The following is a 230,686-nucleotide window of genomic DNA, read 5'->3' on the forward strand; positions in this document are numbered from 1 at the left end:
TACCGCTAAAAAATCAAAACAAACCGAAGTCATTCATTACGGTTCCCCTCGTCTCCATCAGCTATTTTCTTTTGCTATGAGTAAAGGGAAATATGGACATTTTTATGAAAAAGTTGAACATGCAGCATCGGCACAATCATTAAAACCTTGGCTTGCTTTGAACGGAAAGCTTGTCTATCAGTGCCATAAAAAAAAGGAAGAATTTTTTTCTATAGGACTAAACCTCATTAATGGGGAAATGATAAATGATTTTCACTTCCTTTTAAAACATTGGGAAATGAATGAAACTATTTCTAGCTTATGCTTCCCTTTATCTCCTTTGATTCGCCCAGCATCTGGGTTGCAACGAATCAAAGATCAATTAATAAAAAAAGTTCACACAGAAAATCATCAGTGGGCTGTCGACGCCAAACAAAAAATGGAAGAAGATTTATTATTGTTAGAAAGGTTCTATGAGGAAATTGATGAAAAACCAGATTGTTATAAAAATGAAAAAAATGCAATTATTACTCAATACGAACCTAGTATACATTTAAATATCATCAACGGAGGATTGTTCTACTTAAGTACTCACCCTCTAGATAACTAAACTTCACGTCAATATTAAACTAAAAATAAAACGCCATGATCATTCATGGCGTTTGTTCTTCCAATAAATATGCAGCGAGCTAGGGATCATCCCGAAAAGTCGATAAGACATAGGAGGTTTATCGTTTTTTTTCTGCTCTTTCCGTTCTTGTCTTCTTTCTTTCGGTTGGTCTACATACGAGACAAATTGCTCTGTCATGTATTTTACATAGTCATTTGTTTTCACTTCCATCATCCTTACTAAACATATTATCTTTAGCATGGACGAAAGCTGGAAAATCTATTCTTTCTTTTTTAAAAGAAGATGTATTTCTTGAACAATTTGTTGAACCGTTTTCTCATTTGTATCAACCGCAAATGGAGCTTGATCGTATAGAGGTTTCCTTTTTTCATATCGGCCAAGAAGTTCCTTTTCACCAATGGATGATAAAGGACGATTCTTATCTTCTTTTATTCTCTCATAAAGGATATCGAAAGGGGCATCTAGAAAAATGGCTATGCCATTATTTCTCATCCAGCCCAATGTCCCTTCCGTTTCAATCACTCCTCCTCCAGTTGCAACAACATTTGATTTCACCGTGAGTTCTTTCAACGCCTTTTTTTCCAATTTCCTAAATCCTTTTTCTCCATATTTTGTAAAAATTTCAGGAATCGTTTTTTCAACTGATTCCACAATAAACGCATCTAAATCTTTAAACTCATAGCCCAGTTCTTTCGCGAGCTCTTGCCCAACTGTGGTTTTACCTGATCCCATGAAACCTATTAAAAAAATGGTTTCTCTATTTAATCCCATACAAAAACTTCCCTCCACTCATCTATTATTTTGGTGTCTCTATTATAAGTGAAGGAGGCTCTCTTTGTATATTGATGATCTGTTTCTCCTCTTAATGACACAATGAAATTCATTCCTTCCGATTGAATATGATAGGAAACCTTTCCTTCTGGATATTGAATGTCACCTTCGGGTTCACCTTGATTTAACTCAATTATATTGATTACTTCCACTTTTCCATTTAATATTATGTGTTCTAGCTTATGTTGCTCCTTCTCCAATCCAAGAAAGAGTTTTTCATGACTATAAGTTGTTACTAAATGAATTGTCATCAGTGAGAGAAACATCATCATAAACAACACAAGTAACAAAGCGAAACCTTTATCATTCACTTCATTACCTCCCTACTGAGATAAATAATTCTCTTTATATTTTTTCGGATGAATGATACTTCTAGTCAGTTTTCCTTGGTCCATCTTCACTTCCACGTCTAACCCATAGGACCGCTCATACACTTTAAAACCTTTGATTTGTTGCATAAACACTTCATGACCAACACCATTTACTTGTCTTCTAATTTTATCTTGATACTGTTCAAAATGGACTATATTATTTAAATCGTCCTCTTTCACTAAGTAAAGTTTGTTATGTCGATCATTTACAAAATAATTGTCGCTTCTTTTATACTCCATCTGTAATTGATTAATAAAAAGAATATATTCTTCATAAGCAAATTCATTCACGTCTGGAGAAGCATTTGTCAAACTAATAAAAACAGACGGGAAAAAGAAAACAACTGTTAATAAAATAAATAATCCAATGAGAGTTTCCAATAATGACAATCCTCGTTCATCTTTAATGATAATGCGATAAACACCACGACTGCTCACGTCCATTCCTTCCTTCCCACTGCAAACAATAGTGAATATGGTTTTCTTCTATTTTTGCTAGTAAGTCGTAAGTTTGAATTTCACCTTGAAGTGTTGCTGGTAAGGGGAAAAATGAGCCTTGATTTTGATGGAGTAAAAATTGTTGCATTAAATAAATCGCTTCTCGTTCCTCTCTTATTGTTACTCGCTCTTGTTGAAGCTGCAACATAACAGGAAACATTGTCATCGTTATGATCATCAACATGAAAATTGCTAACATTCCTTCATAAAAAATAAAGCCTTTTTCACACCTCAACAAAATAAAATCGCCCCCTTATTATGTGAAAAACTAAGTTATATCTTTTATTTCCATAAGTAATTTCAATTTTTCCCGCTTTTTGTATTTGTCCATTAGGTAAAAATCTCAGTTCATTTAATTTAAGCGATCGAGGAATATACTTTAGCCCTGTTGGACCATGTTTCTCATCAATCGTAGTGATGCCTTCTAAAACACGATACGAAGAACCATTTGTAGAAAAAATAAACCTTACCGTCCTTCCATTTGTTATCGCCTTCATTTGATAGTAATAAAGGTCTTGTTCTAATTCCTTTAAAAAATAATCCATTTCCATACTTTTTGTTTGATGTTGAAAAGATGGTATAACGAGTAAGAGTAATACGGATAAAATGGATAAAACAATGAGCATTTCAAATAATGAGAAACCATTCTTAGAAATTAAGTGTTGTTTTATCGTTTTCATTACTCCACTTTCTCTACTTTATCTCCTACTAATTTCAACTTTGTACCATCCGGACATTCCGCTTTTTTCACGTAAGATCCTTCTAACTCAGTAATGGATGTCGGTAACTTGTTCATTTCTACTTGATAAGCAATAATTTGTGTACTTATCAATTCCATTGTTGCTTCACAACCCTTATCACTAGCTAATTGTTGATTTTTCGTTAAATTAGGCACAACAATTAGTAATAAAATTGAAATAATAACCAACACAATCATCATTTCAATTAAAGTAAAACCTTTTTTAGAACGAATGAACGTGATTAGCTTATTCATTGACAGTCACTCCTTTATAATTAAATACGTTTATTTAGGAAATCATCTGTTATTTTTGATCAACGTCCGTTATAATTCAACATAGAATTACATTTTTAGGCAGACTAGGTGTGAGGAGGCTTTCTATTGTCATCGCTCGTTTCATATTTATCAGAATCTCGAAAAAAGAAAGTTTGTCTGGAATTGGGAAGGTTATTAGACGAAAAAGAAATAGATCTCATCATATGGTTAAGCAAGCAAGAGTCGTATGAATTATCGAAGAAATAATCGGTGTGACCATTTTTTTATCAATGATCAAAAATGGAGAGAATATATTTTTTTCTTACCAACCATCAAGAATTGTAAAAATTGGCATCATCATCGATAAAAACAACACGAGAATGAAAACTCCAATTAAACATAAAAACAACGGTTGAAAAAATTGAATATATCGGTAGGTCTTTTCATACATTTGCAAAAATAAATAGTTTGAAAAGCGTTCTAATTCTGTTCCTAAATTTCCTTTTCTTTCTCCTAGTGCGATGATAGAAGATAGTTGTGGTAGATAAAAAGGACGTAATTTAATTAATTCAACTAACGGTTCTCCCGACTGCAATCCAAATGACAAATCTTGTGCATCATTTTGAAAAAAAGTAAGCAGGGAGTCTTTTTCTATTACTTTCAGTGTGTCGTATAAAGAAAAACCATTTTTTAGAAGCGGGGCTAGTTGGGACGTGAAATAGTACGTTAGTAAATGTTTCATATATGTGTTGATGAGCGGAACTTTCAGGAGAAAATGTATTTGTTCAAATACTGGCTTTCGCTTGAACCAAATTCCTCCAACGAGAGTGAAAAGAAACAAGCCGAAAATTATTGGCCATTGAAACCATGTTGCAGCAGTTAACATCCCCCTGGAAATCCACGGTAAATCTTGCCCCATCGAAGTAAAAAAATGCTCAAATTGTGGTAAAACCCCTTCAATCAAAACAGAACTCATGATTAATAATCCAAGGAGTAAAAATGACGGATAGTGAAGAACTTTTCTTACTTTCTTTCTTAGTTCATCCCTCTTGTTCAATATAATGGACGCTTGCAAAAGGCCATGCTGAAAATCACCATATTTTTCAACAAACAATAAATAACTAATCAATTCCTTTGGAAACCCTCCGGATAACAACTGTTCTGCAAAAGGTTCCCCTTCCAATAATTCTTCATATATAGATAAAACCCATATCTTCTTTTTTCCTTCTGAAAATTCTATATACAGTTGGATAGCTTCTGAAAAAGAGTAACCTTCGTTTAGCAAAGAGGATAATTGAAATAAAAACTCGCTCCGTGAACTATCATTTTTAAACAAACCGTTCATTTTTTCAATATCCTCCTTTGTTATAACGGTTCCATTCGTTTTTTGATATATATCCTAAAGCAATCGCTTTATTCGTCCAATCATCTAATGTTTTTTTAGGAAATGTCAGATTGCTTAAGTTATCGATATGATCAAGGCACTCTTGAAGATCATCTTTTACAAGTAATTCATAAATCGCTGCTCTTCTTCTAGTTCTTCGTTTGCGACAATGCAGTTGGCAATCAGCACCACAAAATGGGCAAAGAACTTCTACTAACTTTTGTGCAACAACCCCTTGAACCACATCTTTCAAATCAGAATTAGAAACACCTAAATCATTTAGTCTTTTCAATGCCCCCTTAGCTGAACTACTGTGTAATGTTGTCAAAACTAAATGACCCGTCAATGCTGTTCGGATAGCCATGTGGGCTGTTTCTGTGTCACGAACTTCCCCTAGCATGATAAGGTCTGGATCGTGGCGTAGTAAGCTTCTCAGACCGGCAGCATAAGTTACACCAGCTTTCTCATTTATTTCCATTTGAAGAAAGTGTGGTTGACGTTGCTCTACTGGGTCTTCTAATGTGATAATATTTTCATTTATATTTTCTGTTCTTTTTTGTAATAACGAATAAAGTGTCGTTGTTTTGCCAGCCCCTGTCGGACCACAAACAATGATTAATCCATGTGGTTTTTCAATCAATCGATGAAGTTCCGTAATTTGAGATGGAAATAAGGATAATTGTTTTAAGCTTTTGGATTGTTTCTGTGGAAATAGTCTTAATACGAGGGTCTCAAATGTAGATGAAGGAAAAGTGGAGATTCTCATAAAAACGAGTTGTTGATGAAGTGTCATCTCCAACCCCTGATTTTGAGGTCTTCTTCTTTCACCAATATCCATTCCTGAAATAAATTTCAGGTGGGCAATTAGTTTTTTAATTGTTGCGTAAGGAATTTTTTCAACGTCTAATAGTCGACCATCCACTCTAAACCGAATGATAGAACCTCTTTCTCGAGGAATAAAATGTACGTCCGATGCTCCATACTCCATCGCCTCCAATAATACTAACTTTGCTTTCTTTTCAATTTCCATGTCCATAGACCACCACCTAAATTAATATTTACTACAAGAATATATATTCGACATCCATCGTTAAATTCCTGCTTAATTTTTAGAAAAATTTTAGCATTAAACAAAGGCTATCTAAAAAACACTAGAATAGTTAGAGTTCCAATGATATTTCCCTTCTAGTGACGAAATAACATGCGAGGTTAGGCAACGATCGATGATTCATTCTCAAAAAGAGGTATTAGACTCTTCAGAGGAAGCGAGCGGTAATTATCAAAATCAACAATTGACAGAACCAGAACTCCATCAAAAAAAAAAATTAGCTATTAGTTAGCTAATTTTTTTTGATCATTTATTTTTCAACTTCATCTTTATTTTTTAACTCATCTACATCTTCTTTCAAACGTTCTTTTGTTTCTTCAATTTCCTTCACAACTTGTTTTGCTAATTTTTTACCTTCGGCTTTTTCAGAATCCATTACTTCCTTTACATCAGAAGCTAAGTCTTCCCCCATTTCAGAAGCCTTTTCTTTAACTGAAGTCGTCTTATCAGCTACACGTTCCCACTGATCTTTCGCCAATTGTGTTAGTTCATCAGACTTTTCTTTCGCTAACTGGCTGTATTCGTTAGATTTTTCTTTTGCTAGTTCTGTGTACTCATTTGTTTTTTCTTTTGCTGCAGTAGAAAATTCTACTGATTTATCTTTTACTTCTGCTGCTCTTTCGTTAATATCTGATCGAAGTTCTCTACCTGACTTTGGAGCTAATAACATTGCTGTAGAAGCACCTACAATACTGCCAACTACTGCACCTATAATAAAATCTTTTGTATCCATCTTACTCATAATGATACGTCCTCCTTTAAATTGTTTATATGTATTGTTTCTAGACTATTTCCTCTATTCCTTCTTTTTAGTTTGATTAAACATGAAATTTTTCCTAGAAGGCATTTATTATATATGAATTCCAACTAAAAACCTATTTCTGATGTTTATTTGTTCATTTTATCAGTTATTCCTTATATTTTACTAGTTTAGTCACATTATTATCATGAATATGCGTTTATTTATAAATCTTACTGTACTATAATGAATATAGACTGAAATTGGGAGTGAATCGCAATGGAACAACATACATTAAAAATTACTGGCGTTTTATCAGATCCTACCCGTTTTTCTATTTATCAGTTTGTAGCCCGTCAACATCGTGATGTAACGGTGCAAGAGATTGCGGATACATTTAAGATTCATGCAAATGTCGCTCGTCTACATTTAACAAAATTAGAGGATGTGAACATGCTTGTTTCAGACACGAAAAAAACTGGAAAAGGTGGAAGACCAAGCCGCTTCTACAGATTATCAGACGAAGTCGTTAGCTTGCAATTTCCATATCGAGATTATCAGCGCCTTTCAGAGATAGCTATTGAAACATTAAGTGGTTTAGGAGAAGCAGGTGAAGAAGCTCTTGTAAAAACAGGAGATCGTTTTGGCTATGAATCTGCTCGTGAATTTGTCCACTCATTAAATGAAAATCCGGACGATATGGTCACAGCTGAAAAAGTGAAATTTATTGAAAGAATTGCTCTAAATCAAGGACTTAATCCTGAAATTCATTATGATCAAGAAAAAAACGAAATTGTTTTCCGCATTTTTAATTGCACTTTTAAAGAAGTAGCCCCAACTAGCAAAGGGATTTGTAATATGCACCATGCGTTAATCAATGGTATTTTCCGTTATTTCTTCGAGGAAGTTGTATTAAAAGAAGAATCAAATATGTTCCAAAAAAATGAAATGGCTTGTACCTATACTACGGTAGTTTTAAACCAATAAACACCTCATTATGAGAATCATCACCAAATGCCAAAACACGGATTGTTTACAAAGTACCTCGGTTCGATTTATAATAAAGTGAACTTACATTCATGGAAGTAGAATAAAAGCTATGGTTATTTTCCATGCTACATATGAAGGAGGGGTAAGTCGTGGATCGCATGTTTCGAGTATTGGGTTTCTGGACTGGAATATTTGCTGTATTGTTTATGGTTGGGGATATGCATGCAGCAGCAATATTATTCTTTGGCCAAACAGGGATGTTTATTGCACTGAGTTACTTAAAACTTTCAGAGCGCGTGTACGTTTATATTTTCGGCGCCTATCTAACGATATTTTTTGTTGGATTTACGTACTATACTACATTTATTATGGTTCCAGAAATCGGTGGACACTAAAAACCTTGACTTCACGTCAAGGTTTTTTTATTTGATATGGATCTTCATGAAACAATTGATAGTTATCCTTATTACGCAACTCTTTACCGTGAACATTTACTTGAAATGATGTACTTATACCACTTGGATGCACAAAAGACTGAATGGCCCGATTCAGTTTAAACTCTTCCGAAAAAGGATTCATATCTTTTGGAGTTACTAAGAAGCTAAAGAGTCCAGCTTTTAATAAAAATTGATCTTGTCGATCAAACAGCACTTGTGTTAACCCTACATTTTTTGCAATTTGATCATATGCATCCCATTGGACATGTGATGTTAAGTCCATATCACCTGGGTATTGTAAAGGATCTTTGATCATCTCATGATTCCGATAACCTCGAATGGATCCCTCTTTTCTCTCTGGTCTTTGATAATCATCGTTAGAATACCCATAATCCACTGACACAACCATGCCTTTTGTTAACCATGACGCTACTTCTTTTAACCAGTCTTTCATCTGCAAGTTTATTTCTATCCGGTGTCCATCTGGAAGAGGTGGTCCAAACTGATTCATCCAATCTATTATCTCATGATTATCGCATAATACTAATTTCTCAACGAGCGTTTGATCCACTTCTTCTATCATCACTTCTTTGAAGGCGTCTTTCGTTTTCTCAATAATATGTACAGGGAAAGCATCTAATAATTCATTAGAAAAAATAATTCCTTCGAAATGAGATAAATCGTTTTTCATTTCTTCCAAACTAGCAAATACTTTTATTTTTTCCTTATACCTCCCTAATTTATCAGTCAATAAAGCTTGGTGATGTGGACTCGATTCTATTATATAGTATGTTATAGTTTGAAATAAATCTGGACTCTCGGACTCAATATAACAGAGAACGTGATAGGCAAAAGACCCGTCACCTGCTCCCCATTCACAAATAGTTGGCTTCATATTTTCTGTCTTTATGACGTCTAAAAAGAAACGGCTAAATGTCTTTGCGAAGACAGGATGAACATGATTGCTTGTATAGAAATCACCTTCTTTTCCTAGTTTCTTTCGTTTATTTGTGTAGTAGCCTATATCAGAATCATATAGTGCAACTTCCATGTATTCAGAAAAACTCCATGGTGGTTTTGATTCTTTTTTTAGCTTTTCAATGATCCTAGACATATGACTCTCTCCCATGAAATATTTTAACACTATTGACACAGTGTTAATGTCGAATTATAATTAAACTATCAGTAGAACAATGATCTTCGGGAGTTCCCCCTCCCCCCTCAAAGTTCATTGATACTTGATTAACTCCCCAAACGGCCTTCTATGTTCCCCATGGAAGGTCGTCTTTTTTTATACACTCAAATGCGCTTATCTTATCTCTATTGAAAATTTTATCTTAACAAAGAAATTCCTTCCAAAGCATAGCGTGACTTATATCTTCTATCTACCAACCAAATCCATTAATGAATGGATTCGTTTCTTTTTCATCACCAATGGTCGTTTCAGGTCCATGTCCATTTGCTACTACAGTGTCATCGGGAAGACTGAGCATCTTCTCATGAATCGTATCCATTAACGTGTCTTGATTACCACCTGGTAGATCTGTTCTTCCAACACCACCTCGGAATAATACATCACCAGAGAAAATTACTTTCTCTTTTGGGAAGTAAAAGGAAACACTCCCTGGAGAATGACCTGGGGTTTCATACAAGAAGCATTCAAAACCTTTGACTTGAAACGTTCCTTCATTAGAAAAATGGTGATCTGCTTTTTTTCCTTTAATAGGTTCAATACCTAAAAACAATCCTGATCCATTTAATTGAGGATCCATTAACCATTCATCTTCTAATTCATGGACATATACTGGACATTCGTATGTAGCTCTTACAGATTCCACCGCTCCTATATGATCAAAATGAGCATGTGTTAGTAAAATAGCAACTACTTTCAATTCATGATTCGTTAACCACTGTTTTAACCTCTCTGCATCTCCACCTGGATCAATCATTAACGCCTGATTAGAATCGTTATATACGATAAAACCATTTGTTTGAAGTGGACCTAACGACAACTTTTTCCATTCCATTTTTGTCACTCCTCTTTTCTAACATTTATTCATATTGTACTATGGAAAGCAATCGCTTTTCAAAAAAGGTTATCTTTCAATAAGTATTTGATGCATTTACTCGACAAAAATGAAAAAAAAAAGTAAAATAAGTGATGAACTTATGATTAAAGAAACGGTAGTTATATATGGTTGAATAAACTGTTTCATATCTACATAGGCTAATTCATGTTTATTATGTAAAGGAGGAAAAAAGATGGTTTTGGGGATTATCACTCTTTTAGTAGCGATTTTATCTTTGTTTGGGGGCCTCGTTGAGCTAAAACGAAAAAATTTCTTCGGTGTCGGTTTTGCTGCTCTTTCTGTAGCTTTATTCGGATGGTTTTCTATTCGAACACTTATTTCAATTATTTTTATGGGTGGCGGCGGAACTGTCGGTTAACTCTTATTCGATAAACCAAACATGGCATACGCCACGTTCAAATAACACACACAAAAAAGCTCCGATTAATAAAAACGGAGCTTTTTTGTATACTTTTTTTCTAGTTTTCTTCCATTTTCATTTGAACAGAAGATAATTTTCCTTTTATCGAGGACGGTTTGTCTCTTCGATCATCAATACGTATATTTGTAGCAACACGTTTATGTCCTAGCTTGAACGGGACTTCTTGAATCACTTTAAGTATTGCATATATGTCATCAATCTCTCCTTCTATGAGCGTACTCATAGACGTTAGTTCATAATGTATTGGCAACTTTGTCCGTTTCAATGTTTTATGGACCTCTGCGACCACATCTGAAACGCTCGTTGAATCTGAACCTAATGGCATAATAGTAACATCAGCAATAGCCATGAACGCTACCTCCTTTTTCTTTTTCTTCATAATAATTTTCTGAGGAAATTCTTTAAAAGCTAATTTACGATACGTTTGAATCGCAGTTTTTAGATGGATCTCCTCAGGTTCAAGGGTTGTGACTCGACGTTGAAGCCAATAAGATAAGCTTAAAACTATCTCATGAACAATTGTCATTTTTGTTCGATGTAGCCAGTAAACTGTAATAGGCCAAACCAATAATGACCCATATGTTGCTATTTCTAAAATAGTTAAAAAGGAATGACTAGATAATAATAGCCCAAACCCTGCCATGATGATTAAGATTAGAAAATACAGCATGATTCCATTCGTAGAGCAATAGCGGTTCGTGATTTCTGCCTTTTGGATCTTTTCCCGATTTCTTGCCGAGACAATCCCCCGAAAGCTAAACACTTTATGTTCTGCCCCATGGAATTTTTTTAATTCAGTAGGAAACCAAAAATGGGTTCCAAATAAAAAATATATCAATGTAAACATTGGCAGTCCTACTGCACCTGCTAGTCCAAAACCTTGGAGAATATACGGATAAATAATTAGTAGAATCCATGTATATAAAAATATATGAAACCATAAGGGCATCGAAGTGAAAACTAATTTTCCGACATCAAACATAGTTAGAGGAGTAATCGGTTTAATCCAAGTAATCGGTTTACCTTTATCCACATATGAAAAAGCAACATGCTTACGTCCAATAAACATGATTCCCTTTTGGTAAGACAAACCTTTAACCATACGGAAACCTCCTCTATTACGATGTGCTTACTTTCCAATAACTTTGAATATGATCACCGATGAGGGTTTCTTCTATATCCATACCTTCTTTCAACTGAATATTATGATCATACCACGTATGATAATAATCAGTATTTCCTTGCCTCTGATCAAGAACGGTTTCAGAAAAACGAACGACCACCTCTCCACTAGGTCCGAGTATTTGTTCATCCTGAACTTCATTAGGGAAGGATATGATTATGCTACCATCTGACTTAACAAAGTGATTACTTTCATATACAATATCGTCTCCTTGCGTAAGAATTAGTTCCGTTTCGATCGACATTTCTTCCGTCCCGTCGGGTAGAGCGATTTCAAGAAAATCTTCGCCACGGATACCATCTTCAGGAAAATCTCCCCATTGCCAGTTTATTTTTAACGTTTGATGATCTACTATTTCTTCGTTAATAGACAATGATTCTTTTAAGTCTTCATTCGAGACCTCTTCTGTTTGTGATAAAGTAATATAGCCAAAAATAAATAAACCGATCATCACCGTTGCCGGCAATAATAACACGATTGCATTTCCTTTCATTGTCAAACACCTCTATTTTTCCGTGATAGGAATTAACTGTTGATTGTTGTTAAAGAAGAAACGATAACAAATAACTGTTACGAGCATAGCACTTAATGAAACAGATGCAAATATGCTTAATGAAATAACTATTTGATACCTTATTGCTTCAATAGGCGCCACACCACCGAGAATAAGCCCTGTCATCATCCCAGGTAATTGAACTAGTCCAATTGTTTTTAAACCATCGACATTTGGGATCATCGCAGATTTAACGATTTTTTTGATTAGAATTTTCGACGCTTGTTCTGGTTTTGCCCCTAAAGACAAAGCGGCAATAATTTTTCCTTTGCTCTCTTTGAACTCACTTTTCATTCGCTCTAATGCGAGACCGATAGCTACCATGCTATTCCCTATGACCATTCCACTCATAGGAATGACTTGATCTGGTTGAAAAGCTATCATATCAAATCCTAACCACATCGCTAATACAAAAAGTTCAATAATGACAATGACGAGAAAGGTGATTATTTTTACTTTTGGAATCCCTTCCCCTTTTTTACTTGCATGAAGAGAAGCAACAACAATCATAACCGTTAACATGATTGATATCCCTGTAAATGCCTCTAATGAAAACAAATAAGTAAGCAAATACCCGATTAAAAAAAGTTGAGTAACACCTCTTAAAGAAGACCAAAAGATCGATTTGCCGAGTCCTAGTGCATAAAAATAAGACAAAGAGACCGGAATAAGAACGAAGAATATTAAAAAGAACATAGATGTATTCGATATTTCAGGTGCCATCAATCGTTCCCTCCTCTAAAAATGCTCGCAAGCTTTCAGTTGTTGGATTCCTCAACATTTGGCTTGTATCTCCCTGTTCAGCAATTTCTTTTTCATCCATAAAAAACGTTCGATTTCCTAATCGCTCTGCTTGTTTAATATCATGTGTCACCATCATAATCGCTCTCACTTGATTTGGAATAATATCCTTTAGAAATTTCTCCATTAACTCGACATTTTTCAGATCTAATGCACTAGTTACTTCGTCTAAAAGCAATACATCTGGTCTGTTAGCTAACGTTCTTGCAAAGGCAATTCGCTGTTTTTCTCCTCCAGATAATTCCTCTACATCTTTTGATAAATAATCAACTGGAAGTTGGACAATTTCAAGTAGCTCTTTCCCTCTATTATGATCCCATTCTCCAAATAAACTGGGACCGTATTTCAGGTTATCTTCGACGGTTCCATCGAATAAAGAAGATGATTGAAATACCATTCCTACTTCTTTTCTAAGTTTCACCATTTCGTACTCATTAATATTTTTATTCCGGTATGTAATTTCACCTTTTTTTGGGTCTTCGAGACGGTTAAGCAACATTAACAAACTACTTTTACCTGCTCCAGAGGGACCTATTAGTGTCACAATTTCTCCTTCGAATAATTTAAAATTAATGTTTTTTAACCGATCTGATTCAATATTTTTCGCTTCCATAATAATATTTTGATTACCCATCTAAATCCTCCTCAAACCAAAAGACATTGCAAATCCTCGATCTAATGACTACCTTGAAAATTAAAAAAGATTCGCTTAGGGTGTCTAGCAAAATCGAGATTGGCGCACCATTTTTATTGGAAAAACTAAGAAAGTGGAGGACTGAAGTATCGCTTCAACCCTCCACGTCATTATATTATACAGATGTTCTTTTCTGTTTTGCTAACCATGCGGCTCCAATAACACCCGCATCATTTTCTAATTTAGCAATCTTAATCGTCGTTTCTTTCGCTATCTTTGGGATAGCAAATTGATTAAAGGCACTTCTTATGTAATCCACTAAAAACGCGCCAGCTTTAGATACCCCTCCACCAATAACAATCGTCTCAGGATTCAATGCATTCGCTAAATTCGCTAACGCAAAACCTAAATGTTCTGTGGACTCTTTGATAACTCCTAAAGCAGTTTCATCTTCTTTTTTCGCTCCATCAAAGACATCTTTTGCTGTTAAGGTCCCTGTTTCATCTAAGATTGACTTCAAATAACCTTCTGGCTTTAGTTGAATGGCTTCTAAACCGAGTCGGGCAATACCAGTAGCCGAGGCAACAGTTTCCAAGCAACCAGATTTTCCACAATTACATTTTGCTCCACCACTCTTCACAGACGTTATATGGCCTATTTCTCCAGCTAAACCACTTTCACCATGGATAATTTCTCCCCCAGCAATAATTCCTCCGCCTACACCTGTTCCTAGTGTCACAGCTAAAAGATTTTCTGCCCCTTCACCTGCACCTTTCCACTTTTCGCCTCCGGCAGCAAGGTTTGCATCATTATCGACAACAATCGGAACTTGTAATAGGTGTTCGAGTTCTTCTTGGATCGGGTAGTTCTTCCAGCCTAAATTAACCGCTTCTACAATAATGCCATTTTCCACATCTATGTATCCTGGAGCTCCTACCCCTGCTGCAAGAATTTGCTCTTTGCTAATATTTTGTTCTGCTATTTTAGCCAAAACAGCATCAGCAACATCCTTCATAATATTTTTTCCTTTATCATCACGATTCGTTGCAATTTCCCATTTTTCTACAATTATGCCTTCTTCATCAATAAACGCAAGTTTAACCGTTGTTCCTCCTACATCAATTCCAAGTAATAATTGACTATTCATCCATATCATCCTTCACCATCAATTTTCTATATCGTAAATAATTGTACCATGTCAAACTCTCTATATCATCTCGGAACTTGAATGTTTTGTTAAGTTCTGAACATTTAACTTTTCCTTCTTTCTCTTCTAATTGTTAGTTTAGCATCACGAAAAAAAATGGGATCGATCATACCTAATGAATAAAGCTCTTGGATTTCTTCTTCTATCAAGTCCAGGTCTGCTTCTCGATTACCCGTATAAATAAATGTTTGATACGTTTTCAAAAATTGAATTAACTCGAAATATGTCATAATAATTTACTCCTAACCTTGCACTTAAAAGTTTTCCACTCTTATCTTATTATATGAGTTTCAAAATGGCTACGAAAAAGAAGATGGCAAGCGGAAAAAAATGAATGATAGCTAAAAAACGGTAAAGGTATATTGCCTTTCTCATGAATATAAATCCTAAAATAACACTTGCAGCACTAAGTGGTATCACGAAAAATACAAACCAGGCTGAAAAACCATACGTTGCAAATTCAATCCCCAATAAGAAAAAGAAACCTGCTAGTATAAACCACTTACCTTTTTGATGATAAGGTACATAACCATAAGACGGATGATACATACGAAAGAAATAAGCGACAATAAACATAGCAAATAAAAAAACAAAGATTTTGAAAATAAAAGAAGAAATCCAATAGAAAAAAGACGCTCCTATAACGATTCCTATCGTAAGTGGAATAATCGCAATTAGTATGAAAAAAACCATACTAGTTGGAAAAGGGTACCTCCTCTTGTGTGCCGGCATCGATCCTAAAGCCATGCTCGCCAAAACAATAATGAACAATTCCCATATAAAAATAAACATAAGCTGTCCCCCTTCTTTTCATGCTATGCTTAAAAAGTCACTTTAAGGACAAACAATTCGTTTGTTAGAAAAGGCTTTCACTTGATATACTATTTATAATATACATAGCTATTTTTATTTATAGTTTAGAAAGAGGGAAAATGATGGGAAATAATAAATTAGAAGAAATTTTGAAACAAGGCATGTATGGGTCACCTGAAATTCGCCCTGAAGAGCGAAAGCTATTTTTAAGTACGTTGGCAGAAAGAGTTTACCTTTGTTTAACTAATTCTCAGGTAAGACATCGAGGCATGTATCCTGAAATGGAAAAAATAATGAAAGAGAAAAATCATGCTCATTTATATATTAATGGCGCTCTAAACTATAAGGCATATAGTAATTACATTCAAGCTGCAAATAAACTTTCTCTTGCATTTACGATTGTCAATGATGGCCAAGATACCCCAATTGGGCTCGTATTAGCTGATGAACGTGCCGTCAATTTAGAATCCCAGATGTTCATTAAAGATGATTTATACGAAGACGATATGGATAATTAATTCAAATGGCTATTTTCGGAAACTTTTTTTGTAGTAAAAAGCTCTAACAAGAACAAGATGTGATAGGTGCGCAAGCTAACCTGTCACATTTTTTTTGGTCAAAAAGCATATTTCTCACTTTTAGATCATAAGAAACAACTAGGTTGGCTTGTCTAAAAAAGGGGAGATTTTTTATGCTTAAGATGATCAACAGTCATTTTTTTAAAATCGCAAGTATTTCTTTACTCATTGCAATCATTTTGTCGATAACTTCCATATTTCCTTGGAACAAAATGGATGAAGCATTCATTTTTTTCCCTGAAGATGAGCAAGTCTACTTTAGAGAAGCGAATACCTCGTTAGAGTTATTAAGTAAAAAAGATAGTGATGAATACGTTCTAGAATGGGCTTTTTCTTCTGAAACAAACGAACCTGCTTTTTTAAGAAGTGATATGTCGCTATTGTTTGAGAATGGTACATTTATTGGGGCTCGTAAACAGTCATTAAAAGATCAATTATTTATCGAAGAAGTAGGAACAATTGAGGGAGAAGATAGTGGAAGATATGATGTGATTACCTTCCACCATGCTGAGGTCCACTATTCAAAAGATAAGTTAAGAAGTAAACATACGTGGAGCCAAGATCAACTATTTGTTGTGGATTCACCATTAACTCCATTACACTCGTTTAAAGAACCTGCTACAGATGAGGAAGTTAAAAGCAAAAAGCTATTAAATTCGATTATGGATCAACAACTCACTTATCAGCTGGACGGACTGTTAGAAGAGTTTCAAATTAATATTGATGAATATCATTATTACACACTACTAGACTTACCTGACTTTGTTAATTACCCCTTACCAGGGTTAACACAAAAAGAGACTTTTTCTATTATTGGTCAACTGTGGGAAGGTTATTATCGTTATTACTTGCTTGGTATTAATACATTTACTGATGAAACTTATTCTCCAAAAGGAAATAGCCTTCCTAACATTTTGCTCCATAAAGATGGCACACATCTTTTACTTCTGTATGAAACAAAAGATGGTACAAGACAACAGCTGTTTCAATTAATTAAGTAACACAAGTTAAATTAATTACTCAACTAATTCTAATAGCTCATCACGAAGACTTTGATAGTCGTCATTATCTGCCTGAATGTCAAGCGCACTTTCGACTTTTTCTAATGCCTCTTCATATTGCTGTTTTTCATAATAAACTAAAGCTAAGTTGTAATATGCTTGATGAAAAGACGGGTCTTTATCAATGGTTGTTAATAAATTTTCTTCGGCTAGCTCGTATTCATTATTATTAATTTGAATATAGGAAAGAAGGAAATGAGCATTAGCAGACAAATCATTACTAATAAGATCTGTCACTTCTACTACATTCAGTAAATAATCTTCCGCTAATTCTGGATTATCTTCTTCCATCGATTCGCGAGCTAGTTGATAATAAATGACGCTGATTTGTTCTTTATCCAAATCTTGCTGATAACCTACCAGAAGCAAAGTGATTGTTAATATAATGGAAAGACCCATAGCAATGACTTTCTTTAATACACCCTTCTGATGTGGTAAGCCAACGATTGCTGAGGCTGCAAACCCACCAACTAATCCACCTATATGTGCACCATTATCAACCATTGGTACGATAAAACCAAACGCCAAATTAATCGCGAGAATGACGATTACATTCATCCCCATCGTACGAAAAAACAAGCGCTTATGAATTAATCCAAAGTACAATAATGCCCCAAAGCAACCAAAAATCGCACCACTTGCTCCAGCTGAAACATTATCATTGAATACAAAACTGGACACGGAACCAATAAAACCAGCGATGAAATAAATAAGAATAAAACGACTCGTGCCAAAAATTCTCTCTACTGCCCCTCCTAAATAAAACAAAGCCAGTGAATTCATAAATAAGTGCAAAAAACCAATATGCAAAAACATTGCACTAAAAAATCTCCACCATTCACCGTCTAAAATATATGGATCAAATTTCGCACCAAATTCCACTAACGTAAGGGTACTTGTTGTTGAACCAACTGCCTCAATAGATGCAAAAATAGTTAATATGATTCCTAATAGAACGAATGTGAACAAAGGCTTTCCGTAAAGAAAAATTCCTCTCTCTTTTTCTTCTCGTTTCTTCATCGACGTTTTCACCGTGTGCTTCAAGGTTTGTAGAAGGATTTCTTCTTGTTCATTTTCCTCAATATAAGATTCTGCCGAATAAGTTGGCATATTCGCTAACTTCCACTCTGTAGCTAGTGGAAAAAATCGATTTTTCAAATCATCCATTGGGATAAGAATCGTTCGATATTGATTTTTCCCTCCAGCCGTTAATGGTAAAGCTTGAGACGTAAATCGTTCATAATCATCCACAGGTAAATAGGCTGCTAAGATAACATTGATTACGTTTGCTTGTCTTAATCCAAGACTTTTTCGAACTTGTTTCGCTTTTTCTAGTGTTCGATCCATGTCTTTTTTCAGTTGGATACTCCAATCATAGTTTTTATGTGCGAGACGAATAATTTGATATGGCTCTCGACGATCATCTTCAATCCATGCCACTTCGTCTTGTTCATTTAAATGGATAAGCCGCATTCCTTCTCGGTGTATTAAATGATGTAATGTTTCCCAGAAGCGAATAGACTCGGTAAAAGCATTCATGACGACCTCCCCTCTCTCAGCATATCAGTAAGACTATTTTTCATTTCCATAAAATTATCATATTCTTTTAACGGTTTATGTTCAGAAGTTCTCTTCTCTTGGCGAGTGTTTAGAAAAATGGCTTCCCATCCGGCATTTAATGCTCCTACTACATCATGTTTCCAAGAGTCTCCAATAAAAAGAATATCCTTACTTGATAACTTTTGTTCTTTCTCCACTAAACGAAAAATTTCTTTGTTTGGTTTCGCAAACCCCACTTCTTCTGATACATAGATTTGATCAGGTTGGATCCACTTGTTCACACCAATTTTTTCAATTTTTTTATATTGAGTGTCCTTTGTTCCATTTGTAACAACCGCTGTTTTTAATTGAAAATCGTTGATAGTTTGCAAAAATTCATGGACGCCTTCGAAAGGAACACTATACTCATCGACAATTTGATAATATTGTTTATGAAACATATCTGCAATCTCATTACTGAAAGGTAATTCCAACTCTTTCATCGTCTCATTAAATCGATCCCTTCGATATTCGTCTCCAGTTGACTCACCTGATTCAAACTTCCCCCAATAATAATCACTATAATGTTTAAATATAGGAAAGAACTGCCGTTCGTTTTTTTGATTTTCTTTAGGCACGTAATGTTGTTGATATATATGAAAACATTCACTAATTGCTTTTTTAAAAGCATTTTCGTGACTAAATAATGTATTATCTAAATCAAACATAATTGCTTTCCATGTAGACATACCATCACCTCAAACTATATTATATCAATGTTTAACCTATATAAAATACTATTTTCCCTTATCAAATTTAGACCAAACAAAAGACCCCAGTAACCTGGGATCTAACGAAACGTTTGATACATCATTTTTTCTCTAACTGATGGGATGTTCATGACAAAAGAAATGGCTAACGTTCTTAACCATCTCTTTCTTAAAAGAGCGTTTAATACTCGGTAACGATTTTTCATTATTAACGATATGACCATGAAAACTAACACTGACAAGATCCATTTCACGACTTGATCACTCCTCAATAGCTTAAATTTGCAAGTTCTGCTTAACTTTACAAATTGCTGCGATAATGACATCGACTTTATATCTCTTAGAATGAAACAAGTAAGACTTTTTTATCCTTATTTAAAAACAAAAAAGCTGCACTCTATAAGTGCAGCTCGTGGAACATGTTTGTTTTATTAATTCAAATCAAAAATTGGCTTCATAGCATCTTTTAATATATTTGCTGAGTGATGAAGTTTTTCCATCTCCACATCAGATAAATCAATTTCAACGGTTCTTTCAATACCATGTTGACTTACAATAGCCGGTACACCAATATAAAGGTCATCCAAACCGTACTCACCTTTCATTAATGTCGATACGGTTAAAATCGATTGTTCATTTCGAAGAATCGCTTTCGTTAATCGAGCTAAGCCCATCGCAATCGCATAATGAGTTGCCCCTTTGCGTTCAATAATATTGTAAGCAGCATCACGTACATTAATAAAAATTTCATCTAAATCTTCTTGCTTCCCATCAGGCTTATACTTGGACATGTAACGTTTAATCGGCTCAGACCCTATTCGAGTCTGACTCCAAACTGGCAGTTCGGTGTCACCATGTTCGCCCATAATATACCCATGGATATTACGAACATCAATTTCAAAATACTCACCTAAAAGGAAGCGGAAACGAGCTGTGTCTAATATAGTACCAGATCCAATTACTCGCTCCATTGGTAAACCTGAGAACTTCCACGTTGCATATGCCAATACATCTACTGGATTCGTTGCGACAATGAAAATCCCATTAAATCCACTTTCCATAACAGAACCTACAATACCTTTGAAAATATTTACGTTTTTTTCGATTAAATCTAATCTTGTCTCTCCTGGTTTTTGATTAGCTCCAGCAGTGATAACAACGATATCTGCATCTTTACAGTCAGAATATTCGCCTGCCCATATTTTAGTAGGAGCGCCAAAAGGGATACCATGATTTAAATCCATTGCATCTCCTTCTGTTTTTGATTTATTAAGATCAATTAACACCATCTCATCCGTGATGTTTTGATTAATAAGTGAAAATGCATAACTCGATCCAACGAACCCCGTTCCGATTACTACTACTCGTGATGTTTTACTTCCATACATACTTTTTCCACCTTTCTGTATCTTGTTCTATATTTGGTTTTTCCAGTATTAACTTGCAATATAACTACATTTTACATGATTCTAAAAAAAAGCAAAGGCTTGAAAACGATTACGAAGTGACTATTTTGTTACATTATCATAGTATTTACATACCAATGTATTTTGAAAACAATGATTTAGCTCTTGAAACATCTTCCGTTCCTTGAATTAATGTTCGTCCATCTGGAAAAAGCACAAAGGTTTCTCCTTCATAAAGATGAACTCGAAGTAAAAAAGGTGTACGTTTCGTTTTTTTCGCTAATGAATCAAACTTTTCTTCCCACTCTTTTAAATCAAAAGGGGAAGCATTCACCACTTGGACCGTATCTCTACCACATAACGTTGTCACTTGATCTTGATCAGATTGGGTCAAATTAGGAAATTCCTTTAATTGGCAAGTAGGACATTGGTCATTTGCTGAACCTAGTTTCATTGAGAAATGGTGATTCTTCCATACGTCAAACGTCATTAATTCATTTGCCACTTCTTCTTCGTTCCCTGTTAACAGTTTAAGGCATGTAAGTGCTTCTAGACTTGCAACTATATCTACAACAGGTGATAGAACACCAATCGTATCACAAGTCTGTCCTGATGAATCGTGGGTTGGAAAGAGACAGCGCAGGCACGAAGTCTTACCAGGAATAAATGTCGCCCCCATTCCTCTTGAACTTACTGCACCTCCGTAAATAAATGGTACCCCATATTTATAAGCTACATCATTAATTAAGTATCTTGTTTGGAAGTTGTCCGTTCCATCAACAATCACATCCACACCTTCCATAAATTCTTCGATATTATGAGATGCAATGTCTGTCACATGACCTTCAATTTTGATATCACTATTTAATTTCCGAAGTTTTTTTTCAGCAGCAACTGCTTTAGGAAGAAACTGTTCTACATCGTCCTCATCAAACAACGTTTGCCTTTGTAAATTACTCATTTCAACATAGTCTCGATCACAAAAAACAAGGTTACCTACGCCTGCTCTTGCAAGGTGATTAGCAACAACGGTACCTAATGCACCCATACCAACAATTAACACCTTGGAAAGAAGTAATTTTTTTTGACCTTCTTCACCAATTGGTTGAAAAAGCATCTGTCTCGAATAACGCCCCAATGATTCCTTCATTTTTCATCTTCCTTTCTAGAAGTAAAGAAAAATTCCCACTATTGCTCCCATTAAAAAAGCTGAAAAGGAGCATAAATGGTTTACCACATCATTATCAATCCATTGTTTTCCTTTGATCGTTTTCGTTCGTTGGTGACAATGGTTCTTCTTTTCTGTGTATGCATCACATACACCGCAATAGTTTAAAGCTTGAAACAATGCGCCTGCCAAAGCATCGATCCATTGAGATACAAATCCTATAGCAACAATGATTAACCAAGTCCACCATGGGATCCCGTCAACTGGCGATAAGAATTGAAAAGACATCGCTGTCAAGACAATAAACATACTTCCTGCTATTGCACCTAGATTGCCTAATAGTGTTGTTCCCCCAGACTGTCCAATGGAAACTACTTCGCCAGTAATTATCATCTTAGGTGGTGTTTTACTTCGTTTCCCTATAGACGAAGCCCACGTATCACTATTAACTGCGGCGAGTGAAGCAACAAAAGCTATGTACCATAACGGATGATTTACGAAGAGAAAAAATAGCGATGCGAACGCCGCCCAACCGCCATTTGCCAAAACTTGTTTAGCATCTCTCTTTTCTCCTTTCTCTTCAAACGATTCTTCGTTTTCGTCTTTCCTTTGCAAAAGTCTTCCAAGAACTGTTGATGATAGAAAAAAAGCGGCTAATAACAGGAGTCCGTGCAAAGAAAAAGCAAATGTGATTAACGCTCCGACAACAAAACTGGCGATAGCCCCAGATCCTGTTAAAGCTTTTTTTCTATACGATAAAAATGCTAATATCGTTACTCCTAATAACCAAATGAATTGTTGGTTAAGATCCATAATTCAACATCCTATTCCCCTTTATTCTTTCCTATTTTGTAAATAAAACATCATCTGGAGTAATTAGAAAGTCTACTGGTAAGTCAAACTTGTCATTCGGAATACTTTCAACTAGTTGCTCTGGCATACATATCGAAACCGTTGAGAGAACATGTTTTGCTAAAAAACGGTCATAGTATCCACCACCATGGCCAATTCGATAACCTCGCCGATCAAATATTAGTCCTGGTACAATTAACCATTGAATAAAGGAAGGAGAAATTGCTTCAGTTACGTCAGTGTTAGGTTCCTTTAAGCCATAAAAACTATTTTCTAATTGATTGAAATCTTCTAATGTATAAAATGTCATCGTTTTGTCTCGTGATTGACATTTAGGAACAACAACCGTTTTCGCTTCTTTCCATGCTTGCTCAATAATTGGTGTTGTATCAATCTCAAATCCAACCGAGATAGTTACACCAATGATATCACTTGTTTTCCAATTATCATGAGAAAATAAATTTCTATAAATTCGGTTTTCATCTTGCTGTTTTTTTACGTGATCGATTCCTTTAAGCGTCTTCTTCATTTTCAATCGGAGTTCCCGTTTATCCACCAGATCACCTCCTCTTTTATGCCAATGTCTATTTTACCATTATTATAGTATAAAACAGAATAAGTAATTGAAGCAGAAATCTCATTGCTACCCTGACAGTAGAGAGTTCCTGCTTCTTACCCTTCATTTTATCCCATGGCACAAGTCAGACATCTGCTCATGCTTCCCTTCAATTGTATTCACTGTCTCTTTTTTGCCCCTGAGGAATCCTCAAGCCTCCTCAGGCTGATGCTTTGCGGGATCTTGCCAAATCCCTTCTTCCGCAGGACTTTGAGTAACATCTTCGAAATCACACCGAACGAAGGAAATAGGATTCCATTTCCGAGGAGTTTAGGGGGCAAAGCTTCCACTCTCTTCCTCGTAAATAAGTAACACTATTTTTATCCATCATGCTGCGAGAAAAGTCTCAAGATGGCTACTATAGAAAGCTTTGTTATCATTCTGTGATGTAAAGAATAATCATCGTCACTATTCTTAGCGTCTCCCCACTCATTTAACCATGAATAAGAGTTTCTAGGTGGATTGTAGCTGTAATAGACTTTGACCTCTTTCTCTCTTAGGTCCTGACGAACGAATGTATCTTTTACCGTGTCAATGTCCCTCACGTCTGCTAATTCTGCTAATTACTCAAACCAATAAATCCATTACATAACCCTTGGCTATCTTAGCAGAATTAAGCTTAAATGGATCGTCAATACCATAGAAATGAAACGCTGTCTTAGTTCTATTATAAACTATTTTTAATGGATAACTCATAAACCAAAATTCCTCATCAACACCTAGCATGTAAATGGTCCACTTGATCTTCTCATATATAAACGTTGAAAAGTATGTCCCTACTTTACGCAAACAAACAGCGTTTCCCTAGTCATCCTATTAAAAGTCCGTTACAAGCTTCAACGATCCCTTTATGCTTAATTTTTATAAAAAAAATATTTTTTTAATAAAAGAGAAATCACCCCCAAAGGATGCTCATAAACTATGATTTGAATTCTTTCTCTGGGTATACATCCCTTAAATGTCTAACTATGAGAGCATAAATAGTCCAAAAGACAGCTTGTAACAATGACCTGATTATCTTTGCAACGTTTTAGAGATTTAGAATATTTTACTTTTTGACCGAGTTCCACAGCCTCCTATCCAAGTTTTTGCTTCTCTTATAGAGCTAAACGTTTCCAAGATTCAGTACTATAAAAATCTCTTTAAAAGCTCATTTAAGAGCCTAAGGGAGAAGAACGAAAACTAGCAATGGCTTACGAGAAATTGGAAGAGGAACTATATCCTAACTGAAGAATTTACACTCCAAAAGATTTTGCTCTTGTAAGCAAGATCAACAGCAAATTCAAATATGCACTATTCAAATTGTTCGCTTGTTTCTTCTCCTTTAATTGTTGTATGATTATGTTAATTAGACTAAGGTATGTTTATTCCAATGACTTTATTATTAGATTGATAAAAACGAGAAAAAAAGAGTATCGTCACAAAAATATGTAGTTGAAAAAGTAGATATCACCTTTTCTGTTTTGTCCAACAATGAAATAGACTATAGAGAGATCTTGCCACTGTTAATTAACTAACTTAGCTGACTTATAAGTTTCATTAGATTATATATTTGAGGCCATGACTAAAAGCAAAAAACAAAAGAAATACTTGATGCTCCAGATACTCAAATAGCGGCTAAAGATTGAAAACTTAGATGCAGAAAGAACATTATAATTAATAGAGGAACTACTTAAAAAACAAGATAAGGAGAAGTAACTTCTCATTTTTTGGCTTTTCCCTGTCGAATTTTGGATAGAAAAGAAGTATATACAATTTAATTGGTGATAATTAACAAATGTTAATTGTTATATAAAATGAAGAGAAAAAGGGGAAATCAATTATGAAAAAAATTATTACAGCACTCTCTTTATCAACTTTACTCGTATTGGCAGCATGCGGTGATGAGAATGCAAACACAGAGACAGAGAACAATGATGACACTAATCAGAATAACACAGAAGAAGTAGTTGAAAATGAGCAAAACAATGAAGAGGCTAACGAAGAAAACGAAGTAAACAATGTAATGAATGAAGACAATGAAAACGACGTGGAAGAAACTGCTGATGAAATGTCTGAAGGGGCATGGGAAACAGAAGTTGGAGACACTGTCGAGACAGAAGGTGGTACTTTTACACTTCACGCGCGTCAAGACGACATTGATACTATTGAATCAGGACCGATTGTTATAAATATAGAACAAATTAACACTGCATCTGGTGAAACTGCTGGCATGTTAAAAGAAATGACTGAGCAAGACGAACTTGATTATATTCAGATTGATCTAAACGTCGAAAATACTGCTGATGAAGATATCACTTTTTATGCAGGTCAAGCGAGAATTTCTACAAGTACAGGAGAACAATTAGAAAGTGATATGTGGTTATCCGATCATATTGATGGAGACCTTATGTCTGGAACTTCTCACAATGGTAGTTTCTTTTTCATGTTAGAAAACTCAAATGCTGAAGATGTTGAAAGTATCCGTATTACATGGGGGGCTCCAACTGATCTCGATTGGGAAGAAGTTGGCGAACCGATTGATATAGAAATTGAATTGTAATACTAACCCCCTCCCAGGGGGTTTCTTTTTACTTAATTTATTTTCTTCCAATCGATCTTACAGCCAGCAAATACTATTTAGGAGGATTAAAATATAAATTTGGTATGAGGAAACCAAGTATCAAACATCTGTAAAGTCTCGAACAACTGGAAAACTTAAGAGGTCTGCAAAAAAAGCTGTTTCGCCAGGTTACGGAAAGAAAGGGATTGGGTTAGTTAAAAACACAATAAAGTCTGCTTATAATAAAGTCTATAAGAAAACTTCATTTAGAACATTTGATTTGTTTAAAAAGTAGAAAGACCAACCATCCCTGTAAAAAATAAAGCTTCAAATGAATAAGCATAAAAAGAACAAATTCAAAAAGAAATTGCTATCGGTGAAAAGTTAATTCCGGTACTTGGTATCATACTTCTAATTGGTTTTATTTTAATTTGGAAAATCTAAATTTTTTTCCGGAGACACTATCCCCACAATCATTACAAGGTCCTTAGATACGTTAAATAAAAGGAGAATTAAACATGAGCATGTATAAACTCATACATTTTTTTATTGTTTTATTGGGCATAGCCGTGATTATATCCGGCCAGTATTTTCAAAGTGCAGCTATTTTTATTATTGGAGCGCTTGTAGTTATACCAGCGATTTTGATTAATCACAAAGTAAATAATCCACCTAAAAAAAGGATTAACGACGCTTAGAAAAACGACCCTGCGATGAGATAGGCCACTGAAGAACTACCTGTTTTAAAAATTAAACTTGGTTCTCAATAAAAAAACAGCTGTTTTGTCAATCAAAGTGGGCGTACTCTGCACAGCATGAATTTAGATAGTTTTTTTAAGAGGAAAAAACGAGATAAAAATCTTAATGTAGGCAAATTGTGGTCATTTGATGATATCAAAAATAAAAGAGCGACCTAAACCCCTGTTATACCAAGGTTTATAAGTCGCTCTTACTCTTATTACTTTGTCTCACGGTGTAACGTGTGACGGCCTAGACGTGGGCTGAATTTCTTAAGCTCCATACGATCTGGGTTCGTACGTTTATTTTTTGTCGTAATGTAATTACGATCGCCTGTCTCAGTGCAAGCTAATGTAACTTGAACACGCATGTTTTTCCCCTCCAAACTCAATACTTACTCATACTTTAAAAATAATAGCAGAGTTTGAGAAGACATTCAAGTACAAGAATATGATAATTGTCATTTCTTTTCAAAAGTATCCATATCAGTTATATGATTTTTCCGTAAAAAGATCTTTAAAATAATCATGTGTCGTTTCTAGCTCGTATAAATTAGCATGATTAATCTCCCAATCATATAAAAATACGCTCTTGTTCGCTTCAACTTTTACATTGTAACTTAATCCACATCCTTTGCTCTCTTGTGATATAGGTGGAAAGACCGAACGATCAGAATGAACACCAGTGCTTAATAACATATCCTTTTCATTTGTTTGGTACTGAAAAGGTCCACTTTTAGGTGTCGTCCCTCCAATGAGACAATATTCCGTTTTACGACATAACATCATTGCCTCACTACTTGGGGAGTAATAAACAAAAGGAATCGGATGATTTGCTAGAATATTGTAATGAATGTGAACTTTTAATTCAATCGTTTTTGATCCCTTATTTTCTATAAATAACTTTTGTAGAGACGCAAGCTCGTTTTCGGAAGGTAATCTTAACCACTTAATATCCAAATCCTCAATATTTACTTCCTTATAGTATTTCCCTTTATCTGGACTCAAAATTGGATACAATACATTATTCATTTCAATAGAATACTCTTTCATAAATTCTTCTGCACTATGTTTTATTGGCATCATGATTGGTTTCTCCCCCTTGTTTCTTGCTTGTAAACCTATCGTACCGATGTTTGTCCAATTCAACAAGGTGGTATTTTTGTATTTTTTTGTCATATATTGAACAGACATTGTTATCTCTTGTTATCATTAAAATAAGGAAGTATTCCCTCTTCTTTTTTAATAATTTATTTTCAATTCCCTCTATCTAAGCTTCATTTCGTAAAATTAGACAAAATCTTTATCTTTTTTAGGTTCTCTTTTCCAATCTTCCTATTAATTCTGATATTATTAGATAGACGTAAAACATAGTTAGGAGGTACAAAAATGGAATGGGTGATTATTAGTTTATTTAGTTTTTCGGCTATTTTGCTATTATTATCATTTTTTCAAAAAAACGAAACGAAAGAAATGGAAAAACAGCTTGAAACAACATCAATACAATTAATGAAAGAAATATATTATTTAAAAAAGAAAGTCAAGGTTCTTGAAGAAGAATACATGATTACTGATACTAACCTCTATTCTGATTCTAATGAGAATTCTAAGCGTTCTTTATGTCGAGATGATGTTCTTTCCATGCATGAAGAAGGACATTCTGTCGAAGATATAGCAATGATGACTGAGAATTCCGTAGACAAAATCGAAGAATTATTAGCTCAATAATTATTAAAAGGGAGGAGAAGTATTTTATGGGTACTAAAGAAAAGTTTCAAGGGGCATCTGCTAGCCTATTTTTAGCTGGGTCCTTGTTGGCAGGGTTATACTACTTCCAGCCTGAAATCATTGAAACAAACTCACAAGAGACAGCAAACAATGTGGATGTATCCTCGCTTGAAAATAAAGGTTATACGGTGCTTTCAGAAGAAGAAAATAATAACCAAACAGAACTATATGAACAACTAAGAGATGAAAATAAAGAGTTATCCAATAAATTAAACCAGTTGAAAAACGAGCAAGAAACATCAAATCAGGAAAGCTCTAATTCTTCAGAAGAAGCTCTAAATAATGAAACCATTTACCAAAGTATCTTGTCCATTGAACAAGGGATGACTTCTAAAGATATTTCAAGTAAATTATTGGAATTAAAAGTTATTGACAATACAGATTTATTCGAACAGAAGCTTTCTGAAAGAGGATTAGAAGATCGGATTCAAATTGGACAATACACGTTACATAGTGAAATGTCTTTAGAAGATATTATTACGTTGATTACTTCTTGAAAACTTAGGTTAAATACCCGATGATTCTCGCTCATTAATCAATCGAATAACATAGTAGCAAAGAGGAGAGACATACACTAACATTTAAAAGGAGGGTTTTTCCTTTGAAAGTGTTTGGCGTGTCTCTTTGCTTTTTAATAATTCCAATTCTTTTTCGTGCCGCTACCGAGTTGTTGAGGAAAGAAACTTATGGCTAAAGTTCGTTAAAAAACACCATAAATCCAAAATTAAAAAGAGTGCATGAAAGGTTTCCCCTCTCAAACACTCCCTCGTTTAATATTCATTGTATCAATAACAACCTACCTTATTCCGTAATATCTTCATCTACTTCATCAATATCTGATCCGCCTTCTGGTCTTTCAGGCCCATTTCGACCTTCTTTTAAATCAAAATAAGCATCTAAAGAACCCTCAGCTATTCTGTTCGCCACACCTGCACTATCAATATTAGCTGTACCCGGTACAACTACGGAAATAGCTACTTCTGGATTTTCATACGGAGCATACCCTGCAAACGTTTGATTATTTGCCTCTTCTCCATTTACAGTAACCTGTGCCGTTCCAGTTTTACCAGCAGGATCGTAGTCTCTTCCTTGGAAGTAACTACTTGCCGTTCCTCTTTCACCGTGAATAACTCTATGGAACCCTTGCTGGATTCTATTAAGATAATTTTCATCTACATCAAGGTAATTCAAAATCTTCGGTTCTATCTGTTGCGATAGAGGACCTAGTTCATCTTTATCTGATTGAGGCTCACGAATTTCTTTCACTACTCTAGGTGCGAATCGATATCCATCATTAGCAATCGTAGATACGTATTGTGCTAACTGCATGGGTGTGTAAGTGTCAAACTGGCCAAAGGATAAGAACAAAAATGAACCTTGGGACCCTGGTCCTGTAGGATTTGCATCAACAATACCTTTAAACTCACCAGGTAGGTCGATCCCTGTATTTACTCCTAAGCCCATTTGATTATAATAAGATCGAAGTGTATCAAAACCAGGGTTAAGACTAGGCCAATTTCGACCGGAAACTTCTGGAGAATAACCAATGAGTCTCATCGCTACGTTAACCATGTAAATATTAGACGATCGTTCTAATGCTGAAATATCATCTACATACCCAAGTGGAGAAACAGATCGAATTGGTTGGGATCCTGGTAAGTCAAGTGGTCGATCGTAAATACCTGTTCCAGGAGGCATTACACCTGTGTCGAAACCAGCCAACACGGTCGCCCCTTTCATGGATGACCCCACTTCATAAGAAAGTTGAAAAGTATCTAAATCACTGCTATTTTCATTTCCAGTATAACCTGACATGGCAAGAACTTCTCCATTATTTGGATCCATCATTACAACGTAAGCATTCTCTTCTTCGATAAATCTAGCTGAACTGCTATTAACTTCTTCATTAATGACTTCTTGAACCTTCTGTTGTAGTTCCATATCTAACGTTAAAACAAGGTCATTCCCTCTACTCCCCATTTTCTCTTCTGGGTTACGAAGGAAACTTCCTCCAGGATCCATAAAGTTCTCAATCTCTCCTTTTCGTCCTCTCAGTACAGATTCATACTGAGACTCCAAATAGCTTCGTCCAACTTCTTCATTTCTCTCATATCCTTGCGATAAGAAACTATCTAGACTATGTCTAGGAATAGAACCGACCCTGCCAAAAACTGAGCGAAGAGTATCATCATACATATACTTTCTTGTAGAATCTCTAATAATATCTACACCTGGTAAATTATCCATATTTTCCATAATCAAAGCCGCTTCTTCATACTCAATACCACGACTTACTTTATGTGGTAAATTATTGTAACCTGAAGTAAATTCCCTCCAGATTAAAAATACTTCTAGTTCTTCATCCGTCAATTGTTCTAATTCTTCATCTGTAATTTTATTTAAACGTTCAATATGTGCTTCACTGTCCGACAAGCCTAGTTCAAGAGCTTCTTCTAATGTAAGCTTTTCCTCAAACTCGTCTGGATATAGTAATGTCCAAAACTCTTTACGTTCTCGCTCAAAACGATTCCCAATATCTTCAATATCAAATGAAATGAACTGATTGAGTTTATTTGCTGTTTCTAACATTTCAGCTGATGGTGTATTACGATTCGTATAAGTTACGGTAAATAATAGTTCGTTATCAACGAGTGTATTTCCAAATCGGTCATAAATCAGTCCTCTCGGCGCTTCCACCGGCTGACTTATATTAACGGTTCTCTCAAGCTCCTCTTGAAAACTTTCACCTTGAACAATTTGAACGACACCTAAACGAAGGATCAATGCCGAAAATAATAAAAATACGAGAAAAAAGAGTATATTCAATCTTACTGAAAGATGAGGTTTTTGTTTTTTTTCACTCATGGCAAGGATCCTTTCTATTGTAGCTTTCAACTTAGAATTATCTATTACATAGATTTAGACACCTTCGTCAATAAGGTGTCTAAAGACTAGCGCCCGCATGTGCGGTTATCTTCCAGATTTCACGAACCCGCCTTAGGCAGGTGGGTGCCAGCAAAAACACTTTCAACTTCCTAATAAAATAGGCATGTTGTTGGTGTTTTAATGTAAGGCTCCCGTGTGAATTGGTGTTCGGTTCGAATTAAACTCGAAGTTCACCAACACCGCAGGCAATCAATTTATTTAGCTTTATTATACCATATATTAAACGATTATCAAAAGGAGTCTAATGTCTCAAAATTACCTTTTTTTCAAAGCTGTAAATGTTTCTTTATCAAGTGTAGAAGGAAGATGGATCTTCTTAATCCAACCATAAATACACAGGTGTCCGATTCCAAGCACAGTTAATGCAATTGGAACGCCCTTCTCTTCTCCGAATTGAAAAAGACATAAAAGCAGAAAAAGTATGGAAGAGATTCTTCCTGCATTTAGATAGAGTTCTCTTATAACAATGTACTCTATTCTCATTTCCCTCGCTTTCCACCCACTTCCAATGACATCATAGGTAAGCGATAAGTATGGGACGAGTAATAATGGATATGCTATCGCTGTTACCACGCCATATGTCATCAACTTAACAAAGCTAAGATCAAACACTACAATGAATACAGCCGCATAAAGGATAAATCCCCCTAAGAGAATTGCTTTTTTTCGATGTTTTTTAGGTAAAAACCTTCCAACGATAAAATACACAACAAAAGAAGTAGCAGAGACAACCAAACCGTACGTCCCGATTGCTAATTCACTTCCTGTAGTAATAAAAATCCATACTACGATGACGAAGATGAAACTCCCTTCCCTCAAACCTTGGAAATAATTCGCCCTTAATATTTGTTTCCAAGGAGGATACTCCTTCCTCACCTTAAATACTTCTTTTAGATGATATGCCCCTTCAGCAGATCGTCGTTTCATAAAAAAAGTTAAAATCACTGCAACAATAAATAACCCTAAAGATACTGCAAAAATGACGCTATATCCCTTTAGGTTATTCATGTATGTAATGACCGTCCCCGCAAAAATAGGACCTATCATTCCAGCAAACGATGTTAATAAACCTAGAAAACCATTGAAAAAATCTCTTGTTTCTGGTTCTGTGATTTCAAACGTTAAAACGTTAAAAGATAACCAATAAAATCCATAACCAATTCCTAATAAAAATCCTAGTAGTACAACATAATTCTCAGCAGATTCCCCAAGCCAAAGAACAGATAAATAAAAACATGAAAGAAAAATAACTCCTAGTCTTAGAACTATAATACGGTCTATTTTTTTTGCCCATCTCCCCGCAAGAATAAACGTTAATGGATGCATAGTCACAATAGATAAATTAAATATTGCCAGCTTTATAAACTCCTCCGATTGCTTCCATAAATAGATATTCACAAATGTATTTGATAAGGCGATGCTTAACGCATATAATCCTCCGATGGTAAGTAATAATTCAATATCTTTGTTTAATTCTAAATCACCAACAATATACCTTGTCCATTTTTTCATTTGTCCACGCTCCTTTTACACTCACACAAATTAGTTTGTCACGAGAGTAAAAGGATATTCCTTGATTATATTCATTGGTAGAAAAATCACGGAGATAACCAAAAAATGATGGGCTTTGTCATTCTAAACTCCTAGGAGGGACTGACAGAGAAATCACCTTCCACACTAAAACAAAAAATGCCACAAAGCCAAAGGCCTTGTGACATTATATAAAGATTATTTTGCTGCTTCGTAACGTTTAGCAACTTCATCCCAGTTAATTACATTAAAAAATGCATCTACGTAATCAGGACGCTTATTTTGGTATTTTAAGTAATAAGCATGTTCCCATACGTCTACACCTAAAATTCCTGTTTTACCTTCCATAATTGGTGTATCTTGATTTGGAGTACTTGTTACTTCAAGCTTTCCATTATTTACGGCAAGCCAAGCCCAACCGGACCCAAAACGAGTTAATGCTGCATTTTTAAATTCTTCTTTAAATTTATCAAAGCTACCAAAAGTTTTATCAATAGCGTCAGCTAGTTCTCCTGTAGGAGCTCCTCCGCCATTTGGAGACATGATTTCCCAAAATAATGTGTGGTTAAAGTGACCTCCACCATTATTGCGAACAGGACCTCGAACGCTCTCAGGTAAACCATCTAGGTTCGTTAATAATTCTTCTAAACTCTTCCCCTCAAGATCACTATGACCTTCAAGAGCACCGTTCAGCTTCGTTATATACGTGTTATGGTGCTTACCATGATGAATTTTCATTGTCTCTTCATCAATGTGTGGTGCTAATGCGTCGTGTGCGTATGGTAGTTCGGGTAAAGAAAATGACATTCATATCTCCTCCTTGATTAATTGTATGTAGGAATTGATGTTTCTCAAATAAAGAGAAAAAATCATCCCACAAGGACACTACCTTTTCCAACATAAGGAAAGGGTTATCCTTTATACTTTTCACATTATCAAATATTCCCTTTGCTTTCAATCGATAAACCTTGATTTTAAAAGAAATCTTAACATTAATTACTAATAACCCTATGAAAGACTAGAGCTAATCAGCTTTATCAATAGCATAAGTTTATTTTTTAATGGCGTTAAAGGACATCCTAGGATTCAACATTTGATTAGGACTTTTTAATTGAAGCATATTAGCAGAATCAGAATAATCAACCTTTAAATCATTGTCATACACCCATTCTACTCTCTTTTGTATCGCGACACGATATGGGGCTGGTTTCGTTGTTAATACAATTTCTTCATCCGTTAAGTTTTCTTCATAGATTTCCACCAGCTTGCTTACACCATTTACAACACATCCACAATCGTCTGTCTCATATTGTAAAAGTAAAACATTTTCATTTGGATTTATTGCGGATTCCTTAATTTTTTGAAGCGCACTGTTAGTAATTTCAATTTCCATTTATTTTCACTCCTATCCTTTAACATTTGCGAGATTTAATAATAAAACCGGTAATTTTTTTGCCATTTACGACAACAGATCAATAATATAAGTATCCTACATTAAATAAAGATAAACAATCAAACTGCTTATAAATAGATCACAAACAAAAAGGAGTAACCTGGGACATACATTACGTAAATAAATCTTCCGGTTAGACCGATTCATTTCCCCTGCCTTGATGAATCGCTCCAATATGGACATTTAGACCGATTCAGTCCTCCTCCCTTGGATCAATCCCTCCAACTCGATTGTTATATAAAGTTTCATAAATTTCATCTCGACACTTCAGGGAAACGACAATCATGCAATTTCCAAAAATCCACTAGTATGATCTAATAGAATTTTTATCACACCATCATTGTTACTCATTTGAGCCACTTCCTTTATGATCACGATACTCAAAACTTAAACATATCCACAACTCAAACATCTATAATATCCAAACAATAAAAAAACTCACTAACAATAAAGCTAGTGAGTTGTTCGTATTTTAATGGAGGAGGAAGAGGGATTCGAACCCCCGCGGGCTTTGACACCCCTGTTGGTTTTCAAGACCAATCCCTTCAGCCAGACTTGGGTATTCCTCCTAGTTAACCTATATAATGGTGGACCCTGTAGGACTCGAACCTACGACCGGACGGTTATGAGCCGTCTGCTCTAACCAACTGAGCTAAGGGTCCTTACTTTAGAAGTAAATCATGGTAGCGGCGGAGGGGATCGAACCCCCGACCTCACGGGTATGAACCGTACGCTCTAGCCAGCTGAGCTACACCGCCATTAATCAGCTCTGTTAATCAAAGACAAGTAACATCTTACCATGATAAATTAATTGAAGTCAATACATTTTTTACTTTTTTAAAAAAGTTATGATGCACTAGAGTAGAAAACTTTCACTAGTGCATCAATTTAATTACTCGTCTTCGAGAACTGCCTCTGCAATATTTACAGAATGGTCACCTATACGTTCTAAGTTACTAATCATATCAACAAATACTATTCCAGCAGAAGCTTCACAACTACCTTCATTTAGTCTCATGATATGTTTTTTACGAAGCTTTCTTTCCATTTTATCTATCTGCTCTTCTTTAAGAATAACGGACCTTGCGGCTAAAATATCGTCTTCTTCTAGTGCTTTTTCCGCTTGAGTTAATGTATCAATTGTTAATTCAAACATTTCTCTTAAATCTTGCATAGCCAATTCGGACATCTTCACTTTATTCGTTACTTGATATTCCGTTAACTCAATAATATTTTCCATATGGTCTCCAACTCTCTCAATATCTCTTACAGTATCCATCAGCATTGAATGTAGCCTAGAATCTCCAGCTGTTAGTGAGTTCGTTGAAATTTTCACGAGGTAGTCTGTAATCTTTCTATCAAGGTTATTCACAGCATCTTCAAATTGGTAAGCTAATTCTGCATGACGCTTATGTTTTGTCTCAACAAATTGTGATGCTTCAACAAGCCCTTGCTTGGACAATTCAGCCATTCTTAACGTTTCTTTTTTTGCTTGACCTAAAGCAATCGAAGAGGATTGAGAAATCAAAACCGGATCTAAATGTTGTGCTTTATATTCAATAACTGTTTCATTACCTGGGATGAGCTTCGTTACAATCATAGCTAATACTGCCACAAATGGTAATTGAATAAGCACATTAGAAAAGTTAAAAATACCGTGTGCAACAGCAATTGTCATTTCAGGATTTAATCCAAGAGACTCTTGTAAATAAGCAATTAAAGAGATGTATGGTCTTATAACGATAAGTACTAAAATTGTTCCAACAAGATTAAAAATAACATGAGTTAATGCTGCTCTTTTCGCTGCAATCGATGCACCTAAAGCTGCTAACACTGCAGTAATTGTCGTTCCGATATTATCACCAAACAACACTGGCAAGGCTGCATCTAAATCCATCGCACCTTGTGAGAACAATTGTTGTAAAAGTCCTATGGCGGCAGATGAACTTTGCACACTGACAGTAAAGATCGTTCCAATAAGAACACCTAATAGTGGGTTTGAACTCATACTGACGGTTAACTCGGCAAATGACTCCAGTTCTCGTAATGGATGAAGACCATCTCCCATGAGGTTAAGTCCATAAAACAGAGCACCAAAACCAAAAAATACTTGACCTATATTATTCGCTTTTTTATTTTTAAGGAAAAAGATCAGAAATGTTCCAATTGCAATAATGGGTAACGCATAATCAGAGATTTTCAATCCTATAATAAATGCAGTAATTGTCGTTCCAATATTCGCTCCCATGATGACACCGATGGACTGGCGTAATGTCATAAAACCGGCATTTACAAGTCCGATAGCTAACACAGTAGTCCCTGTACTTGTTTGCAATAAAACTGTTACAACAACACCTGCTATAACACCCATAATTGGATTACTAGTAAATTTATCTAATATATCTCTTAATTTATCCCCTGCTACTTTTTGTAGACCGTCGCCCATGTATTTAATACCAAATAAAAAGATGGCTAGTCCACCAAAAAACATGAACAACAGGTCTCTTAGTTCTAGTTCCAAAACCTCATCCCCCAGCATTCGTCAATTTTCTCGTTTTTTCTTCCAACGCTCACCATCCTACGCTCTTTTTGTTAATTGTTTGTTAATGAATTGTAAAGATTATATTAAGTTTTTCAGTACTCTTTCACATTTACGATATTAATAGATTTAAAATGCATACTTGTTCCACTTTTACTGGTCATTTACAATTAAAAATGTAATAGTATCATAAGAGACATTATCATTTTAGAATAGCTAGGAGTGAAAAAATGAATATCATCCAACAATTTATTAAAAGTTTACATTCACCTGAGACAATTGCAAAATTCCGTTTTCAAAAAATAGGGAGAACAATTTTGTATGTATTTTTTCTCATGCTAATTGTTTCCATTCCAATGGCAGTTATTTTAGGAAGCAATATTAACAATCTTTTTAAAGATGTAGAAAGCCATATGATTGAATCCTTCCCTGACTTCACCATTGAAAATGGTGTCTTGCAGTCAGATGTGGATGAACCTATGGTATTTGAAGATGGTGACACAACCGTTATATTTGATCCCACTGGGGAGTTTCGATTAGAAGATGCTGAACAGTATGATACAGCTTTTGCACTTCTCGAACGGGAAGCAGCGATTATTACAGACGGTTTTCCACAAACTTTTGGTTATCAAGAATTTGGGATTAATATTTCTAAAGACCAGTTAACTGATTTTGTTCAATCGATTGGCGACTTATTACCTCTCCTTATATCAATCATCATTTTATTGATGTATTTATTTACAACTGCAATGAAATTTCTTGGAATCTTTATGCTATCTGTTATCACATTGTTGTTGAAACGAAATGCAGTCGATCATCTCTCATACCGACAAGGCTGGGTGTTATCAGCTTATACAGTAACCCTACCTACCGTCTTGTTTGCTGTGATTGATATGTTCAGGATAGATATTCCTTTTTCGCTTGCAATTTACTGGGTGATTGCAATCGTAATGATGAATTTAGTTTTAAGAAATATTCCTCGTCCAAAAAATGAAACACCATCAGAAACTCCTTAAATTCAATGATCTTTAACATTAGAACGACACCTTTATATTAAAGGTGTCGTTTTTTTGGTATAAATTTAGAAAAAAATACAGAAACGAAAGTTCTACCCACAAAAATGTGATATATTAAACGTAGAATATTTTATAACGAACAATGATTAATGATTAATTTCGAATTATAATCATATATTAATAGCTTTTTCGAGGAGGGGCTTTATCCATGGTTGGAGAGCGTGTTAAAAAATATCGGAAAGATGCTGGTATGTCATTGACAGAACTAGCAGAAAAGGCAGGAGTTGCAAAGTCTTACTTAAGTGCATTAGAAAGAAATATTCAAACAAACCCTTCTATTCAATTTTTAGAAAAAATTGCAGAAGTGTTACAAGTAAACATGAATCAATTATTAAAAGATCAACCGGAAAACAGTTATGAATCAAATCTTGATAACGAATGGCAATCACTCGTAAAAGAAGCAATGGACTCTGGTGTATCAAAAGAAGAATTCAAAGAATTTTTAGAATTCAACAAATGGAAAATTAAAAATAAGTAAGAAAAAAGCCTTCATCTTTTGGAGGCTTTTATTCATGATACTTTCTTAGCATGAACGATCAACCTGTGTGTCGGATTAACCATTGGTTCACACGTAATTAAAGTGATGACCGATTCACCTTCTATCGGTTCTAAAACGGAGATATTATCTGGAGTTACAACGGACGTTTGAAACACTACATATTTTAATTCCTCTTTATGCGTTTCAATTGTCACTATGTCCCCGTTCTTAAGTTCATCCAACCGATTAAATTGTCTTCCACTAGTATGACTTCGGTGTGCAGCAATACCTGTATTTCCAACGTCACCAATGGAAGATGAATTGGATAAAAGTCCCGCTCCAACATCTAAATTCTTATCTGATGCACCATCCAACATTGGCATTGTTAGATTAATTTTATCAATATGAATCAAACCTACAACATCACTCTCGTTCTTGACCATTGTTTTACTTAACGGTTCCTCTTCTGAATTTTCAATTTCATTATCCCTCGAGCTATTCTCTTCAATATTAATGTTAAATACAGTTTTTAGTTCATCCTCTTCGTTTAACTTCTCTTTTTCATCTGTAAAAATCTCATCTAGCTCTAGAAATTCTTCTACTAAATCTTGTTCTAAAGAGGCGTATTGATGATTTTGTATATGTGGAAACAGAAGAGTAATGACACCTACTAACATAAAAATAACAGCTATCCGTTTTCTCATATTCCCCTCCCCTTCACATACACATTTGAAAGATTATCGTTCCAAGATAAACTTAATCCATTAATATAGTTAATGTTGTCTGTAAAGAACAAAATTTCCGTTTACAACATCATTTGTTCGTTATTAAGAATATATCTGAATTATAGCCTTTATACTCAATTAATGAAAAGTTGAAATAAAGTGATTTATGCTATATAAAGAACGTTTTACGTTCTTTATATCGTTTTATCTCTCATTTTCTCCGATTTTCATTTTTCCCAAAATCATTATCGTGCGTTATAATGAACGTAAGTTGTGTTTTTAATAGTTAGAAGGAGGCGACTGTATGATTGGAGATATGATTCGTCATAGAAGAAAAGAAAAAGGATTAACATTATCAGAGTTATCCAGAAAAACTGGGGTTTCGAAGTCTTATTTAAGTTATTTAGAAAGAAATATGAAAAGAAACCCTTCAATTGAAATTGTAAAAAAGATATTTCTCGTTTTAGACCTTCCATTATCCTCACTCATGTATCAAGAGAAAATAATCTCTGATATTCCTTTAAAGGAAAAACATAATTCTTTTTAAATTTCTAAATCTCTTTTTGTTCAATATTGAGGAAATTGAAAAATAAATGGTGATGGACATATGTCCATCACCATTTATTTAGAAAAAAAGACGCAAATCATAACGAGTTGCGTATCCTATAGCACAAACTTAAATGACACTAAAATTTTCAATATAATCTCTTTGTTTATTTACGTGTCTTATTTTTCTATATTTTTTTAATTAAATACAATTATTGCTCTTCGTTCAAGTTTAAACTAGCCATTTCTATTTTATTTAGTATTTCATGGAGCCAATTCATTTGAAGACGTATTTTTTTGAAAAATAGTACTTTCTTTTTGCTCTAGTAAAAAAGATCGAACATATTCAATTGTCAAACCTAATTTTTTCGCTTCCTCTAATAGTTTTTCCCACTCTCTCTCTTCTCTAGATTCGTTATCCCCCATTCTCCTAGTATGCCTCCTCTCCTAATATCATCAAAGTTGACTAGGCGGTTCAGCCATCATAGGGGGTAGAATTGTCAATAATTTATGTATTTCCCCGTTAGATCTGGAACTTTGCGTCCCTATTTTTCAATAGGTTTGCCTTTGACTAGAAGAAAAACAACAATACATTATTTAATAGGACAATTTGATTATAAACAATCTTGTTCAGAATATTGTGGTGAAAATTGTCACATCTTTTAAATTAATGCTTAAGACCTATATTTTTTTCCTATTTCGACAATTATTTTTACGATTATTTTAAAAAACAGTATAAAAAAACAGCCGGTATGGTTACGGCTGTTTATATTCCTATGTTTCTGGTACGATGACAATTCTTGTACCATCAACTGAAATAACTTTCACTTTTTGCTCTTCTTTTAACCACTGATTATCTGTTGTTGCACTATATAATTTCCCTTCAATTTCTATAGTACCAATTGGGCGAAATGGTGTTTTCGTCCTTCCTGTTTTTCCTATTAAATCTCGATAGTCATCATTCATGGAATTATATCCATGTTCACTTGATAATTTATCATTTAACATCATTTTATTCCACATATTCCGTTTCGGGAATACTTTTGTAAATAAATATGAAGCTGGTGCTGCTATGACAAAAGCCATTCCTACAAGCACTCCGTAGGTTAAGCTAGGTGCAGGTAGCGCAAGTCCAAGTACCATAAATAATATTCCAATTCCGGCTATTGTTCCATCCGTGGTAACTTTCCCATCAAATATAATGAGTGACAAACCAATTAAATACAAAATGACAACCCACAAACTATCTCCTGCAGTTAAATGATAAGAGAAATAGATAGCCATGATGACGATTCCTATAATACCGAATAATCCCTTCGTCCTTACCATGACTTCACCAAAAATAAATAATGTTGCTAGAAATACAACAAAAAAACCAAAAACTGCTTGATCTAAAAACTCCATGAGACTTCCTCCTCTCAAGACCTATTCCACAAATTAATTGTACCAGATTAAGCTATTATGTTCATATACGAACTCTGTTCATTTAAGTTTCAAAAAACGAACGAAAACTTTAACCATCTATCCACTCATATTATCGAAGAAAAAACGACTTAGAAACATCTAAGTCGTTCGCTCTCCTGTTGGAGTGATTGCTTCTGATGAGCTAAACCATCCTCTTAAAGTATCAATGAACTCACTAAAGAAATCTAAGATAGATTGAATAAAACTTTGTCCTTCATCACTACTTAAAAAGTCTCCAATGTTATCTCTAATGGAATTGATTTGATTTTGGACTTGGTCCCAATCAATATTTAAGTTTTTCATTCTTTCGAAAAGAGACACAAGACCATTTAGTTCTTCATCTGTAAGGTTCATACCTAACTCATCTGCAATTCGTTGGATTAGATTACGCATATCCTCTTCTGTTTCAATATCTTCTTCTGACAATGCTTCTTTTATTCTAGCCATCAATTCTGTTGCGTCTTCCACACCGTATTCATCACCAAGTTCAGCAGTTTTTACTAACTCTTCATTGGCAACTTCTTTTTGATCTTCTGGAATTACTTCATCCATGGATGTTTCATAAGCTTTAATCAAACCAGTCAACGCTCCGGTTCCTGATACATCGAAAGGAGCTGTTACATAGATGTCTGCATCCTTCACTCCTGCCGTAATCAAAGCATTAGCATACATACCTTCCGAAACCCAATTGATTCGATTTGTTTCTACATCCATTCCTTCGCCTTCTTCAAGCAATGTGATTTTTGAAGACGAGAGAGCATTACTACCAATAACGGAAGCACTAATATGATCTCCTAAGTATTGATGTTCTTCCTCATTTGAAACAGTGACAATAAGAACATCATCTTCTGAAACACCCATTTCATTTAACAACTCTTCTTTTTGCTGAGGTGATAAATCTTCCCCTAAAGTGACAATTTCATCACCAGGTGCCGCATCGGCAAAACTAACTGATACGAATAACATCCAAACAGCTAGCGTTGATATCATAATCTTATATCGCTTCTTCATGATTCATTCCCCTTTTCATCTCTAATTGCTATTTCAATTCGTGCTCCTCCATCGTGCAAGAAATTTTTATGAAATCCTTGTCTACCTTGATAATAATCATTCATTTCTTCTTATCTTCTTGAATTTTTAGATTAGAACACTAATGAACTTCAACCCATGTGTCCTTATCCTATTATTAAGACGTTTCCGGAGTTTAATAAGTTACAGCTTCTTTTACTATATCTAAAATTTTTTGTTAGCGAAAGGTATATATTGGAAATGTGCTAGAACATTTTAAATTGATCTCGAAACATTATTATACTCTTTTTATTACAATTAGTCATATCTCTAATAGAGAATCATATACTTTAATAGACGTTAAGAGAATTGGAGGAAATAAAAGTGAGACCACTTGTTATCCTAATCATTATTGTGATCGTATCGGTTAGTATTCGAATAGATTTAACTTCAGGAACTATTCCAGATAACTTTATTTCATCCTCTCCTGATCAAGAAATAATGAAAGAACCCGAAGAAGAAGATAGTGAACATCCCGCTATGAATCCACTCGCATTTCAAGAAGTAATGGTTGAATCTGGACAGACCGTATATGGTATTACACAAAAGCTTCATGATAGTGATTCGTTTAATATCTCTGTTCAAGAAGTGTTAGATGATTTTGAAAAGCTAAATCCAGATACTCCCGCACATGAATTATTTGCGGATGAAATTTATAAATTTCCTATTTATGAGATTAACGACGAACAGTAATCAATATTCCTTGCCACAATTGTCTTCTCATTGTTACAATGAACTACGATAGACAAAAACTTACACATTTTTTAAATGCAAAAATAAAGGGGCGATGAAGAATGACCCAAAGAACTCATCGAAGAGATACACGGCCTGTAAAGGTAGGTCCGCTTACAATCGGTGGAAGTGACGAAGTCATCATGCAAAGTATGACAATGTCAAAAACACACGATGTTGATGCCACTGTAGCTGAAATTAACCGACTTGAAGAAGCTGGTTGTCAAATTGTTCGAGTAGCTTGTCCTGAAATGAAAGATGCCGAAGCAATTTCAGAAATTAAAAAACGGATTAACATACCACTTGTTGTAGATATTCATTTTGACTACAAGCTCGCTTTAAAAGCCATTGAAGGTGGCGCAGATAAAATTAGAATTAATCCTGGTAATATCGGTCGAAAAGAAAAAGTAGAAGCAGTAGTCAATGCTGCTAAAGCAAAAGGTATACCCATTCGTATTGGTGTTAACGCAGGATCTTTGGAGAATCGTATATTAGAAAAATATGGGTATCCCACAGCTGACGGAATGGTAGAAAGTGCTTTACATCATATAAAAATTTTAGAAGATCTCGATTTCTACGATATTATCGTATCTATGAAAGCTTCTGACGTCGGTCTAGCTGTTGAAGCATACGAAAAGGCTGCTGAAGCATTTGATTATCCATTACATTTAGGTATCACAGAGTCAGGAACGCTTTTTGCAGGTACGATCAAAAGCTCCGCAGGCTTAGGAATTCTTTTAGATAAAGGAATTGGAAATACGATGCGGATTTCTCTAAGTGCTGATCCAGTTGAAGAAATTAAAGTAGCTAAAGAGTTGCTGAAAACATTTGGACTAGCAACAAATGCTGCTACACTCATTTCGTGCCCAACTTGCGGTCGAATTGAAATTGATCTTATTAGTATTGCAAATGAAGTGGAAGAATACCTTCAAACCATTAAAGCTCCCATCAAAGTATCCGTTCTCGGTTGCGCTGTCAACGGACCAGGAGAAGCAAAAGAAGCTGACATTGGTATTGCCGGTGCACGTGGAGAAGGTCTATTATTCCGAAAAGGGAAAACAATTAGGAAAGTTCCTGAAGAAATTATGGTTGAAGAACTTAAAAAGGAAATTGATATTTTAGCTGAAGCTCACTACGAAAAAGAAAGACAAAAACAACAAGAAGTATAACAAACAAAAAAGCGAAGGGTATGAATAGCACCCCTTCGCTTTTTTATTTGTTTTATAAAACAAATGGTGCAAAAAAGAAACTCATGATCAGAGAGAATGCACTAATAGCCACAGCGGTATAACCTAACGCTTGTCGCCCTTTCCTTGCTGACAAGACACCAAATACAATACCAGCTAACGCAAATAAAATCGGTAAAATAAACAGCGAAAGAATCGAAAATGCAATTCCTAAAGCCCCCATTCCCTTTCCAGCTGATTGTGCTTCTTCATCCTGTTCCCTCGTTCTGTCGCTACTAAGCTCCACCTGACTTCTTCCTCCAGCTAATCCTGGGTTTGGCATATACTCAGCAGCTGTTTCTTCTCGATATTGATTATCAAAATTTGGTTCCTCTGGTGATTCAGGCTCTTTTTCAATATCTTCAAAAGTTTGTTCATCTTGCGATCCCTTTTCTTCAGTCATGACTCATCTCTCCTCCTTAAACAAGGCTGTACAATTAGTATGAGTATGAGACAATGAAAGCATAAGAGGAAACATTACACATTGTTGAGAAGAAGGTGAAGGAAATGACTAAATACCGCTTAGGAATCGATATTGATGGAACCGTCACTGATCCAGCAACATTTATTCCCCATTTGAATAAACACTTCAAGAAAAATTTAACACTTCATGACATCGTTGAATATGATCTTACTACAGTATTAGGAGTAACTCAAAAAGAATTTGGCGAATGGATGACTATTCATGAACCATCTATTTATGAACAAGCAGAAATTGCAATCAACGCAAAAGAAATTTTAATGGAATGGAAAAATAAACATGAGTTATACTATATTAGCGCAAGACCAAAACACGTCCATGACGTAACAATTGATTGGTTTCACCGTTTTACTGTGCCTTATGACCATATTGAATTAATCGGTCAACATGACAAGTTAAGCGCTGTAAAAAAACATAAGCTAGATGCATTTTTTGAAGATAAACACGATAATGCTTGTAATATTGCAGAAGAATGCGATATACCGGTAATTCTAATCGACACACCTTACAACCAATTAGCGGTTCCAAGTAATGTATATCGAGTTGCCCATTGGAATGAAGCAAAAAATATTGTCGATAAATTATTTTAATCTAAGCTAAAAGCTTGTAGCTAAAGATTTTGAAATTGTTCGCATTCACTGAAGTCCACACATTTTGGCCGAAGTGACGGGCAAAACTTCCCCTCTTCTTCGTCAATAAAGTGCGACATTTTTATAAATCAGTACTTAAATAACCTAGCGTATTTATAAAAAACGATTCCTGAATTAGTTTTCAGGAATCGTTTTTTTAGCTTTCTCGATATCTTCTTTTAGTTTTCCGCACTCTTCACAATATCCATACACTTCAAATTTATGCCCAATAACTTTAAAGCCTTCCGAATATATAGGTGAATGATCCATTGGGCACTCATGAATATGTTTTGTTTTTCCACAATCAAGACAAATTAAATGATGATGATGATGATCTGTTGAACAAGAAAATCGAAACTTTTTTTCTCCATCTAATTCCGTTGCTTCTAGGATACCTAGCTCAGTAAATAAAGATAAATTACGATAAATTGTATCGAAACTTAACCCATTGTATTTATCATGCAACGCTTCAAGCACATCTTTAGCTGCTAAATAGCGACTCTCATCAGAAAATAATTGAAGCATATCCAAACGCTTATCCGTGTGCTTATATCCTTCTTCTTTCAATTTATTCATAGCTTGATCTACATTCATTTGACAATCTCCTTTCTTGAAGAAATGAGTCGATAACTGTTCATTATTTTTTTAATTTTATTAATCAGTAAAGCAATAATTAATAACAATAAACCTGTTACAACAATCATGCCACCTGTAGCAATATTAAAAAAGTAGGAAAAGAATATTCCTCCTATCATTGCAGCTTCTCCAAATAAAATTCCAAGAAAAACTACTTGACGAAAACTTTTGGCAAATTGCATACTTGCTGCAACAGGAAGGGTAACCATTGCTCCTACAAGGAGAATACCTACTACTTTCATTGACATCGAAATGACAAGAGCGATCAAAACAGAAAATAAAAAATTCATTTTTTTAACTGAAATACCTGATGTAAAAGCAAATTCTTGATCAAAAGAAATAGATAGCAACTCTTTATAAAAAGCTGCTAATAGAAGCATCGCAATAATACCTGTCATAAAAATAAACAACAAATCATTTAAATTGACGGTTACAATACTTCCGAACATATAATTATACCATTCTGAATAGCTGCTTGTAGACATACTGATGAGCAGAGCACTTAAACCAATACCAGAAGAAAGAATAATTGGAATTGCTAGCTCTTGAAAGTGTTTGTAAATTTGTCTCAACTTTTCAACAAGAAGCGAACCGACTAAAGAAAAAATCAAACCTGTATATAAGGGATTAATAAATGCTAATAAAGCTGTTGTTTGGCTCATCAAAACCCCTGCTGCAATACCTGAAAGGGTAATATGTGATAGCCCCTCTGAAATAATAGTCATTCTTCGTACAAGAAGAAATGCTCCTACCACAGGACAAATGAAACCAATAATTAAACCTGCAAGAACACCTCGTTCAAGAAATGTAAGTTGTTGTAGTAATTCCATTTTATTCACCTATTCTTCGATTATAAAGACCGTTTTCGTGTTAATGCAATCGATCCAATTAAAAGAGCAATATTCGTCATGACTATCGTACCACCTGGAGCTAAATCTAAATGAAATGCACTAATTAAACCTGTTATAACGGATACTTCCCCAAAGAGAACCGCATATAGAAACATTTGTTTGAAACCTCTTGCCCACCTCATGGCGGATGCAACTGGTAACGTCATTAAGGCTGATACGAGTAATATACCGACAATTTGCATCGAAATTCCAATAACGAGGGCCACTAATATCATAAATATAAAGTGAAGCGATCGCTTAGGTAAACCTGAAATAACCGCTTGTTCTTCGTCGAAACTTAGAAAGAACAATTCTTTATAAAACAATAAGAGTACCAATGAAACCAAAAAGGTTAATACTATAACGACGTGAAAATCCGTTTCACTTATTGCTACAACGCTACCAAATAAATAGTTAAACAAATCATTGTTAAATCCATCTGCTAAAGAGATAAATAGGACACCAACCCCAATTGCACCAGACAAAATAATTGGGATAGCTAACTCTTTATAATATTGATACATATGTCTTAATTTCTCTATCAACAGTGCACCACTTATAGAAAATACCATTCCCATATAGACTGGATTTAACCCTGCAAAAAAAGGATAATAACGGCCCAGTAATAAGCTGAAAGCAATCCCTGTTAATGTAATATGAGAGAGTGCATCTGCCATCATGGACAATCGTCTCACGACAATAAACACTCCTACAACTGGAGCTAAAAACCCAATCATTAACCCCGTGTATAATGAATATCTTAAAAAATCATACTGAAAGAAAACCTCGATCATGTTTCGTCTCTCCTCACATCATCGTGATCATGGTGATGGTGATGATGGTCATGGTCGTGGTTATGTTCAAGAAGATTAACTTCATGGCCGTACATAGCCGTCATCATTTCTTCCTTATTCTCTTCAAACGAATGTTTATTTCCATGGAAATGTAAACATTTATTTAAGCATGCTACATCTGTCACATATTCAGACATAGCACCGATATCATGAGTAACAAGGATGAGGGTAATACCTTTTTCATCATTTAATTTCTTTAACATTGTATAAAAGTTGGTCACCGATTTTGCATCAACTCCAACTGTAGGTTCATCAAGAATAAGTAGGCTAGGGTCACTGACTAATGCTCTTGCAATAAAAACTCTTTGCTGTTGACCACCTGAAAGTTGTCCAATATTTTCATTAATGAAATCTTCCATACCTACTTGAGCAATTGCTTCTCGCACCTTTTGTTTATGTTTTCGATTTAAAAAGCGAAAAAGCCCTACTTTACCGTAAAGGCCCATGGAAACAACTTCGAAAACTGTTGCAGGAAAACCGCTGTTAAAACTGTTAGCTTTTTGTGACACAAAACCTATATCGTTCCAACGATCGAATTTCTTCACATTAACTCCAAATAGTTTTACCGTTCCTTGGTTAGGTGTAAGCAAGCCCAACAAACATTTGATAAGCGTTGACTTTCCTGATCCATTCGGTCCTACTAGTCCAAGAAATGATCCTTGGGGAACTTTCATGTTAATATCTTCTAAAACATTTTGATTTTGATAAGCAAATGAAAGTTGATCTATATCAATAGCTAACGGTCTTGATTGTTCGTTCATTTGAATCCCTCTTCACTTGTATAAGAATCATTCCGATTTACTTTCTCATCGTAGTATACATTAGCTATACTAGTTTGTAAATAAACAAGACCGTTGCACCCTCGCATCTTATTGATAATCTCTATATAATAGAAATAACTGAAAAAGGAGGCTATTAAATTGGAAGCACAACAAATTGGCATCGTTGATATGGGTTCCAACTCCATTCGTTTTGTTATATATAAAGTTGATCATTTGGCTAGTTATCAAGAAATTTTAAATTTAAAGGTAACAGCAAGATTAAGTACATATATTACTAAAGAAGGCAAGATGACTAAAGAAGGTATCAATGTGATTATTGATACCTTAAAGAAATTCGAAACCGTTGTCACTGACTTTGATTTAACTGAAATTCGCGGTGTAGCTACTGCAGCCGTGAGAAACGCTACAAATCAATTAGATATCATACATGCAATCAATGAACGTACACCTTTTACAATCTCTATTCTAAGTGAAGAAGAAGAAGCATATTATGGTTACTTAGCTATTACAAACTCAACAAATATTCACGAAGGCGTCACTGTTGATATAGGTGGAGGAAGTACGGAAATTACTTATTATAAAAATCGAGTCCTAAAACACTCTCATAGCTTTCCCTTTGGAGCCATCACATTAAAAAAACGTTTCGTGGAAAATAACTCTCCAACAAAAGAAGAATGGCAAAATATTCGGCAGTTTTTACAAGATCAGTACGACAAACTCCCATGGTTAAAAGGAAAAAAGGTTCCCGTTATTGGAATCGGAGGCTCTGCTCGAAATATAGCTCTTGTTCATCAAAACTATATTTCTTACCCACTTTCTGGATTGCATCAATATGAAATGTCAAAAGAGGATGTCTCATCCATACAAGAAAAGCTGTCTTCTTTACCGTTCAAAAAGAGAGAAAAGGTCGATGGTTTATCTAAAGATCGAGCAGATATTATCTTACCAGCGATCGCTGCAATAGAAGAACTAATTCATTATGTTCAATCAAACGAGTTTATCGTCAGTAATAAAGGGCTAAGGGACGGCCTTTTTTATGAAATTCTTCTAAAACCCATGGAAGTAACACATTTCCCAGATGTTACAAACGAAAGTTTTTATCAGCTAGCGATTAACTTTCGATTAAATGATGATCATCAGAGAAGAATCTCTGTACTTTCGTCCTATCTTGCACATGAACTATTACAGCTAAATGAAATAGAATTATCGGAAATGGATTTCAAACATTTAAAATGGGGAGCGAATGTTTTCTATCTTGGACACGCGATTAACCCTGAGTCTCAAAGCCAACATAGTTTTTACCTACTTACTAATCAGTCGATTGATGGTCTTTCTCATATTGAACGTTTAACCATTGCCTTTTTGTCTTCTTTTAAATCACGCTCTCAACTATATCAATATGCTGTCCCTTATCGTCATTGGATATCAAAAGAAGAACTAAGTAAATTTGAATTGATGGGCTCCATTCTTAAACTATCTTATGCCTTTGACGTATCGAAAAGAGATGTAGTCCAGCGTCTCGAAGTCACAAATCAATCAAAACTAACACTAACAGTAAACGTATTTTACCGTGGCGAATTTTATTTTGAGTCGTTTCATGCTAATAAATACAAAAAACACTTAGAGCGTTGCCTTAACAAATCTATCCACTTAGAATTTATCGAAGAGAGCTAACTCTTCGCATGAATCTATGGTGTTTTGCTATGATTAAAGGGGAAGTTTCGCCACTTAAAATCAAAAGATGGAGGGGTCACTTTTGAAACAAGAAAACAATAGCAAACAAATTAACTTAAATGATCCTCATTTTTATAATAATCGCGAATTAAGTTGGTTGAGCTTCAACGAACGTGTTTTACAAGAAGGGTTAGATAACGAAAATCCATTGCTTGAAAGACTTAAATTCATGGCGATATTTAGTTCCAACTTAGACGAGTTTTTTATGGTTCGAGTAGCCGGTTTGAAAGATCAGGTCAAAGCGGGATTCAATAAACCTGAAAATAAGTCGGGCCTCACCCCTAAACAACAGTTAAAACAAATCTCTGAACAAACTCACCGATTAATTCAGATCCAAGACGAATTATATCATTTAGAACTCCGAGCATCTCTAAAACAAGAAGGTATCACATTTTTACCAATTAATAGCATTGATGGAGATGCTTATGATACATTATCTGAGCACTTTAAAAACTATATATTACCCGTTTTAACACCGATGGCAATTGATGCCTATCGTCCGTTTCCGATGTTATTGAATAAAAGCTTAAACTTGGCTGTTGTTCTCTATGGTGACGAGGTGGAACAAACAGATAAATTAGCAATCGTACAAGTTCCTTCTGTTTTAAAACGGTATATTCCAATTGAACAAAAGGAGGAAACAACGAGTTTTGTATTATTAGAAGATGTCATAAGCCATTTTATAAATCATCTTTTTAGCGGAAATAAAGTAAAATCAGTATCGCCATTTCGTATTACGAGAAATGCCGATTTAACAATTCATGAAGAGGGTGCTAGAGACCTGTTGCTTGAAATTGAAAAAGAATTAAAAAAACGTAAATGGGGTGCTGCTGTTAGATTAGAGATGCAGCGAGAGAAGATGGATGATAAAGTGCTATCTTTTTTATTGAATGTTTTAGAACTTCACGATGACGATATCTATGAAGTATCAGGTCCGATTGATTTGTCATTTTTATTTTCTTTTTACAATGATGTAGCTCACGAATACGAATCACTTGTTCATGAAGCTTTTATCCCTCAACTACCCAAAGATTTATATGACGAAGAGGATATTTTTCTTGCAGCGTTAAAAAAAGATATATTTTTTCATCATCCCTATGAATCGTTCCAACCAATCGTTGATTTCATCTCAAAAGCTGCTGAGGACAAAAACGTCTTAGCGATTAAGCAAACTCTCTATCGAGTCAGTGGTGATTCACCTATCATTAAAGCGCTATCCACAGCTGCAGAATCTGGAAAACAAGTTACTGTCCTTGTGGAATTAAAAGCTCGGTTTGATGAGGAAAAAAATATTCATTGGGCTAGGAAACTAGAAAAGTCTGGTGTACATGTCATTTATGGGATTACAGGTCTAAAAACACATAGCAAAATAACACTAGTTATCCGTCATCACCAGCAAAAGATCCAACGCTTTGTTCATTTAGGTACAGGAAATTACAATGATTCTACCGCTAAGCTTTATACAGATATGGGAATTTTAACGACTCAAGAATCTTTTGGGATAGACGCTACTAATTTTTTTAATCATCTTAGTGGTTTTAGTCATAAACCAAAATGGAAAGAATTATCTACATCACCATTTGAAATGCGAGATAAGTTTCTTTCTTTAATCGATAAGGAAATAAACTTTCAAAAAAAACATGGTGATGGACACATTATTGCAAAAATGAATTCTCTTACCGATAAACCAATTATTTTAAAGCTTTATGAAGCTAGTCGAGCAGGAGTGAAAATTGATCTGATCGTTCGAGGAATTTGTTGTCTTCGGCCTGGTATTCCAAACGTTAGTGAAACGATTACTGTAAGAAGCATTATTGGTCGATTTTTGGAACACAGTAGAATATTTTATTTCAATCAACACGGTTTACAGAAAATTTACTTATCATCTGCCGATTGGATGACTCGTAATATGGAAAAACGTATCGAATTATTGTTTCCTGTCTACTCAGATTCGATAAAAGAGAGGATACGAAATGTCTTAACTGTTACTTTAAAAGATAATGTAAAAGCTAGAGAGCAAAAATCAGATGGAAGTTATCAATATGTAAATCAAGAAGAATCACAGCTGCTCATTGAAAGTCAAAAAGAATTCTATAAACAAGCAGCAATGTTCTTTGAGGACAATTAAGTTTTATAAAAAAGGCTATGTAATAGCGAAAAAAAATGAGGTAAGAGCCATATCCATATAGGCTCCCCCTCATTTTGAACTACTGATCATAGGTAACTAAACTACTCTTTTCTGCATTTTCTTGAATCTCGACAGCATACCAGCTTTTAGCATCTCCATTTTCCTCTATATACTGCTCTAAACCATACATACCTCTATGGTAAGCAGTTAATGCATGGTCCCAATCTCCATACTCCTCATAGAGAAAATCTAAATAGACAATAGATAGCTGAATGGAATAATAAGGATCAAATAACATCTCATCGTCATATGGTAGATCAGCCATATCAGCAATCCAAGGACCTGTATTTTTCATAAACTGAGCTATTCCATAAGCGTGACCATATTTTGTTTCTGGACCAACTAGTTCTGGATCAAACTCTCCTCCTGTTTCTACTTTTAATAATTCATAAACAATAAGAGGATCAATATCTTTTTGCTTAGCTTCGAGAGTCAAAAAAGTTCCCCAATCTTTTTTAAAAGTACCATCACTGTTTTCATGTAAATGTGTCGCCATTCGTTTCGCAATTTCCCAGCTTTCATAACCCGCAACCTTGTAGTCGTCCGGTAAGTGATCAATGATACCTTTCATCCGTTCCACTTCTAAATCTAATCCTTGCTGTTTTCTTTGGTCTTCTTTAACAATTTGTAATTCTTGTATTTTTCCCTTTGTCTGAACAAATTCATTCCCTAATAAAAGTGAGTACCCTGACAGGACAGTAATTACCAAAATCATCACAAGCGTTTGAAAACGCATGAGTTGTCCCTCCTTTTAATACTGTACACTTCATGTGTACAAGTAAGCATAATAACTTATCTATGCAATAAAAGCAACTAACTCGGCCTACAATTACCATTATTTTCTATTTTATGGTGAATAATTACTAATAAGGTCAAATAAAACAAATAAATACCTGTATATAAAAATATACAGGTATTTCCATATAGCTGCTGGAGTCAAATAAAATCTGATTTCCTAGCATTATGAAGATAAGGATTCTTTTTTAGGCGTACGTAACCATTTAAAAACAAGTCCTTGTTTTGGGGCAAAAAAGAATGTGAAAATAAATATAACCGAAGCAACTAAAACAATCGATGCCCCTGAAGAGACGTCATAAATAACAGAGAAAAATAGTCCTAGCACGGCAGATATCACTCCAAATATTGCTGAGAGCAATAACATAACGGAAAACCTCTCTGTTAACAAATAGGCTGTAGACCCTGGAGTAATTAACATAGCAACAACTAAAATTATTCCTACCGTTTGTAAGGAAGCAACAGTAACAAATGAGAGCAGGAGCATAAGCATATAATGGATCCATTTAACAGGTAAACCTGTTGCTTTAGCCATCGTTTCATCAAATGTGCTTAACAAAAGCGGACGATAAAATACTAAAATGACAATTAATACAAATGCCCCAATTCCCATTGTAATATATAAGTCTGTTTGTGAAACAGCAAGAACATTTCCAAAAAGAATATGCCACAAGTCAACACTCGTTCCCTGCAATGCTGTGATCATAACAACCCCTAAAGCAAACATCGCTGAGAACATAATTCCTATCGCCGAGTCTTCTTTGATTCGGCTATTTTGAGAAATAAACCCTATTGCTAAAGCAGTTAATACCCCAGTAATAACAGCCCCAACAAAGAAACTTGCACCAACCATATAAGCTAGGACAACGCCTGGAAGTACGGCATGCGAAATCGCATCACCCATGAGTGCCATCCCTCGCAAAATAATAAAACAGCCAATAACTCCACAAATAATCCCTACTAAAACAGCAGCCAACAAAGCATTTTGTAAATAAGGATAATTCATTAATTGATAAAAAAACATTTCAATGTTTCCGATCAAGGTCCCACCACCACCATCTCGTTACCTTCTTTTATAATAGCCGCATTTTCTTGATATGCTTCTTTTAAAAACTTTGGTTTATAGACATCACGAACTGCACCAGCTTGAATCAATACTTGATTTAAAAGAACAAGTTGATCAAAATATTTCTCTACTTTACTCAAATCGTGATGAATAATAAACATTGTTTTTCCGTCATTACGAAGTTCATGAAGAATATTGACAATGATTTCTTCTGACTGTACATCAATTCCAACAAATGGTTCATCCAAGAAAAATAAATCTGCATCTTGTGCCAATGCTCTAGCTAAAAATACCCTTTGCTGCTGACCACCAGATAATTCTCCTATTTGCCTGTTTGCATAGGTTCCCATTCCAACTTTATCTAAAGCTTCTCTAGCGCAATCTCGGTCATATCGACTCGCCCTTTTATACCAAGGAATGTGTACAAACCTCCCCATCAACACAACATCTTCTACGCGTACTGGAAAATCCCAGTCAATTGTATTTCGTTGAGGGACATAAGCAATTTTTTTACGCATTGACTGAATATTTTTTCCGAAATAAGAAACGTCTCCTCCGCTTTTTTCCAACCCCAGCATTGCTTTCATTAGCGTTGATTTTCCTGCTCCATTGGGACCTATCACACCAACAATTGTTCCTTCTTGAACAGAAAAAGAGATGTCCCGAATTGCAGAGTGATTATAATAATTTACAGATAAGTGTTTTACTTCAATTTGTTGATTTGTCATACTCATCGACCTCCTTTAAAGAAAACAAAAGTACTATTCAAAACTTCTATTATTTATCGCCATCATCTTACTTAAATAATCTCTTCGAACTTTTAGAGATCATATAGTTTATTTTTTATTATATGGATAAACGTTGATTCATAATATGCATTTGCGCAATCATTGTGTTCATAACTGAAATTGTTGTATTCATTTTAAAAAGTTTACCTAGGGAAACTTTTTAATTCACTTCTTATTATAATCCATCTTTTCTAATCTTTCAATCTTTAAGTTATGACAATTTCATGAGGGTAAAATAATCCAAGCACAAAAAAAGCCCTCTGATTGAGGGCTTAAATCATTTCATTCTCATGCTTGTAAAGAGGTAAGTGTATTGTAATTAGTGTTCCTTTATCCACTTCACTTTCCACTATTATGGACCCACTATGATCTTCAATGATCTTTGTCACTAATGGAATTCCAATTCCGGTACCTTGTTCCTTCGTTGTAAAAAACGGTTCTTTCACCTTTTCCAACACTTCCCTTGCCATTCCTGGCCCTTCATCTTTAAGCTTGATAATGTAAGTATCGTTTTCTAAAAATGTTGTTAGGGTAAACGTTCGTCGGTCTTTTTGTCCTTCATAAGCCTCAATTGAATTTCGTAAGACATTTAGCAACACTTGTTTTATCATTTGTTCATTTACATTTAATTTATTTGTCGTTTCAACCAAACGATAATTAAATTCAATGTCATGAAGGGTACATTCTGAACGAAAAATCATTAGCATGGAACCCATTAGTTCACTTGGTCCCAAAAGATTTTTCTCTAACTTCCTTCTAGTAATGGATAAAAAGTCTCCAATTATTTTATTCATACGATCAATCTCAGAACTAATCGTTTCGTAATACTTTCCGATATTATTCGAATGATTGGAAAGTTGAATGAAACCTTTTATTACAGAAAGGGGATTTCTCAATTCGTGTGCTACACCTGCTGACAGTTGCGAAACTGCCTGCATTTGTTGCTGATAAGACAACAATTGCTCAAATTTTCTTTGATATGTTTGATCTTTCACTAAAATAACGAACTGTTCGCCATCAACTAATCCTTGTAATAAAAGACTAACTTCTTCTGTTTTATATTCTAAATGCACATCTTTTTTCGTTTTAACTAATTCATTTAAAACCCTTGAATATTTATGAAAAAGAGGGTGTTTTATTTCATCATTTTTAAGTGAGAAATAAAAAACTTCATGAATTCCTAATCTGTCGTGAAGTTTATGCAAATGACTGTTGCACTGAACGAGGTTTTCATCTTGATCAATTTGAATTGCCGGAATAGAAATTTTCTCTAAAATATCGTTTGCACTTTGAACCATAGATGGTTGCTTAATTCCTACAATAAATATTTTATTACTTACTTGTTTCCCTTTACACTGAAAAACACACTTATCGCCATTATTTGATAACGTAAAAAGTTGTTTGAAAGTGGAAGGTTTGTGCTCCATGATTGAGTCAATAAACTGATTAAAATCCTCCATTGGCAAAATAGTTTCTCTTAAATTAGTTAAAGAACGGTGAATGTCTTCATCATCCGTCATCACTTCTTCTACAAGTAAGCTATCCGATAAAACAACACAAAAATCTGCCGAAAGATTAAAAAGTTCACGAACCATCTCCAGATCTAAAACCTTCTCTTTTCCTTTCATCACATAAATGCTCTCCTTCTCATAAAATACTTTTGTAGAAGTTTCAAGCAAAAACATCGATCAATTCATATGTCATTGTCACAAAATTCTCACATGTTTCATAATTATCATTTTATACGTTTATTACACATTGGTAAAGGAGGAAATTTTTTGAATCCTGTCATTAGAGACTTAATAAATGAAAAAGTTCGACAATTAACTTTAAAAGAGCTTATAAAATTAAGTAAGAAAGAAAATATCCCCTTAACGGTTAAAGAAGCTCGCCGTGTAATTACCATCATTCAGCAAGATACGTTTGACATCTCTAACCATAATCAAGTTAATAAAATTAGGGAAAAACTCAAAAAAGAATTTCCTAATCAGTATCAACAATTACTTCCGAAAATACAATCTTACGAACATTATTTGGAATAGAAAAAAAGAAGTTATCTCAAAAGCATTTTAAATTCAGAAAAACGAGTCAGGATTATGATCCTAACTCGTTTTTCATATCCATTTATATTTTTAGCAATTCATCTTTTAATGTTTCATGGAAAACGCGCTTTTTTAGCATCTCAATTTCTTTCCCGTACGGAGGTTTCTTGTCCTTTTTATCTATCCCTACGTAAGGAGTTTCTAAAATCTTAGGAATATTTGAAAATACTTCATGATATATAATACGTTCAATAGCATCAAACCCAATATGACCAAAACCTATGTTTTCGTGACGGTCTTTTTTAGCACCACAAACGTTCTTGCTATCATTAACATGAAGTACTTTGATTCTATCTAAACCAACAACTTTATCAAACTCTTGTAAAACAGAATCTAAATTGTTTACAATATCGTAACCTGCGTCATGAACGTGACAAGTGTCAAAGCAAACAGATAACTTTTCATGATGATTTACCCCATCGATAATAGTTGCCAACTCTTCAAATGAGCGACCACATTCTGAACCTTTTCCTGCCATTGTTTCTAAAGCAATTTGTACATCTTGATTTTGATCGATCACTTCATTTAAACCTTCAATAATTTTTGCAATACCTGCCTCAGGTCCAGCACCTACATGAGCACCTGGATGAAGCACGATCTGTTTCGATCCTAGAGCTTCCGTTCGGTCAATTTCGCTTTTCAAAAAGTCTACCCCAAGTTGAAACGTTTCTGGTTTTGTTGTATTGGCAATATTAATGATATACGGAGCATGAACGACAATATTCGAAATACCATTCGATGTCATATGTTCTTGCCCCGCTTCAATATTTAAGTCTTCAATCGCTTTGCGTCGAGTGTTTTGAGGTGCACCTGTATAAACCATAAATGTCGTTGCTCCATACGATGATGCTTCTTCACTTGCACCTAATAACATCTTCTTTCCACTCATTGAGACGTGTGATCCTAACAGCATGAATGGTCTCCCCTTTTCTTCTCTCTTCAATTAAAATTACCCTTTTCTCCGGGTTAATCTCCTCTGACGCTGCTCTCGTTGTTCCATTTCTTTCTTTGCTTTTTTCTTGTATCCTGGTTTTATTTTTTGCTTACTTTTTGGTTTCATAGGATGTGCTCCTTGTGTATTGAGTGGCTTTTGTGTAGGAGCGACTCTTTTTTCAATCGTTACCCATTCCCCATTTTTCAGTTCTTTATGAGTAAAGTGAATGCCTTGTTTTTCGAGCTTTTCAATACTTCTTTGATCAGAACGACCATATAACGTCATCGCAATACCATCCCACCCAGCTCTCGCCGTTCGACCAACCCGGTGAATATAATATTCCAATTCTGTTGGAATTTCGTAATTAATAATATGACTAATTCCTTTAATGTCCATTCCACGAGCAACTAGATCAGTTGCAACTAAGTACTGAATTTCCGCATCTTGCAACCTTTTCAATACTTTTTTACGATGACGAGGCGTCATCCCACCATGAATACAATCAACATTTAACCCTTTTGATTGAAGAGTTTGATAAACATCGTCTGCAGATTCTTTTGTATTTGTGAAAATAATCGCTAAAAATGGATTCAACACTTTCGTTATTTTCACTAATATATCCTTACGATTACGGTCTCTGTCGGGAATAAGCCAGTGATGGATGTTCTTTGGTGATGCACCTTTCGCATCCACTTCCACTTGCTTTGGATTTTTCATATATTTTTGTAAAAATGGCTTTAGTTTTTCGGGAATTGTAGCAGAAAAAACAAGAAGTTGTAACTTTTCATGCATTCTTGCTGCAATGAGATCAACATCTTCCAAAAAACCCATATCCAACATTTGGTCTGCTTCATCCACAACTAACCCTTCAACAAATGCTGGTTTGAGGGCTTGTTGATTTAACATGTCTAATATTCGACCTGGTGTACCAATAACAATATGAGGCTGTTGTTTCACTTTTTCAATCATTCTTAAACGGTCCGTACCACCAACAATAAGCTGAGCTGTAATCGGCTCTTCACTAAAACTAGCATAGGATTTACATACTTCAAAAAGCTGAGTTGCTAACTCACGCGTAGGTGCGGTAATAATGAATTGAGTTGTCGGTTCCCCAGCCTTCACTCGATTTAACATCGGCAAAAGAAAAGCTAATGTTTTTCCTGTACCTGTTTGTGATCGACCAATGACATCTTGTCCATTTTTTATCGCGGGAATTAACCTTTCTTGAATATCGGTAGGTAATGTAATTCCTTCACTTTCTAATCCATCAATTAAAAAAGATTTTAATTGGAATCTGTCAAAATTATGCTTCATTTTTTTTCCTTCTTTCTTCTAAACGAATCATTAAACTCTAATATATCATTTTATCATGAAAATATAGGCAAATGCCAGTTGATCTTATTATTACAAAAAATAATTTTCACTCCATACTTCTATTTCACTTTTTTACCTTAAATGAGCATGTGCCTATAACATTTCAATCATAAATGCATATAACTAAATGAGAAGGTCATGTTTGAAAGGATGATCAAAATGTTCGGCCCTCCACCAATCCCATACAATCATATCCCATATCCTTCTCAATCATTTTTCCCAACTAGTGGCCCTCCCATGCCTCCAGTTTCAATACCGCATGGAGCTGCTCAGAACACTGGTTTTTTATCAAAGTTATTTGGAGGAAGTTCTGCTGTTAGTAATGCAACCTCTACATTAACTTCAGGACAAGGAATGAACCTTGGGCAAATGATTGGGATGGTTCAACATGCTCAAAAAGCGATTCAAACTGTTCAAACTGTTGGCCCTATTATTCAACAATATGGTCCAATGGTTAAAGCTCTTCCACAATTAATGCAACTGTTGTCTGCTCAATCAAAAAACAGCGATTCTTCCAATACTTCAACAAAAACAAAAAGTTCTTCAACTGAAAAGAAGTCTGTTTCCAAAAAAATGCCTTCTAAAAAAAGCGATGACATTTCTAAAAAGAAAAAGAATAAATCACGTCACCCTTCTAAAAAAACGACAAAGCCCATGAATAAAAATAAACAGAAATCAAATAATATACCTGAACCAAAGTTGTATATATAATTTGTCAAAACCTCTGATATTAAGGAGTTTTTTCTGTTTTTTCTATTGACTAATTCATCGGAACATAGTAAAATTTTTGTTTTGTTTCATTTTATGTTATAATAGGAATACTATTGCATTGGAGGAATGTCTATGTTTAATGTGGGAGACAGTGTTGTATACCCTTATCATGGGGCTGGCACAATCAAAGATATGGAAGAAAAGGATATTTTAGGAGAAAAACACATCTATTTTGTTGTGTACTTTCCACTAAACCACGTAACTTTAATGCTTCCTGAAAACAGGATCAAAGAATCTGGTCTTCGCAAAATTATCGAGAGCAATCAACTTGATGAAGTTGCTACTGCCCTAAAAACAAGTGAAGTTCCTGAAAAGAAAGAAGCAGCACGACCTTACTCCAAAGAAAATGAAACATTGCTTAAATCAGGGTGCATATTAGATGCAGCTAGCGTCATTGCTAACCTTACATCAAAACAAGGTGAGCGAAACAACGGTCTTCATATGGAAGACAGAAAAAATTTAGACCGAGCGAAACAGTTTATCATTAGTGAACTAATGCTCGTAAATGAAATGAGTGAAGATGAAGCATTAAGCTTTATTGATGAAAATGCTCACGGTGCATAGATTTCATATAATAACGGATTCCTAATTTATAGGTATCCGTTTTTTATTTGCTTATCACACCGTTTGTTTGTTTTTCAATACGTCAGCATTTATAATTAACTTATAACTATTTTATTATTCGATTTTCTCTTCCATATATTGAAGTGTAAAAGCTTATGAATACAGTATTGGAAGGTTTCATTTATAAGGAGGATAACGATGGAAGTGATTAAAATTTCCCCAAGAGGTTACTGCTATGGCGTTGTTGATGCAATGGTTTTAGCTAAACAAACAGCACAGAACTTAGATTTACCTAGACCTATTTATATATTAGGGATGATTGTTCACAATAAACATGTTACCGATGCATTTGAAGAAGATGGGATCATCACGTTAGACGGTCCTAATCGCTTAGACATATTAAAACAAGTAGATAAAGGAACCGTTATCTACACGGCTCATGGCGTATCTCCTGAAGTAAGAGCTGTAGCGAAGGAAAAAGGATTAACAACCGTCGATGCCACATGCCCAGATGTAACAGTTACTCATGACCTTATTCGTAACAAAAAAGACGAAGGATACGAGTTTATTTATATCGGAAAAAAAGGCCATCCTGAACCAGAAGGAGCACTTGGCGTTGCTCCAGACATAGTTCACCTCGTAGAAAATGAACAAGATGTGGAGAACCTGTCATTAAAAAGCGATAAAATATTAATCACAAACCAAACGACAATGAGCCAGTGGGACGTTTCAAATATTATTAAAAAATCATTAATTAAATATCCACAAGCGAAAGTTCATAATGAAATTTGTAATGCTACACAAGTACGTCAAGAAGCAGTGGCTGAGCAGGCAGGAAAAGCAGATCTTCTTATTGTTGTTGGAGATCCTAAAAGTAATAACTCAAATCGATTAACTCAAGTCTCAGAAGAAATAGCAGGAACACCTTCTTACCGTATATCGAACGTAAACGAATTAGATTTAGAGTCGTTGAAAGGAATACAAACTGTTGCCGTTACTTCAGGCGCCAGTACTCCCACACCAATAACAAAAGAAGTGATTACTTTTTTGGAAAACTTCGATGAGGAAGATCCTCACACGTGGGATACGACAAGTACTGTAAAACTGACAAAAATTCTACCTAAAATTAGAAAGAAAAAGACACAAGGTGCTTAATTCTTTTAACATTAAACGATAAGAGACGATGCATACGAGCACCGTCTCTCTTTTGTCATTTATCAACCAACACTATAAAAATCGAAAAGGATCCGTATGAACGTCGGAAACAACCACTTCTGTTGCATATTTTTTTTCATTTAAAAAAGTATGAATTTTTTTCCGAACGCCTTCTTTCATGATTTTCTCTACGTTATGACCAGGATCTACCATCATTAATCCCTCCATCATCGCATCGTGAGCCACATGATAGTATAAGTCACCTGTGACGTAAACGTCAGCCCCTTTATGCAATGCTGTAAACGTATATTTATTTCCATCTCCGCCAAGAACAGCAACTTTTTTAACTTTTCGTTGTCCTTCTCCTACAACTCTTAACCCAGAAACATCAAAAGCTTTTTTTACTTTCATAGCAAATTCATCAAGTGTCATTTCCTCTGTTAAATAACCGATTCTACCAAGACCATAAGCTTCTCCTGAAGATGACATGTCATAAAGGTCATAAGCTACTTCTTCATAAGGATGTGCTTTTTTCATTGCTTGAATCACGTTCTTCTCAATCGAACCATGAAAAACACTTTCGATTTTAAGCTCATCAACAAATTCCATTTCTCCTTGCTTTCCAATAAAAGGATCCGTTCCTTCACCTGGTTTAAAGGCACCTTGGCCTTCTGAAGAAAAACTACAGTGACTATAATTTCCTATATGTCCGGCTCCAGCTGATCCTATCGCTTCCCTCACAACATTCGCTTGTTCTTTAGGAACAAATACTACCAATTTTTTCAATGGGTCAATCTCTGTCTCTACAAGAACCTTTACGTCTTCTAACTCCAACGCTTCAGCCATTAAATCGTTTACTCCACCTGGGGCTACATCTAAATTTGTATGTGCAGCATATACAGTAATGTCATGTTTGATCAGCTTTTCAATCGTACGCCCGTATGTCTGATCTGTTCGCAATGCTTTGATTGGTTTAAAAATGATAGGATGATGAGCAATAATTAAATCAACCCCTGTTTCAATTGCTTCATCCACAACCGGTTCTAGTACATCTAAGGCTACCATCACTTTTTTAATTGGTTTATTTAGCGTTCCAATTTGTAGTCCAATCTTATCTCCTTCTAGAGCGAAAGACTTCGGGGAAAATTGTTCAAACGCTTGAATGATCGTTTGTCCATTAGCTTGTTTCACGATAATTCCTCCTTCAGCCAAGTTAGCTTTTTGATAATTTCTTCCTTTTTTCCTACGAGTTTTTCTTGGTCACTAGCTTGCTCTAATTGGTTATTTATTTTTTCTAATTGATTCATTTCCCTATTCCATTTAACTCTAAAAGCATGATTTTTTTTATTCAATAAACACGGCCCCATCCATATTTCTTTCTCCATTTCCATTCCATAATGCTTCTTTGAATCACCACGTTCAGCAACTAATATTTCATATACATGATTATCTTCTTCAATAATTTCTTCATCAACTAAACACCATTCATTATCGAGCATCCAACGCCTAATGTGGTCAGCTGCGACATTTGGCTGAAGTACTAATTGTTCTACATCATTTAAAAGAGCTTTCCCATTTTCTAAAATCGACGCAATCAAAGGCCCTCCCATTCCAGCAATAACGACGGAATCTACTTTCTCATTTTCTAATACCGACAGACCATCTCCTAGTTTAGCTTTAATGAGATGACTTAAATTGTATTTATTAATTTGATCTATCGCTGAGTTCAATGGTCCTTCGTTTACTTCACCTGCTATGGCTTTCGTACACTTTCCTTGTTTTACTAAATGTACCGGAAGATAGGCATGGTCAGATCCAATGTCAGCAAGGACTGCGCCATCCATGACAAAATGTCCTACTTTTTCCAATCGTTTTGATAAGTAATATTCGTTCACATTGTTCACCTTAATTTCTATATTTTTTAGTTAAGCGCTATTATTAAAGCAGTAAAAAGTATTAGAAAAAAGAAGGATACAAAGACCCTTCTCTTCATGGTAGTTATTCATTTTCAGCTAAAATATATTCTGTAACAGCGTCTGCTTCTTCCCCACTTACTAAATCTGCAGGCATTGTTCCAGGCCCTTCAGAGATGGCATTTAAGATGTCTTCGCTTGAATGCTCCCCAGTATCTAAAGCTGGTCCTGCACCGCCTTCTAATTCCCCACCGTGACAAGATGCACATTGCCCTTCATAAATACTTTCACCGAGTTCAATTGGATCATCAAATGTTTGCTCCTCATTATTTTCTTCCCCATTTTCTGTAGCAGTATCAGGTCCAAGATTTATACCGACGAATGATAAAACGATAATCAAACCAATCCCCAAGATGGCTGTCACAGCAAAAGGAAAAAGTGGTTTTCCTCTCATGTTATGTACCTCCCTTAACGTTTCTCTAAGATAATATCCCCAACGTTTTCACATTGTATAACTCTATTATATTGTATATGAAAATGGCTCAATAGAAAAGTATTTATACACTTTTAACTCGATTGAAAAAACTCAGTCATCAGACGAGGGTCATTTGTGATAATCGCTTCTACATCAAGACGTTCACATTTCTTTGCTTCGCGAATAGTATGGACGCGATACACTCGGATAGGAACCCCTTTTTTACTCCATTTTCGATAGTATCGGGATGCTTGAAAACTGTGACGGATATGGATAGCATCTGCCTGAACTTTCTGAGCATACTTTGTCCCACGAAAAATCGGCGTTTTTGTAAGCAAAGCTGTTTTTATATGTAAGTTTTGACGCTTAATCTCTGAAATATACGGATGATAAAAACTAGAGATAACAACACGGTCCATTAATTCAAACTTTTCAATTTCTTCTAAACATTTTTTAACAAAAAAAGCAGGTTGGTCTGGCTGTTGCTTTAATTCCACATGTAAGTCAAATGCCGAATCTCTCGCCCAACGTAATACTTCAGAAAATGATGGTATTGTTTCTCCCCGAAAAGATTCATGAAAAGAACGACCTGCATCAAACTGCTTTAATTCTTGTAACGTAAAAGAACGAACAGCCCCTCGCCCATTTGTTGTCCGATCAATAGTTGGGTCATGAATAACAACGGGAACATGGTCTTTTGTTAACTGAAGATCAAACTCAATGCCATCAATCGGATAAGATGCTGCGGATACAAAAGCAGCCATCGTATTCTCGGGAGTATAGCGCTTGTTTCCTCTATGAGCAATAATCTTCATTAAAGTAACTCTCCTTTTTTCATTATATTCTTTCCACTAATATTAATCCGATAAACAAAAGAATACCAGTCGCTCCGGCTATGTATAAATAATGATACCGATAGCGCCAACCTGCTAAAATCCAAGCTAAACATAATATTACAATGCCAACACCTATGTATACTCTATTATTTGAGAATAGTAAATCAATGCTAATGACCGTCGTTATGAAAGAAATAAAAGAAGCTAAAATGACATAAACATGGGCAAACACCGACTTGTTATAATGATAAAAGCGAGCAATAACAATACATACTCCTAGAAATACAACGAGAGTAACAACTTGAAAGATTTCCGAGAGTTGTGTGAAATATACCACAAAAGCAATAACTAAAAGAAGCAAAATCATGATCGAAAAACTAATTAAAGCTTTTTTAGCATGGGGAAGATAGGAAGATTTCTGAATTGGATCAACTTGTTTTTTTTCGCTTCCTTCCATATAAAGACTAAGTAAAAATTGACAATACGTTTCTGGGAGTAACTTATTTTCTTGCCATTTTTTTATTTCTTTGATGATGATTTGCTTTTTTTCATCCATAAAATCACCTTTCTTAATGAATCATTAGTTATTATATCGTACGAGCATATAGGTTTATATAGCTTTAACTGGAGAAAAATTTACTTTAAAGAATTTAACATAATAGGAACCACTTCATTATTATATACGATAAAGAATAACCTTGTTTTTTAAATTTAAAAAAAGGTTAGCTATATTAGCCAACCTCGCCTTTCTAATTTAACTCATATGATTGTCTAAGGACTTGAATGGGGTGTCTTACTTCTTTATCGGTAAGCTGATCAAATTGATTTTTACACATGCCGCATTCTGTCACGACATAATCACTTTCAGCCATACTTTTCGAGTCTACCATTGTATCTCCTAATGCCATGGAGTAAGAATACTTTTCTTTTTTAAAACCAAATGTTCCACATTGACCACAGCAACCAGCTGCCATATCTTCAATTTGATAACCAGGAATGAGCTCTAACATATCCATAGCCGGATTACCAATCCCTTGACCTTTCATATGACATGGTGCATAATAAGCTGCTTTATCATTAAGTGCTGAAAGCGAGTCGTTTAACTCTCCTTTTTCATACAATATGCGTAAATATTCATCTGCATCATAGACATTTTCAGCTAAGCGTTGCGCTTCTTCTGTTTGCATATAACCTGGATACTCTTTTTTCATAGCAAGAGTACAACTAGAGCAAGTCATAACGACATCATACCCTTGATCTACATAACTTAGAAAACTATCTATATTGGATTGAGCATTTTTCTTCCCTGCTTTCATTTGACCGTTTGCAAACATAGGTACTCCGCAACAATTTTGTTTAGGAACAGCGACTTCAATCCCATTATACTCCATGACTTTCACAAATGAATCCGCCACATCTGGTGCATTGTACGTTGCATAGCATCCAGCAAAATAAGCTACTTTTCGTTCTGTTGTAGATTCTTTAATTTTGTATTTTCGTTTAAAATTATTAAAACGGTATTCTGGGAAGTTTCTCTCTGCAGGTATTTCCATTATCCATTCCATCACTTTTCTAGCAGGTTTTAATTTCATTGTAGCGTTCGTCACTGGAGCAAACGTCGATGCTAGTTTGCCAACCCATTCCGCTTTACTTAATACGATATCTCTGAATTTTGTACCAACCTCTTCCGCATGTGTTTCTTTTAAATAGGCGGTTAAAGAGGAAACATGAATATTCTCGGGACAAGTTCTATCACATGTTCCACAAAGAGTGCAAAGTTCGATAGAAGCATCGTCAAGAATCCCTTGATTTTGCGTCATTCTTTGCAATTCAGGTCCTAATTGTTTAGGTCCCCCAAACTCGGTTGACACGGAAGATATTGGACAATTTACCGTACATGCATGACATTTCAAGCATTGATCGTAGGATGCTTCTAAGCTTGGTTGATATAACATTTTTCGTCCCTCCTCTTATTTTTCTCATCCATTGAAGTAAAAGGGACGGAGTAACTAGAACTTATTGTATAAATCCCACCAGAAATCCAAGTTTCCGACCAAGGCATCTTACTACTTGAACCTATATAAAAGATATTATTAATTGGATCAACTAATGTCCCTTCGCTCGTTATCGGTAGAGATAGTGTTCGATCACTTAACCCTGTCGAGACCTGCTCTAGCCCACCACCTAAAATTCCACCAGAAGCTACAACAAGCTGTTTTAATTTAATAGCCTGCGGTTTTGTTTGATTTCCCGTTAGCACTTCTGTAACAACTCCATCATATACTTTCGCATGAAATACTGTTTCATCTTCATAAAATCTAACACCTTTTTTCACTGCGTAATGATGAAGTGCGTCATGCAACCGAATTGCTGCTGCATTGGGAGGTAATCCAGGCGCTTCCGTTACCGGTCCAATGGAATCATTTAAATCTTCTATAACATCTTTATGATTTACCATACCTAGACAACTCGGAAAAATCATCAAGTCTGGCGTAGCGATTTCTTTTGTCCTCATCTCATTTTTCAGTGAGGTGATAAAACGAGCTCTGACCTGTTTGTCATCCATTGCTCTTGCCGCATCCACTTGAGATAAGACTCGACCTGAACCTTTAAAGAAATCGACTGTAACAGTTGAAACATTTAAATCAGGACGTTCTTTCATTAAATTTTCTTTTACATAGGTAGGTTGGAAATCAATGATTCCATTTAAACCTACAATCAAAATATCCCCCTTATTAGGGATTGGTCGAACTGTAGTTGGATACAATGCTGTATTTTTTACATAACCTGCGCCAGTTACGACCGGGGAAAGGAAATGAACGGAACCTTCGTAAGGAAGGTTTATTTCATTCATCAAAGCCTTGAACCATTCCACCGACTGATCAATGAGTTCTTCAGAAATGTTTTTTTGTAAGAATAAGTGTTTGGACTCATCTAAATTTTGAGATGATGATGGAATTAGATCCATGAAACCGGTGGATTGCATGATTTTACCTGTTCCTTCAGCAATCACTGCCACACGTTTATTTTCTTGTTTTGCTCTTATGGCCGTTAATAAACCAGCAAGCCCTTGACCAATAATGACAACATCAAACATAAGTCTCTCCCCCCTTTTTCATACCTAACGAAACGTAATTTATCCCATCCATTAATTCCAACTGTTTATTTGCAGAACCTGTAGCAATCACCCTCATACCTTTCGACCGTTTCTCTACGCCATTTTGTAAAGCGATTTCCGCTTCATCACTAGTAGCAACACCTTTTTCAACTGCCATTGCCGCTGCTCGGCGATAGCAAAACGTTCCTTGACAAGGTCCCATACCTAACCTGGTTCTTCTACGAATATCACCTAAGTTAAATTGTCCTTTTTCTGGTAAAGCAGACTCTATTTCAGCCCATGTAACTGATTCACATTCACATACTATGCTGTTATCTTTTAATAAATTAGCTTTAATGGAAGAGGCATTAACACCTGCCCACGAGAATAATTTCTTTTTAGCTACCGGAGTAAGGTTTATATTTTCCAATGCTTGTTTAGCTTCTCTATGAGGAACTGCTACCTCAGCTGTCTGGCAATTAGATGTAATCCCCAGTTTTTCACAAACTAAATCTACCGTTTTCTCTGCCATGTATCGAAATGTCGTCAGTTTTCCACTTGTGATCGTAATGAAACCTTTTAAGCCATCTCGTTGCTCGTGATCTAATAACGCCATCCCTCGTGTGACATTTCTTCCACTTGCATCGCTAGATTCTGTTTCTTGAAACAAAGGACGACTTCCGCTAAAGGCTCTGATCATTCTTATTTGTGGTAATGTTGGAATCAGATCTTTCCCTTTCATAATCATATGCTCAAATTCTTCTCTTTGAAGCGATGTATCATCTGGATGTTCGACGTTTATGCCTGTTGTACCAAAGATTGTCACATTATGTGCAGGGACAAAAATATCTGCATCACCTGGCATCCTCAATCTGTTGATGACTTGTTTATTAATCCTATTGTTTAAAACGGTTAGCATGCCCTTGTTGTTAATGATTTTCATCGGCACGTTAGCAAGTTTTGCAATGTTCGCACTCCATGGGCCTGCAGCATTGACGACTAATTTGGTGTGAATTTGTTTTTCTTCTCCTGTGTATCGATCTTTAACAGTAATATATGATACCTGTGCATTAGTCGTTTCTATATGCGTCACTTCATGATACGTTAAAACTCTAGCACCTTTCTCCACTGCATCTGCTGTCACATCAACAAGCATTGTAAATGGATCAACAGCGCCATCAGGTATTCTATAAACTACTTCTGCTTTTCTATTTAAATATGGTTCTTCAGCAAAAGCAATCTGTAATGGAACTTCTTCAATTGGAATACCAATGGTGTTGCACGCATTTACCCACTTCTCAACATAATCATCGGGATCATCAGGTACTTTCACAAACAAACCACCTGTTTCTTCAATCGAACCTGGCACTGTTTTCTTAAGAATTAAATTCTCTTGATAACTTTCAACCGCTGCTTCCTTATCTTTCACAGCGTATCTACCACCTGAATGCAACAAACCGTGATTTCTAGTAGATGTCCCATGTCCCAGATCGAATTGCTCGATCAATACAGCATTTACCCCTCTAAGTGCCAAGTCACGTAGAACCCCTACTCCTGTCATACCTCCCCCAATGACAGCCACTTCTGTTTCAAAAATTTCCATCTTGATCCCTCCTAGTATTTTTTCTAACCTTCACGTCTTATTTGTGAAAAACTGAGCAATTTCCGCATAAATAAAAGCCATAAAAACTCATGAGAATTCATCTCGCTGAGCTTTTATGGCTATCTCCTCTTCTCCAAGCCTTTATATTATCTTATGCTTTTAGCATATCATAAAGGGTCATTGTAAAAAGGTCTGTTTATTGAAGATATTGTGGCAGTTCTTATTCAAGAAAGTCTTTTAAACGTTTACTTCGACTAGGGTGGCGTAATTTCCGCAACGCTTTTGCTTCGATTTGACGAATACGTTCTCTTGTTACACCAAATACTTTACCAACTTCTTCTAACGTTCTCGTACGGCCATCATCAAGTCCAAAACGCAGGCGAAGAACATTTTCTTCTCGATCCGTAAGAGTATCTAAGACATCTTCTAGCTGTTCTTTTAGAAGTTCATATGCTGCTGCATCAGACGGTGCTAAAGCTTCTTGGTCTTCTATAAAGTCACCTAAATGGGAATCATCTTCTTCCCCGATTGGTGTTTCAAGTGACACAGGTTCTTGTGCAATTTTCAAAATTTCTCTAACTTTATCTGGAGTTAGCTCCATTTCTTTTGATACTTCTTCTGGAGTTGGCTCTCGACCTAAGTCTTGCAATAGTTGTCTTTGTACTCGGATCAATTTATTAATTGTTTCAACCATATGGACTGGAATTCGGATCGTTCTAGCTTGGTCAGCGATCGCTCGAGTAATCGCTTGACGAATCCACCATGTTGCATAAGTACTGAATTTGTATCCTTTATTATAATCAAACTTCTCAACTGCTTTGATAAGACCCATATTTCCTTCTTGGATCAAATCTAAAAACAACATTCCACGTCCAACATAACGTTTAGCAATACTTACAACTAATCGTAAATTTGCTTCTGCTAATCTTTTTTTGGCTTCTTCATCACCATCTTCAATCTTCTTAGCCAAATCAATTTCTTCCTTTGCAGAAAGTAATGGAACACGACCAATCTCTTTAAGGTACATCCGAACAGGGTCGTTAATTTTAATTCCTGGCGGCACACTTAAATCATTTAAATCAAAAGCAGCTTCCTTCTCCACTTGCTGGATACTTGGAACAGCTTCATTATCATTTAATATTTCTACACCTTGTTCACCAAGATATTCAAAGAATTCGTCCATTTGGTCAGAGTCTTGATCAAATGCACCTAACCTCTCCGTAATTTCTGCGTAAGTTAGTGTGCCTCTTTTTTTCCCTGATTCAACGAGCTGTTCTTTTACTTGATCGATGGTTAAATCACCTTCCGCCATTGGGCGAATTGGTTTCTCAGCCATACGACCCCTCCTTCCAATAGTTCACAACAATATCAGAATCGTTGGTTTTACTGTTTTTTCAAATCTAAACTTAATTGCAATACCGCATTAGCTATTCGAGCAGCTTCTTCAAAATCAGAAGCTTCTTCTGCTTGCTTCTGCTCTATTTTCAACTGTTCAATTTCCTTTTTCTTTGGAAACTGACGAATTTGTTTTAGATAATCGTGCAATACTTGCTCAGAAAAGTCCAAGTTCACTTTCTTCATTGCAAGTTCTGTCGCTTTTCTTCTTAACTCTTTATCATCAACCCATTCAATGAAATGAGAAGGATCAGGCTCGTACCCTTCCCCATAATAACTATAGATAAGTGCTGCTATAGCTTGATAGTTGTCATAATGAAAACCCCCGCCAATTTCTATCTGAACTTGTTCAGCTATTTGGCGTGACTGAAGCATAAGAGCAATAAGCTCTCGTTCTGCATTTTCATGTGCGGATAACATTTTTTTTGTTTGTTTCAACGTCTTCGCTTGAACAGCTTGATGCACTTGACGTTTTTCTTTTTTTTGCTGTGCTTTAAGTAATGTCGTTTGCTCTTGCTTTAAAGCTTCTAATGAAAGAGAAAATTCCTCTGCTAACTGCCTTAAATAATAATCTCTTTCTAACGCTCGTGGTAATTGGCTAATTTCAGAAAGAATTTGATCAATATATGTTAATCGATCACTTTCATTTTGAAGGTTTTTTCCACGACGGAAGAAGTCAAACTTAAAAGCCATCAGTGTGATATTTTGCGAAATAACTTCCTGAACAAATTGTTCCGACCCGTGTTTTTGAATATAATCATGAGGGTCATCTCCTTCTGGAAGTTTTCCGATACGAACTTGTGCACCAATACTTTCTAATATTTGTGCATTTTTATACGTTGCCTTCATACCTGCTGAGTCAGAATCGTAACAAAGAATAATTTTATCAGCATTTCTTCTAATCATTTTCGCCTGTGATTCTGTCAAGGCCGTCCCTAATCCAGCCACTCCATTGTCTATACCCGCTCTCCATGCCGATATAACATCAACATAACCTTCAAACAAAACTGCCTCATTTTTCTTTTTAATAACAGGACGTGCTTTATGAAAGAAATACAATACATCACTCTTATTAAAAACTTGCGATTCCGGACTATTTAGATACTTAGGATTCCCTTTATTAATGACTCGCCCCCCAAATGCAATCATATTCCCACGTCGATCCCATATCGGAAACATGATCCTGTCTCGGAATCGATCATATGGCTTTTGATCAAATTCTCTTAATCCTAACAGACCACATTCGGCCATCTCTGCCATCACAAAGGATCTTTTCTTCAAGAAACTCGAAAGAAAATCCCAAGAATTCGGAGCATAACCAATTTGAAATCGATCAATCATTTCTTTCGTAAACCCTCTTTTACGAAGATACTCCCGAGCTTCCCTTCCTTCATCTGAAACCGTAAGCACATGATGATATAGCTTAGCAGCTAATTCATGCCCTTCATACCAACGCTTCATCTGATCGCTAATCTCAGGCTTATTGTTTACCTTTTCATCTAGCTCAGGTAATGAGACATTTGTCCGTCCGGCTAATTTCTCAACCGCTTCGACAAAACTCATTCCTTCTGTTTCCATCACAAAAGAGAAGGCATTCCCTCCTGCCCCACAGCCAAAACAATGATAAAGCTGTTTATCAGGTGAAACAGAGAATGAAGGAGTTTTTTCACCATGAAATGGACATAATCCTACGAAGTTTCTTCCTTGCTTTTTCAATTGAACATATTCACTAATCACATCTACAATGTCTAATGATTGGCGAACCTCTTCAATTTTTTCTTCGGGAATTCGTTGAGTCAATTCTTTCACCAACCTTTTTCCCTTTATCTAAAAGGCAGGCTAAACATGAATTCGCCTTTCCTTTCAAATTTCCTGCTGATTTGACAAGGTTTTTCAATTATTGTTCAAAAATCATTCTGTTCTTTAGAATGATAAGAAATAACTTCATTTTAAAACGACTTGGCACCATGAACATTTGATTTGAAACGGACACGGTAACCCAATCGACAAAAACCTTGTTATTTTTCATTGGTATATGTTGTTTATTCTACATCCCTTTAAAAATTCCTTCTTTTTATTTCTATTTCCGAAGGTACATAGGAATAAATATCAACTACCAACTAAAAAGAAGTAGAGTAGTCCTTCCTGCTCTTACTATCTTTACCAAAAATCCAAGAAAAAGTCTTGACATTTGTAATTTATTTGTTCTCGCTGTTATTATGCATACATTTTATAACTTTTATCAAGTCACAATATTTCATTATATAGGATAATTCTAAATTACGCCATACTTATACTCAAAAATAAAGTATAAAATATAATTATGTACGCAACCTTAGATTTATTTAAACTCTAAACGAAAAATCGATCCAAAGAGACATCGTCTTCTTTTGAATCGATTTTACATTTTACAACTTTTTACTAAAAGGCTACTTTAGATTTCCTCGAACCATTTGATAAATCAAATTAGCTGTTTCTTCTACTGCTTTTGTCGAAACATCAATGACTTCACATCCGAGCTTTTCCATCACTTCTTCCGAATAAATAAGTTCCTCTTGAATGCGATCAAGTGTTGCATAACTCGCTTCTTCTTTTAAACCTAATGCTTTCAGTCGTTCAGCGCGAATCCCATTAAGTTTTTCAGGATTGATTTTTAATCCAACAATCTTCTCTACAGGTATAGAAAATAATTCTTCTGGAGGATCTACCTCTGGCACTAAAGGAACATTGGCTACTTTCAAACTTTTATGTGCCAAATATTGTGAAAGAGGCGTTTTAGATGTTCTCGATACACCAACAAGAACAACATCCGCTCTTTCTACTCCTCGAGGATCTCTACCATCATCGTACTTAACAGCAAATTCAATTGCTTCGACTTTCTTGAAATAATCCTCATCAAGAGTGTGCATGAGTCCTGACTCATTTTTTGGTGGAACATTCAAACGTTTTCCCACCATAGAAATAAGAGGTGTCAAAATATCATAAACAGGAATGTTATACTTACTTGCTTCTGCCAATAAATGTTCTCTCACTAATGGCAACACAACTGTGAATGCTATTACACCGTTATTTTCAAGTGCTTGACTAATCACCTCATCGACGATTGCCGTATCTTCTACATATGGGATCCGTCGTATGACTGATTTTTCTTCATCAAACTGACTCAACGCTGCCCTAACCACTAGTTCAGCAGTTTCTCCGACCGAGTCTGACAGCACATAAACAATGGAATAATCTTTTTGAGACATCATCTACCCTCCAGTAGTTAGTTGAGTGTTTATTTTATTATGCATGAATATCATTATTTGCAAGATAAACAAATGCTTTCGTAATATTTGTTTTTGTCACTCGACCAATAAGTTCATGTACCGTTGTATCATTTTCCTTCACTTCTCTAACGACTGGCAACCCATCAATTTGTTTACTAATCAGTTTATTAGCTACTTCTAACATCGAATCAGATGGTTTACACGTTGTGACATTTGGCATTCTCGTCATAATGATGCTAATCGGAACCGCCTCTAGATCTTGCTTCCCCATACTAGCTCGTAATAAATCCTTTCTTGAAAGAATTCCAACTAAATGGGCTTTTTTATTAACAACAAATAATGTGCCAACATCTTCCAAAAACATTGTGCAAATTGCATCATAAACGGAAGCTGATTCATTAACAACTACAGGGATTGACTGAAACTCTTTTACAGTTAACTTCTTCATCCGTTCGTTAAATAGTTGACCTCCCGTTTTGCCGGTGTAATAATAGCCAACTCTTGGACGAGCATCTAGAAATCCAGACATCGTTAAAATCGCTAAATCCGGTCTCAATGTTGCTCTCGTTAATGAGAGTTTTTCGGCAATTTTCTCTCCTGTAATCGGTCCATTTTCTTTTACTATACTGACAATCCATTCCTGTCTCTCGTTCAGTTCCATTTACTCACGCCCTCCGAACTTTGCCATGATCATTAATGATAAGACCACCCAAATGACAGGACTTATGAAAGGAAGGGTTTCCTATTACGGTGAAAACCTGCCTTTCAAAGACCTTTATAAATCTCATTATTCTTGTCACTTGTTTTCTTGTTATATTATACCTTACCCATCTAATGACTGAAAGAATTCTATTCTTCCGAATGAAAGACGATCGCTTGAAAATCTGCAAATAAGGTAATGATTGCTGCTACTTTATTCATTTGCGCCAAACGATTTTGTTTTGTAGCTGAATCTTCAGCCATTACCATAATATGATCAAAATAATCATGAATAGCTGGCTCCAAACTTTTTAACTGCAGATAAGCTTCTTCCATTTGGTTTTCTTCTAAAAATGCGATAATTTTGCTTTGTTTTTCTTCAGCGATCATATGCAATTGTTCTTCTTGCTTTTCGATAAACAAAGATGGATCAACTGAAACGTTAGGATCCGTTGCCTTTTTGGATATATTGGTCACTCTACTAAATGCTTCAACATCTTTTTTGAATGATGGAGAAGATAGTTGTTTCATCAAGAACGTTCCTTTATTAACAATCGTGCTCACTCGTCCAAGTTCGCGAGTTAAGATCGCATCTATCACATCGTAACGTATCCCTGAATCCTGTAATATAGCTTTATAACGTAATTTCACAAAATCTGTTAAGCCTGTCATTATCTCGTCTTTACTGCGTTTCAATAAGCCGTTCCTGTCAGCTAAATCAATCGCTTCTTTCATGAAATCAAATAAATCAATGTCCCATGCTTCAGCTACAACAATTTGCATAACACCTGCTGTCTGACGTCTTAGACCGTGTGGATCTTGTGAACCGGTAGGAATATTTCCGATTGCAAAGCTTGTAACTAATGTATCTACTTTGTCAGCAACGCTAATAAACGATCCTATAGAAGACTTTGGTAAAGGGTCTCCAGATTGCTTTGGTAAATAGTGCTCTCTAATGGCTTGAGAAACTTCTTTTGACTCTCCAGACTTCATCGCATATTCTTCACCCATTCGACCTTCTAACTCTGGGAATTCATTGACCATGTGCGTCACTAAATCAACTTTGGATAAGTGGGCCGCTCGTTTTGTATCTTCTTTCTCTTTAGAAGAAGCACCAACTTTGTTCGCAAGATTAACAGCTAATTCTTCTACTCTTCTCACTTTGTCAGCAACAGATCCTAAATCTTCGTGATAAACTATCGATTCTAGCTTTGAAAAACGAGTATCAAATACCTTTTTTAAATCTTCATGATAGAAAAATTCTGAATCCGCTAGTCTTGCCCTGAGTACTTTTTCATTTCCTTTCTGAACATTTTCTAAATGGCGATGATCCCCGTTTCGAACGGTTACGAAATACGGCAGAAGTTCACCCTCGCTATTTTTTACTGGGAAATAACGCTGATGTTCACGCATAGAAGTCACAAGGACATCATCAGGAACACTTAAAAATCGTTCGTCAAAACTTCCATAGAGAGCCGTTGGATACTCAACTAAATTATTAACTTCTTCAAGTAAATCCTCATCAATTGGAATCACCCAATTCTCTTCTTCAGCCATACGTTCAATTTGCAAACGAATCGCTTGTTTTCTTTCTGATGGATCAACAATGACGTGCTCACTTAACAGTGCATTAACATATTGTTCCGCTTGATCAATTTCAATTTTCTTACCAAGAAAACGGTGACCATATGAATAACGGTCTGTTTGAACACCTGTCATTTCAAAAGGAATTCGTTCATCTCCAAATAAGGCAATTAACCATTTGATTGGTCTAACGAATCGAAGGTCATTAGCACCCCACTTCATATTTTTAGGAAAAGGAATGCTAAGAATGACTTCTCTTAATTCAGGAAGGAGTGCATTGACTGAGTTACCTTCAAAATGCTTCGTTACAAATACATATTCTTCTCCTTTTATTTCTTTAAAGTATAAATCATCAACGGACACCCCTTGTCCTCTAGCAAACCCCTGTGCTGCTTTCGACCATTCCCCTTGATTATCAATCGCTATTTTTTTCGATGGACCTTTCGCTTCTTCTTCTATATCTGACTGCTTCTCTACCAGTTCGGAAACAATAACTGCTAGACGTCGTGGTGTCGAATAAGCTTCTATTTTGTCGTAAGTTAATCGGCGCTCATTCATCCATTTTTCTGTTCTAATTTTGAGTTGATTCATAGCATCTGAAACAAATCTCGCTGGCATTTCTTCTAAACCAATCTCTAGTAAAAATGTACGATTACTCATCTTGATCATCCTCCTTCACTTTCAACATTGGGAATCCGAGTTCTTCTCTCACTTGATAATATTGTTTCGCACAATTACGTGCTAAATTTCTAACTCTACCAATATAGCCCGTTCTTTCTGTCACAGAAATGGCACCTTGGGCATCCAATAAATTAAAAACGTGCGAGCATTTTAATACATAATCATAGGAAGGAATCACGAGGTTTTCCTCTAGAGCTCGTCTTGCTTCATTTTCATACATTGCAAATAATTCAAATAACATTTTTGCATCTGCGACTTCAAAAGCATATTTCGACTGTTCAAACTCATTTTGCAAAAAAACATCTCCATACGTAAAACCATTGACCCACTCTAAGTCATAAACGTTTTCCTTATCTTGAATATAGGAAGCAAGCCTTTCGATTCCATAGGTGATTTCTACCGAGACTGGACTTGCATCTAGACCGCCTACTTGCTGAAAATACGTAAACTGAGTGATTTCCATGCCATCTAACCATACTTCCCAACCTAATCCCCATGCTGCAAGGGTTGGCGCTTCCCAATTGTCTTCAACAAAACGAATATCGTGCTCTTCTGGCTTAATACCCAATTCCGTTAAACTTTGCAAATAGAGTTCTTGAATATTATCAGGAGATGGTTTCATAATCACCTGAAATTGATGATGCTGGTATAATCGATTAGGATTTTCTCCATAACGTCCGTCGGATGGTCGTCTAGACGGCTCCACATAAGCAACGTTCCATGGTTCAGGTCCAATACTCCTTAAAAAGGTCATAGGATTCATCGTTCCTGCTCCCTTTTCCACATCATACGGTTGTAAAATCAAACAGTCTTGTTCTCCCCAAAATTTTTGTAACGTCAAGATCATCTCTTGTACATTCATACTTATCCCTCCATATATTCATTATTAACAGTTGCAGGGTGATAAAGATTTTTCAACTGCTACAGTTTTGTCTTCAAATTTCAATGCTAAGTATAATCATAAAAAAACTCTCGTCCCTATGTCCATTTAAACGGACATAGGGACGAGAGTAACCCGCGGTTCCACCCTACTTGCACGATACTCGTGCCACTTTAAAAAGTGTGCTCCAGAACGCCTTCCTTACTGTCAATACGCTTAGCTTCCACCATTCTAAGCTCGCTTTTAAGTATCGAGAGAGTAAGTACTACTTTCTATCCACGCACGCTATTTGCTTATTTTCAAAGCTTACTGAAAAATATGTCACCTGTCAATGTTTTCATTAGATAATCGCTCCATCTGATCTAAAAATCGCTTTGATTTGAGATTAACCCCTACATACTCTTGGTAATACATTTCAAGTACTTCTTTTAACTGTTTTTTTGTTTCATCTTTAACTGTAATATGACCAATTCTTGTTGGATTTAATTGCTGAAAAAGACGTAATAACTTCATTACGGTAGGTAACACTTTTAAGTGATAAGAGTCTTCCATAAGACATTTCCTGCAAAGCGCTCCTCCAAACTTCAGTGAAAACATAAAAGGAAGTTCAGGACTCCCACAATGAGAACATTGATGAAGAGTTGGTGTAGAACCAGTAAATGTTAACATTTTTGTTTCTAATATTCGTAATAAGATTTCACCATCTTCTCCCTCATCTAAATGATGAAGAAGTTGAAAAAGAAGTTCAAATAAATAAGGGTTACTTTCTTGATCTTCTGTCAATTTATCTAGAAGCTCTACCATATAAGCAGCGTATGCTGTTAACATTAAATCACTACGAATATTTCGAAATGAATCAAGAATATCTGCTTGATTTAATGTTCCTATCCCTTTTGACTTCTGATAAACGAAAGACCCATAAATAAATAGCTGTGAACTTGAAGCAAAACGACTTTTTGGCTTTTTAGCACCTCTTGCCATTAATGCAATTTTACCGTTTTCTCTAGAATAGATTGTTAAGATTTTATTCGTTTCCGAATAATTAGTTGTTCGAATAATAATACCTTCTATCTTATCCAACACGTTATCACCTGCATTCATTAAGGTGATCGAAAGGCCATCATTATTCTAGAGAATCATTCTCCTCCATCGAATCATCCTCTTCATCAGGGGATGATTCAGCTTGATCCTGATCTAGCTGTTTGTATAACAGATATGATTCAACATTGCCTGTCATGGAGAATACTCGCCAAGATAACTGCCTCATCTCGCCACTCCACCTTTCTTGAAACAGACGTAATAAATACGTTTCATATCTGTTATGATGGCCTTGATCTGCTATTTTCATGTCAAGGAAAAATTGACATTTCTACCTCTAATCTTCTAATAATAATTCTTCACTCGTCACTCGTCAGCTCCTACGCCAATGATCAAAGAGCTTTCGCTTTTCTTTTAATATTCGTCTTTATCGTAACCGAAGTCTCTTAAATATTTCGGTTTGTTTCTCCAGTCTTTTTCAACTTTCACATATAATTCAAGGAAAATCTTCGACCCCAGTATTTTTTGGATATCTTCTCGAGCTAATTTCCCGACTTCCTTTAACATTTTTCCTTGTTTGCCAATTATAATTCCCTTTTGTGAACTCCGCTCCACAACAATAACAGCACTTACATACACGGTGTCTGTATTATCCCTTCGTTTTACTTGCTCCATTTCAACTGCTATGGAATGAGGAACTTCTTCATGAGTTAAGTGAAGTACTTTTTCGCGAATCATTTCAGACATAAGAAAACGTTCTGGATGATCTGTCACTTGGTCTTCTGGATAAAATTGAGGGCCTTCATCTAAATAAGAGTAAACTTGTTCAAGGAGTTTAGGTACATTATTTCCATTGAGTGCTGAAACTGGAATTACTTCTGTGAACGTTAATAAGTTACTGTATTGTTGGATAATCGGCAAGATATCATCTGGGTGAATTTCATCAATTTTGTTAATAATTAAGAAAACTGGCGTATCAACATTTTTCAATCTTTCGATGATGAACTCATCTCCACGACCTTTCCCTTCTTTTGCATCAACAACAAATAATACAACATCGACTTCTCTTAGCGTAGTTTGAGCAATACTAGTCATAAAATCGCCTAGACGATGTTTTGGTTTATGAATACCAGGTGTATCAATAAAAACAATTTGTCCTCTTTCTTCCGTATATACTCCGTGGATACGATTTCTTGTCGTCTGCGGTTTATCACTCATTATCGCAATTTTTTGACCTAATATTTGATTTAGTAATGTCGATTTTCCTACATTCGGTCTACCGATTAATGCAGCGAACCCTGACTTTTTTTCTTGATTAACCATTTAAATCCTCCGGTGAAAAGGCTCCGGGAAGTAAATCCGCAACCGTCCATTCTGATGTATTATTTTTTAAATTCGTTAAAAACACTTTCGTTTCTGGCTGTAAGAGCTCTGACATCACTTGTCTGCATGCACCACAAGGCGAAACAGGTCCTTCTGTATCAGCAACAACCGCAATAGCCTCAAACTTCCTTACTCCTTCTGATACCGCTTTAAAAATAGCCGTTCGTTCAGCACAATTACACATACTATAGGCCGCGTTTTCAATGTTACATCCTTGATATACTTTACCGTCTTCCGATAAAAGTGCTGCCCCCACTTGAAATTTAGAATAAGGTACATATGCTTTTTCTCTAGCATTTTTAGCTTCGTTTAATAATTTTTCCATTTCCATTTCCATCATCCTTATCAAAAATTATATATACTACTACTTAAAACAATAATTCAAAAACTCTTGGGAGAAGAATCATCCCGCCAACAATCAACGCTGTCAATGCAAAAGCCAATACAGCTCCAGCAGCAACATCTTTGATTACCTTTGCTCGTTCATCATACGTTTGAACGACCAAATCGACTATATGTTCCAACGCAGTATTAATTAATTCCAATCCGATTACAGCTCCGATCACAATAGCAAGAATTGCTTGCTCTAATAAAGGAACTCTCAGGATTTGAGCTGCAATAAAGACAGTGACTGCTAATACAATATGAATTCGGAAATTCTGTTCATATCTCCACGTATAACGAATTCCTTTTGAGGCATAATCAAAACTCTTTTTTAGACGGCTCCACGAAACAAATGGTCGCTTATTTTTTGATTCCATGGGCATCAAGAATATCCTCTTGTTTAATAAACATTTTTTCTTCATTTTCTTTAGAATCATGATCATAGCCTATTAAGTGCAGGAATCCATGAACAGCCAAAAAACAGAGTTCTCTTTGAAAATCATGGCCATATTCTATTGCTTGAGCTTTTGCTCGAGGAATTGAAATGATAATATCTCCTAAAAGATTAGGCATACTCATTTGATCGCTATTTACTTCGTCGTCCCCTTCATTTAACGCAAAAGACAATACATCAGTCGGTCGATCTATGTCTCTGTATTCTTTGTTAAGCTCATGAATTCTTTCATCCGAAACAAACGTAACTGACAGCTCAGATTCTTTCGGTATCGCTTCTTTTATAAGGGCCGTTTCCAATACGTTGCCAACCAGCTTCTGCTCATCAGTGGATAAGGCATCCGTTTCATCTATGATATCGATAATATAAGTGGTCATTCTTTTTCCTCCTTGTCTTTTGAAATCTCATCGTCAGGGTACTCAATTCTCGAATGAAAGGTACCTTGTAATGTTTCACAAATGGATGTTGCTATCGTGTGAAGTTCTTTCATCGTTAAATCACACTCATCAAACTGTTCATCTTTTAATCGATCAGAAATTATTTTTCTTACAAGGCTTTCAATCTTCTCTTTTGTTGGTTTTTGCATAGATCTAACTGCAGCTTCTACACAGTCTGCAATTCCAACAATTGCCGCCTCTTTTGATTGTGCTCTAGGGCCTGGATAACGATAATCAACTTCTCGGACTTCCTCTCCTGATTCTTCGTTCTTTGCCTTATGATAGAAATACTTCAATAGTGTTGTACCATGATGTTGTTCAGCAATATCAATAAGTTCTTTAGGCATCTTATATTTTCTTAACATTTCGGCCCCATCGTATGGGTGTGCAATAATAATTGTTCTACTTAATTGCGGTGAAATCGTATCATGTGGGTTATCAATTTTCATTTGGTTTTCGATAAAAAAGTGTGGACGCCTTGTTTTTCCTATATCATGATAATAGGCTCCCACTCTTGCTAACAATCCATTCGCTCCAACAGATTCACAAGCTCCTTCTGCTAAGTTAGCTACGATTACGCTATGATGATATGTGCCAGGAGCTTCTAACAAGATCTTCCTTAACAAAGGATGATTTGGATTTGACAACTCGATTAATTTTGTCGTAGATAAAATACCAAATCCTGCTTCAAAAAATGGAAGGAGACCGATTGCTAACACAACAGAAATAAAACCTGCTATACCGGCGAAACCTAAATTTGAACCTATTTCGACCCATCCATACTGAGCATTTTTCAAAAGTAAAATAGCTAATACAACAAGAACATTAATAACAGACACAAAGATGCCTGTTTGAAGAATTCTCATCATGCGGTGCGACTTACTTAGGAAAAAGACCCCGGCTACTCCACTGAAAAATACAAGAATAGCGTGGGAGTAGTCTACAATACCGGATGCCTGATTATTAAACATAATACTAGCTACAATCGCAAAAACCATGCTAGTAAATAAAGCAACTCTTGAATGTAGTAATATCGTTATTAACATCGTTCCCATAGCAACAGGTGCAATATAAGTAATACCGTCAAGCTCAATAACGTGCATCATACTCACTAACTTTAATAGCATTAATGTTAGTGAATAGATAATCGTATACATTAACAAGTGTGTATTATTTGAACGCAATGATGTTTTTGCATCATTTAAGTAATATGCAAGCATCGTTATTAATAAACTAACAATAATAGCGAGACCTAAATACGGATAGCCCATCGTGATATCCTCAGTTAATCCAACAAGTGACAGTTGTTGATAAATTTCTGACGTGATGACTTGTCCTTCTTCAACGATTAACTGACCTTCTCTAATCATGACTGGCTCGACAAATTCTGCAGCTAGTTCTCTAGCTTCAGCAGTTGCTTCATCGTCTAACATGTAGTTTGCAGTTACACCATAGCGAGATATTTCTATCATAGCTCTAGTTAATTGAGGACTGACAGCTGACAGTTCCACTTTTCTTTCTACTTCATCTTTAGCAGAGTCTACTTGATTCATTTGTACTTCAACATTCATCACATCATACACAGCACTCGTCGTTGTTTCTTGTGCCATTTGCAAGTCATCCATAGACGCATTTAATAATGTTACCAACGTATCGTCAGATAGATTTTTTTCGGATTGTTCTGCTAAAAGATTACGAGTTCGGTCTAATTTTTCCTCATCTGTGAAATCTTCAATCTCAGTGTTCTGTTGGTCTTCCTCTTCAAAATCTTCGAGCTCTTCCTCCAACATTTCGATCTCATTTTCTCGATCTTCCACTTCTTCTTTTACTTGTTTAATGGTATGAAAGATATCTTGAATTCGCTCTATTTGATTTTGAGAGTACCTAGCCCTCAAAGAATAAACAGGCTCAACCGAATCATAAGCTTCTTGTTTTAATCGTTCTGTTTCTGTTTTATTTTCGATTGTTAAAGGCGAACGAATATCTGCTTCTGAAACGGTCCCTGTTTCTACTTCCAACGTATTAGGAATAATATTGGATACTAATAAACTGTATGTAACGATTCCTAAGATCACAAATAAAAATATTCGAATAAACCGATGATTTTTTAATTTTTTCCACCATATTTGTTGGTCAATTGACTTACGTTTGGCCACCATTCCCCACCCCATTTTAAAAAGCATCCATTGCATTCACACTGTCCACTTTTATGACTACCACCAGACATAGTCATTCATCTATCCCTCTTCGATAGATAGAGAGATAGATGACAATGAACAGTACATTTCATAAGAAAAGAAAAACTTCAAACATTATTTTGTTGAAGAGTCCTCTACCTCATATGCATCAATAATTCGTTGCACAAGTGTGTGTCGAACGACATCTGTGGATTCTAGGTGGATAAAGGCTAGTCCATCTACTCTTTTCAAGACATTCAACGCGACTTTTAATCCTGAATTCTTCCCTCTTGGTAAATCAATTTGTGTAAGGTCTCCTGTTACGACCATTTTTGAACCGAAACCAAGACGTGTTAAAAACATTTTAATTTGTTCTGCTGTCGTATTTTGTGCTTCATCTAAAATGACAAAAGAATCGTCTAACGTTCTTCCACGCATGTATGCTAATGGAGCAATTTCAATCGTTCCTCTTTCTAATAATCTTTCGGTGTGCTCTACACCCAACACATCATGGAGCGCATCATATAGTGGTCGCAAGTATGGATCGACTTTTTCCTTTAAATCCCCCGGTAAAAAACCTAAACTTTCACCCGCTTCTACTGCCGGTCTAGTTAGAACAATTTTCTTAACTTGTCCTTCTTTTAACGCATGAACAGCTAATACGACAGCTAAATATGTTTTACCTGTTCCAGCTGGACCTATCCCAAAGACAATATCATTTTTTCTAATAGCTGATACATAATGCCTTTGTCCTAGCGTTTTTGCCAAAATTGGTTTTCCCTTTGCCGTTACAGTAATTTTATCCTCATATAAATCAGTCATTTCATTTAATAACCCTCTATTTGCTAATTGAGAAGCATAGAGTACATCTCTTTCTTTCACGGATATTCCACTTCTAATTAATTTCAAAAGCATTCTTAAAATTTCTTCAACATTTTTTATTTTTTCTTCTTCGCCAACGATTGTTACCTCTTCTCCTCTTGCCATAATTTTTGTTGAAAAGGATTCTTCCAATCGTTGTAAATGTTTATCATTTGGTCCAAATAAAACTTGAACCTCGTTAGCACTTTGAATTGGTAATGCAATCGTTCGTTTATTTTCTATCAAATCGTCTCAGTCTCCTTGAATAATCGGTTGTTTTACCGCTATTTCATCCATGATTCGAAAGTGTAGGGATATCTTTACTTTACCACCGTCTACCATCTGGTGCAAAACTTTTTCATCTACTACTTCTGCTTTATCAGAAAACTTACCAAGTAACTCTTTTTTGCTCTCCTCACTCGCTATAGCAAGAGCTTCATCTTTTATTCTCTCTTTGTCTAAGGATTTTAACTCATATTCATCCGTGAACTTATAATTAAAGGGCATCGTTACACCGAACGGCTTCCATTTTATTGAAAAGGTTTCCTTTACTGTTTCTTCAGCGTCTAAACCTCTCCATCCCCAAATAGGTATCGTCACCTCTCCAATGCCAATTCCATGTTTTCTGTTAATATTCCCTGTAAGACTTTCTGCCATCAAATGGAGAGGTACCTTCACTTTAACTCCGTACCAAAACTCTCCAGTTACACTTCCTTTTGCTGCTATTATCCTTTGATCATCTTCTTTTCCAATTAATCCAGAAACGAGTATATCACCTTTTTCAACGACTTGATTTGTTTTAACCATCGCTTTTCCTTTTTCTACAAACATATCATGAATCACAGCTTTTCTTGAAGCAACTAGATGTCCCGAAATCGTTGGAGGAGCTTCTTCCACTATTTCCTTTTCAACTACTTGGAATTGATAGGACGCACCTTGCTTTGTGACGCCCACCCATGTAACCTCATCCATTTCGTTCATAATTTCTTGCTGGATTTCTTCAGGGGACGGCAAAAAATACTGAAATTTCCCTTTTTGGATACCTAATTCACTAATGGTTTCGTGCATTTTATGTTCCAGAGCAGGAGAAGCACCATCAATTTCAATTCCCCAAACCATATTAGATAGCGTGACAAGGAAAAGCAAAAATCCTATCACTCCAGCTACCATTCCTTTTCTTTGGTTTAGTTTACTTACTAAAAAGGGAATTCCTTTTTTTTCAATAAAAAATATTTTACAAGGAAGGTGCTTGGCCATTTTTTTCAGTTTCGAAAGGTCAGCTAATAAAACATTTGCTATGAATTTCTCCTCCTCTTCATATTTAATTTCCCATATGACAATATTTCTCTTCGCACATTGATTCAAAAATAATTCTGTAGAAACACCGGTCACTCGAATAGTCATATATCCTGAAGAACGCTGCACCCATTGATTTTTCATAGCTAAATCCCCTCTTTATTAAATGGTTTGGTCGTTTTTCCCATAGTAAGAAATTTGATGAATATATCCTTCAAGTAATATTTCTTCGGGTAAAATCGTCTTAATTACGAATCGTTCACCGGAAATTATCATTTCGCCTTCACTTAAGGCTAATCTAAGTTCATTGTTAGTGAATTTTATTAACCCTTTATGGTTTTCAATATAAATATGAACTTGCCCAATCATCGTGATCCTTGGCAAATCCATGACCACATCTTCAGGCAGGTCCATATGATCTACCATCCATCTTTTTATCCACATTTGGAATCGTCTCATACCGAACCCCCTCTTCCATCATATGTATGACTAGTTTTGAAATGCTATCACCTTAAAAAAGATTCAAAAGGGTAGAAAATACACTTTCCACATATCGATAAATGATCACACAAAAAAAGACGTGCACTATATAAGTGCACGCCTGACTGTTTTCACCTTATTTGTTTTCTCCGAGATTTTGGTTTCCCTAAAATCTCAGACCATATGACACCTTTAACTGCTTCATCTCTAGATATTTTACTGAAATCTAGTTTGATTTTATCTTTCTTTTGAAGAGTTAAATCATTATTTGTAATTGGGGAATTATCGGTTAAACTCCCTTTTTCTATTGCTTTTTGCTTTTGCTTTTGTATCCGCTCATACCTTTCGTTAAGCTCACTTTTCGATCGTTTGAGCTCTTCTTCAGCACCTCTAGGAAGCGATGACACAGTAGGCTCAGACTGACCTCTCGTTTCATATTGACGATTTGATCTGGATGCAGACGGTTGTGGTTCGGTTGGACGAGTTTCTTGACGAAAAATATCTTTCCAATCCACTTCTTGATCCTTTGACCCTCGTTGCTGAGTTTGCTGTTTTTGCTGTGAAGGGCGCTCTTGTCTAGTTTGTGGTTGCCCAGACTGCTTTTTCTGTTCTTCTTCTCCTCCACGACTACGAAGAAAGCTAATGATTGCAGCGATGACGAAAAAGAGAAGGAGCGGAGACTCAGCTATTAAATTGAATAAACCTTCCATTTCAGGTCGCTCCTTTCCTTAAAAGGAACAATGAGAAGTCCCTCTCTCATTCTTATTAGTAAGATCCTCTAGGGTTATTTTCATCATCCCCATCATCTGTTGCTTTACCGATGGAATCACGCATATCCGTATCCGCTTTAACGTTATTATAATTCATATAATCCATCACACCTAAGTTACCTTTACGTAATGCTTCAGACATAGCCATTGGTACTTCAGCTTCTGCCTCAACCACTTTCGCACGCATTTCTTCTACTCGAGCCTTCATTTCTTGCTCTTCGGCTACAGCCATTGCACGGCGTTCTTCCGCCTTTGCTTGAGCAATTTTCTTGTCGGCTTCTGCTTGATCTGTTTGAAGACCTGCTCCAATGTTTTTACCGATATCAATATCAGCAATATCAATAGAAAGGATTTCGAATGCTGTTCCTGCATCTAAACCTTTCTTTAGAACGGTTTGTGAAATCATATCTGGATTTTCAAGTACTTCTGCATGATTTTTAGCAGAACCAATTGTTGAAACAATCCCTTCACCAACACGTGCGATAATTGTTTCTTCACCTGCACCACCAACTAGGCGGTCAATGTTTGCTCTTACAGTAATTCTAGCTTTTGCTTTTACTTCAATACCATCCATTGCTACACCAGCAATAAACGGCGTTTCAATTACTTTTGGATTTACACTCATTTGAACGGCTTCAAGTACGTCACGTCCAGCTAAGTCAATAGCTGCACAACGCTCGAAAGTCAATTCAATGTTGGCACGTTGAGCCGCAATCAATGCGTTTACTACTCTATCAACGTTACCACCTGCTAAGTAATGACCCTCTAGTTTATTTGTATTTAGTTCTAGTCCTGCTTTAACAGCTTTAATCAGTGGGTTTACGACACGATGCGGAATAACCCGACGAAGCCTCATCCCAACAAGCTGGAAAATTCCAACTTTAACACCGGCAGCCCATGCTGAAATCCATAAAGCTACTGGAACAAATGTAAATAATACTGCTACTGCTACAATGATAAGTCCTATGACTATCAATAAACCAATTTCTTCTGTAATCATCTGTTTTATTCCTCCCTTTCCAAATTCAACTAATCTTTACCTTCCGTTATTTCTCGTACAACGATTCTTGATCCTGCTACTGAAATAACCTTTATTTTCTTTCCTTGTTCAATATATCCTCCTTCAGAGACAACGTCAAGTCGTTCATTATTTAAGACGGCTGTTCCTGAAGGTCTAAGGATCGTAAGTGATTCTCCAATCTCACCCATAAGTTCGTCTCTGTTAACATTAGAAACGTAACCTAATTCTGTCTTTGTTTGATCTGTAAAGATGACTCTTTTCATCGGTCCCGAGTACCCAACGTATTTAAAGAATAACACGGAAGCGACGGCAGTCACAATCACAGCGATCGTAACAGACAGTAAAATATTCATCGTTGAAAAGGAGCTCATGACCAAACTGCCAATCATCGCGCCAATTCCGATAATACCGAACACTCCAAAACTTGGGGAAAAGACTTCTACCAGGAGTAAAATCGCCCCAACCCCAAATAGAATTAATGTTTCCCATCCAGCGAATCCAGCCACCAAATGTCCATAAAAGTAAAGTAGTAATGCTGAAGCTCCCATAATTCCTGGGATACCAAAGCCAGGTGAGTAAAGTTCAAGAACTAAGCCTAAACTTCCAATGGATAATAAAATCGGTATGACAATTGGGTTTGTAACAAATCGAGCAATTTGCTCTGCAAAACTTACTTCCATCGTTTTTTCTTCTGCATTTTCGATATTCAAAAATTCAAGTAGTTCTGTTCGATTTTCAACAACAGCTTCTGCATAACCAACTTCCAAAGCTTGCCTACCTGTTAAAGTTAATAATTCTCCTTCTCCAGCTCCATACTCCGGAAGGTCTATTCTTGCATCTGCCATCGCTAGAGCATATTGTTCATCTCGACCATTTAGTTCGGCTGCATCTCGCATACTAGCCAACCAAGCAGACTGAGCTTTATCCTCAGCAGCATTTCCCGTCCCATCAATGACAGCTGCTGAACCCATCCTACTTCCAGGAGTCATGACAATTTGGTCAGCATTCAACGAAATATATGCCCCTGCTGACAACGCATCTGCAACAATAAAAGCTGTCGTCGGTACTTCCGTATCACGAACGAGCTTAGCAATGTTTCCAGCTGCATCTACAAATCCTCCTGGTGTATTCACTTCGAAGACTATGTGATCTGCTCCCTCTTCTTCCGCAGTAGTAATAGAACGGTTAAGAAATGCTTCCAAACCACGTTCGACTGCTTGCTCTACAGGAATATAATAAACGAGTTCGTCTGAGCCAGTGCTCTTCGCCTCTGGCGGCGTGAAGATTAACATCATAAAAGCTATTATCAACATGAAAGAGTAACCCATCACTCGAAAATTTTTCTTCAACCTCGTGACCCCCTTTTTATAATGCTACAGATTTTACAATTTCGATATTTAGAATACGTTTAAAAGAGAGCAAAGTTTCACTTTTTTTATATTAATATCGTTGTCTTTATTTTACCTTTTCTAGGTAAATAATAAAAGCGGAAGCGCTTTTTATTAACTAAATAAAATAAACTGTAATCATTTATCACGAAACTGTACTAATTTTTAGTTTTCATAAGATGATCCGATTTTATTATGGTTTTCTAAAAAAAGAAAAGGCTCCTCCTCTAAAGGAATGCCTTAAAAATGTTACTTCTCAGTCAGAGTTTCTGAATCATAAGAAAACTGTTTGCCTATACAACAGCTCCCACTTTCGGCGAAAGTGGGAGCTAGAAAATTCTCCACAAAGGCGAACCTTTACTTATCTTCAGCAGTTGCTTTTCCTGCTGAAAAGAGCTGAGTTTCGTCGAAATTACATCGATTTGACTCGACGAGTAATAACTAAAAGAGTGACTTCTTCTGGCTATTCAACTAAACTACAAAGTTTGCGAAAACAACCTATCCTAAAATCGATAATTGTTTTGAACTCACACCTCTTAATTATTTTCTCTCATTTCATCCATCTTCTTTTTCGTTTCCTCTGTTCCTAATTGATAAATCATTTCAAACAGTTCACTAACGTCAGTCTTTAAAGTTTCTTTATCTCTGTCATCCGCTAACTCATCAAAAGGTCGAACAAATATATGTTCTTGCATTACATCTTTACTATTCATTTTCGTGATCAATTTTTCCAGTTTATATTGATCATGTTCATTCACTTTCACTTCATAGTGAATCGTTCTCGAATCTGGTTTTACAGGTTGCAATTCAAGATAACTGCCTGTGTGTAACGTTACATAGATAAGTTTATTATTCATTATTACCCTCCATATTTTCCATTGTTACAAGTTCTTTACCCTTTGAACCATCTTTCTATTCGATGAATTTTAATATTTCATAAGTGTTTAATCAAAGAACAATAAAAACGCCTTGTACATGACAAGGCGTTTAATTCATTAAGATAATGATTGTTGGACAAAGTTTTTCACTTTTGATCCATCTGTGCGACCTTTTACTTTTGGCATAATCGCACCCATCACTTTCCCCATATCTGATTTAGATTTTGCTCCAACTTCTTCTACCGTTTCAGTAACGATAAGTTGAAGTTCTTCATCAGAGAGTTGTGATGGCATATATTCAGACAAAAGCTGAATTTCTGCATTTGTTTTGTCAACGAGTTCCTTGCGATCGGCTTTTTCAAATTCATAGAGGGATTCTTTACGTTGATTCATCTCTCGATTAAGAACGGTCAAGATTTCATCATCAGAAAGCTCTTCGCCTTTATTAATCTGATCATTCTGTAGTGAAGATTTCACTGACCGAATAACAGAAAGGCGTTGCTTATCTCTGTTGCGCATTGCATCCTTCATATCTTGATTTAATTGATCAAGAATGTTCAAGGAAAATACACCCTCTCATTAGAACTTACGCTTTCGAGCCGCTTCGGACTTCTTCTTGCGCTTAATACTAGGTTTCTCATAATGTTTACGCTTTTTAACTTCTGCCATCGTACCTTCTTTTGAAATAGACTTCTTGAAGCGTCGAAGAGCAACATCGATGGATTCATTTTTACGAACACGTGTTTCTGCCATTCTGTATCCCTCCCTCCGAACAACCAATCAAAACATGCTAAACGAGACATTGGATGATCGTCAGTTGTTATTCATGACGTAATCTTCTGTCATAGCGTACTTTGATCTTTCTCAAAAGAGATAAAATCTACAAGTACAAAAAGCATGTCTATGTTGATTATATATGATTGGGAACTTATGGTCAACTTTTCTTTATAAATTTATTGTTTTGTCATGTTTGTCCTCCTTCATTGATATAGTGTTTTGAGGAGGAAAAAATATGAACGAATGGATGACATTATTTGCAATATACCTTGCGCTTTTTCTATTCGGAATGACAGTCATGAGACACGGGTTACTCATACGGTTCAAAGGAGTTGTTCCGTCACTCTTAATGAAATTCGTAAATAAACCTTGGAAAGGACTATTACTTGGAACCATAGCAGCAACATTTCTCCAAAGTAGCTCTGCTGTCATGGTGATAACTGTAGGTTTCGTTTCCGTTGGACTGCTTCCTTTTTATTATTCCATAGGTATCATGCTTGGTGCTAATATAGGAACTGTGACAACATTAGAGATTCTAGCTTTTGATTTATCATCATTTATTCTTCCATTATTAGCATTAGGAATTATTCTTCTATTTTCAAAGAAAGAAACTGGTTTCTCTTTCGGTTGCTTTTTTTTCGGACTATCGATGATGATCACTGCCATGACTGGATTTGAGAGTTTAGCTTATCACCTTTCTTCTATTCCTAGTGTCTATGATTGGTTTATCTACACAAGCGAAAGAACAGGGACTGGAATTATTATTGGTACGATCCTCAGTGCCATCGTTCAATCAAGCTCAGCTGTTACAGCAATGGCCATGAGTTTTATGGGAGAAAACTTACTCACGATAAAAACATCGATTGCTATCATGTTAGGAGCAAATATTGGAACGTGCGTTACTGCATGGATAGCAAGTATCGGTGGTTCACCAGAAGCCAAATATACGGCATATGCACATATTTGGCTAAATATATTAGGCGTCTTTTTCATTTTACCGTTTATAGGTATTTTCACAGCCCTTATTGTATTAACGAGCGATATACCATCTCAGCAGTTAGCTCATGCGGCTTTTCTTTTTAACACAATTTGTTCTTTAGTATTACTCCCTTTTAGTAGACCTTTTGCAAATTTAATTATCAAAATTCACGGAGGTGAACCTTCCTTCAAACCTTGATATTACTCATGATTAACGTTTATACGAATACAAATAAACCCTATAAGTTGACGTCAAAAATAAAAAAGAGCACCTGTTTTAGGTGCTCTCAATAATCATTAATTAGACGAATTCCGGTTCTTTTACGACTTTTATAAACGAACCAGTATTATAAGGGTATCCAGCTTGATCAATTTTCACTTGAACAATTTCTCCAATAAATCCTTTATGCAAAGGCACTTTCACTTTCATGTAATTATCTGTGTAACCAATTAAATAGTCTGGATTTGCTTGATCTTGTTCTTCAGGAATCATTTCTAAAACTTCCCCTTCAAAAATAGAAGCATATTCTTTTGCTTGCTGATTTGAAAGTTCAATTAGTTTATGAACTCGCTCATTTTTCACTTCGTCTTCCACTTGGTCATCCATTCTTGCTGCAGGTGTACCCGTTCGCTTTGAATATGGGAAAACGTGCAGTTCCGAAAAACCTATTTCACGAATAAAATCAAAGGTTTCTTGAAACTCTTCGTCTGTCTCACCCGGAAAACCTACAATGACATCTGACGTTACCGCAAGCCCTGGCAAGGCTTTTTTCAAACGATCTACTCTCTCTTTATAGAAATCTGTTGTATATTTTCGTCTCATCCGTTTTAAAACCGTATTTGATCCGGATTGAAGAGGGACGTGCAAATGTCGAACAACCTTCTCAGACAGGTCAATCACGTCAATAACAGCATCTGTAATTTGACTAGCTTCAATGGAAGATATACGAATCCTTTTTAGGCCATTGATTTTTTCTAAGTCAGCTAATAAATTGGCAAGGCTATAGTCTTTCATATCTTCACCATATCCACCTGTGTGAATACCGGTTAAGACAATCTCTTTATACCCCGCTTCCACAAGCTGCGTTGCTTGCTGCAAAACATCTTCAGGTTTTCTTGAACGCATCAACCCTCTTGCCCATGGGATAATACAAAACGTACAGAAGTTATTGCACCCTTCTTGAATTTTCAATGAAGCTCTTGTTCGATCTGTAAATGATGGCACATCTAGCTCTTCATAAACTCGAGCTTTCATGATGTTACCAACTGCGTTAATTGGTTCTCTTTTTTCTTGGAATTCTTCAATATAAGGTAAAAGTTTGTGGCGATCTTGCGTGCCTACAACAATATCTACTCCTGGAATTGCCATTACTTCCGCGGGTGATGTTTGCGCATAACAACCCGTCACACAAACAACAGCATCAGGATTTTTTCGAATCGCTCTGCGAATCACTTGTCGACTTTTCTTATCACCTGTATTTGTAACTGTACACGTATTGATGACGTATACATCAGAAATTTGATCGTATTCAGTTTTTTCATAACCTGCCTGCTGAAACAGTTGCCAAATAGACTCTGTTTCATAGTGGTTAACTTTACATCCTAATGTATGAAAAGCGACCGATGGCATTTTCATCACCCCAACAATTCAAAATGATATGATATGGCAGCTAAGCCATATAATGGAGCTGTTTCACTCCGTAATATTCTTGGCCCAAGGGCACAACTAATGGCTCCATTCTCAACCATCAATTCCACTTCCCGATCAGAAAAACCTCCTTCAGGTCCTACCACAAATAAAAGAGAGTCTCCTTGTTTCATTTGTGACAGTGTATGATGGAAACGACTTTTCTCATCATTCTTTGCCTCCTCTTCATATGCAAGGATGACATAAGAATATGAATGGAATAGGTGAACTAGCTGTTTCAAAGTTTGGATTGCTTCAACTGGTGGGACAAACTGACGATGAGATTGTTCACTTGCTTCTTTAGAAATCTTATTCCATCGTTCGATTTTTTTCCTACCTTTTTTTTCATCCAACTTGACAATGGATCTTTCTGCTTGAAAAGGTATAAATGAAGCAGCGCCTAATTCTGTACCCTTTTGGATAACTAATTCAAGTTTATCCCCTTTAGGCAGTCCATGCGCGATTGAAACGTTTATTGGCAATTCTACTTGTTTAGTCATAGGTTCCACTATAACCGCTTTAACAAAGTTAGGCATCACTTCAGTAATTTTGCATAAATAACATTTCCGTTCATTATCACAGCAAATAACCAAATCGTCGATAGCCATTCTCATGACACGGCTAATATGTTTTGCGTCTTCGCCATTAATCATAACATAACCATCATCGAAATGTTCTTTACTCAAAAAATATCGTTGCATGATTTCACCTACTCTGGTTTTTTAGCGACTAGCGCTAACCAATCTTCCATCTCCACTACCTCATCAATCTCAAAACCAGCAGATTGAAGAGCTCCTTTAACTAAGTCCCGTTTTGTTTGAATGATGCCTGATGTAATAATTTTACCGCCATTTTTCAATGTGGCAAAAGCATCATCAGCCATTTTAACAATAACTTCAGCCAAAATATTTGCAACAATTAAATCAGGCGAAGAACCGACGCCTTCCAGCAAATTATTTTGCCGAACGGTCACGATGTCGTCCACGTGATTTAATTTAACATTCATAGTAGCTGATTCAACGGCTACTTCATCTAAATCTAGCGCGTCAACGTTTGCTGCTCCTAGTTTTGCAGCAGCAATGCTTAATACACCAGAACCTGTTCCAACATCAATCACTGATTGCCCTTTTTTCAAATGGCGTTCTAACGACTGTACACATAAAACTGTTGTTGGGTGAGTCCCTGTGCCAAAAGCCATACCTGGATCAAGTTCAATGACTAACTCTTCATCGTGAACACGTTTATAGTCTTCCCATGAGGGCGTAATTGTAATATGAGAAGAAATCTTCACTGGCTTATAGTATTTTTTCCATGCTGTTGCCCAGTCTTCTTCATTCACTTCACTTACTGTGACTTTGTTTTTACCAATATCAATATGATGGACAAGGAGTTGGTTAATGGCCTCTTTGATTTCTTCTATCGATTCTCCTACGAAACTATTAACGGGAAGATATGCCTTTAATAAAACACCTTCGGTAGGGTAATCTTCCGCAGAGAGCTCGTAAATTTCACCAAACTTCGTTTCCCAATCTCGATTTAAATCTTCCGGATCTTCAATAACTACACCGCTTGCGCCAGATTCGTGTAAAATATTACTTACTGGTTCCACTGCCTCTTGGGTAGTATGAATACAAACTTCTGACCATTTCATGTTACCAACTCCTTAGCCTTCATTGATTAACCGAAACTTTTAAATGCTCTTTTTACTTTTGCAAAGAAATTATCGCTTTGTTCATCTGGTGCTTCATTTCCGCTAACTTCAGAGAACTCACGCAACAACTCTTTTTGTCGTTCTGATAATTGTTTCGGTGTAATGACTTTCATTTGAATGTGCTGATCACCCTGTCCCATCCCTCGAACATTTGGTATTCCTTTTCCACGAAGACGGAAATGAGTTCCTGTTTGTGTTCCAGCAGGCACTTTAAGTTTTACTTTTCCTTCAAGAGTTGGCACTTCTATCTCATCACCTAATGCAGATTGGACGAATGTGATTGGCATTTCACAGAATATGTCGTCTCCATCTCGTTTGAAAAACTCATCTGATTGCACGTTAAATACAACAAAAAGATCACCTGGAGGGCCTCCATTAGCACCTGGTTCACCTTGTCCTGCTACACGAATTTGTTGGCCTGTATCAACGCCTGCAGGTATTTTAATATGAATTTTCTTACGTTTCTTCACTTTTCCTTGACCGCCACACGTTCGGCACTTGTGTTTAATGAATTGACCTGTACCCTCACAATGATGGCAGACACGACGATTCACGACACGACCAAATGGCGTGTTTTGTTCCACATTTAACTGTCCAGAACCACCACAATGAGTACATGTTTCTGGATCTGTTCCTTTTTTAGCTCCTGATCCATCACATGTTTCACACGTTTCTTCTCTCGGAATTTCAATATCTGTTTCTTTTCCAAAAACAGCTTCTTTGAATTCTAGAGTCATTGTATACTGCATATCTGCACCCTGGCGTGGTGCGTTCGGATCTCTTCTTCCGCCGCCACCAAAGAACATATCGAAAATATCACTAAAGCCACCAAAGTCACCGCCACCAGCTCCTCCAAACCCTTGATTTGGATCAGCATGACCGAATTGATCATAATGTGCTCGTTTTTGATTATCACTCAACGTGTCATACGCTTCTTTTACTTCTTTGAATTTTTCTTCTGCGTCCGCTTCTTTATTCACGTCCGGATGGTATTTACGAGCTAATTGTCGATAAGCTTTTTTAATTTCTGGTTCCGATGCTCCTTTTTCAACCCCAAGGACATCATAAAAGTCTCTCTTGCTCATTCTGCTCACTCCCGAGTTTAATCCATAACGAATATCTTATCATTCACAAGTCTAACAGGCAAGGTACGAAAACGCATTACCTAACCTGCTTTTCGTGAAAAAAGTCAAAGTCAAGAAAATCCTGACTTTGACTTTTCAGTTAAGAGTTACGTTTAATTATTTTTTATCTTCGTCTTTTACTTCTTCGTACTCTGCATCAACAACATCATCTTCAGCATCTGCTTCTTGACTTCCGTCTCCTTGCTCTGCTTGAGCTTGTTGAGCTGCTTGCTCATACAATTTCGTTGTGAGTTGAGTCACAATCTCTTGAAGCTCATCTTTTGCAGTTCGAATTGCTTCTATGTCTTCTCCTTCAAGAGCTGTTTTCACTTTTTCTTTCGCTGTTTCTGCTTTTTCTTTATCCTCAGCATCAACGTTGTCTTCGCCAAGATCTTTTAATGTTTTTTCTGTTGAGAATACAAGTTGATCTGCTTCGTTACGAAGATCTACTTCTTCACGACGCTTCTTGTCCTCTTCTGCATTTTCTTCTGCATCTTTTACCATTTGATCAACTTCTTCATCAGAAAGACCTGAAGAAGATGTAATCGTAATCGACTGCTCTTTGTTTGTTCCTAGATCTTTCGCACGAACATTAACAATACCATTAGCATCGATATCAAACGATACTTCAATTTGTGGCACACCACGAGGTGCTGGTGGGATATCATTTAACTGGAAACGTCCCAATGTTTTATTATTGGCAGCCATCTCACGCTCACCTTGAAGAACATGAATATCAACAGAAGGCTGGTTGTCTGAAGCTGTTGAGAAAGTTTGTGACTTACTTGTCGGAATTGTTGTATTTCTTTCAATAAGTTTTGTGAATACGCCACCCATTGTTTCGATACCTAAAGATAATGGAGTTACGTCAAGTAAGACAACGTCTTTCACATCTCCAGTAAGAACTCCAGCTTGAATAGCAGCACCTAACGCAACTACTTCATCAGGATTTACACCTTTGTGAGGGTCTTTTCCTGCAACTTTCTTAATTGCTTCTTGCACAGCTGGAATACGAGTAGAACCACCAACTAATACAACTTTATCCACTTCTCCTGCTGATAAGCCAGCATCCTTTAATGCTTGACGAGCAGGTCCCATTGTTCTCTCAACAAGATGTGAAGAAAGGTCTTCAAACTTCGCTCTCGATAGCGTTAACTCCAAGTGTTTAGGTCCAGACTGGTCTGCTGTGATAAACGGTAGACTAATTTGTGTTTGTGATACACCAGACAAGTCTTTTTTCGCTTTTTCAGCTGCATCTTTCAAACGCTGAAGTGCCATTTTATCTTGAGAAAGGTCAATACCGTTGTCTTTTTTAAACTCTGCTACTAGGTGATCGATAATAACTTGGTCAAAGTCATCCCCACCTAATTTGTTATCTCCAGAAGTTGATTTCACTTCAAAGAAACCATCGCCAAGTTCTAGAATAGATACGTCAAACGTCCCGCCACCTAAATCATATACAAGAATCGTTTGATCTTCTTCTTTCTCCATTCCATAAGCTAATGCAGCTGCAGTAGGCTCATTGACAATACGCTCTACTTCTAATCCCGCAATTTTACCAGCGTCTTTTGTTGCTTGACGTTGAGAGTCATTGAAATAAGCAGGAACAGTAATGACTGCTTTCGTTACCGTTTCCCCTAAGTATGCTTCTGCATCTGACTTTAATTTTTGCAAAATAATCGCAGAAATTTCTTGTGGTGTATAATCTTTACCTTCAGCTTCTACTTTGTGATCTGTACCCATATGACGTTTAATCGATGTAATCGTATTTGGGTTTGTAATCATTTGACGTTTTGCTACTTCCCCTACTTGGCGTTCACCGTCTTTGAATGACACGACAGAAGGGGTTGTTCTTGCACCTTCTGCGTTTGCAATAACCGTGGATTCTCCACCTTCCATTACTGCTACACAAGAGTTTGTTGTACCTAAATCAATTCCAATTACTTTACTCATGAAAAAATCCTCCTATTCATTGCATATGTAATTATGCATTTACTTTTACCATTGCTGGTCGTATGACACGATCTTTTAACATATATCCTTTTTGCATTTCTTCTACCACAACATTAGGTTCGTACTCATCAGATTCTACTTGCATGACAGCCTGATGAACGTGTGGATCGAAAGGTTGGCCAACTGAATCAATGGCTTCAATACCTTCATTTTTTAGTGCTTCTTTCATTTGGCGATAAACCATTTCCATTCCTTGTAATAAACTTTTCGTTTCATCACTTTGGGCATCGATTTTCATCCCTCTCTCGAAATTATCAAGAGCTGGCAATAAACTTTCAGCCAAACTTTGTGATCTATATTTAGCCGCTGACTCTTTTTCTTGCTGTGTGCGACGTCGGAAATTATCATAATCAGCTTGAAGTCGTAACATTCTATTTGTCGTTTCTTCAAGTTTCTGCTCTAGCTCTTGCTGAACGGTTGAAGACGACTCATCTTCAGGCTCGATTACTTCTGCCTCTGCCTCAACAACATCTTCATCAGCGGACTGTTCTACTTCTTCAACCTCTTCAGTAGTCTCTTCTGATACTACCTCTTGGTCTGTCTCACGTTTTGTTTCGTTTTGCACGTATTTCACCTCCTTAAAAAAATCAGATTTTCAATTTTAGTCATTATTTTTACTATTTCTTCTGATGCCACGCCGTTAATATCTTGGTCATATCTTTAGATAAATAATCCATGATACTGATTACACGTGGGTATTCCATTCTTGTCGGCCCTAATATACCGACCGTCCCCATATGTTTTCCATCAAGAGAATAGGTCGCAGTAATAATTGTACACTCATCAAACGGCTCGAATCGGTTTTCTTCCCCGATTTTAATCGTTAACCCTCGATCTTCTGATCGAAACAGTTTTGATACGAGATTATCTTCCTCAAAAATATTCAAGATGTTTCTTACCCGTTCCACGTTATTAAATTCGGGCTGTGCAAGAATATTTGTTTTCCCGCCGTAAAACACCTTTCCACTTTGATGGGTATGAAAAACATCTCCAAGCATTTGAATCATCGATTCATACTGGTTAACATATCGTTTTAACAAAGATGAAATTTCTGCAGATAACTTCTCTTGTAATTGAACAAGGGGAACTCCTCGAAGTTTTTCATTCAAGATGTTAACTACCTTTTCCAATTCTTCCCCCTTTAAATCACCTGGAAACTGGACGGTTTGGTTTTCGACATGCCCTGTATCTGTGACAATAATAGCAACTGCTTGATTATTTGAAATTGGAATCAATTGAATTTGCTTTAATGTCGATTCAAATACTTCTGGACCTAAAACAATCGAAGTATAACTTGTTAAGCTAGAAAGAACTTTGGCCGATTGTTTTATTAGTTGCTCAAACTCATTAAACCGACTATCTAAGACGGTTTGAATGTCAGACATTTCTCCTTTCGTTAATTCACTTGGTGAAAGAAGATGATCAACATAATATCGGTATCCTTTTTGAGAAGGTATTCTTCCAGCAGAACTGTGAGGTTTTTCTAAAAAACCTAACTCTTCTAAATCAGACATTTCATTTCGAATAGTAGCAGGGCTATAGCTCACTTCATCACGTTTCGACACACTTCTTGATCCTACAGGTTCCGCATTTGTAATATAATCATCAACAATTGCTTTTAGGATCAGTAACTGACGCTCTGTCAACATAAATATCCCCCCTGTTAGCACTCTTCATCAGCGAGTGCTAAATCTATAATATAAGTTACCAAAGAAGGATTCCAGTTGTCAACGGAGAGAATTCATAAAATGAAAAAAATTTATCTTTTATTCGCCTAATAAGAACTTCTCAAACACTTCATTTCCTAATAAAAGCCCTTTATTAGTAAGTTTCACCCTGCCTTTATCTTCTTCTAATAAAAGATTTTTTTTTAATTTTTCAATGACTTGAGGGAAAACTTCATAAACATCTTTTCCGAATTTTTTTTGAAATTCTTGGATAGAGACGCCATTTCTTTTCCTTAGTCCCATAAACATCTGCTCTTCCATTTTTTCCATTGTTGGTACAACATGTTCTTCGAAGTAAGGTAATTCATTATTTTTCAGTGCGTTCATATATTTTGGTAATGGACCATGATTGGCTCTACGAACTCCATCCATATAACTATGAGCCCCAGCACCAATGCCATAGTATTCTTCATTATTCCAATATGTTAAATTATGAAGACTTTGCCGACCTTCTTTAGCGAAATTACTAATTTCATAATGATGAAATCCGTTTTCATTCAGTTTTTCCAGCATATATTCATACATTTCTGCTTCCGTTTCTTGTCCTGGCATGGGAAGTTTACCCTTTCTAAGCAATTGATAAAACACCGTTTTCTCTTCTACTTTTAACGAATAAGCACTGATATGTTGAATTGGCATCTGACATACGATCTCTAACGAACTTTTCCATTGCGACATCGTTTGTCTTGGTAAGCCAAACATCATGTCGATTGAAAGATTATTGATCCCCACTCGCCTTGCTAGTTCAACTGTTTTTTCCACATCTTTCGCTTCATGATCTCGATTTATCGCCTTCAATAAATTTTCATCAAATGTTTGAGCACCTATACTTAACCGGTTCACACCCATCTCGTAAAGCATAGCCATTTTCTCTTCATCTGCGCTACCAGGATTCACTTCTACTGTAAATTCCACATTTTCTGCAAGAAAAAAATGCTGTTTCACTTTTGCTAACAAATATTGTAGTTGATGTGTAGATATAGATGTAGGAGTTCCTCCACCGATGTAAATCGTCGAAATACCTTCGTCTGTAGGAAAAGAATGGACTGTTTTTTCCATTTCGCTAGCACATAGCTCTAAATACTCATCTATCGGTTGATTTTTTAAGAAAAATTTATTGAAATCACAGTAATGACAAATTTGCTCACAAAAAGGAACATGAACATAAAGGGACTTCGGCATATGACTCGACCTCTCTTTCATAAAACGGGGAAAGACCGCAGGCTGCCTGCGGTCTAATAGTCCGTTTACTTATTTTCATCCATACTAAGAACTGACATAAACGCTTCTTGTGGTACTTCGACATTACCAACAGTTTTCATTCGTTTTTTACCTTCTTTTTGTTTTTCGAGCAATTTACGTTTACGAGAGATATCGCCTCCGTAACATTTTGCTAATACATTTTTTCGCATCGCTTTAATGGTTGATCGTGCGATAACCTTTTGACCAATAGTTGCTTGAATTGGGACTTCGAATTGTTGACGCGGAATTAATTCCTTTAACTTCTCTACAACATTTTTCCCTCTCTCATAAGCACTGTCTCGATGGACGACGATAGAAAGAGCGTCAATTTTATCCCCATTCATTAAAATATCCATTTTAACTAAATTGCTTTCTTTGTAATCGATCAATTCATAGTCAAACGATGCATATCCTTTCGTACTCGATTTCATCGTATCAAAAAAGTCGTAAACAATTTCAGATAAAGGTAGTTCATATATGAGATTAACCCGATTGGCATCAAAATATTTCATGTCAATATAGTTGCCACGTTTTCTTTGACAAAGCTCCATAACAGGACCAACGTATTCATTTGGGACCATTACTTCTGCTTTCACGTAAGGTTCTAGTACATATTCTATTTTTTGGGCTTCTGGCATTTCAGATGGGTTATCAATCCTTAACGTTTCACCGTCTGTTTGGAACACTTCATACACAACACTTGGTGCTGTAGTTATAAGATCGATATTAAATTCTCGTTCGATTCGCTCTTGAATAATCTCCATATGAAGCAATCCTAAAAATCCACAACGAAATCCAAACCCTAGCGCTTGGGAGGTCTCCGCCTCAAATTGCAATGCTGCATCATTTAACTCAAGTTTTTCTAACGCTTCTCTTAATGCGATATAATCATTTGTGTCAACAGGGTATAATCCGCAAAATACCATAGGATTAAGCTTTCGATATCCAGGCATCGCTTCTGCCGTTTGTCGATGAGCGTGAGTCACCGTATCACCAACACGACTGTCGCTGACGTTTTTAATCCCAGCGATCATATATCCAACATCACCTACGGTTAATTCATCCTTGTTAACAGGCTTTGGAGTAAAAACGCCAATTTCTTGCACTTCAAATTCTTTTTCTGTTTGCATCATCTTAATTTTTTCTCCAGGCTTTACGGTTCCTTCCATGATACGGATATAAACAATGACACCCCGGTAAGGATCATAAAGAGAATCGAAAATCATTGCTTTTAAAGGTGCCTCAGGATCACCAGAAGGTGCTGGCACATTTTTCACAACAGATTCCAAAATTTCTTCAATGCCGACCCCATTTTTAGCAGATGCTAACAAAGCCTCATCCATGGGAAGACCAATAACGTCTTCTACTTCTTGTTTCACTCGTTCCGGTTCCGCACTCGGTAAGTCAATTTTATTTATAACCGGTAGGATTTCCAAATCGTTATCCAACGCTAAATAAACATTAGCTAACGTTTGTGCTTCAATACCTTGAGCAGCGTCGACAATAAGCAGTGCCCCTTCACATGCAGCCAAACTTCTGGACACTTCATAAGCGAAATCTACATGCCCTGGTGTATCAATAAGGTGGAAAATATACTCTTCTCCATCATTAGCTTTGTACGTTAATTGAACAGCATTTAGTTTTATCGTAATGCCTCGTTCACGCTCAAGATCCATCGCATCCAACATTTGGTCTTTCATTTCACGCTGGGTTAATGCACTCGTTTTTTCTAATATACGATCAGCCAACGTAGACTTGCCATGGTCGATGTGAGCAATTATCGAGAAATTACGAATCTTATCTCGTCTTTTAATGCGGTCTTCAGGTTTCATTTCACTATCACTCCTACGAACTCCGTTTTACACTATCCATCATTATAGCAAGAATAATAGCGAACGTTCAAACATTACTTTTTTGAACCTACTTTATTTAGTAGCTCATAAGCCATGTTCAAGAATTGATCAAGGGATAGAATATAGAAAAAATGAATCCTTTTAAGAAACTAATTACCATCAATTACAGAGAACATTTTTTGAAATACTGTTTCAAAAGCCCCCGCCGTGCGTAACCCTATTTCGGAAAACAAAGGACTTGATTCTTGATTTGATTCCGTTGATTTATCTATAAACGTCGGTAATTGTTCTTCAAGAAATTCATGAATTTCTTCATTTCCTTCTTGATAGACGACCAATCCCTCATCTTCTTCCATCTCAATGATATGAGGTTGATTATCTTTCACCTTAAAACGTTGTTCCGTGCTTGGCTCCTCTTTTTTTAAATGAAATCGTTCACTAGTAAAATCAACATCCTGATCGGAGTAAAGAATTCCTAAGATAAAACCAAACATCAATATGGAACAAAAAATGATAGCTCTCGTCAGCAACTGCCCCATCTTAATACCCCTTCCTTACTCTTCATTTTTTTGCTTCCAGTAATAATCACTGAATACTTCTGCAAACACTTCCACTGATCGGTAAACTTCTTCTAGCGAATTTTCGACTCCACCAAACTCAACTAAAATAGAATTTTCTGAAAGATCTTGATTATACACACCATTTCGTCCACTTCCACTTACAGGAGGAGCAAAAATCCCACGACTTAATCCGTAATAATCTTCTTGCAATTTATCATGTAAATCATTTGCTAATTGTTTATTAAGTTCAAAATCAGGGTTATTCTCCCCGATAACAAATAACGTTTTTGCATACGTTTCCCCATCAATATCTACCGTCGTTATGTCTCTAGGTTTAGAGTCACGATGCAAATCAAAGAAAAATTCAATCGTTTCATTTTCTGCTTTCGCACCCTCCACTATTTCCCGGGACATATCATATGATTGACTATATTGCCAACTTCGCTCATCTAATTTGGCCCCGATATCGCTTGTGTCTACATCTGCATGAATACCGTGTTTTGCTAATTCAATTCCTAAACGTTCTCCAGCTAAAGTGATATTGACACTATCATGAAAAGGTTCACTTGTATTTTGTAATTCTGGTAAAAAAGATTCTCGATTATGGCTGTGAATAATATGGACTGTAACAGGTAAATCCTCTATATCTTCCGTTTCAGAGACGGATCTCTTCAGGTCTGCTAATTCATCTAACCTTTCTGTTGAAGCATCTCTTTCTGCTAACAGTACTTCCATTGGTGGGGCTGATTCGACAGGCATATTTGTATAATCTGCTCCTGCTCCCGCAGTAACAATTCGTCCATCAAACAGAGAAAAGCCAGGTAATTCCCTTCCTAATAAACTTCTCGGATCATCAGGGTTTAAGTTCGTCATCAATTCAAATACAACTGGTGCAAATGAGGGAGGAACGTGGTCTTCTGGCAATGACTGTTGAAAATACCGGTTTTCATTAGCTAATAAATACACGAGTGATTCCACAGGGATTTGATTACTTAGTTGATTTAGGGAATCAGACGATAAACTGTAATCTGAATCGAAGGCTGTCAATGTTGCGGTAAAGAAAAATAGGGACATGACTCCAATCACTAATGTGATTATTTTTTGTTGAAGACTTGGCTTTTTTTTCCAATGTAACTTGCTCGAACTTTTTCCATATGTATATCGAGACATGAAAATGTCACCCTCTCTAAATGCTTGTCCATAGTAAATATCTATGCAAAAAGAGAGGATGTAGAACTTTCTATCTTGAAACTCGATACTCTAGAACCCCCCACTTTCAGATTTCGGAAGAAATTAAGTGGGGGGGTTATTCATTTTAATGAGTATAGGCACCAACGTTATCTTGGTTCACTTGAGAATGAAGTGCAGTGTTTAATCCTTGCGCTAATAAGTTCGCCATGTCTTCTATAAATTCGTCTACTTCCTTTGGTGTAACCATTAAATTATGACCAAGAGGCGATAAGACTTCTTGAATAAGCTGACGTTTTTCGTTTTCTTGTAATGTACCTACGATACCTAAATATAACTCCCTCTGCTTCTCTTCTGGTAAATCTTCTTCTGTTAACTTACGCTTCTCTCCAAAGGTCATCCCCGCTGGAGCTAAAGCGCGTTTCGGTTGATTACTCTCTTTGGATTCTTTTCCAAAATGTTTTAATAAATAGTCAATCGTATCGCTTGTGATAGAGACCGCATCAACAACGGTCGGAACCCCGATAGCGATCACAGGTATACCTAAAACCTCTTCTGATAACTCTTTTCGTTTGTTACCAACCCCTGAACCTGGATGAATTCCAGAATTTGAGATTTGAATCGTTGTATTCACACGTTCAACAGAACGAGCGGCCAAAGCATCTATCGCAATGATAAAGTCTGGTTTGACTTTTTCTACAACTCCAAAAATAATGTCACTCGTTTCAATCCCAGTTAACCCCATAACGCCTGGGGAAATCGCACTAACTGGCCGGAATCCTTCTTGAACATTTTCAGGTTGTAATTCAAAGAGGTGTTTCGTTATCAAAAGATTATCAGTGACAAGCGGTCCTAAAGAATCCGGGGTAACATTCCAATTACCTAAACCTACTACTAAACACGTTGCCTCTTCTTTAATCCCAAGAGATGTTAAAAATTGATTAAATTCCTTCGCAAATATTTTTTCTGCTTTCGCTTGTAATTCTGTGTCTTTTTGTCTGATCCCATCTATTTGTAGCGTCAAATACTTCCCTGGTTTTTTTCCTATTTGTTCCGCTGCTTTTTCTTCAATAGTGACATACGTAATATCCACACCGTCTTGTTCTCGTTTATCTAACTTGACTCCATCTATTGTTTCGTTTGACTTTTCCTTTTGTTTATCTCCTTTTTCTCGAGCTAACGTGTGTGCTTCAACAGCTAAATCTGTTCGAACTTGATATTCATCCAGCTCCAAGTCTTTCATTGCAAAAATCCCTCCGCTTCATTTTTATGTGTTACTTGAACTAGCCACCTCAGTAAAATGTTATTGCATTTTAAATATCATTTTGGTACAATCCTTATTGTTGCACGCAAAACCAAACGTTATTACGGTTGCATCGAGGAGGTGAACAAAGATGGCAAACATTAAATCTGCTATCAAACGTGGTCGAACTATTGAAAAGCAACGCGCTCAGAATGCTTCATTTAAATCCGACCTTCGTAGATCAATCAAAGTCTTTAACACGAAAGCTGAAGAAAAAGATGTTGAAGGAGCAAAACAAGCATTCCTTTCAGCTACTAAGAAATTAGATAAAGCAGCTAACAAAGGCATTTTCCATAAAAATGCAGCAAATCGTCAAAAGTCTAACTTGCAAAAGCGCTTAAACGAGATCTCTGCATAATCTCTTTTCTATTGAAAGATATTAGAGGAAAATAATCACATTTAAAATCAAAAAGGCAATCACTATAATCGGTGATATGCCTTTTTAATTTGCCCGAAAATGGAATGTACATACTAAACAATGAAGGAAAATTGGCAAAGAAATCGGGACAGCATTGTAAATGCTCTCCCGTTTAATCTCTTATTTCACAGGTTGACGTTGGAGTAAAAATAACTCCACTCCTAACTCATCTTTCATTTGTCCTGTTTTTATTTTAAAGTCAAGATCAGCTAACTGATCGATGAGTTGTAATAATTCTTCATTACGAAATTTTTGGACTTGTCGCGCTGCTAACTTGACAACATAGGGGTGTAATTTAAGTTGAGCAGCGATGACTTTTTCTCCATATCCTTGTTGTGTAAGTTGTTTTACTTGGTATAAAATTCTAAATTGACGAACCATTAACGAAAGGATCTTAAGGGGAGCTTCTTTTTGTTTTAATAAATCTTTGTAAATTTTTAATGCTTGGTAAACTTGGCATTTGACAACCCCGTCTACTAATGCAAAGATATCATGCTCTAGCGATCGTGCCACAAGATCATCCACGTTAGCCTCAGTAACGATTTCTCCTTCTCCTACATGAATGGCTAGTTTTTTTATTTCTGATGCCATAACCATCAAGTCTGCACCTGTAAGAGTAAGCAGTCTTTCTTGAGATCGAGAATCAAATTGAACGTGATACTCCGCTGCTTTCTCCACCATCCATTGCCTCAATTCTTTTTCTTCTAACGGTCTGCCTTCCATAACGGATGCCTGTTTTTTCATGCTTTTTACTAATTTTTTTCTTTCATCTAATTTTTCATAAGGAGCTTGAACGATAAAAATGGTCTCTTCTGCAGGATGGTCTATGTACGATACAAGTTTACTTAAATCATGCTCTACTTTAGACGTGTTTTTTTGTGTTGAAAAAAAGTAAGCATCTTTAAGAAAAACGACCCGCCTTCCTCCCATAAATGGAAATGTATAAGCTTCCTCCACAGCTAATTCCACTGGATGCTCATTCATGTCGAATTTTGAAAGGTTAAATTCTTGCTCTTCTTTTGAGAGGGCTTGTGACATAATACGCTGAATAATATCCTCAATTAAATATGTTTCGGAACCATATAATAAATATAAAGGTGTTAATTTCCCTTGATTTAATTCTTTTAAAATTTTTACATAGGACAAGCTTGACCTCTCCTCTCTTCACACTTCTCTTGTATTTTAACATAGGCTTGAGAGGAAAGAAAAAAGGGAAATAGCAAAATTGCCATTCCCCATTTATGATAAACGCCACCAGCAAATACCTAGGACATTTACCGGCGACGATAATCATTTGATTGTAATGATATCTTATCCTATGCACGCTTATTATATAGGTGACAACTATTAGGAAATCAAAAATAATGGTTATCCACTTCCAAAAAAGCCTATACTTATTCCATTTATTATGTTTACAATAGGGTTTAACATATTTTGTGAAAATGGGTTAAGTTGATTTGTGGATTTTTTCAAAAGAATGTCTTATACTAAATAAGTGACAGGGGGGATAACGAATGAACGAATTTGAAAAAGATGTTCAAACAAAACGGAATGACTTTATAGATAGTGCAATTGGCTTTGTCGTTGTATTTGGTTTTTTTGCAACAATTTTTATTATTGCCCAAGTCATAGACCTGTTAACGTAGGTTTTCTAGGTCTACATACATCCACATCCGACACGTCCTTTTTTTAAAGGCGTGTTTTTAATTTGTCCGTCTAATAAATGGACTAATTTTGTACTCACCATTTTTCAATGCCAATGTAATGGCCCCATGTTTATCCGTTCTGTAAATATCTACACCTTGTTGTTCTAGCCTTTCAGTTACTTCAAGGTGAGGATGACCAAAACGGTTGTTCTCACCGGCAGAAATTAATCCAATGTTGGGAGCAAACTGCTCAACGAATGCATCTGTAGTTGAAGATTGACTACCGTGATGAGCAACTTTTAAAATATCAAAAGAAAGATCAGGGTAATTTTTTAGAAGTTGTTGTTCACTTGTCTCTTCAATATCACCAGTAAATAATAACGACACATCGTTCAATACGGCAAATAAAACTATCGAACGGTCATTTTCTGATAGTTCAACGTTAAGGTCATCAGGACCTAAAATGAAAAAAGATTGATTATCTATATTCCATCGTTGTCCTTTTTTCACGAATGAAATCGGAACATCATTTTCCTTCAAACATGTAAGCACCGTCTTAGCTTCATTATCTAAGTTGTTTCCTTTAGGATAAAGAACTTGTTTAACCTTAACAGCACTTGAAATATAGCATGCTTCCCCAATATGATCCACATGACCATGCGTTAAAAAAAGATAATCAACCTTTGCAATACCTTTGCCTTTTAAAAAGGGTTCGACCGCATATTTCCCTGGACCTGAAGATCTTTTGACATCTCTATCTTCTTTATCCCACTGCACTATTCCACCAGTATCAATTAAGTAAACTGCCCTTCTGTAAGGCAACTCAATAAGAATAGCATCGCCTTGTCCCACATCGATCATCGTTACATATGCTTTCCCATCGACATACGGTAAGACCCAATGGATAAAGAACATGCTACTGAGAATCATCATTCCCAAACAATATCTTTTTTTCTCAAATAGAAGAAAACTCCCGATAATTGCAATGAACATGAGTAACATCATTTTCTCAGATGGTCTTCCAAAAACCACCACACTCCACGGTACATTTGTAGCTAAAGTTAATAGCTGATCCATTAATTGTAAACTCCTTGAAGCAAGCCAATAACTCCCCTCCGAGACGATCGGGAATATACTTTGACATATAACGGTAATAAAAGACAAAGGTAGAACCCATAAAGATATAAACGGAATAAACAAGACATTCATCGGTAACGTAAAAAGAGAAAGTTCAAAGGAGTGATAAAAGGTAAATGGAAGTGTTACAAGCTGTGCTAATGCTGAAACTTTTACAATTGTATAGATAGGTGATTTTGACTTTAAAAAAGAAGTGGAAAGTAATAGGGAAAAACTTGTTAAGAAAGATAGTTGAAAACCGAGATGGTACATGTAAAAAGGGTTTATCATTAATAATAATAATCCGACGATTCCCACGACATCTACTGCTTTTATTTTCCAATTAAATGTGACCACTAGTAAAAACACCATGCACATCATCGATGCTCTTAAGACAGAAGGTGCTCCACCAGCTATGAAGATATATACGGGCAAAAAACAAAATAAAAGGAAACTTGACCACTCTCTCGTGATACCTATTCGATATAACATAAAATAGAACGAGAACGTTACTAAACCGACATGCAATCCTGATACAGCCAGTAAATGAAGGATGCCTAATTCGCGATATTGGTTTATTTTTTCCTCGTTCATATACGATCGATCTCCAAATACAAGAGCTGTTATTAATGCAGAAGTTTCTGAATCATCCTTTCTTAATAGTTTTTCTATTCCACGAGTTCGCAAGTTGTACATGGCGTTCCGCCACACATTGTTACTTTTTTCACAATTTATTTCATTATTATTTATTCGTATGATCCAATGAATCCTTTGTTCAAATAAATATTTTTTATAATCAAATGAATACGGATTTTTAACTGAGGAAGGTTGTTCTAATTTACCTTTTAGAACACATTTATCATTGATCGACGCAGGTGCGTTTTCCCCTTTTACATGAGGATAAAATAGCTGAATTTTTTCACCGTGTTCAAGTACCAAATGAAAAGACCAGTCTCGTTCAGAAGAAGTTAATTGAGGGGGTGTGTAAACGGATCCTTGAAATTCTGTTTCTGAACCTAACAATCTCGTTTCATGTTGATTAATGACATATGTTCCATACATAAAAAATAGGAAGCCAACGGATAATTGCGCAACAAAAAGAACTCGTGATTTCTTTTCAGATAATTCGTTAAGATAAGGAAATAAACCAATCAAGAGGAACGTGACTGCCCAGATCTGGTTACTATTAAATGCAAACAACAAACCACTCATAGCAAAAAACATGGCACAATATAACCGCCAAGACATGATGACCTCCTATCTAATAGAAAGGTGTTTTTGAATGTTGGAATGAAACGTAACAGGTAAATTTTATGAGGTATGGTGGAGAGGAAGAAAAATCTTCCTCTTATCAAGTAGAGGTGTATAAACGATTTGCTTGTTCTCTCAAGGTTTCCATTTCATTTTGCTCTAGCCCTTTTTTCTCAAGTTTAGCTAACAGTTCTGCTGTAAAAGATAGTTTTTCTTTATTTTTAGTATCCAAAATCATTTCTTCTAATTCCACTTGTTCAACCGTCACATTTGCTTGGTTGAATAATTCCAAAGCAAATTCATGGTTCTTGTAATCTTGACCGTAGTAAACTTTTTTGATTCCAGCTTGAATAAGTGATTTACAGCAGTTTAAACATGGAAAGTGAGTGACGTATATTTCTGCTCCTTCTGTTGGAACACCGAACTTGGCACACTGAAGAATCGCATTAATCTCTGCGTGGATCGTCCTTACACAGTGGTCTTCAATTAAATAACACCCTTCATCCGAACAGTGTTTCCCACCTGAAATGGAGCCATTATAGCCACCCGCTATAATCCGTTTATCTCTAACTATTGTCGCTCCAACCATTAGTCTCGTACACGTGCTTCGTAAAGCTAGTAAATGACTTTGCGCCATAAAATATTGATGCCAAGAAATTCGTTCCATATATGTATATCCTCCTTCTTTACATTTTTCATTTTCTTCTTTCATTAGTTTAGACAAGTTTTTGTCTCCCCGTCAACGTAGAATTTACACTTATCCTACTTTATTATGATTTGATCGCGTATCGCCTCTAATGTTTTTTCCCCTATTCCAGGAACTTGAGTGATATCTTCTTCCGTTTTAAACGGTCCATTTTCGTCTCTATATGAAACAATAGCTTCTGCTTTTGCAGGACCGATTCCAGGTAACACGGTCAGAGCTTGAGCATCAACTTGGTTGATTAACACACCTCCTTCCTTGCCAGCAGAGTTAGAGGTAGTAGTTGTCGCCGAAAATATAGGTTCTTCATCTTCGTTCACTGAAGGTACGTAAATAACCATCTCATCATAACAACGTTCCGCTAAATTAATCATTGATTCATTTGCCTCACTCGTAAATCCACCTGCTTTCATGACAGCATCGTGTACTCGATCTTCTTCAAACATCTGATAAATCCCTGGAGATATCACCTCTCCTTTAATATCAATCATCACATTTACTTCTACTACATCTTCTTCCGTTTGTTCAGTACTTTCTTCTTCCCAAGGTAAAAAAACTTCTTCCTGCATATCGTCTTCATTAAAATTCAAATAAAAGAATCCAGCTAACAAGATAAAGACTCCACCTACAAAAACAATATAAGGTCCTTTACCTGATAAAAAATCTTTGAGGTTTTGCATGATTCTCCTCCTTTAAAACATGAATTGATTTTTATTTCATACATATAGAAAGTGGAACAAAGTATTAAACGGAAATGGTTATTCCAACTCTATTCGATGGAAAATCGAACAGGATGATGATCGAAAGGGGCGAAAGTATTTATGAAAGAGTTAGGTTTTATCGGCACTGGAAATATGGGGAGCTTAATCATTGAAGCAATGATTAGAGGAAAAAAAATACCATCAAAAAATATTCATATGACAAATCGCACGTTGGAAAAAGCTAAAAATATTCAGAAACGTTATCCAAAAACATCTGTTTATAAAAATTCATTAGACATTGTAAAACACTCTGACTGGGTTTTCATTTGTTCAAAACCTTTAGAAATGGTTGCTATTATTGATGAAATTTCTAACCATTTAGAGCCTCGTCACGTGATTATTACCATAACAAGCCCAATGGAAGTAGAGGATACAGAACAATTGGTACCCACTACACCTGTTGTTCGATTTGTACCAAGCATCGTTAACCTTGCCTTAGAAGGTCCATCATTAATTACATTTAGTAATCGATGCTCCACGACATTGAGAGATGAATTGTGGGAATTATTTTCGAGTATATCTTCTCCGATTATTATCAACAACTCGATTACACGTGTTGCTTCAGACTTAGCTAGTTGCGGACCTGCATTTTTAAGTTTCCTAGTTGAGAGCATGATCAAAGGAGCTGTAGATGAAACAGAAATCGACGAAAAAACTGCAACAAACATTACTGAGTCGATGATTATAGGATATGGGGAATTGCTACGACAAAAACATTTCAGCTTAGCAACGCTAAGGGAACGAGTCACTGTTGCAGGAGGTGTAACAGGCATAGGTTTAAATGTACTTCAAAAAGAGGTTGGGTTCATGTTTCATGAGTTATATCAAGAAACAGCGAAGAAATACAAAGAAGATCGTCGAGGAATATCAAATCAATTACAAAAGAAAAAGAGCTAGGAACTTCTAGCCCTTTTATTATACAATAATTACAAATTATTGCCCACTATTTTTTCACCGCTTTGAAAAAGATACGATCGTCGTCATCTTCTACATCTTTATTACCAAAATCAGCAGTCATTTCAATTTGATAAAAACCAGCTTCTCGCAACCATTGTTCATAGTTTATCGGGGCAAAGGTCCGCTGATATTGTTCTTCATCCATTCGCTCATAGTAACCATTTTGTTTTTTAACAAAAAACGTTAACGTATGGTTCACACTCAATACTTGATCTCCAGGTTCACAAAACCACATGTAGGAAAGGGAGTCGCTATTTTCACCGTAAAGTTGGTCATCGAAAATATGGTCCATTTTAAAAGGTGAGTGAACATCAAACAATAACACGCCACCTTTTTTCAAAGCGGAAGCGAGGTGGAGAAACGTTTGCTTCACCTCATCTGCTTCTCTCAAATAGTTTAATCCATCACAAAATAATGTAATACCATCAAGGTCTTTAAATCCTGTTAGAGTTCTCATATCTTGTAATATAAAATCTACTGTAACATCTACTTTGCGCGCTTTCTCTTCAGCAATAGTAAGCATATCTTGCGACAAATCCACACCTACGATGTCATATCCTTTTTTAGCAAGCATGAGAGAAAAAGTTCCAGTTCCACAAGCTAAATCCAACACTCGACCTCGCTTATCTAAATATTTCTCAGCATAACCAAGCCATGAATCATACGGAGCGTCTTCCATGAGAAGATCATACAACGAAGCAAAGTGATCATGGTTCATGATACCACTCTCTTTCTCTATAGATTATGCCTGCAATATTTCTTGCAAATCAACAGTAGGTGCATCTCCCCATAGCTTTTCTAAATTGTAATATTCTCGTTCATCTTTATGAAAAACATGGACAATGACATCATCTAGATCAATCAATACCCACCGTGCTTCATTAATCCCTTCAAGTCTCTTAACATCGAGCCCCGCTAGTGCTGCTCTACTTTTCACTTCTCGAGCAATTGCTTCTACTTGTGTTTCAGAATTACCATGACATATCACAAAATAATCCGCTACTAAGGAAACATCCCCCATGTTTAATGTAACAATTTGATGAGCCTGTTTATCATCTGCAGCCCTTACAGCTAAATCTAATTTTTCCTTTGGTTCCATAAATTACTAACCTCCACGTTTTTTTAATTTTATCACAAAATCATTATAAGCTTGGAATGTATCTGGATAAATTCCAATCGACTTATTACTTAAGTAACCGATTGTATTTTTTAATGATTCCAAACAAGCGACATCAAGATCTTGTTTTGATAATTCCCTCGTTGTTATTGCTTCAGGAAATGTCCGGCCTGGCTCAATATAATCGGCTAAAAATACAACTTTTTCTTCCAACGTCATACTAGCTCGTCCGGTTGTGTGATAACGAATAGCCGATAAAACTATCTCGTCATCTATGTTTAATTCTTGTTTAACGAAAACAGAGCCTACAAACGAGTGTAATAATTCATCGCCATAATCTAACAGGGCTATCGGTAAGGTGCTATCCTTTAAAACCTTGTCTCTCATTTCTACAGATGAGCGATACTTCGCATAATCGTGTAAAATGGCGGCTAATCTTATTTTCTCTATATCCCCGCCATAACGCTCCGCTAATAATGTAGCCTCTTCCACTACTCTTTTCGTATGTTCATATCGGCGAGGTTTCAAAGCATGACGAATAACTTCAAATGCTTGTTTCTCATTCATATAACCGATTCTCCTTTATATACGAAAAAACTTCATTCGTTAATAAAAATTTATTCATAGAATGATTTTTGATTTTATCTCGAATATAACTAGATGATAATTCTAAGCTAACTTCATCTAAAAGAAGGATTTCTTTGAACTCCTCGATATTAGTTGGAACAGCAAAACCTGGGCGAACAAGAACAATGAACGATATCATCTTTTGTAATTTATCCGCTTTATACCACTTATGAAAGTTTATTAAGCTGTCTCCACCCATTATAAACGAAAAATGACAATTTTGCTCTTTATTAAGCAGTTCTCCGACAGTATCCACTGTGTAAGATGGTCCTGTGCGATCCATCTCCATTTTCGAAAGTTTATAAGCAGGATGGAGTTGGACCATTTTAGACACTAACTCCATACGTTGCTCTTCAGAAGTGTCTGAAGATAGTTTTTTATGAGGTGGGATTCGATTTGGTAGCCACCATATTTCGTCTAGTTTCCCTTTTAGCCTCGCTTCTTCTGCCATTATCAAATGACCGACATGCGGAGGGTTAAACGTACCGCCTAACAAGCCTATTCTTCTCATTACCATCGCCTCGCCTTGTATATCACTTTGACGGAAGGTCTATTTTCTTATTCTCTGATGATTCTTTGTAAAAAATTATTGTACTTCCAATGATTTGAACGACTTCTGATTTTGCTCCAATAGCAATAGACTTTGCTACCTCATGTTTCTCTTCCTCACAGTTTTGTAAAATACTCACTTTGATTAGTTCTCTTGCTTCAAGAGCTTCAGCCACTTGTTTTATCAAGTTTTCATTTACACCTGCTTTTCCAACTTGAAAAATCGGTTTAATATGATGCGCTTCTCCGCGTAAGAAACGTTTTTGTTTCCCAGTTAACATGATAATCCTCCTAGTTTTTCCTTTACTTTACTGCTCATGACATCTCTTGGAGCAGATTGTCCCGTCCATTTTTCAAAAGCTAAAGCCCCTTGATTAACAAACATTTCTAATCCATTTTGAATGATAGCTCCTCTTGCTTCTGCATCTTTTAGCCACCTTGTTTTTGAAGGCGTATAAATTAAGTCACTAACGACAACGCCTTTAGCAATCATTTCTAAGGATAGCGGCATCTGGTCTACATTAGGAGTCATGCCAATTGAAGTCGTATTTATAATAAGATCAAATTCAGTTAATCGAGCTTGCGCTAACGAGATGGGTAATCCGGAGGAATTTGTTAAACCGGAACATTCTTCTGCCAGATCATTAGCTTTCTTTTCTGTTCGATTAGAAATCACTAATTCCTTGACACCGTTCATCGCCATCGTCACAGCCACTCCTTTGGCCGCTCCACCTGCCCCGAGAATCAGGACACGCATATCCTTTAGAGCCTTAGGAAGCACCGGTAAGAGCGCCTGAAGATACCCTTGTCCATCAGTATTGTATCCGATCAATTTGTTATCTTTATGAACGATCGTGTTAACTGCTCCTATTTGCCTTGCTACAGGATCAATCTCATCTAAATATTCCATGACGGCAACTTTATGTGGGATTGTCACATTCAATCCTTTAATACCTAGCGCTCTGACACCATCTATCGCTTGCTTCACTTGCTCTTCTTTCACTTCGAAAGCCAAGTATGTTCCATCAATACCACACTCTTTAAAGGCCGCTTCATGCATTGCTGGAGAAAGACTATGAGCAATCGGATGCCCTATGACACCATAAACTTGTTTCATCCATTCTCCCTCCTTCTGTCAAAAATATGATTAAAAAATAGACGACCTCATACTTACATGCACTCCTTTAGGAGCGTAAGTTCTAACGACGGCCCCAGTTCCGCTTACCGTTACCCAGCCTAAACCTGAAAAAACGATATCTGTTTTACCGGTTGGTAGCTTCCACTCTTTTTCTGTCAATTTAGGAAAAGTAGATCCTGTATTTGGTGGCGACAACATCTCTCCTATATGCTGTTCATATAAAGTATCCGCTTTTTCCGATTTTGTACGGTGAATCGTTAGGTCATTAGACAAATAAACAACAAAAGATTGAGGATCTCCGCTCACAAAATCGATCCTAGATAATCCACCAAAAAACAATGTTTGTTCTGGCTTTAGTTGGAATATTTTAGGTTTCACTTCTTTTCTAGGCGTAATCACTTTCAGTTCTTCTTTGTTTAACAAGTGCGCCATTTGATGGTGATTAATAATTCCTGGAGTATCATACAACTTAGCCCCGTCGTCTAATGGAACATCAATCATATCCAGCGTCGTTCCTGGGATATTAGACGTAGTAATAAGCATGTCATCTTCGGCTCCAAATTCCTTCAACAGCCGATTGATAAATGTTGATTTACCTACATTTGTACAACCGACAACATAAACATCTTTTCTCTCACGTAATTCCTCAATCAGATTTGCCACTTCCATTATTGCTTCACCTGTTTGAGCACTCATTAAATGAACATCAGCGGCTTTCAAACCATATTCTTTTGCAGCTTTTTTCATCCATTGAATAACTTTAGGTCGTTTCACTGATTTTGGTAGTAGATCCACTTTATTTCCAACGAGGAGAACAGGATTTTTACCAACAAAGCGGTGAAGTCCTGGTAACCAACTACCGTCAAAATCAAATATATCAACTATTTTTACTATCAAAGCTTCTTTATTTCCAATTTCATTTAATATTTTCAAGAAATCATCATCTGTCAGGGATACATCTTGTACTTCGTTATAGTGTTTCAATCGAAAACACCTCTGACAAATAATAACCTCTCTCTTTAAAGCCGATGGTGGTGCGTAACCTAACTGATTTTTATGTTCTGTTTGTATCTTCACTCCACATCCAGAACAAATTACTTGTTGTCGTTCGATTTCTCCCATTCAATTAACCCCTTTCGTTTCATTGCGCTAAATACTTTTTGTTCAATTCGACGGTTGAACTTTGTTAATAGACCATCTGTTTGTGCGACCGGAACAACTAAAATTGTTTGAAATCCACCTCGGTTGCCACCAAGGATATCTGTTAATAATTGATCACCAATCACTACCGTTTCTTCTCTTTTAAGATTCATTAATTTACATGCTGTTTTAAATGCCTTGCTTAAAGGCTTACGGGCGCTATGAATAAATGTAATTTTATGTGGATCGGCAAAATGTTTCACTCGCTTCTCATTATTATTTGAAACGATAACGATTTGAAAACCACTATCTCTTAATTTTTCAAACCACGCAATAAGATCCTCTGTCGCATCTTCTCGATCCCACTCAACCAATGTATTATCAAGGTCAGTAATGATTCCTTTTATCCCTTGTTCCTTTAGTTCTTCCATTGAAAGTTCAAAAACTGATTGAACATATTTATCCGGAATGAATTTATTTAACACGTATTTCCCCCATTTCTTATTTCCAACACATAACCATTAGAGTTCCTCATCTATAATACCTATATTTTATCAATGATTTCAAACGTTTAAATGATATTCTTAAATAATTACCCTTTTTTTGAAAAGAATTTCGACATTTTTTTACACACCAAAAAAATGTGGATAACTTTTTGCACAGTATTCCTTCTTTATTACCATCAAAAACGAAAAGATATAAACAAGCTATCCACAGATTAGGTAGTTCAACTGTGGACAACAATTGATTTGAGAAGGTTTTTCATTCATGATACTATCAATTCAATCAAATAAAAAGAATAAATAAATATCATTTATATATTGTTTGGTAGCTGGTGTAAACATTTTTTTCTATAAAGAAAAACGATGGGGAGGTAATGTAACATGAAGAAAAATGGAGCTTTGCGTGATTTATCAGATGAATTATTAATGGAGACATTTGTAAAAGCAAAAGACTTGAACTTAGCTGATGATTTTGTAAACCTTATCGCTGAAGAATTAGATCGTCGAGCGATTTATCGTAAAAAAATACATCTATAGCTGTCTTCATTCAAGGCAATTATTCCTCTCCTTCCCTTTGTTTAACTGGCACCACTTTAATATATTCTCTCGGCTGAAACTTCGGAGTAGTTGGCCATCTGTCACCTAAGTGTAATCCTTGATACTGTTCTTGCTCATGTTCATAATCAATTATCGCTTTTGTTAGAATAACATGGCCGGCTGCTCCTGCTATTAAAATGATTAGAAAAATAGCAATAGATACTGTATATTTTGTTTTATTTTTCATCCGTATCCCTCCTTAGTAACAGGTTGGTACGGTTTTTTTATTTTTATACTATTTTATTCAGACTATAATTATATAATATAGAATTTATTGGGAATCCTATCTCATAGAAAAAAACTCTTAAAGGACCAGTAAAAAAAATTTTTTATAAATTTTTATCAGTTCCTTCATATTAATTATCATTGATGAATCTATAAGTACAACTCTTAAAAGGATGCAAGGACCTGAATTTTATATTATAATTTGACTTACGCTTCATACATAAGTTTGCACCTTTATCCATTTTGTCAATTTAATTCGTATTATGTCGCTTTACTACTGTTGTTCTACAAAAGGAGGTTAATCACTTGTCAACGCTTCACTTCGTAGCTTTAATACCATTTATTGCGGCGATTTTTATCCCGCTTGTTTATCACAAATTTCGTCATATCCATACTGGGTGGTTTATTTTACCGATACCACTCGTTTTATTTGTTTATTTGATTTCTTACTTACCGACTAGTGATGCTCCAATGGCTACTGTTAAAAATTCAGTCCCTTGGGTTCCTTCACTAGACATTCACTACACTGTATTTTTGGATGGATTAAGTTTATTGTTTGCTTTATTAATTACTGGAATTGGTACACTCGTCGTTCTTTATTCCATCTACTATATTGCTAACAAAAAAGATGAACCTCTCAATAATTTTTACGTCTATTTATTGATGTTCATGGGTGCCATGTTAGGTGTCGTCTTATCAGATAACCTAATTGTCATTTATGTATTTTGGGAAGTAACTAGTCTTTCCTCCTCTTTATTAATTGGTTACTGGTTTCATAAAGAGAAATCACGTTATGGAGCGCAAAAGTCCTTATTAATTACTGTTACCGGTGGTTTCGCAATGCTGTCTGGTTTTACACTTCTCTATGTTATGACAGGCACATTCAGCATTTCGGAAATAATCGCATTAGGTGATGTTATTGTTGCTAGTCCGTTATTTATACCAGCAATGATTCTCATACTTTTAGGAGCATTCACAAAATCTGCTCAATTCCCATTCCATATATGGCTTCCAGATGCTATGGAAGCACCAACTCCGGTCAGCGCATACTTACACTCTGCTACGATGGTTAAAGCAGGTATATATTTAGTAGCTCGACTAACACCTGTTTTTGGTGGACAAGCGGAATGGTTCTGGATTATTACTAGCTTTGGTCTATTCACATTACTGTGGGGATCGATTTCAGCAGTAAGACAAAAAGATTTAAAAGGGATACTTGCTTTTTCAACAGTCAGTCAACTGGGATTGATTATGAGTTTGCTTGGTTTAGGTTCAGCAGCCTTTCACTATGATGTAGTAGACGGACAGTCTGTTTATACCGTTGCTATATTAGCTGCCGTTTTTCACCTTGTTAACCACGCCACGTTCAAAGGCAGTTTGTTTATGATTGTTGGTATTATTGATCACGAAACAGGAACGAGGGATATTCGGAAATTAGGCGGGCTTATGTCCATCATGCCGATTACATTTACAATATCGTTAATAGGTATTGCTTCGATGGCTGGATTACCTCCATTTAATGGCTTCCTCAGTAAAGAAATGTTCTTTACCGGAGCATTAAATAGTACTACGATTGACGTATTTAATGTGCAAACACTTGGATTTATTTTTCCAATAGTAGCATGGGTCGCTAGTGTTTTCACTTTCGTCTATTGCATGATTATGTTGTTCCGTACATTTACTGGTAAACACCAACCTGAAAAACTGGAGAAAGAGGCCCATGAAGCACCAATGGGACTGTTGATCTCACCAATTGTTCTTGGATCTCTCGTTGTTGTGTTTGGTTTCTTTCCAAACCTTTTAGCTTACACGATTATTAACCCTGCCATGCAGGCGATTCTTCCTGGCTTATTAGAACCGGGAGAACAGTTTTATGTGAATATCTACCATTGGCATGGATTAAACCCTGAATTATTTATGACAATGGGTGTCATATTTTTTGGGGCATTCATTTTCTTGAACGCTCGTAAATGGCAAGAAACTGCTTTTTATTTAAAGGAAAGAGATCCATTGAATACTATTTATGACAATGGCCTCGTTGGTTTAATTAAAGGTTCGACAGCTGTAAATGATGTACAAATGACTGGACGATTGAGAGATTACTTTTCGTTTATGTTTGTTTTCCTAATTCTCATCATGGGATATATGTTATGGAAAACAAATGCGATTGCGATTGATTTAGCAAATACGGCTCACATTTCACCGTATATGTATCTCATCTCACTCTCTCTCGTTATAGCTACTCTTGCCGTTCCTTTCGTAGCAAAAAGAATTTCAGCAATTATTTTAGTTGGGGTTATTGGCTTCCTTATTGCCCTATTGTTTGCTGTTTTCCGAGCACCAGACTTAGCACTTACACAATTATTAGTAGAGACGGTAATCGTTGTGTTGTTTTTACTCGTGTTTTACCATTTACCGGAGTTGAAAAAAGAATCATTCAAACCGGCCTTCAGAATTTCGAATTTCTTAATTTCTATTGGCGTCGGCCTTGTTGTGACACTTACAGCCCTTAGTGCACATGCTTTCAGTCACGAAAATCCAATTAGTCCTATTTCAGATTACTTTGTAGAAAACGCCTATGCGTTAGCTGGAGGACAAAATATCGTCAATGTTATTTTAGTTGATTTCCGTGGTTTAGATACATTACTGGAAGTTCTTGTCCTAGGGATCGTTGGTCTCGGTGTGGTCGTGTTAATTAAATACAAAGCGACAAAGGGGGAAGACATATGAGAAATACACCGGTTCAGCTTCATGTTATCACTCGAATCGTTGCGTTTATCATTCTTGCCTTCTCCGTATTTCTTTTTTTCGCCGGTCATAATAATCCAGGCGGAGGATTTATCGGGGGATTAATGACTGCATCAGCATTGATCTTGCTTTACTTGAGTTTTGACCTAAAAACAATCAAACGGGTCATACCTTTCAATTATTCAAAAGTCATTGCATCTGGTTTACTGCTAGCGATTGTAACTGGGATTATTGGGATGTTTTTCGGCTTCCCATATCTCAAACAGTTCTTTGATTATTTCCAAGTTCCAATTCTTGGTGAAATAGAATTAACAACAGCCCTACCTTTTGATTTAGGTATCTATTTAGTTGTTGTAGGGTTTACACTTCTTGTGATTTTAACGATAGCGGAGGATGATAGCTAATGGAAATATTAATGATATTAGTAATTGGCGTCCTCTTTACTGTAGCAACCTATATGATTTTAACGAAAAGTTTGCTTCGAGTGATATTAGGGGTCGTTATTTTATCCCACGGAGCTCACTTATTGCTATTAACGATGGCCGGTTTAAACCAAGGCTCCCCGCCACTATTAGGTGAAGACGCAGCTTCGTATGCTGATCCCTTACCACAAGCATTGATTTTGACAGCAATTGTCATCGGTTTCGGGATCACTGCTTTTATGCTCGTGCTGGCTTATCAAACATATAAAGTGCATAAAACAGATAACTTCGATGAATTAAGGGGAACTGAAGATGACTAATTTACTCATACTACCAATACTTATACCAATGCTCATGGGTGTCATTCTAATCTTCTTCAAGGACTCTAAAACCATTCAACGTATCGTCAGTACCATTAGCGTGGTGCTTATGCTTATCATCTCTAGTTACATTACCTATACAGTTTATGTAGATGGAATCCAGACGATTGAACTAGGGGATTGGCCAGCCCCATTTGGCATTGTCCTTGTTGCAGATTTACTATCAAGTTCACTCATTGCTCTTTCTAGTTTGTTAGCTTTAGTTTGTTTGTTTTTTGCATTTCAAACTTTCTCTGCTGAAAGAGAGCGTAACTATTTTCATCCATTTTTCATGTTTTTAATGGTTGGGGTTAACGGCTCATTTCTAACCGGTGACTTGTTTAACCTATTTGTCTTTTTCGAAGTCATGCTAATCTCTTCCTTTATTCTCATTTCTATGGGTAGTAAACGATACCAGCTGAGGGAATCTTTAAAATACGTCATTATTAATACGGTTTCTTCTATGCTTTTCATTGTAGCTATTGCTTACATTTATGGAATTACTGGAACGTTAAACATGGCTGATATAGCTGTAAAAATTTCAGAATTAGAACAAACCGGTGTTGTTTCTGTTATAGCTGTCGTATTTTTATTCGTATTCGGAACAAAAAGTGCGATCTTCCCTCTATATTATTGGTTACCTCACTCCTACTATGCACCACCTGCAGCTATCGCAGCATTGTTTGGTGGGCTATTAACCAAAGTAGGTGTGTACACTATCATGAGAACATATACGTTGATTTTCCCTCATGATGAAACAGTTTTCCAAATTTTACTTATCCTCGGTGGCTTAACGATGTTTATCGGGGTACTAGGAGCCGTTTCACAGTTTGATTTCAAGAGAATACTTGCTGTTCATATTGTTAGTCAGGTTGGTTACATGATAATGGGGATAGGAATTTTCACAAACCTAGCCATAGCTGGAACGTTTTTCTTTCTCGTTCATAACATCATTGTAAAATCTGCACTGTTTCTGTTCGCTGGCGTTACTGAAAAAATTACAGGAACCTCACATTTAAAACAAATGAGCGGGGTGTTAAAAACTCACCCTTATGTAGGTTGGCTTTTCTTTATCACAGCTATTTCCTTAGCTGGGATTCCACCTTTAACTGGATTTTTTGGTAAATTTGCATTAATCGTAGCTGGTTTTGAGGCTGGACACTATTTCGTCATTGCAGTGAGTTTAGTGACAGGCGTTTTAACACTCTTTTCGATGTGGAAGATTTTCATGACCTCTTTCTGGGGTGAAGTGAAGTTTGCCGATCCAGAAGGTGAGAATAAGAAGGTTGGAAAACTTTTAATTCCAATCCTACCATTAGTTGCGTTGACAATTATTCTAGGGCTTGCAGCTGAACCGTTTATGCAGTTTTCACTTGAACTTGCTGACCAATTAATGGATCCTTCCCAATATATTAATTCTGTGCTTAAGGAGTAGTTGCCATGGCCTTTCAAATTTTATTAAACATTGGTTTAGCTTTGATTTGGATGTTACTTAGAAACGAGTATACAATGGTTGAGTTCATGCTTGGATACATTGTTGGTGTCGTTCTATTATATATCCTTAGGCGATTCTTATTTTTTGATTTCTACTTCCGAAGAGTCATCGCCTTATTTAAACTATTATTTCTATTTACGTACAAATTAGTGTTGTCAAATATTGACGTTACAAAAATTGTATTAAGTCCGAAAATGAACATTCAGCCCGGAATTATTGCGGTTCCGACGAAGTTAAAAACAGATTGGGAAGTGACGTTATTAGCAAACTTAATTTCACTTACACCCGGCACATTAACAATGAACTTCTCTGAAAATGGTCGAACTCTTTATGTCCATTCGATTCACGTTCCTGATAAAGAAAAAGCGATCAAAGAAATTCATGAGTCATTTGAAAGAGCGATAATGGAGGTGACTCATTAATGTTACTAACAGTATCTCTCATTGTTCTCATCATGATGTCTATCGCCATCCTCATTGCTACGATTCGTGCCGTTATCGGTCCTAGTATGTCTGATCGGGTCGTTGCGTTAGATACGATTGGTATCAATCTTATTGGGTTTATTACGATTATCATGCTTGTTCAGCAGACACTTGCTTACTCGGAAGTTATTTTAGTTCTTGCTGTATTAGCGTTTATCGGTTCTGTCGCTATTGCTAAATTCATTGAAGGGGGTGTGGTCCTTGATAGAGATCGTCATTAGCATTTTATTGCTCACTGGAGGAAGCTTAAGTATTTTAGGTGCCATCGGTCTCATTCGATTTCCTGATGTATACGGGCGATTACATGCAGCTACTAAAAGTGCCACACTCGGTGTTATAAGTGTTATCTTTGGAGTGTTTCTCTACTTTTTATTTATAGAAGGTATGTTTGTAGGTAAGCTCCTGTTAACGATTGTATTTTTATTTTTAACTGCTCCAGTTGCGGCCTTTATGATTGCACGCTCTGCCTATAACGTGAACGTGAAAATGTGGGATAAAAGCATTCAAGACGACTTAGCTGAAGCAACAAAAAAACAAAAAGCAAAATCCTAAAAAAGATTTGACGTGGTTCATCAAAGATGAGCCACGTCTTTTTTGTTTAATTTTATCTATCGTAATTAGATGTGGAATAAAACAATCATTCCTTTACCATAGCCCATGTCTTCACTAGAAGAGGCACCGAAGCAAGTAACAATTTTACCTCACTCCTCGCAAAGCGTTCGATGAATTGGAGATTTTTGTTATTGTTTCCTGGGACACTCATTACGACCTTATGTGGAATTTTATTTTTCCTAAATGGATCTTTCTAGAACTCAGTGCTCTTATTTTAGCTGAAAGGCACTAAGCGAGGTTGATAGCGCCTTTCATTTGCTATTATTCGCACTATAATACCTTAATGTCGATAAATAGAGAAAGCATCGTTTCGAACTTTATAAACGTTACCCCAGTTAAACTCTGAACGAATAACGTTTCCTTCCTCCATTCAAGGAAGGAAACAATGATCTTTTCAAACACAACAAAGAGACTACCGAAGTAACCTTTTCGATAGTCTCTTTTATCATAGGCAATATTCCGTTTAAATCTACTATACCTTTTGCAATTGTTTCTCTTTATATTTTACAGCTTCAGCAAGTAAGTCAACAATATGAACAGCTTTCATTGTTTTTTGTTTCCCTTCACGCTCTACGCCAAGTTTCATTTGTAATAGGCAACCTGGGTTCGCTGTTACAATTGTTGCTGCTTTTACTTCATCGACTTTGGCCATTTTATGATCTAAAATCTGCATAGACATTTCTTGTTCGATAATGTTATATGTTCCAGCCGAACCACAACATTGATCTGCATCTTTCATTTCCATAAACTGAGTACCTTTAATAGATTGTAATAACTTCCTTGGCGCTGAAAAAGTTCCTTGGACATTACGTAAATGACAAGAATCTTGATACGTAATGATTTGAGGATCTAATTCCATTTCTGGTAATCCTACATCAAGAAGAATTTCACTAATGTCTTTCACTTTAGCAGAAAATGCCTCTGCTCTTTGTTTCCATTTTGGTTCGTCTTTCAAAATATGACCGTAGTCAACGAGAACCGCTCCACATCCTCCTGCATTAGAAACGATGTGATCAAATTCTCCTTCTTCAAAAGCGACAATATTCTTTTTCGCAAGCTCTTTTGCCGTATCCATTTCTCCACTATGAGCATGCAATGCTCCACAACAATTTTGTGTTTGTGGGATCACAACATCACAATTTGCTTTTTTCAACAAATATAATGTGGAATCATTTGTTTCCATAAACATCGTATCCATCAAACAGCCTGAGAAAAAGGCTACTTTCTTTTTCACTACTCCTTCTGCTTCCACATGGCTTGGACGATTTTTTAACTGTTTTGGCGATGCAATAGACGGCAATACTCTTTCCATCGTACTAAGATGTTTGCCAACAATCCCTGTCATTTTTGTCGCTCTAGCAACTTTTTGAACACCACTATTTTGATAGAACCATAACAATCCATTTAATCCTCTCATCCGACTTTGATGAGGAAAGAGTTGATTAAATATCAAACTTCTAAACATTTTTACAGGAGGAGAGTACTTCTTTTTTGTTTGTAAAATATCTAAGGCTTGCTCTAGCAAGTGACCATATTTTACTCCTGATGGGCAAGCAGGTTCACAAGCGCGACAGCCAAGGCATAAGCTTAGCTGCGCCTCAAAGTCTTCGTCTGGCTCCATCTTTCCATCAACGACAGCTTTCATCAGCGCAATACGCCCTCTTGGAGAAGCGGCTTCATTTCCTTTTGTCTCTATATAAGTTGGACACGACGGAAGACAAAAGCCACAACGCATACAGTTTAATAACTCGTCATAATCCATTTTCTCTTTGAAGTCTTTTTTAATTTGTTCATTTCGCTTCATATCTGTTGTGACACTCATTTCTCAACCACCACCCGTTTACGTGTATCCTTTGCAAAAATCTTACCTGGGTTCATAATATTATTCGGATCAAAAGCTTGCTTAATGGCAAACATAGCATCTACACCCGTTTCTCCAACTTTCCAAGATAAATACGGAGATTTCATTACCCCAACACCGTGTTCCCCTGTAATTGTTCCACCTAATTCGATCGCTTTTTTAAAAATCTCTTCGAAAGACTTTTCCACTCGCTTCATTTCTTCCTTATCACGAGCATCAGTCATACAAGTTGGGTGGAGGTTTCCGTCTCCGGCATGACCAAACGTACAAATTTGAACATCATTTTCTTTGGCAATTTTTTCAATTGCTCTTACCATCTCCGCTATTTTAGATCGAGGAACAGTTGCGTCTTCAAGGATAGTTGTTGGTTTCATTCTAGCAAGTGCCGATAAAGCTGTTCGTCTAGCGGCAGTTAATGCCGCGCCTTCTTCTGGTGTAGAAGCTATTTGTACAGAAATAGCATTCGTTTCACGGCAGATCTCTGCAATTTTTTCTATGTCACGTTCAACCACTTCTGCAGGACCGTCTTGTTCAATCAATAGAACTGCCCCTGCCTCTGTCGGTAATCCAATCTTTGCAAAGTCTTCCACTACTTGAATCGTTGGTTGATCTAAAAATTCAAGAGTCGCTGGGATGATTCGGTTTGCGATGATTTTCGATACCGTGTTCCCCGCTGCTTCTAGACTGTCATAAAGAGCTAACATAGTCTTTTTTGTTTCAGGAATAGGAATTAGTTTAAGTGTAGCTTCTGTGATTATTCCTAGTGTACCCTCAGATCCAACCATAAGACGAGTTAAGTCATACCCTGCTACATCTTTGGCAAGTTTTCCCCCTGTTTTAACAATATCTCCGTTTGGCATAACAAACTCTAAGCCAATAACATAGTCACGGGTAACACCATATTTCAGTCCTCTTAATCCTCCAGAGCATTCCAATATATTCCCTGCAATCGTTGATATTTTCATAGAGCCTGGGTCTGGTGGATAAAATAAGCCCTTTGCTTCCGCTGCTTCAATAAGATCTAACGTGATTACTCCCGGTTGAACGGTTATCGTCAAATTTTCATCATCAATTTCTAAAATTTCTGACATATGATTGAATATCATGACGATTCCACCTTCTAGTGGTGTCGTTCCAGCACATAAATTCGTTCCTGACCCTCTCGGAACAATTGGAACACCATGACTATTACATACTTTCACAATTTCAGAGACATCTTGTTTATTTCTCGGTTTAATCACAGCATCAGGAATCGCCTGATAATCAGGTGTAGAATCATAAGAATAAACAATCAAATCTTGCTGAGAGTCTTTTACATTCTCACCTCCGACAATGTCCACCAATTTTCCCCTTACTTCTTTCGTTAACATGATACTTATCCCCCTTATTAAAGTTTACCTACATTCGAAATAGTATAGTTTAATTATAAAAAAATAAAACGTCTTCATCTATGTTGAAACATACAAATTTCAACGATGAAAACGCTTTATTATTGTAACTTTATCTAAATTCGTTCTGGAATGAAAGAGCTAAATAAAATGAAACAAGCTGTTCCGTATCTTTTAAAGATCTCCCAGTTAACTCTTGAACTCTTTTCAAACGATAGTGAAGCGTATTAATATGAATATGGAGTAATTCTGCTGTAATTTTTGCGTTTAGCTGAGATTGCATATAAACGTTCAATGTATAAATCAATTCTTTATCATTTATAATCTCTCCAAGGATATTATCGACCATTTGACTTCTCGTTTGATCGGTTATTTCCGCTAACGCAATGTCCAATGATAAGTCTTCATAATACATGATTTTTTGCTGTTTTTTAGACGCTCGCAATGCTTTCTTTGCATCTAAATATGACTGATGTAAATCCTGAGGATGTGGAGCAAGTTTCCCTACTCCAATAAATAACTCTAATTTTTGTTCTCGGTCTACTTCACGCTGACATTCTAGCAACTTTCTTTTTAACGTACTCATATCTTCGGTTTTTTCAATACATTTTAATAAAACAAATCGGCCGTTTCCCCATCTAACAACCAAATCTTCTAAATTAAAACTAAACTGGTTACGTATTTGCTCTATCACTTCGCTTTCAATCAATCGATCATGCCCTTTATCTAATTCTTCTGCACTTAACTCAAATAAAACGCATACTCTCGGAAGAAACATTGATATTCCTAAGATTTCTGCACGATCCATAAAATCTTGATCTAATTGAATGAGTTGAGCCCATTCATATACAAACGTTTCAAGTCCTCGATACTTGGATTCCAATCGCTCACTTGAATGTGCTTCCTGTATGATTAACTCTGTCATTCTTTGAATTAATTGGCCAAACTGAACAACCCTTTCTGGTTCACCAGTTATACCGATCACTCCGACAACATCTCTAGAAATGATAATTGGTAAATTCAATCCGGCCTTAACACCTTGTAATTTAGAAACATCTTCTTTTCTAATATGAAATGCTTTTTTCTGCTTTATCGAAATAAATGCTCCTTCATGAAAATCGCCTATTCGAGTTTTATCACTAGCTGCGATAATTACGCCTCTATCATCAACGACAATGACTTCTTCATTAACAATATGTGTCACTTCATCCACAATTCGATGCGCTAATGAGGAGAGTAGTTTCACTTACATCACTCCATCCATGTGCCGATAGATTCTCCTTGCTTCACTTCTAATTCTCCTTGCAAGATAGTGTTGTTAAATGCCATAACATTTTCTTCGAACAAAAGAATCACGGTAGATCCGAAGGAAAAATAGGCCATTTCTTCCCCTTTATCTACCGTACTTTCTAACTGAGATGGATGGACACTGTTAACATTTAAAGCCCCCACTTTGACGATAGCAACACGCTTGTGCCGATGCTCTAGTTCCGTTATTAAACGATAATTCGTCGCTAGAGGTTCTTGCCCATAAAAAAGACCCATCGAGTTAACTGGTTCAGAATAGGTCCCTAACGCCCAGCGTCGGATGATTTTGCCTTTACAAGGACTGTGTATACGATGATAGTCTTTGGGGGATAAATACAGGACACAATAATGACCGTTTTTAAAACGATCTACGGCAGAATCAAGCCCTAGCATAGTCTGCAAAGAATGCGACTTCCCTTTAACAAGAAATTGTTTATCTTTCGTTATACGTCCAGCTTCTTTCAATACTCCATCGACGGGACTAATGATATCATCCGTTCGTGTTGAGACAGTTCGACTATTTTCTTTTAACTGTCTAGTAAAGAACTCACTTAATGATGAAAAGCGATTCATATCTATAGCTAACTCCTCCGTGTTAATGTTAAATGTTCTAACAAAGGAAGGAATAAGCCACTTACTTGCTTTTGATTGAGTGAACCTTCTTAAAGTAGCAGTATACATTCTGTTATGAGTTAATTCTAGCATGAGATGATATAACTTTTTCTTCATGTAATATCCTAATCTCCTTCTTTATAACTTATAGATTAATCTGTAGCTCTATCATATATGGTATAATTAGCTTTTATTATCATTTCATTTTATACTTTATTTAACTTACATTTTTTATTCTCTAATATGCGTACTCCCAATATATCTATTCATTATTTTAACATTATCTCTCTTAAAGATCACTGATATTTCCATTAAAAGCATCACGATCGTCTTCCTAATATATGGGGGGCTTTTTTTATCAAAGTTCTGTCCAATCAAAGTCTAGATGATTACCTTTATTAAGTCGAAAAAAGAAGATATCAACTACTTTTTTATAGAAAAAATTATTTATACAAAGATAAGATGAAACATTTTAGTGGAGGTGGAAACGAATGCAAATTATATTATCTCATACCAATTTAGATTTCGATGGATTAGCATCTATGATTGCAGCCAAAAAGATATATCCTTTAGCTGAAATTGTATTACCTTCAAAACTTTCTCCAGAAGTGGAACATTTCCTTGCTATCTATAAAGATACTTTTCCATTTCAAAGGAAAAAAAACATACGTTTTGATCGAGTTCGAGAAGTTATTTTAGTTGATGCAAGTGATCCTAAACGAACGGGTGATTTTAATGAATGCCTCCCCAAATCTATTTCGTACATCGTTTATGATCACCATCCTGCGACAGATGGGACTGTTTACTTCTCAGAAGGAACAATCGAAAGTGTTGGAGCAACAATCACCTTGTTAGCAGAAAAATTAATGGAACAGAAAATTACGATTTCTCCTTTTGAAGCAACAGTGTTTTCTTTAGGAGTTTACTCCGATACTGGCGCTTTTACATATCCACATACAACTGCGCGAGACCTTCAAGCTGGGGCATATTTTATGGAACAAGGTGCAAACCTTCTTGTTGTTGATCAGTTTAGGGAAGCTCCTTTAAAAGAAGATCAGCAGAAACTTTATCAACAGCTATTAGATAATAGCGATCTTATATCGATCGATGGAATTGATATTTGTATTGCCACGCATGCTCAAAAACAGTATACCGGCCATTTAGCTTCCGTGACGAGGAAACTATTACAAATTACCGGTGCTGATGTCGTATTTTCTATTGCTGAAATGGGACACAAAACATTTATCACGGTAAGAGCAACGTCAGATAGAGTAAACGTCTTACCTTTAATCTACTCTCTTGATGGAGGAGGGCATGAAAAAGCCGCTGCAGCAGTAGTCCGAAATCAAACTTCCGAAGACATCTATAAAATTGTAAAGAAGAATCTTCCGCAAATTGTAAAACCTTCGTTAATCGCTAAGGACATGATGTCTTGTCCTGTAAGAGTTATTGCACCACAGACAACAATTGAAACAGCGTCAAAAATGCTATATCGCTACGGACACACAGGCTTTCCAGTCGTAGAAGATGACAAGCTAATCGGAATTATTTCTAGAAGAGATGTAGATAAAGCACTTCACCATCAGTTAGGGCATGCTCCTGTGAAAGGATATATGAGTCACCAACCAATCACTATAGGATTGAATGAGAAAATCGAACAAATTCGTGAGTTAATGATTGAGGATCGTGTAGGAAGATTACCCGTTGTTGAAAATGGTCAACTAGTAGGTATTGTATCCAGAACAGATGTTATCCAAGCAATGCACGGTAAAAAAGGAGTCAACATTACATTTTCTCCGTCTTCCGCCGCTCCACTGAAACGACAACTTATTCAAACAATGAGAAGACATCTTTCCCCAACCATTTATCAACTATTGGAAATCATAGGAGAAGAAGCCGGAAACTTATCGATGAGAGCTTACCTTATCGGTGGCATGGTAAGGGATCTATTATTAGAAAAAGAAAATGAAGACATGGATATTGTTGTAGAAGGAGACGGTATTTCTTTAGCCCTTCATTTACAAAACATATATGGTGGAAAAGTAAGAAAACATGACGAATTTCGAACAGCTACATGGAAACATCCATCAGGATTCAAAGTGGACCTTACAAGTGCAAGAACAGAATATTATGATTTCCCAGCTGCCCTTCCTAAAGTAGAAATGTCTACAATAAAAGAAGACTTATTTCGAAGAGATTTTACAATCAACGCGATGGGAATTTGCCTTCACAAAGACGAATTTGGTGAACTGATTGATTACTTCCATGGTTTCGAAGATTTACGAAAAGGAAAACTTAGAGTTCTCTATAATTTAAGTTTTGTCGAAGATCCAACAAGGATTCTTCGCGCTATTCGATTTGAAAGTCGCTTTCAATTCAGAATGGATGCACAGACAGAGCGTTTAGCCACGCAATCTGCTAATAACCTTCAGTCTGTTTCTAAACCTCGCTTATCCAGTGAGTTAGTTCGCTTATTTTATGAAGAAGATCCAAGTTATGGAGTAGAAAGAATACAAGAACTATCTCTTACTAAATTTATGATTCCAACCCCTACTTCTGAACGAGAAGCTAAAGAACACGTAAAACTTTTACACACATGGCATAAGAAGTTTGTCACAGAAAAAATAACCGTTAATCGGTCCATTTGGATTTGTTATTGGTTTATACTTACTTCGAAAAAGGTAAAGGAACAAACAAGCATCCAGCGGTATTGTTTAACAAAAGAAGATTTAAAAACGTTACATGCTCTAGAAGCTCTAGTATTGAATAGAAACAATTATTCCTTTGAAAACATATCTAAAACCAAATTACACGAGATGTTTGCATCATATCAACTTGAACCTTTGGTAAGTTTTTTTACGATCCTTAAAATGAAGGACAAAAAGCATTTATTCCATTACTTGCTTGAACGAGAAAAATTAGACCGTAAATTAGCAGGGGATGATTTGATAGAAATTGGCTTAACACCAAGTCCTTTATTTCGAGAAATTCTCTTCTATGGAGAAACAGTACAATTGGAGTTCCCTTCTATTACGAAAGAGGAACTATTAGAAAAGGTCAAAACTACATTTTATCTTTGAAAATGATCATTTGTATATGCTGCTTTTTCTCATTGATAGACGAAATTGTGATAATGATATTATTGCAAAAACTTATTTCTTGATCTTAAAATTTTAGTAACCTATAATACAAAATGTACAAGATTATAAAGATACACTCATTGACTCGAAGCTCATTTCGTATCTATTTGTTTTAAAGGATGATTCAAACAACCTCAATCAAGTGAAGAAATTCACTTGACATTTTCTTCACATAATGCCAAAATGTATTATGTATTAAATGATAATAATTATTAACAACAAGGAGAGATTCAGATATGTCCGAAAAAAGAATGGTAGCAAAACAGGCACCGAGATTTGAAATGGATGCGGTAATGCCTAATAAAGAATTCAATAAAGTATCATTAGAGGAAAACATGAAAAATGATAAATGGACAGTTCTTTTCTTCTATCCAATGGACTTTACTTTTGTATGTCCAACAGAAATTACTTCCCTTAGTGATCGATTTGATGAATTTGAAGATTTAGATGCTGAGGTAATTGGTGTATCCACAGATACAATTCATACTCACCTTGCATGGATTAATACAGATCGTGATAGCAATGGTTTAGGTGATCTACTCTACCCATTAGCTGCTGATACGAACCATACTGTCGCTCGAGACTATGGTGTTCTTATTGAAGATGAAGGTGTAGCTTTACGAGGATTGTTCATCGTAAGTCCAGAAGGGGAATTAATGTATTCTGTCGTCAACCATAATAACATTGGTCGTGATGTAGATGAAACGTTAAGAGTCCTTCAAGCACTTCAAACTGGCGGACTTTGCCCTGCAAACTGGAAGCCAGGTCAAGCTACTTTATAATGAATGAAGACTACAACTCAATAAGATGAAATCGTCCTTTTGGACGATTTCGTTTTGTATGATATAACTAGTTTAATCAAACGATAAAATATTAAGTATATAGAGGAGTGTCAACAAATGAAACTTCGTGAAGAGATGCCAGAATTAACTGGTGCTACGAAATGGTTAAATGGAGAATTATCTAAAGATGAATTAGTAGGTGACAAACCAACACTTATTCATTTTTGGTCAGTAAGTTGCGGATTATGTAAGGATGCTATGCCTGACGTTAATGAATTCCGCGATGAATATGAAGACGAATTAAATGTGATGGCTGTTCATATGCCACGTTCTGAGAAAGACTTGGATATGAGTGTCATTCAAGCAACTGCTCAAGGACATGACATTACACAACCTATCTTCGTAGATAGTGAACACAAATTAACAGATGCTTTCGAAAATCAATATGTGCCTGCTTATTATGTTTTTGATGAAAAAGGACAACTTCGACATTTCCAAGCTGGCGGAGGTGGCATGAAAATGCTCCGTAAACGTGTCAATCGTGTCCTTGGAATTGAAGCAAAATAAATATAAAAATAAAAAGGACAAAACAGTTTTAATCGTTAAACGTTTTGTCTTTTTTTATATTTACTTTCCGCATTTTATAAAATGGAATCATGATACAAAAAAACTTCTTTAATATTTAACATACGATTCTCTCGCATATCAATAAACATAGAATCTAATTCTATTAAAGGTCGATTTATTTCTTCTTTAAACAGTTGAACAATCTTTGCTCTTCTTCCATCATCCAGTTCAATTTCATGCCCAATATATCCACTAAGAATATGTTCCACAAAAGGAAATACAATCTCACCATTTAGCTTTCCTCTATATACTTCTTGAATAAGTTCGTCAAGAGCGTCAAATGGCAAAAGTTTTTGTCTGTACACACGTTCTGAAGATATGGCATCATACGTATCAGCAACTGCAATAATTTGAGTAAGGAATGGAATATTTTCTTTCAACCCAAATGGATATCCAGAACCATCTAACCGTTCATGATGACAAAGGGTGCCATTTAAAATACTTTCATCAATTCCCTCCATCTGTTGAAGGATATCTTTTCCGTAAGACGGGTGTTTTTTTACTTCCGCAAATTCTTCCACCGTTAGCTTCGTTTCTTTATTTAAAATATGTAACGGCACTTTCATTTTTCCAATATCATGTAAAAAGCCAATTTCACCTAATTTAATTGTATCTGAAAAGGGTAACCGTAAAATTTTCCCGATTGTAGCTGACATTAATCCCACATTTATACTATGCCGGTAAGTATACTCATCGTGGCCTTTGATGTGACGAAGCTCTAAAAAAATATTCGGTCCATGTAAAACTTTTTCAAGAAGAGGTTTAAAAGGTACCATAAACTCTTGTAATTGTGGTACTTCCCTTGAAATTGCTTCGTGAAAAAGTCTTTTCACTTCAATTAAATTTTCATTATATTGTGCTGATATTTCCTTTTTAAAAGCAAAGATTTGTTTCGTTTGCTCTTCAATTGGTGATTCCAATTGAGGCTGTAACTCTATGTTATCAATTTGATGATTTTTCAAGATCGTCAAATGCCAATGAGTTAATACTGTCCCTTTTCGAAGTAAAAAATGTCCCGATGCTGAAACCACATCATTAGCTAATGATCTCCCAACAATAGAATGATTCCACTTCCCTCGGTCACACAATTCCATATACCCACCTCATTTTAACTCTTATTTTGGAATTTATTTCTATATGGTTATAATATAACATAATAAAGACCCATAATATTACTTAAAATCAAAATTTATAGATAGTGATCAGGACTTTATAACCATTAGTTAATATTGTTATATTTATCACTTGAACCATATGAAAATAGTATAGACGTCTGATTAACCAATACTATTATAGATAAAATCACCCTCTATTATAGAATTTTTTTGCATCTGTTAAATCTCTGTGGTACGTTTAATTTGATGGTATTTACTTTGAAAGGATGATAACAATGAGCGTACATATCGATGCAAAACAAGGAGATATTGCAGAGTCTATTTTGCTACCTGGAGACCCATTACGAGCAAAATACATTGCAGAAAATTTTCTAGAGGATGTCACTTGCTATAATGAAGTCCGTGGAATGTTAGGTTTTACAGGAACATACAAAGGTAAAAGAGTTTCTGTACAAGGGACAGGAATGGGAGTCCCTTCTATTTCTATTTATGTTCATGAATTAATTAACAGCTATAATGTGAAAAATTTAATCCGAGTAGGAACTTGCGGAGCAATTCAGAAAGATGTAAAAGTAAGAGATGTGATTCTTGCTATGAGTGCAACGACAAACTCAGGCGTAAACAGACATCAATTTAAAGGGATGGATTTTGCACCTACTGCAAATTTCGACCTTTTAAAGAAAGCATACGATGGTGCGAAAGAACATAATATGAGCGTAAATGTAGGAAGTGTGTTTACAAGCGACGTTTTCTACAATGATGATAAAGAAATTATTCCTTTATTAGCTTCTCACCAAGTACTTGCAGTTGAAATGGAAACCTCAGCTCTATACACAATAGCAGCACGTTTTGGTGTAAATGCATTATCAGTTCTAACTGTCAGTGACCACATTTTAACTGGGGAAGAAACAAGTTCTCAAGAGCGGCAAGAAACATTCAATGAAATGGTTGATGTTGCTCTTACTGCAGCTATTGCAGAGTAATTAGCTCAGAAATAAAGAGGCTGTCACATTGAACAGCCTCTTTATATTTTAAGTACCCCACGCATGATTTATTAATAAATCAACTCAATAAACCCTTCTCGAGAAATTCTCCCGAAATAAAATGTCATATCCAAATTGGCTAAAGCATCATGAATAGCATTTTTCTCATATTTAACGTCGGTCAACAGTTCTTCTACATCACTGACATCTCCAACGCCAAAGAAATCGCCAAATATTTTGCACTCTTTAATCGTACCTTTAGACACATTGAGGCGAACATCAATGGTTCCTGCATCAAACCGTTTCGAACGTTGCAAATCAAACTTCGGTGATTTCCCATAGTTCCATTCCCACTTCTTATAACGATCCTGTGAGATCTTTTCTATTCCTTTCCAATCTTCTTCTGTTAATGTATATTTTTCCATTTGCCCATCTGAAAAAATATAGTCTAACAGCACTTTTTTCAACTCATCTACTGTGAGCTTGTCTTCAAGAAATTCGTTGATGTTTGCTACTCGACTGCGAATCGATTTGATCCCTTTAGAGCGAATTTTTTCTTCATTCACATTCAGCGCATCAACAGCTTTTTCGATCTCTGAGTCTAACAATAACGTTCCGTGACTGAACATTCGACCTTTTGTTGTGTATTGCGCATTACCCGAAATTTTTCTCTCACCTACGTGAATATCATTTCTTCCACTAAGTTTTGCTTCCACACCTAGCTTTTCCAATGCTTGTGTCACCGGTTCTGTGAACTTTTGAAAGTTAGAGAAACTGTCTCCATCGTCTTTCGTCAAAAAACTAAAGTTCAAGTTACCTAAATCATGATATACCGCTCCACCTCCAGAGAGACGCCTTACGATATGAATACCTTCTTTATCAACGTAATCTTTATTAATTTCTTCGATTGTATTTTGATTTTTCCCAATAATTATCGATGGTTCATTTACATAAAAAAGTAAATAAGTATCATCAATTGGAAGATTTCTTAATGCATATTCCTCAATTGCTAAATTAATCGTAGGGTCTGTAATATTTTCATTATCAATAAATTTCATGAAATATCCTCCTCGTCCAAATTCTATCGTCATTATCTTATCACATCTTAGCATGAAAAATTAAATGGTTTGCAAAGGTATAGGAGTGGAGGATAGATCTATAGTAAAAAAGAGCACACGTCACTATGTGCTCTTTCATTTTTCATTGTTATGTTTCCTTGTCTTCCGTGCGATATGCAGCCTTTTGATGACGATAAAATTCATGAAATAACTTCATCAACGCTCTTTTTTCAATTCGAGAAACGTAACTTCTTGATATGCCTAAATCTTTTGCTATTTCTCGCTGCGTTTTCTCCTTTTTCATATCCAATCCAAATCGTCCAACAACCACTTCTTTTTCTCGTTTATTTAGTACATGAATATATTGATATATTTGCTGCTTCTCCATCTTCAACTGAATTTGATCAACTAGGTCCTCCGTTTCTGCTTGGAGAACATCCATCAGGCTTATTTCATTTCCTTCTTTATCTTGCCCAATCGGATCATGCAAAGAGATATCCTTGCGAACTTTCTTCAAAGCACGAAGGTGCATTAGGATTTCATTCTCAATACATCTTGCTGCGTAAGTTGCCAATTTTGTTCCTTTCCCTGAAGAGTAACTTTCGATCGCCTTGATAAGGCCAATCGTTCCGATAGAGATAAGATCTTCCGTATCTTCATTTGTATTCTCAAACTTCTTGACGATGTGTGCCACTAGTCTAAGGTTATGTTCAATAAGTAAATGTCTTGCCTCTTCATCCCCCTCTTGCATAAGTTCAATGTATTTCTTTTCATCCTTCTGACTGAGTGGTTGCGGAAACGCATTGTTCCTCACAAATGATACAAAAACGAGCAGTTCCTTTACAAAATGTGTGACCGCAACAAGTATACTGGACATGCATCCACACTCCTCCTTTTGTCTCGTGATTCATATATATGCCTAGGAAAAGTTTTCTGTGTCTGTCTACTCCTAATAATTAACGATGACGTTTTTATAAATTATTGGCACTAAAAAACCTTCCTAATAAAAGAAAGGTTTTAAAGAAATATTTGAATTTTAGTTAGTTCACCTTAAACCGGTTGATGACTTTTTCTAAATCTATCATTGTCATTTCTAGATTTTCTGACAAGCTGCCTAACTCCTCGGCTGCTGCAAATTGTTCTTCCGTTGTTGCACTAACCTCTTCTGTAGCAGCAGAAGTGACTTCTGTGATCGCGCCCATATCAGAAATGGATTTCTCAACCTTCTCTTTTGTCACGTTCATTTTTTCAATCGATTTCTCCATCGATTGAATAGCTTGAAAAATATCATCTGTGTCTTGGATAATATGGTCAAAAGAAAGCTGCGTTTCTTTCACAGACTCCGTCTGTTCTTCAAATAAGTTTACGGACGTTTGCACAAGCTCAACGGAGTTACTTGTCTGACCTAATATCTTTTTAATGATTTCTTCTATTTTTTTCGTTGAAGATTTTGACTGCTCAGCTAGCTTCCTTACTTCATCTGCAACAACAGCAAAACCTCTTCCGGCTTCGCCTGCACGGGCTGCTTCAATACTCGCATTCAGTGCTAATAGATTTGTTTGATCACTAATGTCGTTGATCATGGAAACAACGCCTTGAATCCCTGTTACTTCATTGCTTAATTTCTCAATCGTATCTTTTATTTGAATAATATTGTCACCGACACGATGATTTTTCATTGTTAACACTTCCATTTGATTCACGGAGTGTTGGCTGGACTTTTTCGTATTTGTTGCTGCACGAGATACATCATCAACATTTTTTTCTACATCAGCTATTTCATAAGACAACCCTTGCATTTCCGTCGTTGTCTTCTCAGAATAATCTACTTGTTCCATCGCTCCATTTGCTACATCTTCAATCGAACCTGCAATTTGATCCGCTGTTTGAGAAGATTGAATCGAGATCGTTTTTAATTGTTCTGCGCTTTTCACTGCACTCGTTGACATTTTTTGATTTTCCAAAATAATATCTTTTATGTTCAACAACATATTGTTAAAGCTCGAGCCTAATTGTCCAATTTCATTATTCCCAATCTCTTCAGTTCGAACCGTTAAGTCCCCTTGTTCTGCTTTTTTCATCAAATGGACGATTTTATCGACCGGTTTCGTAATCGTAAATGTGATAAACACTCCGATTAAGCTAGCCACCAAAGCAAAGATAACAACTAGGATGACAACATACTGAATCATATCGTTCATTTCTTGCATTAACGCAGATTTTGGCGTAGAAATGACTACTTGCCAATCATTTGATGTCATATGAGATGACATAATAGACTGTTCATTTTCATTATTTAAAACGTACTCACTACCTACTTCTTCAGACATACTACTTGCAACTACATGATTAGTTGAATCGATAATATAAATTTCTTTCTCTGCAATATCTTCATCTACACGAAATACTTCATCAAATAAAGAAGATTCAATTTGAAGGACGACTGTTCCATCAATCCCATTTCGAAACACATAAATATAGTCAGACGATTCATCTAGTCCCGCTACCCAAGCAATATTTCTCTCTTGAATAAACGCTTCTACTTCTGGATTTATTATTTCATCGACATTCATTCCTACGGACGTTCTTCCTAACACTTCGCCATCCGTTCTTTGATAGAAAAAATGTTCAAGGTGAGAGGTACTGTTTGCAATGGAAGAAAAGAAGTCTGCAATTTCTCGTTTTGTTTGGAATTCTTCTCCTCCATCAAGTTCATCAAAATCTTGTGTTAATTCTTGATAGAAACTTTGATCAGAAAAAGGTCTCATCGTTATATCTTCTATTTGTTCAATCGTATGGTTAATATTTTCTGAAATTTGAAAGCCAACATCTTCACTCATTTCTGAAACTTTTTCTTCTAGTGTATTTTTTGACACACTATAAACGAGTGTAGCTATGATAATGCTCGGAATGACACTCAGTAAAATAAATGATAATAGCAATTTATACTTCAATGATAACTGTCTTTTCCCTTCTTGTTTCACAATCGTTTTTCTTTGCTCTTTTTTCTTTCCCTTAAACAAACTCAAATGAGGTAATTTAATGTTGAACTTCTTAAGACCCATTTTTTGTCCCCATCCCATCAGATATTTTTAATGCTTAGCTTTCTCACCACAAGATTATTAATTTATTTAATTATGTATGTAAAGACTACCCTTAGCACCAGAACCCTCTGAATATGAAAGCGTTTTAAATTTATTAATGACTAAAGGAAGGTGATAATAGTCCCCCTTATATAGTATCAAATGAACGAAATACTGTCTATAAATTTTTTAGATTATATTAAAGAACGAGTATAATCGTTGAAAGTCTTATTCCCTTTTAAAACAAATCCCCAGAGCCTTTCGATCATCACAAAGAGACGCCATCCGTTACAGTAACTAATCGGATAAAAATCAACAGTTCAATTACACTTTAGAGGTTCCTAAAATGTTAACTGATCTAACTTTTTACAACTTTTCTTTCCTTAGTGTATAATTGGAGGAAATGTTATTATTATCGTTTATCCTTCTTCTTTTTCTATTTGAAGGATACTAAATTTAGAGGAGTGATTTGATGGACTTTGTAACACTAAATAATGGATTAAAGATGCCACAACTAGGATTTGGCGTTTGGCAAGTAGAAGATCAAGAAGCTGTTAAAGCGGTTTCAACCGCGTTCGAAACAGGGTACCGCTCCATTGATACTGCAATGATTTACAAAAATGAACGAGGAGTTGGCGAAGCAATAAAACAAAGTTCATTACCAAGAGAAGAACTTTTCATCACGACGAAAGTTTGGAATGCAGACCAAGGCTACGACAATACTCTTAAAGCATTTGAAGAAAGCTTAGAAAGATTAGGCTTAGATTATGTTGATTTATATTTAATTCATTGGCCAACACCAGAATTTGATAACTACGTTGATACATATCGTGCAATGGAGAAATTATACAATGACGGTCGAGTCAAAGCGATAGGGGTTTGTAACTTTGATATTGATCATTTGCAGCGATTATTAGATGAATGCGATGTAAAGCCAGCAGTTAACCAAGTAGAATGTCATCCATTCTTAGCTCAAAATGAACTGAAAACGTTTTGTAAAAAACACGATATCTTTTTAGAGGCATGGAGCCCATTGATGCAAGGTGGGGAAGTTCTAAATCACCCTGTTGTGCAAGGCATTGCTAGAGACCATCAAAAAACAGGGGCTCAAGTCATTATCAGGTGGCACCTTCAAAACGATTCCATCGTGATTCCTAAGTCCGTGACACCTTCTCGAATTGAAGAAAATTTCCAAGTATTTGACTTTGAATTAAGTGATGATGAAATGGAAATCATCAACCACTTAGATCGTGGGGAACGGAAAGGTCCTAAACCTAGTGAAATGAACGTGAGATAACGTTAAATAGAGAAAGTCGTTTTAAAAAGCCAAGCAAATGTGCTTGGCTTTTTTATGTACAATCATTTTAAAATATAGTAGTTAAATGCTTAACTGATGATTTCTGCATCCTCTAAAGCCCGTTGAACATTCGAAGTAATGGTAACTTTTTCAAAATGAATGTTTTGCTGAATAACCGTCATGGCAATGTTTGATTGTACTCCAGCGAGGGTAATATTAACACCAATCAGGCTTAAAGATTGAATGGTCGCATTCAAATAAGAAGCCACAATATTATCTATTTTAGGAACACCAGACATGTCAAATATGAGTCGATTGATTTTTCTTTGTTGACATTGCTCTAGTGTTTCATGCATAAGGAGCTGACCTCGTCGTTCATCTATTTTTCCAATTAAAGGGCAAATCGCTATCTTTTCAGTAATATTTATGATGGGAACAGACAACTCATTCAGTTTTTCATAATATTGCAATTCTTTATCTTTCGCTGCTTGAACGTGAGCAGTTAATACTTCTTTCACAGCTTCATTGATTTCTTTATTTAATAAATCATGGACATGCAAAAGCTCGTTTGTCGATAGATCGAAACGATCTTGGGCTTCCTTTTGAAACATCGTCCAGATCGTTGTAGACATTTCATAAAGACCATCTATTATTGCACTTACCGATATATTTTGAGCAAGGCCTAACTGATCAGCTTCTGTGTCTATGAGTAATTCATCCTTCTCTAGCTTCGAAACTTCATTAACTAAATGATTTTGAAAACGATGAAGAAAGTGCAAGAATATATTTCTTAGTTGATCTGTATCTTGATGATGAGCCATACTGCTGTGCATCATCACTTTATTAATAAGTTCATTTTCATTTTCAATAACATGATTTACAATCGTTTGCGACATTTGATTCATACTTCTTTTCATGAATGACGTTATCTCCTTTTAGTATCTGCCTTTGCCTCATCTATTACTGGGGTCATTACTAGTTTGTCACATTCTATCCATAGATGTAAGAAGTATATTTTAATATACCTAGGAGGAACACTTATGAAAATCAATCAAATCAAAGCAATTAAAGCAACTCTCAATATTGTTTGTGGAAAATGGAAAGCACCTATTTTATTGGTTCTAGTAGAGAAGGAATTACGATTCAGTGAAATAAAAAATAGTTTACCTAAAATCAATCATCAAACATTGATAAAGCAGTTAAAACAATTAGAAAAGGATGGGCTTATTTCTAGGACATCCTACCAAGAAGTTCCGCCGAGAGTAGAATATCGATTAACAGAGTATGGCGCTGAGTTAGAAGAACTGTTAAACGATATGATGACGTGGGGAGAAAAACATTTAGAAATGAACAATACCATTTTAGAAGAAGATGAAGTCATTTATGATCGACACGAATTAGATGGAGAAATGTCTCACCAATAAAAAAGCTTGCAATGGAGTTATCCTCCGTTGCAAGCTTTTTAGTCGTGCATGAGATTAAATCATTGTTTTAGCTGCAGTAGCCAATTTGTCATAAAGGGCTATTTCATCATCGAATATCGTTTGATCAAAAATTTCAGCAGATTCTGGGCTTGAGAAATCAAACTCAACAGATGCTTCGTATTCATAAGTTGCGTTCCCTCGGAGTCGAATGAAATATTGACCATGATCATCATTCTTTACGACACATTCCACCATTCCGCCAGGGTTTAAGACGAGGATTTTCTCATTAAACTGCGTTAAACCTAACATACAAGAAACAAGAGAAGATGCTGACATGGCTGTTCCACAAGCATTTGTTAATCCTACTCCACGTTCAAAAGTTTGCACAAAGATTCGACCTTCTCCTAAATTTTTAACGAAGCTCACATTTACGCCATTTGGTAAAATATCCGTTAACGAATTCGCTTGTTCTCCAACATCTTTCACTTCATCTGCTTTCACTTCATCCACAACTGTTACAATATGAGGATTAGGCACACTCAAAGCAGTAAACTTCAGATGAGAAGGAAGGCCTTTAATTAGCTGGTTAATGTGGTCCTTTTGCTCAGAAACAAGGGGAATGGTTTGTGTACTTAGCGAGACAGGTTCAATGGCCACTTCATAAGTAAGAATTCCTTCAAATAATTCTTCCACATGAGCCACTTCTAAATCAGCTTTCATTGTTTCGATATTCAATTTTTCTTTTCCTAAACGTTCTGCAACATATCTAGCGACACATCTTAATCCATTCCCGCACATCTCTGCCTCTGATCCATCAGTGTTAAACATACGCATTCTCGCATCAGCATGTTCACTCTTTTGAATAAATAATATCCCATCAGAGCCAATAATTTTATCTCTTCCTGCTAGCTCATTGGAAAGAACTACTCGTTCTTCTTCTGTGAAGTCGTATTGACCATCCATTTCATCAATAATAATAAAATCATTTCCAGAACCATGGCACTTTAAAATATCTATCTTCATGTTAACTTCTCTCCTTAAAAACATTATTCTCTTCATATCCCCTTATGATAATCGGTTTTGCTTATTAAGACAACGGTTGAGATCTTGACCTCAGATCCTCTTAGATGATGATAGATTTGAAATCGACTCTCTTTTAAAAAAAGCAGTCATGCACTGCACCGCTCCCCACCCGTTCATTATTTCATCCATTTCTACTTCATTAACTTCAATCCCATTATTTTATAACAATGATTTCGTATCTGGGCATCCAGTTAGCATGACGATATTCCCAGGCTCTAAAGTCACAAAAACAAAAAACAACTTTCAAAAAGAAAGTTGTTTTCCTTATATACCTATTAACAGCAGTCACTCTGATTACCAGTCATGACTAGACCACCGCCATCTGGGGTTTCTTGATACTCAAGCGCCATTCCACCAGTCTGTCCATGAATCACTTTGTCGAATGCAACTTGAATGCCGTTTACTTCTTCCACTACATCTTCATCTGTTGGCTCATCCAGAGCCAAACCTAGTTGAGGTCCGCCTCAACCCATACCTGCCATGAAGATTTTGATGTTTTTCGCACCATGTTCATTCATGATTTCTTGAATATACCCTTTTGCTTTGTCTGTAATATTCATATTTTCACCTCTATTTATTTTCAAATCAAGGCTATTTTATCAATAAAACAAAGCAAATTCAACGAGGTTGCTCATTCTAGACTTAATCCGTTGATAATTGTCTCAGCATTGTGACGAATCATCTTAAGGTACGTCTCCGCACCAGAGCCTTCTTGCCCAATGGCGTCTGTATACACTTCTCCAGCAATTTCAACTCCAGCATTGTCTGAAACAGTATCCATATAACGCTGATCTACGGTAGATTCAACGAATACGGCTGGTATTTCCTCGTCTTTAATAACGTCAATTAACCGATTAATTTGACCCGTTGTTCCTTCTTCATGTGAATTAATTTCCCAAATACCTTCCGTATGAAATCCATAATCTGCTCCAAAATATTTAAACGCATTTTCACTGACAATAATTGTTCGATGTTCTTCAGGAACGTCATTTACATTATCTTCAATCCATTGATCTAACTCATCTACTTCTTCTAAAAATGCATCAGCATTAGCTCGGTACTCCTCTTCACCATCCGGGTCACGGGCAACTAAGTCTTCTACTAAGTGATCTACATAATAAGTAGCATTTTTTGGACTTAACCAAGCATGAGGATCCGTTCCATCTTCTCCTTCCAGAGGTATTTCCGTAATTCCCTCTGATAAAGTAACAACTTCTGTGTCAGAAGCATTATCCACAACTTTTTCTAACCACTCTTCTAGTCCCAATCCATTGACATAAAACACTTCAGAATCGCTGACATTACGGAAATCACTCGGTACAGGCTCATATTCATGAGGTTCTTCTCCAATAGGAACGATGTAATCTATCTCTCCTCGATCCCCCATTACTTCTCCAATAATATCTGCTAACACAGAAAAACTTGTCGTCACATATAAACCTTCTTCAACAGAAGTGTTGGATTGTTCTTGCTCATTACCATTGCCACAGCCAACTAAAACCCCACTAATAAACACGATTGAAAATAGCCATTTCCATTTGAACATTCGTTTTCATCTCTCCTTTAAAATAGTTATATAATTTTCAAATTTTATTTTCGAATTTAACATATGAACCGGTGTAAAAAGTGTGCACCAATCAAATGAAGTTGTTATTATGTTATTTTTTTAGCTATAACTATAAAAGTTGCACTAAGGAAACTTTATTGTTAATTTGTATTATACATAGTGGACTGAAGGATGTAAAGGATTATAATTTATCGATACATTTTAATATATAATATCGATAAACTTCCTAAGTTTTGAATTGACTTATATCTTGCTAAACGATAAGAAAAGCATTCCAACCTATGTTGGAATGCTTTGGTCTACTAACACTTATATGTTATTATTCCGTTGATAAACCGTCAATAAACGTTTCCGCATTGTGTCTGAGCATTTTAAGATAACTGTCTGCTCCTGACCCTTCTTCTCCTATGGCATCGGTATATACTTCACCTGAAATAGGCACATCTGTGTTTAAAGAAATTGTCTCCATATAGCGATGATCTACCGTTGTTTCAACAAACACTGCTGGTAATTCATTATCCTTAACCACATCAATCACACGGTTGATTTGTTGTGTTGTTCCTTCATCATGAGAATTCAGTTCCCAAATCCCTTCCGTTTGTAGACCATAATCTTCTCCAAAATACTTATAAGCATTCTCACTCACAACAATGATTCGATGATGCTCTTCTATTTTTTTAACTTCTTCTGAAATCCATTCATCTATTTCGTTTAGTTGCTCTATATATTCTTCTGCTCTCTGTTGATATTCTTCTTTGCCCTCAGGATCTCGTGAAATAAGATCCTCTAAAATATTTTCAATATAAATGATTCCACTCCTAGGGCTCAACCATCCGTGCGGATCTTCTCCGTCTTCCCCAACTAATTGTATAGGATCGACTCCATGTGATAGTTCTACAATAGGTGTATCGGAAGCATTTGAAACTACTCTTTCCAACCACTCCTCCAAGCCCATCCCATTAACATAAAATACATCAGCATCACTGACATTCTGGAAATTGCTTGGTCTTGGTTCATATTCTTCAGGTCCTTGACCAATCGGCACGATATATTCGACGGTTCCTCTATCGCCTAAAATTTGATCGGTCATGTCTGCTAATATCGAAAAACTAGTCTTTACGTACAACCCTTCATTTTCGTTTCCCTGTCCTCCTTCAGCTTCACAACCTATCATTAAAAGAATTGAAAAAATGAAACTCAAGAATAAAAAATCTATACGTACGTTTCTCATTAAATCACAACCTTTGTATGTTTTTGTGCATGCATTACTTTTTTTCTTAGACGAATAAAAGTTTCCCTAAGGAAACTTTTATGTTATTTCAAATTATACTGTTCCTGTGATTATGTGTAAAGATGACTTCACTATATGTCATTTTTTAGACACAAAAAACCTCCACTAACTTCGTAGCTAGTAGAGGTCTTTCTAAAGAAGCATTTATTTACGAAAGTGAAGCCATAATTGCCCTTCTCTTTCATCTGTTAAGTCTAATTCTGTTCGATACTCAGGTGCACTCTCAATTTGATCCCGAGTGACGTTAATTCTTATCCTTGCTGCCGCCCACTCGATCTGTTCAATCCATTGTGGAGAGATCAACACTTTTTTTCCACCTGGAAGGTATTTATTCGTATCTACAACGAAATATTTTATGCGAAATGACGATTCATCAAGGAGCATATCATCGATTTTTCCAAAAGACCCATCTTGGACTGCTAGTTCATAATTCGTCACATGTTTTGCTTGATGTACATGTGTTTCTTCCTCTTCTAGATCTGATTCCAAGATTTGAACTTCTTGTTGCGCCATATCTCTCGCTGTATTTGCCGTTCCCCAAGCACCACTCCCAATCCAATAAGGATTCATCCTGTAATATAAGCTAAAATCTTTCTCATACTTTCTTGTCACAGGTTCATCTCCTGGATCTGGCGCCTTTTGTGCATCGTCTTTTGAAATACCGAGTCGGATCACTTCGTCCGTGTGGTTCATTTTATCAATGGAAGCAGGTGAAACAAATAATTTTTCCGATAAAAATGTTGCTCCAGTTTTAACAACAAGGTAGCGAACGATCCACATTTCTTCATCAAAATAAACATCTGTTACTTTACCGATCTCACCATCGTTTCCAAATACCGTATAAGACGACAACCAATTATAATGTAATAGCATAGAACCAACCTTTCTTAAAAGTGGGTATAAATGTCTTTTCCCACGATAAGAAAAATAAAAACCTCTTAGCGGTTATTGTTAAGAAGAGTGAGCATCATCGATTGTTGCTGATTCGCATGCATGAGCATCGTCATCGATACTTGCTGAAGCAACTGATGCTTGATGAACCCCATCATCTCTGTTGCAATGTCTGCATCACGAATTCTTGATTCAGAAGCTGTTAATTGAACGTCATAGTTAGTTAAGTGATTATACGTATGCTCTAACCGATTCTCATAAGCCCCAAGTTTGGAACGAGCGGATGACGTCAATTGAATCGCTTTATCTACCATATTAAGCGCCTCATTGGCCCCTTCTCTAGTAGAAAGATCGATCGCATCCATTTCTAAATTGGTGATGCTAGTGTTCGGAAGTTCAATCGTCATATACTGACCTGCGTTGGCGCCGGTTTGTAACCGTATTTCACCACCTTGATGAAGTTTTTTTGTATTAAATTCAGTACTGATTGCTATCGCATCTATCTCTTTTAATAATTGTTCCACCTCTTTCTGTATTGCTTGTCTATCTTCTAGCGTATTCGTATCATTAGCTGCCTGAACACTAAGTTCTCTTACCCTCTGTAAGATAGCTTGTTGCTCATTTAATCCACCTTCTGCTGTTCTTAGTAAAGATACACCATCTAGCACATTTCTTTGGGCTTGCTGAATACCACGAATTTGTGCACGCATCCTCTCAGAAATCGCCAGACCAGCAGCATCATCTGCAGCTCGATTAATTCTTTTACCCGAAGATAACCTCTCCATATGCTTCATCGTTAGATTTTGATGAATTCCCATATGTCTTAACGTAAATCGCTGCATCATTCCGATATTTCTCAGCATCCCTCTTCTTCCTCTCTCCGTTCATCTCTTCTTTATATCGGCAAAACAAAGATAATATCTGAGAGTTTGTAAAAATATTTTTACAGCTCATCGAATTTATTTATTCTAATCATTTTCTTGTCAAAGTGTTCATGCCTACATAACATAATATTAGGCTCTGTCCCTTTCGAATGAATCACGAAAACTTATTGATATGTAAAAGAACTCAGGCATTAACCTGAGTTCCTCCAAACAAAACAAACTTTTCTACTTTTTCACGTGATATACGCGAACCTCGTAAGGTTTTAATAAAAACTCATTTGACTGAACCTCGTCACGATCTACCTTATAATTAGAAATGAACAGCGATCGGTCTCCTTCTCTAAATTCAGCAGGAATTTCCACGCGAGGTTTTCCATCATAGAAATTGCAATAAACGAGCAACGTTTCGTCAGCTAATTCTCGTTTATAAGCAAATACATCTTCATCATCTTCCATCAATACATCAAAGCTACCATATACAACAACGTCATGATTATGTCGAAGGTTGATCAAGTTTTGATAATAGTAAAAAATGGACTCACTATCTTCTAAAGCTTGTTTCGCATTAATTTCTCGGTAATTTGGATTTACTTTAATCCAAGGGGTACCTGTTGTAAATCCTGCATGATCGGAATCATCCCACTGCACAGGTGTTCTTGCATTGTCACGACCTTTAATATGAATTTTTTTCAATAACTCTTCGTTTGATAATCCCTCTTCACGCTTCTCATTGTACATATTCAGCGTCTCGATATCTTTATATTCGTCAATCGATTCAAAAGCGACATTTGTCATTCCTAATTCTTCACCTTGATAAATATATGGCGTTCCTCTCATCATATGCAGGAGGGTAGCTAACATTTTTGCCGACTCTTCACGATATTTCCCATCATGACCAAATCTAGAAACCATGCGAGGTTGGTCATGGTTATTCATGTATAAACTGTTCCACCCTTGTTTTTCCAATGCCTTCTGCCACTTAACTAAGTTCTCACGAAGATCAGCAAGATTTAATGGTCGAAGATCCCATTTACCTCCAGGACCGGAGTCAAGATCCACATGTTCAAATTGGAATACCATATTCACTTCTTCGTTTTCTTCCTTCGTGTAATCGACAGCTTCCTTCGGTCCAACCCCAGGCATTTCTCCTACTGTCATGACATCGTAATCTTTAATGGCTTCTACGTACATCTCATGAAGAAACTCATGAATTCGTGGGCCATTCATGAAATGCTCCCCACCATTCACGTATTTTTTACCTTCAGGATTATCCGCATCCGGCAACCCAGGAGTTTTCGAAATAAAGTTAATGACGTCCATACGAAAACCATCAACTCCTTTATCTAACCACCAGCGCATCATATCATAAACTTCCTGACGGACAGTTGGATTTTCCCAATTCAAGTCAGGCTGTTTTTTAGAAAAAATATGCAAGTAATATTCTTCTGTTGTTTCATCATATTCCCACGTTGATCCACTGAAAGCTGATTCCCAGTTGTTAGGCTCTGAACCATCTTCTTTACCTGGGCGCCAAATGTAATAATCTCGATATGGATTATCCTTTGATTTTCGTGATTCAACAAACCACTTATGCTCATCGGAAGAATGGTTTACAACGAGATCCATAATGATTTTAAGACCTCTTTTATGCGCTTCTGCTAATAATTGATCCCAATCTTTCATCGTTCCAAACTCATCCATAATATTTTGATAGTCGCTAATATCATAGCCATTATCATCATTTGGTGATTTATAAACAGGAGACAACCAAATGACATCCACACCTAATTTTTTTAAATAATCAAGTTTTTCAATAATGCCCTGAAGATCACCAATTCCATCCCCATTGCTATCATTGAAACTTCTCGGATAAATTTGATAAACGACACTTTCTTTCCACCATTGTTTTGACTGTTGCATGTTTTCTACCTCCTAAATTTAACGAGAAAAAACACCTTTTGTATTTTCTCGAATGACTACCGATTTCCTTTCGACTACTTCATGTTCCATATCAATATTTCGTACAGGAGTTTTCGTATTTTCACGGATTGACAATAGCAATGATACCGCTCGTTTTCCCATTTCATCAATTGGTTGAGAAACCGTCGTTAAGGGTGGAACGGCCATTTCTGCTGCCATTGTATTATCATAGCCAAGAACACAAAAATCATCTGGAACACTTAATCCTTGTTCATAAGCTTCAGATAATACGCCTACTGCCATTTCATCACTAGTGGCAAAAACAGCAGTAAAAACTTCCTTCGATGCAAGTAATTGACGAAACCCTTCTTTCCCAGATGGAAAACGAAAATCCCCATAATAGACTAGCTTTTCATTTACACGTAACTCATGGTCACACATCGCTTTTCGAAAACCATCATTTCGGGTTTTTCCAGCGATCAAGTCGTCCAAGTCACCCCCAATAAAAGCAATATCTTCATGCCCCATTTTTATTAAATAACTTGTCCCATCATATGCTGCATTATAATCATCTACTTTTACATAAGGAAATGGGTGGGTTAACGATTGTGTAGATACAAAAACAACTGGAGATGCCATATCTTCTAGCAATTGACCTTGTGCCTCTGAAAGCTGGTCGCTTGCATAAATCATTCCATCCACTTGTTTTTCTTTCAATACTTGTATATCTTGGATGACTCTTTCTTCCTTTGAGTCCGTATGGCAAACAAATAAACTATAGTTTTCCTGTCTAGCTGCCGTTTCCATTCCTTGTAACAACTTCGATGCGAACAGTCCAGATAGTTTTGGAAGTAAGACACCAATCGTTCTCGTTTCCCTTCCAACTAAACCGCGGGCAATCGCGTTTGGGGAGTATCCTAGATCTTCAATACTTTTCAACACTAGCTGTTTCGTTTTTTCACCGTATCCTGTTTGCCCATTAACAATCCTTGATACAGTGGCAATCGATACTCCTGCGTGTTTAGCTACATCTTTAATTGTTATACCCACGATAAAATCTCCTTTAACGTAAACGTTTACTCATTTGAATTTAACATAAGAGGGAAACGTTTTCAAACAGAAACTTATTTCGGTTCTCGAATTTTTTTGGTAGAATTGAAAGAAGATTCTGATTGGAGGAAATGAACTATGACAAAACAAGCGCTTTCTGTAGAAGATCTTAGAAATATTCACGTGCTGAATGACCCTCAGTTAACTCCTGATGGAGACACATTTGCATTTGTTCGCCAATTTATTTCTGAGGACGATGAGTACATATCTCATTTGTTTCTTCAAAAAACAAATGAAGACATTGCTACACAATGGACTTTCGGAGACGGAAAAGTCATGTCTCCCCGCTTTTCACCAGACGGCAAGTGGATTGCATTTACTTCCGTTCGCGGAACCAAAACTCCTCAACTATACTTACTTTCTTTATCTGGCGGCGAAGCGAAACAAGTAACAAATTTACCAAACGGGGTAAGTCAACCTTTGTGGTCTCCTGATTCATCAAAAATTTTGTTTGCCACTTCTTTTGAAAAAGGAGACCTTCCTGAAGAAGAAAAAGAAGACGAACCAGCCAAGGATGAAAAATCTAAACCTTTAGTCGTTGAAAGATTGAAATATAAATCTGACGCTGCTGGTTATTTAGATAAAAAAAATAAACAACTAGCACTTTACCATCTTTCTAGTGCAAAGATTGACTTTTTAACGAATGATGAGTTTGATCATGAACCTTCTGGATGGTCTCCTACTAGCACATCTATCACTTATTTTTCTAACAAAGAAGGAGACGAACACTTAATTTCAGATATTTATTTATTTCATTTGGAATCAAGAAAACATCAACGATTAACCGATGGGCAAGGTATGTTCACACATGGGACTTTCTCTCCTGACGGACAAACACTCGCTTGTTTCGGTCATGAAAAAGAATATGCCGGAGCAACTCACGGGAAAGTATGGTTAATTGACTTAATGTCACGAAGGAAAAAGTGCCTTACAAACGATTGGGATGTGAACGTAGGCGATTCTATGATAGGGGATATTCGCTCTGGTGGTTCTAACCCTGGACCTGTTTGGTCAAAAGAAGGTAACGCAATTTTTATTTTAGCAAGTCAATGGGGAAATACAGACCTTTTTCAGATTTCAACTACGGGTGATATTGATCCAGTTACATCAGGGAATCACCACGTGTTTGGGTTTAGCCTAGACGAAAGCAATGACTCTGTTTTGTTAGGAATTAGTTCTCCCGTTGATCCTGGTGAACTTTATATGTATTCTTTTGACAACAACCATTCTCCTGAAAAAAAGACATCAATGAACGAACATTTTATAAAAAATACTTCCTTACAATACCCTGAAGAAATTCGTTTTAAAGGAAAAGATGGTTGGTCTCTTCAAGGTTGGCTTTTGAAACCTAATGGCTATGAAGAAGGAAAGACGTATCCTGGAGTGCTTGAAATCCATGGAGGTCCTCATGCAATGTATGGAAATACATTTTTCCATGAGCTTCAGCTATTAGCAGCAAAAGGATATGCTGTATTCTACTCAAATCCAAGAGGAAGCCATGGCTACGGTCAAACGTTTGTGAATGCATGTCGCGGTGATTATGGTGGCATGGATTATCAAGATATCCTCTCCTTTACGGATGCGATAGTTGAAACTTACCCATGGATAGATAAACAACGTTTAGGTGTCACAGGAGGCAGCTATGGAGGTTTCATGACAAACTGGATCGTTGGTCATACGAATCGTTTTAAAGCTGCCGCAACGCTTCGATGTATCTCTAATTGGACTAGTTTTTACGGGGTTAGTGACATTGGCTATTTCTTTACAGAGTGGGAGGTAGGTACAGATGTACTCAAAGATCCAGACAAACTTTGGGACCACTCCCCTTTGAAGTACGTCAATCAAATAGAAACACCTTTATTAATTATGCACGGTGAAAAAGACTTCCGCTGCCCTATTGAACAAGCAGAACAATTATTCGTAGCATTGAAACACCGTGGCAAAGAACCGAGGTTCGTCAGGTTCCCTGAAGCGAATCATGAACTTTCACGCAGTGGCCCACCACACCTTCGTTTTGCTAGACTAGAAGAATTAACAAATTGGTTTGAAAAGCACTTGTCATACTAAGTAATAAAAAGAGTCTGACCATCCTAGATAGGATTAGTCAGACTCTTTTTTACTTATTTTTTAAATAATCCAGCTTCAACAATCTCATTAATAAATCCTTCGTCTACTTCTCCCTCGAAGTCAAATTCTACGACTTGATCAGGTTGCAAGGAAAGAGCTAATAGACCGAGTAAACTTTTGGCATCAATAACCCAATGGTCTTTTTTGATAAGTATTTTACCTGGATACTTACTAGCACTATTAACAAGAATACTTGCAGATTCTGCGAAAATTGGTTTCTTTACTGTAAGATTCATCTAAACACCTCCGACCGATTTATTTCATCATTATACCTAATATTAACTTTTTAGCCAAGTGTGTTTATTAACTACAATTACTGAAAAGACCTTTTAACCGAATTTTTTTTAAATGTTTGATATGATAGGATTAACAGATTAGCTAAGGGGATGACCGGAAAATGCAAAACATACCTGAATCAACAAAAAAATACTTTCAACAAAAAAAAGCAACCATTTTAGATTATAATTCCTATAAACAATTTGCAATATTTGTTCCATTAATCATGAAAGATGGAGAGTTGCAAATTATTTTTCAAATTCGATCAAACCATGTTAGGCAACCTGGTGAAATATGCTTTCCGGGGGGAAAAGTTGAAAAAACGGACCATTCCACTTCTTCAGCTGCAGTGCGAGAATTGAGTGAAGAATTAGGGGTTCCAGAAAAGGACGTGCAGTTGTTAGGGGAATTAGATTATCTCGTGACACCTTTTCATTTCATGTTATTTCCATTTATCGGTGTCCTCCCTAGTCATACTCAGTTTCAGCTAAATAAAGGAGAAGTGGAAGATATCTTTTTTGTACCTGTCTCCACATTAATGGATATGACTCCGAAAGTTCATCATATCCACCTTGAAATGGAGCCCGAAAAAAACTTCCCTTATCATTTAATTCCAAATGGGGAAGATTATAATTGGCGTTCTGGGATCGTTAATGAAGAATTTTATGAGTACAATGGGCACGTCATTTGGGGGCTGACTGCTAGAATCCTAACTCACGCTCTAACTGAGTTACAAGGTACTTTGAAAGAGAGATAGGACATATTTTCGTAGAATCAAACCCACATCCATTTTGTTGGATGTGGGTTTCGACTTTTATATTAAAAATGAATCACTCATTTTCCTGATTTAAGAGTTTTGTGGTTCTTTTTGAAATGAGATGCATTATCACAGAAAGAACTAGTAGAATTCCAGTAGCTATAAGAAGCATCAATTGGCTATTTACTTGTGCTGATTGATTCGGTAGGACAACACCTATCATTAGAAAACCGGAAAGTGCTAATAATATAAATGCAAATCGTCGATAATCAACAACTTTATTTTTTAACTTTAGTTCTTCTTTTTCTGTCATTGAAATCCCTCCATATCTACCCTGATCAATGAAACTATCAATCAGTATAACATGGAGACACTCCCTTTTTGACTAGCAATATTTTCCCTAATATCTTTAATTAACATCTCGTTTCATTATCGTTGTTTACGAAACTCTTCTAACATTAACATGACCATTTTAGCTGAATGAACCGAAGCTGTTTCCAAAAATTGATCGTAAGAAACTTTCGCATCTTTTCCAGCAATGTCTGATAACGAACGAATAATCACAAAGGGCGTCTGAAATTGATGACAAACTTGCGCTATTGCCCCTGCTTCCATTTCAGAACAGAAAGGATTATTAAATTTTTTGCGAACAACTACTACTCTCTCATGATCACTCATAAATGAGTCCCCAGAAATGATAAGCCCTTTGACAGCGTTAACCCCTACTTCCACTGCGCATTCTTCAGCCAGTTTCACGAGGGAGTCTGACGGCTCATAAAAAGCTGGCATTCGAGGAACTTGTCCAAATTCATATCCAAATACCGTTGCGTCTACATCGTTATAGCGAACTTCTGTGGAGATAACAATATCACCTACTGCCAGTTCTTGATGAAAGCCACCTGCTGAACCTGTATTAATAATGAAATCTGGGTAATAGAGTTGATTCATTAAAGTTGTACTGATCGCAGCATTTACTTTTCCTATACCAGATTTGGATAAAATCACTTCAACACCATTTAAACGTCCAAGAAAAAACTCACAACCAGCAATAATTGTTTCTTCTGAAAGAGTCATTTCAGATTTTAATAATTCTACTTCTTCTTCCATTGCTCCAATGATACCTATTCGCATACAAACACCTTCCTTTTCAATCTTTCGCCCTTCCTATCATAGCGAAAATGTGATGAGGGGACAAGCCTGTGTTTTTGAACGTTGTCTAGTATAATTATTTCTTGTAAAATAAATGAGAAATGGAGTGATCGATATGATAATTCAACCGGATAAACTAAAAGACAAAGTCGAAATGTTTGAAGCTTCAAGTTTACAAGAACTTGAGCATCGAATTTCTAAAAAAATTGACGATAACCAAGCTATTTTACTAGAAGTTCATCATGTATCTCACCAACTGACTATAGACCCTAATACGAGTAAACGATTCTATACTGCTACGGTACATTTTAAGCAAAAGTAAAGAAAAGGTCAGAAGATAAACTCTTCTGACCTTTTAACTAAAACATAATCTAACCATTAATGACTTACATATGGATTAGAAGATTGCTTTTCAACAGTTATTGGCTTCCAGCCTTCGTTTTCAACCCATGACAAGACGACTTTATAAGGTTCAAACCGATCTTCATGCTTGCTAACAGTTCCTATTACTGTGTTATTTCCGCCATTTCTAACTTGCCATACTGTCATTTCTGCATCACTTAACCCTGTTGCATAAGAAAGGGCCTGATCCATTTCTTCTCTGTTCACTGTGCCTTCTCCGTAATCATGGGAAAAATTCTCTCCTTGTACCGTTCCAATTGGAGCCCATTCTCCATCTTCGGGTTCGGATAACTCTTGGTTCTCCTCTTCGTTTTCATTATTCTCATTATTATTATTCTCTTCATTATCGTTTTCTTCATTATTGTTTTCTTCATTTTCTTCATTTTCTTCATTGTTATTATTCGTTTCACTTACATTTGATTCTGATGACTCATTTTCTTCATTATTTGAGGAACTGTTGGCATTGCTGTCTATCGAAATATCGCCTGATTCATTTTCTTCATTAGATTCTACATCCAAATTATTATTATCGGAATTATTTTCTTCTACATTATTAGAAATCGCCGATTCATCTGAGTCTCCTCCAAAAATAAGAGAACCTCCAATAAATACGATTAACAGAGCTACAATTCCTATTGAAATATTTAAAAATGTGTTCATTTTTTTCTTTTTTCTCATATCTGTTCGCTGAGGGGGGTAATTCCCATATTGACTCATGGCTCGTACATCCTCCTTTTTCCTCTTTCTGGTTATTAATAGTATAATTCATACATTATAAAAATACGATATGTATTGTTGGTTTTTGACCGTATTTCCTTATTTTTTGTATTTAAAACCTTTTCGATTAAAGTTTCTTTTCTTTCTAATCTAAAACACCCCAGCATGGATCATGCCAGGATGTAAATAATTTGAATTATTGAACTTGTGTAATTTCTACCTTCATGTCTCCTCCAGGTGTCGAAACAACAACCTGCTCACCAATCCCTTTTCCAAAAAGACTCTGTGCCATTGGAGAATCATTTGAAATTTTCCCTTCAATCGGGTCTGCCTCGGCACGACCAACAATCGTGTATACTTCTTCGTCTCCATCAGGTAATTCTTTGAATGTTACAGTTTTTCCTAATGAAACAACAGAACTATCTGAATCTTCTTGAATAATTTGTGAATTTCTAATCATTCCTTCAATTTGTTGAATTCTGCCTTCCACAAATGCTTGCTCTTCTTTTGCTGAATCATATTCTGAGTTTTCAGAGAGATCACCGAAACTTCTAGCGACTTTTATTCGTTCAACAACTTCTTTACGTTTTTGAGTTTTTAAATATTCCAATTCGTTCTCTAACTTTTCTTTACCTTCTAATGTCATATAGTGCTTGTCTTCTGTCATGTTTTCCACTCCTTAAAAAATACATCTTTATTAGCGAACGCTTACATGTTTCATTGTTTTTCAAAAATTTAACTTTCTTTTTTTTTCAGAAACGGGTTGAAAAGACCAAATGGTGATCATAGTCATATGAATACTTAATACATAATCGTGATAGACGATTGGAATGACCATCTTATTGAAGTGTATGGTCATTGGATGACAGCAATGCCTCCTCAACAAAACTTATCAAGAATAAACGGTAAGCGCCCAACCAGTTCTGTATAGGGCTTCCTAGAACGGGTGAGGCGCTGTGACCGTCTTTTTATTTTCATTTATCCGCTTCTTGTAATCATTTCCTATGTTCATGTATGTTATTATAAACAAAACTTCGCTATTAGCCAAGGGTTTCGCTAAAAAATTCCTTTTATTTGTTAAAGCTTTCTACATTTTCCTTTTAAATCATCGCTTTTTCTTCCAGTATTGTTTTTACTTTTGTAACCATAAGGTCAATAGCAACATGGTTATGACCACCTTCTGGAACAATAATATCCGCGTATCGTTTCGTTGGCTCGATAAATTGTAAATGCATCGGTCTAACGACTGATGTATATTGATCAATCACAGAATCAATCGTACGTCCCCGCTCTTGAATATCTCGCATGAGTCTTCGAATGATACGAAGGTCTGAATCGGTATCTACGAAAAGCTTAATATCCATCATATCACGTAGTCGATCATCTTCTAATATAAGAATACCCTCTAAAATAATAACATCTCTCGGTTCCACTTTAATTACTTTCTCAGAACGAGTATGGTTTGGATAATCGTAAACTGGTTTTTCAACCGATTCCCGATTAAGCAAACGTTTCAAATGATCCAATATTAATTGATTATCAAAAGCTAAAGGATGATCGTAATTAGTCTTCAACCTCTCTTCCATTGGAAGATGAGTCTGATCTTTATAGTATGCATCTTGTTCTAGCATTAATATGGACTGGGCAGGAAATTGACTGTAAATTTCATTTGCTACTGTTGTTTTCCCTGAACCGGACCCTCCAGCTACGCCAATGATGACAGGTTTTTTGTTCATGATTGTACTTCCTTTCTCATCATATTATCTGGGTTTACCGGTTTTTCAACCTTAAACCTTACTATTTGAAGTGGATGTCGTGCGGCATCAAGTTCTTTTCCATCTTCATCCCAAATTTCACCAACTACTTGCATATAATTTTCAATCTCTGGACCAAAAAATTCTATTCGATCACCTGGTCGAAAATGATTCCTTTGCTGGAGCGTGACGATTTTTGTTTCTTCATCATAACCTAACACAACTCCTGCAAAATCAAAAGTTGTTTTCTGGCTATGCGTACGAAACATTTGTTCTTCATGTCCAGGAGTATTTTCAAAAAAAGCTGGTGCCGTTGGTCGATTTGCACATTTGGCTAATTCTCTCAACCATTCAGGATCAATCTCAAAGTGATCAGGATCTGCACAATAAGCATCAATCACTTTACGATACACGCTGACTACCGTTGCAACATAGTGAATTGATTTCATTCGTCCTTCAACCTTAAGACTATCGATCCCTGCCTCAACTAATTTAGGAATGGCTTCAATTAAGTTAAGATCTTTAGGTGACATAGCAAAAGGTGCGTCTTCTTGATCGAATAAAGCTGTCTCTTGATTGGAACTTGTATTGGTTTCCTCATACAAAAAATAGTCCCATCGACATGACTGGCAACATCCTCCTCTATTTGAGTCTCTTGCTGTCATATGATTACTTAGTACACACCGACCTGAGTAGGAAATACACATCGCTCCATGAATAAACGTTTCAATTTCAATATCCACATTTCTTTTCATTTCCAACATTTCTTCAAGACCGACTTCTCGAGCAAGGACAACCCGATCCAATCCTTCTTGCTTCCAAAAATTAATCGCTTGCCAGTTAGACAATGACTGTTGCGTAGATAAATGCACTTCCAATTTCGGGGCTACCTGTTTACATGTTTCTATAATTAACGGATCTGCAACAATAATTCCTTTCACACCAACTCGTTCAAGATCTTGTAGATACTCTCCTAGCCCATCCATATTTTCATTATGAGCAAAAATATTCGTAGTTACGTAAATATGTGATCCATATTTTGCTGCAAAAGCCACACCTTCTGCCATTTCTTCTGTAGAGAAGTTATCTGCATTTGAACGTAAACCAAAGTCTCGTCCACCTATAAAAACAGCATCTGCCCCATAATGAACCGCCACTTTTAATTTCTCTAAGTTCCCAGCAGGAGCCAATAGTTCAGGTTTTTTTGTGATCACTCTTTTGCCTTTAATGGTCGATGTAACACTTTGTTGTTCCATTTGCGATCACTCCTTTATCAATGTTTCTAATGTCGTCCATCGAAGTAATAACACACAGACAAATCTAATACACCGTTTCTTTGAAAAAGAATCCAGTATCTAAGCCACGATTCGAAGGTTGTGCTTTTTTAACTTCTGCTAAAAAGTATTCTTTTTTTTCTTCGTAGTCACTTGGATTAATTAAGTATAGGTCAATAGCTTGCCGATATAACTCAGTCATTTTTTTAATATATGGTAAATCCTTTTGAATGCCATCAATTTTAAACGCATCGACACCAGCATCTAACATTTCTTCAAGTTCATCAATAATACACATATCCTTTGGGCTCATAATATGTGTGCCATTTTTATCTTCCCAAATAGGATACTTCGCATCTCTTTCAGGGTCATGAAGAATCAAACTTTTATCTTTGCTTCTTCCTTGAACTTTTAAATCTTTCCCTTGAAAAGCCATATAATTTCCTACAAGCATTCTCTTTGATTGAAACATACATGTCATACCATGAACTTGCACTTCAATCTCAACCTCTGCCTCTTCTTTAATTTCCACAATTGCGTCCATATTAAGCTCTCGGGCTAGTACAGCTCTCGTGGAACCTTTTCTCCCCCAATAATTTGCTGTATACCAATTCGTAGCTGTTGTCTCTGTGTTCCAATGTAATTTCATGTTAGGTGCGTGTTCTTTAACATTCATTAACACAGCAGGATCACCGAATACAATCGCGTCTACACCCACTCGATCTAAAAATTGAATATAGTCAGGTAATAATGGGAGCGACTCGTTATGAAACAGTGCGTTCATCGCAACATAAATCTTGGCACCTTTTTCATGAGCAATAGCTGTTGATTGCTCTACAGCTTGCCTATTGAATTCTCCAGCCAGCCTTAATCCAAATGTTTCTTCCCCAATCATTATTGCCGTCGCTCCAGCTTCTATAAGTGGAGAAATATCCTCAACACACGTCGGAGTTACTAACAGTTCTGGTTTTTTCATCGCTTACTCTCCTTACTCATTATCCACCTCTATTTTTTTACTTACCATTAATCCATCACCTACAGGTAACAATACAGACTGGAATCGTTGATCATTCATAAGTTTCTCATTATAAGCTCTGATTTTCTTAACAAGAGCCCTTAATCCTCTACTTTCAGGTGTTGCTGTTGATGATACCATGCCTTTAAAAAGGACATTATCTGAAAATATAAGGCCTCCAACTGAAACCATTGGCTCATACAAGGTGAAAAAACGTTCATATTGTCCTTTCGCTGCATCAATAAATAGAACATCAAAGGGGCCTTTATTTTCAACATCTCCGGAAACGTCTAAAGCGTCACCCTCTACTAGGTGAAAACGAGATTGAAATGAAGCTTTTCGAACGTTATCTAAAGCAAGTTTTGCTCGTTCTTCATCTCGCTCTATGGATATCACTTTTGTTTGTGGTAAATCGTTTAACATTCTAATCGCTGAATAACCGATTGCTGTCCCGATTTCTAGTATTTTAGCTGGTTGCTGGACTCGTAAAAATTGAAGCAACGTTTCTATTCCATCTAATTCCATAATAGGTATTTCATACTCTTTCGCATATGTCTCAAGCTCTAAAATGACGTCATGTCTTTCTCGAACTAGTGACTTTATATATGATATTTGGTCGCCATGTATATCCATAAAAAAAGCGCCTCCTTTAGGTGCTTTTTGCTCACAATTTTATAGCCATTATCTTTGACCGATATATTTTATCATAAAAAGAAAGAGAATGCGACAACATTCTCCTTCTTAAAAACATTACTGGTATTGCCCAACGACTTCTTGATGTTCTGCATAACTTTCATTAAAATAAACGTCTCCCTCTGGTGAGTGGTAGAAGTATAAATAATCATGTACTTCTGGTTCCAATGCAGCCGCAATCGATGCTTGTCCTGGGTTATTAATTGGTCCAATAGGAAGACCACTAATATAATACGTATTATAAGGGGATTCAATTTCTAAATCTTCAAGTAATGTTCTAGATAAGTGCTCTTCGTGAGCATACGCTACGGTAGGATCCATTTCTAGTCGCATTGGAACGTCTAAACGGTTTCGAATAACTCCGGAAATGGTCGATCTCTCCTCATCATTTCGAGCCTCTCCTTCGATAATCGAAGCTTTCGTAAGCAATTCATGGAACGAATCATCTGACTGTTCCGCTCCTGTTTCCTCTAAAGCACGTGATGTTCTATCTAACATCGCTTCAATCACTTGTGTTGCAGTTAGCTCTTCCTCAACAAAGTCATACCTAGAAGGGAACATATAACCTTCTAAAGGTTCACGAATCTCTTCATCTAGAATAACATCATCTAACATCGTATAATTTTCAATAAGCTCATCTAGATACTCTTCATCTCGAGCTTGTTCTGCAAGTTCATCAGCTTCCAAATTGGTTTCATTTGCGATGCGGTCAAATATTTCTTCAAGCCACAATCCTTCTGGTATAGTAAAAGAAATCGCATAACCTTCGTACACTCTTCCTTCTTTTAGTTCTACCATGAGTTCATCCATACTCATCGATGGAGAAAAACGGTATTCTCCAGCTTGAAATCCAGCCTCATTTTGAAAGCGTGAATAGTATCGAAACATTGTCGAACTACTAATTATTCCTTCTTCTTCTAAGATATCTCCAATCGAGGATGGAGATGAGCCAATAGGAATATTCACTTCTACTTCTTCTTCACTATCTTCATCTAGTGGGCCAATTGCCCCCATTACATAGCGATATGTTCCAAATCCAACAGCAGCAACGACGAGAATAATGGCAACAAAGAAAAATAAAACAATTTTACGGACGAGACTCGCTTCTCGTTTTTTTTCCTCCATTTTTATATAATGCTTTTCTTTTAATTCATTTTTTTGTTTTTCATTATGTTTTTTTTCATCTGACACAACCGCCACTCCTTTCACCTTTCCCATTATACTATATCTTTCAAAAAATTCGATGGGTTGTTTTTGAAAATATTCTAACTTGTGAAGTTTGAATTCGTTTGTCTAATTCTTCCGCAGATTCGCGGAATTTGTCCATGTTTTTTCAAAAAATAATTATTAAAGCAAAATAAAATACCCTGCAGTAAATTCTTACTGACAGGGTAAAACGAAAAAGATAAGTTTTATTCTTCTTCCATTCCATCTGAAAATGTGTTTAACAGTTCTTCAACCATTTCCCACTCTTCATCTGTTTCAATTGGGAAAAGAGCCAACTCTTCTCCTTCTGGTTCTTCAAATCGGAAAGCATGGACTTCTATTTCGTCGTCTTCACTTTCATTTGAGCCTTCTGGTGCAAGAACCATATACGATTTTTCTGTTGAATCAACATCGAATGTAAACAACACTTGAAATAAATGTTCGTCTCCATTTTCATCTGGAATCACAATGCGCTCATCTTCACTAACTTCATTAATATTTACATCTGACACAAAAATTTCCTCCTTGATTAGGACTGACGATCTAAATAACCTTGTAAGATCATAACAGCCGCCATTTTATCAATTACTTTTTTTCGTTTTTTTCTACTTACATCAGCCGATACAAGCATTCTTTCAGCTGCAACGGTAGTCAACCGTTCATCCCAAAGATCTACAACTAAATTTGTCCTTGCTTCCAATTTTTTCGCGAAATCTTGGCAAAGCTCGCCACTTGGACCAATCGTACCATTCATATTTTTAGGTAGTCCTACGACAACCTTTGTTACATCATTTTCTGAAATTAATTTTTCAATTCGTAGAAAATCTTCTTCCGGCTCGTCCTGGTTTCGTTTAATTGTTTCGATTCCTTGAGCCGTCCAACCGAAGGCGTCGCTCACAGCGACGCCTATTGTTTTTGTTCCAACATCTAACCCTAAGGCTTTCATAGCTTCTCCTTTTGATGGTGAGCTAAATACGATCGAACCAATTCTTCAATCAGTTCATCTCGTTCTATTTTTCTTATGAGGGTCCTGGCATCGTTGTGACGAGGAATATATGCAGGATCCCCAGACAATAGGTACCCAACAATTTGGTTAATTGGGTTGTAGCCTTTTTCTTCAAGGGAAGAATAAACTGTTAAAAGAACATCTTTTACATCTTCATTCATTGAATCATCGTTAAAATTAAACTTCATCGTATTATCCATCGAACTCATAGCACTCCCACCTCTCTCCTTCTTTGAAAGAAAAGGTTCAAACATTGTCCACTTTAGTTTAATATACTTGTCTAATATTGTACACATTTCTTGTTTAATTAGACATTTCTTTTTATTAATTCAGGGACAATGTTCAAAGCTTCATCTATTTTAGCTGGATTTTTTCCACCTGCTTGTGCCATATCAGGGCGGCCACCACCTCCGCCACCACAAACCGTTGCCACTTCTTTTACGATATTACCTGCATGGTGACCTTCTTTCACTAAATCTTTTGAAACACTAGAAACGATACTGACTTTACCACTACTTACAGATGCAAGTACAATAATTCCCGATTCTAATTTTTCTTTTAAAGAATCTGCCATCTTACGCAAACCATTCATGTCTGTACCGGTGACTTTTTTAGCTAGTACTTTGACACCGTTAAGCTCTAGAACATCGGATAACAAATCTCCTGCCTGAAGTTGACTTAATTTTGCAGATAGTGACTCGTTTTCTTTTTCCTTTTCTTTTAACAGCTTTTGAAGTTGGTCTGCCCTGTATGGAACTTCTGTAAGTTTCGTTTTCAATATACTAGCAGCTTCTCGTAATTTATCCACTTGACCATTCATAAATTCGTAAGCTTTTTTTCCTGTCACAGCTTCTATTCGACGAATACCTGCTCCGATTCCTGCTTCTGATACAATTTTAAACAAACCTATTTCGGCTGTATTATTTACATGACATCCACCACACAGTTCGACACTGTAATCATTTACTTGAACAACACGAACCTTATCCCCATATTTTTCACCAAATAGAGCCATGGCCCCCATTTCTTTCGCCTCTTTAAGAGACTTGACTTCCGTTTTTAACGTAATACCTTCCCAAACTTTTTCATTCACTATTTGTTCGATCTTCTCTATTTCATCTTCAGATACTTGTCCAAAATGTGAAAAGTCGAATCGAAGTCTATCCTGTTGAACTAGCGATCCTGCTTGGTTAACATGTTCACCAATCACATCTTTTAATGCTTGATGTAATAAGTGCGTAGCAGTATGATTTTTCACAATACCTGTGCGGGTCCTACCTTCCACTTTAGCTTCTAGCCTTGCGCCTTGCTTAAGCTCTCCTGATTGAACATGAACAGTGTGAAGATTTTGACCGTTTGGAGCTTTTTGGACATCAATAACTTCAAGTACTACTTCTTGATTGTTTAAGCTTCCAACATCAGCTACTTGACCACCACTTTCTGCATAAAAAGGCGTTTGATCAAGAATAATTTGAACTTTTTCATCTTTAGAAACTTTTTCTACAAGTTCTTTATCTTTTACAATTGCCTTTACAACCGACATCGATTCTAGATTATTATATCCAGTAAATTCACTTGGTTCATTAATACTGCCTAATATTTCATCTTGTAACTGCATGGAACCAGATTCCTGTCTTGCTGCTCTTGCTCTATCTCGTTGCTTTTTCATTTCTTTTTCGAAACTCTCTCGATCTAACTGCAGACCAGCATCTGCTACATACTCTTCGGTCAAGTCTACTGGGAAACCAAATGTATCATATAGACGGAATGCATCTTCTCCTGAAATCATCTCAGATTTAGTTTCTGTCGCTTTTTCGATTAGTTTATTTAACATCGCTAAACCATCGTTTAATGTCTCATGAAATCTTTCTTCTTCTGTTCGAACGACTTTTTCAATGAAAGTTTGCTTCTCTACCACTTCTGGATAGAAGTCTTTCATGATTTCACCTACAACTGCCACCAACTTATACATGAACGGTTCGTGAATATCTAACTGTTTTGCATAACGGACCGCTCTTCTAAGTAATCGGCGTAAAACGTAGCCTCTTCCTTCATTGGATGGAAGAGCCCCATCCGAAACTGCAAATGTAACAGTACGAATGTGGTCAGCAACAACTTTAAATGCTGTATCGATATCCCCGTCTTTTCCGTAAGATTTACCTGAAATTTGCTCAGATAAGCGGATGATTGGAATAAATAAATCGGTGTCGAAATTCGTTCTTGCATCTTGGATAACGGACACCATTCGTTCTAACCCCAATCCTGTATCAATATTTTTCTTAGGTAGCGGCGTATAACTTCCATCAGGATTATGATTAAACTGAGAAAAAACAAGGTTCCACACTTCTAAATGCCTTTCATTTTCTCCGCCAGGGAACATTTCAGGATCATTTGGATCATTACCATATTCTTCTCCACGGTCATAAAAAATCTCTGTATTAGGCCCACAAGGTCCTTCACCAATATCCCAAAAATTTTCTTCTAGTCGAATAATCCTCTCTTCAGGTAATCCAATTTCCTTGTGCCAAATATTAAAAGCTTCGTCATCATTCGGATAAATCGTGACAGCTAATTTGTCAGCGTCAAAACCAATCCATTTTTCACTGGTTAAAAATTCCCATCCCCAGTGAATGGCTTCTTTTTTAAAGTAATCCCCAATAGAAAAGTTTCCAAGCATTTCAAAGAATGTGTGATGCCTAGCTGTTTTCCCAACGTTTTCAATATCATTTGTTCGAATTGATTTTTGTGCATTTACTATTCTTGGGTTGTCAGGAATCACGCGTCCGTCAAAATACTTTTTCAATGTAGCTACCCCACTATTGATCCAGAGTAACGAAGGATCTTCATGGGGAACAAGGGATGCACTTGGCTCCACGCTATGACCTTTTTCTTTGAAAAAATCGAGAAACATTTGTCTTACTTCAGCTGAACTTAGTTGTTTCATCTTAATTACCTCCTTGTTTATTAGCTTCTTTGATCTCATTTTATGTCATCAATGACAGCGGGGTAGAGGCTCTCACAGAAGCTTATCCCATAAAAAAAAACCCTCCCTTTAAAAGGGACGAGAAAATATCACGCGTTACCACCCTAGTTACATAGTAAGATATCATTACTTACCATGCCACCTCGTCACGAATAACGGTCGAGTACCGGCAGGTTTTAGCCTGCTCTCAAGAGTAGCAAATAATCACTCTTCACCCAGAATTTCTTTCAGCCTAGGAAATTCTTCTCTGCTGCTAACCTTTAGCATGGATGGACTTTGATTATCTTTCTCTGTCATCAAATTAAGTATATGTATATTCGTTATTATAGAAATGCAATTCGCATTTGTCAATCATATATCCCTCTTCGCTCCCTGATTATTTGCCTCCAATGCAGAGCGAGGACCTTCAGAACAGCAAAAATTGGCACCGCCAAAATGAGACCAACAAACCCTGCCAACTCACTCCCTAAAATGAGTGCAAAAATGATCAATAGAGGGTGAGCGTGAATACTTTTTCCTACAATCACAGGGGCTAATACATTGGCTTCTAATATTTGTACGGCAAAAACAATAACAAGCCCTAAAATCATCAGTTCAATGGACTCAGTCAGAGAAAGCAACAAAACCGGTACACTTCCTAATATAGGTCCGAAATAAGGGATGATATTCGTTAGCCCTATAAAGATAGCTAAAAGACCTCCATAAGGCATATCAATAATCCAGAAACCGACCAAAGAAAGGACTCCTACAAATATTCCAACGATGATTTGTCCTCGAATATAAGAACCTAACGTATGATCTAATTCCTTAATAACCTCTTTACCTGTTTTACGCATCCGTTTTGGTGTAATATACCAAACGGATCTCTGCAGTAAAGGAATATCTTTTAACCCATAAAATACGATAAATGGGATAACAAATAAAAGTAGCGTCCAATCCAATAATGTCATGAGAGCACTACCTATCTCTTCTAATGCTGTCCCTACCCAAGCTTCCCCTCGATGAACCCATTCATCGATTTGGTCTTGAACGGCTTTAGGAAAATAAGAAATTTCCTGATACATAGTCTGTAGAATTTCTCGATACGTTTTCGTTATGTCTGGGAGTTGTTCTAAAAGTGCTTCACCTTCTCTTATGAGATAAGGTGTACCTTTCAAGATTATTGTGACAAACATACTAAGTATTATCGCAAAAATAAATAAAATCGATAACGGTCTAGGTATATTCTTTTTCTCCATAAATTCTACAAAAGGATGAACTAAGTAAATAATAAAACCTGCAATTAGAAATGGGATAATAACTTTCATCATTGTTTTAAAAAATGGCGTTAAAAACGAGAGAAAGAAAAAAAGCCCCGCTACTAATAAAGCAACTAACAGAATGATAACAAGTCCATATATCCATTTTTTCAACTGATCACTTGAAGGATTGATCACAACAGAGCCCCCCCTAACCCAATAATATTTATTGAATTCTGTTGAAAAGACAGACGTGAATAATCACGTCTGTCTTCACAGCCTTAACGTATTTATGAAACATTATGAGAAAGATTTTGATATTTGTCTTCTCACCTGATTCATCATTCGTTGATTAGGCATAAGCTCTTCTATCATGGAAAAATCCATAGAAGTCATCCGCTTTTTCCAACGTCTTTTTGTTTTTCTATCCATTGAAGCAACGTACGCATATGCTCCCACTCCAACGGCAACTAAAGATGCTAGGGCTCTCATTAAGATCACCCCCTTATTTTTACAAGTCAATCTGCCTTTCATTTTCAGCAAATAAATCGTCAAGGGAGCTTAACGAACCGTCCGCTTCCACCTGGTGGAGGTGTAGCTGGCGATCAGACACTGATAGTTCAATAAAGCAATCCCAGCAATAGTACTGGTTCGTTCCAATTTTACCTATATCTCGACTTTTACAATTTGGGCAACGCATAACACCCCTCCTAGGATATGAATATTGCCAGTATTTCAGACAGTAGAATCAATCCAGTAACAACGTCTGATTATCTTCCACTGCAAAGTGTTTCGTTTTTACAACTTTAAAACCTTGTTTCAAATCCTCAAACAGGCCTTCTGTCAATTCATACCCTAAAATTTTTCCCGAATCTGGCAAAAAATATACATCTTCAACGATTCCAATCATCTCCCCATCTTTTTGATTCACCGCTCTACCTATAAGTCGGTGTTTCCCATGAAGAAATCGTGAATCGGAATGTTTTTTTGCCACGAAGGGGTGGTTTTCAGTAACAATAAAGCAATGTTTATCTTTGGATGCCACAACCGAGAGTGGTAAGACGTGCTCTTTTGACCACCAGCGTCTATTTTGAACCCAATAACCTGTAATTCTTCCCTCTTTTAAGCAATACGTAAGGTCAGTAATTACACCAAGCTGATGATTGTTCCCATTAAGAATGGGTGCTCCCTTGACTTTTTTAAAGGTTCTCAAGGATTTCCTCTCCTTTCGAACACTCTTAGTCTTTAGCAGCACCCTCTGATTCATTCGTGTATTCCATTTCCAATCCAGCTATCTTTTCCTTTAATGTTGTATTTCGCCTCACATCACGATTCGCTTCAACAGCTATTTCCATCGCTTTCCAATCACCACATAATAAAAGAAATTCCTTTGCTCTTGTAATACCAGTATAAATTAATTTTTTCCGTAACATCCTATAATACCCTCTCACAACTGGCATGATGACGATCGGAAATTCGCTTCCTTGCGATTTATGAATCGAGCAACAATAAGCATGCGTGATTTGAGTTAAGTCAGGTTTCGTATAAACAACTTCTTCCCCGTCAAAAGAAATGACGATCTGAAGCTGTTTTTTAGTATTTTCTTTCTCTGTAAAAATAGAGACGATTTCTCCTCTATCTCCATTATAAACGTTGTCTTCTGGATTATTAACCAACTGTAGGACCATATCTCCAACCCGATAAACCACATCTCCAAATGGCACTTCTCTTCGTTGATCTGTTTTAGGGTTGAACAGCGTCTGTAACATATCATTTAAATTTTCCACACCTGCAACCCCTCGGTACATGGGAGCTAACACTTGGATATCTTTGGCTCGGAATCCTTTTGCTACCGCTCTTTGGCAAATTTGTTTCACTGCTTCAGGAACCTTTTCTTGTTCACATGGGAAAAAACGTAAATCTTTGCTATGTTGATCAATCATTTCCGGTAGTTCACCGTGTTTAATTTGGTGAGAAAATTCTATAATTTTTGATCCTTCTGATTGACGATAAATATCAATGAGTTGTACAGATGGTATGACTCCTGAATCTAACAAATCTGCCAGCACTTGTCCCGGACCTACCGATGGAAGTTGGTCCTCATCGCCAACAAAAATAACTTGCATATGATTTGGAACTGCTTTTAACAGTTGATTCGCTAACCATGTATCCACCATCGACATCTCATCAAGAATGAGAAGTTCTCCTTCTAATTGATCATCTTCGCCTTTTTCGAAATAATCACCATCAATTCCTTTAAAACCAAGTAGCCGATGGATTGTTGACGCAGGCAAACCTGTGGATTCTGTCATTCGTTTAGCTGCTCGTCCCGTTGGTGCAGCCATAAGGATAGGGAACGACTTCTTTTTTTTGTGGTAATCGTTTGGATCCACCGAAATTCCTTTTAACTGCCCGATCACTTCTATTAAACCTTTGATCACCGTGGTTTTCCCTGTTCCTGGTCCACCCGTTAAAATCAAAAGAGGAGAGTGCAAAGCTTGTTCAATCCCCTCTCGTTGAGATGGCGCATAGCTAATTCCTAGGTCTTCTTCTACTTTTCCTAATGCTTTTAAAAATTCAGACTCAGGAAACTCATCCATCTCTTTTTTATTTGCTAACAATCGTTGCAGATTTGTAGCAATTCCACGTTCGGCAAAATAAAGAGAAGGCATGTACATTCGCTGGTCCTCAACAATTACTTTACCCTCTTCGCCAAGTTGAATTACTTGTTCCGCTATATCTAGCGGAGATATTTCCTCATGAGTTCCTTTTTCTAATAGAAGTTTTGCCTCTTCAATCACTTTTTCATTTTCGACAAAAACATTCCCTTCACTAAGGGATTGATCTTGAATAACAAATAAGATCGCAGCCCGCAAACGGTCTGGATGATTTCCCGTTAATCCTTGTTTTCTGCCAATTAAGTCTGCTTTCGAAAATCCAATCCCGTCCACATCTTCCACCATCCGAAACGGGTTCGATTGAATGACCTTTAAAGCCTCCGTATGATAAGCTTGATATACTTTCATCGCAAGCTGAATTCCGAAACCAAATTCGTATAGCTTTAAAAGGACTTGCTCTATACCCTGATCTTCCATTAATGTTTCATATATTTCGGTTGCTTTCTCTGGCTTTATTTTTGGGATGTTATCAAGTACTTTTCGATCGTTTAAAATCATTGATATGCAGTGTACCCCTAGATTTTCTACAATCGCCTCAGCCGTTTTTTTCCCGATTCCCGGGAAGCGATCACTCGATAAGTATAAAATAATCCCTTGAGTTGTTTCCGGCATCACTTTTTGTGACTGTTCAAACTTATATTGACGTCCGAACCTAGGGTGATCTGTGAAAACACCGTGGAAAAGATACGTGAGGTCTCTTTCAGGTTCTGGCATCATCCCTACCACTGTTACTTCTTTATCGTCCAATTTTTCAGCCGATTCATTCACCCGCATTTTCGCTACCGTATAGAGAGTATCCTCGTTATGAAAAATCAAATGAAGAAGCTCTCCTTTTATATAATCTTTATTTTCTTCATTTGACTGATTCATCATAATCCTACTTTCTTTCGTCCTCATTATTCATTGCAACGTTCATTTGTTTTACACCGTTAGCTGCAAGAGCATGATCAGGTTGAATTTCAAGTGCTTTCTCAAACATTTCCAAAGCTTTTTCTGCATCTTCATTATACGCATATCCAACACCAAGGTTGAAATAACTATCTGCATGTTCAGGATCTTGCTTTACGACTTTTTCAAATTGTGGAATCGCTTCATTGATCTGCTCCGTTTGGGCTAAACACATGCCATAATGAAAACGAGCATCACTATCTGATTCATTCAGTTCTACCGCTCGACTCAAACTAGGAAGAGCCCGAACAAAATCACCTAGTTGATAAAAACTCATCCCAAGCATATAATACACGTCCCCTTCATGGAGTCCATGGGACATTGCTAACTGATACAGTTCTACCGCTTCTTTAAATTGATCTTGATTAAATCGTACATTTCCTTTTCCGTAATAAGCTGTCGCTAAATTTTTATTTAACTCAATCGCTTTATCGTAAAACGCAATCGACCGGTCGTCTTCTCCAACTGCCGATAATAAGTTCCCAAAATTTATATAAGCAATGGCATCTTTAGGGTTTTCCTCAATTGCATCATTTAATAATTTCGCTGCTTCTTCAATATTTCCTTCTTGCATTTCTTTGACGGCTTGTTCATTTTTATCCATTGTAGAAACTCTCCTTTTCATCTTCTCTCTATTTTATCTCTTATTGCGGACACAGAAAAGGACTGATTATTATCAGTCCTTGATTACCACATCAATCGTTCCCCCACCAAGACATACTTCTTCATTATAAAACACAACGGATTGACCTGGCGTAACCGCTCGCTCTGGCTCATCAAACCAAACTTTTACACTGCCATCTGGTAACGGTTCAACTGTTACTCCATGATCATGCTGTCGATATCTGAATTTTGCAGTGCATTGAAAAGATTCTACAGGTGTCTCTCCTGAAATCCAATTTAATCCTTCTGCAACTAAACCATTGGAATATAGTGCCGGGTGATGAAACCCTTGTCCAACAAGTAGTACATTCGTGTCTAAATCTTTCCCTACAACAAACCATGGTTCCCCAGCTCCACCGATACCAAGTCCCTGACGTTGGCCAAGTGTATAATACATGAGACCATCATGTTTCCCTTTCACAATTCCATCCAATGTTTGCATTTCACCTGGTTTAGCTGGCAAAAATTCACTAAGAAATTCTTTGAAATTTCGTTCGCCGATAAAACAAATACCTGTGCTGTCTTTTTTTGAAGCCGTAGCAAGTTCTGCTTCATGGGCAATTTCACGAACTCGTGGTTTTTCAATTTCTCCTAGTGGAAACATGACATGCTGTAATTGTTCTTGGCTAAGTGCATTTAGAAAGTAGGTTTGATCTTTATTTTGGTCAATCCCACGAAGTAACTCTACTTTATTATTCGTACGCCTTACTTGGGCGTAATGACCAGTAGCGACATAATCTGCCCCTAAAGACATAGCATGATCTAAAAAAGCCTTAAACTTAATTTCTTTGTTACACATGACGTCTGGATTTGGTGTTCTACCTGCTTTATATTCTTCTAAAAAGTACGTGAATACTTTATCCCAATACTCTTTTTCAAAATTCACTGCATAATAAGGAATATCAAGTTGGTTGCAAACTCGGATCACATCATTATAATCTTCCGTTGCTGTGCAAAACCCAGAATCATCGGTATCATCCCAATTTTTCATAAAAATTCCGATAACTTCATACCCTTCATCTTTTAAAATTTTAGCTGTAACAGAAGAGTCAACACCTCCAGACATCCCTACTACGACACGAATATCGTTTTTATCCTTTCCACTTATGTGAGCTGACATTCTACTCACCTCCTAGATGTTTCATTTTAATTTCATCAATCGTTTCATGACTTTAATAACAAGGTAAGCAGCTTTATCGACTTGTTCATGATCATTTCCATAACCGAAGCTAAACCTAACTGCTGAATGACTGAGGCTTTCGTCATCATACATTGCCATCAACACATGAGAAGGGTTGATCGATCCTGCAGTACAAGCTGAACCACTTGATACAGCGACACCTTCTAAATCTAGATTCATCAATATAGATTCAATATTCAAGCCAGGAAAGCTAACGTTTAAAATATGGGCTAACCCTTCATTCTCAGAACCATTTAAATGATAAGGGATGTGAGCTTCATTAAAAATGTCTAACATTCTTTTTTTGAAGTGATTATATTGTTCTTTTCGTTGTTCACGCTCTTTTACTGTTAGTTCCAACGCTTTTTTCATGCCAACAATAGCAGGAACATTTTCCGTTCCTGCTCTCCGCTTTCTTTCTTGTTCTCCTCCAAACAGTAATGGAGATAACTTCACACCTTTTTTTGCATACAAAAAACCAATTCCGTTCGGACCGTTTAATTTATGACCTGAAGCAGCTAATAAATCAATTCCTTGTACTTTCACGTCTATTGGTTCCATTCCGACTGCTTGTACAGCATCCGTATGAAAAATAGCTTGATGCTCAGATAACAAGTTCCCAATCTCTTGAATAGGTTGTATTGTCCCTACTTCATTGTTGCCAAACATAATAGAAACAAGAATTGTCTCGTCACATATCACTGAATGAAGTTGATCAAGAGACACAACACCTTGCTCATTTACGTCTAAATATGTCACCCGAAAGCCTTGTTTTTCTAAATATTGAAATGCATGAAGCACCCCATGATGCTCGATTTTGGTAGTGATGACATGCTTCCCATTATGTTTATTAGCATTAGCCGAACCGATTACAGCTAAATTATCTGCTTCCGTTCCTCCACTTGTAAAAATAATTTCTTCAAATGAAGCGTTGATTATTTGAGCAATATATTCTCTCGATTGATCCAACCCTCTTCTAGCATCTCTTCCAAACCGATGTATACTAGATGGATTCCCAAAAAAAGTCTCATTATACGGTTGCATTGCTTTTAGAACTTCTGGATGGACTGGTGAAGTCGCTGCATGGTCCAAATAAATACTTTCCATATATTGTTCACACCTTTAAATTTCTTAAATATAAAACATATAATTCTCTTGGTCACCTTCGCCTTCAAAGTTAGCCAAATCATCCAATGTTGTAGAATCTAACACGTCTTTTACTGCATCGCGAATCTTTATCCATAAATCTCTTTTTGCAGGTTCTTCATCGTCTATGATTTCCACAGGCGTAATTGGTCCTTCAAGAACTCGAATAATATCTCCAGCCGTAATTTCTTCTGGATTTTTAGACAGCATATAGCCCCCATATGCTCCTCGGACACTTTTCACCAATGTCGCGTTTCGAAGTGGAGCAATGAGTTGTTCCAAATAATGCTCAGACAGATTGTGGTCGTTAGCAATCGACTTCAATGACGTAGGACCCTCTCCATGTTTTTTCGCTAATGCAATCATAATTGTTAAACCATAACGTCCTTTAGTTGATATTTTCAACGTTCATCCCTCTTTCCATTCTTCTATCTACCCACTGTTGACAATAAATTAATGAAATGCCTGTAATGTGACCAATGAATAAACTAAACAATATCGTACCAACAAATACTGGACCTCCCAGTCCCCATCCAACAGCTAACACGATAATTTCCATCATAATTCTAACTTTTGCAACGGAAGCACCTGTTTTTTGAGAAATAGCCAACATCATACTATCTCTAGGTCCTGCTCCACATCTTGGAGAAATATATACACCAATCCCAAAACCCATAATAATAATTCCAACGAGAAGCATCATACTTTTTGCTAAAAGGGATGGTGGTGTTTGTAATATAAATAAAAATAAATCCACAAACATTCCAACAAAAATCATATTTAAATAGGCACCTAACTTCGGTAACTCTTTCGATATAAGTGTCGAAACGAGAAGAAGTAAAAATCCCATGATGACTGTCCAACTTCCAACAGTTAAACCAAAGTGATTCGTTAACCCTATGTGCAGAACATCCCAAGGGGCACTTCCTAGTTCAGCGGTAATCATTAACGCAATACCAAAACTCATGATCATGATACCAATGAGAAAAACGCCCCACCGAAACCAAGGCGTTTCTGAAAAAATCCGTTCATTTATATAATCCATTCATGTCCATTCCTCTCAAGAAAAAAACCTATGGTAAAACGAAAATCTTGTTCATATCTAGAAATCATTATAGCATAGAACAAGGACTTCTGTTCCAACTTGAGCATGAACAATGATACAAATCTTCATAACAACTGCATTTTACTGATGATTACGATAAAATGCAATCATTAGCGTTTGCTAAATCCTAATCATTAATAACGACTATATAACTATAATCACTCGGTATCGAGTCTTGAAAAAGGTGGTAATATACATGGATTTATTTAATTACTCAAGTCACCAACAACCAAAAGGACCATTAGCGTCAAGGATGCGTCCGAGATCATTAGAAGAAGTCATCGGCCAAGAGGAAATCATTGGTCAAGGAACATTGTTACGAAGGGCTATTGAAGCTGACCGGTTAACACCGATGATTTTCCATGGACCACCGGGCACTGGAAAAACGACGTTAGCACGAGTGATTGCTAATACGACAGCAGCGCGCTTCGAACAGTTAAATGCGGTTATTGCAGGAATTAAAGATATACGTGAAATTGTAAAAAAAGCGAAAGATAGATTGTCATTTGAGGATGAGAAAACCGTCCTTTTTATAGATGAAATCCATCGCTTTAACAAGGGACAACAAGATGCATTATTACCTTATGTGGAAGATGGAACCGTCATTCTCATAGGTGCTACAACTGAAAACCCAATGTTTGAAGTGAACCCTGCCCTCATTTCTCGTTCTCGTCTGTTTAAACTACAATCCTTGTCCGATAATGAAGTAAAGCGAGTGATCAAACAAGCTTTAGAGGATGAAAAGCGTGGATTTGGGAATTATTCAATTCATATAGATGATGATGCTTATTCTCATATCGTTAACATTGCAAACGGCGATGCCAGAACTGCATTAAATGCTGTGGAACTAGCTGTATTAACAACCGACCCTGGTGAAGATGAAGTTATTCGAATTGACTTAACAACAGCGGAAGCATCGATTCAGAAAAGAATGATTCGTTACGATAAAGCTGGTGACAATCATTACGACACGATATCGGCATTTATTAAGAGCATTCGTGGTTCAGACCCAGACGCAACCCTGTATTGGCTAGCTAAAATGATTTATGCAGGAGAAGATGCTCGCTTTATTGCTAGAAGACTATATGTCCATGCGGCAGAAGATATCGGATTAGCTGATCCGAACGCGTTATTAATAGCGGAAGCTGCTTTTCAAGCCGTGGAATTCATCGGTATGCCAGAAGCACGAATTCCCTTAGCGGAAGCAGCTCTTTATTTGGCAACCGCCCCTAAAAGTAATGCGGTAATCAAAGGAATTGATGATGCTTTACAAACCGTAGAGAAAGAAAAAACAGGAGAGGTCCCTGTCCATCTTCGTGACGCTCATTATAAAGGTGCAGCGAAACTAGGCCATGGTAAAAACTACCTCTATCCACATCATTATGAAAATCATTATGTCGTCCAACAATATCTCCCTGACCATCTTAAGGAAAAGACTTTTTATAACCCTTCTTCAAGCGGCTACGAAAAAACCGTTCAAAAGCGACTTGATTATTTTTCTCAAAGAAAAAAGAACGATAGACAATAGTTTTTTAGTTAGAACAATCTCTCTTAGTATACTTTCAAGATACTTTGTCCATCTTAATAGAAACGAACAAGTTTCTAATAGAAAGGGATGGACGAAATGAAAGTAAGACAAGATGCTTGGTCACATGAAGATGACCTACTATTGGCAGAAACCGTTCTTCGACATATTCGAGAAGGTAGTACTCAGTTAAATGCGTTTGATGAAGTAGGAGATGCTCTAAACAGAACTTCTGCAGCATGTGGTTTTCGTTGGAATGCGGTTGTAAGAGATAAATATGATGAAGCAATCAAACTAGCAAAAAAGCACAGAAAACAACGAAAACGTCGACTAGCACAAGAATCAAAACCCAATGTTTATAAGCAATATCAACCGAAAGTAGAAGCGACTCCTTCGATGATTGAAGAATTCAGTCACGAAGTAGCACCAGCGGAACCAGTTGCTAGACAAGAATACAATCGAAAAGATGATTTTAAAAATGACCTTACTAACGACATGACAATTGAAAAAGTGATCTCATTTTTGCGAAACATGCAAGGAAATGGATCGAAAGAAACTATGTTAGAGAATGAAAATCAAGAATTGAAGAGAAAAGTACATGAATTAGAATCTGCTTATTCTCAGCTTGAGAAGCAATATCAAGGAATAGAAGAGGACTATCAATCCATCATTAAAATCATGGATCGAGCAAGAAAGATGGCCATTTTAGAAGAGGATCCTGAAGAAAAACATGCAGCCGCCTTTAGAATGGATAAAAACGGAAACCTTGAGAAAGTTGCAAAATAATAGATAAAGTGCACTAATCAATATGATGAGTGCACTTTATCATTTGTGATCATTTTTATTTATCATCTATAACGATGTACGTTGCTTTTACAGGTCCATGAACACCAACTACAAGCCGTAACTCAATATCTGCTGAGTTACTCGGTCCAGAGATGAAATTGATGCATGATGGCATCCGTCCATTTTTTTGGGCAATTTCGTGAATTTTATCTGTCGCTTGTGTCATTCTTGGAACAAGCGTACTCTTTGGAATAATCGCCAAGTATTTTTCTGGAAGAAGACTTACCGAACGACCTTTTCCATTATCACTATGCAAAACACAAGTCCCAGACTCAGCTAATGTCACATCTGAAAAAGTAATGCCGATATTTGCTTGTTCCGCTTTTTCAATGTTTCGTTTCCCTAAATCTTTATTCCATTCATGGACGGAAACACCTGATTTTTTTTGATTCTCCAATGCTTCACGTAAACCATATTCATCAAAACGTGGATCTTTCCAATGAACGATAGATTTTCCACCTAGGTCATTAATTATTTTCGGGAACATTTCCTTTAATTCCGCTTGCGTTGTCACAACGACATTCGTATGAATATTTTCGCATTGTAAAACGAATTGATCGAGCAACTCGTCTTTTGATAAACCATCAAAAACTTCATACTGAGGAAGTTTGCTCCACTTCGGTAGCTCTACTTTTTCCGTCCTCCGTTTTCTCCCTAACTGATCAGCAATTTTACGCAAAAATTTATCTTTATTATGAATTGTACCTGTCGTCATGATTTACCTCCTCCTTTTTCGCGGTTTACATACCATTTCCTGAAGGTATCACCCGTTGGTTCAGGAAGATCGCGGATATCCGTCCACAATTTTACCGGACCTGGACCTTTTCCATGACCATCTTCTCCTTTTGCAACATGACCGATAAAAGAAGGAGCCGAACTTGAACCTATTTTATATACACTAGGATTACTTGCTGCATACGCATAACCTTTCATCGCTAACTTTTCTCCAAAGCTAGATTTTCCTGATTGCTCCACAATGACTCGTCGATGTTCAACGAGAAGTTCATGTAACGGTATTTTAACAGGGCAAGCGTCCGTACAAGCTGCACACAGCGTTGATGCATAAGGGAGTTCTTTATGGTCATCATACCCTTCAAGCAAAGGAGTTAGAACAGCTCCAATTGGTCCTGGATAGATGGATCCGTATGAGTGCCCTCCAACATGACGATACACTGGACACACATTAATACAAGCTGCACAGCGAATACATTGTAACGCTGATTGAAATTGGGTTCCCAAAATTTTAGAACGTCCGTTATCAACTATAACGACATGAAATTCTTCTGGTCCGTCCACATCTCCTTCTTCCTTTGTTGCCGTTAGTCCAGTAATATAACTCGTTAATTTTTGACCTACCGCACTGCGACAAAGCATGCTTACGAGAATATCTAACTCTTTCCATGTCGGAACAATTCTTTCCATGCCCATAACCGTAATTTGCGTTTTAGGTAAAGTTGTCGCCATTCTTGCATTTCCTTCATTTGTCACCAATGAAACTGTCCCTGATTCTGCTACAGCAAAGTTACAACCGGTAATTCCGACTTCAGCTGATAGAAAATCCTTTCTCAACTGTTCCCGTGCAAATTGTGCTAATTCGTTAGGATCAGATGATTTGTCATACTTTCTTTTATCACGGAATGTATCTCTAATTTGTTCCTTATTTTTGTGAAGAGCTGGAACGACAATATGTGACGGTGGATCATGATCGTCTAATTGGAGAATCCATTCGCCTAAATCCGATTCCACAACGTTACAACCTAACTCTTCTAACGCTTCATTCATACTAATTTCTTCAGTCACCATTGATTTCGACTTGATAATATTTTTCGCTTCTTTCTTTTTTACCACAGAAGTAATGTATTCATTTGCTTCCGCAGCATCTTCAGCAAAAAAGACATGACCACCTTGTTTGGCTACGTTTTCCACAAATTGATCTAAATAATAATCTAAGTTCTCTAATGTATGCTGTCGTATTTCTTCGGAAAGATCACGCCAGTCTTCCCAGTTTCCCATTTCTTCTGTCGTTTGTGTTTTCCGCCCTTCCAAACGCGTTTGGGCCTCTTTCACAGCTTTTCTCATGAATTTATCATTGATCCCTTTATCTACCCGTTCAAAAAACTTGCCTTCTCCTATTTTCACACCCATGCTTTCACCCCCATTTATGCTTGACTATTTAAAACTTCGGCAATGTGCATTACTTTAATCGGTTTCCCTTGACGTTCGATTCTTCCACCAATATTCATCAAACAACCTAAATCTGCTCCTATTAAAACTTCTGCATCCGTTTCTTCAATATGTTCTACCTTTTCATTAACCATTTGTTCTGAAATAGGAACCATTTTCACACTAAACGTACCACCAAAACCGCAGCACTGCTGTTTGTTAGGAAGCTCTGTGAATTTCAAACCTTTTACATTCTCCAATAATTTCATTGGGGCTTCTTTTACTTTCAGCAGTCGAGTCATATGACACGACGTGTGATACGTTACATTGCCATGAAACTCTGCTCCGACATCATCTACTTTTAAAACATCAACGATAAACTGAGTTAACTCAAAAGATTTATCAGATAATGCTTTCGCTCGTTCTTGCCATTCAGGGTCTTCGGAAAATAATTTCGAATATTCATGTAACATTGTCACACAAGAGCCTGATGGGGATACAACGTACTCTGCCTCTTCAAATGTTTTTATCATATGTTTGGCAACATCACGGGATTCACGGTGAAACCCACTATTAAATGCAGGTTGCCCACAACAAGTTTGCTTTTTCGGAAAGTCTACTTCACATCCCAAACGTTCTAGAATTTCCACGGTACTTTTTCCGACAGACGCCGGATAAACAACATCTGCTAGACATGTTAAAAACAAAGAAACTTTCATAACATATCCTCCTCTTTAGTTTTAGTGGTAAGGTCATCTGATGACTTAAGATAAAATAAAATACTTTATTAATAAGTTTATATCAAAAGTGAGTTTTAAAATAGAGCTGTCTCTCATTTTTTATTACTTGTTTTATTTATCGCTATATAAATATTTGGAAAAAGGGGAGGAATATACTCCCCTTTGAAGAGATTAGATTACATAAACCAAAGTAATACTGTTCCAGCTATTCCTATTAACAATCCGTATACAAGTGCCGGAGCTAGTGTTTTACGGATAATTTCCCCTTCTTTTCCTACCAATCCTACAACGGCGGAAGCGGCAACAACATTATGCACACATATCATATTTCCTGCCGCTGATCCCGCTACTTGTTGAGCTAAAATAACGTTTGAATTTAATCCCATCTCCATTGCAACATTATATTGAATCGGAGAGAAGGTTAGTGTTGATACCGTTGCACTACCAGTAATAAACGCTCCGAGTATTCCAAGGTATGGTGCAACAAAAACCCACATTCCTCCAAGAGTAGAAGCCATCGATAAAGCGATGTATTCCGGCATCGCCACTAAGTCATTTGCATTGATTCCAGAGTTAGTAAATACTTGCACGAGCGCTAACGTAGGAACTAATGCTAGAGCAGCACCTTTAATCGAATTAAGCGATTCTTTTGATGCTTGCCCAAACACTTTCAACGTTTTTCTCTGAGTAAATACAGAAATTAATGCTGCGACAACGAGAACTGCCCCTGGTGAATACAGCACTTGCCAAGCAGAACCAACACCCTCAAACCCTAGAATATTGTTCCAACTTAAATCAATTGCTGTTTGAGCAAATTCTTGTACAGCTGGTACGATTCTTGTAAGTAACAGCAATGCAACAACGATGAAGTAAGGACTCCACGCGGATACAAGACTCATCTCAGATTTTTTCGTCTCCGCTTTAAATCCGTCAGCAAGAGCATCTTGCCATGTAGCTTTTGGAAGTAAGAATTTCTTTTTAGCTGTAATAGTTGCGATAGCTATCGCTGTGATTGAAGCAAGAATGGAGACAAATTCCGGTCCGAATAAGTAAGCGTAAGCTGCTGCTGAAACACTGTATGATGCACCAACAACTAGCGCCCATGGCAACATAGACAATGCACTAGATAATCCTTTTTTCTTTCCGAATGCAATCGTCAGAACAAGAATAATTATGAATGGCATTAATGTTCCAACTAATAAGTCCATTAACGTAATTTTTATACCGATATCTTGGAAAAATGCGATTCCTGCTCCTTCTATGTTACTTAAACCAACAACGATCGGCGTTCCAACTGCCCCGAATGAAACAGCAGTACTATCTGCTATTAATGCTGTTGTTGCAGCTGCAAGCGGTGTGAAACCTAATGCTACAAGTAAAGGCCCTGTAACAGCTGCCGGTGTTCCAAATCCAGCTGCTCCCTCTATTAAACTACCAAACAAGAAAGCAACGATAACCACTTGAACACGCATATCCGGAGATATATTCCGAAAACCTTCGTTGATTCTATCTACTGCTCCTGTATGCTTTAATGTATTTAATAAGACAATAGCACCGAATAAAATAAATAAAATAGTTATGGCTCTATGCGTACCTTGTAAAATAGAAGCGGATAAGATATCGAATTCTAATCCCCAAACAAAAAAACCAAGTAAAATAACAATTATTGCACTGTATAACATTCCTTTTCTTGCTGGCATTCTCAAAAGCACTAAAAATACAAATGGTGCTATGATTGCGCTAAAAGCTGTTAGTAGTAGTAACATAATATCTCCCCCATTTAAATTGACAGTCACGTTAGTATTTTAGTAAGTTCGCCCTTCCCCTTAAGACTTCTCCTCCCATCTTCATCAGTCAACTTAACAGCTGATCATCTGATGACCTTATGTAAGTGCTTTCATTATAAGAAATGTTTTGCATTAATTCAATACAGTATGACAAAATAAATATAACGCTTTCACTTGTATATACAAAAAACACATTCTTTAACCTTTATAATAACGATAGAAGTTAACAATTAGTTAGTAATGTTAATTAATTCACATGAAAAACCGCACTATTGCTCAATAAAACACAAAGTTTTAGAGAGATATTTCACAAATTATTTATAATAATTTTAAATATCAACACAAAATGATAACAGTGCAAAAAAAGAGTGAGGTTTCCCTCACTCTCCATCACGACGTTCTATATGAATATCTTCTAACAACGATGTAATAACATGTCCAGCCATAATTAACCCAGATACGGATGGAACAAAAGCATTGGATGATGGTGGCATTTTCGCCTTACGAATCGACCCTTCCTCTTGTTTTTTAGAAACAATCTCTTGCCGAATTTCTTCCCTTATTTGAATAGGAGATTCTTCCGAATAGACAACATTAATCCCTTTTGTTATCCCTAACTTTCTAAGCTTTCTACGAATGACCTTTGCTAGTGGATCATACTTCGTTTCAAATATATCAACTATTTTCAATTGGGTTGGGTCCATCTTGTTGGCTACGCCCATGCTTGAAATAATTGGAATGTTCCTATCTAAACATTCTTTCATTAGATGTACTTTATAACTTACAGTATCTGATCCATCTACTACAAAATCCAAATCGTAGTTAAAAAATTGTTCGTATGTTTCTTCTGTGTAAAACATTTTCAATGCGACAACTTCACATTCTGGATTAATATCAGCAATCCGTTCTTTCATCAAATCCACTTTGGGTCTTCCAACAGTCGATAGCAGTGCATGAATTTGTCGGTTAACGTTTGTAATATCTACATCATCTTTATCAACTAATACGATTTTCCCTATTCCTGAGCGTGCGAGAGCTTCTGCTGAAAAAGAACCTACACCACCAACTCCTAATACAGCAACAGTGCTGTTCTTTAATTGTTCAACGCCATCTTTACCGATAGCTAGTTCATTTCTTGAAAATTGATGTAACATCTATGTCGACCCCTTCTAGTTAAGTATCAATTAGAAACTATACCACAATTTAAACTGGAAACCTAGTTCATTAAAGGTTTTGAACGATATTCCGATCAGATTACTTTGATCTTCTTGGACATATCATAAACATACATATGCGTCGAAAATTTATACTATTTAATGCATAAAATAAAAAAACACCTTCTCAGGTGTTTTTTTAATATAATAATGTTAAGAGTCCCGTGTATGCCGTTTAAAGACTTTAGCTTTGAACCTGCATTGGCAGGTGGGTGCTCTACCCACATCTCCTAACTTCCCTAAAATCTTTCTAGGGCGTGTTATTTAATATGAGACGTCAAGCTCCCGATGTTGAAGTGTTGGCTCAAGACGCTAAGTAATGACGCACATCATAGGACCCTTAAAAATATAAACTGACTATACTTATATAATACATAACCCTTAACCAAAATGCAACTGAAATCAACTAATAAAATATGTGAAGATTTCGTTAACAAGTTGATCTTATATAAATTCTCTCAAGTTCATTATACATGAGATGAACAATTAATCAACGTGTTTTTTTAATTTTCAGACTTTTTACCTGTCAATGACCTCTCAAATGGTAGGTAGATCCTAAAAAAAGCTTAAAGCCAATTCCACACGTAAACCTTCGTTTTTATGCTTTAGTCCTTTAACGAAGTTAAACTTACTTCATGTATAAAAAAGAAACCCTTTTTTGTCCTTTAAAACTAAAAGGCGCTATACAACTCGCTTACTGCCTTTCACCGTCCACGCTCTCTCGCTTCGGTCACTATAACCACCCTTTACTTCCCGAATACGCGGCCACAAGTAACTGAAAGGCGCTATCTCCTTCACTTAGCCCGCTACACTAAAAAAAGTGCTTCCGATGAAATTCTCATCAGAAGCACTATCCTAATTTATTAATTTATTCTTTATTTTCTTTTTTCTTTGGCTTAATAGATAAATGTAAATCATCTAATTGAGCATCACTAACATCATTAGGTGCATTCGTTAACAAGCAGCTTGCACTTGCCGTTTTAGGGAATGCAATCGTTTCTCTAAGGTTACTTCTTCCGGCTAATATCATAACCAAACGATCTAACCCAAGAGCAATTCCTCCATGTGGAGGTGTTCCATATTCAAAAGCATCTAACAAAAACCCGAACTGACTTTTTGCTTCTTCTTCTGAGAAACCTAACGCCGTAAACATTTTTTCTTGTAAGTCCCTCTCATAAATACGCTGAGAGCCTCCACCTAGCTCATAACCGTTTAAAACAAGATCATAGGCTTCTGCTCTTATATTTTCTGGAGACGTTTCTAACAAGCTCTCATCCTCTTTTATAGGTCTAGTGAATGGATGATGTTCTGCAACATAGCGATTCGAATCTTCATCGTAAGAAAGAAGTGGGAATTCCGTTACCCATAAGAAGTTATATTCATCATGATTAACAAGTTCTAACTCTTTAGCAAATTTAATACGCAATGCCCCTAAAGCATCCCAAGCCACTTGCTTTTTATCTGCTATAAAAAATAAAATATCTCCCGCTTCTGCCTCAAAACTTTGGATCAATTCAGTTGACGCATCAGCATTAAAGAATTTTGCAATTGGCCCTTTTAATGTATTTTCTGACTCTACCTTCACCCACGCTAATCCTTTTGCACCATATATCCCAACGAAGTCACTTAGTCCATCTAAGTCTTTTCGTGAGTAATTATCAGCGACTCCTTTCACACATATCCCTTTCACAACTCCACCATTATTAACGGTGCTGGCAAAAACTTTAAAGTCACTGTTTTGCACTAGCTCGGAAACATCAACAAGTTCCATTCCATAACGTGTATCTGGTTTATCCGAGCCAAAGCGATTCATCGCTTCATGATACGTCAATCTAGGGAATTGTTTAGGAACATCTTTTCCTTTCAATTCTTTCAAGATAGTACCCATCATTTTTTCCATCATCGCTATTAAGTTTTCTTTCCCCATAAAAGACGCTTCAATATCTACCTGTGTAAATTCCGGTTGACGATCCGCTCGGAGGTCTTCATCTCTGAAACAGCGAGCGATTTGGAAATATCTCTCAAATCCAGACACCATTAATAACTGTTTAAAAAGCTGAGGTGATTGCGGTAGTGCATAAAACTGACCGTGATGAACACGTGATGGAACTAGGTAATCACGGGCACCTTCTGGTGTGCTTTTCGTAAGCATTGGTGTTTCTACTTCCATAAAACTTTCTTCATCTAAAATATCTCGGATCATTTTTGTTGTTCTATAACGCAGCTTCATCGTTTCATACATTTTAGGACGTCTCAAGTCCAGGTAACGATACTTCAATCTTACATCTTCAGAAACTTCTACATCATCTTCAATCATAAATGGAAGACCTTTTGCTGCGTTAAGTATTTCAATTTCTTCAACCATCACTTCGACTTTCCCAGTTGAAATAAGTTCATTGAAATTATCTTCGTCTCTTTTTACTACCATTCCAGTTACTTCAATAACATACTCGTTTCGAACTTTTTCCGCTATTTCCAAAGCTTCCGGATATTTTTCACCATTAAACACTACTTGCACATGACCTGAGCGATCGCGTAAATCAATGAAAATAACTTGCCCTAAATCACGACGTTTTTTAACCCATCCTTGTAAAGTGATTTTGTTTCCAACAAGTCCTTCTAATACTTCACCACACGTATGTGTTCGTTGACTCATAATAAATCCCTTCCTTCTTCAAGCCTATTTATTTTTTTATTCTATCGACAACTTCATCCATAGGAACAAGCTCTTGATGGCCTGTTTCCATCGTTTTAATCATCACGCTATTTTTTGACAATTCCTCTTCCCCTAAAATCAAGACGAAGTCTGCGTTCTGACGATCGGCCGTTTTCATTTGACCTTTCATTTTTTTATCCATATAATCACCATCTACTGTTAAGCCTTCTCCCCTTAGTTTATGAAGAAGTTTAGGAGCAGCATTTTTTGCTTCATCACCCATTGTTACTAAATAAGCGTCTAGACCTTGTTCGATAGGAAGAACCACGCCTTGAGTCTCCAATGCCATGAGAAGTCTTTCTAGACTTAAAGCGAAACCAATACCTGGAGTTGTTGGACCACCAATTTCCTCCACAAGTCCATTGTATCGACCTCCGCCCGTTAAGGTTGTAATCGCACCAAATCCTTCTCCATCAATCATTATTTCAAAAGCAGTATTGTTATAATAATCAAGCCCACGAACAAGTGTTGCATCGACTTCAAAAGCGATATTCATATCGTGAAGGAACTTCTGCACTTTCGCAAAATATGCTTTTGAATCATCATTAAGGTAATCGAGAATCGATGGCGCACTTTCCATTAACTCATGATCTCGATCTACTTTACAATCCAAAATTCGTAATGGGTTCTTTTCTAAACGAGCTTGGCAATCACTACAGAACTCTGTAATTCTCGGTTTAAAATGTTCAATTAACGCATTGCGATGATTCGTTCTGCTTTCTTTATCCCCTAAACTATTGATCACAAGTTTCAAATTGGTGAGCCCTAATTCTCTATAAAAGTCCATCGCTAAACCAATCACTTCTGCATCAATAGCCGGATCATCACTTCCCATTGCTTCCACGCCTAATTGAACAAATTGTCGCATTCTTCCTGATTGGGGGCGTTCATAGCGAAACATGGGACCTATGTAGTAAAGTTTCACAGGTTGATTTGCCCATCCATGCATTTTGTTTTCTACAAAAGACCTTACAGCTGAAGCTGTTCCTTCAGGGCGTAACGTTAAACTTCGTCCACCTCGATCTTCAAACGTGTACATTTCTTTTTGGACAATATCAGTTGTATCCCCAACCCCTCTAGCAAACAATTCTGTTTGCTCAAATACAGGTGTGCGAATTTCTTGATAATTATACCTTTTACATAAATCATGAGCTTTCTTTTCAATATATTGCCATTTCTTTGATTGTTCAGGCAAAATATCTTGTGTTCCTCTTGGTATTTTATACTTCATTCCTTCTCCTCCTTGCTTTTTCACGTAATTGTTTCAAACATTTATATCAATGAGAAACCGTACATCACTTTAACGCTTTAATGTACAACAATTAAATAAAAATATAAAAAACCCCCATCCCTGACGTTGTCAGGGACGAGAGTTTATTCCCGTGGTGCCACCCTAGTTGAAGCATGCGCTTCCGCTTTAGCTCAGTTAACGCCTGACTACGATTTTTCCTAGTAAGAGGTTTCTCTTCTCTATTCAGAAAAATACCTAAGGAGTGTTCATTCATAAAGGTTCAAATAGAAATGTTTCCAGCCTTCGACATTTCTTCTCTGGTTTTGAATAAGTCTTTATTACTCTGCTCCCTCAATGGAATTTCATATTGCACAATTTTAATCTATCATACGAATAGTTAGTTCCTATGTCAACCTCTATTTCAGAAAATAATATTCTTAATTACGTTGCAAATGTTTTTTTAAACTCCGAACTTCTGGATTTGATAAACCCGCTCCAAGTATGTCCACAGATCGCTCAGAATCAGATGCCATAAACCGATATAAATCTGAGTGAATCAATCGATTTGATAACAAACCTTTCTGTTCGTGGGTATATCCCGCTCTCATGGAGTAACCTCCTTTTTTAGCTCAGTTTAGCCAAAAAGACAAAGAATTACTCCTAAAAACACTATTTACTTTCAACAATGAGTGTAACAGGACCGTGATTTGTAAAAGATACTTCCATCATTTCACCAAACTTTCCCGTTTCAACAGGAAGATTATGGTCCTCTCGTAACAAGTAATTGAAATGTTCATATAATTTTTCTGCTTGAGCTGGTTTTGCGGCCGCCATGAAATTTGGTCTTCGTCCTTTGCGTGAATCTCCGTATAAGGTAAATTGAGATATAGACAAAATTTGTCCTTTTACATCTTGAATAGATAAGTTAAGTTTGTCTAGATTATCCTCAAATAAACGCAAGTTAGCTATTTTGTTCGCCACATATCTTACATCTTCTTCTGTATCTTCATGTGTGATCCCTACTAAAAGGACATAACCATGATCAATGGAACCTTGAACTTCTTCATTTACTGTAACTGTTGCTTCTAATGAACGCTGAACGACAACGCGCATACTTCAATCTCCCTCTTTCATTTAATGCATAATTCTTCGTACGGAATAGATATCAGAAATCTGTTTTATTCGATCAACAACTCTTTGTAGATGAGAAATATTTTGTATAGAAATACTCATATGAATTGTTGCCATTTTATTTTTATCTGATTTACCAGACACTGCATTTATATTTGTTTTCGTTTCTGCTACTGCTTGCAAAACATCGTTTAATAACGCTCGTCGATCGTAACCTGAAATCTCAATATCGACGTTATAATTTTTAGGCTTTTGTTGATTATCTTCCCATTCAACAGGGAGGAGTCTAGTGTTATTTTCCTCATTAACAATATTTGGACAGTCACTGCGGTGAATGGAGACACCCCGACCTTTTGTAATATACCCAACAATTTCATCACCAGGTACAGGATTACAACAACGTGATAAGCGAATTAAAAGATTATCTACCCCTTTCACTTTCACACCTGTGCTTGTCTTTGGTGATGTCTTCTCTTGTGATTTAATTTCTTCAACTGCTTCAGATAATGATTGAGACTCTTGTTCCTCATCTTGTTTTTTCCGAATATCATCTGTTAATCTCGTAACTATTTGCGCTGCAGTTATGCCACTATAACCAACCGCTGCATACATATCCTCTTCAGAAGTAAAACTAAATTTATCAGCTACGCGATTAATGTTTTCGTTTGTTAACACATCTTTTAATCGATAACCTTTTCGTTCAATTTCTTTTTCAACTAGGTCCCGGCCCTTATCAACATTTTCTTCCCGACGTTCTTTTTTAAACCATTGGCGAATTTTATTTTTCGCATGAGAGCTTTGCGTGATCTTTATCCAGTCTTGACTTGGTCCATAAGAGTGTTTGGACGTAAGTACTTCGACAATATCACCTGTTTTAAATTGATGGTCTAAAGGTACCATCTTTCCGTTTACTTTTGCTCCAATACATCGGTTACCTACTTCTGTGTGAATTCGATAAGCAAAATCTAATGGAACAGACCCTTTGGGAAGTTCGATCACGTCCCCTTTTGGCGTAAATACAAAGACCATATCTGAAAATAAGTCAATCTTTAAAGATTCCATAAATTCTTGAGCATCATTCGCATCATTTTGCCACTCGAGAATTTCTCTAAACCAAGACATTTTCGTTTCTAATGATTCAGAATCATTAACGGTTTTTCCTTCTTTATAAGCCCAGTGAGCTGCAACCCCAAATTCCGCGACTTTATGCATATCCTCTGAACGAATTTGCACTTCTAAAGGATCCCCTTTTGGTCCAATAACTGTCGTGTGAAGGGATTGATACATATTCGCTTTAGGCATCGCTATGTAGTCTTTAAATCGCCCTGGCATTGGTTTCCAATGCGTGTGGATTGTCCCTAAAACGGCATAACAATCTTTAATACTTTTCACAATGATTCTAACTGCAAGAAGATCGTAGATTTCGTTAAACTGTTTATTTTGGATAACCATTTTACGGTAAATACTATAAATATGCTTTGCACGACCGTTAATTTCCGCTTTCACGTTCATTTTTTCTAGGCGCTCTTGAATCTGGTTTGTTACTTCTTGAACATAATCTTCCCGTTCAGCACGCTTCTTTTTCATCAAGTTTACGATTCGATAGTATTGCTGAGGATTCAAATATCTTAACGCTGTATCTTCTAGTTCCCATTTAATTGCTGAAATACCTAACCTGTGTGCAAGAGGGGCAAAAATCTCTAATGTTTCATTTGCTATTCTACGTTGTTTTTCAGGTGGTAAATGTTTAAGTGTTCGCATATTATGAAGCCTATCAGCAAGCTTTATAAGAATGACACGAATATCTCTTGCCATCGCTACAAACATTTTTCGATGATTTTCTGCTTGTTGTTCTTCTTTAGATTTATATTTAATTTTCCCTAGCTTCGTTACACCATCAACAAGCATGGCGACCTCTTGACCAAAGTCTTTTTCCAAGTCTTCTAAAGTTACGGTTGTATCTTCTACCACATCATGTAGAAAAGCTGCAGCTATTGTATTTGGATCCATTCCTAGCTCTACAAGAATACCGGCTACTTGAACGGGATGCCAAATGTACGGTTCACCAGATTTGCGATACTGTTCCCTATGGGCATATTCCGCCATCTGATAGGCTTTCCGTATAAAATCCACGTCTTTATCTGGTAAGTATTCATTTGCTTTTTGGAGAACTTGTTCGCTAGTCATGAGATCACCTTGAGTTTCTTTGGATTAGTAATGAAACCATTCTATTGTTTCTTTTTTATACTATTTCTTTATATATATTCTTCTCTTACATCGTTTATTTAATCAATGGAAACGTTCATCAATAGACATCGTCCATATGGTTTCTAGTCTTCCAATCCCATTATTAACGTAGCTTAAACGTTAGAAACCCATAGACTTAATTAATAGGAAATTGTTGGTAAAAAATTCGTGTAAATGGAAATTTTCAAACTAATGCTTTTAAACCATAGATATTAGTTGTTTTATTTATGTATAACGATATGAAAAAAATGTCGAATTTATTGTAAAAAAAGAAGCTCCTCCGTAGAAAAGACTTTAAGTAATCATAACATATAATAAAACAGAATAGCATTCAATAAGATCTTTTTTTATTTTAGTTAGAAAAAACAGATAGGATAACAGGAGTTTATATAAAAAAGGAGTGTCAAGAGACACTCCTTTTATTATTAATACGTCATAAGTGAGAAAACATCGTACTTACCTAATTTACTGCGACCGTCTAAATAGCTTAGTTCTATCATAAAAGCAATTCCAGCGACAACGCCACCTAATTTTTCCACCATTTGAATTGTTGCTTCAATGGTTCCACCAGTTGCCAATAAATCATCAGTGATTAATACTTTTTGACCAGGTTTGATCGAATCTTTATGAATATTAAGAGAATCTTTCCCGTACTCTAATCCATAATCTACTTCAAGTACTTCTCTTGGTAATTTGCCTGATTTCCTAACAGGCACAAACCCTAATCCTAATGAATAAGAGATAGGACAACCAACAACAAAACCTCTCGCTTCAGGTCCAACAATCACATCAACATCTTTTTCTTTAGCAAATTCAACCATTTCATCAATTGCCTGTTTGTAAGCTTTTCCATCTTCCATCAATGTGGTGATATCTTTGAAACGAATACCTTCTTTCGGAAAATTTTCTACAACCGTGATATATTCCTTGAAATCCATCATGACTTCCTCCTAATTTTATCTCGACTATAAGCCGTAACAATAATTTTTTTAACATATTTTTTACACAGAAGTTAATTGTTTCTCATTCATCGCTCGATCGATCCAATGCTTCAAAGCACGATAAGAAGAATAAAATAACTCATTTTCAATCTCACTTTGATTCATATGTTTTCGGTATGTGAACGACTCCGTTAAATCTTTTTTTGACGGTTGCGGTTGAATTTCAACAACACCACTGTCTATTCTAACAAATTCCAGTTCAAAAAACACTTTACACATAAACGGAACTGCTGTCTCTGACCAACCTTTAAGTTTTGCTAACTCTTTACCGTTTTTCCGGACATCAAAACGTTGTCTTTTAACAAGGAAAGCATAAAACCATTTAAATTGATCTCTTGATGGAATCGCTTTAAAATAGTGGTCTTCTTCATTAATAAATGCCGCATAGATTCTTTGTACCGCTTTGCCTACTTGTAAGAGGCTTTTAAATTGATCAGTAGTAGCTGGAAGATCTAACAAAAGTACGTTTTTTGCTTCCGCTAGTTGTCCAGTTTCAGGAGTTTCTTTGTAGTTTTTCACAATTTTATAATGGTCCGGGAATTTACCTAACCACTTTTCTGTGTGTGAATGGAATAATACAACCGTGCATTCTTCAAGGTTAGACAGTTTTTCATGATCAAATAAACGTTTATCTCCTCTGAAATCAAATAACTGCCACTCTTTTACTTTTAAATCTTCCATCACAAATTGAGGTTTGCTTTGACCATTCCACTCATTAATCGATAGTTTGCCAATTGTAGACAATTTTGATAATGATGAAATTTGATCATGATACTGTCCCATTCGAAAACCAATTCCATCTATGACATGGTCTTTATCATTAGTGAAGCTCATTTTTAAGTGATCTTCATTTGCTCCAATTTTTTTGATCATATGAATTTTCACATCTTCTAGCAAAACTTTTGGTGCTGGGTTTCCCATACCAAAAGGAGCCATTTGCTGAAGGTCATGGATAGCTTCTATCGTTACTTCTTCGAGTGAAACAGGTAAGTCTACTGAAAGGGACTTTTTCCAATCCGATTCTGTTAACGTTTCAATTGCAATGTTCGTCATTCGTTCCCTTAAGCCTTCAATATGCTCCATTTTCATCGTCAAACCTGCTGCCATTGGGTGACCACCAAAATGAGGTAACCATTCTTTACACTTGGATAAAGATTGAAACATATCAAAGCCTTCAATACTCCGAGCGGAACCTTTTGCTAAACCTGATTCCTCATCAAAACTCAATACGATGGTTGGTCGATAATATTTCTCTACTAACCTACTAGCAACAATTCCAATAACACCAGCATTCCAGCCATAGTCCCCAACGATAATCACAGGCGGTATACCGTTTTTCTCTACTTGATCTTCGGCTGCTTTCGCGATGTCTTTTACAATCTGCTGACGCTCTTTATTTAAATCATCAATCATTTGCGCCAGTTCATCTGCTTCCAATAGATCTTCCGTGATCAATAATTCAATAGCAGGATCTGCAGACTCAAGTCTCCCTGCTGCATTTAATCGTGGGCCAATAAGAAACCCTATTTGTTCTTCTGTCAATTCCTGTGTGTTAGCCCCTGCTCTTTCAAGTAGCGCTTTTAAACCAGGTCTTTGAGAACGACCTAATGATTGAATGCCTCTAATAGCTAAAAATCGGTTTTCTCCTTGTAAGCTCACTAAATCTGCAATCGTACCGATAGCAACTAAGTCATAAAACTCTTCTGGAATTCTTTCTAGGAGAGCTTGCGATAGTTTGAATGCGACACCTACTCCAGCTAAGTTTTTATTAGGATAAAAACAGTCCTCTTGCTTTGGATTAATAACAGCAAATCCATTTGGTATCGAAGGCGGTGGTTCATGATGATCCGTAATAATTAAATCTATCTCCAATTCCTTAGCCACATCTGCTTCATAAACGGCTGAGATTCCCGTATCAACAGTTATAATTAAGGTGACTTCTTCCTCAGCTGCATGACGAAAAGCCTTTTCATTCGGACCATACCCTTCAGTAAAACGATTTGGAACATAAAAACCGACATTTGCTCCTAATTGTTTTAACGTCAAATACATGAGCGAGGTACTCGTCACTCCATCAGCATCATAATCACCGAAAACTAGAATACGTTCTTCCCCTTTGATCGCTTGGTGTATCCTTTTTACCGCTTTATCCATATCTTTCAATAAAAAAGGATCATGAAGAGAATCTTCATTCATATGTAAAAAGGCATCGACCTCTTCTTTTGTATTCATTCCACGTTGTACTAGAAATCGAGTCGCTATTTTTGATAAGCCAACTTCTTCTGCAAGCTGAGAAACGCTTGATTCTTCAATTTCTGTAATTTTCCATTCTGCTTTTGAATAAAGCATAAAAAATCACCCCTGACCCGTATATTATACATAAGGTCAGAGATGGTAGCAATCAATCTATGAATAACTATTTTGCATTCTTTCGCTGACCTCTTCTCGAACGAGGTTCCAACTCTGTTTCTTCTTCCGAGTCATTTTCATCGTTTACTGGTGATTCAGGCATTCTATTCTTTAACTGCTTAATTTGTTGTTGGAGTTTATAAATTTTATACATTCCTACACTGCCAACAATCAAACCTCCCATTAGTACAGATCCGATAATTACCAATACTAACGGCCATTCATTTTGACCGAATAAATAGTTTACCTCTACAGGATCGACATTAATGACTGCAAATACTGATATTATCAACACAATGACAAGCCCTGTTATTAATCCCCATTGCCCTCTCATGAATCATCATTCTCCTCTCTTGAAAATGGATTAATATGAACGCGTACATCTTGCACATAACCATCCTCCATAAGAACTTTTTTCACTAATTTTCCGATGGCATGTCCCTCTTCTACTGTAATAAGAGGATGAACAGCTATTTTAATATCCACGATAACATAGTGACCATGTTCCCTTGCTAATAGTTCGTCTACTTTCAACACACCTTCAACAGCTTCTGCTTGTTCGAGCATATCTTCCGTATCTTCTTTATGAAGAACATGATCTAACGTATTATGAATAGCTTCGCCTCCTAGTTTCCAGCCCATTTTCATAATTAAGAGTGCTACCATAATACCTGCCGCTGGATCCATGTAAATAAGCCAATCAATCCCTATGTTTCCCCCAACAATCGCTGCTCCAATCCCAATTAAAGCAGCAAAAGATGAAAAGACATCTGAACGATGGTGCCAAGCATCTGTGACTAAAGCTTCACTTCTATACTTTTTACCCAAAAAGATTTTATATCGAAACATCAATTCCTTAATTATTATCGAGAAAATCACCGCATAAATAGCAATTGTTCCAGGAACAGCTATCGGTTCAAAAAAAGATTGTACTGCACTAATAGCAATTTCAAGCCCTACAAAAAATAATAAAACTGCAACAATAATAGCTGTGACGGTCTCAGCCTTTCCATGACCATATGGATGATCCTGATCTGGTGGTAGCTTCGCAGCTCGAACTCCAATTAATACTGCTACAGATCCAACAACATCTGAAGCAGAGTGTACAGCATCGGCTACTAGTGCCCGGCTATCTGCAACCACACCAATAATCCCTTTTAATAATGCAAGAACAACATTACCTATTATTCCTACCCACGCGCCAAAGCGGACTTTTTTATAGCGAATATCTTGTTCCGTTTCTGCCATCTATGACCCTTCCTTCATCTATAACGGTTGATTACATCGTTTCTTTTATCATACCCTTTTTATACCTTATTTCCAAATCATTGAAAAGAAACGTCATGCACATGCAAAAAAGTGACGCAAATTGCGTCACTTTTTGCATTTAAACTTCAGGTTGCTCTTCTATTTCTACTTTACGATGACGAACCTTCTTTAATTGACGAGACTTCAACACAAGCCAAACCTGTGCGGCAATGAATAAGGAAGAATACGTTCCAGCTACTAGGCCGATAACGAGAGCAAAAGAAAAGGTTCGAAGTCCTTCGCCACCGAGAACAAATAGGGCGCCCGCTGCAAAAACTACCGTTAATACCGTGTTGATGGATCGCGCTAAAGTTTGCACCAAACTTTTGTTGACCACACGAGCAACATCATCAAAGTCTTTGACTTTCTTCTCGAACTTCATATTCTCACGAATCCGATCAAATGTAACGATTGTATCGTTGATCGAATAACCAACAATCGTCAAAACTGCAGCAATAAAAGGGATATTAACCTCCATTTGAACGATGCTAAACACAACTAAGATAAAGAGAGCATCATGGAATAATGCAACAATTGCTGAGATACCATATAAAAATTCAAATCGTATCGTCACGTACAAAATGATGCCTGCCGCTGCAATTAGAACAGAAATAATTGCATTTTTAGCTAATTCTTCTCCAACGATAGGAGTAACCGTACTAACTGCTGGCGTATTTCCGTAAACATCTTCAAAATGACTTTGAACTTCTAATGTTTGATCTTGAGTTAAACCACCAATAAAGGAAGCTCGTCCCGTTTCATTGTTGTCACCAGCTAAAACTAAATCATCAGGCGTATATCCAATACTTTCGAATTCTTCCATCACTTCATTAGCCGTCACTGGTTCATCAGAAAGAACGTCGATCGTTGTTCCACTTTCAAAATCAATCCCTAAATTCAACCCTAACGTTGATAACAAGATGATTCCGACGAAAAGAAAGATCCCAGAAAACATAAAGAATTTTTTCCGGTGTTTGATAAAATCTAATTTTGTTTCTTCATGATCAAAGTTCACTTATTTCACGCTCCTTCACACCGAACATTCGAGGTTTTTTATTTAACATTCGACTGTTCACCCACAAACCTAACAACAACCTTGCCCCGAAAACGGCTGTGACAAAACTTACGATGATACTAACGATAAGCATGACAGCAAAACCTTGAACGGCGCTTGTTCCATACACATACATCACACCCGCTGCTAATATCGTTGTAATGTTGGCATCCAAGATCGTTGATAAGGAACGTCTGCCTCCTGCACGAAAGGCACTGATGGTTGACTTACCAGAACGTAATTCATCTTTTATTCGCTCAAACGTAATAATGTTTGCATCCACTGCCATCCCGACACCTAGAATCAATGCGGCAATACCTGGCAACGTTAAAACAGCGTTTAACCAATTAAACACAACTAATACTAAATAAATATAGGCTGAAAGTGTTAACACGGCGATAATTCCCATAAAACGATAGTAAACAAGCATGTATCCAAAAATAAGCGCGACTCCTACCATACCTGCATTGATAGCCAACTCCATCGATCGTTCACCAAGAGATGCTCCTACAGAGTTTGAATAAATTTCTTCTAACTCAACAGGAAGAGCGCCAGCATTTAAAATACCTGCTAATTCTTGCGCTGAGTCTACGGTAAAGTCTCCACCTTCAATCACGACATCGCGACTTTGAATGACAGAACTTACTCTAGGTGCAGAAACGATCTTGGAATCCTCTTTCATAATTTCTTCCTCAAAAGAATCTCCTTCATCGTAATCTAACCATATGGCCAAGATGTTTTCTCCTTGAGCACTGCGATCCAATAAATCTCTAGTTATTTCTCCAAATAACGTCGCGTCATCGACTTGTACTGTGACATTCGGTTGATTTGTATCAGGGTCAAAACTTTGTCTTGCTCCTCCTTCAACGAGGTCTGATCCGTCCATCATGACTTCATCATTCACATCTCGAAACGAAAGTCTTGCCTCTGTGGAAAGAAGTTCTCTTGCTGACTGTTGATCCGTTACACCCGCTAATTGAACACGGATCCGATCATCACCTTCTATCGTAATGTTCGGTTCTGACACGCCAAGAACGTCAATACGAGCATTCAACGCACTAACCGTATCTGTTAGTAATTCTCGGTTTATCTCACTTTCTCCATCGACAGGTTCTACTTCATATAAAACTTCAAATCCACCTTGTAAATCCAATCCTAAACTAATATCTTCTGCATGGTCCAAGACGTTTGTTGCAATCAATGCTGCAAAAGCGATGACAATTGCAAAGAAAGTAACAATCAGACTTTTTCTGACCCCTTTTCTCTTTTTCATGAACGAATGATCCTCCTTCGTAAATCCACATGACGATACGACCCTTAATAATGAAAAGGGTCGTTAAATCTATGTAAAGCTTGTCCTTTAATGAACCAGTAGTGTTATTATAGCGAGATTTGAAATCCCATGTCAATCGTAGCTTGGACGATTAACTTTTTCCTTGTACAGAAATGTTTAAGTCGTAGTCAATTCTTTCATCATGATCAAACCATTCCGGACCTTTATAAGCTTGTATCGTTAGAAATGTCATATAATCATTCGCTTTTAAATGAAAAAGTTCTGCTACCATCCAGTGAGAACGAATTTTTTCAGGTCTCTGTTTGTTTTTCTCTAATTTAGCAATGAAACAATCCCAAACGTCTTTCTCCGTTACTTTATCATATCCAAATATATGCCATTCTTCTACTTTACTTTGAATCACCGGTTCCAATTTCATTTTCCAATAACTCCACTGTTCTTTTGTTGTCATCGTGTTCCCTCCTGCTTCTTTTAAGAAAAGATTAGTTACTTTCTTTTGAACCTAATAAAAATGCAGTGAGTGTGCCAGCAATAAAGGTGATAATACTTGGAAATAAAGCACTCCCACCAGCTGTAAAACCTGGATAAATAACAATGGTTGATCCAATAAGTAATCCAATGATTGCAGCATACGTCATGGATGGAAAGTGAGTTAATATATATTTAATAAATTTACTGCTTATAACAAAACCAAATAGGATTCCAGAACCAATAACTAATATGACACCAACATTTAATGTCGCTAACGACAAAGCGCTCATTGCAGTGAAATAAACACCGAACAAAATCAATACTAGCGCACCACTCATGCCTGGCAACAACAAAGACATACTAGCAACTGCCCCTGCCACAAAAAACCAAATACCATTTATAAACGTTAGCTCATGCAAGACATTCGAAGGCTCAGGATTAACATATCCAATATAACCAAGTGTGATTGCGAATAATATTAGAATACCCCCATGAGCAAACGTAAACTTCTCTTTCAATTTAGACTCTTTAAGCAAAATTGGAATAACACCAATAATTAATCCTAAAAAGAAAAATTGTGTAGGTTGATGATGATTTTCCATTAGCCATTTTATGACCCCACTTAATAGAATAAAAGGTAAGATCACACCTATTCCTAATGGGACTAGAAAACCTAATGTCTGTCGCCACCTAGAACTAAAAAAATCACTGATCGATTCAATCAACCGATCATATATTCCTAAAACTAATGCAATTGTACCTGCGCTAACCCCAGGGATGATATTGCTTACGCCCATTAAAAAACCTCTATAAATATTACGCCATTCCAAAGTTCCACTTCTCCTTTAACGTCATTTCTAATATTTCATTTGTCCTACTTATACTCTATGAAAGTAATCTTGAGTGCATGATCACAGATAATAAACGCTACTTTTCATTCATTTTATTTTTATTAAATTTGAATCATCCTGTATAAAATAAAAAGTTATTTTTCAAAACTTGTCATGCTTGGCCACCTATTTAGCATATACATCTTTAGCGAAAAAATCTATGATTTTTCAAAAGAAAGTAGGGGCCTAGATGACGAAACAAACGTTTTTAAAAGGTGCAGCTATTCTGATCGTCGCAGGACTGATCACCCGTATTCTCGGATTTGTAAATAAAATCGTTGTCGCGAGAATCATGGGCGCAGAAGGCGTTGGTCTCTATATGATGGCTGTGCCCACATTGTTATTAGTAATTACCCTTACTCAACTCGGATTACCTGTCGCCATCTCCAAACTAGTTGCAGAAGCAGATGTCGATGGAGATCGGTCTCGTGTGAAACGAATCCTTGTTATTTCAATTACAGTTACGTCTATTTTAAGTATTATTTTTACTGCTTCGATGATTTTAGTTGCACCAATCGTATCATCGACGTTACTAACTGATGCAAGAGCATTTTATCCACTCATTGCCATCTCACCAATTGTTCCAATTGTTGCCTTGTCTTCTGTCATACGTGGTTATTTTCAAGGATTGCAGAACATGAAACCTACTGCATATTCTCAAGTGATCGAACAAATTGTCCGAATTAGTTTTGTTGCCGCTCTGACATCGATGTTCCTTCCTTATGGCGTGGAGTACGCTGCTGCTGGTGCGATGGCTTCCGTCGTTCTGGGTGAACTAGCATCATTGATCTTTATGATCACCATGTTTAAAAAGAGAAAAAACTTTAGGATTCGCAAAGAATTTACTTCTCATGTAAAAGGTGGTAAAAAAACATTTAACGATTTAATGACCATTGCACTTCCAACAACCGGAAGTCGTTTGATTGGCTCTTTGTCCTTCTTTTTTGAACCGATTGTTGTGGCACAAAGCTTAGCTATTGCTGGAGTTACAACGGTAGTCGCCACTACTCAATACGGAGAGCTTGCAGGGTACGTCATTCCGATGCTCCTTTTACCTACGTTTATTACTTATTCTTTATCCGTATCGCTTGTTCCTGCAATTAGTGAAGCAGCAACCGTAAAAAATTATCGACTCATTCATCACAGATTAGATCAAGCGCTTCGTTTCGCCTTAATATCAGGTGGAGTTTCGGTCGTTTTATTGTATGTATTTGCAGAACCAATAATGGATTTAGTTTATAATGCCCCCACTGTCGCTAGTTATTTAAAAATCATGGCTCCATTTAGTTTATTTCTATATTTCCAAGGACCTTTGCAAGCAACACTTCAAGCATTAAACCTTGCAAAAGCTGCAATGGTAAATAGTCTTATTGGTGCTTTCGTAAAAACAGCCGCTATTTTTATATTAGCTTCAAGACCAGAGTTAGGTATAATGGGTGCTGCTCTAGCGATCGTTATTGGCTTTTTATTAGTTACCTTGCTCCATTTTGCAACGCTAGTGAAAACAATTAGCTTCACTCTTCATGTGAGAGATTTTATTAAAATACTCAGTACTATGCTTATCAGTGGTATCATCGGTACGTTTGTATGGAACTCATTAGACAGCACATATTCTTTACTTTGGCAGACGATTATTAGTATCCTCTTTACTGCTGCTATTTACTTAAGTCTAGTTATTTCCTTGAAACTCATTCATTTGAATGAACTAAGAAAATTACCTATCTTAAAAAAGTGGCTTTAAACTTAAAAGGAGATGAAAGTTATTAAAAAGCACAAAAAACTGGGGACAAGCACCCAGTTTTTTTATTCATCTTTTAGATCAACAAAAAATGATTGATCTCGATTGAGTGAACAAAACGAGATCTTTTCTACATCGTAATAACCAAGTTTCCGAAGTTCCTTCCTTAAGCCTCTTTCCGTCTCTCCTATTTCTTTAATATGCTCAAACTGAATTTTTCCATCTAGTATTAAAGGTAACGGCAAAAAAGACGGTTTTCCATCAATAGAAGGATTAGAGTCTTTTCGTATGACAGATAAATCCCCAGACGGTTCTAATATAGCAAACTCAACATCCGACATATACTGGATATCTTTTTGCCTTAGCTGTAGCAAAAGGTCATCAAAATTATAACGTTGTTTACTCATCTCTTTCTCATCTATCTTCCCTTGCCGGATAATAACCGATGGTTTCCCATCAATTAATTTACGTAAGCCTTGGCTTTTTAGAGATATGTATGCCAAGGATATTTGAATACTCATTAACAAAAACATCGGTATCAACTGGTGAGAAATGGGGACTTTTACATTCTCAATTGTCATCACTGCTAATTCTGCAATCATCAATGAAATAACAAAATCAACAATGGATAGTTGTCCTATTTCTCTTTTCCCCATGAGACGAAAGACAATTAAGATCACAACATAAATGACTAGTGTCCGAATAATAATCGTAAATAATTCCATGATGTTCTCCTTCACTGTCCAATTTGCTATTAGTTTGACCAAATAACAAACAGTCATTCTAGAAGCATCAGAAAGGAATCATCAAAGGAAATCTACTAAATACCGAAAATATATATAAACACTGGAAATGATAAATGAAATAAGGGCTGTTGGAACACCTACTTTTAAAAAGTCGACATACGTAAATGGTTGCTTTGCTTTCATAGCCAACCCTGCGACAATCACATTGGAACTAGCACCAATGAGCGTTCCGTTCCCACCTAAACAAGCACCAAGTGCAAGTGCCCACCATAATGGGTCTAAATTTGTCATACCGTATTCTTGAAACTCTAAAATAACCGGTATCATCGCTGCTACAAAAGGAATATTATCTACAAATCCTGACAAAATCCCTGATGTCCACAAGATCAATAATGATGTCTTTGGAACATCACCTTCTGTATAGTAAATAATTGATTTTGCTATTTCATCGATAAGTCCAACCTCTTTTAGTCCACCTACTAGCATAAACAATCCTACAAAAAAGAATATTGTCACCCATTCAACCGCTTGAAATACATCTTCTGTCCGTTCATCATCACTAGTAAGTAACATCAAAAGAACTGCTCCTGCCATTGCAATACTCGTCAGTTCCACGTGTAATAAGGGTTGGATGATAAAACCGACTGTCGTCATCATTAGCACGGAAACAGATTTAAATAATAAACCTCTTTGTTTTAAATAGAGAGAAGGGTCTACTCTCATCAAATTTATTTTCTCTTCCTCTTCAACGTTTAAGCGGTCACGGTACAAAAAAGCTACTCCCGTCATGACCGTAATATAAATAACGAGTACCACGGGACCTAAGTGAATTAGAAAGTCATTAAATGATAAGTGAGATACCGCTTGGCCAATCATTAAATTTGGCGGATCACCAATCAATGTTGCCGTCCCTCCAATATTAGATGCAAGAATCACGGATAATAAGTATGGAATCGCTGTAATCTTCAACATTCTCGTTAACGTAATGACAATTGGAACAATTAATAGTACCGTTGTTACGTTATTAAGCATGGCTGAACCTACCGCAGTTAGCGTAGAAATAACAATTAAAATGGGGATCGGTTTCCCTTTGACCATTTTTGCAAGTGTAATCGCAATATATTCAAATAGCCCACTTTTACTAGTGATAGACACTAAAATCATCATTGATAGAAGCAACACAATGGTATGCCAGTCAATGTGCTGGAGAAAGGCGTTATCTAAATCTAACACCCCTACCAAAAGCATGAGTATTCCTCCAAAACACGCAACAAGAGCTCTATTCATTTTTTCCATTATAATTAGGATATAACTAGCTATGAAAATGATCAGTGCCAACATCCATTCCATCTTTATTAAAACCTCCCCACTTCATCGATACATTGTATGAAAAAGAGTGGACAAACATGTCTATTAAGAAAGGAGGTTAAACAAGTAGCTCGTTTTTCTACGCTTTTAATTATTAAAAACGAAGCTCTAAATAAATCATTATTAAAAAAGCTCGTCTATTTTTCGAAAATAAAGAATACATATGAATAAATGAAATAAGAAAGGGGGATGATGGATGTTTTCACATAAACTAATCAGTAGCGTACTTTATGGAGTTCTAACAATTTTTATACTTGTGATTGGTGCTAGTTTAATTAGCTCCCTTATATTGCGGTTTTCAAATGTATCAGAGAGCTCATTTTTTTGGATTCTAGTCGGGTTTTCTTTTGTTGCTATGTTTATTGGTGGTTTTATTTCTGGGGGGCGATCCGGAGAACGCGGTTGGTTTGCAGGAACGTTGACCGCACTAATTTATTCGGTCATCGTCTTATTTACACAGTTTCTAAGTTTCGATCAATGGTTTGATACACAACAAATGGGCATGCACGCTGGTTATATGGTCGCTGCTATTTTTGGAGGTATGATTGGTGTGAATACTAGAGGTAGTTCATATAGAGAATATTGATTGATTAGAATATATCTCGACCTCTCGCCAAGTCCTAGAGAAAGCCTTAGTTTTTTATACTTTAGTCCTTTAACGGATTTAAACTTAAAGTACAAAAAAGACTTGCCTACAATAAAGCGGCAAGTCTTTTTTCACACTAGTCTTGGTTAATAATTTCTCGTACAGCTTGTCGATCAAATGTTAATTTATTGTTTCCATCAACATCAACAACAATACGGTTCTCATCAATGGCATCAACTGTCCCGTGTACTCCACCAATTGTTATAATCTTATCCCCTTTTTGCAGGGAAGAGTGCATCTCTTGAACTTTCTTTTGACGTTTTTGTTGTGGACGAATCAAAAGGAAGTAGAAGATCGCAAACATTAGTAGTAGCGGTATTAAAGCACCGAATAAATCCATTCATTTCACCCCTTTCAGTGATAAACACTGCTGCTCTCACCCTTTATAAACATTGCCATTCTTTCAAGACAACGGTCTTTTGGAAAAAGCACATTTATTCATTCGTTTTCCTCGAATGGCACAAAATAACTCTCCCGTACTATTGTAGACAAACTTCTCTTTAAAAATCAATCAAAATAACATTAAAAATGATATTTCGTTAAAAGTTTTTGGCGTTTGGCTTGTTAAAACCGTAAGCTTCAAAAAATTCTTCTCTAAAATCAAGCAATCGATCTTCTCGAATCGCTTGTCTTACTTGCTCCATTAAATTCAGTAAAAAATATAAGTTGTGATAGGAAGCAAGACGAAGACCTAACGTTTCATTACACTTTATTAAATGACGTATATAAGCACGTGAATGATTTTGACAAACATGGCAGTCACAATTTTCATCGAGAGGTCGAAAATCTCTTGCAAACGTGGCGTTTCTTACGACTAATCGCCCTTGGCTTGTCATAATTGTCCCATTACGTGCAATTCGGGTTGGCAACACACAGTCGAACATATCAACACCGCGAATCGCCCCATCTATTAAAGAATCGGCTGAACCCACTCCCATTAAATACCTTGGTTTATCTTCAGGTATCAAAGGTGTTGTATACTCAAGCACACGATTCATCACATCTTTAGGTTCACCAACGGACAATCCACCAATGGCATATCCAGGAAAATCAAGTGAAACCAAATCTTTTGCACTTTGACGTCGTAAATCTTCATATTCTCCACCTTGAATAATCCCAAACAAACCTTGATCCTCTTCTCGACCGTGTGCTTCAAGACATCTTTCTGCCCAGCGACTCGTTCTTTCTACAGAGGCTTTCATATATTTATGTTCCGCAGGATAAGGGGGACATTCATCAAATGCCATCATAATGTCTGGCCCAAGAGCATTTTGCACGTGCATCGCTTTTTCTGGTGTCAAAAATAATTTTTCACCACTTAAATGACTTCGGAAATGCACTCCTTCTTCTTTAATATCACGAAGTTTACTTAAACTAAAAACTTGAAACCCACCTGAGTCCGTTAATATGGGACGGTTCCAATTCATAAATTTATGCAAACCACCCGCTTCTTCAACGATATCAGCACCTGGTCGTAACCATAAGTGATACGTATTGCTTAAAATAATTTGCGCATTCATATCCAATAAGTCTTCTGGACTCATCGTTTTAACTGTAGCTAATGTCCCTACTGGCATAAAAATTGGCGTTTCAAAAGAACCGTGCGGCGTATGGACAATCCCTAATCGAGCTCCTGATTGTTTACATGTTTTGATATGTTCATATGTGATAGCTGTCATTCTTTTATTCCTTCTTTCATTCTTTAACCAACATTATTTTGTGGTGTGTTATTTTTTCTCCATCATTAGCAACAGAAATTAAATGAGTAGCATTGCATCTCCAAAACTAAAAAATCTATACTGATGTGCAACAGCATTATTATATGCATGAAGAATATTTTCTCTCCCTGCAAGCGCACTAACCAACATTACAAGTGTTGATTTTGGTAAGTGGAAGTTTGTTAATAATCCATCTATAGCTTGAAACGAGTATCCTGGATAAATAAATATATCGGTCCAACCACTTGCTTTCACAAACTTTCCGTGGTGATCTCTAGCAATTGTTTCTAATGTTCTAGCGGATGTTGTTCCTACAGCAATGATTCTTCCGCCTTTCTTTTTTGTCTCGTTCAGCACAGTCGCGGTGTCTTCATTAATTTGATAAAATTCAGAATGCATCATATGGTCTTTCACATTCTCAACAGAGACAGGACGAAATGTTCCTAAACCAACATGTAACGTAATATAAGCAATATTTACTCGGCGTTCCGTTAACTGTTCCAACATTTCTTTTGTAAAATGCAACCCGGCTGTAGGTGCTGCAGCCGATCCTGAATGTTCTGCATAAACCGTTTGATATCGATCTTTTTCTTCTAGCTGCTCTTGTATATATGGTGGAAGCGGCATCTCGCCTAATTGATCCAATATTTCATTAAATATTCCAGTAAATTCAAACCTAATTTTCCTTCTACCTTCTACTAATTCTGCTTCGCAAATTCCGGTTAACAACCCATCACCAAACTCAATGACTGTTCCTTTCTTAAGACGTTTTGCCGGTTTGACCAAAGCCTCCCATACGTGATTCTCTTCTTCTTTTAGTAATAACAATTCAATTTTTGCTCCAGTATCTTTTTTCACACCGAATAATCTGGCAGGAATAACTTTTGTATTATTAAGTACTAATGTATCTCCCTCAGTTAAAAACCCAAGTAAATCAGAGAATATTTTATGCTGAATTTCTCCTGAATTTTTGTTCATAACGAGTAATTTTGATGAATCTCTGTTTTTTAAAGGGGTTTGTGCAATTAACTCTTCAGGTAGATCATAGTCAAATTTTGATACGTCCATCGATCATTTTTCCTCTCTTCTCTTACAACTTAATTTTATATTTATAGGCTCAGTTCTAGTAAATCAACAAAAAGCTTTATTTTAAGTACTCTTTCATCTTAACGTAATCTCCCGAATAAATAAAAGATTAACGATAGGACAATACTAACAATAATTGACGTCATGATTGGGAAATAAAAAGTAGAATTGCCTCGTTGAATCAAAATGTCTCCCGGGAGTCTACCTAAAGAAATAAACCTTCCTCCAATTTGCCATAAAACCCCTGCGACAATGAGAATAACCCCTAATGAAATTAACAATTTAGGAATGTGATTCAACGTTTTGGCACCTCCATCTCAAAATGATCGTAGACTAGGTCAGTTACCATTCGTCCTCTTGGTGTCCTTTGGAGAAATCCAATTTGCATAAGGTATGGTTCATAAACGTCTTCAATGGTGTGAGCTTCTTCACCAATCGTCGCTGCTATTGTATCCAGCCCTACCGGACCACCTCGAAACTTTTGAATAATGTTCATTAACAACGTATGATCAATTTGATCCAAACCAAGTGGATCAACTTGTAATAATTCCAATGCTTCCTTTGTTATAGATAAATCGATCGTTCCATCACCTCGAACTTGTGCAAAGTCTCTAATCCTTCGTAAAATACGATTGGCAATTCGTGGTGTTCCTCTTGAGCGACTAGAAACTTCAACTGCCGCTTGCTTATCCATTTGAACGTCCAATACATCAGCAGTTCTCTCTACAATCTCTTGAAGTTCATCATGTGTATAGTATTCTAACCTACTAACGACACCAAACCGGTCTCTTAATGGTGCAGACAGCATGCCAGCCCTTGTCGTAGCACCAACAAGGGTGAACGGAGGAAGGTCTAACCGGACAGACCTTGCTGATGGACCTTTTCCTATGACAATATCTAGAAAGTAATCTTCCATAGCAGGATATAAGACTTCTTCAACCGATCGATTTAATCGATGAATTTCATCTATAAATAGAACATCACCTGGTTCTAAACCACTAAGTACTGCAGCTAAATCGCCAGGACGCTCAATTGCAGGACCTGATGTTGTTCTTAAATTAACACCCATCTCATTAGCAATGATCATCGATAATGTCGTTTTCCCAAGTCCCGGAGGACCATACAGTAATACATGATCAAGACACTCTTCGCGCATTTTTGCCGCTTCAATAAAAACAGTAAGGTTCTCTTTCACTGCTTTCTGACCAATGTATTGCGATAGAGTCTGTGGACGTAAACTGCGTTCTTCCAAATCTTCATGTCCTTGTGGTTCTCCACTAACAATACGTTCTTCCATGCTATCTTCCTCCGTTATTGTAACGTTCCTTAGCTTCGCAGCATTTCTTTAAGTGCTAACTTAATATATTGATCTGTCGATAATTCGTTTTGTTGCAAGACAGGCAACACTTTTTTTATTTCTCTGTCAACGTACCCTAAAGCTTTTAATGCTTCCAATGCCTCTTCTAATTCCTCATTTTCAGTAGAAGATCTCTTGAAAAGAGGACCTGTTTCTCCCGTTTCATGTGTTAATGTCGGAACAAGCTCTTGGACTTTACCTTTTAAATCTAAAATCATTTGTCTTGCCGTTTTTTTTCCGACTCCTGGGAATTTAACTAAAAACTTTTCGTCTTCATTTTCTATAGCTTCTACCACAAGTTGAGGCTGTTCAGCAGCAACAATCGCTAACGCTCCTTTAGGTCCGATCCCTGAAACTTGAAGCAACTTCTCAAATAACCGACGCTCTTCTCGATGAAAAAAACCATACAAACGAATAGCATCTTCTCGAACATGTTGGTATGTATACACTGTTACTGTTTCATTAAGCCACTCCTCATATCTATATGGGTTTCCACAATAAATTAAGTACCCAACATCCCGAACATCGACGACGATCGTTTCAGGTTCTATATTGATAACATTTCCTTTTAAACATTCAATCACTTTCTTTCCTCCACTCATCGATTCATTTATACGAACACATATTTCTATTTTATCATAGGTAAGTCAAGGAATTGATTTCTTTATATAAAAACAAGGAAAAAAGCTACCTTTAAGGTAGCTCCTCAACTAATAAATCTCTATTAACCATTAATGGCATACTTTCGATAATTTTTCAATACCTCTATATATTCGTCCTTTGAAGAAATTGGAATCCCTTCGAGCAGTAAATTATGCGATTGACTTTTTAGTTGCTGGGTATTAATTTGAAAAAAAGAGTGAATGACTTTTTGCTTCTCTGGTTTTCCATTGAAAATACTCAATGTCCCATCTTCGGAAAGACCGAAATATCCATGCATCTTTAACAAAGGAGAAATATCATCTACTTTTTTTTGAAATACAATCTGTTGTTGATTTTGATTTACTAATTCCCAATCATCATAAAACGACCAAAAATCTTCCATGGACCAAATCGTTTCTTCTATTTCTTCTTCACTCATTTCGCCGTCCAAGTAATACGTTTGCAAAATCACTTCTACATTATGAGGATTATCAGAAACAAGTGACCCTGACGCATTCACAACAGTTTCGTCACCCATTCCAGTCAAAAATATCAGACCAATCATTACTATAATTATTTGACGTGAAAATCTAATCAAAAGAAGGTTATCTGTGTGAGTATGGTTAATTTTTACAATCCCATGCATTTTGTCGCCTCCCTAATATAATAGAATGGACTCACGACATTCACGAATAGCATTGCCTAGCTTCAGAAAAAATATCCCTATAAAACATATTTATTTAATGCAAACTATCCACACACGTGAACAAAACTTATCAGATTGATCAAAAGGCGTCTATCTTTCTCGCTTAATGCCTTTCATCGTCGACTCTCTCTCGATTCGGGCACTATGGGCATCTTTTACTGCCGGGAAACGAGGCGGGTAGCTGCTGAAAGTCGCTATTCAACTCGCTTACTGCCTTTCATCATCGACGCTCTCTCGATTCGGGCACTATATGCTTCCTTTCCTTCCAAGAGTCGTCTTCCATAAGTTTGAAAAGAAGTATACGTATGAATCGTCGGATAAACAAGAAGAGATGATTTTCGATGCTCCACATACATTGCTAGACCAGCTAAAAACGTAGTATCGAATCACACTTATGACACCTCTACCTACGATCATCATTACCAAAACTTACCCAAACTCATACATCTGTAGTTTCCTAAACAATAAAAAAGCAGCGCCAATGGCACTGCTTTAGAATTAATTGATTTTGTTACCGTGTTCTTTCGAACGGTCGTTGAATGGCGTCGCCTAAATCGTCTAACATTGCATTAAATGTTGCTCCTACTTCTTCAAATGGCTCGCCAGCTCGAAGTTGCCTCTCCATTCCATGGATCGTTTCAACACCGTCATCTTCTGTTACGACATGGACTTGTTTATCATTATTCATCTTCGTTGTCATTGAACGTACTTTTTGTTCAATTTGTTGATTATCTTCCGTTGTATCTACACCGACAATAATATCGTCTTCATGAACGATAACATCAGCGTTTCGAACTCCATCGATATCTTCTACACGATTTTCAATTTTTCTGGCCATTCTTCCATCATTTGTGTCAAAATAACCTCTTCCATCTTGAGCTTGCTGACCAGGTTGATTTCTTGGTATTGCTGTCCCACCGTGCATTTGGTCTTGACCATCTGTACCTCTATTTCCTTGACCTGTTGTTTGACGATTAAAACCACCTAAGGTACCATTCAATAAGCCATTCTCATCGACCATCCCAGGCCGATCATCGCCTACAATACCTTGTCTGAATCCCATATTTGTTCTCTGACCTGTTCCAAGCCCTGTTCCTCGACCTGCTCCTTGACCTGTTCTTTGGTCAACTCCATAACCTCTAATTCCTTGTTGACGTTGCCCGAATCGTTCTGTTTCTCTTCCTTGCTGACCGTAGTTGGCAGCACCCATTCCGGTGCCATCTCGATCAACTCCATAACCGGTTTGGTCGCGTTGAAATGCGCCTTGACCTTCAGTTTGATCCGCGTTCATATCTCCGCAACCTACACCTGATAGTAGTAATGTTCCTAATGATAAACATAAAGCGATTTTTTTCATTCATCCTCCTCCTTTCAACTTTAGGTTGATCGGAAAAGGACTTAATCATGCTGTTAAATATCGGTAGTATTCTACACTTCAACGCTATTCAACATGTGTTCTAAAAAAGAAAATGAAGGAAATTAAAATTAACTATTCTTCTCCATTAGAATCATTTCTTCTCTGTTCTAAGTTGCGCATAGAATAAGTCCAAGGTACCATTCCATCATAAGGAGTATGAATATTGTCTTCTTCACTTGAATAAGAGCCTTCATTTCGGTCACTCGTTTGTGTCAAATCACCATAATCCTTCTCATCAAAATGTTCACTTTCGTCATTTCTCTCCCAGTGATAAGTTTCTTGCTGTTGTTGGTGGTTAAAGTAGGGTTGATACATCCCGTGATGAGAGTACATATTCGGTTGACCATAGTTATGATTAAATGGCTGTTGATTTCCATAGTGCATCTGTGGATATTGCATTCCATTCATACCGTTTGTTGCATGCATTGGCTGACATCCAAAGCTACATAAAACAGAAAGCGGTATACACCCTTCCGTAACCGGGCCAATCTGATGATATACAGGTGAATAAGGCATTGCTATTGGTTTCATCATCTGAGGTGCAGGTTTGGGTATATGTTTAGGAATTTGCTTTAAAGGTTTTGGTGGTGGCATTTTTTTCACTGGCTTTTTCTTTTCAGGTATTTTACTAACAGGTACTGGTTTAACCATTTCTTTTGGTTTTGGTTTTGGTGCTGGTTTTGGTGCTGGTTTTTCCTTCACCACTTTTTTTGGTGGAGCAGGTTTCTTTTGATACGTCGGCTGATGGTAAAAATTAACATTCATTTTTGCCTGTTGCATTTTATAAGAAGGTTGCGGTTTAGGTGCCGGCGGTTTAGGTGGTGCCGGTGCCGGTGGCGGCATTGGTGGTTCAACAGGTTTTACTACCTCTGGTTCTTTCACTTCTTTAGGTTTTTCTTTAATAGGCATTTCTTTTACTGGCTTTTCTTTTTTCTCTGGGTATTCTTTATTCATTTGTTTTTTTGGAGATGTTATGCTCGGAATGTTTATTTTCATCCCGGGCATAATCATATCAGGATTTACCAATTGTTTATTCGCTTGCTTTAGTTGCTCAAAATCAATTCCATACTTTTTTGATATTTTCCAAAGTGTGTCTCCCTTTTGAACAATATGAATTTTCACTTTATTAATCCCTCCCATACAATGTCACTTTATCCTATGCATACTTGGGCGATTCGTCACAAAAAATAACAAGTTTTTTCGGTTCTTCTTCACAAAAATATATGAGCAGCTGCACATATTCATTCATTTTTTTAGATTTAATTGTCATCATCTAAGCAAAAATGGTAAATAGAGTAAGAACAAAAAAGAGTAAATCATTAATAACCCGATTCATTTCGTCTTCTTTTGGTGAATCGATCCAATCTGGACGATTAGACTAATTCATCTCGTCTTCCTTTGGTGAATCGATCCAATCTGGACGATTAGACCGATTCATTTCGTCTTTCTTTGATGAATCGCTCCAATCTGGACAAGAAAAAGTTCATTGAGAAAACAATTGACATAATAAGGCTAAGTAATCAAAAAAGACCTTAAAAAGAATTTCATCCTTTTTAAGGTCAATGAATATTTATGTCGCTTCTTTTTCAATAACTTCTTTCTTAAATCCTGACAAGTCTTCCCATGAAAAACATGGATAACTTCCAAGTACTTGTACTCCACACCCTAAAGCAATTAGTTCTTCACAAACTGCCGGAATTAAAACATTATCTTTCCTCATCGCAACATCGATGATAAAAAAATAATTTCCTAAACCTGTTTTTGTTGGTCGAGACTCGATTTTCGATAAATTTATTTTTCTCCAAGAAAATGCGGATAGCACTTGATGGAGCGCACCAGAATAATCTGATGCCAGAGTAATCATTAACGTTGTTTTGTATTCTGTTCTATCTGAAATCGCCTTACTCTCAAATGGAGCTTCGTCATTCGTTAATAAGAGAAATCTCGTACGGTTATTTTCATAATCATTTATTTTCTTTTGAGCTATTTCTAATCCATACGCATCGGCTGCAATGTCATTCGCTATTGCTGCCGCATTTTCTATTTCATTCTCTTGAATATATTTCGCAGCTGCCGCCGTTGAATTCACGTATGATAGCTCAGCATCTGGTAAGAACTTTCTTAAAAAATGATGACATTGCGCAATCGCATGAGGGTGAGAGTAAACTGTTTCCACCTTGTCCCAAGATGACATTCTTGAAGGGGAAACAAGCAAATGCTGCTCAATAGGAGCAACTATTTCAGCCGCCATATTCATACGCTGATGATGAATAAAATAGTCTAACGTTATATTAACAGAACCTTCAATCGCATTTTCCATAGGAACAACTGCTCGATTAACTAATCCTTCTTTAACAGCATCCATTGTATCAGGAATGGAGCGAAATGGAATTCGTTCATCATTTGGCACAAGTGCCTTTGCTGCTGCTTCTGTAAATGATCCTTTCGGTCCCAAATATCCTACCTTTTCCACGTTCGTTTCACTCCTTTTTGTCCATTCAATAAAAGCTAGCTTAGTACTAAGCCCCAGATCCAATAAGTTCAACTTTCACTACTGATTCTAAGCTTTCAATTTTGTTTAACAGTACCGTTACATCAGAATTCATCGCCGCCGTTTCGATCGTTATAGTGATCGTTGCTCTCCCCTGCAGAGGAATGGTCTGATTTATTGTTAGTACATTCGCTCCAGTATGAGCAACCATTGATAATAATTTAGATAAAGATCCAGATTGATCTTCTAAATGGATAGAAAGCGTAATGATCTTTTCTTTCACCATTGTATGAAATGGAAAAATTCCATCTTTGTATTTATAGAATGCACTGCGACTAAGTTGCACTTTCTGAACGACTTCATTTATCCTATATTCTTTCCCGCTATCGAGTAGTTTTTTTGCTTCTACCGTCTTTAGCATTGCGTCAGGCAACATATCTTCCCTAACTAAATAAAATTGATCTGTTCTCTTTTTCACTTTATTCACCACCTGATAAGCAACCTATTCCATCATTATAAAGATCGTACACGCCATTGACAACTTTGATTTGAAGATTTTCAGAATTTTCTTTTCTTATTTACAAAATACAGACCCAGAACATAAAGTTCTGGGCCCATCATATTACTCAACAAATTCAAATTCATGTTTGAGAATACGGACAGTATCTCCATCAACTGCACCTATGTCTCGCAAAGCCTGGTCAATTCCCATAAAACGCATTTTCCTAGCAAAACGCTGAACAGAATCATGTCGATTGAAATCCGTCATCTTAAATAATGTTTCAATTTCATGCCCTTCAATGACATATGCACCATCATCGTCTTTGGAGACTTTAAATGGCTCTTCCTTTTTCGTGTATTTATAAATAACTCTTTGCTCGATTTCCTCTTCTTCATATAGAGGAAACTCAGGAGTAGACTCCACTTTGTCAACGACACTTCTTAGAAGATCTGATAACCCTTTTTTAGTTACGGCAGAAATAGCATGAATTTCCACGTCTTCTTCTACCATTTCTTTGAAAAGCTCTAAGTTTTCCGCAGCACCTGGTAAATCCATTTTATTTGCAACAACAACTTGTGGTCGTTCCGTCAGGCGTAAATTGTATTGACTTAATTCTTCATTGATTGTTTGATAATCTTCGAAAGGATCTCTGCCTTCAATCCCACTCATATCAATTACATGGACGATTACTCTTGTCCTTTCAATATGTCGCAAAAATTGGTGGCCTAAACCAACTCCAGAATGAGCTCCTTCAATCAACCCCGGAAGATCTGCCATGACAAAACTTCGATGATCATCCGTTTCAACGACACCTAAATTAGGAACTAATGTCGTAAAATGATAATCAGCAATTTTTGGCTTAGCTGCAGAAACAACAGAAAGTAATGTTGATTTACCTACACTAGGAAAACCGACTAACCCTACATCTGCAAGTAACTTTAATTCAAGTTTCAAATCTTTTTCTTGACCTGGTTGTCCATTTTCAGCAATTTCCGGTGCTGGATTAGATGGCGTTGCAAATCTTGAGTTTCCTCTTCCACCTCTTCCACCTCTTACAACGATCGCTTGTTGACCATGTTCCGTTAAATCAGCTACGATTTCCCCTGTTGCTTCGTTTGTAATTGTTGTACCTGGTGGAACTTTGACAACCATGGCATCTCTACTTTTACCGTGCTGGTTTTTCGGTCGCCCGTTTTCTCCGCGAGGAGCTTTAAAATGCTTCTGATAGCGAAAATCCATTAACGTTCTTAACCCTTCTTCTACTTCAAAAACAACGTCAGAACCTTTTCCACCATCTCCACCTGCCGGTCCACCATCAGGAATATATTTTTCGCGACGAAAAGCAACAACACCATTCCCACCGTCACCGGCCTTGACATAAATTTTTACCTTATCTACAAACATTTACTTCACCTCATTATCCAATGCTATCATGATTTGTTGAAGAGCTATATTCTTTAATAACAAATTTCACATAGCACTCGGATTCGTTCCATTCTATTTGTTCAATATGATCTTCATATTGTTGTTCCAATTGTGTTATTTTCTCACGCCATTCATCATCTATACGAAGAGATCCTTGAAAATCAACTTCAACCGTTTTTTTCTCTATATCGTTTAAAACAATAATGGCGTGTTGTTCTTCCCCGTGTGTTGTATGATCTTCTAATAAAGTCGTGATATATTGAAAATAAGAAATAATCACTTTCTCCCAATTTGACCAGTCTTTCGTGTTCGAAACGACTTCGAAACTTAATCGGAATGAATAGCCTTTCCAATTAAATGTAAGAATTTGTTCAGCAAAATCATTCATATTTAGATTGGAAAGCTGGCTTTCATTTTTAGATTGGATAACTAATTCATTAATCAAATGTTCTACTTTTTCAACTCGTCCCATTGCTAAATATCCGTTAATCAATTGCAAATGGTTGAGCCAATCATGGCGATAGTGACGCAAAATATTTAAGACGTCCCATTCCTGTTTAGACATATTAACACCCCTAAGAACAAACACGATTGCGATTATAATCAAGTCTTCTTATTCATCATATTCAGACGACTTTCATCTTTTGAGTCGACTTCAAATATCATTAAAATATTCCAAGATAAATTTTTTTGATAGATGTTTGATGTGTTTGCGTTCCTTTTGATGGCACAATTAACCATAACTTCTATCATATCATATAATATTATAAAAACGAATCATAAAAATATTAATTCTTTAGTGAACTGACCTCAATAGGAAATCGGAGTTTAAATATCGTCCACTCTTCATTACTCATATAATCGATGTCTCCTTTATGTTTTTTCATTACTTGCTTTGAAACAGCCAACCCTAATCCTTTACCTAACTCTTTCGTACCTACAAAAGGTTCAAATATAGTTTTCCTAATCATAGACGGGATTGGCGGCCCGTTGTTGGATATAATCACCACTGCTTCTTCTTGTTGTTTTGTTAATTTTATTCGTAGCATTCTTTGTTGTCCTTTTAATAAAAGTGCGTCTAGTGCATTCTGAATTAATTTATAAAGGATTAACCTCACTTGATCTTCTAATCCATTCGTATATATATTTTCTACTAAGTCTAAATCAACATAAATGTTATGTTCCGAGAAAGTGTATTGAAATTCATTCACAGCATCATATAGTAAGTCGTTTAAATTTAACTTACTAAAATGTACATCTTGATGATTTTTTTCTTTAGATAATAATAATAATTGGCTTACCTGTCCTTCTAAATCTTCCATGTCTTGATAAATAAAATCGAAATACTTTTTCTTCTCTGAAAAATCACAACGTTTTTCTAGTAACTGAACAAAACCTTTTATAGATGTTAGAGGATTCCGTATTTCATGAGCAAAACTCATCGATAGTTTAGCAAGGATTTCTGTACGTTCTTTTGTTAATTCTGATAATTGATTATCTTTATCGACGATATCTCTTTCTTTTTGAGTTATAGATTCAATGTAAGCTTGTTTTTGAAGATCCAAAAAAAACTTATTTAATAATGCTATTAATTGAATTTTTTCTTGTTCTGCTCCTTGAATGGAGAGAATTTTTTTCTCCATGATAAGTCTCAATTTTTCAAATTTAGCTAAGAATTCTTCTAATTCCATTTCTTCCTTAGCAATAAATTCTTCCACAACTCGTCCAAAAGATTTAAAATTAACTTTCACTTGGGATGTAATTTGGAGTAGAAAGATATCATAAAGGTCTTCCACTGTTTTTTGAAATGAGTTATTATCCTCCTCATTTATTAATGATTTTTCGAAAAGGATCATCATGTCTTTTACAACGATTTGCTTTGCTCGTCTCAATGTTTCCACTATTTTCTTTTTTTCATGCGTATAAACCATTAAAATGACGCCTCCTATTTTAGCCTCCCGTTTAGTATAAAACACCTTGCACAACATTGGTAAAACAACTTTTAGACAGTATTCTTAATTAGATTTGTGAATTCGACTCTCGTCGTCACCTTCTCCATTTTTCTTATATTAATTAGACGCCACCTTACATAAAACGACAATATATAAGTAACTCTTTATTAGTTTATAAGTAAATAAACACGGGAATAATTTCATCACTTACAAAAATAAAATAGAGGGAGGAACAAAGGATGGCTCAATCTTTTATTTACGGAAACACACCTTGTTTTTTAGGGGCAGAAAATCTTGTTCAATTTCCGGAAAAAGAAACAGAAGTTGATGTTATCGTATACGGGGTTCCATGGGAAGGTGCTGTAACTTGGGGAGATTATACCGGCTGTGAGTTAGGTCCTAAAGTAATGCGCCTAAGTTCAGGTAGATACAGTGGATATCTTCCGGAGTTAAACCATGTTGATGTATTTGAACATTTAAGTCTCGGCGATAAGGGTGATATTGCCGTCACTCCCGCTAAACCAGAGGATACGATGAAAAAAATATGTGAATTCTCCAAAGGAATTTGGAAAAACGGAACTTTTCCAATTGCATTAGGCGGAGATCACGGTATTACTTATCCTATATTAAAAGGACTTGTTGAAGAAACAGGAAAGAAGGTAGGAATTATTCATTTAGATGCTCATTACGATAATAATGAACATTCTAATGGTGATCCTTACGGAAGAGGAGCCCCTTTCGCTAGACTTTATGAAACGGAAGGGGTTATAAATGAATCTTTGGTTCATTTAGGCATTCACGGGCCTCGAAACAAACCAGAAAACGGAAAACTCGCCCAAAAAATGGGAACGACGACATTGACAATTGAGGATATCCGTCAAGCAGATCACGTTCGAGATATCGCTCGCAAAGCATACGAGATCGCATCAAAAAATACAGATGTTGTCTATTTAAGTATTTGCAGCGATGTGTTGGATCACGCCTTTAATCCAGGTGGTCCTGTCGATGGAAATGGCTTGAACTCCTATGAACTACTGAACATTGTTCATGAAGTGTGTAAGTTAGGTGTTGTCGGGATGGATTATGTTGAAGTATATCCTCAACAAGATGGGAATGACTTCAGCTCTCATTTCGCTTCATATGTTGCGCTTTATGCTTTAGCAGGTGAAATCGAAAACAGAAAAAATAAATAAATAAGGTTTAAACAATAGAAATAGTGGTATATAAACAACTATAACTCCCCCACTTTCTCATATTTCTCTCCCTTTGGAAGCCGCATACTAACCGTGTGCGGTCTTTTTTTAATAAGCTTTATCTTTATGTAAGAACACCCTTAAAATACAACAAACCGCTTCTTAAAAACAATTTCAAGAAGCGGTTTGTGTATTTTATTATTTATTTACTAATTCAGAGACTGCCTTTTTTCCTTGATCTATGCAATCAGGTAACCCAATCCCGTTATAGCTTGCCCCTACTAATTTCACTCCAGGGTATTCTTTTGATAATCCTTCCCTAACACTCTGTAACTTTTTCAAATGGTTTACTTCATATTGAGGCATGGATTCCTTCCAACGTTTGATTCTATAAAATATAGGGTCTCCTTCAATCTTCATAATATGATCTAAATCAGATTTTACTTTATTTAAAATTTCTTCGTCTGATTCATCCACTATTGCATCGTCATTTGCCTTTCCTACATAAGCCCTTAACAATGCGTAACCTTCTGGAGCTGAGTGAACCCATTTCTTATGTGTCCATGTGCAAGCAGTAATTGTATAATTGGTTTTTTTAGATACAACAAATCCTGTTCCATCAATATCTTTTTTAATTGCTTCTTTAGGATAGGCCAGTGCCACCGTCGCAACTGAAGTAGCTGGGATATTTCCTAAAGGAGCGACAAAGTCATGCTCTTTAAATAAAGAATAAGCGTGTTGATGAGGCGTCGTTAGTAAAACTTGATCAACAATATCATCTGTCCCATCTTGAAAAACGAGTCGATAACGTTCGTCAACCTTTTCTATTCTCACTAATGCATGATCTTTTTTCACTTGTTCTGTTGATAACTTGTCTTCCAAACGATCAACCATCGACTGGAGTCCACTACGATACGTTAAAAACATACCTTTTGGTTTATCACCTTTAGTAGCAGGCGATGCACTTCCTCTTTTGGCCATTGAAGTTTTCATCCCGAAAATTAAACTTCGATACTTCGATTCCATCTGCTGAAATTGAGGAAATGTGGCTTGCAAACTTAGATTGTCAATATTTCCAGCATAAATCCCTGAGAGAAGAGGTTCTATCAAGTGATCAACCACTTCATTTCCCAACCTTTTTCTGAAAAAATGACCAAGGGACTGATCTTCACCGTCTTTTGTCGTTCTTGGAAGCACTAAATCAAATGCAGCCCGTGCTTTCCCTTTAGGTGAAAAGAGACCCGTTTTAATAAACGGCATCCACTGCGTTGGAATTCCCATGACAGCCCCTTCAGGCATAGGATAGAGTTTATGCTGATGTAAAATAAATGATCCAGAATGATTATCTACTAAGTCATCCCCTAAACCGATGTCATTAGCCAATTCAGTCATACTTGTTTTTCTAGCCAAAAAGGAATCAGGTCCTTGTTCAATAATAAAGCCATCTGTATAGTCTGTTTGAATTCGACCTCCTAAACGGCTGCTTGATTCATACAACACATACTCTGCATCGATTTTATTATTTTCTATTTCTTTTTGAAGATACAAAGCAGCGGATAAACCTGTCATACCTCCGCCTATAATGGCAATTCGTTGTTTAGTCATTATTTTATTCATCCTCTAACGTTTTTTCAATAACTGTAGCTAAGGCATCAATAAATTCACTTTTAGCATTTGGCATGTCCGGTCGATAGTATCCTGCCCCAACTTCATCCGTTACAACTTTACATTCATAGTCGTTATCGTATAATACTTCTAAATGATCAGCAACAAATCCAACAGGACAATACATATATGCTTTGTACCCTTCTTTTTTATGCAAATCTCTAGTTAAGTCTTGCACGTCAGGACCAATCCAAGGATCAGGAGTGTTTCCTTCGCTTTGCCAACCAATTTCATAAGTTTTCACATCTGCTTTTTCAGCAATAAGTTTCGCTGTTTCCTTGAGTTGCTCTGGATACGGATCTCCATTTTGAAGGATTTTTTCTGGTAAACTATGCGCCGAAAAAATCACAACATGGTGCTCTTTTTCGTCGTCTGTCATTTTATCCCTAGTATCACGGATTTGCTTTGCCCAATAATCAATAAAACCTGGCTCATCGTACCAACTTTCCACACTTGATAATCTCGGTCCATCAATGGATTCCGATTCCTCTTTTGCACGACCATTGTATGATTTTACACTGAAAGTAGAATAATGAGGAGCCAATACGATACTCACAGCTTCTTCAATACCATCTTTTTTCATCTCGTGCACAGCGTCTTCAATAAATGGGTCAATGTGCTTCAGACCTTGATATGCTTTGAATTGTCGATCAGAATAACGTCGGTTCAATTCTGCTTCAAGGTTATTCGCTTGCTCGGTTGTAATATTAGCTAAAGGAGAAATTCCCCCAATCGCTTCATAGCGCTCTGTTAATTCATCTAATTGCTCTTGGGACGGTTTTCTTCCTCTACGAATATGTGTATAGAATGGTTCAATTTCTTCTAAGCTTCGGGGTGTTCCATAAGCCATCACTAATAACCCTACAGTTTTTTTCATCCTAAATCATCCTTTATCGATTAGTTTGAGCAAGTTTCTCAGCTGAATATTCATGAACAAATGCTGTTAGTTTTTTTAATTTTTCTGGATCAACTTCTGGAAAAACACCATGACCTAAATTGAAAATAAATCCAGGTTGTTTCATACCTTGGTCAAGAATTTCTTTTGTTTTCTCTTCAATAACTTGCCACGGCGCCATGAGAACACAAGGATCTAAATTACCTTGAACTGTTTTCGTAATCCCATCTGCTCTTGCTTCACGGATAGGATATCGCCAATCTAGTCCTACTACATCTAACGGGAGTTCATGCCAGTCCATTGTTAAATGCCGTGCGCCGACGCCGAACATGATCAACGGAACCCCTTCATTTCTTAATTCGGAAAATATTCGTTGCATGACAGGTTTCACATACGTTTGATAATCTTGTTGATTCAATGCACCCACCCAAGAATCAAATATTTGGATTGCTTGGGAACCAGCTTTGATTTGTGATTTCACATATGTAATCACCATATCTCCTAATTTTTCCATCAATAAAAACCAAGCCTCAGGCTGAGAATACATCATGCCTTTCGTCTTATTGTAATTCTTTGAAGGCCCACCTTCAATCATATAGCTTGCTAGAGTGAATGGAGCACCACTAAAGCTTATTAATGGGACCGTTAATTGTTTTCGTAACAATTTAATCGTTTCTAAAACGAAGTCTACGTCTTTTTCAGGCTCAAGTTTCCCTAGACGGTTTACATCTGTAATCGATTGCAAAGGGTTTGCAATGACAGGCCCAATGCCTTTTTTTATCTCAACGTCTACTCCGATCGCTGGTAATGGTGTCATAATATCTTTGTATAAAATAGCCGCATCATTGTGGTATTGATCTACGGGTAATTTCGTAACATAAGCACACGTTTCTGGACGATGAGTAATTTCTTCTAAGCTATATTTTTTCTTTAATTCTCTATATTCCGGCTGTGATCTTCCTGCTTGTCTCATATACCACACTGGTACATGACTAACTGCTTCCCCTTTACATGCTTTCAAAAATTGATCATTAAATTCTACTGTCATTCCTTACACCCCAAATCTACATAATAATGATTCATTTGTTGAATCATAAATTTCCATAAAACAAATTATACGCATACTTATTAGATTTTACACTATCACTCGCTTCAAGAGATAGTCCTACGCCTAGTAATTTCACATTTTTATCACATTTCTACTGCTATTTGCTAAGAGACAAAATACACCTGCTTCACATAACAGGTGCAGTTCTTTGTTAAAGGTATTATGATGCATCTTGAGAAAACAATTGAAATTTAGCCTCAGCTAAATTGGAAGCAGTTCCTTCTTGATTCGTTTGAGGGTTATATGGTTTGACAACATACGTGGTCGAAGAAAAGACACTACCTCCACGAAAAGTGTACTCACTTTCTCCCACTACTTCATCCACTATCTCCAACTCATCACCTGTTTTTTTATAAATACGATAATGTAATCGCTCATCATCACTTGCTGTCCACTCTAATTGTACTTGAGTTCCTCTAAATCCAAATGATAAATCTGCGGATAAATCACTAATTTGGACAAATTGAATCGGATCTTGTAAATCGTTAATCCCTGATGGTTTTTCAAAAGCTATGTTTTGTTCACTGTTCGAGATATCATTTAACACTGCCTTGAATGCCTTTGTCGTAACAGAACTAGATTCTGTTAAATAATGTTCTGAATTATTCTCATCATAACCCATCCAAATTGCACCTGATAATTCTGGCGTATACCCTGCAAACCATAAATCTCTTGTTCCTCCTTCAACGCCCTCAAGAGATGTTGTTCCTGTTTTTCCAGCTAATGCACCTGTGAACTCCCCACTTGTACCAGTACCATCTGTTGTTACTGCCTCAAGCATTCTTGTCATATACCACGCATTTTGAGCTGACATGATTTGTACTTCTTCTTTCTCGACTTGCGCTACTTTTTCACCGTTACGATCAAAAATTTTCTCAATAAAATAAGGTTCTGAGTATGAGCCGTTATTGGCAAACGTTCGATAAGACGCAGCTATTTGCAATGGAGATAATCCTTGTTTCATCCCTCCGAGCGCAAGACCAAGACCATCATCTTCAAAGATAATGTTTTGCTTTTGCAAATAACTCTTGGAAGTATTAACACCTAATTGATCAAGAACCCATACAGCTGGTAAATTTGCTGAATCTTTCACAGCATCGTACATCGTCATTTCACCTGTGTACGTATTGTTAAAATTACTTGGTTCGTACCCATCAAAATTTAAAGGTTCATCTTTAAGTAAGGAATATGGTTCAAACAACCCTTCTTCTAGTGCTGGCCCGTAAACCGCTACAGGTTTAAATGTCGATCCTGGCTGTCTTCTAGCTTCGTTAATACGATTGAAACTTTTTCGGACATAATCTCTACCACCTTGTGCGCCAACAACGCCCCCGGTTTCATTGTTTAACAATACGATACTTCCTTGCACACGTTTTTCACCCATCGATGTTGGGAACGTCTCTTCGTCTTGAAAATGGTCGTATGTTGTCTGTTGAACATCTGGATCCATTGCGACAACAATCTCATAGCCACCTTTTAAGATTTCTTTTTCACTAATTTGATATTCATCAGAAGCTTCTTTTAAAACAAGGTCAATGTAAGACATATATGCAGGATTTTCTGTGATCGTCGTTTGGTCTGTAGGAAGTGTTTTTCCTTGCAACCTTACTACTTCATCTGCTTTTAAATATTCCCGACGTTCCATCATTGTTAAGACTAAATCACGCCGTTGCTTACTTCTATCATAATCTAAAAAAGGCGAGTAATGGCTTGGAGCTTTTGGTAATGCGGCCAATAAAGCACCTTCTTCTACTGAAAGTTCAGAAATACTTTTATCAAAATAAAGCTTGGAAGCAGCTTCAATTCCATGAGCACCATGACCAAAATAAATTTGGTTTAAATACATCTCAAGTATTTCATCCTTTGAATACCTTCGCTCTAAATTAATTGCAATCAAAACTTCTTTAGTTTTACGAAGCCATGATTTTTCATGAGTTAGAAATGCATTTTTTGCTAACTGTTGCGTAATTGTACTTCCGCCTTCTGCTTTTGAACCAGAAAGGATATCTCGATAAAGCGCTCGGCCTATGGCACGAAAGTCAATGCCTGTATGTTGAAAAAAACGATGATCTTCTATAGAAATAAACGCTTCTTGAACATGTTGAGGGATTTGTTCAATTTCAACAAGCTCTCTATTTTCAAGGAAAAGTTTCGTTATTTCTTGTCCCTCTAAATCTACAACTGTTGTTGATTCATTCATTACTAAATCTTTTTCGTCTATAGCATAATTACCAAACATTAGAATAGCAAAATAACTTATAAAACCAACGACTAAAACTGCAAGAATAAATGTGATAGTAAATAAAAATTTACGTTTCACTTAGACTCACCTCCATCAAATTCATTATACTTCAGGTTGAAAAAATTGACGAATTTTCTTTTCTATTCATAAGATTACGATACCGGTTTAATTAAGTTTCATTGCTTTGTGAAGAATAAGTGAAAATTATTCTAACTTAGAAGATTTTCGTGTATATTAATAGTGGATATTGATGTTTTATCGTTGGAGGGCTTACTATGGAACTAATGAGTATTTTTGTAATAAATGAATTTACGTTTCTATCACTATGGATTGCACTATTTGCGGGAGTTGTTTCTTTTCTATCGCCCTGTGTATTTCCTTTAGTACCAGCTTACGTCGCTCAACTGACTGGTAGTGGTATATCAGATAATCAAGTTATAGCAGATCGTAAACTTATTTTTACTAGAAGTATCGGATTTATTATTGGATTCACTTCAATCTTTTTAATTTTAGGTGCTTCATCTTCTTTTATTGGAAGTTTCTTTTTTCAAAACCAGAAACTATTAGAACAACTTGGAGGCATCATTATCGTGTTATTCGGTCTCCAACTAATGGGTGTATTTAACCTTAACTTTTTAATGAGTGAAAAAAAATTGATGAAACCATCTAAATCAACAAGTTTCGGGCGCTCTGTATTGTTTGGTTTCGTTTTTGCAGCGGGCTGGTCGCCATGTATTGGACTAGTATTAGGATCTATCTTAACGTTAGCTGCTCAAAATACAAATACTTATGGAGCAATGCTTCTGTTGTTTTTCTATTCTCTCGGTATTGCTATTCCCTTTTTACTCGTAGCAATGATCTATTCTAAGTCGATCAATAAAGTTCGAAACATTAACCGCTATTTACCTATTATTCAGAAAACGAGTGGTGCGATTATGATCATCCTCGGTATTATGTTGTTTTCTGGAATATTTGCTCGCATGGCTGCATATTTATCTCAGTTCATTCCGTTTAGTATTTAATCGAATCACTGGATGGTAATATAGTAGTCAGAATAAGATGAATTGAAGGGGATGAATAAATGAAGAATCTACTACATGAAAAATTAACGGAATATTATGGAGAAATGATTGATATAAGACGGCATTTGCACCAATACCCTGAAATATCTTTTGAAGAAGTAGAAACTCCTGCATACATTTCGAGCTATCATAAACAGCTTGGACACGAGGTTCGTGAAAACGTTGGCAGACGAGGTGTTGTTGCTAAGTTAAAAGGGTCTAAACCTGGCCCTACCGTAGCACTTAGAGCAGATTTCGATGCGTTACCTATACAAGATGCCAAAGATGTCCCATACAAATCAAAAGTACCTGGAGCAATGCATGCGTGTGGACATGATGGTCACACGGCACTACTACTCGTTTTAGCAAAAGCGTTAAACGAGATGAAGGAACAATTACATGGGGATGTCGTATTCATTCATCAATTTGCTGAAGAATTAGCTCCTGGTGGAGCGAAACCAATGATTGAAGATGGCTGTTTAGATGGCGTTGACGTCATATATGGTACACATTTATGGGCAACAACACCCTTAGGTAAAATTGAGTATAATGAAGGTCCACTTATGGCTGCTGCAGATCGATTTCAAATTACCGTTCAAGGTAAAGGCGGTCACGGTGCTCAACCTCATTATACGAAAGATGCCATTGTCATAGGTTCGCAAATTGTACAATCTATTCAAAACATTGTTAGTCGAAGAGTCGATCCGATGGAACCTGCTGTCATTAGTTTTGGTTCTTTCAAGTCATTAAATGCGTTTAATGTTATTGCTGATAAAGCAGAACTTGAAGGAACCGTTAGAACATTTAGTGAAGACATCCAACAACAAATTCAAAATGATATGAAAGAAGTTGTGCAGGGAGTTGCAGCGAGCTTCGGTGCTAAAGCAACATTTGAATATTTCCCAGGATATCCTGCAGTCATCAACCATGAAAAGGAAGCAAAATTCTTGCATAAAGTTGCAGAAAATTCTCTTGGAATTGAGGAAGTAGAACACACAAGACCTCAAATGGGCGGGGAAGACTTTAGCTATTACCTTCGTACCGTTAAGGGAGCTTTTTTCTTTACAGGAGCACAAAATCCTGAATGGGACATTGCATACCCTCATCATCATCCAAATTTTGATATTGATGAGCGTGCCATGCTAAAAGGAGCAACCATTTTAGGCAACATTGTCTTAAGCACTTTCGAAGGCAATTAAAAAAAATTCTTTTGATAATTTTTAAAATTCATTGATATAACTTGACTTGGAATGATAGTTCCCAAGTCAAGTTTTTTCGTTATATATCATTTTAAATTTCCTATACATAATTATCCAATAAAACGTTCAACCTATTCTTGTATGAAAATAATTATTATAAGGAGATGAAAAGAAATGAGCAAAAGAAAGATTATGTTAAACATTCTCACCGTACTATTTGTTCTATTCACGTTTGCACAGGTGGGACATGCTGACGGAAATGATGATGGAATGGTCCGCCTCCTTCATGCCTCTCCAGATGCTCCAGAAGTTAATATCTCAGTAAATGGTGATACAGTAGTTGAGGGGTTGGATTTCAAAACGGCCACCGATTATTTATACTTAGCACCAGGAGAATACACTGTCGAAATTTTTCCTACAGAGGATGACAGTGAACCGGTTTTAACAACAACCCTTGCGATTGAATCTAGTCAAGCTTACACAGTAGCAGCAGTTAATCAATTAGAAAATTTAGATGTGAAAGTAATAAAAGATAAAACGACGACAGAAGAAGGAATGACATCTGTGCGTGTTGGACATCTATCACCTGATGCACCGAGTGTCGATGTTTTAGCCAATGGGAATGTAGTGTTTTCTGATGCTTCCTACTTAGATGTGACAGATTATGAAGATCTATCACCTGGTACCGTTGATTTAGATGTGAACGTTTCAGGGTCAGATGATACTGTATTATCTTTAGAACAAACAGAACTTGAAGCGAATACACTATATAGCGTTTTTGCAGTAGGTTTAGCTGAAGGTGAACCTTCATTAGATGCGGTTGTTTTAGCAGATCCATCTATGGAACGCATCCCTGATGAAATGCCTGCAACCGGAATGGGAGGAACTCAAAATTACAAGGAAGACTCCACTATCTTAGGCGGGTTCTTAATGATTTTCATTGCATTAACATCAGTATTTTTGTTATTTCGTCAACAGCCATGGAATAAACAATCGTAGATGGCAGATTATCCTTCTTGTATTTTTACTATCAAGTTCAGATAGTGTTTTTTCACAAGATATAACAGAGGGGTATACGGGGCTCAGTCCTACTTCCATTCATATACCGAAAATTAATCTACATGCACCTGTACAATCATTGAGCTTTAATCAAGAAGGCGATTTAGAACTTCCATCAACAAGCGATTCAGCGGTTTGGTACACAAACACCTCAAAACCTGGGGCGATAGGGAACGCTGTTATTGCAGGCCATGTAGATGACCTAACTGGTCCGGCCATTTTTTATGAATTACACGAATTGTTAATCGGAGACCATATTATCGTGGAAGGTGAAAATGGCGATTCCTATGTTTTTGAAGTGGCCGCTATCGAATCTTATCCTAGAAATGCAGCACCAATATCTGAAATATTCGGCTCTGCTAGTGAACCAAAACTTAACTTAATCACATGTCATGGCGTATTTAACCAGAAATTAAAAACTCATGAA

Annotated in this window: 236 protein-coding genes, 3 tRNA genes, 2 other RNA genes, 1 pseudogene, 1 riboswitch and 1 other annotated feature (2 of these 244 cut by a window edge); of the genes and pseudogenes, 53 read left to right on the top strand and 189 right to left on the bottom strand. The window is 36.4% G+C overall.

Translation table 11 applies throughout. The annotated features are described in order from the left end of the window. A protein-coding gene (locus tag QDN89_RS02060) for a YqhG family protein (RefSeq protein WP_280768415.1) crosses the window boundary here: on the top strand, positions 1 to 589 show its 3' portion. It extends 206 nt beyond the left edge of the window; the window shows 589 of its 795 coding nt (coding positions 207-795); the start codon falls outside the window, past its left edge; the stop codon is at positions 587 to 589. A gap of 39 nt (positions 590 to 628) precedes the next feature. Here QDN89_RS02060 and QDN89_RS02065 read toward each other — a convergent pair whose 3' ends face one another. The 7 genes from QDN89_RS02065 to comGC are packed head-to-tail and all read right to left on the bottom strand — an operon-like array spanning position 629 to position 3,304. After that, positions 629 to 814 carry a YqzE family protein gene (locus tag QDN89_RS02065; RefSeq protein ID WP_280768416.1) on the bottom strand — a complete coding sequence of 62 codons (186 nt, stop codon included), beginning with the start codon at positions 812 to 814 and terminating at the stop codon, positions 629 to 631. A 54-nt stretch (positions 815 to 868) separates the two neighbouring features. Next, the gene (locus QDN89_RS02070; protein ID WP_280768417.1) at positions 869 to 1,381 is read right to left on the bottom strand and encodes a shikimate kinase; all 513 of its coding nucleotides are present in this window, start codon (positions 1,379 to 1,381) and stop codon (positions 869 to 871) included. Beyond that, the gene (gene comGG, locus QDN89_RS02075) at positions 1,372 to 1,752 is read right to left on the bottom strand and encodes a competence type IV pilus minor pilin ComGG (protein WP_280768418.1); all 381 of its coding nucleotides are present in this window, start codon (positions 1,750 to 1,752) and stop codon (positions 1,372 to 1,374) included. Before comGG ends, QDN89_RS02070 begins: the two co-directional genes overlap by 10 nt. Before the next feature lie 12 nt (positions 1,753 to 1,764). After that, on the bottom strand, positions 1,765 to 2,250 hold the full coding sequence (gene comGF / locus QDN89_RS02080) for a competence type IV pilus minor pilin ComGF (protein WP_280768419.1): 486 nt from the start codon (positions 2,248 to 2,250) through the stop codon (positions 1,765 to 1,767). Then, positions 2,216 to 2,548 carry a hypothetical protein gene (locus QDN89_RS02085; RefSeq protein ID WP_280768420.1) on the bottom strand — a complete coding sequence of 111 codons (333 nt, stop codon included), beginning with the start codon at positions 2,546 to 2,548 and terminating at the stop codon, positions 2,216 to 2,218. Before QDN89_RS02085 ends, comGF begins: the two co-directional genes overlap by 35 nt. Continuing rightward, positions 2,535 to 2,990, bottom strand: coding sequence for a competence type IV pilus minor pilin ComGD (gene comGD / locus QDN89_RS02090; RefSeq protein ID WP_280768421.1), 456 nt, complete (start codon positions 2,988 to 2,990; stop codon positions 2,535 to 2,537). Before comGD ends, QDN89_RS02085 begins: the two co-directional genes overlap by 14 nt. After that, positions 2,990 to 3,304, bottom strand: a complete 315-nt coding sequence (gene comGC / locus QDN89_RS02095; protein ID WP_280768422.1) for a competence type IV pilus major pilin ComGC — start codon at positions 3,302 to 3,304, stop codon at positions 2,990 to 2,992. The genes comGD and comGC overlap by 1 nt, the downstream gene beginning before the upstream one ends. A gap of 126 nt (positions 3,305 to 3,430) precedes the next feature. On the opposite strand from comGC, the gene QDN89_RS02100 reads away from it, so the two are divergent. After that, positions 3,431 to 3,571: a hypothetical protein gene (locus tag QDN89_RS02100; RefSeq protein ID WP_280768423.1), complete on the top strand. Its 141-nt coding sequence runs from the start codon at positions 3,431 to 3,433 to the stop codon at positions 3,569 to 3,571. Between the two features lie 55 nt (positions 3,572 to 3,626). Here the strand turns inward: QDN89_RS02100 and comGB are convergent, their stop codons facing one another. The 3 genes from comGB to QDN89_RS02115 all read right to left on the bottom strand — a co-directional run bounded on the left by comGB (position 3,627) and on the right by QDN89_RS02115 (position 6,538). After that, positions 3,627 to 4,649 (bottom strand): competence type IV pilus assembly protein ComGB, encoded by a 1,023-nt coding sequence (gene comGB, locus QDN89_RS02105; protein ID WP_280768424.1) that lies wholly within the window; start codon positions 4,647 to 4,649, stop codon positions 3,627 to 3,629. Between the two features lie 4 nt (positions 4,650 to 4,653). Continuing rightward, a complete protein-coding gene (comGA, locus tag QDN89_RS02110) occupies positions 4,654 to 5,724 on the bottom strand; it encodes a competence type IV pilus ATPase ComGA (protein WP_280768425.1) in 1,071 nt (356 codons plus the stop codon). A gap of 322 nt (positions 5,725 to 6,046) precedes the next feature. Next, a complete protein-coding gene (locus tag QDN89_RS02115) occupies positions 6,047 to 6,538 on the bottom strand; it encodes a YtxH domain-containing protein (RefSeq protein ID WP_280768426.1) in 492 nt (163 codons plus the stop codon). A gap of 276 nt (positions 6,539 to 6,814) precedes the next feature. Here QDN89_RS02115 and QDN89_RS02120 point away from each other — a divergent pair, with 276 nt between their 5' ends. Then, positions 6,815 to 7,522, top strand: coding sequence for a helix-turn-helix transcriptional regulator (locus QDN89_RS02120; protein WP_280768427.1), 708 nt, complete (start codon positions 6,815 to 6,817; stop codon positions 7,520 to 7,522). Positions 7,523 to 7,674: 152 nt separating this feature from the next. Beyond that, the gene (locus tag QDN89_RS02125) at positions 7,675 to 7,920 is read left to right on the top strand and encodes a DUF2626 domain-containing protein (protein ID WP_280768428.1); all 246 of its coding nucleotides are present in this window, start codon (positions 7,675 to 7,677) and stop codon (positions 7,918 to 7,920) included. Positions 7,921 to 7,936: 16 nt separating this feature from the next. Here QDN89_RS02125 and QDN89_RS02130 read toward each other — a convergent pair whose 3' ends face one another. Together QDN89_RS02130 and QDN89_RS02135 are read right to left on the bottom strand one after the other, a co-directional pair. After that, positions 7,937 to 9,076, bottom strand: a complete 1,140-nt coding sequence (locus QDN89_RS02130; RefSeq protein ID WP_280768429.1) for a class I SAM-dependent methyltransferase — start codon at positions 9,074 to 9,076, stop codon at positions 7,937 to 7,939. Positions 9,077 to 9,347: 271 nt separating this feature from the next. Beyond that, entirely contained in the window at positions 9,348 to 9,989 is a 642-nt protein-coding gene (locus QDN89_RS02135; protein WP_280768430.1) for an MBL fold metallo-hydrolase, read from the bottom strand. Positions 9,990 to 10,224: 235 nt separating this feature from the next. On the opposite strand from QDN89_RS02135, the gene QDN89_RS02140 reads away from it, so the two are divergent. Continuing rightward, complete coding sequence (locus QDN89_RS02140; RefSeq protein WP_280768431.1) at positions 10,225 to 10,410, top strand: DUF2759 domain-containing protein; 186 nt, start codon at positions 10,225 to 10,227, stop codon at positions 10,408 to 10,410. Positions 10,411 to 10,510: 100 nt separating this feature from the next. On the opposite strand, the gene QDN89_RS02145 is transcribed toward QDN89_RS02140, so the two are convergent. The 7 genes from QDN89_RS02145 to QDN89_RS02175 form a co-directional block, all read right to left on the bottom strand. Then, on the bottom strand, positions 10,511 to 11,575 hold the full coding sequence (locus tag QDN89_RS02145) for an MTH1187 family thiamine-binding protein (protein ID WP_280768432.1): 1,065 nt from the start codon (positions 11,573 to 11,575) through the stop codon (positions 10,511 to 10,513). A gap of 16 nt (positions 11,576 to 11,591) precedes the next feature. Then, a complete protein-coding gene (locus QDN89_RS02150) occupies positions 11,592 to 12,149 on the bottom strand; it encodes a hypothetical protein (protein WP_280768433.1) in 558 nt (185 codons plus the stop codon). 12 nt (positions 12,150 to 12,161) lie between these two features. Further along, on the bottom strand, positions 12,162 to 12,932 hold the full coding sequence (locus QDN89_RS02155) for an ABC transporter permease (RefSeq protein WP_280768434.1): 771 nt from the start codon (positions 12,930 to 12,932) through the stop codon (positions 12,162 to 12,164). Then, on the bottom strand, positions 12,922 to 13,644 hold the full coding sequence (locus QDN89_RS02160) for an ABC transporter ATP-binding protein (RefSeq protein WP_280768435.1): 723 nt from the start codon (positions 13,642 to 13,644) through the stop codon (positions 12,922 to 12,924). Before QDN89_RS02160 ends, QDN89_RS02155 begins: the two co-directional genes overlap by 11 nt. Positions 13,645 to 13,819: 175 nt before the next feature. Beyond that, on the bottom strand, positions 13,820 to 14,791 hold the full coding sequence (locus QDN89_RS02165; protein ID WP_280768436.1) for an ROK family glucokinase: 972 nt from the start codon (positions 14,789 to 14,791) through the stop codon (positions 13,820 to 13,822). Positions 14,792 to 14,895: 104 nt separating this feature from the next. Beyond that, positions 14,896 to 15,081, bottom strand: a complete 186-nt coding sequence (locus QDN89_RS02170; protein WP_280768437.1) for a YqgQ family protein — start codon at positions 15,079 to 15,081, stop codon at positions 14,896 to 14,898. Positions 15,082 to 15,130: 49 nt separating this feature from the next. Next, entirely contained in the window at positions 15,131 to 15,643 is a 513-nt protein-coding gene (locus tag QDN89_RS02175) for a hypothetical protein (RefSeq protein ID WP_280768438.1), read from the bottom strand. 143 nt (positions 15,644 to 15,786) lie between these two features. Between QDN89_RS02175 and QDN89_RS02180 the strand changes: the two genes are divergently transcribed. Both QDN89_RS02180 and QDN89_RS02185 read left to right on the top strand, forming a co-directional pair. Further along, positions 15,787 to 16,182 (top strand): YueI family protein, encoded by a 396-nt coding sequence (locus QDN89_RS02180; RefSeq protein ID WP_280768439.1) that lies wholly within the window; start codon positions 15,787 to 15,789, stop codon positions 16,180 to 16,182. A gap of 173 nt (positions 16,183 to 16,355) precedes the next feature. After that, positions 16,356 to 17,243 carry a hypothetical protein gene (locus QDN89_RS02185; protein ID WP_280768440.1) on the top strand — a complete coding sequence of 296 codons (888 nt, stop codon included), beginning with the start codon at positions 16,356 to 16,358 and terminating at the stop codon, positions 17,241 to 17,243. Positions 17,244 to 17,258: 15 nt separating this feature from the next. On the opposite strand, the gene QDN89_RS02190 is transcribed toward QDN89_RS02185, so the two are convergent. From QDN89_RS02190 to QDN89_RS02225, 8 genes and pseudogenes are all read right to left on the bottom strand, one after another. Continuing rightward, the gene (locus QDN89_RS02190; RefSeq protein WP_280768441.1) at positions 17,259 to 18,842 is read right to left on the bottom strand and encodes a rhomboid family protein; all 1,584 of its coding nucleotides are present in this window, start codon (positions 18,840 to 18,842) and stop codon (positions 17,259 to 17,261) included. Next, the gene (locus QDN89_RS02195; protein WP_280768442.1) at positions 18,839 to 19,591 is read right to left on the bottom strand and encodes an HAD family hydrolase; all 753 of its coding nucleotides are present in this window, start codon (positions 19,589 to 19,591) and stop codon (positions 18,839 to 18,841) included. Before QDN89_RS02195 ends, QDN89_RS02190 begins: the two co-directional genes overlap by 4 nt. A gap of 101 nt (positions 19,592 to 19,692) precedes the next feature. Beyond that, the gene (locus QDN89_RS02200) at positions 19,693 to 19,866 is read right to left on the bottom strand and encodes a hypothetical protein (RefSeq protein WP_280768443.1); all 174 of its coding nucleotides are present in this window, start codon (positions 19,864 to 19,866) and stop codon (positions 19,693 to 19,695) included. A 177-nt stretch (positions 19,867 to 20,043) separates the two neighbouring features. Then, entirely contained in the window at positions 20,044 to 21,000 is a 957-nt protein-coding gene (locus QDN89_RS02205; protein ID WP_280768444.1) for an L-lactate dehydrogenase, read from the bottom strand. Positions 21,001 to 21,145: 145 nt separating this feature from the next. After that, positions 21,146 to 22,168 carry a ThiF family adenylyltransferase gene (locus QDN89_RS02210; protein ID WP_280768445.1) on the bottom strand — a complete coding sequence of 341 codons (1,023 nt, stop codon included), beginning with the start codon at positions 22,166 to 22,168 and terminating at the stop codon, positions 21,146 to 21,148. Positions 22,169 to 22,183: 15 nt separating this feature from the next. Beyond that, positions 22,184 to 22,999 carry a DUF92 domain-containing protein gene (locus QDN89_RS02215; RefSeq protein WP_280768446.1) on the bottom strand — a complete coding sequence of 272 codons (816 nt, stop codon included), beginning with the start codon at positions 22,997 to 22,999 and terminating at the stop codon, positions 22,184 to 22,186. Positions 23,000 to 23,030: 31 nt separating this feature from the next. Next, positions 23,031 to 23,594, bottom strand: coding sequence for a 5-formyltetrahydrofolate cyclo-ligase (locus QDN89_RS02220; RefSeq protein ID WP_280768447.1), 564 nt, complete (start codon positions 23,592 to 23,594; stop codon positions 23,031 to 23,033). A gap of 443 nt (positions 23,595 to 24,037) precedes the next feature. Next, positions 24,038 to 24,458 (bottom strand): annotated as a pseudogene (locus tag QDN89_RS02225) (phage terminase large subunit); the annotation flags it as partial. 1,018 nt (positions 24,459 to 25,476) lie between these two features. On the opposite strand from QDN89_RS02225, the gene QDN89_RS02230 reads away from it, so the two are divergent. Both QDN89_RS02230 and QDN89_RS02235 read left to right on the top strand, forming a co-directional pair. Further along, positions 25,477 to 26,196 carry a hypothetical protein gene (locus QDN89_RS02230; RefSeq protein WP_280768448.1) on the top strand — a complete coding sequence of 240 codons (720 nt, stop codon included), beginning with the start codon at positions 25,477 to 25,479 and terminating at the stop codon, positions 26,194 to 26,196. A 518-nt stretch (positions 26,197 to 26,714) separates the two neighbouring features. Continuing rightward, a complete protein-coding gene (locus QDN89_RS02235; RefSeq protein ID WP_280768449.1) occupies positions 26,715 to 26,894 on the top strand; it encodes a hypothetical protein in 180 nt (59 codons plus the stop codon). A gap of 260 nt (positions 26,895 to 27,154) precedes the next feature. Here the strand turns inward: QDN89_RS02235 and rpmG are convergent, their stop codons facing one another. Next, positions 27,155 to 27,304 carry a 50S ribosomal protein L33 gene (rpmG, locus tag QDN89_RS02240; protein WP_026696706.1) on the bottom strand — a complete coding sequence of 50 codons (150 nt, stop codon included), beginning with the start codon at positions 27,302 to 27,304 and terminating at the stop codon, positions 27,155 to 27,157. Positions 27,305 to 27,419: 115 nt separating this feature from the next. Then, positions 27,420 to 28,127, bottom strand: a complete 708-nt coding sequence (locus QDN89_RS02245) for a hypothetical protein (protein ID WP_280768450.1) — start codon at positions 28,125 to 28,127, stop codon at positions 27,420 to 27,422. A 195-nt stretch (positions 28,128 to 28,322) separates the two neighbouring features. Between QDN89_RS02245 and QDN89_RS02250 the strand changes: the two genes are divergently transcribed. Together QDN89_RS02250 and QDN89_RS02255 are read left to right on the top strand one after the other, a co-directional pair. Next, positions 28,323 to 28,661 carry a hypothetical protein gene (locus QDN89_RS02250; protein WP_280768451.1) on the top strand — a complete coding sequence of 113 codons (339 nt, stop codon included), beginning with the start codon at positions 28,323 to 28,325 and terminating at the stop codon, positions 28,659 to 28,661. 26 nt (positions 28,662 to 28,687) lie between these two features. Beyond that, on the top strand, positions 28,688 to 29,218 hold the full coding sequence (locus tag QDN89_RS02255) for a hypothetical protein (RefSeq protein WP_280768452.1): 531 nt from the start codon (positions 28,688 to 28,690) through the stop codon (positions 29,216 to 29,218). Between the two features lie 304 nt (positions 29,219 to 29,522). Here QDN89_RS02255 and QDN89_RS02260 read toward each other — a convergent pair whose 3' ends face one another. The 9 genes from QDN89_RS02260 to QDN89_RS02300 form a co-directional block, all read right to left on the bottom strand. Beyond that, positions 29,523 to 31,586: a peptidoglycan D,D-transpeptidase FtsI family protein gene (locus QDN89_RS02260; RefSeq protein ID WP_280768453.1), complete on the bottom strand. Its 2,064-nt coding sequence runs from the start codon at positions 31,584 to 31,586 to the stop codon at positions 29,523 to 29,525. Positions 31,587 to 31,672: 86 nt separating this feature from the next. Continuing rightward, a non-coding RNA gene (gene ssrS / locus QDN89_RS02265) (6S RNA) lies at positions 31,673 to 31,858 on the bottom strand. A gap of 64 nt (positions 31,859 to 31,922) precedes the next feature. Further along, positions 31,923 to 33,179, bottom strand: a complete 1,257-nt coding sequence (locus tag QDN89_RS02270; RefSeq protein WP_280768454.1) for an MFS transporter — start codon at positions 33,177 to 33,179, stop codon at positions 31,923 to 31,925. 216 nt (positions 33,180 to 33,395) lie between these two features. Then, positions 33,396 to 34,004 (bottom strand): superoxide dismutase, encoded by a 609-nt coding sequence (locus QDN89_RS02275; protein ID WP_280768455.1) that lies wholly within the window; start codon positions 34,002 to 34,004, stop codon positions 33,396 to 33,398. 244 nt (positions 34,005 to 34,248) lie between these two features. Next, positions 34,249 to 34,590 (bottom strand): iron-sulfur cluster biosynthesis family protein, encoded by a 342-nt coding sequence (locus QDN89_RS02280; protein WP_280768456.1) that lies wholly within the window; start codon positions 34,588 to 34,590, stop codon positions 34,249 to 34,251. A 536-nt stretch (positions 34,591 to 35,126) separates the two neighbouring features. After that, positions 35,127 to 35,219: transfer RNA gene (locus QDN89_RS02285), tRNA-Ser, on the bottom strand. A gap of 16 nt (positions 35,220 to 35,235) precedes the next feature. Further along, positions 35,236 to 35,312: transfer RNA gene (locus QDN89_RS02290), tRNA-Ile, on the bottom strand. A gap of 19 nt (positions 35,313 to 35,331) precedes the next feature. Continuing rightward, a tRNA-Met gene (locus QDN89_RS02295) sits at positions 35,332 to 35,408 on the bottom strand. A gap of 134 nt (positions 35,409 to 35,542) precedes the next feature. Next, complete coding sequence (locus tag QDN89_RS02300; protein WP_280768457.1) at positions 35,543 to 37,189, bottom strand: Na/Pi cotransporter family protein; 1,647 nt, start codon at positions 37,187 to 37,189, stop codon at positions 35,543 to 35,545. A gap of 230 nt (positions 37,190 to 37,419) precedes the next feature. Here QDN89_RS02300 and QDN89_RS02305 point away from each other — a divergent pair, with 230 nt between their 5' ends. Then, positions 37,420 to 38,205, top strand: a complete 786-nt coding sequence (locus QDN89_RS02305) for a DUF1189 domain-containing protein (RefSeq protein ID WP_280768458.1) — start codon at positions 37,420 to 37,422, stop codon at positions 38,203 to 38,205. Between the two features lie 208 nt (positions 38,206 to 38,413). Further along, complete coding sequence (locus tag QDN89_RS02310; protein ID WP_280768459.1) at positions 38,414 to 38,743, top strand: helix-turn-helix domain-containing protein; 330 nt, start codon at positions 38,414 to 38,416, stop codon at positions 38,741 to 38,743. A 32-nt stretch (positions 38,744 to 38,775) separates the two neighbouring features. Here the strand turns inward: QDN89_RS02310 and QDN89_RS02315 are convergent, their stop codons facing one another. Next, a complete protein-coding gene (locus QDN89_RS02315) occupies positions 38,776 to 39,447 on the bottom strand; it encodes a class D sortase (RefSeq protein WP_280768460.1) in 672 nt (223 codons plus the stop codon). 325 nt (positions 39,448 to 39,772) lie between these two features. Between QDN89_RS02315 and QDN89_RS02320 the strand changes: the two genes are divergently transcribed. Further along, entirely contained in the window at positions 39,773 to 40,015 is a 243-nt protein-coding gene (locus QDN89_RS02320) for a helix-turn-helix domain-containing protein (RefSeq protein WP_280768461.1), read from the top strand. Positions 40,016 to 40,278: 263 nt separating this feature from the next. On the opposite strand, the gene QDN89_RS02325 is transcribed toward QDN89_RS02320, so the two are convergent. From QDN89_RS02325 to QDN89_RS02335, 3 genes are all read right to left on the bottom strand, one after another. After that, a complete protein-coding gene (locus tag QDN89_RS02325; RefSeq protein WP_280768462.1) occupies positions 40,279 to 40,440 on the bottom strand; it encodes a hypothetical protein in 162 nt (53 codons plus the stop codon). Positions 40,441 to 40,480: 40 nt separating this feature from the next. Beyond that, a riboswitch (cyclic di-GMP riboswitch) is annotated at positions 40,481 to 40,590 on the bottom strand. 198 nt (positions 40,591 to 40,788) lie between these two features. After that, on the bottom strand, positions 40,789 to 41,418 hold the full coding sequence (locus QDN89_RS02330) for an NfeD family protein (protein WP_280768463.1): 630 nt from the start codon (positions 41,416 to 41,418) through the stop codon (positions 40,789 to 40,791). 159 nt (positions 41,419 to 41,577) lie between these two features. Next, positions 41,578 to 42,489 carry a DUF1002 domain-containing protein gene (locus QDN89_RS02335; protein ID WP_280768464.1) on the bottom strand — a complete coding sequence of 304 codons (912 nt, stop codon included), beginning with the start codon at positions 42,487 to 42,489 and terminating at the stop codon, positions 41,578 to 41,580. Between the two features lie 381 nt (positions 42,490 to 42,870). Here QDN89_RS02335 and QDN89_RS02340 point away from each other — a divergent pair, with 381 nt between their 5' ends. Next, complete coding sequence (locus QDN89_RS02340; RefSeq protein ID WP_280768465.1) at positions 42,871 to 43,239, top strand: hypothetical protein; 369 nt, start codon at positions 42,871 to 42,873, stop codon at positions 43,237 to 43,239. A gap of 101 nt (positions 43,240 to 43,340) precedes the next feature. Further along, positions 43,341 to 44,447 carry a flavodoxin-dependent (E)-4-hydroxy-3-methylbut-2-enyl-diphosphate synthase gene (gene ispG, locus QDN89_RS02345; protein WP_280768466.1) on the top strand — a complete coding sequence of 369 codons (1,107 nt, stop codon included), beginning with the start codon at positions 43,341 to 43,343 and terminating at the stop codon, positions 44,445 to 44,447. A gap of 52 nt (positions 44,448 to 44,499) precedes the next feature. On the opposite strand, the gene QDN89_RS02350 is transcribed toward ispG, so the two are convergent. Continuing rightward, a complete protein-coding gene (locus QDN89_RS02350; protein ID WP_280768467.1) occupies positions 44,500 to 44,907 on the bottom strand; it encodes a hypothetical protein in 408 nt (135 codons plus the stop codon). Positions 44,908 to 45,011: 104 nt separating this feature from the next. Between QDN89_RS02350 and QDN89_RS02355 the strand changes: the two genes are divergently transcribed. Beyond that, the gene (locus QDN89_RS02355) at positions 45,012 to 45,575 is read left to right on the top strand and encodes a hypothetical protein (protein ID WP_280768468.1); all 564 of its coding nucleotides are present in this window, start codon (positions 45,012 to 45,014) and stop codon (positions 45,573 to 45,575) included. 174 nt (positions 45,576 to 45,749) lie between these two features. Here QDN89_RS02355 and QDN89_RS02360 read toward each other — a convergent pair whose 3' ends face one another. Genes QDN89_RS02360 through QDN89_RS02375 form a run of 4 tightly spaced genes read right to left on the bottom strand, consistent with a single transcriptional unit; the run spans position 45,750 to position 48,755 of the window. Further along, positions 45,750 to 46,208: a Fur family transcriptional regulator gene (locus QDN89_RS02360; protein ID WP_280768469.1), complete on the bottom strand. Its 459-nt coding sequence runs from the start codon at positions 46,206 to 46,208 to the stop codon at positions 45,750 to 45,752. Beyond that, entirely contained in the window at positions 46,205 to 47,080 is an 876-nt protein-coding gene (locus tag QDN89_RS02365; RefSeq protein ID WP_280768470.1) for a metal ABC transporter permease, read from the bottom strand. Before QDN89_RS02365 ends, QDN89_RS02360 begins: the two co-directional genes overlap by 4 nt. 20 nt (positions 47,081 to 47,100) lie before the next feature. Then, positions 47,101 to 47,934, bottom strand: coding sequence for a metal ABC transporter permease (locus tag QDN89_RS02370; RefSeq protein WP_280768471.1), 834 nt, complete (start codon positions 47,932 to 47,934; stop codon positions 47,101 to 47,103). Continuing rightward, positions 47,931 to 48,755, bottom strand: coding sequence for a metal ABC transporter ATP-binding protein (locus QDN89_RS02375; protein WP_280768472.1), 825 nt, complete (start codon positions 48,753 to 48,755; stop codon positions 47,931 to 47,933). The genes QDN89_RS02370 and QDN89_RS02375 overlap by 4 nt, the downstream gene beginning before the upstream one ends. 159 nt (positions 48,756 to 48,914) lie before the next feature. Between QDN89_RS02375 and ppx the strand changes: the two genes are divergently transcribed. Both ppx and QDN89_RS02385 read left to right on the top strand, forming a co-directional pair. Continuing rightward, a complete protein-coding gene (gene ppx, locus QDN89_RS02380) occupies positions 48,915 to 50,450 on the top strand; it encodes an exopolyphosphatase (RefSeq protein WP_280768473.1) in 1,536 nt (511 codons plus the stop codon). Between the two features lie 67 nt (positions 50,451 to 50,517). Beyond that, entirely contained in the window at positions 50,518 to 52,638 is a 2,121-nt protein-coding gene (locus QDN89_RS02385; RefSeq protein ID WP_280768474.1) for an RNA degradosome polyphosphate kinase, read from the top strand. A gap of 79 nt (positions 52,639 to 52,717) precedes the next feature. On the opposite strand, the gene QDN89_RS02390 is transcribed toward QDN89_RS02385, so the two are convergent. From QDN89_RS02390 to QDN89_RS02405, 4 genes are all read right to left on the bottom strand, one after another. Further along, the gene (locus tag QDN89_RS02390; RefSeq protein WP_280768475.1) at positions 52,718 to 53,434 is read right to left on the bottom strand and encodes a lytic transglycosylase domain-containing protein; all 717 of its coding nucleotides are present in this window, start codon (positions 53,432 to 53,434) and stop codon (positions 52,718 to 52,720) included. A 225-nt stretch (positions 53,435 to 53,659) separates the two neighbouring features. After that, positions 53,660 to 54,517: a metal ABC transporter permease gene (locus QDN89_RS02395; RefSeq protein ID WP_280768807.1), complete on the bottom strand. Its 858-nt coding sequence runs from the start codon at positions 54,515 to 54,517 to the stop codon at positions 53,660 to 53,662. A 14-nt stretch (positions 54,518 to 54,531) separates the two neighbouring features. Further along, positions 54,532 to 55,287 (bottom strand): metal ABC transporter ATP-binding protein, encoded by a 756-nt coding sequence (locus QDN89_RS02400; RefSeq protein WP_280768476.1) that lies wholly within the window; start codon positions 55,285 to 55,287, stop codon positions 54,532 to 54,534. A 332-nt stretch (positions 55,288 to 55,619) separates the two neighbouring features. Further along, the gene (locus QDN89_RS02405) at positions 55,620 to 56,975 is read right to left on the bottom strand and encodes an ATP-binding protein (RefSeq protein WP_280768808.1); all 1,356 of its coding nucleotides are present in this window, start codon (positions 56,973 to 56,975) and stop codon (positions 55,620 to 55,622) included. A gap of 150 nt (positions 56,976 to 57,125) precedes the next feature. Between QDN89_RS02405 and QDN89_RS02410 the strand changes: the two genes are divergently transcribed. Next, the gene (locus QDN89_RS02410; protein WP_280768477.1) at positions 57,126 to 57,389 is read left to right on the top strand and encodes a DUF2624 family protein; all 264 of its coding nucleotides are present in this window, start codon (positions 57,126 to 57,128) and stop codon (positions 57,387 to 57,389) included. An 82-nt stretch (positions 57,390 to 57,471) separates the two neighbouring features. Here the strand turns inward: QDN89_RS02410 and QDN89_RS02415 are convergent, their stop codons facing one another. Together QDN89_RS02415 and QDN89_RS02420 are read right to left on the bottom strand one after the other, a co-directional pair. Next, positions 57,472 to 58,362, bottom strand: coding sequence for a deoxyribonuclease IV (locus QDN89_RS02415; RefSeq protein ID WP_280768478.1), 891 nt, complete (start codon positions 58,360 to 58,362; stop codon positions 57,472 to 57,474). A gap of 36 nt (positions 58,363 to 58,398) precedes the next feature. Then, positions 58,399 to 59,697 carry a DEAD/DEAH box helicase gene (locus QDN89_RS02420; protein WP_280768479.1) on the bottom strand — a complete coding sequence of 433 codons (1,299 nt, stop codon included), beginning with the start codon at positions 59,695 to 59,697 and terminating at the stop codon, positions 58,399 to 58,401. A 219-nt stretch (positions 59,698 to 59,916) separates the two neighbouring features. Here QDN89_RS02420 and vrrA point away from each other — a divergent pair, with 219 nt between their 5' ends. The 3 genes from vrrA to QDN89_RS02435 all read left to right on the top strand — a co-directional run bounded on the left by vrrA (position 59,917) and on the right by QDN89_RS02435 (position 62,247). Further along, positions 59,917 to 60,468, top strand: a complete 552-nt coding sequence (gene vrrA, locus QDN89_RS02425) for a VrrA/YqfQ family protein (protein ID WP_280768480.1) — start codon at positions 59,917 to 59,919, stop codon at positions 60,466 to 60,468. Positions 60,469 to 60,600: 132 nt separating this feature from the next. Continuing rightward, positions 60,601 to 61,092: a CarD family transcriptional regulator gene (locus tag QDN89_RS02430; protein WP_280768481.1), complete on the top strand. Its 492-nt coding sequence runs from the start codon at positions 60,601 to 60,603 to the stop codon at positions 61,090 to 61,092. Between the two features lie 198 nt (positions 61,093 to 61,290). Further along, positions 61,291 to 62,247 carry a 4-hydroxy-3-methylbut-2-enyl diphosphate reductase gene (locus tag QDN89_RS02435; RefSeq protein ID WP_280768482.1) on the top strand — a complete coding sequence of 319 codons (957 nt, stop codon included), beginning with the start codon at positions 61,291 to 61,293 and terminating at the stop codon, positions 62,245 to 62,247. A 72-nt stretch (positions 62,248 to 62,319) separates the two neighbouring features. Here the strand turns inward: QDN89_RS02435 and QDN89_RS02440 are convergent, their stop codons facing one another. The 30 genes from QDN89_RS02440 to rpsU form a co-directional block, all read right to left on the bottom strand. After that, the gene (locus tag QDN89_RS02440; RefSeq protein ID WP_280768809.1) at positions 62,320 to 63,441 is read right to left on the bottom strand and encodes a Nif3-like dinuclear metal center hexameric protein; all 1,122 of its coding nucleotides are present in this window, start codon (positions 63,439 to 63,441) and stop codon (positions 62,320 to 62,322) included. Beyond that, positions 63,435 to 64,142 carry a tRNA (adenine(22)-N(1))-methyltransferase gene (locus tag QDN89_RS02445; RefSeq protein ID WP_280768483.1) on the bottom strand — a complete coding sequence of 236 codons (708 nt, stop codon included), beginning with the start codon at positions 64,140 to 64,142 and terminating at the stop codon, positions 63,435 to 63,437. Before QDN89_RS02445 ends, QDN89_RS02440 begins: the two co-directional genes overlap by 7 nt. A 103-nt stretch (positions 64,143 to 64,245) precedes the next feature. Beyond that, positions 64,246 to 64,614, bottom strand: a complete 369-nt coding sequence (locus QDN89_RS02450; RefSeq protein WP_280768484.1) for a c-type cytochrome — start codon at positions 64,612 to 64,614, stop codon at positions 64,246 to 64,248. A 113-nt stretch (positions 64,615 to 64,727) separates the two neighbouring features. Continuing rightward, positions 64,728 to 65,450: a glycerophosphodiester phosphodiesterase gene (locus tag QDN89_RS02455; RefSeq protein WP_280768485.1), complete on the bottom strand. Its 723-nt coding sequence runs from the start codon at positions 65,448 to 65,450 to the stop codon at positions 64,728 to 64,730. 22 nt (positions 65,451 to 65,472) lie between these two features. Further along, positions 65,473 to 66,027 carry a hypothetical protein gene (locus QDN89_RS02460; protein ID WP_280768486.1) on the bottom strand — a complete coding sequence of 185 codons (555 nt, stop codon included), beginning with the start codon at positions 66,025 to 66,027 and terminating at the stop codon, positions 65,473 to 65,475. Positions 66,028 to 66,220: 193 nt separating this feature from the next. Beyond that, positions 66,221 to 67,426 (bottom strand): anaerobic glycerol-3-phosphate dehydrogenase subunit C, encoded by a 1,206-nt coding sequence (locus tag QDN89_RS02465; RefSeq protein ID WP_280768487.1) that lies wholly within the window; start codon positions 67,424 to 67,426, stop codon positions 66,221 to 66,223. Beyond that, entirely contained in the window at positions 67,405 to 68,568 is a 1,164-nt protein-coding gene (locus tag QDN89_RS02470; protein ID WP_280768488.1) for an FAD-binding protein, read from the bottom strand. Before QDN89_RS02470 ends, QDN89_RS02465 begins: the two co-directional genes overlap by 22 nt. Then, positions 68,561 to 70,171 (bottom strand): anaerobic glycerol-3-phosphate dehydrogenase subunit GlpA, encoded by a 1,611-nt coding sequence (gene glpA / locus QDN89_RS02475; protein ID WP_280768489.1) that lies wholly within the window; start codon positions 70,169 to 70,171, stop codon positions 68,561 to 68,563. Before glpA ends, QDN89_RS02470 begins: the two co-directional genes overlap by 8 nt. Positions 70,172 to 70,391: 220 nt before the next feature. Then, positions 70,392 to 71,507, bottom strand: coding sequence for an RNA polymerase sigma factor RpoD (gene rpoD, locus QDN89_RS02480; protein WP_280768490.1), 1,116 nt, complete (start codon positions 71,505 to 71,507; stop codon positions 70,392 to 70,394). Between the two features lie 47 nt (positions 71,508 to 71,554). Continuing rightward, positions 71,555 to 73,375: a DNA primase gene (gene dnaG / locus QDN89_RS02485; protein ID WP_342394363.1), complete on the bottom strand. Its 1,821-nt coding sequence runs from the start codon at positions 73,373 to 73,375 to the stop codon at positions 71,555 to 71,557. Positions 73,376 to 73,995: 620 nt separating this feature from the next. Next, positions 73,996 to 74,814 (bottom strand): pyruvate, water dikinase regulatory protein, encoded by an 819-nt coding sequence (locus QDN89_RS02490; protein WP_280768491.1) that lies wholly within the window; start codon positions 74,812 to 74,814, stop codon positions 73,996 to 73,998. A gap of 37 nt (positions 74,815 to 74,851) precedes the next feature. Beyond that, positions 74,852 to 75,496 (bottom strand): transcriptional regulator CcpN, encoded by a 645-nt coding sequence (gene ccpN / locus QDN89_RS02495; protein WP_280768492.1) that lies wholly within the window; start codon positions 75,494 to 75,496, stop codon positions 74,852 to 74,854. Between the two features lie 188 nt (positions 75,497 to 75,684). After that, positions 75,685 to 77,778, bottom strand: coding sequence for a glycine--tRNA ligase subunit beta (gene glyS / locus QDN89_RS02500; protein ID WP_280768493.1), 2,094 nt, complete (start codon positions 77,776 to 77,778; stop codon positions 75,685 to 75,687). Continuing rightward, positions 77,771 to 78,661 (bottom strand): glycine--tRNA ligase subunit alpha, encoded by an 891-nt coding sequence (gene glyQ / locus QDN89_RS02505; protein ID WP_280768494.1) that lies wholly within the window; start codon positions 78,659 to 78,661, stop codon positions 77,771 to 77,773. The genes glyS and glyQ overlap by 8 nt, the downstream gene beginning before the upstream one ends. 339 nt (positions 78,662 to 79,000) lie before the next feature. Next, on the bottom strand, positions 79,001 to 79,762 hold the full coding sequence (gene recO / locus QDN89_RS02510; protein ID WP_280768495.1) for a DNA repair protein RecO: 762 nt from the start codon (positions 79,760 to 79,762) through the stop codon (positions 79,001 to 79,003). Positions 79,763 to 79,802: 40 nt separating this feature from the next. Next, positions 79,803 to 79,946: a YqzL family protein gene (locus QDN89_RS02515; protein WP_280768496.1), complete on the bottom strand. Its 144-nt coding sequence runs from the start codon at positions 79,944 to 79,946 to the stop codon at positions 79,803 to 79,805. A 185-nt stretch (positions 79,947 to 80,131) separates the two neighbouring features. Continuing rightward, entirely contained in the window at positions 80,132 to 81,040 is a 909-nt protein-coding gene (gene era, locus QDN89_RS02520) for a GTPase Era (RefSeq protein WP_280768497.1), read from the bottom strand. Then, positions 81,033 to 81,431 (bottom strand): cytidine deaminase, encoded by a 399-nt coding sequence (locus QDN89_RS02525; protein WP_280768498.1) that lies wholly within the window; start codon positions 81,429 to 81,431, stop codon positions 81,033 to 81,035. The genes era and QDN89_RS02525 overlap by 8 nt, the downstream gene beginning before the upstream one ends. A 37-nt stretch (positions 81,432 to 81,468) precedes the next feature. Beyond that, on the bottom strand, positions 81,469 to 81,867 hold the full coding sequence (locus QDN89_RS02530; protein WP_280768499.1) for a diacylglycerol kinase family protein: 399 nt from the start codon (positions 81,865 to 81,867) through the stop codon (positions 81,469 to 81,471). Next, positions 81,845 to 82,315: an rRNA maturation RNase YbeY gene (gene ybeY, locus QDN89_RS02535; RefSeq protein WP_280768500.1), complete on the bottom strand. Its 471-nt coding sequence runs from the start codon at positions 82,313 to 82,315 to the stop codon at positions 81,845 to 81,847. The genes QDN89_RS02530 and ybeY overlap by 23 nt, the downstream gene beginning before the upstream one ends. After that, complete coding sequence (locus tag QDN89_RS02540) at positions 82,312 to 84,567, bottom strand: HD family phosphohydrolase (RefSeq protein ID WP_280768501.1); 2,256 nt, start codon at positions 84,565 to 84,567, stop codon at positions 82,312 to 82,314. The genes ybeY and QDN89_RS02540 overlap by 4 nt, the downstream gene beginning before the upstream one ends. Positions 84,568 to 84,687: 120 nt before the next feature. Further along, positions 84,688 to 85,659, bottom strand: a complete 972-nt coding sequence (locus QDN89_RS02545) for a PhoH family protein (RefSeq protein WP_280768502.1) — start codon at positions 85,657 to 85,659, stop codon at positions 84,688 to 84,690. 6 nt (positions 85,660 to 85,665) lie between these two features. Then, on the bottom strand, positions 85,666 to 86,853 hold the full coding sequence (yqfD, locus tag QDN89_RS02550; RefSeq protein ID WP_280768503.1) for a sporulation protein YqfD: 1,188 nt from the start codon (positions 86,851 to 86,853) through the stop codon (positions 85,666 to 85,668). A gap of 18 nt (positions 86,854 to 86,871) precedes the next feature. Next, complete coding sequence (yqfC, locus tag QDN89_RS02555; RefSeq protein WP_280768504.1) at positions 86,872 to 87,168, bottom strand: sporulation protein YqfC; 297 nt, start codon at positions 87,166 to 87,168, stop codon at positions 86,872 to 86,874. Between the two features lie 152 nt (positions 87,169 to 87,320). Beyond that, positions 87,321 to 87,899 carry a hypothetical protein gene (locus QDN89_RS02560; protein ID WP_280768505.1) on the bottom strand — a complete coding sequence of 193 codons (579 nt, stop codon included), beginning with the start codon at positions 87,897 to 87,899 and terminating at the stop codon, positions 87,321 to 87,323. Positions 87,900 to 87,954: 55 nt separating this feature from the next. Beyond that, positions 87,955 to 88,959: a flotillin-like protein FloA gene (floA, locus tag QDN89_RS02565; RefSeq protein ID WP_280768506.1), complete on the bottom strand. Its 1,005-nt coding sequence runs from the start codon at positions 88,957 to 88,959 to the stop codon at positions 87,955 to 87,957. Positions 88,960 to 88,988: 29 nt separating this feature from the next. Further along, entirely contained in the window at positions 88,989 to 90,329 is a 1,341-nt protein-coding gene (locus tag QDN89_RS02570; protein WP_425335361.1) for an NfeD family protein, read from the bottom strand. 575 nt (positions 90,330 to 90,904) lie between these two features. Then, positions 90,905 to 91,225 carry a hypothetical protein gene (locus QDN89_RS02575; protein ID WP_280768507.1) on the bottom strand — a complete coding sequence of 107 codons (321 nt, stop codon included), beginning with the start codon at positions 91,223 to 91,225 and terminating at the stop codon, positions 90,905 to 90,907. Positions 91,226 to 91,363: 138 nt separating this feature from the next. Further along, a complete protein-coding gene (locus tag QDN89_RS02580; protein WP_280768508.1) occupies positions 91,364 to 91,807 on the bottom strand; it encodes a GatB/YqeY domain-containing protein in 444 nt (147 codons plus the stop codon). Between the two features lie 18 nt (positions 91,808 to 91,825). Continuing rightward, a complete protein-coding gene (gene rpsU, locus QDN89_RS02585) occupies positions 91,826 to 91,999 on the bottom strand; it encodes a 30S ribosomal protein S21 (protein ID WP_280768509.1) in 174 nt (57 codons plus the stop codon). Between the two features lie 259 nt (positions 92,000 to 92,258). Between rpsU and QDN89_RS02590 the strand changes: the two genes are divergently transcribed. Then, positions 92,259 to 93,200, top strand: a complete 942-nt coding sequence (locus QDN89_RS02590; protein WP_280768510.1) for a Na/Pi symporter — start codon at positions 92,259 to 92,261, stop codon at positions 93,198 to 93,200. A 102-nt stretch (positions 93,201 to 93,302) separates the two neighbouring features. On the opposite strand, the gene mtaB is transcribed toward QDN89_RS02590, so the two are convergent. The 12 genes from mtaB to gpr form a co-directional block, all read right to left on the bottom strand. Continuing rightward, positions 93,303 to 94,631, bottom strand: a complete 1,329-nt coding sequence (gene mtaB / locus QDN89_RS02595) for a tRNA (N(6)-L-threonylcarbamoyladenosine(37)-C(2))-methylthiotransferase MtaB (protein ID WP_280768511.1) — start codon at positions 94,629 to 94,631, stop codon at positions 93,303 to 93,305. A 5-nt stretch (positions 94,632 to 94,636) separates the two neighbouring features. Then, positions 94,637 to 95,389 carry a 16S rRNA (uracil(1498)-N(3))-methyltransferase gene (locus QDN89_RS02600; protein ID WP_280768512.1) on the bottom strand — a complete coding sequence of 251 codons (753 nt, stop codon included), beginning with the start codon at positions 95,387 to 95,389 and terminating at the stop codon, positions 94,637 to 94,639. 8 nt (positions 95,390 to 95,397) lie between these two features. Continuing rightward, positions 95,398 to 96,339 (bottom strand): 50S ribosomal protein L11 methyltransferase, encoded by a 942-nt coding sequence (gene prmA, locus QDN89_RS02605; protein WP_280768513.1) that lies wholly within the window; start codon positions 96,337 to 96,339, stop codon positions 95,398 to 95,400. A gap of 26 nt (positions 96,340 to 96,365) precedes the next feature. Beyond that, positions 96,366 to 97,484 (bottom strand): molecular chaperone DnaJ, encoded by a 1,119-nt coding sequence (gene dnaJ / locus QDN89_RS02610; RefSeq protein ID WP_280768514.1) that lies wholly within the window; start codon positions 97,482 to 97,484, stop codon positions 96,366 to 96,368. 156 nt (positions 97,485 to 97,640) lie between these two features. Further along, positions 97,641 to 99,476 (bottom strand): molecular chaperone DnaK, encoded by a 1,836-nt coding sequence (dnaK, locus tag QDN89_RS02615; RefSeq protein ID WP_280768515.1) that lies wholly within the window; start codon positions 99,474 to 99,476, stop codon positions 97,641 to 97,643. 31 nt (positions 99,477 to 99,507) lie between these two features. Next, positions 99,508 to 100,101, bottom strand: a complete 594-nt coding sequence (gene grpE, locus QDN89_RS02620; protein WP_280768516.1) for a nucleotide exchange factor GrpE — start codon at positions 100,099 to 100,101, stop codon at positions 99,508 to 99,510. A gap of 52 nt (positions 100,102 to 100,153) precedes the next feature. Then, positions 100,154 to 101,185, bottom strand: coding sequence for a heat-inducible transcriptional repressor HrcA (gene hrcA / locus QDN89_RS02625; protein WP_280768517.1), 1,032 nt, complete (start codon positions 101,183 to 101,185; stop codon positions 100,154 to 100,156). A 117-nt stretch (positions 101,186 to 101,302) separates the two neighbouring features. After that, positions 101,303 to 102,445, bottom strand: a complete 1,143-nt coding sequence (gene hemW, locus QDN89_RS02630) for a radical SAM family heme chaperone HemW (protein ID WP_280768518.1) — start codon at positions 102,443 to 102,445, stop codon at positions 101,303 to 101,305. A 65-nt stretch (positions 102,446 to 102,510) separates the two neighbouring features. Continuing rightward, positions 102,511 to 104,337 (bottom strand): translation elongation factor 4, encoded by a 1,827-nt coding sequence (lepA, locus tag QDN89_RS02635; protein WP_280768519.1) that lies wholly within the window; start codon positions 104,335 to 104,337, stop codon positions 102,511 to 102,513. 170 nt (positions 104,338 to 104,507) lie between these two features. Continuing rightward, positions 104,508 to 104,897 carry a hypothetical protein gene (locus tag QDN89_RS02640; RefSeq protein ID WP_280768520.1) on the bottom strand — a complete coding sequence of 130 codons (390 nt, stop codon included), beginning with the start codon at positions 104,895 to 104,897 and terminating at the stop codon, positions 104,508 to 104,510. Positions 104,898 to 104,912: 15 nt separating this feature from the next. Continuing rightward, the gene (locus QDN89_RS02645) at positions 104,913 to 106,088 is read right to left on the bottom strand and encodes a stage II sporulation protein P (protein ID WP_280768521.1); all 1,176 of its coding nucleotides are present in this window, start codon (positions 106,086 to 106,088) and stop codon (positions 104,913 to 104,915) included. Positions 106,089 to 106,233: 145 nt separating this feature from the next. Continuing rightward, entirely contained in the window at positions 106,234 to 107,349 is a 1,116-nt protein-coding gene (gpr, locus tag QDN89_RS02650) for a GPR endopeptidase (RefSeq protein WP_280768522.1), read from the bottom strand. 151 nt (positions 107,350 to 107,500) lie between these two features. Between gpr and rpsT the strand changes: the two genes are divergently transcribed. Continuing rightward, positions 107,501 to 107,767 (top strand): 30S ribosomal protein S20, encoded by a 267-nt coding sequence (gene rpsT / locus QDN89_RS02655; RefSeq protein WP_280768523.1) that lies wholly within the window; start codon positions 107,501 to 107,503, stop codon positions 107,765 to 107,767. A 180-nt stretch (positions 107,768 to 107,947) separates the two neighbouring features. On the opposite strand, the gene holA is transcribed toward rpsT, so the two are convergent. Beyond that, positions 107,948 to 108,973 carry a DNA polymerase III subunit delta gene (gene holA, locus QDN89_RS02660; protein WP_280768524.1) on the bottom strand — a complete coding sequence of 342 codons (1,026 nt, stop codon included), beginning with the start codon at positions 108,971 to 108,973 and terminating at the stop codon, positions 107,948 to 107,950. A 368-nt stretch (positions 108,974 to 109,341) separates the two neighbouring features. Between holA and QDN89_RS02665 the strand changes: the two genes are divergently transcribed. Beyond that, entirely contained in the window at positions 109,342 to 109,473 is a 132-nt protein-coding gene (locus QDN89_RS02665) for a YqzM family protein (RefSeq protein WP_280768525.1), read from the top strand. Positions 109,474 to 109,530: 57 nt separating this feature from the next. Here QDN89_RS02665 and QDN89_RS02670 read toward each other — a convergent pair whose 3' ends face one another. From QDN89_RS02670 to QDN89_RS02680, 3 genes are all read right to left on the bottom strand, one after another. Beyond that, a complete protein-coding gene (locus QDN89_RS02670; protein WP_280768526.1) occupies positions 109,531 to 111,837 on the bottom strand; it encodes a DNA internalization-related competence protein ComEC/Rec2 in 2,307 nt (768 codons plus the stop codon). Positions 111,838 to 111,940: 103 nt separating this feature from the next. After that, positions 111,941 to 112,507 (bottom strand): ComE operon protein 2, encoded by a 567-nt coding sequence (locus QDN89_RS02675; protein ID WP_280768812.1) that lies wholly within the window; start codon positions 112,505 to 112,507, stop codon positions 111,941 to 111,943. A 95-nt stretch (positions 112,508 to 112,602) separates the two neighbouring features. Next, the gene (locus QDN89_RS02680; protein WP_280768527.1) at positions 112,603 to 113,223 is read right to left on the bottom strand and encodes a helix-hairpin-helix domain-containing protein; all 621 of its coding nucleotides are present in this window, start codon (positions 113,221 to 113,223) and stop codon (positions 112,603 to 112,605) included. Between the two features lie 141 nt (positions 113,224 to 113,364). Between QDN89_RS02680 and comER the strand changes: the two genes are divergently transcribed. Continuing rightward, positions 113,365 to 114,201, top strand: coding sequence for a late competence protein ComER (gene comER, locus QDN89_RS02685; RefSeq protein WP_280768528.1), 837 nt, complete (start codon positions 113,365 to 113,367; stop codon positions 114,199 to 114,201). Positions 114,202 to 114,247: 46 nt separating this feature from the next. On the opposite strand, the gene QDN89_RS02690 is transcribed toward comER, so the two are convergent. The 8 genes from QDN89_RS02690 to QDN89_RS02725 are packed head-to-tail and all read right to left on the bottom strand — an operon-like array spanning position 114,248 to position 119,317. Next, positions 114,248 to 114,979 carry a class I SAM-dependent DNA methyltransferase gene (locus tag QDN89_RS02690; RefSeq protein ID WP_280768529.1) on the bottom strand — a complete coding sequence of 244 codons (732 nt, stop codon included), beginning with the start codon at positions 114,977 to 114,979 and terminating at the stop codon, positions 114,248 to 114,250. 24 nt (positions 114,980 to 115,003) lie between these two features. After that, entirely contained in the window at positions 115,004 to 115,360 is a 357-nt protein-coding gene (rsfS, locus tag QDN89_RS02695; protein WP_280768530.1) for a ribosome silencing factor, read from the bottom strand. 6 nt (positions 115,361 to 115,366) lie between these two features. Beyond that, positions 115,367 to 115,945, bottom strand: a complete 579-nt coding sequence (gene yqeK, locus QDN89_RS02700) for a bis(5'-nucleosyl)-tetraphosphatase (symmetrical) YqeK (RefSeq protein WP_280768531.1) — start codon at positions 115,943 to 115,945, stop codon at positions 115,367 to 115,369. Further along, entirely contained in the window at positions 115,938 to 116,516 is a 579-nt protein-coding gene (nadD, locus tag QDN89_RS02705) for a nicotinate-nucleotide adenylyltransferase (RefSeq protein WP_280768532.1), read from the bottom strand. Before nadD ends, yqeK begins: the two co-directional genes overlap by 8 nt. A 22-nt stretch (positions 116,517 to 116,538) precedes the next feature. Continuing rightward, positions 116,539 to 116,835 carry a ribosome assembly RNA-binding protein YhbY gene (yhbY, locus tag QDN89_RS02710; RefSeq protein WP_280768533.1) on the bottom strand — a complete coding sequence of 99 codons (297 nt, stop codon included), beginning with the start codon at positions 116,833 to 116,835 and terminating at the stop codon, positions 116,539 to 116,541. Beyond that, a complete protein-coding gene (gene aroE, locus QDN89_RS02715; protein WP_280768534.1) occupies positions 116,829 to 117,671 on the bottom strand; it encodes a shikimate dehydrogenase in 843 nt (280 codons plus the stop codon). The genes yhbY and aroE overlap by 7 nt, the downstream gene beginning before the upstream one ends. Before the next feature lie 30 nt (positions 117,672 to 117,701). Continuing rightward, positions 117,702 to 118,814, bottom strand: a complete 1,113-nt coding sequence (yqeH, locus tag QDN89_RS02720; RefSeq protein ID WP_280768535.1) for a ribosome biogenesis GTPase YqeH — start codon at positions 118,812 to 118,814, stop codon at positions 117,702 to 117,704. Beyond that, positions 118,787 to 119,317, bottom strand: coding sequence for a YqeG family HAD IIIA-type phosphatase (locus QDN89_RS02725; RefSeq protein WP_280768536.1), 531 nt, complete (start codon positions 119,315 to 119,317; stop codon positions 118,787 to 118,789). The genes yqeH and QDN89_RS02725 overlap by 28 nt, the downstream gene beginning before the upstream one ends. Before the next feature lie 399 nt (positions 119,318 to 119,716). Here QDN89_RS02725 and sda point away from each other — a divergent pair, with 399 nt between their 5' ends. Next, a complete protein-coding gene (gene sda / locus QDN89_RS02730) occupies positions 119,717 to 119,872 on the top strand; it encodes a sporulation histidine kinase inhibitor Sda (RefSeq protein WP_425335362.1) in 156 nt (51 codons plus the stop codon). 19 nt (positions 119,873 to 119,891) lie between these two features. Here sda and QDN89_RS02735 read toward each other — a convergent pair whose 3' ends face one another. Beyond that, positions 119,892 to 120,119: a hypothetical protein gene (locus tag QDN89_RS02735; protein WP_280768537.1), complete on the bottom strand. Its 228-nt coding sequence runs from the start codon at positions 120,117 to 120,119 to the stop codon at positions 119,892 to 119,894. A gap of 344 nt (positions 120,120 to 120,463) precedes the next feature. Here QDN89_RS02735 and QDN89_RS02740 point away from each other — a divergent pair, with 344 nt between their 5' ends. The 7 genes from QDN89_RS02740 to mnhG are packed head-to-tail and all read left to right on the top strand — an operon-like array spanning position 120,464 to position 126,215. Continuing rightward, positions 120,464 to 122,887, top strand: a complete 2,424-nt coding sequence (locus QDN89_RS02740; protein ID WP_280768538.1) for a Na+/H+ antiporter subunit A — start codon at positions 120,464 to 120,466, stop codon at positions 122,885 to 122,887. Further along, complete coding sequence (locus QDN89_RS02745; RefSeq protein WP_280768539.1) at positions 122,884 to 123,309, top strand: Na(+)/H(+) antiporter subunit B; 426 nt, start codon at positions 122,884 to 122,886, stop codon at positions 123,307 to 123,309. The genes QDN89_RS02740 and QDN89_RS02745 overlap by 4 nt, the downstream gene beginning before the upstream one ends. Continuing rightward, the gene (locus tag QDN89_RS02750; protein WP_280768540.1) at positions 123,309 to 123,647 is read left to right on the top strand and encodes a Na(+)/H(+) antiporter subunit C; all 339 of its coding nucleotides are present in this window, start codon (positions 123,309 to 123,311) and stop codon (positions 123,645 to 123,647) included. Before QDN89_RS02745 ends, QDN89_RS02750 begins: the two co-directional genes overlap by 1 nt. Next, positions 123,640 to 125,121, top strand: coding sequence for a Na+/H+ antiporter subunit D (locus tag QDN89_RS02755; protein ID WP_280768541.1), 1,482 nt, complete (start codon positions 123,640 to 123,642; stop codon positions 125,119 to 125,121). The genes QDN89_RS02750 and QDN89_RS02755 overlap by 8 nt, the downstream gene beginning before the upstream one ends. A 5-nt stretch (positions 125,122 to 125,126) precedes the next feature. Next, positions 125,127 to 125,603, top strand: a complete 477-nt coding sequence (locus tag QDN89_RS02760; protein ID WP_280768542.1) for a Na+/H+ antiporter subunit E — start codon at positions 125,127 to 125,129, stop codon at positions 125,601 to 125,603. Continuing rightward, positions 125,603 to 125,884: a Na(+)/H(+) antiporter subunit F1 gene (locus tag QDN89_RS02765; protein ID WP_280768543.1), complete on the top strand. Its 282-nt coding sequence runs from the start codon at positions 125,603 to 125,605 to the stop codon at positions 125,882 to 125,884. Before QDN89_RS02760 ends, QDN89_RS02765 begins: the two co-directional genes overlap by 1 nt. Further along, positions 125,865 to 126,215 carry a monovalent cation/H(+) antiporter subunit G gene (gene mnhG / locus QDN89_RS02770; protein ID WP_280768544.1) on the top strand — a complete coding sequence of 117 codons (351 nt, stop codon included), beginning with the start codon at positions 125,865 to 125,867 and terminating at the stop codon, positions 126,213 to 126,215. The genes QDN89_RS02765 and mnhG overlap by 20 nt, the downstream gene beginning before the upstream one ends. Positions 126,216 to 126,747: 532 nt before the next feature. Here mnhG and QDN89_RS02775 read toward each other — a convergent pair. The 4 genes from QDN89_RS02775 to QDN89_RS02790 all read right to left on the bottom strand — a co-directional run bounded on the left by QDN89_RS02775 (position 126,748) and on the right by QDN89_RS02790 (position 131,561). After that, positions 126,748 to 128,097: a (Fe-S)-binding protein gene (locus QDN89_RS02775; RefSeq protein WP_425335363.1), complete on the bottom strand. Its 1,350-nt coding sequence runs from the start codon at positions 128,095 to 128,097 to the stop codon at positions 126,748 to 126,750. Beyond that, positions 128,094 to 129,506 carry a glycolate oxidase subunit GlcD gene (gene glcD, locus QDN89_RS02780; RefSeq protein WP_280768545.1) on the bottom strand — a complete coding sequence of 471 codons (1,413 nt, stop codon included), beginning with the start codon at positions 129,504 to 129,506 and terminating at the stop codon, positions 128,094 to 128,096. Before glcD ends, QDN89_RS02775 begins: the two co-directional genes overlap by 4 nt. A 130-nt stretch (positions 129,507 to 129,636) precedes the next feature. After that, positions 129,637 to 130,770, bottom strand: a complete 1,134-nt coding sequence (locus QDN89_RS02785; RefSeq protein WP_280768546.1) for a CdaR family transcriptional regulator — start codon at positions 130,768 to 130,770, stop codon at positions 129,637 to 129,639. A gap of 5 nt (positions 130,771 to 130,775) precedes the next feature. After that, a complete protein-coding gene (locus QDN89_RS02790; protein WP_280768547.1) occupies positions 130,776 to 131,561 on the bottom strand; it encodes a phosphatidylserine decarboxylase in 786 nt (261 codons plus the stop codon). A 374-nt stretch (positions 131,562 to 131,935) separates the two neighbouring features. Between QDN89_RS02790 and QDN89_RS02795 the strand changes: the two genes are divergently transcribed. The 3 genes from QDN89_RS02795 to QDN89_RS02805 all read left to right on the top strand — a co-directional run bounded on the left by QDN89_RS02795 (position 131,936) and on the right by QDN89_RS02805 (position 135,933). Beyond that, complete coding sequence (locus tag QDN89_RS02795) at positions 131,936 to 134,524, top strand: CBS domain-containing protein (RefSeq protein WP_280768548.1); 2,589 nt, start codon at positions 131,936 to 131,938, stop codon at positions 134,522 to 134,524. A 296-nt stretch (positions 134,525 to 134,820) separates the two neighbouring features. After that, positions 134,821 to 135,366, top strand: a complete 546-nt coding sequence (locus QDN89_RS02800) for a peroxiredoxin (RefSeq protein WP_280768549.1) — start codon at positions 134,821 to 134,823, stop codon at positions 135,364 to 135,366. 117 nt (positions 135,367 to 135,483) lie between these two features. After that, on the top strand, positions 135,484 to 135,933 hold the full coding sequence (locus tag QDN89_RS02805) for a TlpA disulfide reductase family protein (protein ID WP_280768550.1): 450 nt from the start codon (positions 135,484 to 135,486) through the stop codon (positions 135,931 to 135,933). A 74-nt stretch (positions 135,934 to 136,007) separates the two neighbouring features. Here the strand turns inward: QDN89_RS02805 and QDN89_RS02810 are convergent, their stop codons facing one another. Then, positions 136,008 to 137,087: an HD-GYP domain-containing protein gene (locus QDN89_RS02810; protein ID WP_280768551.1), complete on the bottom strand. Its 1,080-nt coding sequence runs from the start codon at positions 137,085 to 137,087 to the stop codon at positions 136,008 to 136,010. Positions 137,088 to 137,383: 296 nt separating this feature from the next. On the opposite strand from QDN89_RS02810, the gene deoD reads away from it, so the two are divergent. Further along, on the top strand, positions 137,384 to 138,091 hold the full coding sequence (gene deoD, locus QDN89_RS02815) for a purine-nucleoside phosphorylase (RefSeq protein WP_280768552.1): 708 nt from the start codon (positions 137,384 to 137,386) through the stop codon (positions 138,089 to 138,091). 71 nt (positions 138,092 to 138,162) lie between these two features. Here the strand turns inward: deoD and lplA are convergent, their stop codons facing one another. From lplA to QDN89_RS02830, 3 genes are all read right to left on the bottom strand, one after another. Then, positions 138,163 to 139,149: a lipoate--protein ligase gene (gene lplA / locus QDN89_RS02820; protein ID WP_280768553.1), complete on the bottom strand. Its 987-nt coding sequence runs from the start codon at positions 139,147 to 139,149 to the stop codon at positions 138,163 to 138,165. 148 nt (positions 139,150 to 139,297) lie between these two features. Continuing rightward, entirely contained in the window at positions 139,298 to 140,026 is a 729-nt protein-coding gene (gene sigK, locus QDN89_RS02825) for an RNA polymerase sporulation sigma factor SigK (protein ID WP_280768554.1), read from the bottom strand. A gap of 163 nt (positions 140,027 to 140,189) precedes the next feature. Beyond that, positions 140,190 to 142,214, bottom strand: coding sequence for a methyl-accepting chemotaxis protein (locus tag QDN89_RS02830; protein WP_280768555.1), 2,025 nt, complete (start codon positions 142,212 to 142,214; stop codon positions 140,190 to 140,192). 490 nt (positions 142,215 to 142,704) lie between these two features. Here QDN89_RS02830 and QDN89_RS02835 point away from each other — a divergent pair, with 490 nt between their 5' ends. Continuing rightward, positions 142,705 to 143,529, top strand: coding sequence for an aldo/keto reductase (locus tag QDN89_RS02835; RefSeq protein WP_280768556.1), 825 nt, complete (start codon positions 142,705 to 142,707; stop codon positions 143,527 to 143,529). A gap of 89 nt (positions 143,530 to 143,618) precedes the next feature. Here the strand turns inward: QDN89_RS02835 and QDN89_RS02840 are convergent, their stop codons facing one another. Beyond that, the gene (locus QDN89_RS02840; RefSeq protein ID WP_280768557.1) at positions 143,619 to 144,446 is read right to left on the bottom strand and encodes an STAS domain-containing protein; all 828 of its coding nucleotides are present in this window, start codon (positions 144,444 to 144,446) and stop codon (positions 143,619 to 143,621) included. Between the two features lie 123 nt (positions 144,447 to 144,569). Between QDN89_RS02840 and QDN89_RS02845 the strand changes: the two genes are divergently transcribed. Beyond that, positions 144,570 to 144,953: a winged helix-turn-helix transcriptional regulator gene (locus QDN89_RS02845; RefSeq protein ID WP_280768558.1), complete on the top strand. Its 384-nt coding sequence runs from the start codon at positions 144,570 to 144,572 to the stop codon at positions 144,951 to 144,953. Between the two features lie 54 nt (positions 144,954 to 145,007). On the opposite strand, the gene dapF is transcribed toward QDN89_RS02845, so the two are convergent. From dapF to QDN89_RS02885, 8 genes are all read right to left on the bottom strand, one after another. Continuing rightward, positions 145,008 to 145,976, bottom strand: a complete 969-nt coding sequence (dapF, locus tag QDN89_RS02850; protein ID WP_280768559.1) for a diaminopimelate epimerase — start codon at positions 145,974 to 145,976, stop codon at positions 145,008 to 145,010. 335 nt (positions 145,977 to 146,311) lie between these two features. Beyond that, complete coding sequence (locus tag QDN89_RS02855; protein ID WP_280768560.1) at positions 146,312 to 146,482, bottom strand: hypothetical protein; 171 nt, start codon at positions 146,480 to 146,482, stop codon at positions 146,312 to 146,314. A gap of 185 nt (positions 146,483 to 146,667) precedes the next feature. Then, entirely contained in the window at positions 146,668 to 147,582 is a 915-nt protein-coding gene (locus QDN89_RS02860) for a metal ABC transporter solute-binding protein, Zn/Mn family (protein WP_280768561.1), read from the bottom strand. Positions 147,583 to 147,922: 340 nt separating this feature from the next. Continuing rightward, positions 147,923 to 148,834: a metal ABC transporter solute-binding protein, Zn/Mn family gene (locus QDN89_RS02865; RefSeq protein WP_280768562.1), complete on the bottom strand. Its 912-nt coding sequence runs from the start codon at positions 148,832 to 148,834 to the stop codon at positions 147,923 to 147,925. A gap of 204 nt (positions 148,835 to 149,038) precedes the next feature. Then, entirely contained in the window at positions 149,039 to 149,767 is a 729-nt protein-coding gene (locus QDN89_RS02870) for a PRC-barrel domain-containing protein (RefSeq protein ID WP_280768563.1), read from the bottom strand. Between the two features lie 65 nt (positions 149,768 to 149,832). Further along, the gene (locus QDN89_RS02875) at positions 149,833 to 150,648 is read right to left on the bottom strand and encodes a flagellin N-terminal helical domain-containing protein (protein WP_280768564.1); all 816 of its coding nucleotides are present in this window, start codon (positions 150,646 to 150,648) and stop codon (positions 149,833 to 149,835) included. 246 nt (positions 150,649 to 150,894) lie between these two features. Continuing rightward, positions 150,895 to 152,589, bottom strand: coding sequence for a glycoside hydrolase family 13 protein (locus QDN89_RS02880; RefSeq protein WP_280768565.1), 1,695 nt, complete (start codon positions 152,587 to 152,589; stop codon positions 150,895 to 150,897). Between the two features lie 18 nt (positions 152,590 to 152,607). Continuing rightward, the gene (locus QDN89_RS02885; RefSeq protein WP_280768566.1) at positions 152,608 to 153,639 is read right to left on the bottom strand and encodes a substrate-binding domain-containing protein; all 1,032 of its coding nucleotides are present in this window, start codon (positions 153,637 to 153,639) and stop codon (positions 152,608 to 152,610) included. 138 nt (positions 153,640 to 153,777) lie between these two features. Here QDN89_RS02885 and QDN89_RS02890 point away from each other — a divergent pair, with 138 nt between their 5' ends. Beyond that, entirely contained in the window at positions 153,778 to 155,766 is a 1,989-nt protein-coding gene (locus QDN89_RS02890) for a S9 family peptidase (RefSeq protein WP_280768567.1), read from the top strand. Positions 155,767 to 155,819: 53 nt separating this feature from the next. Here the strand turns inward: QDN89_RS02890 and QDN89_RS02895 are convergent, their stop codons facing one another. Then, a complete protein-coding gene (locus tag QDN89_RS02895; RefSeq protein ID WP_280768568.1) occupies positions 155,820 to 156,062 on the bottom strand; it encodes an HPr family phosphocarrier protein in 243 nt (80 codons plus the stop codon). A 161-nt stretch (positions 156,063 to 156,223) separates the two neighbouring features. On the opposite strand from QDN89_RS02895, the gene QDN89_RS02900 reads away from it, so the two are divergent. Further along, complete coding sequence (locus tag QDN89_RS02900; RefSeq protein ID WP_280768569.1) at positions 156,224 to 156,859, top strand: NUDIX hydrolase; 636 nt, start codon at positions 156,224 to 156,226, stop codon at positions 156,857 to 156,859. A gap of 73 nt (positions 156,860 to 156,932) precedes the next feature. On the opposite strand, the gene QDN89_RS02905 is transcribed toward QDN89_RS02900, so the two are convergent. Together QDN89_RS02905 and mtnN are read right to left on the bottom strand one after the other, a co-directional pair. Next, the gene (locus QDN89_RS02905) at positions 156,933 to 157,172 is read right to left on the bottom strand and encodes a YrhC family protein (protein ID WP_280768570.1); all 240 of its coding nucleotides are present in this window, start codon (positions 157,170 to 157,172) and stop codon (positions 156,933 to 156,935) included. Positions 157,173 to 157,288: 116 nt separating this feature from the next. Continuing rightward, entirely contained in the window at positions 157,289 to 157,990 is a 702-nt protein-coding gene (mtnN, locus tag QDN89_RS02910; RefSeq protein ID WP_280768571.1) for a 5'-methylthioadenosine/S-adenosylhomocysteine nucleosidase, read from the bottom strand. 133 nt (positions 157,991 to 158,123) lie between these two features. Here mtnN and QDN89_RS02915 point away from each other — a divergent pair, with 133 nt between their 5' ends. After that, positions 158,124 to 158,330: a DUF2536 family protein gene (locus QDN89_RS02915; protein ID WP_280768572.1), complete on the top strand. Its 207-nt coding sequence runs from the start codon at positions 158,124 to 158,126 to the stop codon at positions 158,328 to 158,330. 56 nt (positions 158,331 to 158,386) lie between these two features. Here QDN89_RS02915 and QDN89_RS02920 read toward each other — a convergent pair whose 3' ends face one another. The 21 genes from QDN89_RS02920 to QDN89_RS03020 all read right to left on the bottom strand — a co-directional run bounded on the left by QDN89_RS02920 (position 158,387) and on the right by QDN89_RS03020 (position 177,956). Continuing rightward, positions 158,387 to 159,127: a YrrS family protein gene (locus QDN89_RS02920; RefSeq protein ID WP_280768573.1), complete on the bottom strand. Its 741-nt coding sequence runs from the start codon at positions 159,125 to 159,127 to the stop codon at positions 158,387 to 158,389. Positions 159,128 to 159,323: 196 nt separating this feature from the next. Next, positions 159,324 to 159,794 (bottom strand): transcription elongation factor GreA, encoded by a 471-nt coding sequence (gene greA / locus QDN89_RS02925; RefSeq protein WP_280768574.1) that lies wholly within the window; start codon positions 159,792 to 159,794, stop codon positions 159,324 to 159,326. Between the two features lie 433 nt (positions 159,795 to 160,227). Further along, entirely contained in the window at positions 160,228 to 160,863 is a 636-nt protein-coding gene (udk, locus tag QDN89_RS02930; RefSeq protein WP_280768575.1) for a uridine kinase, read from the bottom strand. Next, entirely contained in the window at positions 160,860 to 162,137 is a 1,278-nt protein-coding gene (locus QDN89_RS02935; protein ID WP_280768576.1) for a peptidase U32 family protein, read from the bottom strand. The genes udk and QDN89_RS02935 overlap by 4 nt, the downstream gene beginning before the upstream one ends. Positions 162,138 to 162,201: 64 nt before the next feature. After that, positions 162,202 to 163,131, bottom strand: a complete 930-nt coding sequence (locus QDN89_RS02940) for a peptidase U32 family protein (RefSeq protein ID WP_280768577.1) — start codon at positions 163,129 to 163,131, stop codon at positions 162,202 to 162,204. 12 nt (positions 163,132 to 163,143) lie between these two features. Next, positions 163,144 to 163,803 carry an O-methyltransferase gene (locus tag QDN89_RS02945; RefSeq protein ID WP_280768578.1) on the bottom strand — a complete coding sequence of 220 codons (660 nt, stop codon included), beginning with the start codon at positions 163,801 to 163,803 and terminating at the stop codon, positions 163,144 to 163,146. Positions 163,804 to 163,920: 117 nt separating this feature from the next. Beyond that, positions 163,921 to 165,054 (bottom strand): endolytic transglycosylase MltG, encoded by a 1,134-nt coding sequence (gene mltG, locus QDN89_RS02950; RefSeq protein WP_280768579.1) that lies wholly within the window; start codon positions 165,052 to 165,054, stop codon positions 163,921 to 163,923. A gap of 221 nt (positions 165,055 to 165,275) precedes the next feature. Further along, the gene (locus tag QDN89_RS02955; protein WP_280768580.1) at positions 165,276 to 165,581 is read right to left on the bottom strand and encodes a DUF1292 domain-containing protein; all 306 of its coding nucleotides are present in this window, start codon (positions 165,579 to 165,581) and stop codon (positions 165,276 to 165,278) included. 17 nt (positions 165,582 to 165,598) lie between these two features. Continuing rightward, complete coding sequence (ruvX, locus tag QDN89_RS02960; RefSeq protein ID WP_280768581.1) at positions 165,599 to 166,015, bottom strand: Holliday junction resolvase RuvX; 417 nt, start codon at positions 166,013 to 166,015, stop codon at positions 165,599 to 165,601. Continuing rightward, positions 166,012 to 166,284, bottom strand: coding sequence for an IreB family regulatory phosphoprotein (locus tag QDN89_RS02965; RefSeq protein WP_280768582.1), 273 nt, complete (start codon positions 166,282 to 166,284; stop codon positions 166,012 to 166,014). Before QDN89_RS02965 ends, ruvX begins: the two co-directional genes overlap by 4 nt. A 98-nt stretch (positions 166,285 to 166,382) precedes the next feature. Continuing rightward, positions 166,383 to 169,019: an alanine--tRNA ligase gene (gene alaS, locus QDN89_RS02970; RefSeq protein ID WP_280768583.1), complete on the bottom strand. Its 2,637-nt coding sequence runs from the start codon at positions 169,017 to 169,019 to the stop codon at positions 166,383 to 166,385. Between the two features lie 386 nt (positions 169,020 to 169,405). Next, positions 169,406 to 170,494: an AI-2E family transporter gene (locus QDN89_RS02975; RefSeq protein WP_280768584.1), complete on the bottom strand. Its 1,089-nt coding sequence runs from the start codon at positions 170,492 to 170,494 to the stop codon at positions 169,406 to 169,408. A 102-nt stretch (positions 170,495 to 170,596) separates the two neighbouring features. Next, positions 170,597 to 170,788 carry a hypothetical protein gene (locus QDN89_RS02980; RefSeq protein WP_280768585.1) on the bottom strand — a complete coding sequence of 64 codons (192 nt, stop codon included), beginning with the start codon at positions 170,786 to 170,788 and terminating at the stop codon, positions 170,597 to 170,599. A 19-nt stretch (positions 170,789 to 170,807) separates the two neighbouring features. Beyond that, positions 170,808 to 170,996, bottom strand: a complete 189-nt coding sequence (locus QDN89_RS02985) for a hypothetical protein (protein ID WP_280768586.1) — start codon at positions 170,994 to 170,996, stop codon at positions 170,808 to 170,810. A gap of 48 nt (positions 170,997 to 171,044) precedes the next feature. Beyond that, the gene (locus QDN89_RS02990) at positions 171,045 to 171,509 is read right to left on the bottom strand and encodes a PRC-barrel domain-containing protein (RefSeq protein ID WP_280768587.1); all 465 of its coding nucleotides are present in this window, start codon (positions 171,507 to 171,509) and stop codon (positions 171,045 to 171,047) included. A gap of 25 nt (positions 171,510 to 171,534) precedes the next feature. Beyond that, positions 171,535 to 173,844 (bottom strand): SF1B family DNA helicase RecD2, encoded by a 2,310-nt coding sequence (gene recD2, locus QDN89_RS02995; protein WP_280768588.1) that lies wholly within the window; start codon positions 173,842 to 173,844, stop codon positions 171,535 to 171,537. 7 nt (positions 173,845 to 173,851) lie between these two features. Then, positions 173,852 to 174,526, bottom strand: a complete 675-nt coding sequence (locus tag QDN89_RS03000) for a tetratricopeptide repeat protein (protein WP_280768589.1) — start codon at positions 174,524 to 174,526, stop codon at positions 173,852 to 173,854. Between the two features lie 72 nt (positions 174,527 to 174,598). Further along, on the bottom strand, positions 174,599 to 175,705 hold the full coding sequence (gene mnmA, locus QDN89_RS03005; protein ID WP_280768590.1) for a tRNA 2-thiouridine(34) synthase MnmA: 1,107 nt from the start codon (positions 175,703 to 175,705) through the stop codon (positions 174,599 to 174,601). 21 nt (positions 175,706 to 175,726) lie between these two features. Then, on the bottom strand, positions 175,727 to 176,872 hold the full coding sequence (locus QDN89_RS03010) for a cysteine desulfurase family protein (protein WP_280768591.1): 1,146 nt from the start codon (positions 176,870 to 176,872) through the stop codon (positions 175,727 to 175,729). Between the two features lie 24 nt (positions 176,873 to 176,896). Continuing rightward, positions 176,897 to 177,316, bottom strand: a complete 420-nt coding sequence (cymR, locus tag QDN89_RS03015) for a cysteine metabolism transcriptional regulator CymR (protein WP_280768592.1) — start codon at positions 177,314 to 177,316, stop codon at positions 176,897 to 176,899. Then, positions 177,300 to 177,956 (bottom strand): YczE/YyaS/YitT family protein, encoded by a 657-nt coding sequence (locus QDN89_RS03020; RefSeq protein WP_280768593.1) that lies wholly within the window; start codon positions 177,954 to 177,956, stop codon positions 177,300 to 177,302. The genes cymR and QDN89_RS03020 overlap by 17 nt, the downstream gene beginning before the upstream one ends. A gap of 256 nt (positions 177,957 to 178,212) precedes the next feature. On the opposite strand from QDN89_RS03020, the gene QDN89_RS03025 reads away from it, so the two are divergent. Both QDN89_RS03025 and QDN89_RS03030 read left to right on the top strand, forming a co-directional pair. Next, positions 178,213 to 179,544, top strand: a complete 1,332-nt coding sequence (locus QDN89_RS03025) for an AAA family ATPase (RefSeq protein ID WP_280768594.1) — start codon at positions 178,213 to 178,215, stop codon at positions 179,542 to 179,544. Positions 179,545 to 179,640: 96 nt separating this feature from the next. After that, positions 179,641 to 180,327, top strand: coding sequence for an RsfA family transcriptional regulator (locus QDN89_RS03030; protein ID WP_280768595.1), 687 nt, complete (start codon positions 179,641 to 179,643; stop codon positions 180,325 to 180,327). 55 nt (positions 180,328 to 180,382) lie between these two features. Here the strand turns inward: QDN89_RS03030 and QDN89_RS03035 are convergent, their stop codons facing one another. The 19 genes from QDN89_RS03035 to QDN89_RS03125 all read right to left on the bottom strand — a co-directional run bounded on the left by QDN89_RS03035 (position 180,383) and on the right by QDN89_RS03125 (position 201,983). Beyond that, positions 180,383 to 181,102 (bottom strand): LutC/YkgG family protein, encoded by a 720-nt coding sequence (locus QDN89_RS03035; protein WP_280768596.1) that lies wholly within the window; start codon positions 181,100 to 181,102, stop codon positions 180,383 to 180,385. Further along, entirely contained in the window at positions 181,099 to 182,532 is a 1,434-nt protein-coding gene (locus QDN89_RS03040) for a LutB/LldF family L-lactate oxidation iron-sulfur protein (RefSeq protein ID WP_280768597.1), read from the bottom strand. The genes QDN89_RS03035 and QDN89_RS03040 overlap by 4 nt, the downstream gene beginning before the upstream one ends. A gap of 14 nt (positions 182,533 to 182,546) precedes the next feature. Further along, positions 182,547 to 183,269 carry a (Fe-S)-binding protein gene (locus QDN89_RS03045; protein WP_280768598.1) on the bottom strand — a complete coding sequence of 241 codons (723 nt, stop codon included), beginning with the start codon at positions 183,267 to 183,269 and terminating at the stop codon, positions 182,547 to 182,549. A gap of 197 nt (positions 183,270 to 183,466) precedes the next feature. Then, on the bottom strand, positions 183,467 to 185,056 hold the full coding sequence (locus QDN89_RS03050) for an L-lactate permease (RefSeq protein ID WP_280768599.1): 1,590 nt from the start codon (positions 185,054 to 185,056) through the stop codon (positions 183,467 to 183,469). Positions 185,057 to 185,457: 401 nt separating this feature from the next. Then, positions 185,458 to 186,231: a tRNA threonylcarbamoyladenosine dehydratase gene (locus tag QDN89_RS03055; protein ID WP_280768600.1), complete on the bottom strand. Its 774-nt coding sequence runs from the start codon at positions 186,229 to 186,231 to the stop codon at positions 185,458 to 185,460. A gap of 215 nt (positions 186,232 to 186,446) precedes the next feature. Beyond that, a non-coding RNA gene (gene ssrS / locus QDN89_RS03060) (6S RNA) lies at positions 186,447 to 186,632 on the bottom strand. A 527-nt stretch (positions 186,633 to 187,159) separates the two neighbouring features. Then, entirely contained in the window at positions 187,160 to 188,947 is a 1,788-nt protein-coding gene (gene aspS, locus QDN89_RS03065) for an aspartate--tRNA ligase (protein ID WP_280768601.1), read from the bottom strand. Between the two features lie 28 nt (positions 188,948 to 188,975). Next, a complete protein-coding gene (hisS, locus tag QDN89_RS03070) occupies positions 188,976 to 190,238 on the bottom strand; it encodes a histidine--tRNA ligase (protein ID WP_280768602.1) in 1,263 nt (420 codons plus the stop codon). A 128-nt stretch (positions 190,239 to 190,366) separates the two neighbouring features. Next, positions 190,367 to 190,602 (bottom strand) — a binding site (T-box leader). A 73-nt stretch (positions 190,603 to 190,675) separates the two neighbouring features. Next, on the bottom strand, positions 190,676 to 190,846 hold the full coding sequence (locus tag QDN89_RS03075) for a hypothetical protein (protein ID WP_280768603.1): 171 nt from the start codon (positions 190,844 to 190,846) through the stop codon (positions 190,676 to 190,678). 61 nt (positions 190,847 to 190,907) lie between these two features. Then, complete coding sequence (gene dtd, locus QDN89_RS03080) at positions 190,908 to 191,351, bottom strand: D-aminoacyl-tRNA deacylase (RefSeq protein WP_280768604.1); 444 nt, start codon at positions 191,349 to 191,351, stop codon at positions 190,908 to 190,910. A gap of 21 nt (positions 191,352 to 191,372) precedes the next feature. Continuing rightward, positions 191,373 to 193,556: a RelA/SpoT family protein gene (locus QDN89_RS03085; protein ID WP_280768605.1), complete on the bottom strand. Its 2,184-nt coding sequence runs from the start codon at positions 193,554 to 193,556 to the stop codon at positions 191,373 to 191,375. 485 nt (positions 193,557 to 194,041) lie between these two features. Beyond that, positions 194,042 to 194,554, bottom strand: a complete 513-nt coding sequence (locus QDN89_RS03090) for an adenine phosphoribosyltransferase (protein WP_280768815.1) — start codon at positions 194,552 to 194,554, stop codon at positions 194,042 to 194,044. A 63-nt stretch (positions 194,555 to 194,617) separates the two neighbouring features. Then, positions 194,618 to 196,966: a single-stranded-DNA-specific exonuclease RecJ gene (gene recJ, locus QDN89_RS03095; RefSeq protein WP_280768606.1), complete on the bottom strand. Its 2,349-nt coding sequence runs from the start codon at positions 196,964 to 196,966 to the stop codon at positions 194,618 to 194,620. Between the two features lie 67 nt (positions 196,967 to 197,033). Further along, positions 197,034 to 197,360, bottom strand: coding sequence for a LapA family protein (locus tag QDN89_RS03100; RefSeq protein ID WP_280768607.1), 327 nt, complete (start codon positions 197,358 to 197,360; stop codon positions 197,034 to 197,036). Then, complete coding sequence (locus QDN89_RS03105; protein WP_280768608.1) at positions 197,357 to 198,274, bottom strand: cation diffusion facilitator family transporter; 918 nt, start codon at positions 198,272 to 198,274, stop codon at positions 197,357 to 197,359. The genes QDN89_RS03100 and QDN89_RS03105 overlap by 4 nt, the downstream gene beginning before the upstream one ends. Positions 198,275 to 198,413: 139 nt before the next feature. Further along, complete coding sequence (secF, locus tag QDN89_RS03110; protein WP_280768609.1) at positions 198,414 to 199,349, bottom strand: protein translocase subunit SecF; 936 nt, start codon at positions 199,347 to 199,349, stop codon at positions 198,414 to 198,416. Further along, a complete protein-coding gene (gene secD, locus QDN89_RS03115; RefSeq protein WP_280768610.1) occupies positions 199,339 to 200,661 on the bottom strand; it encodes a protein translocase subunit SecD in 1,323 nt (440 codons plus the stop codon). Before secD ends, secF begins: the two co-directional genes overlap by 11 nt. A gap of 151 nt (positions 200,662 to 200,812) precedes the next feature. Continuing rightward, a complete protein-coding gene (locus tag QDN89_RS03120; RefSeq protein WP_280768611.1) occupies positions 200,813 to 201,133 on the bottom strand; it encodes a post-transcriptional regulator in 321 nt (106 codons plus the stop codon). Between the two features lie 31 nt (positions 201,134 to 201,164). Beyond that, a complete protein-coding gene (locus tag QDN89_RS03125; RefSeq protein WP_280768612.1) occupies positions 201,165 to 201,983 on the bottom strand; it encodes a DUF368 domain-containing protein in 819 nt (272 codons plus the stop codon). Between the two features lie 250 nt (positions 201,984 to 202,233). Here QDN89_RS03125 and spoVB point away from each other — a divergent pair, with 250 nt between their 5' ends. Then, on the top strand, positions 202,234 to 203,784 hold the full coding sequence (gene spoVB, locus QDN89_RS03130) for a stage V sporulation protein B (protein WP_280768613.1): 1,551 nt from the start codon (positions 202,234 to 202,236) through the stop codon (positions 203,782 to 203,784). A gap of 62 nt (positions 203,785 to 203,846) precedes the next feature. On the opposite strand, the gene QDN89_RS03135 is transcribed toward spoVB, so the two are convergent. Next, positions 203,847 to 204,506 (bottom strand): DUF421 domain-containing protein, encoded by a 660-nt coding sequence (locus QDN89_RS03135; protein ID WP_425335364.1) that lies wholly within the window; start codon positions 204,504 to 204,506, stop codon positions 203,847 to 203,849. Positions 204,507 to 204,587: 81 nt separating this feature from the next. Next, positions 204,588 to 205,877 (bottom strand): ArsB/NhaD family transporter, encoded by a 1,290-nt coding sequence (locus tag QDN89_RS03140; protein ID WP_280768614.1) that lies wholly within the window; start codon positions 205,875 to 205,877, stop codon positions 204,588 to 204,590. A gap of 214 nt (positions 205,878 to 206,091) precedes the next feature. On the opposite strand from QDN89_RS03140, the gene QDN89_RS03145 reads away from it, so the two are divergent. Next, positions 206,092 to 206,481, top strand: a complete 390-nt coding sequence (locus QDN89_RS03145) for a TIGR04086 family membrane protein (RefSeq protein WP_280768615.1) — start codon at positions 206,092 to 206,094, stop codon at positions 206,479 to 206,481. A 136-nt stretch (positions 206,482 to 206,617) separates the two neighbouring features. On the opposite strand, the gene yajC is transcribed toward QDN89_RS03145, so the two are convergent. The 15 genes from yajC to QDN89_RS03220 form a co-directional block, all read right to left on the bottom strand. Next, complete coding sequence (yajC, locus tag QDN89_RS03150) at positions 206,618 to 206,881, bottom strand: preprotein translocase subunit YajC (RefSeq protein ID WP_280768616.1); 264 nt, start codon at positions 206,879 to 206,881, stop codon at positions 206,618 to 206,620. A 199-nt stretch (positions 206,882 to 207,080) separates the two neighbouring features. Continuing rightward, a complete protein-coding gene (gene tgt, locus QDN89_RS03155; protein WP_280768617.1) occupies positions 207,081 to 208,220 on the bottom strand; it encodes a tRNA guanosine(34) transglycosylase Tgt in 1,140 nt (379 codons plus the stop codon). 78 nt (positions 208,221 to 208,298) lie between these two features. Next, on the bottom strand, positions 208,299 to 209,327 hold the full coding sequence (queA, locus tag QDN89_RS03160; protein WP_280768618.1) for a tRNA preQ1(34) S-adenosylmethionine ribosyltransferase-isomerase QueA: 1,029 nt from the start codon (positions 209,325 to 209,327) through the stop codon (positions 208,299 to 208,301). Between the two features lie 98 nt (positions 209,328 to 209,425). Next, a complete protein-coding gene (locus QDN89_RS03165; protein ID WP_280768619.1) occupies positions 209,426 to 209,644 on the bottom strand; it encodes a DUF2905 domain-containing protein in 219 nt (72 codons plus the stop codon). Next, positions 209,641 to 210,642, bottom strand: coding sequence for a Holliday junction branch migration DNA helicase RuvB (gene ruvB, locus QDN89_RS03170; RefSeq protein ID WP_280768620.1), 1,002 nt, complete (start codon positions 210,640 to 210,642; stop codon positions 209,641 to 209,643). Before ruvB ends, QDN89_RS03165 begins: the two co-directional genes overlap by 4 nt. A gap of 29 nt (positions 210,643 to 210,671) precedes the next feature. Then, on the bottom strand, positions 210,672 to 211,286 hold the full coding sequence (gene ruvA, locus QDN89_RS03175) for a Holliday junction branch migration protein RuvA (protein ID WP_280768621.1): 615 nt from the start codon (positions 211,284 to 211,286) through the stop codon (positions 210,672 to 210,674). Between the two features lie 140 nt (positions 211,287 to 211,426). Then, positions 211,427 to 211,990 carry a BofC C-terminal domain-containing protein gene (locus QDN89_RS03180; protein ID WP_280768622.1) on the bottom strand — a complete coding sequence of 188 codons (564 nt, stop codon included), beginning with the start codon at positions 211,988 to 211,990 and terminating at the stop codon, positions 211,427 to 211,429. A 254-nt stretch (positions 211,991 to 212,244) separates the two neighbouring features. Continuing rightward, on the bottom strand, positions 212,245 to 212,406 hold the full coding sequence (locus QDN89_RS03185; protein ID WP_280768623.1) for a hypothetical protein: 162 nt from the start codon (positions 212,404 to 212,406) through the stop codon (positions 212,245 to 212,247). A 155-nt stretch (positions 212,407 to 212,561) separates the two neighbouring features. Next, the gene (locus QDN89_RS03190) at positions 212,562 to 213,407 is read right to left on the bottom strand and encodes a YhcN/YlaJ family sporulation lipoprotein (RefSeq protein WP_280768624.1); all 846 of its coding nucleotides are present in this window, start codon (positions 213,405 to 213,407) and stop codon (positions 212,562 to 212,564) included. Between the two features lie 132 nt (positions 213,408 to 213,539). Further along, complete coding sequence (gene safA / locus QDN89_RS03195; protein ID WP_280768625.1) at positions 213,540 to 214,589, bottom strand: SafA/ExsA family spore coat assembly protein; 1,050 nt, start codon at positions 214,587 to 214,589, stop codon at positions 213,540 to 213,542. A 448-nt stretch (positions 214,590 to 215,037) separates the two neighbouring features. Beyond that, positions 215,038 to 215,940 carry a prephenate dehydratase gene (gene pheA / locus QDN89_RS03200; RefSeq protein WP_280768626.1) on the bottom strand — a complete coding sequence of 301 codons (903 nt, stop codon included), beginning with the start codon at positions 215,938 to 215,940 and terminating at the stop codon, positions 215,038 to 215,040. 46 nt (positions 215,941 to 215,986) lie between these two features. Next, positions 215,987 to 216,436 (bottom strand): ACT domain-containing protein, encoded by a 450-nt coding sequence (locus QDN89_RS03205; RefSeq protein ID WP_280768627.1) that lies wholly within the window; start codon positions 216,434 to 216,436, stop codon positions 215,987 to 215,989. 144 nt (positions 216,437 to 216,580) lie between these two features. Beyond that, positions 216,581 to 217,864, bottom strand: a complete 1,284-nt coding sequence (gene obgE, locus QDN89_RS03210) for a GTPase ObgE (RefSeq protein WP_280768628.1) — start codon at positions 217,862 to 217,864, stop codon at positions 216,581 to 216,583. 13 nt (positions 217,865 to 217,877) lie between these two features. Next, positions 217,878 to 218,450, bottom strand: a complete 573-nt coding sequence (locus QDN89_RS03215; protein ID WP_280768629.1) for a Spo0B domain-containing protein — start codon at positions 218,448 to 218,450, stop codon at positions 217,878 to 217,880. Between the two features lie 223 nt (positions 218,451 to 218,673). Then, the gene (locus QDN89_RS03220) at positions 218,674 to 219,816 is read right to left on the bottom strand and encodes a sensor histidine kinase (RefSeq protein ID WP_280768630.1); all 1,143 of its coding nucleotides are present in this window, start codon (positions 219,814 to 219,816) and stop codon (positions 218,674 to 218,676) included. Between the two features lie 260 nt (positions 219,817 to 220,076). On the opposite strand from QDN89_RS03220, the gene QDN89_RS03225 reads away from it, so the two are divergent. Continuing rightward, complete coding sequence (locus tag QDN89_RS03225; protein WP_280768631.1) at positions 220,077 to 221,030, top strand: agmatinase family protein; 954 nt, start codon at positions 220,077 to 220,079, stop codon at positions 221,028 to 221,030. Between the two features lie 198 nt (positions 221,031 to 221,228). Here the strand turns inward: QDN89_RS03225 and hemY are convergent, their stop codons facing one another. The 4 genes from hemY to QDN89_RS03245 all read right to left on the bottom strand — a co-directional run bounded on the left by hemY (position 221,229) and on the right by QDN89_RS03245 (position 227,018). Next, positions 221,229 to 222,635, bottom strand: coding sequence for a protoporphyrinogen oxidase (hemY, locus tag QDN89_RS03230; RefSeq protein ID WP_280768633.1), 1,407 nt, complete (start codon positions 222,633 to 222,635; stop codon positions 221,229 to 221,231). Between the two features lie 4 nt (positions 222,636 to 222,639). Next, a complete protein-coding gene (hemH, locus tag QDN89_RS03235; protein ID WP_280768634.1) occupies positions 222,640 to 223,572 on the bottom strand; it encodes a ferrochelatase in 933 nt (310 codons plus the stop codon). A gap of 13 nt (positions 223,573 to 223,585) precedes the next feature. Further along, complete coding sequence (gene hemE, locus QDN89_RS03240; protein ID WP_280768635.1) at positions 223,586 to 224,638, bottom strand: uroporphyrinogen decarboxylase; 1,053 nt, start codon at positions 224,636 to 224,638, stop codon at positions 223,586 to 223,588. Between the two features lie 220 nt (positions 224,639 to 224,858). After that, the gene (locus QDN89_RS03245) at positions 224,859 to 227,018 is read right to left on the bottom strand and encodes a transglycosylase domain-containing protein (RefSeq protein ID WP_280768636.1); all 2,160 of its coding nucleotides are present in this window, start codon (positions 227,016 to 227,018) and stop codon (positions 224,859 to 224,861) included. A 197-nt stretch (positions 227,019 to 227,215) separates the two neighbouring features. Between QDN89_RS03245 and QDN89_RS03250 the strand changes: the two genes are divergently transcribed. The 4 genes from QDN89_RS03250 to QDN89_RS03265 all read left to right on the top strand — a co-directional run. Continuing rightward, positions 227,216 to 227,962, top strand: coding sequence for a cytochrome c biogenesis CcdA family protein (locus tag QDN89_RS03250; RefSeq protein WP_280768637.1), 747 nt, complete (start codon positions 227,216 to 227,218; stop codon positions 227,960 to 227,962). Positions 227,963 to 228,021: 59 nt separating this feature from the next. Continuing rightward, the gene (locus tag QDN89_RS03255) at positions 228,022 to 229,200 is read left to right on the top strand and encodes a M20 family metallopeptidase (RefSeq protein ID WP_280768638.1); all 1,179 of its coding nucleotides are present in this window, start codon (positions 228,022 to 228,024) and stop codon (positions 229,198 to 229,200) included. Between the two features lie 174 nt (positions 229,201 to 229,374). Further along, complete coding sequence (locus QDN89_RS03260) at positions 229,375 to 230,199, top strand: DUF4397 domain-containing protein (protein ID WP_280768639.1); 825 nt, start codon at positions 229,375 to 229,377, stop codon at positions 230,197 to 230,199. A gap of 103 nt (positions 230,200 to 230,302) precedes the next feature. Next, a protein-coding gene (locus tag QDN89_RS03265) for a class F sortase (protein WP_280768817.1) crosses the window boundary here: on the top strand, positions 230,303 to 230,686 show its 5' portion. It continues 48 nt past the right edge of the window; only the first 384 of its 432 coding nucleotides appear in the window; it begins with the start codon at positions 230,303 to 230,305; its stop codon lies off the right edge, out of view.

It is taken from the genome of Salipaludibacillus daqingensis (assembly GCF_029891575.1).
GTDB lineage: Bacteria > Bacillota > Bacilli > Bacillales > Salisediminibacteriaceae > Salipaludibacillus > Salipaludibacillus daqingensis.

Bases quoted from the DNA above. Each gene is read 5' to 3' on its own strand.
- QDN89_RS02070 (WP_280768417.1), bottom strand. From the start codon at position 1,381: ATGGGATTAAATAGAGAAACCATTTTTTTAATAGGTTTCATGGGATCA.
- QDN89_RS02735 (WP_280768537.1), bottom strand. From the start codon at position 120,119: ATGAAAAATAAAACAAAATATACAGTATCTATTGCTATTTTTCTAATC.
- QDN89_RS02395 (WP_280768807.1), bottom strand. From the start codon at position 54,517: ATGTTTTTTTATCAATTAATGAATTATCCTTATTTACAAAATGCTTTG.
- QDN89_RS02525 (WP_280768498.1), bottom strand. From the start codon at position 81,431: ATGGAAATGGAAAAATTATTAAACGAAGCTAAAAATGCTAGAGAAAAA.
- yhbY (WP_280768533.1), bottom strand. From the start codon at position 116,835: ATGTTAACTGGGAAACAAAAACGTTTCTTACGCGGAGAAGCGCATCAT.
- QDN89_RS02210 (WP_280768445.1), bottom strand. From the start codon at position 22,168: ATGAAGGAATCATTGGGGCGTTATTCGAGACAGATGCTTTTTCAACCA.
- QDN89_RS02120 (WP_280768427.1), top strand. From the start codon at position 6,815: ATGGAACAACATACATTAAAAATTACTGGCGTTTTATCAGATCCTACC.
- QDN89_RS02945 (WP_280768578.1), bottom strand. From the start codon at position 163,803: ATGGATATACATGGCGACCAAATATCATATATAAAGTCACTAGTTCGA.
- QDN89_RS02335 (WP_280768464.1), bottom strand. From the start codon at position 42,489: ATGAAGAAGCGATATAAGATTATGATATCAACGCTAGCTGTTTGGATG.
- QDN89_RS02310 (WP_280768459.1), top strand. From the start codon at position 38,414: ATGGTTGGAGAGCGTGTTAAAAAATATCGGAAAGATGCTGGTATGTCA.
- QDN89_RS03180 (WP_280768622.1), bottom strand. From the start codon at position 211,990: ATGCATGGGATTGTAAAAATTAACCATACTCACACAGATAACCTTCTT.
- QDN89_RS03020 (WP_280768593.1), bottom strand. From the start codon at position 177,956: ATGGATTATATAAATGAACGGATTTTTTCAGAAACGCCTTGGTTTCGG.
- lplA (WP_280768553.1), bottom strand. From the start codon at position 139,149: ATGAAATTTATTGATAATGAAAATATTACAGACCCTACGATTAATTTA.
- QDN89_RS02195 (WP_280768442.1), bottom strand. From the start codon at position 19,591: ATGTCTACATGGAAAGCAATTATGTTTGATTTAGATAATACATTATTT.
- QDN89_RS02365 (WP_280768470.1), bottom strand. From the start codon at position 47,080: ATGGAATTACTACAACAACTTACATTTCTTGAACGAGGTGTTCTTGCA.
- ispG (WP_280768466.1), top strand. From the start codon at position 43,341: ATGACCCAAAGAACTCATCGAAGAGATACACGGCCTGTAAAGGTAGGT.
- QDN89_RS02300 (WP_280768457.1), bottom strand. From the start codon at position 37,189: ATGCTGGGGGATGAGGTTTTGGAACTAGAACTAAGAGACCTGTTGTTC.
- secD (WP_280768610.1), bottom strand. From the start codon at position 200,661: ATGAAAAAGAGAAAAGGGGTCAGAAAAAGTCTGATTGTTACTTTCTTT.
- sigK (WP_280768554.1), bottom strand. From the start codon at position 140,026: ATGTCCAGTATACTTGTTGCGGTCACACATTTTGTAAAGGAACTGCTC.
- QDN89_RS03260 (WP_280768639.1), top strand. From the start codon at position 229,375: ATGAGCAAAAGAAAGATTATGTTAAACATTCTCACCGTACTATTTGTT.
- QDN89_RS03010 (WP_280768591.1), bottom strand. From the start codon at position 176,872: ATGGAAAGTATTTATTTGGACCATGCAGCGACTTCACCAGTCCATCCA.
- deoD (WP_280768552.1), top strand. From the start codon at position 137,384: ATGAGCGTACATATCGATGCAAAACAAGGAGATATTGCAGAGTCTATT.
- QDN89_RS02305 (WP_280768458.1), top strand. From the start codon at position 37,420: ATGAATATCATCCAACAATTTATTAAAAGTTTACATTCACCTGAGACA.
- greA (WP_280768574.1), bottom strand. From the start codon at position 159,794: ATGACAGAAGACAAGCACTATATGACATTAGAAGGTAAAGAAAAGTTA.
- QDN89_RS02515 (WP_280768496.1), bottom strand. From the start codon at position 79,946: ATGAGGCAGTTATCTTGGCGAGTATTCTCCATGACAGGCAATGTTGAA.
- QDN89_RS02575 (WP_280768507.1), bottom strand. From the start codon at position 91,225: ATGAATAATAAACTTATCTATGTAACGTTACACACAGGCAGTTATCTT.
- hrcA (WP_280768517.1), bottom strand. From the start codon at position 101,185: ATGTTGACAGAGCGTCAGTTACTGATCCTAAAAGCAATTGTTGATGAT.
- QDN89_RS02165 (WP_280768436.1), bottom strand. From the start codon at position 14,791: ATGAATAGTCAATTATTACTTGGAATTGATGTAGGAGGAACAACGGTT.
- mtaB (WP_280768511.1), bottom strand. From the start codon at position 94,631: ATGCCATCGGTCGCTTTTCATACATTAGGATGTAAAGTTAACCACTAT.
- QDN89_RS03035 (WP_280768596.1), bottom strand. From the start codon at position 181,102: ATGACGACAGGTACAATTCATAATAAAGATAAATTTTTGCGTAAAATT.
- nadD (WP_280768532.1), bottom strand. From the start codon at position 116,516: ATGAGAAGAATAGGCTTGTTAGGCGGTACGTTTAACCCTCCGCATGTC.
- QDN89_RS02315 (WP_280768460.1), bottom strand. From the start codon at position 39,447: ATGAGAAAACGGATAGCTGTTATTTTTATGTTAGTAGGTGTCATTACT.
- QDN89_RS02640 (WP_280768520.1), bottom strand. From the start codon at position 104,897: ATGGGGCAGTTGCTGACGAGAGCTATCATTTTTTGTTCCATATTGATG.
- QDN89_RS02420 (WP_280768479.1), bottom strand. From the start codon at position 59,697: ATGAAGCATAATTTTGACAGATTCCAATTAAAATCTTTTTTAATTGAT.
- queA (WP_280768618.1), bottom strand. From the start codon at position 209,327: ATGGACGTATCAAAATTTGACTATGATCTACCTGAAGAGTTAATTGCA.
- QDN89_RS03085 (WP_280768605.1), bottom strand. From the start codon at position 193,556: ATGACTAGCGAACAAGTTCTCCAAAAAGCAAATGAATACTTACCAGAT.
- gpr (WP_280768522.1), bottom strand. From the start codon at position 107,349: ATGAAAGACTTGGAGCTGGATGAATATCAAGTTCGAACAGATTTAGCT.
- yajC (WP_280768616.1), bottom strand. From the start codon at position 206,881: ATGGATTTATTCGGTGCTTTAATACCGCTACTACTAATGTTTGCGATC.
- QDN89_RS02435 (WP_280768482.1), top strand. From the start codon at position 61,291: ATGGAAGTGATTAAAATTTCCCCAAGAGGTTACTGCTATGGCGTTGTT.
- comGC (WP_280768422.1), bottom strand. From the start codon at position 3,304: ATGAATAAGCTAATCACGTTCATTCGTTCTAAAAAAGGTTTTACTTTA.
- QDN89_RS02985 (WP_280768586.1), bottom strand. From the start codon at position 170,996: ATGCGTTGCCCAAATTGTAAAAGTCGAGATATAGGTAAAATTGGAACG.
- QDN89_RS02230 (WP_280768448.1), top strand. From the start codon at position 25,477: ATGAAAAAAATTATTACAGCACTCTCTTTATCAACTTTACTCGTATTG.
- QDN89_RS03215 (WP_280768629.1), bottom strand. From the start codon at position 218,450: ATGTCTAAACAGGAATGGGACGTCTTAAATATTTTGCGTCACTATCGC.
- yqfC (WP_280768504.1), bottom strand. From the start codon at position 87,168: ATGAGACGATTCCAAATGTGGATAAAAAGATGGATGGTAGATCATATG.
- QDN89_RS02755 (WP_280768541.1), top strand. From the start codon at position 123,640: ATGACTAATTTACTCATACTACCAATACTTATACCAATGCTCATGGGT.
- QDN89_RS02325 (WP_280768462.1), bottom strand. From the start codon at position 40,440: ATGGGGGATAACGAATCTAGAGAAGAGAGAGAGTGGGAAAAACTATTA.
- QDN89_RS02255 (WP_280768452.1), top strand. From the start codon at position 28,688: ATGGGTACTAAAGAAAAGTTTCAAGGGGCATCTGCTAGCCTATTTTTA.
- QDN89_RS02245 (WP_280768450.1), bottom strand. From the start codon at position 28,127: ATGTCTGTTCAATATATGACAAAAAAATACAAAAATACCACCTTGTTG.
- QDN89_RS02680 (WP_280768527.1), bottom strand. From the start codon at position 113,223: ATGCAAAACCTCAAAGATTTTTTATCAGGTAAAGGACCTTATATTGTT.
- QDN89_RS02890 (WP_280768567.1), top strand. From the start codon at position 153,778: ATGACAAAACAAGCGCTTTCTGTAGAAGATCTTAGAAATATTCACGTG.
- QDN89_RS02875 (WP_280768564.1), bottom strand. From the start codon at position 150,648: ATGCTGAGAAATATCGGAATGATGCAGCGATTTACGTTAAGACATATG.
- rpsT (WP_280768523.1), top strand. From the start codon at position 107,501: ATGGCAAACATTAAATCTGCTATCAAACGTGGTCGAACTATTGAAAAG.
- hemH (WP_280768634.1), bottom strand. From the start codon at position 223,572: ATGAAAAAAACTGTAGGGTTATTAGTGATGGCTTATGGAACACCCCGA.
- QDN89_RS02670 (WP_280768526.1), bottom strand. From the start codon at position 111,837: ATGTCTTGGCGGTTATATTGTGCCATGTTTTTTGCTATGAGTGGTTTG.
- obgE (WP_280768628.1), bottom strand. From the start codon at position 217,864: ATGTTTGTAGATAAGGTAAAAATTTATGTCAAGGCCGGTGACGGTGGG.
- vrrA (WP_280768480.1), top strand. From the start codon at position 59,917: ATGTTCGGCCCTCCACCAATCCCATACAATCATATCCCATATCCTTCT.
- QDN89_RS02320 (WP_280768461.1), top strand. From the start codon at position 39,773: ATGATTGGAGATATGATTCGTCATAGAAGAAAAGAAAAAGGATTAACA.
- lepA (WP_280768519.1), bottom strand. From the start codon at position 104,337: ATGAAACCTGAAGACCGCATTAAAAGACGAGATAAGATTCGTAATTTC.
- QDN89_RS02215 (WP_280768446.1), bottom strand. From the start codon at position 22,999: ATGGATCTTAACCAACAATTCATTTGGTTATTAGGAGTAACGATATTA.
- dnaJ (WP_280768514.1), bottom strand. From the start codon at position 97,484: ATGAGCAAGAGAGACTTTTATGATGTCCTTGGGGTTGAAAAAGGAGCA.
- QDN89_RS02665 (WP_280768525.1), top strand. From the start codon at position 109,342: ATGAACGAATTTGAAAAAGATGTTCAAACAAAACGGAATGACTTTATA.
- rpsU (WP_280768509.1), bottom strand. From the start codon at position 91,999: ATGGCAGAAACACGTGTTCGTAAAAATGAATCCATCGATGTTGCTCTT.
- QDN89_RS02905 (WP_280768570.1), bottom strand. From the start codon at position 157,172: ATGACAGAAAAAGAAGAACTAAAGTTAAAAAATAAAGTTGTTGATTAT.
- QDN89_RS02235 (WP_280768449.1), top strand. From the start codon at position 26,715: ATGAGCATGTATAAACTCATACATTTTTTTATTGTTTTATTGGGCATA.
- udk (WP_280768575.1), bottom strand. From the start codon at position 160,863: ATGAACAAAAAACCTGTCATCATTGGCGTAGCTGGAGGGTCCGGTTCA.
- QDN89_RS02455 (WP_280768485.1), bottom strand. From the start codon at position 65,450: ATGAAGATTATTGCTCATAGAGGAAACAAGCGCTATACTCCCGAGAAT.
- dtd (WP_280768604.1), bottom strand. From the start codon at position 191,351: ATGCGCGTTGTCGTTCAGCGTTCATTAGAAGCAACAGTTACAGTAAAT.
- QDN89_RS02145 (WP_280768432.1), bottom strand. From the start codon at position 11,575: ATGGTTAAAGGTTTGTCTTACCAAAAGGGAATCATGTTTATTGGACGT.
- QDN89_RS02405 (WP_280768808.1), bottom strand. From the start codon at position 56,975: ATGAAAGGAAAAGAGAAGGTTTTAGATCTGGAGATGGTTCGTGAACTT.
- QDN89_RS02115 (WP_280768426.1), bottom strand. From the start codon at position 6,538: ATGAGTAAGATGGATACAAAAGATTTTATTATAGGTGCAGTAGTTGGC.
- QDN89_RS02470 (WP_280768488.1), bottom strand. From the start codon at position 68,568: ATGTTTGATGTTGTCATTATTGGTCAAGGGCTTGCTGGTTTATTAACG.
- yqeH (WP_280768535.1), bottom strand. From the start codon at position 118,814: ATGGGAGAAATCGAACGACAACAAGTAATTTGTTCTGGATGTGGAGTG.
- QDN89_RS02360 (WP_280768469.1), bottom strand. From the start codon at position 46,208: ATGAATGTAGATCAAGCTATGAATAAATTGAAAGAAGAAGGATATAAG.
- hemE (WP_280768635.1), bottom strand. From the start codon at position 224,638: ATGACAGTAGAATTTAATGATCAATTTTTGAAAGCATGTAAAGGGGAA.
- QDN89_RS03250 (WP_280768637.1), top strand. From the start codon at position 227,216: ATGGAACTAATGAGTATTTTTGTAATAAATGAATTTACGTTTCTATCA.
- QDN89_RS02790 (WP_280768547.1), bottom strand. From the start codon at position 131,561: ATGAAGAAAAAGTTATATCATCTCATGCTAGAATTAACTCATAACAGA.
- QDN89_RS02965 (WP_280768582.1), bottom strand. From the start codon at position 166,284: ATGAGTTCGATGGATAATACGATGAAGTTTAATTTTAACGATGATTCA.
- QDN89_RS02860 (WP_280768561.1), bottom strand. From the start codon at position 147,582: ATGTTCAAATGGAAATGGCTATTTTCAATCGTGTTTATTAGTGGGGTT.
- QDN89_RS03140 (WP_280768614.1), bottom strand. From the start codon at position 205,877: ATGGAATGGATGTTGGCACTGATCATTTTCATAGCTAGTTATATCCTA.
- QDN89_RS03135 (WP_425335364.1), bottom strand. From the start codon at position 204,506: ATGGAATTATTTACGATTATTATTCGGACACTAGTCATTTATGTTGTG.
- era (WP_280768497.1), bottom strand. From the start codon at position 81,040: ATGGTTAATCAAGAAAAAAAGTCAGGGTTCGCTGCATTAATCGGTAGA.
- recD2 (WP_280768588.1), bottom strand. From the start codon at position 173,844: ATGAATCAGTCAAATGAAGAAAATAAAGATTATATAAAAGGAGAGCTT.
- QDN89_RS02400 (WP_280768476.1), bottom strand. From the start codon at position 55,287: ATGACAAATCAACAAATTGAAGTAAAACACTTATCTGTAAATTATTAT.
- glcD (WP_280768545.1), bottom strand. From the start codon at position 129,506: ATGTTAACGAAAGAAGTAAGGGGAAAATTGGTGGACATTGTCGGAGGT.
- QDN89_RS02465 (WP_280768487.1), bottom strand. From the start codon at position 67,426: ATGTTATATCAACCAAGCTTAGAAGCATCCTACGATCAATGCTTGAAA.
- QDN89_RS02330 (WP_280768463.1), bottom strand. From the start codon at position 41,418: ATGGAGTTTTTAGATCAAGCAGTTTTTGGTTTTTTTGTTGTATTTCTA.
- QDN89_RS03255 (WP_280768638.1), top strand. From the start codon at position 228,022: ATGAAGAATCTACTACATGAAAAATTAACGGAATATTATGGAGAAATG.
- yqeK (WP_280768531.1), bottom strand. From the start codon at position 115,945: ATGAATGAGAAACAAGCATTTGAAGTTATTCGTCATGCTTTGAAACCT.
- QDN89_RS02160 (WP_280768435.1), bottom strand. From the start codon at position 13,644: ATGGGTAATCAAAATATTATTATGGAAGCGAAAAATATTGAATCAGAT.
- QDN89_RS03090 (WP_280768815.1), bottom strand. From the start codon at position 194,554: ATGGATTTCAAGGAATATATCACGGTTGTAGAAAATTTTCCGAAAGAA.
- QDN89_RS02540 (WP_280768501.1), bottom strand. From the start codon at position 84,567: ATGCAATGGATGCTTTTTAAAATGGGGTGGGGAATGGTGGCCAAACGT.
- QDN89_RS02270 (WP_280768454.1), bottom strand. From the start codon at position 33,179: ATGAAAAAATGGACAAGGTATATTGTTGGTGATTTAGAATTAAACAAA.
- QDN89_RS02180 (WP_280768439.1), top strand. From the start codon at position 15,787: ATGGGAAATAATAAATTAGAAGAAATTTTGAAACAAGGCATGTATGGG.
- QDN89_RS02845 (WP_280768558.1), top strand. From the start codon at position 144,570: ATGAAAATCAATCAAATCAAAGCAATTAAAGCAACTCTCAATATTGTT.
- mtnN (WP_280768571.1), bottom strand. From the start codon at position 157,990: ATGCGAATAGGTATCATTGGAGCAATGGAAGAAGAAGTAGAATTATTA.
- comGB (WP_280768424.1), bottom strand. From the start codon at position 4,649: ATGAACGGTTTGTTTAAAAATGATAGTTCACGGAGCGAGTTTTTATTT.
- QDN89_RS02155 (WP_280768434.1), bottom strand. From the start codon at position 12,932: ATGGCACCTGAAATATCGAATACATCTATGTTCTTTTTAATATTCTTC.
- QDN89_RS02750 (WP_280768540.1), top strand. From the start codon at position 123,309: ATGGAAATATTAATGATATTAGTAATTGGCGTCCTCTTTACTGTAGCA.
- QDN89_RS02765 (WP_280768543.1), top strand. From the start codon at position 125,603: ATGTTACTAACAGTATCTCTCATTGTTCTCATCATGATGTCTATCGCC.
- QDN89_RS02690 (WP_280768529.1), bottom strand. From the start codon at position 114,979: ATGAACCATGATCACTTTGCTTCGTTGTATGATCTTCTCATGGAAGAC.
- QDN89_RS02675 (WP_280768812.1), bottom strand. From the start codon at position 112,507: ATGGAACGAATTTCTTGGCATCAATATTTTATGGCGCAAAGTCATTTA.
- QDN89_RS02450 (WP_280768484.1), bottom strand. From the start codon at position 64,614: ATGAGAGGAAAACCACTTTTTCCTTTTGCTGTGACAGCCATCTTGGGG.
- QDN89_RS02430 (WP_280768481.1), top strand. From the start codon at position 60,601: ATGTTTAATGTGGGAGACAGTGTTGTATACCCTTATCATGGGGCTGGC.
- aspS (WP_280768601.1), bottom strand. From the start codon at position 188,947: ATGAGTCAACGAACACATACGTGTGGTGAAGTATTAGAAGGACTTGTT.
- hisS (WP_280768602.1), bottom strand. From the start codon at position 190,238: ATGAAGTATAAAATACCAAGAGGAACACAAGATATTTTGCCTGAACAA.
- mnmA (WP_280768590.1), bottom strand. From the start codon at position 175,705: ATGTCAGCTCACATAAGTGGAAAGGATAAAAACGATATTCGTGTCGTA.
- spoVB (WP_280768613.1), top strand. From the start codon at position 202,234: ATGACGAAACAAACGTTTTTAAAAGGTGCAGCTATTCTGATCGTCGCA.
- QDN89_RS02600 (WP_280768512.1), bottom strand. From the start codon at position 95,389: ATGCAACGATATTTTTTGAGTAAAGAACATTTCGATGATGGTTATGTT.
- QDN89_RS02385 (WP_280768474.1), top strand. From the start codon at position 50,518: ATGGAGGGGTCACTTTTGAAACAAGAAAACAATAGCAAACAAATTAAC.
- QDN89_RS02150 (WP_280768433.1), bottom strand. From the start codon at position 12,149: ATGAAAGGAAATGCAATCGTGTTATTATTGCCGGCAACGGTGATGATC.
- QDN89_RS02870 (WP_280768563.1), bottom strand. From the start codon at position 149,767: ATGCTATTACATTATAATTGGTTGTCGTCTTATACGGTATTTGGAAAC.
- hemY (WP_280768633.1), bottom strand. From the start codon at position 222,635: ATGACTAAACAACGAATTGCCATTATAGGCGGAGGTATGACAGGTTTA.
- QDN89_RS02280 (WP_280768456.1), bottom strand. From the start codon at position 34,590: ATGGAAATTGAAATTACTAACAGTGCGCTTCAAAAAATTAAGGAATCC.
- QDN89_RS03225 (WP_280768631.1), top strand. From the start codon at position 220,077: ATGGCTCAATCTTTTATTTACGGAAACACACCTTGTTTTTTAGGGGCA.
- QDN89_RS02775 (WP_425335363.1), bottom strand. From the start codon at position 128,097: ATGAGTGTCACAACAGATATGAAGCGAAATGAACAAATTAAAAAAGAC.
- QDN89_RS02415 (WP_280768478.1), bottom strand. From the start codon at position 58,362: ATGCTGTTAGGATCACACGTCTCAATGAGTGGAAAGAAGATGTTATTA.
- QDN89_RS03220 (WP_280768630.1), bottom strand. From the start codon at position 219,816: ATGGTTTATACGCATGAAAAAAAGAAAATAGTGGAAACATTGAGACGA.
- QDN89_RS02805 (WP_280768550.1), top strand. From the start codon at position 135,484: ATGAAACTTCGTGAAGAGATGCCAGAATTAACTGGTGCTACGAAATGG.
- QDN89_RS03050 (WP_280768599.1), bottom strand. From the start codon at position 185,056: ATGTTACTACTACTAACAGCTTTTAGCGCAATCATAGCACCATTTGTA.
- QDN89_RS02840 (WP_280768557.1), bottom strand. From the start codon at position 144,446: ATGAAAAGAAGTATGAATCAAATGTCGCAAACGATTGTAAATCATGTT.
- QDN89_RS02490 (WP_280768491.1), bottom strand. From the start codon at position 74,814: ATGTCTCAAAAAGATTATTCCATTGTTTATGTGCTGTCAGACTCGGTC.
- rpmG (WP_026696706.1), bottom strand. From the start codon at position 27,304: ATGCGTGTTCAAGTTACATTAGCTTGCACTGAGACAGGCGATCGTAAT.
- ccpN (WP_280768492.1), bottom strand. From the start codon at position 75,496: ATGGAACTGAACGAGAGACAGGAATGGATTGTCAGTATAGTAAAAGAA.
- floA (WP_280768506.1), bottom strand. From the start codon at position 88,959: ATGATTACAGAAGAAATTGGTTTATTGATAGTCATAGGACTTATCATT.
- comGD (WP_280768421.1), bottom strand. From the start codon at position 2,990: ATGAAAACGATAAAACAACACTTAATTTCTAAGAATGGTTTCTCATTA.
- sda (WP_425335362.1), top strand. From the start codon at position 119,717: ATGAAGAAAAATGGAGCTTTGCGTGATTTATCAGATGAATTATTAATG.
- QDN89_RS02920 (WP_280768573.1), bottom strand. From the start codon at position 159,127: ATGAGTCAATATGGGAATTACCCCCCTCAGCGAACAGATATGAGAAAA.
- QDN89_RS02880 (WP_280768565.1), bottom strand. From the start codon at position 152,589: ATGCAACAGTCAAAACAATGGTGGAAAGAAAGTGTCGTTTATCAAATT.
- QDN89_RS02460 (WP_280768486.1), bottom strand. From the start codon at position 66,027: ATGGATGAAAAAAAGCAAATCATCATCAAAGAAATAAAAAAATGGCAA.
- QDN89_RS02590 (WP_280768510.1), top strand. From the start codon at position 92,259: ATGAACGAATGGATGACATTATTTGCAATATACCTTGCGCTTTTTCTA.
- QDN89_RS03000 (WP_280768589.1), bottom strand. From the start codon at position 174,526: ATGGATAAAAATGAACAAGCCGTCAAAGAAATGCAAGAAGGAAATATT.
- QDN89_RS02250 (WP_280768451.1), top strand. From the start codon at position 28,323: ATGGAATGGGTGATTATTAGTTTATTTAGTTTTTCGGCTATTTTGCTA.
- alaS (WP_280768583.1), bottom strand. From the start codon at position 169,019: ATGAAACAACTAAGTTCAGCTGAAGTAAGACAAATGTTTCTCGATTTT.
- comGA (WP_280768425.1), bottom strand. From the start codon at position 5,724: ATGGACATGGAAATTGAAAAGAAAGCAAAGTTAGTATTATTGGAGGCG.
- ybeY (WP_280768500.1), bottom strand. From the start codon at position 82,315: ATGACCACTTATATTATCGATATCATAGATGAAACGGATGCCTTATCC.
- ruvB (WP_280768620.1), bottom strand. From the start codon at position 210,642: ATGGAAGAACGTATTGTTAGTGGAGAACCACAAGGACATGAAGATTTG.
- QDN89_RS02370 (WP_280768471.1), bottom strand. From the start codon at position 47,934: ATGATCGAGGTTTTCTTTCAGTATGATTTTTTAAGATATTCATTATAC.
- QDN89_RS03145 (WP_280768615.1), top strand. From the start codon at position 206,092: ATGTTTTCACATAAACTAATCAGTAGCGTACTTTATGGAGTTCTAACA.
- hemW (WP_280768518.1), bottom strand. From the start codon at position 102,445: ATGCCGAAGTCCCTTTATGTTCATGTTCCTTTTTGTGAGCAAATTTGT.
- comER (WP_280768528.1), top strand. From the start codon at position 113,365: ATGAAAGAGTTAGGTTTTATCGGCACTGGAAATATGGGGAGCTTAATC.
- QDN89_RS02795 (WP_280768548.1), top strand. From the start codon at position 131,936: ATGCAAATTATATTATCTCATACCAATTTAGATTTCGATGGATTAGCA.
- QDN89_RS02375 (WP_280768472.1), bottom strand. From the start codon at position 48,755: ATGAACGAACAATCAAGACCGTTAGCTATTGATATAGATCAACTTTCA.
- aroE (WP_280768534.1), bottom strand. From the start codon at position 117,671: ATGAAACAAGTTTATGGTGTCATAGGGCATCCGATTGCTCATAGTCTT.
- QDN89_RS02900 (WP_280768569.1), top strand. From the start codon at position 156,224: ATGCAAAACATACCTGAATCAACAAAAAAATACTTTCAACAAAAAAAA.
- glyQ (WP_280768494.1), bottom strand. From the start codon at position 78,661: ATGAATGTACAAGAGATGATCTTGACGTTACAAAAATTTTGGGGAGAA.
- QDN89_RS02175 (WP_280768438.1), bottom strand. From the start codon at position 15,643: ATGTTTATTTTTATATGGGAATTGTTCATTATTGTTTTGGCGAGCATG.
- ruvX (WP_280768581.1), bottom strand. From the start codon at position 166,015: ATGAAAGCCTTAGGGTTAGATGTTGGAACAAAAACAATAGGCGTCGCT.
- tgt (WP_280768617.1), bottom strand. From the start codon at position 208,220: ATGACAGCTATCACATATGAACATATCAAAACATGTAAACAATCAGGA.
- rpoD (WP_280768490.1), bottom strand. From the start codon at position 71,507: ATGGCTGAGAAACCAATTCGCCCAATGGCGGAAGGTGATTTAACCATC.
- QDN89_RS02530 (WP_280768499.1), bottom strand. From the start codon at position 81,867: ATGCCCATGGAATCAAAAAATAAGCGACCATTTGTTTCGTGGAGCCGT.
- QDN89_RS02130 (WP_280768429.1), bottom strand. From the start codon at position 9,076: ATGTCTAGGATCATTGAAAAGCTAAAAAAAGAATCAAAACCACCATGG.
- QDN89_RS02560 (WP_280768505.1), bottom strand. From the start codon at position 87,899: ATGGAAGGTTTATTCAATTTAATAGCTGAGTCTCCGCTCCTTCTCTTT.
- QDN89_RS02800 (WP_280768549.1), top strand. From the start codon at position 134,821: ATGTCCGAAAAAAGAATGGTAGCAAAACAGGCACCGAGATTTGAAATG.
- QDN89_RS02205 (WP_280768444.1), bottom strand. From the start codon at position 21,000: ATGTATGGAAGTAAAACATCACGAGTAGTAGTAATCGGAACGGGGTTC.
- QDN89_RS03105 (WP_280768608.1), bottom strand. From the start codon at position 198,274: ATGGCAGAAACGGAACAAGATATTCGCTATAAAAAAGTCCGCTTTGGC.
- QDN89_RS02190 (WP_280768441.1), bottom strand. From the start codon at position 18,842: ATGAATGCTTTTACCGAGTCTATTCGCTTCTGGGAAACATTACATCAT.
- QDN89_RS03190 (WP_280768624.1), bottom strand. From the start codon at position 213,407: ATGAAAAAAATCGCTTTATGTTTATCATTAGGAACATTACTACTATCA.
- QDN89_RS02980 (WP_280768585.1), bottom strand. From the start codon at position 170,788: ATGAGAGCCCTAGCATCTTTAGTTGCCGTTGGAGTGGGAGCATATGCG.
- QDN89_RS02275 (WP_280768455.1), bottom strand. From the start codon at position 34,004: ATGTCATTTTCTTTACCCGAACTACCATACGCACACGACGCATTAGCA.
- QDN89_RS03055 (WP_280768600.1), bottom strand. From the start codon at position 186,231: ATGTTACATCAATTTTCAAGAAATGAACTAGCTATCGGTAAAGATGGC.
- QDN89_RS02135 (WP_280768430.1), bottom strand. From the start codon at position 9,989: ATGGAATGGAAAAAGTTGTCGTTAGGTCCACTTCAAACAAATGGTTTT.
- dapF (WP_280768559.1), bottom strand. From the start codon at position 145,976: ATGAAGATAGATATTTTAAAGTGCCATGGTTCTGGAAATGATTTTATT.
- QDN89_RS02260 (WP_280768453.1), bottom strand. From the start codon at position 31,586: ATGAGTGAAAAAAAACAAAAACCTCATCTTTCAGTAAGATTGAATATA.
- QDN89_RS03045 (WP_280768598.1), bottom strand. From the start codon at position 183,269: ATGAAAGTTTCTTTGTTTTTAACATGTCTAGCAGATGTTGTTTATCCG.
- QDN89_RS03030 (WP_280768595.1), top strand. From the start codon at position 179,641: ATGAAAGTAAGACAAGATGCTTGGTCACATGAAGATGACCTACTATTG.
- QDN89_RS02865 (WP_280768562.1), bottom strand. From the start codon at position 148,834: ATGAGAAACGTACGTATAGATTTTTTATTCTTGAGTTTCATTTTTTCA.
- QDN89_RS02915 (WP_280768572.1), top strand. From the start codon at position 158,124: ATGATAATTCAACCGGATAAACTAAAAGACAAAGTCGAAATGTTTGAA.
- QDN89_RS02830 (WP_280768555.1), bottom strand. From the start codon at position 142,214: ATGGGTCTTAAGAAGTTCAACATTAAATTACCTCATTTGAGTTTGTTT.
- QDN89_RS03075 (WP_280768603.1), bottom strand. From the start codon at position 190,846: ATGAGAGCGGGATATACCCACGAACAGAAAGGTTTGTTATCAAATCGA.
- dnaK (WP_280768515.1), bottom strand. From the start codon at position 99,476: ATGAGTAAAGTAATTGGAATTGATTTAGGTACAACAAACTCTTGTGTA.
- QDN89_RS03040 (WP_280768597.1), bottom strand. From the start codon at position 182,532: ATGGGTGTGAAAATAGGAGAAGGCAAGTTTTTTGAACGGGTAGATAAA.
- QDN89_RS02350 (WP_280768467.1), bottom strand. From the start codon at position 44,907: ATGACTGAAGAAAAGGGATCGCAAGATGAACAAACTTTTGAAGATATT.
- QDN89_RS03120 (WP_280768611.1), bottom strand. From the start codon at position 201,133: ATGACAACAAAAGAACAGTGGAGTTATTGGAAAATGAAATTGGAACCG.
- prmA (WP_280768513.1), bottom strand. From the start codon at position 96,339: ATGAAATGGTCAGAAGTTTGTATTCATACTACCCAAGAGGCAGTGGAA.
- QDN89_RS02810 (WP_280768551.1), bottom strand. From the start codon at position 137,087: ATGGAATTGTGTGACCGAGGGAAGTGGAATCATTCTATTGTTGGGAGA.
- QDN89_RS02140 (WP_280768431.1), top strand. From the start codon at position 10,225: ATGGTTTTGGGGATTATCACTCTTTTAGTAGCGATTTTATCTTTGTTT.
- QDN89_RS02940 (WP_280768577.1), bottom strand. From the start codon at position 163,131: ATGAAAAAACCAGAACTGTTAGTAACTCCGACGTGTGTTGAGGATATT.
- QDN89_RS02185 (WP_280768440.1), top strand. From the start codon at position 16,356: ATGCTTAAGATGATCAACAGTCATTTTTTTAAAATCGCAAGTATTTCT.
- QDN89_RS02895 (WP_280768568.1), bottom strand. From the start codon at position 156,062: ATGAATCTTACAGTAAAGAAACCAATTTTCGCAGAATCTGCAAGTATT.
- QDN89_RS02645 (WP_280768521.1), bottom strand. From the start codon at position 106,088: ATGTCTCGATATACATATGGAAAAAGTTCGAGCAAGTTACATTGGAAA.
- QDN89_RS02935 (WP_280768576.1), bottom strand. From the start codon at position 162,137: ATGGAACAACAAAGTGTTACATCGACCATTAAAGGCAAAAGAGTGATC.
- glyS (WP_280768493.1), bottom strand. From the start codon at position 77,778: ATGAGTAATCGTACATTTTTACTAGAGATTGGTTTAGAAGAAATGCCA.
- rsfS (WP_280768530.1), bottom strand. From the start codon at position 115,360: ATGGAACCAAAGGAAAAATTAGATTTAGCTGTAAGGGCTGCAGATGAT.
- QDN89_RS02835 (WP_280768556.1), top strand. From the start codon at position 142,705: ATGGACTTTGTAACACTAAATAATGGATTAAAGATGCCACAACTAGGA.
- QDN89_RS02760 (WP_280768542.1), top strand. From the start codon at position 125,127: ATGGCCTTTCAAATTTTATTAAACATTGGTTTAGCTTTGATTTGGATG.
- recJ (WP_280768606.1), bottom strand. From the start codon at position 196,966: ATGCTTTATTCAAAAGCAGAATGGAAAATTACAGAAATTGAAGAATCA.
- yqfD (WP_280768503.1), bottom strand. From the start codon at position 86,853: ATGAAAAATCAATGGGTGCAGCGTTCTTCAGGATATATGACTATTCGA.
- QDN89_RS02355 (WP_280768468.1), top strand. From the start codon at position 45,012: ATGACTAAATACCGCTTAGGAATCGATATTGATGGAACCGTCACTGAT.
- QDN89_RS02170 (WP_280768437.1), bottom strand. From the start codon at position 15,081: ATGACATATTTCGAGTTAATTCAATTTTTGAAAACGTATCAAACATTT.
- QDN89_RS02390 (WP_280768475.1), bottom strand. From the start codon at position 53,434: ATGCGTTTTCAAACGCTTGTGATGATTTTGGTAATTACTGTCCTGTCA.
- QDN89_RS03100 (WP_280768607.1), bottom strand. From the start codon at position 197,360: ATGAGAGGGCAATGGGGATTAATAACAGGGCTTGTCATTGTGTTGATA.
- glpA (WP_280768489.1), bottom strand. From the start codon at position 70,171: ATGGAAATTTTTGAAACAGAAGTGGCTGTCATTGGGGGAGGTATGACA.
- QDN89_RS03185 (WP_280768623.1), bottom strand. From the start codon at position 212,406: ATGTATGTGGAGCATCGAAAATCATCTCTTCTTGTTTATCCGACGATT.
- QDN89_RS03025 (WP_280768594.1), top strand. From the start codon at position 178,213: ATGGATTTATTTAATTACTCAAGTCACCAACAACCAAAAGGACCATTA.
- QDN89_RS02745 (WP_280768539.1), top strand. From the start codon at position 122,884: ATGAGAAATACACCGGTTCAGCTTCATGTTATCACTCGAATCGTTGCG.